Source organism: Micromonospora sp. WMMA2032 (genome assembly GCF_002688545.1).
Lineage (GTDB): Bacteria > Actinomycetota > Actinomycetes > Mycobacteriales > Micromonosporaceae > Micromonospora > Micromonospora sediminicola.
In genome coordinates, this window is the sequence record NZ_CP024052.1 from 2984121 (window position 1) to 3207204 (window position 223084).

A 223084-nucleotide genomic window follows, 5' to 3' on the forward strand; every position below is an offset into this window, starting at 1 on the left:
GAAAGGTCAACTTCTGTTATTCCTGCTCAGGGGCATAAATCCATTGAAGTTACGGGTGATCCGGGTGATAGAACGCGGATTTCAACCCTGCGGGACGCGCGCAACGAAAAAACACACCCCTTGAGCGCCGCACATGACCCCATGTGTCCGCATTTGGATGTGGTGAATTTTCACGCGCACCACGAGAAGGGCCGAAACCTACCCCCGGATCACCCGGAACCCCCGGCCGATCGATGCATTTGCCGCCCTGACCAGCGAATCCACGAGGGAAGCGCGCCGAACCTATCCCCCGGCGAGCCCGGACCTATCCCCCGGGAGCCCGAGCCCATCGGTCCCCTCGCCGCCAAATACCTCCACCACCTCGCCGCGCAACAACCCGACCCAGACCTCGCCGCCCGACAACGCGAAGCCCTCAACCGCCTCCGCCGCACCCTCGCCCCGAAGGAGAAGCCATGACCCAGCCGATGCTCACCATCACCGCCTACGGGCTCCCCGCCCCCCAAGGCAGCAAGCGCCACATCGGCCGCGGCGTCATGGTCGAGTCGAGCAAGAACGTCAAGCCCTGGCGCGAAGCCGTCAAGACCGCCGCCCGCGACGTCATCGACGCCATGCCCCCCATGCACTGGGCGCCCCTCGACGAGCCGCTCGCCGTGTCGATGGTGTTCACCTTCGCCCGACCGAAGGGCCACTACCGCACCGGCCGCAACGCACACCTCCTGCGCGACGCGGCGCCGACCCGACCCGCCATCGCACCGGACCTGTCGAAGCTGATCCGCTCCACCGAGGACGCGCTCACCGACGCCGGCATCTGGCGCGACGACTCGCTGGTGGTCCGCTATGTCGACACCGGCAAGGCGTATCCGGCCGGGGACGAGATGGCCCTCACCTCACCGGGCGTCGTCATCCGCGTCTGGCTGCTGGAGCACCTCGTCACCCAGCCGTCCGCCGACCGCTTCGTGACCTCGGCGTGCAGCAGCGACGACTGCCGCTCCTGCGACCTCGGCAACATCCACCACCCCTGTACGCACGGCTGCCACAAGCCGCTCGGCCAACCCGCCGAGGCCGCGTGATGGACGGCCCCTGGATCTGCCCCGACTGCGGCGACGGCCGCTGCGAAGACTGCCTCACCCCCCGCTGCGACCACGACTGCCAAGGCCTCAACGACATCGACCCCGAGCCGGCGGCGTCGTGATCCCGCAGACCGGCCCCGAAATCGCCGCCCGCATCCGACAAGCACCCGCCCGCGTCCGCCGACTGCTCATCGTCGCCGCCCGACGCCGCCGCACCCGCCCACTCATCGCCCGCAGGAGGCACTGACCACCTGACCTGATAGCTCCCATTAACTCATGAGATCAACAGGCAAGACGATCACCACCAGCACCCCGAACCTGAACGCCACTCACAACCCACCGGATAGATCCACTACACGACGTAGGAGAACGAGATGACCGTCGCCACCTCAGCCGAGCCGATGTGCTGCGGAGTCCCGATGGTGCACAACAGCTTCACCGAGCAGTACGAGTGCGCCGATGCGTACTTCGCGCTACTGGACGACGGCGTGCTGTCGGACTGCTCCCCGATCGGCGACGACTTCGCCGCCATGACCGAGTACCAACTCGACCGGTACGAGCACTGGCGCGTTAGCTGCACCGACGACCAGACCGCGCTGGCGTGGCTCCGGCCGGTCAGGGTCGTGGAGCTGGTCGGGGTGACCCGGTGACTGACCTCGTTCCCGTGCAGCGGCCGGGCGACCACCTCGCCCGGCTCGCCGCCGCCCCTGGTCCGCGATAACTCCCCATTCTCACGACGATAGGAAGGCCCCGACGTGACCGACCCTCACGTTTCGACCGACCTGGAACGGGTGGAAGTTCTACCCGCCACCCGCGACCACGACCTGTCCCAGGAGACCATCGACCGGATCGTCCGCTCGGTCCCCGAGTCCACCCGCCGCGTCTACGAAGGCGACCTCCGCCGCTACACCGGCTGGTGCGCGACCACCAACCGCACCCCGATCCCCGGCACCGCCCAGACCATGGCCGAGTACGCCCGGCACCTCGCCGACGCCGACAAGGCCGTCTCCACCATCCACCGCGCCCTGGCCGCCATCGCCTACGGCCACCGCATCGCCGGCCACGACGCCCCCGACCGCCGCTTCGCCCGGCAGGTCATCCGCGACCACGCCGGCCAGCTCGCCGACGCCGGCCGCAGCACCCGCAAGGCACCGCCCGTCACCGTCAACGCCCTGCGCGCCATGGTCGAAGTGCTCGACCCCACCACCCTCATCGGGCACCGGGACCGCGCCGTCATCGTCACCGGCTTCGCCCTCGGCGCCCGCCGCTCCGAGATCGCCGCGCTCGACATCGCCGACGTGACCGAGCACGCCGAGGGCGTTCAGGTCGTCATCCGCCGATCCAAGACCGACAAGCTGTCCGAGGGCCGTCGGGTTGCCCTGCCCTACGGCTCCCACCCGGCCACCTGCCCCGTCCGCACCCTCCAGGGATGGATCGGGACGCTCGCCGAGCAGGGCCACACCGACGGGCCGCTGTTCCTACGCGCCGACCGCCACGGGCACCTGGGCGGCACCACCGCGGGCCGCGGGTCCGCCGACGGCCGGATCACCGGCGAGACGGTGGCCACCATCGTGCGGCGCACCGCCAAGCGCGCCGGCCTCGACGCCGGGCAGGCGTTCACCGGGCACAGCCTGCGCCGCGGATTCGCCACCGCCGCGTACGGCGCCCCGGACGCCGACGTGCTGCGCATCGCCCGGCACGGCGGCTGGAAGGACGGCAGCGCCACGCTGCTCGGCTACATCGAGGAAGTCGACCGGTGGAAGCGCAACCCGCTGGTCGGCATCGGCCTGTGAAGGAGACCCCCATGGACGACATGCAGCGCTTCCGCGACATCAAGGCGAACGCCGACCCCGACGACCCGGTGACCAAGCTGCGTCTCTCGCTGATCGTGGCCTGCGACATCGCGCTCGCTGAGGCGATCCGGCTGGAGCGGCAGGGCAAGCCCGGCAAGGTGCGCGCCCTGGGCTTCATCGAGACCGCCGATCTGCTCGGCCTGTGAACGACGGTGGGCCGGTCGGGGTCGCCCACCCCGCCGGCCCACCGGAGCAACCACCCAAAGGCAGCCAGCTCAACCACCGGCAAGCCTACAAGGGGGGACCACATGCACCAGCACCTTTGCGTCGCCGAGCACTGCTACACACCCCGCCAGCACGGCCCCGCCTGCCCCGGCGGCGACTGCCGCGGCTGCCTGCCCCGACTCGCCGCCGACGGGCTGCGCCTGTGCGCGGTGGACGTGCGCAGGCTCGCCGAGGACGCCCGCACCGCCGCGATCCTCCACGAAGACCTGGCGCTCACCCTGATCCGGCGGGGGCGGGGCGGGGAGAGGGTCGCCGGGTCCAGCTCGGGGGCGCCGGTGCCGGACGACGAGGTGATGGAGGCGCGGACGGCGATCCGGGCGACGCTCGTCGGTCTGGCCCGGCTCATCGCCGGGGAGCGCGGTCACGCCCTGCCGGCCGATGACATCGCCGCCATCGGGGAGTTCGTGGCCCGCAACGACCGGTGGCTGGCCGCGCACGAGGCCGCTGACGAGCACGCCCGGGACCTGCGGGACATCGCGTCGGATCCGCGCACCCGCCGGCTGGCGTACCCGGCCGGGTCGGACCGGTTGTACATCGGGGACTGCCCGCTGGTGCTGCGCGACCTCGACGGGGTGGAGAGCGTGTGCGGGGAGCGGCTGTACGTGTACGGCGCGCACCACCTGGTGCACTGCGCCGGCTGCGACACGGAGGAGACGGTGGAGTGGTGGCAGAAGCAGCTCGTCGGGGAGGTGGCGGCCACCGTCAACGCGTACGACGCCGCGGCGCACCTGTCGCTGCGCTGGTCCCGGTCGGTCGATCCGAGCGTGATCCGGGTGTGGGCGAGCCGGGAGCGCGTGGGTCGGCACGGGCAGGACGCGAAGGGCCGGACGTTGTACGACCTCGACGAGCTGATCGCGCAGGCCACGTCGGCGTGGGGCGCACCGGAGAGTCGCAGCGTGGCAGCTTGACGCGGAGGTGAAACACCCTGATCCTTATGGTGGCTGAACCATCGCCACTCAATCGCAGACCGAAGCCCCGCCGAGCCCCCGATCGGCGGGGCTTCGTCATGTCCGGGGGTGAGCCGGATGCCAAGGCGCAGCACGGCAGCCCGAGGCTATGGACGCAAGCACGAGGATCTGCGGAAGCAGTGGAAGCCGAAGGTGGACGCGGGCCAGGTGGACTGCTGGCGGTGTGGTGACCCGATCCAGCCCGGCAGGCCGTGGGACCTGGGCCACGATGACGATGACCGCAGCCAGTACCGCGGGCCTGAGCACAGGACGTGCAACAGGCGAGCGGGTGGTGCGAACGGTGCGCAGGTGGCGAACGCGGGGCGTGGTCGAGGGGCGCGGACATCCCGGGAGTGGTGACATCGGGTCACCATTACTTAGAGTGACATGGGCGAGTGCATAACTATGCATTGGCAATGCATAGCGCGGGTCGGAATGTCCGGTTTGAAAAATTCGGCGGCAGGTCAGAGGACCACCGGGGCAGTCGCGAAAATCTCCCCCCGCCGGGACCCGTACCCCCCGTTGCATAACCATGCACTGCATACTCATGCATGACATTCCGTGACATACCGATGGTGACTACCTGTGAGGGGGTGTCCCGGTCATGCCCCCTCGCTCTCGCCGTCTCGCGGCGGTTCCCGCCGACCCGGACGCCACCCGGGAAAAAGCCCCCGACCTGCGCGACGCTGTCCGGTCGACGGTCGACGCTATGGACTGGCTCACCCCGACCGACGAGGCGCTGAAGACCCTCGCACTACGGCAGGCCGAGGAGATCGAGAAGGCCGTCGACCGGGCGCGTGAGCTGGAGGCGCTGCGCCGGGACCTGGCCGGCGACGAGTCGGCGTACAAGCGGCTGAAGGCCCTCGAAGCGATGTGCGAGGTCACCAAGACCGTCGGCTGGCTGGGCCCGCAGCTCCAGGGTGTCCTGCGGGATCTCGGCGGCACGCCGGCGGCGCGGGCGGCGATGAAGAAGGACAAGCCGGTGGGGGGTCGCCTTGCTCAGATCCGCGCCGCTGCTGGGCAGCACGACTCCTAGGATCTGGACGCCGCCGCTCGTGACCGGTCCGCCTGGGCCGTGTGGCTGCGGGTGTGCGTTGACCCCGGCGACGTCGCTGGGCTTCTCGGCTGCTGACTTCGCCGAGGAGGTGCTCGGGTTCCGGCTGATCCCCTGGCAGCGATGGTTGCTCATCCACGCCTTGGAGTTGGCCGCCGACGGCCGGTTCCGGTTCCGCACCGTCCTGGTGCTGGTGGGCCGGCAGAACGGTAAGACCACGATCGTCGAGGTCAAGAACCTCTGGAAGATGTTCGTGTTGCAGGTGCCGCTGGTCATCGGCACCGCGCAGAACCTGGATATCTCCGAGGAGTCGTGGGACAAGGCCGTCGAGATCGTCGAGTCGATTCCCGAGCTGGCCGCCGAGGTGGCCCGTGATGGCGGGATCGTGCGGGTCAACGGCAAGAAGTCGCTGAAGCTGGCGCACGGGTCGCGGTGGAAGGTCGCTGCGGCGTCGCGCAAGGGCGGCCGGGGCCTGTCCGGCGATGACGTCAACCTCGACGAGCTACGCGAGCACCACACGTGGGAGTCGTGGGCGGCGGTCACGAAGACGACGATGGCTCGCCGGAAGGCGCAGATCTGGGCGTTCTCCAACGCGGGTGACGACCGGAGCGTGGTCCTCAACGCCCTTCAGGAGAAGGGCCGGGCCACCGCGGAGGACCCGACGGCGGACGTGTCGATGGGCATCTTCGAGTGGTCGGCGCCCGATGACTGCCCGATCGACGATCCGCAGATGTGGGCCATGGCGAATCCGTCGCTGGGCTACCCGCAGGGCATCTCGCACGAGGCGCTGCGGGCGGCCCTGGAGACGGATCCGGAGCCGATTTTCCGCACCGAGTGCCTGTGCCAGCGGGTCCCGGACCTGGAGCCGTCGAAGATCCCGCTGACGGCGTGGGTGAAGTGCGCGGACCCGTCCTCGCGGATCGTCGGGCCGGTGGTGTTGGCGTGGGAGGTGTCGTGGCATCGGGACCGGGCGGCGATCGCTGCGGCGGGCCTGCGTGCTGACGGGCTGCCGCACGTCGAGCTGGTGGAGTACCGGGACGGCACGGACTGGGTTGCCGGGCGGCTCGGGGAGATCGTGGGCAGGCAGCCGGTGACGGCGGTGCTGGTGGACCCGTCGGGGCCTGGCGGGTCGCTGCTGTCGGATGTAACGGAGCGGCTGCCGGCGCATCTGGACCCGACGCCGCTGACGATGCGCGGTCTCGCGCACGCCTGCGGGCGGATCTACGACGCGGCGATGACGGGTCAGTTGCGGCAGTTGGGTGACGACCGGCTGCTGGAGATGTTGCGCAAGTCGTCGACCCGCCAGTTGGCGGACGCGTGGGCGTGGGATCGCAAGCATTCGGGCGGTGACATCTCCGGCCTGGTGGCGGTGACGGCCGCTCTGTACGGGCTGGGCGTGAACCAGCCCGTACCGGCGCCGGCCGCGCCGTTGAACGCGCCCGCGGAGGCGTTGTCGGAGACGAACGAACTGGCTGTGGCTGGCTTCTGACCGTGGCGAGAGGGGGCACCGTGACCGCGCCGATATCGGAGATCGGGTACGCGCACAGCGGGACCACCGGCCAGTGGTGGGAGCAGCTCGACGACGAGCCGACGCCGGAGCTGCGCTGGCCCCGGTCGGTGGCCGTGTACGACGCGATGCGCACCCAGGACGCGCAGGTGGCCTCGGTGCTGCGGGCGGTGTCGCTGCCGGTGCGGCGTACGCCGTGGCGTATTGACGCGACGGGCGTGCGGCCTGAGGTGGCCCGGCTCGTCGCCGAGGATCTCGGCCTGCCGATCGCCGGTCAGCCGGACGATCCGACGGCGGAGCGGTCCCGTGACCGCTTCTCCTGGCCCGAGCATCTGCGGCAGGCCCTGCTCATGCTGGTATTCGGTCACTCGTTCTTCGAGCAGGTGTACCGGATTCAGGACGGGCGGGCGCGGCTGCGGAAGCTCGCCCCGCGGATGCCGCGCACGATCGAGCGGGTGGATGTGGCCGACGACGGCGGCCTGGTCAGCATCACCCAGTTCTCCGCGAAGGTCGGCCGTGTTCAGCGGCCCATTCCGGTGGGTCGGCTGGTGGCTTACGTGCACGACCGTGAGGGCGGCAACTGGCTGGGTCGGTCGCTGCTGCGGCCGGCGTACAAGCATTGGCTGATCAAGGATCGGTTGCTGCGGGTGCAGGCGCAGACGATCGAGCGCAACGGCATGGGCATCCCCGTGTATGAGGGCGCCGAGGGCGAGGACGACCTCACCAGGGGTCTGGCGATGGCGAAGGCGTGGCGGGCCGGTGACTCGGCTGGCTCGGCGACGCCGCACGGCGCGAAGCTGCGCCTGGCGGGCGTGGAGGGCAGTCTGCCGGACGCGAACCCGGCTATCCGCTACCACGACGAGCAGATCGCGCGGGCGGTGCTGGCGCACTTCCTGAACCTGGGCACGCAGACGGGCTCGTGGGCGCTGGGCACGACGTTCGCGGACTTCTTCACCCTCAGCCTTCAGACGCTCGCCCAGCAGGTCGCGGACGTGGCCACGCAGCACATCGTCGAGGACATCGTCGACCTGAACTTCGGGGAGTCGGAGCCGGCGCCGCGGGTGGTGTTCGACGAGATCGGTTCGCGGCAGGCGGCCACTGCGCAGGCGCTGAAGATGCTCGCCGACGCGGGGATCCTGCTGCCCGACCGGTCGCTGGAGGAAGCGGCCCGGCAGCAGTTCGGGTTGCCCGCGAAGGACTACCCGCCACCTGGCAACGATGGAGGAGCGTGATGAAGGCGCAGGCCAAGATGCGTGATCTGCGCAGGCCGGGCCCGTCCCGTGCCTCGTCGCAGCGGGCGGTGGCCCTCACCGGGGCCGAGCCGCCCCGGTCCTGGTACCACATCCAGGCAGCCGCCCAGCCGCCCGCCGAAGACCCGGAGTCCACGCCGGCGGGTGGCGCGGACGTGTACGTGTACGACACGATCGGCGGCTGGTTCGGGCTCACCGCCGATGACTTCGTGCGTGACGTCGCCGCGCTGGACGTCGACGAGATCCGGCTGCACCTGAACAGCCCCGGCGGGGACGTGTTCGAGGGCGTGGCCATCGCCAACGTGCTGCGCCAGCATCGGGCGAATGTGACTGTCCTGGTGGACGGGCTCGCCGCGAGCGCCGCCTCGGTGATCGCGATGGCCGGCGACGAGGTCGTCATGGGCGTCGGCGCCCAGATGATGATCCACGACGCGTGGGGTGTGTGTATCGGCAACGCCGAGGACATGACGAAGATGGCGCAGATGCTGGCCACGACCAGCGACTCCATCGCCTCCACCTACGCGGCCCGCACCGGCGGCACCACCGAGCAGTGGCGGGCGCTGATGCGCGACGAGACCTGGTACACCGCCGAGGAGGCGGTCGCCGCCGGTCTGGCGGACCGGGTCGCGACGGACGCCGACAACGGGTCGGCGACCGGCGAGCAGGTAACCCCTGGCGGGTCGGGTGGCTTCTGGGACCTGTGGGACTCGTACGCCTCGGCAGACCGTTTCGATCTCAGCGCGTTCCGGCACGCCGGCCGCGCCAATGCTCCGGCGCCCGCCATGGCGGCGCGTCGTGCCCCGTCCGCGCCCGCGGGTGGGGGAATCACCAACCAGGAGAGGAGCCGCGCCGTGGCGTTCAGCGACGAGCAGCTCACCAACCTGCGGACGCGGCTCAACGTCGCCGACGATGCGGACGAGGCCACCATCCTGGCGGCCCTCGACGCGGCGCTCGGGGAGCGGTCCGCGCCGCAGAACGCGCCGGGCACCGTGGTGCTCGACGAGGCCCAGCACGCCCAGCTGCTCGCGGACGCCCGCGACGGCCGGGACGCGCGGGCGCAGCAGATGCGGGAGCAGCGCGAGCGGACCGTGCAGGCGGCGGTGTCGGACGGGCGGATCCCGCCGGCGCGTGCCGAGCACTGGCTGAACCAGCTGGAGGCCGACCCGGGCGCCGCCGAGGTGCTCGCGAAGCTCAAGCCGGGGCTGGTGCCGCTCAACGAGATCGGCTACGCGACCGACAGCAGCGAGGCCACGACCGCCGAGGACGCCCTCTACACGTCCGTGTTCGGCAAGGAGGACTGACCCATGGCCGACTACATCCCCGTGTTCAAGCCGGGCTGCGACATCACCCTGACTGCGGGAGCCGCCATCAACGGCGGCGAGCTGGTCTACGTGTCCGCCGCCAACACGGTCCAGAAGACGTCCGCCGCCACCGCCGCGTGGATCGGCGTCGCCACCACCGACGCCGCCTCCGGCGCGAAGGTCGGTATCACCTCCGGCGGCGTGCAGGAAGTCACCGCGTCCGGATCGGTCGCCGTCGGCGACGTGCTGATCCCGGCCGCGGCCGGCAAGGTCGCCGCGATCGGCGCCGGCACCAACTACGCCCAGGTCGTCGGCGTCGCCCTCACGGCGGCGGCGGACGGCGCCAAGACCCGCGTCAAGTTCGCGCGCTGACGGGAGACCACCATGCCGATGACCTACCCGCCCGCGGCGCCGAGCGTCACGGGTGACATCACCTCGATCCACACCCTGCTGCAATCCCCGACCCTCATCGCGCGCCGGCTGCGCACCCTGGCGGAGCAGCGGTTCATCTCCGACGCGCTGCTCACCGGCCGGTTCGAAGCCACGGGCGGCGCGATCCAGTACGAGCAGGCCGACTCGATGTACACCGACCGGACGCCGGAGATCGTGCGACCGGGCATGGAGTACCCCCTCGCGGGTGTCGGGATCGGCCCGACGCAGATCGCCGAGGTGCAGAAGTGGGGCCAGGACGTCCCCGTCACCGACGAGTCGATCAAGCGGCTCAAGCGCAACCCCGTCGACCGGGCGTTCATCAAGCTGGTCAACCAGATGGTGAAGCAGGTCGACTCGGTGTCCCTCGCCGTGATCGCTTCGACGGTCACCGCCACCGCCGCCGCGGCGGCCACGTGGACCACCGCGACCGCCAAGCAGATCTTCTCGGACGTGGCGCTGGCGAAGGCGAACATCCTCGCCCTCAACGAGGGCTTCGACCCGGACACCGTCGTGGTCAGCGACTTCGCGTGGACGTACGCGATGGCGACGTTCGCCGACGCCGGCTACCTCCCGCGCGAGGACGGCAACAGCCCCGTCCTGACCGGCAACTTCCCGGTCATCGACGGGATGCGGTGGCTGTCCAGCCCGAACCTGCCGACCGCCAACACCGCGCTGGTGCTCGACTCCACGCAGCTCGGCGGGATGGCGGACGAGAACCTCGGCGGCCCGGGCTACGCCGGCGCTGCGGCCGGCATCGAGACGAAGTCGATCCGGGACGACGACCGCGACAAGTACAAGCTGAGGGCCCGCCGCGTCACGGTCCCGATCGTTATCGAGCCGGGCGCCGCCCGGAAGATCACCGGACTGGGGGCGTGACATGGCGAAGGTCGTGACCGCTGCCGTCGTCGTCGTGAAGGGCGAGGACGGCTTGCAGCGCTACTACTACCAGGGCTCCACTTTGCCCGACGAGCTGCCCAAGGACGAGGTGCAGCGCCTCGTCGACGCCGGGATGGTCAGCGGCGAGAAGGAACTCACCGCCCAGCCCGACGGCGCTGCGGCGCCGCGCGAGGCGAAGCCGGCGGCCCGGCAGCCGAAGGCCTGACCGTGGCGGATCTGTTCGACCTCGGGGACCTGCCCAGCTGGTTGCAGGTCCCCGAGGTCGACGCGGAGACGGCGATGCGGGTCCGCCGAGCGGCCAATGGGTGGTTGCAGAACGCCACTGGCCTGACGGTCTGGCCGGATCCGGTTCCAGACCGGCTGTGGGCGTGGGCGGTGGAGCTGGCGGCGATCGCGTTCCGGAACCCGGCGGCGGCGCTCAGCGAGCGGGTGGATGACTACGAGTACGCGGCGGACCGGGCGCGGCGCGCGGAGATCCTGGCGGACGCGCGGCGCGCATACCCGCCAGCCGGGTCGGGACCGCAGTGGTCGTTCCCGGAGCCGGACTGGTCGTGGACGAGCAGCACGGTGAGGGGCTGAGATGGCACTCGGGTTGAGCGCGGCGAACGCGAACGCGATCCTGAACGCCCTGTGCCGGGCGACCGCGTTCACTGGACCGGCGGCGCTGTGGGTGAAGCTGCACGTCGGTGACCCGGGTACCGGGTCGGCGAACGCGGCCGGGCACACCACGCGGATCCAGGCGACGTTCGGGTCGGCCGCCTCCGGTGGCGCGATCTCGAACACGTCCGCGCTGTCGTGGTCGAACGTGACCGCGGCGGAGGACTACACGCACTTCTCGGTGTGGGACGCCTCGACGGCCGGGAACTTCCAGTTCTCCGGCACGATCTCGGCGAACGCGATGCAAGTCGGCGACACCTTCCAGGTCGCCGTGGGTGACTTGGACGTGACGCTGCCGGTCGCAGCCTGACCCCTGGGGGCGCGGCATGGCCACGCGGCTGTACTACGTCGCCTCCACCGTTCCGTCGCTGTCTCCGGCGTTCGACGCCGGGTGGGCGGACACGTCCACGGCGGTGCGCCGGCTGCTGTCGACGGCGAAGGCGGCGGGCACGGAGACGCTGTCGGGGACGGCCGCGGAGACCGGCCCGTCGTACTCGCTGGCGGTGCAGTTGCAGACGCCGCCGCTGGACGTGCAGTTCCTGTCCGGGAACGTGACGGTGATGTCGCGGGGCCGTGAGCTGGCGGCCACGGCGAACGTCAACAAGCGGGCCCGGGCGGTGAAGCTGTGGGCCGCTGACGGCACGCTGAAGGCGACGCTGAACGCCTGGTCGGCGACGTCGTCGACGACGGAGCTGTCGACCACGATGTCGGGGCAGACGCACGCGGTGACTGCCGCGGTGACGAACCTGGACATCGCCGCCGGTGACGTGATCACCGTCGAGGTGGGCTACGGCGTCGGCACGTCGGGCACGTCTCCGCAGTGGGAGATGGTGCTCGGTGGGACGGGCACGGATCACACGTCGGGGGCGACGAACGACACGGCGGGGTCGGTGCCGTGGCTGGAGTTCTCCGACGACCTGGTGTTTCTGCCGCCGGGCAGCACGGTGCCGGGTTCGGCTGAGGCGGCACTGTCGTTCGGCGCCGCAGCGTCTGGTGTACGGGTGGTGCCGGGTGTCGCCGGCGCGTCGTGGGGCTTCTCCGCCGCCGGATCGGGTGCGCGGCTGGTCGCTGGTGCGGCTGGTGCGCCGCTGGGGTTCTCCGGTGTCGCGGCTGGTGTCCGGGTGGTTCCTGGCGCCGCAGTGGCGTCGCTGGCGTTCTCCGCCGGTGGGGCGGGTGTCCGGGTCGCGGTGGCCGCCGGTGAGTGCCTGCTGGGTTTCACGGCCGCCGCTGCTGGGGCTCGGGTTGTCCCGGGTGTGCTGGGGGCGGTGGTCGGGTTCGAGGCGGCTGCGGCCGGTTCGACGGTGGTCGTCGGTGTGGCGGTGGCCGGGTTCGACTTCGCCGCGGCGCTGGTGGGCAGTTCCCGGACGCCCGGCGCGGTGGTACCGCGTCCCGACGCGGGTGTGGTGGCTCGGCCGGTGGGTGTGGTGGCTCGTCCTGACGCGGGTGTGGTGGTCCGACCGTAGGGGGTGGCGTGGTGCTCGCTGGGGTGCTGGCTCGTGGTCGTGCTGCTGCTGAGGCGCTGATGACGGATGAGTGTGTGGTCGAGGCGGTGACGGGTTCGACGACGGATCCGGAGTCGGGTGAGGTCGTCGAGACGGTCGGCGAGGTGTACGCGGGCCGGTGTCGGGTGCAGCAGGGTGCCTCGCGGGGCGGCGTGAGCGCGGCTGCGGTGGAGGTGGGAGAGGCGGATCTGCTGATGCTTCAGTGGATCCTCCAGCTTCCCTTGCTCGCGTCGGTTGGTGTCCGAGCTGGGCATCGGGTTCGCATCGTGGAATGTCGCAGCGACCCGGACCTTGAGGGGCGGGCGTTCCATGTCCGGTCGGAGTTCGCGAAGTCGCATGCGACCGCGCGGCGGCTGGGCATCGAGGAGGCAACAAGCTGATGGATGTGGATGTTGCTTTCGTAGAGGTGAGGCGCCTGGCAGAGGCGCTTCGCGCGGCTCCGGACGAGGCTCATCGAAACTCGCGTAAGGCGGTCTCGTTCACTGCGTTCGGGATCAAGAAGGCCGCCGCGCAGTTCGCCTCGGGCATCGCCCACGCACCGCACTACCCGCGTGCGATCACCTACGACGTGACCGACCTTGGGGTCGGCGTAGGTACGGCGGGTGAGATCGGCCCGGATAAGAACCGCCGCCAGGGGGCGCTGGGCAACTTCCTGGAGTACGGGGATCCGCGCACGCCGCCGCAGCCTCACCTCGGCCCGGCGTTGGACCGGTGGTCGCCGGACTTCGTCGCCGGGCAGGAGAAGGCCGCTGCGGACGCCCTGGAGGCGCTGTGAGCGACGACCCGCACGCTGTTGCGTTCCTGGGCCGCCTGCGCGCGGTGGCCGGGCTGAGGGTGTTCCCCGACGCCGACGGGAACACGCCGACGGCTGCGACGCCGCTGCCGTACGTGGTGGCGTGGGTGTCGGTGCGCTACGACCTCGGCCCCACCCTCGACGCCCGGTCCACCCGTGCGGTGGCCACGGCGACGGTGCATTCGGTGGGGGCGAACGACACGGCGGCGCGGATCACCGCCGGGAGGGTGCGGGGCGTGCTGCTGGATGTGGTGCCGGAGATGACCGGCAGGCGGGCGTTCCCGATCCGCCACGACGACTCCCCGCCGGCGCGTCCGGATGAGTCCACGGGCCGGCGGGTGTTCGACCAGATCGATCTGTACCGCTTGGAGTCCCTGCCGGGGTGACCGGCACAACCTGATGGAGGAGGGGTCGTGCCGGACCTGGTGCGTATCCGAGACAACAGCAGCAAGACCGAGGTGACCGTCGGCCGCCGGCGGGCGGAGCAGCTCGCCGAGCGCAGCAAGGACGTCGAGATCCTCGACGACGCGGCGGCGACGGACCGGCTGGGCCGCCCCCTGCCGGCCAGTGACACCACCACCAAGACCGCCGTCAAGACCAGCAAGGAGCAGGCCCGATGACGTCCCCGCTGCCGGTGTCCGTCCCCACCGACGGGACGATGCGCGTCGACTTCGTGACCACGATCGCCGACCTGACGGCGCCGAAGGCCGCCACCGAGCTGGGGGCGGTGTCGTCGCAGGAGCTGGCCGGGTACATCACCGGTGACGGCTGGTCGCCGTCGGGTGAGCAGGCCACCGTGACCGACGAGCGGCTCGCCACGACGCAGACGTTCGAGCAGCCCGGCCGCAAGACCAAGTCCCTGACGGTCACGTACGTGCACAACCCGGACGACGCGGCGAACAACGAGGCGTACCTGACCCTCACCGAGGGTGTGAAGGGCTACCTGGTGGTCCGCTGGGGTGTGCCGCGCGGGCAGGCGTGGGCGGCGGCGGACATCGTGGACGTGTGGCCGATCACCGCCGGTGAGCCGATGAAGAACTACAACGGCGCCAACAGCGTGCACACGGTGACGCAGCGGCTGTTCGTGACCGGTGACGTGGTGACGGACGCGGTGGTGGCCGCGTGAGCGACCCGGACGCCATCCTCACCGGCGCCCGGCTGCCCGAGGACCGGGTGCCGGTGTGCACCCGCGCCGACCTGATGGTCGAGTGGAAGCGTCTCGCCCAGCAGTTGGGTGAGGCGAAGGTCCGCGACGCCGCCGACCCGCGGATGGGCGGCGGCGCCACGGCGGCGCTGGTGGAGCGGATGGAGACGCTGCGGGCGGAGATCGAGGCCAGCACCGTCGAGTTTCGCCTCCGCGGTCTGCCGCGGAAGCGGTGGAACGAGCTGGCCGAAACCCACCCGCCGCGTCAGGAGGGCGGGAAGGTTCACGGCGACGACGTGGACCTGGGCGCGAACCGGGAGACGTTCCTGCCGGCGCTGGTCCGCGCGTCGACGGTAGAGCCGAAGCTGAAGGACGAAACCTGGGCCGCGCTGCTGGATCCGGAGGGCGAGCTGCTCGGGGTGCAGCAGTGGCGGAAGCTGTGGCGGTCCTGCTGGAACCTCAACGTGCAGGAGCTGGACCTCCCTTTCTCCGTCGCCGGATTGCTGACGAGGCCGGCCTCCGGCAGCGAGTCCGGCTCGCCCGAACCCTCGGCGTAGCTCCCCGCCGGCTCGACGGGTGGGAGCCGGCGACGGTCTACGAGTACGACGAGCGGGGCCGGCTGGTGCGGTCGGTGCCGGAGTCGGAGTGGAACGACCAGCAGCTCGCGTTGATGGTTGCCCTGGAGGAGTACGAGGACGGGCAGTGCCGCCGCTGTGGGCATGAGCTGGCCGAGTCCACGGACCCGGGCAACGACTACAACAACCCGTTCGGGTCGGGCTTCTACGCGCCGCTGCCGGGCACGCCCGTGCAGTGCCACGCCTGCGCCGCCCTGGAGCGGTCGGAGCAGCAGGCGGCGGCAGGCAACCCGCAGCACCCGGGCGCGTTGATGCACGCCGTGCACCTGGTTCGGAGGGGGTGAGTCGTGGCCCGCACCGTGAAGGTTGGCCTGTCGGTGGACGAGGCTCCGTTCGTTCGGGGCATGAAGCGGGCCGAGGCTGCCGCGGAGGGGCTGGAGGACGCCCTCGACGACGTCTCCGGTAGCGCCCGGGACGCCGCTGGGGCGACCGGTCGGGCCACCGAGGCGACGGACGACCTGGGTGACTCGGCGAAGGACACCGGCCGTGACCTGGACCGCCTGCGGGCGGACGCGGCCCGGCTGGACCGGCAGATCGACGAGACGTCCAGCTCGATCCGTGAGCTGGCCCGGCAGATCGCTGCGACCTCGGATGAGGCCGAGCGCGTCGACCTGACGAAGAAGCTGCACATCGACCAGCGGACCCTGCGTCAGCAGCTCAACCTTCGCGAACTGCTTGAGGTGGAGGCCGACGACGCCGCTGTCGGTTTCGCGGGCCGGTTCGGTGCCCGCCTGGGTCCGCTGATGGCGTCGGCGCCGCTCGGCTCCGGTGCGGGTGCTGCGGGTGCTGCGCTGGCCGCGGCGATGGCGCCGACGCTGGGCGCCGGGGTGGCGGGCGCGGTGATCGGCGGCTCTGCCGGGCTGGGCATCATCGGCGGTGCGGTGCTGGCCGCCCGGGACGCCCGGGTGCAGGCCGCCGGTAAGGATCTGGGCGCGTTCATCCTGGGTGACCTGGAGAAGCGGGCGTCCGCGTTCGCGCCGGTCCTGCTGGACGCGATGGACGATGTCCGGGCCGGCTGGTCGGACATGGGCGAAGACCTGTCGCGGATCTTCGGCGCTTCCCGGCTGGCCGATCCGCTGGTCGCCGGCATGATTTCCGGCACGAAGCGGATCGTGGCGGGTATCGCCGACGCGGTCGACGAGGCCGACCCGGTGGTCAACGCCCTCGGTGCCAGCTTTGACCGGCTGGGCGACGCCGTGGGTGACACCTTCTCGACGCTGGCCGACGACGCCGACGAAGGCGCGTCGGCGCTGAACGACCTGACGGTGGCGACGTCGAACCTGATCCGCACCGTCGGTGGGATCGTTCACCTGGCGGCGGCCGTCAAGGGCTACGCCGACAACGTGGACGTGGCCATCGATCGGGGCCGGTACTGGCTTGAGGACTGGATGTCCTCCGGTGGGGTGCTGGAGCACTTCGGGATCCAGCTGGATCTGACGGCGGACGGCTTCCGGGCTGGCACCGCCGAGGCGGAGGCGTACCGGGCGGCGACGACCGGTGTGGCCGACGCCGCCGACTTCGCCACGCTGAAGGCTGCCGGCCTGACGGATGCGCAGATCATCGCGGCGGACGCGTCCGGCACGTACCGGTTGCAGACCGAGAGCGCGACGGACGCGACTCACGGGCTGGCGGCAGGGTTCGCCGACGGCTCGCAGTCGGTGGAGGAGTTCACGGCCCGCCTTGAGGACATGAACGCCGCCCTGTACGAGCACGTCAACCAGAACCTGAGCGCCGAGCAGGCGAACATCCGCCTGGAGGAGGCGATCGACAACGCCGCCGAGGCGGCCAAGGACGGCGCGAAGAAGGGCATCGACCCGAACACGGAGGCCGGGCGGCGCAACCGCCTGGCGCTGCTCGGCATCGCCGATGCGGCGGTTGGCAGCGCCGAGGCGATCCTGGAGCAGACCGGTTCGCAGGAGTTGGCGTCGCAGGCCACCGAGCGGGGCCGGGCTGCGTTCCTGCGGTCCGCCACGGCGATGGGTGTGTCGAAGAAGGAAGCCATCGAGCTGGCGAACAAGCTGTTCGGCATTCCGAAGGAAGTTGAGACGAAGGCCGACTTCCAGCCGGACAACAAGGGTGTCTCGGACTGGAAGGCAACCCTGTCGGGGATCCCCCGCGAGATCTTCACTTCCGCCCGCCTGCGGGCGATCGTGGATGTGGATGTGCGCCGTGAGCAGGCCACGGAGGCGACCGGCCGCCGCTGGGGTGGTGTCGTCGAGCACGCCCAGTGGGGTCGGCTGCGTGAGGCGCAGATCGCGGCGCCGGTGTCTCCGGCGCGGTACGCGTGGGCGGAGCCGGCCACCGGCGGGGAGGCGTTCGTGCCCAGGTTCGGTAACCGGGAGCGGTCGCTGGGGATCCTGTCGCGTGCGGCCCGCTGGTACGGCCAGCAGATGGTGCCGGCCGGCGGCGGCGCGGGTGGCGCCGGGCAGCAGATCACGAACCAGTTCTACTGGCAGCCGCAGCAGGCGGTGGCCAGCATGGCTGACTTCGAGGGCTTCCAGCGCAGGCAGGACGCCCTGACTCGGGTGGGGAGGCCGCGGTAGATGCCCGTCCTCGTCGGCACGATCACCACGCCCACCCCCACGCCGCCCGGCGGCCCGACCACACCCGCGCGGCCGGCGGACCCGGGCCGCCCGTACCTGCTGTGGATCGCCCCCGACGGCACCGAGGTGCACCTCACCTCCGACGACGAACTGCACTTCGCCCTCGATGACTGGTCGAACGTGACCGGTGTGGCGCCGGTGAGCATCGTCGCCGACCCGCACCCCCGCGGTGGTAGCCGGGTGCGGCACATCCAGCCGCAGCCGCGGGTGATGGCGATCCCGGTGCGGGTCCGCGCCGACACGCACATGGAGCTGGTGCAGGGGTGGCGGTTCATCGGGACCAAGTTCGCGCAGACCCGCCGGCTCGGCCCGGGGGTGTTGCGGCTGCTGCGGCCGGACGGCACCGGGCGGGACATCCTGGCGTACTACCAGGCGGGGATGGACGGCGAGCCGGGGCAGGGTCACACCTGGGACACGGCGGTGCTGTCGCTGTACTGCGAGGACCCGTTCTGGCGGTCGTCGCAGCCGGTCAGCCTGCCGTATGCCTACCTGGGCTCGGCGGTGTCGTACCTGAACCCGTACCTGACGGTGACCCCGTCGAACATCCTCGGCTCGACCACGGCGGTGAACGACGGGGACGTCGAGGCGTGGCCGGAGTGGGAGATCACCGGCCCGGCGACCGGCCTGACGGCGACGAACGACACCACCGGTGAGGCGTTCACCCTGACGGCGACGCTGACCGCCGGGCAGGTGGCCCGCATCACGACGGACCCGCCGACCGTGCGGGGGCCAGGTGACGCGATCTGGACGGACAAGCTGTCGTGGCCCGGCGCCGTGCTGTGGGGCCTTCAGCCGGGCCGTAACGACGTGACCTTCAGCGTGGCGGGTGCGTCGTCGGCGACCCGGCTGGTGCTGTCGTACGTCCCTCGATACGAAACGGCGTGACGCATGCCTCTGATGACACCGGCCGGGATCACCCTGCTGGTCACCGACGCGAACCTGAATGTGGTCGGGGATCCGATCGCCCGGTGGACTGAGCTGGACGTGACGTTGCGGTTCAACGAGCCGGCCACCGGATCGTTCACCGCCCCCCGCACCGCGGTGACGGCGGCGCAGTTGGCGCCGGGGAACCGGGTGGTGGTCATCCGCGACGGGGTGATCTTCTGCGCGGGTCCGATCGAGGAGCCCGGCCCGGAGGACTGGTCGGTGACCGGGCAGGCGTCCGGGTCGGGCACGGTGGAGGTGCGGTTCTCCGACGACCTCGCCGCGGTGGTCGCCCGGATCACCTACCCGAACCCGGCGGCGGCGGCGACCGCGCAGACCTCGACGGCGCAGTGGACGGCCACCGACGAGGCCGGGGACATCATCCGCTCCCTGGTCAACCTGAACGCCGGCCCGGGCGCGCTGACCGCACGGCAGGTGCCGCAGCTGGTGCTCGGCGCCGGCGCAGGCATCGGCACGTCGATCAAGTTTTCGACCCGGTTCCGGCCGCTCGGTGACGAACTGCGGTCGGTGGCGATCCTCGGCGGCGGTCTGGGGTTCCGCGCCCAGCAGGTGGCCGCCACCCGGGAGTTTCAGGTGTACGCCCCGGTGGACCGGTCGGCGGTGGTGCGGTTCTCACCCGGGCTGGGGAACCTGCGCTCGTACCGGTACGAGCCGAAGGCGCCGACGGCGACGGTGGCGATCGTGGGCGGCAAGGACGTCGGCACGTCCCGGGTCGTCGTCGAGCGGACCAACACCGCGGCGGTGGCCGGGTGGGGGCGGATGGAAACGTTCGTCGACCAGCGGCAGTCCACAGACACGGCGGTGGACACCACCGAGCTGGACCAGGCCGGCGATGAGGCCCTGGCGCGGGGCGCGGAGACGGCCCGGTTGGCGTCGGTGACGATCGACACCCCTGATCAGCGGTTCGGTGTGCACTACCAGCTCGGCGACAAGGTGTCGGTGGAGCTGGAGTCGGGTGTGGTCGTCGCCGATGTGGTGCGGGCGGTGCACCTTCAGGCCACCCCGGACGCCGGTGAGGTGGTCACCGCGGTGGTCGGGTCGCAGGATGCGTCGCCGGATCCGCTGTGGGTGCGGTACCTGCGTGACGTGTCCCGGCGGTTGGACGGATTGGAGACCATCTGATGGCCGAGTCTTACGCCCCGAGTCCGGGGGTGACGCAGCGGCAGCATGAGCTGATCCTGGGCCGGGGCATGGCCACGGGGGTGCACGGGCATCCGGACGACTCGTCGGTGGTGTACGCCAACGGCGCCGGGACCCGGCAGGTCAACGTGCGGGCGTCCAAGTCGGCGCTGGTGGAGGGCTACTTCTGGCAGAACGACGCCGTCGAGTTCTCCAAGACCCTGGCGGCGAACACGTCCGGAAGCACGCGGATCGACCTGGTGGTGTTGCGGCTGTCCCGGTCGGACTACTCGGTGTCGGTGCAGGTGGTGCAGGGCACCCCCGGTGCGGGCGCTCCGGCGACAACCAACGCCACGGGCACGTCGGGCTGGTGGGAGCTGCCCCTCGCTGAGGTGACGGTCGCCAACAACGCCACCACCCTCGCCTCAACGGATGTGGTGCGGCGCTGCTGGTACCTCGGCGAAGACGGCATGATCCTGTGCAAGGCGGCCACGATGCCGCCGCCGTCGCCCGGGCGGGTGGTGTACCGAACCGACACCGACCAGTACCTACTGTCCAACGGCACCACGTGGAGCCCCACCGCCGAGGACTCGGGGCTGCTGTCCCTCGCCTTGTCGTCGGGGTGGACGGCCGCGCTGAACAGGGTGCAGAAGCGCAACGGCACCGTGGTGGTGGCGGTCAACGTCACCCGCAGCACGACGATCGCCGCGGGCACGTCGGTGAAGGTCGGGCAACTCCCGGCCGGCTGCTATCCGACGTTCGACGTTCCCGGGCAGGCGTCCTACGGGGCCGGGAACGGTGAGGCGGTGCGCCTGAAGGTGACCACCGCGGGCGGTGTGTACGTCGAGACGCCGCTGGGTTTGGGCATCAACGCCGGCCGGGCCCTGGATGGGTCCTTGACTTTCCACGCCGCCTCCTGAGGGGAATCTGATGGCTCGCTACTGGTTCGGCGGCGGGATCGCCGACTGGACGTTCACCACACAGGACGCGGTGGACGGCTTCGACGACATCGCGCAGATCGTCAGTGGGGTGCAGGTCACCGTCTACAACGCGGAGACCGGTGGCACACAGGTCACCGACCTGCTCGACGCCGACGGGATCGCCGCGACGACGATCACCTCGTCGGACGGTTCGGACGGGCGGGCGGCGGGCACGATCCCGCCGTTCCAGGGCCCGGACGGGGTGACGGAGCTGTGGGCGTCGGCCGGCGGTGGTCCGCGTGCGCTGCTGCAGGCGCGGCTGGGTGGGCCGTTGGCGGCGGTGGCGGATCTGGCGCAGGACACGGCCGACGACTTCGCCGCGTACGCGGACAGCCCGCCGCAGGCGTTGATGCCGACGTGGTCGCAGGACACCGCCGCGGTCGGTGTGGGCGTGTACCGGATCTACAACCCGACGGGGAAGACCCTCACCTTGCGGGGCGTGGTCGCGTCGGTGGGCGGCAGCACGCCAGCCGGCAGCTCGCTGGTGGTGACGCTGAAGGTGGACGGGGTGGAGGCGTTCACCTCCGGGAACCGTCCGACGATCGCCGCCGGGCAGCGCACGTCGGGTGTGGCCTCGACGTTCGCGGTGTCGGCGTGGCCCGCTGGGAGCTACCTGACGGTGGACGTGATCCAGGTGGGTTCGACGACCGCCGGAACGAAGCTGACCGTGCAGGCCCTGGCCTACTGACAGGAAGGGCCCGCCCATGATGCTCGGCTGGTGCCCCGGCACCCTGTCCGTCGAAGCCACGTTCGCCCGCTACCCCGGCACCGAAGCCGTGCGGGTGTTCCGCAACAGCTCCCAGACCCTGCCGTCCTGGTCCGGCACGGTCCTCGGCCCGATCGTCGCCGCCGGAGCTGTCCCGCACGTGTCGTTCAAGATCTGGGACCTCGCCGCCGTCACGACCTGGCTGGACTCCATGCCGTCGGGGCAGCGGCTCATCCTCACCTACTGGCACGAGCCGGAGCAGCAGACCTCCGGTGACCCGCTGCCGGCGGTGTTCCGGTCCCGCTGGCTGGAGCTGGTGCAGGCCCTGGAGTCGCATCCGGCCCGGTCCCGGATCACTCTCGCTCCCGTGTACACGCACTACTGGTGGGAGCACAACAGCAACCCGGCGGCGACGTGGTGGCCTGCGGACGCCGCGTTCGGCATCGACGCGATCGGCTTCGACGTCTACAACGAGTCCTCCAGCGTCTACCGGGATCCGGCGGACATGCTGAAGCTGTGCCGGGACATGTCCGCGCTGGTCGGCAAGCCGTACCTGATCGCCGAGTGGGGCGCCGAGCGTGTCTCCTCCGATCCGTCGGGTTCGGGGTGCGCGGAGTGGATGCGGTCGTTCGTGCAGGTGCTGCACGCCGACGACGCGGTCAGCGGCACGTGGTTCCACTTCGGCGGCGACGACCTGATCGCGCAGAACCGCACGGTGGAGGAGCAGACCCTCGCCGGGCTGATCGCCGCCGAGACGGCCCCACCGCCGGTCACGGGTGGGATCAGCCACGTGGCGGCCGGTCAGTCCCTGAACTCGGCGTCCGCCCTGAACCTGACGGTCGCGAAGCCGGCGGGCACCGCCAACGGCGACTACCTGGTCGCGTTGATGGGGTGGATCGGGTCGACGGTCACCACCACCGACCCCACCCTCACGCTGCTCGGCACCCAGACCGACACCAGCAACCTGACCAGCAAGGCGTACACGCGGGTCGCCGCGTCCGAGCCGGCCTCGTACGCGTGGGGGCTGTCGTCGGCGCGGAAGAACGCCGGCTGGGTCGGCGCGTACCGGGGTGTGCACGCCACGACTCCGCTCGCCGCCTGGGCGTCGGCGGCCAGCACCACCGACGGCACGGTGCACACCGCCCCGTCTGTGGCGGTGCCCGAGGGCGGCGTGCTGCTGACGATGGTCATGTCGCGGCACTCCAACACCGGCACGCCCACCACCTGGTCGGGGGCGGGTGGGGACACGAAGCGGTGGGATGCCGCATCGAACGCGGCCGGCGGCCAGGACATCACCGTCGCTGTGTTCGAGTCGCAGCCGCTCGCGGCGGGCACGTACGGGCGGACGTTGACGGCGAACCAGACGCAGACCGAGGTGACGGTGTGGTCGGTCGCGTTGGCGCCGGCCCCGACGGCTCCGGCGGTGTCACCGGACCTGACCGCCGGGGTGCCGATCTTCTAGGAGGCCCAGGTGCCGCTACTCGCGAAGGAGCTACTGGTGGCCACGACCGCACCGCAGACGCTGCTCGACGCCCGCCGGCTGCTGCTGAACCACCTCGACATCAACCCGGGCAAGGTGGTCTCCACCGACCTCGACCCGGCCGAGGTCGGCATCGTCCCCGACGCTGCGCACCGGGGCGGCTACCACTGCGGCGCCGACCGGGTCATCTCCAACGACTACTCGGTGGTGGAGTCATCCCGCGACCGGACCGGGCTCACCTCGTACGCCTGCGCGCTGGACGTGGGTGCGTTCTCCGTCCGCTCCGGCGGCGCCACCCACACCCTGCGGACGTTCTCCACCTGGCTGGTCGCCCAGTGCGCGGCCGGGACGGCGGACACCCGGGACATCCGGGAGGTCATCTACTCCCCGGACGGGTCGACGGTGCGCCGCTGGGACCGGCTCGGCCGACGCTCCAGCGGCGACAGCAGCCACCTCTGGCACACGCACATCAGCTACCACCGGGACGCGATCCGCGCCGGCCGCGACCAAACCGCGGTGTTCCGCCGCTACCTCACCACCATCGGACTCATCCAGGGAGACGACATGCCGCTCACCAAGGCCGACATCCCGATCATCCGCGAGGCGTTGCACGGCTGCGAGATCGGCCGCTCCGGCGTCACCATGGGCGCCGTCCTCGACCTGATGCGCGGCATGCCGTCACAGGTCGCCGCCGTGCGCGCCGACGTGGCCGCCCTCGCCGGCCGGGACCTCGTCGACGAGCAGCAGGTCGCCGTCCAACTCGCCCCGCTGGTGCTCGCCGGCCTGTCGCCGGAGCGCATCGCCGCGGCGATCCCCGCCGAGCTGGCCCGGCAGGTCGCCGACGAGCTGGCCGCCCGCCTGGCCGCGTAGTGCGCCCGGTCACGATCGGCCGCGGCCGGCAGCCGTTCGAGGTGGCCGTCCTGCTCGCCGCGCTGCTGTCCGGACTGACGCTGCTCGCCACCGGCAACCGGCCAGCGTCCGTCACCGCCGGCATGCCCACCAGCGTCCAAGCCATCTGGGAGGTCGGGCTGATCCTCGCCGGGGTCATCGGCCTCACCGGCGTCAGCATGCCCGGCACCCGGCTCGCCGCTTCCCTGGGCGTGGAACTGTGCGGCGTCGCCGCCCTCGGCACCGTCACCACCATGTACGCCATCGCCCTGTACGCCGTCAGCGGCAGCGCGGCCATCGCCGCGGGGGCGTTCGTGGCTTCCACGGCGCTCGCGTCGTGGTGGCGGGTGGCGCAGATCGGCCTGGATCTGCGGCGGGTCACCATCGCCGTCGAAGCCGGCCGGGTGGCTGACGTGTCGCTGCTGGTGGAACGGGAGCGTCCATGAGTTGGGTGGAGACGGCAACGACGGTGGTGGGTGCGCTCGGCGGGGCGGTCGGCGCCGCGGGCGGGTTGGCGGTCATCGCCAGCCGGAAGAAGATCCGCGCTGAGGCGGCGGACGTGCTCACCGACACGGCGTTGACGCTGCTGGAGCCGCTGAAGGTGCGGGTGCACGAGTTGGAGGCGGAGGTGAAGACGACCCGCGACAACATGGTCGAGCTGTCTGATTCGGTGTCCGGCCTGACGGCCACTTTGCGCCGGTGGCGGGCGGCGATCCTGCACCCGGACGCGAAGGTCGAGGCCCTGCGGCGGATGGTCACCACCGAACCGGTGGGCGCCGGAAGCCGCGACCAGGGTCAGTAGGCGCCCACGTCGCGGATCCGCCACCGCACGGCGGCCGGGTCCAGCCCGTACGCCTCCGCCAACTCCCGCAGCGCCGGCTCGTCGCCGTAGAGGCGCTTCGCCGCCGTGTCCGCCGCCTCGGGTGTCGGGAAGACGGTGACCTGCCGGGGTTCCTCAGCAGGCCAGTTCAGCCACAGCTCCCAACCGCTGTCATCCATGCGCTTGAACAGGCGCACCCAGGCAAGCGGGCGCCCCGGGTCGTCTACGTGATGCGCGATCCCGACCTGTCGGAGCTGCGGAAATCCAGCCACAACCGGCGACGCTACCCCGCGTCCCGGCATTCACGAACCCAGGAGACCTGATGGAGAAGTACGGCAAGGCCTTCGCCTCCCTGGCGGGCGCCGTCCTCGTCGCCCTCTACGCCGCCCTCGGCGGCGACAACCACGTCGACCCGGAGGAGTGGGTGCAGATCGGCATCGCCGCCGCCACCGCCGCCGGCGTCTACCTCGTCCCCATCGCCCCCCAGTACCGGTGGGGCAAGACCGCCGTAGCGGTCATCCTCGCCGTCCTCCAGGCCCTCGCCACCACCGTGCTCGGCGGCCTCGACTCCGGGGAGTGGATCGTGCTGGTGCTGGCCGGGCTGACCGCCGCCGGGGTGGCGTTCGCGCCCGCGGTGTCGGACAACGGCATCGCCTCGAGGACCCCGGTCACCGCCGACTGACCGCACGCTGCACAGACAGCGGCCCCCGCTTCCCGATCTGGGAGGCGGGGGCCGCTTCTGCGCGTCCGGGGTCAGTTCACCAACCCGACCTCCGCGCATACGCCGGTGAACGTCAACGCCGCAGCCGCCGCGTTCGCCTCCATCACCGCCTCATCCCCGGCGCCCTGCGCCGCCTCCGCCAACTTCACCCGCTCCCCGAACGCCGCACCCGCGCGCACGAGCTTCTGCTCGCTGGACTGCTGCGCCTCGTAGGCGGCGGCGGCCATCTCGTCGAGGGTGTCCCCGTCGGCGTCGAGCGCGTCCGCGACCCGCTTGCACGCCTTGACCGCGTACACGTCTGGGCCGCTCGCCGCGGGCGACGCCGCCGCGGCGGTGGCCGGCGGACTGCTGGTGGGCGCGGCGGCCGGCTCGGGGCTGTCGTTGGAGCAGCCGGCGAGGGCGAGGGCGACCAGGACGGCCGCGGCGGGGAGGATGCGGGTTCGGGTCATGGCCGGCACGGTAGCGAACAGGCGCACGAGAACGGCCCCCGCTGGAGCTTCACGCTCCGGCGGGGGCCGCTTCGTGCTGTCCTGGGTCAGGCGGACCGGGGGCCGAACTTCCGGTTCAGAGTGGCTCGGTTGAACCTCGGCGGCGTGTCCTCGCCGCACAGGTCGGTGTCGAGCACCTTCGCGTCGCGGGCCGCCTTGATGGCCTGCCACGCCTCCTCTTCGGCCACCTCGGCGGCGCGGGCCTTTTCCACGGCGACGGCGCGGAGGCGTTCCTGCTCGTCGCTGTAGACGGTCTTGGGGCGAACCACGGCGGTCACGCTATCAGCTCCTTGTCTCAGTTGACACATGCCCTGCTGTGGGGTTAGCGTCTCATCAGAAACACAAACCCGCAAGGCAAGACCGAGGAGGCCACCCGGATGAGCGACCCCGACCACGCGTTCGACGGCCGGTTCACCCGGCAGTGCAAGGAGGTCACGGAGGTCGCGCCCGGCCGGCTCGGCCAGTGCGGGAAGCCGCGGGAGGCGCACGGCAGCGAGCGCCCGAAGGGCAAGTAGGCCCGACCGCCCCCGCGGGGCATCCACCCATCACCGCATGCCCGTGCGGAGGCCCGCCAACCAAGCGAACGCCCAGAGGAGGACCCGATGAGCACCGCCGACTTCGCCGCCGCGTTCGCCGCCCTGTACGCCGGCCACCAGGTCGCCGACCACTGGATCCAGACCCAGCACCAGGCCGACCACAAGGGGCAGCCCGGCTGGGCGGGCCGGTGGGCCTGCGTGAAGCACGTCGCCACCTACACGGCGACCGCCGTCGTGGCCCTCGCCCTGGTCGCCACGGTCACCGGATGGCGGCCCGGCTGGCTGCTCGTGGCTGCCGGTCTGACGGTTAGCGCGGTCACCCACTACATCGCCGACCGTCGGACGCCGCTGCGCCGGCTCGCCGAGCTGGCCGGTGCGGGCCGCTTCTACGTCCTCGGCACCCCCCGCCCGGGCCGCGACGACAACCCGTCGCTCGGCACGGGCGCGTACGCCCTCGACCAGTCCTGGCACATCGGGTGGCTGTTCATCGCCGCCCTCATCATCGCGGCCTGACCAGGCCCTTCGAGAAGGAGAAGCACATGCTGACCTGCGGCAACAGCGACGTGTTCCGCAATGCCCGGCAGGACCGGGAAGGCAAGCAGACCGCCACCTGCGGTGTCTGCGGCTCCACCGTCCGCAGTGAGAGCGGCACCACGATGCGCCGGGTCACCGGCGGCATGCGCCAGGAGCGCTGACCGCCCCCGTGGCCGCCCGGCTCATCACCCGGGCGGCACGCGGAGGCCGCCAGACCACCTGACGGCACAACTGAAGGGAGCCCGCCATGGGCCTGTTCAAGCGGGTGGCCGAGAAGGTCGCCTACGAGAAGGAGTCGCACCGGATGGGCAAGGAGCACGTCGCGAAGGTGCGGAAGGACAGCCCGGAGCTGTACGTGAAGGGCTACTGGCGGAAGACGCCGGAGCAGGCCCGCGCCGAGGTGCGCCAGGCGAAGAAGGGCCGCTGACATGGGCATGCTCAGCAAGACGAACCCCGACCTCACCGTTCGCGGTGACACCAGCCTCGTCGACACCGACGAGTACCGGGACGTCCTGGCCGCGATCGTGGCCGGGCACCGCACCCGGGAGCAGATCGCCGACCACCTCGGCATCCCCCTGCACCCGGTGTTCGGGCACGCCGGACTGCACACGCTGCTCCGCGCCACGGTCAGCTTCGACCACACCTACGAGCAGGTCGTGGACGCGCAGTCGCACTACCTGCCCACCAAGGCCGGGCGTGCCCGCGCCGCGAGCAACCACTGACCACGTAGACGGCCCCCAGCCAAGGCGACTGCACCGCCGGCTGGGGGCCTTGATCAGACCGCTAGGAGGTCCGACCCATGGACATCATCACCTACTGCATCGAGGAGCGGCGCATCGACCGCTCCGGCAACACCATCCGCACCGAGGGCCGCTTCGCCACCCGCGACCGCGACGGCGGCCTGCGCACGTTCGCCGCGATGGCCGCGACCTGCCCGACCCGCTACCAGCCCGGCTCCGGCCGCCGCCTGGTCCTGGTGACCCGAGGCGGTGACCGGTGATGGGCATCTTCAACAGCAGCAAGGGCAGCACCGACCCGAAGCGGGGCGGCGGGTTCACCGTCACCGGCGTCAGCCAGGGCGGACGCAAGGCCAAGGCCGTCCGCAACGAGACGACCAAGCCGAGCAACCGTCTGCGCCTCAACCGCCGGCCGGGACAGTGAGGTGCCTGTGATGACCGCTCTCATCGTCACCGCCCTGATCCTCGCGCTGGGCCTGCTCGGCCCCGCCGACGGCCTGACCGCCCGCGTCAACCGGGCCGTCTACCGCATCGTCGGCTGCGCGGCCCCCCTCGCCGTGGGCGCGCTGCTCACCAACCTCGGAGGCATGTCGTGAGCCTCCTCAACCGCCTGCGTCCCGCCCCACCGGCCGCGCCGGGCGCCGTCATCGCCCAGGCCGCCCGCGCCGTCGAGATCGTCGACCAGCAGCTGTACCAGATCGTGCGGCTGCTGGACCGGCCGACTCAGCCCACCAACGACGTCGAGGACTGGGCGCTGTCCACGTTGCGCCGCTCCGTTCTGTCTGCCCGCATCGCCCTCGGGAGGTCGATCCGATGAACGCCCGCACGATCGCCGCGCACGCCGGCGTGGCCGCCCTGCCCACGATCGTGTGGGAGGTCGGCATCCACCTGCCCGCCGGTGACCCGGGAACCGTGCTGCGGCTCGTCGGGTTCGCTCCGTTCCTGCTCGCCGGACTGCTGCTGGCCGTCGGCGCTGACGCCCGGCGCCGCGCCGAGCCGGTCCCGGCGCCGCGTACGCGCGGCCCGCAGCCCGTGCGGAAGGAGTTGGCCCGCTGATGTGCACGATCTCCGGCAAGTGCGGCTGCAACGGCGGCACCGGCACCTTCCTGCTCGCCCTCGGCGGGCAGATGCTGCTGTGGCTGCTGAAGACCGCCGCCCGCGCGTTGCAGCTCGCCCTGGTGCTGCTGATCCTCGCCGGGAAATGGGCGGCCCCGCGCGCGTGGCGGCTGGCCCGCCGCGGCTACCGGGGCGCCCGCCACCGGTGGATCACCCGGCCGGTGGTGCTCGATCGGCAGCCGGCCGGTGAGCTGCCGCAGCAGACCAACGCGATGACCCTCGCCGACCTCCGCATCAAGGAGCCCGCGAACCGATGACCACCACGATGGAACCCACGACGCTGGACGAGCCGCCGGCAGTGCCGGACATGCCGCCGCCCGGCAAGCCCACCCACGACGACCTCACCCCCGCGCTGCGGCTGATGGTCGACGAGCTGGACGACGTGTACGGCGGCGCCGACTGCCCCAGCATCGACAAGACCGCCGAGCGGATGCGGGAGGAGACCGGCAACAAGTCGTGGGACTCCCGCGGCCAGGTCGACAAGGCCCGCGCCGCGTACCGCGCCCGCCACGGCATCGAGACGCCGCCGAAGAAGCCGCGTACCGAGCCGGCCAAGACCGGCCGTACCAAGCCGACGCCGCCGCGCCGTACCGCCGTGGTACGGACCAAGCCGGCACCCGTGGTACAGGTCGAACCGGCACCGGTGGTACAGGAGCCCGTACCGCCCTCGCCGCCGGCGGTGGTACAGCCGGACGTACCGACCCCCGCCGAGCCGATCGAGGCGACGCCCGTACCGCAGCCCGCCGAGACGGTACGTACCGGCCTGGTACGGCGGCCCGCGGTGTGGCCCGTCATGCTCCTCGCCGCCCCCGCGTTCGTCGCCATCTGGGGCGGCTGGGTCGGCCTCGGCAAGCTCACCGGGTTCGGCACCGTCAACCTGCTGCCCGGCATCGTCGCCGACGGCGGCTGGGCCACCATCGACTCCGCGATCACCCTGCCCATCGGCGTGGAGACCTACGGGGCGTACGCCCTGTACGTGTGGCTGTCCGGGCGGGTGTCGGGGCGGACCCTGGCGTTCGCCCGCACCTCGGCGATCACGTCGCTGCTGGTCGGAGCGCTGGGCCAGGTCGCCTACCACCTGCTGGTCGCCGCCGGCGTGAAGTCGGCCCCGTGGTGGATCACCACCCTCGTGGCCTGCCTGCCCGTTGCCGTGCTCGGCATGGGCGCCGCCCTGGCCCACATGGTCCGAGAGGAGAAGTGACCATGGCCGACGACGACAAGGTGCTCGACACCCACTACGAGATCGCGCTCGACGACGAGCCCGACCCCAACCGCGGACCCGTCTACGTGGACGTCGTCACCAAGGACAACACCCGCCACCCCGTCATCCCCGCCCAGTGGCGTGGTACGGACAACGTCAAGTCCACGCTGAAGCGGCAGGCCGCCACCGCCGGACACATCGCCGCGTACCACGCGGTACGAAGCCCGCGGTACATCGGCCTCGCCGTCGTGTGGTCCGTCGTCGGCGTGTTCCGCATCCTGTGGCGGCACATCCGCTGGGCGTTCCACCCCGAGCTGAACGCGCTGCTCCAGGAGGCCGCCACGAAGGGCGACCTGAAGGAGGGCCGTACCATCGAGCAGCAGCTGGCCACCCGGCGCAGCGGACGACTCGTGGTACTGCTCATCGAGCTGGTCACCCTCGCCGTCGTCGGCGGCGTCCTGTTCGCATTCGCGCCGCGGTACATCCTCGTCCTGGTCGGCGCCGCGCTCGTACCACTGCTCGCCCACTACGGCCGCCCCGCCACCATGCCGATCGTCACCCCGGCCGTGGTGCGAGGCCGGTACCGGCTCATCAACTCCGACACGGTGCTGCGCGCGTACTACGCCGCGGGGCTCGGCAACCCCGCGAAGCCCGACCAGGAGGTCGGCTTCCTGGGCCGCATGGAACGCGACGGCGAGGGTGGACGCGTCAAGGTCGTCCTGCCGTACGGCAAGGGCTTCGACGACGTCGTCAAGGCCCGCGGCGCGCTCGCGTCCGGCCTCGACGTCGCCGTGTCGCAGGTGTTCCTCACCCGCGACCCCGAGTCGAACCGCTCCCACTACCTGTGGGTCGCCGACAAGGATCCCCTCGCCGTTCCCGCAGGTCGCACCCCGCTTCTGCGGTGCCGGCAGACCGACATCTGGAAGCCCGCCCCGCTCGGCCTCGACGAACGCGGCCGGCTGGTCACCCTGTCGATGCTGTGGACGTCGATCCTGGTCGGCGCCCAGCCCCGCCAGGGCAAGAGCTTCACCGCCCGCGCGTTGGCCCTGTACGCGGCGCTGGACCCGTACGTGAAGCTGACCGTGTTCGACGGCAAGGGCTCCCCGGACTGGCGGAAGTTCCGGCTGGTCGCCGACCGGTGCGCGTTCGGGCTGGCCATGTCTCGTGACGGCGACCCGGTGGAGATCTTCGTCGACGCGCTGCGGGAGCTGAAGGACGACGTGCAGTGGCGCTACCAGCGGCTGTCCGAACTGCCGGTCGACGTATGCCCAGAAGGCAAGCTGACCAGGGAAATCGCCCGGAACCCGAAGTACAAGATGCCCGTGCGGGTGGTCGTCATCGACGAGTGCCAGGAGTACTTCGACACCGGCGACGCCGAGCTGGACGCGGAGATCGCCTCGCTGCTGGTGTTCCTGGTCAAGGTCGCGCCAGCCGCCGGCGTCATCGTCCTCGACGCCACCCAGAAGCCGTCCGGCGTCGGCACCCAGAAGATCGCGCAGAAGTTCACCAGCTTCCGCGACAACCACCAGGTCCGCTTCGCGCTCCGCACCGGATCGTGGCAGGTCAGCGACCTGGTCCTGGGGTCCGGCGCCTACTCGGAGGGCTACGACTCGTCGCTGCTGCTGCCCACCTACAAGGGCGTCGGCATCCTCCGCGGTGCCTCCGACGACACCCCGACGGTGCGGACGTTCCTCGCCGACGCCGAGGACGCCGAGAAGATCCTCATCGCGGCGCGGCGGATCCGGGAGCAGGCCGGCACCCTCTCCGGGATGGCCGCGGGTGAGGACATGACCCGTGAGGCTCGTGACGTGCTCGCCGACGTCATCCGGGTGTGGGCGTACATCGGCCGCCAGGGCGTGCAGTGGCCACAGCTGGCCGAGCTGCTCGCCGCGCACATGCCGGAGCAGTACGCCGGCGAGTCCCCCGAGTCGATCTCGGCGCTGGTGCGCAACGAGGGCGTGCCGTCGGTGGACGTGAAGACCGACGGGGTGGCCCTGAAGGGCTGCCGGCGGCGGGACATCGAGGCCGCGATCGAGCGCCGGCAGATCGCCGGATGAGTCGCGGCAGGTCGCGCGACCGGTCGCGGCTGCGCGACCAGGCCCGCGACCCTCTGACCAGCGCAAACGGTCGAGGGTCGCGGGTCGCGGCACCTGCCGGAGAACCCCGAAAACCACCCCTGGAGGCCCTGTGAGACCCCTTCTCGCCGCTACCGCTACCTCCGAAGCCCCCCTGCCCTGGGAAACAATCCTGGCCGTCCTGGCGGGTGGCCTCCTGCTCGGAGCCCTGTACTACATCGCCGAGTGTCGGTGGTGGCCGATCGCCGACTGCCGCAAGTGCGACGGCCGTGGGAAGTTCCAACCAAAGGGCCGCAAGGTCCGACGCCTCTGCCGCCGGTGCAAGGGCACTGGGGGCCGGCTGCGGTTCGGCCGGAAGGTGTGGAACCGGTTCGCGAAGGTCCGCAAGGCGGCGTCCTGACTCGACGCGCGTCGGGCCCCGGCCATGTCGGTCCGGGGCCTTACGCTTGCCCGGGATCTACTCAACGCCCGAAGACGATCTACTCAACGGATCTGGCAGATGGCGAAAAGTAACCACCGAGTAGCTGTCACAAACCCGGACACATCAACGCCGATCTTGCTGACCGTACGGACACGCGCGATCACCAGAGGGTGCGAATCCCGCCCACCTATACGACGATGTACAGCTCACGGCCAGGCACGCGACACTCCTTGCCTGACGACAACCACGGTGGCGAGTTGAGCAGCCAGCCCGCCACCCACAGAAGTCCCGTGAGTCGGACGACGGAGATCACCACCGGGGGGAGGTGAGCCACATGCGCCGCAGCATCCACCGCGCCATCCTGATCGCCGGCCTCGGCGCCGGCGCCACCCTCGGCGTGCTCGCCCTCGCCGACGACCCCGCCCAAGCGGACGACAAGCCGGCGGCGGTCCAGAGCCCGGGGGGTGCGCTCGACCGCGGCCTGCCCGGACGGCCGGTGAAGAAGTTGCTCGACGCGGTCACCGACGTGGTGCCGGTGAAGGTCGACCCGAAGCCCGAGGCACCGGCGAAGGACGAGCCGGCCGACGAGCCCACCCCGCCGGCGCCGAAGCCCGACCCGGAGCCGACCCGCGAACCCGAGCCGAAGCCGGAGCCCACCCGCGACCCGGAGCCGGAGCCGACCAAGCCCGTCGAGCCGACCGCCGAGCCGACCCAGCCCGGCGAGGACCGCGACACCGACCAGGCCGACCCGGAGCCGGAGCCCACCGAGGCCGCACCGACACCCGAGCCCACCGAGACGACCGCGCCCCTGTGCGACGTGCCGCTCGTTGACGGCGTCTGCCAGGTCGTCGAAGACGTCGTCGAGGTGGTCGACGAAGTGGTCCCCCCCGTCGAGGTCGACGTGCCCCCGGTCGTCGTGGACGTGCCCCCGCTGGTGGTCGACGTGCCGCCGATCGTGGTGGATGTCCCCCCGGTCGTCGTGACCCTCCCGGCCACCGACCCGGCGCCGCTGCCCGACGCCGACGCCACCCCGCAGCCGACCGCCAGCCCGACCAGCCCGGCGCCCGTCGTCGTCACACCCGGCCAACTGCCCGTGCCCATCGGCCCGCAGGCCACCGAAGCCACCACCCCGGTGGCCACCGTTGGCGAACTCCCCGCCGCGGCCCTCGAAGACCTGCCGCCGCCGGACTGCGCCGAACCCGTCGACCAGGCCACGGCCGGGCACGTCGACTACCGCACCGTGCTGGAACGCCACCGGCTCACCAAGCGGGGCATGCGCGTCGGCACCCGCTCCGCGCCCGGCTGCCCGAAGCCCGGCCAGCCCGACGGCGGCAAGAACTGCACCGACGCCACCACCGGCGGCAGCAGCAACAGCCACCAGCACGGCCAGCCCCTCGGCGACGTCACGTCGATGCTCGCGCAGCCCACCCTCGACCAGCTGCGCCACGCCCGCCCGCGCTCGCAGATCCCGCCGTCACGGCACACCAGCATCGAGCCCGGCCCCGCCTGAGCCCGCCCCCGCCCACCGCGCGAACACGTGGGCACGCCGCCGGCTATGCCGGCAGGAGGCAGGGCGGACCGCGAACGAACCCGCCTCCGATCACCCGTCCCAGGTCAAAGACGATCGGAGCTGAACAGCACATGGCACAGCAGGCACCGAAACCACCGACCAAGCGCCTCTTCGCCGCCGCCTGCCTCACGGGCGGGGCAACGATCGGCTCGATCGCCATCGTCGGGGTGGGACACTTCGGCTACGGCAGCATCCCCACCGGCAGGCTCATCGCCTACTCGGCAGCGATCCTTGTCGGGGCATGCATCGCTGGCGCCCTCGCTGCGCGCTACGTCGTGCAGAAGTGCCGCCGAGACTCCTGGTGGGACGGGCACGCCGCCTCCGAAGCCCCCACCCCCGAGGCGATCCCGCTGCGCCGCATCCAGGCCGAGCTGGAACAGCTGACCGAAGCAGTGATCGACCTGGCCGACGCCGCTGGACGCCCCCGCACTTCCCAGCCGCCCGCGCAGTCGCAGCCCAGCGTCTACGCCAGTCGCGCCGCACAGGGCGACACCGTCGCCTTCGCGCGTCAGGCCGAGCCGAGCGACTCCGACACGCGGGTCCGGTTGGTCGAGCCCAAGCCCGCCGATCCCGTAGCCGAAGCGCGCGCCCAGGGGTACGCCGAAGGGTATGTGGACGGGATCGCCCGGCGGCGCGACGCGGAGGGCGCCGCCGACTGAGTTCCCCTACCTCTCCCCTAGAACGCCTCAGGCCCCCTCCGCGGAGGGGGCCTGAGCTGCGGTGGAGGAGATCCACTAGCTGGGTGACTGATGGGAATTGAACCCACGACAACCGGGACCACAACCCGGTGCTCTGCCAACTGAGCTACAGCCACCATGCTCGCCGCTCCGGTCGACCCGGGCGGTGCGCGGACTAATAATAGCCACACCCCGGCCGACCCCGTCCACCGGGTTCGGCCCGGGCGTCAGAGCTGCGCGGCGATCGCCTTCGCGGTCTCCACGTCCGGCCCCGGCAGCGGCACGAACACGGTCCGCCGGTAGTACTCCAACTCGCGGATGCTCTCCCGGATGTCGGCCAGCGCCCGGTGGGCCAGACCCTTCTGCGGCTGGCCGAAGTACACCCGGGGGTACCAGCGCCGGCACAGCTCCTTGATCGACGAGACGTCGATCATCCGGTAGTGCAGGTGGGCGTCGAGCCGGGTCATGTCCCGGGCCAGGAAGCCACGGTCGGTGGCGATCGAGTTGCCGCACAGCGGCGCGGTACGTGGATCCTTCACATAGCTGGTCACGTAGTCGAGCACCATGTCCTCGGCCTCGGCCAGGGTGACCGTGGAGCGGCGTACCTCCTCGGTCAGGCCGGACTTGGCGTGCATGGTCCGCACGATCTCCGGCATGCCCTCCAGCGCCGCGTCGTCGGCGTGGATCACCACGTCGACGCCCTCGCCGAGCACGTTCAGGTCCGGGTCGGTGACGAGCGCGGCGACCTCGATGAGGGCGTCCCGACGCAGGTCCAGCCCGGTCATCTCACAGTCGATCCAGACGAGAAGATCAGCCACCGGGACAGACTACGCGCCGCCGACCCGCCCGCGCCTCGGCACCGGGGGCCAGGTGGACCGCTAGGGTTTCCCCGTGCCAGCCGAACCCGTAGCCCCGCCCGCCGTCAGCCAGGACGACGCGGGCGGACGTACGGCCCGGCGGGTGGTCACGGTGCTGGCGCTGGTCGCGATCCTGCCGGCGCTCTACCTGCGCAACCTGCGGCACGACTACTTCGACCAGAAGATCTACATGTCGGCGATGGACTGGTGGGCGACCGGACACCCGCTCTACGACTACGTCCAGCCGGACCGGGTGCAGGGCGAGCTCTACTTCACCTATCCGCCGCTCGCCGCGCTGCTCCTGGCCCCGTTCGCGTACCTGCGGCTCGGGGTGGCGATCGCCACCTTCGCGGTGCTGACCGTGGTCGCCGTGGTGGTGACCACCCGTTGGCTGGTGCTGCCCGTGCTGCGGCGACACGACCTGCCGCGCGGGTTCGGCCTGACCGTCGCCGTGCTGCTGGTGCTGGCGGTGGAGAGCACCCGGGAGACGCTCACGCTCGGGCAGATCAACATGCTGCTCGTGGTGCTGGTCCTGGCCGACCTGCTGTTCGCCGTACCGCAGGGGCGGCGCTGGGCCGGCGTGGGCGTGGGGCTGGCGGCGGCGCTCAAGCTCTTCCCCGGCATCTTCGTGCTCTACCTGCTGGCCATCCGACGGTGGCGCGCGGCGGCGGTGGCGGCGGCGACCGCCGCGGTGGCCACGCTGCTGGCCGCCGCGGTCGCGCCGGGCGACTCGTGGCGGTTCTGGACCCACGAGCTGTGGACCACCGAGCGGGTGGGCCGCACCGACTACACCGGCAACCAGTCGCTGTTCGGGCTGCTCAGTCGCCTGGCCCCGTCGGCCGAGCCGGGCCGGCTGCCGTGGCTGCTGCTCGTGCTGGCGGTCGCCGGGTTCGGCCTGTGGCGGGCCGCGCGGGCGGCCCGGGCGGGAGACGCGCTGGTGGGTCTCACCCTGACCGGCCTGGTGGGCGGGCTGGTCAGCCCGATCACCTGGATCCACCACCTGTACTGGTTCGTCCCCGCCCTGGTGGTGCTCGTCGACGCGGCGCTGGACGCCGATCCGGCGACGCCCGGCGGGGCGCGCCGGCGCGGCGGTCTGCTCGCGCTGGCCGTCGGCGTCGGCCTGCCGATCGTGTACGGGTTGGTGACGTTCCAGGACTGGGGCACCGCGATCGTGCACACGGACGATCCGGTCGACTTCGTCGTCCGCAACCTGTACGTGCTGCTCAGCCTGCTGCTGCTGGCGGTGCTGCCGATCCGCCGGGGCCGCGATGACTCATCCGAAAATTCGGACTGACCGGACAGACCTCGCGTCTGGGCCGGTTCGGCGCTAATCTTGTCCCAACTACCTCAGGTTTCTCCCAGGTAGCACCGAATTCCCCCGGTGACGGTGGCCCTCCGCGTCGGCAGCGCGGAGGGCCATCCGCCGTCCAGGGCTCACTCCTCGGCCGGCGGCGCGCCGACGGCGACCAGTTGCCGCCGAGGCAGCGGCGGCGGGACCGGCTGCCGGCCCAGCCCGCTCAACGAGCTGACCCCGAGCCGCCCGGCCAGCACCGGAACCTGGTCCGGCTCGACGACGAAGACGACCTCGCGCGGCCGACTCGGGCGCAGCAGCAGCACCGCCGCGAGGACCACCAGCAGCGTCCCGCCGGCCAGCAACGCCCACACCACCCCGGGGAACCAGCCGGCCCGCACCTCGCCCCGCATCTCCAGGTCGAGGCCGGCGGCGCCGTCCGAGCGCATCACCACCAGGCTCAGCGACCGGTCGGCGAACTCGGCCGGGCTCCACTCCAGCGAGCCGACGCCCTGGCGTACCCAGAAGGGCTGGCCGAGCGGGACGGCGTCGGCGACGCCCGCGGTGGCCGGGTCGAGACCGACCGGGAGCGGGCCCCGGGTCACCGCGACGCGTCGCACGGTGCTGTGCGGGACGTCGGCCAGCCACCGTCGCACCTGGTCGGTCGGGGCGAGGCCGAGGAAGACCGGACCGCCGGCGTCCCGCGCGGTGAGGCGCAGCCGGGCCTGCCCGGTCCGGACGATCGGGAGGTCGGCGCGGAGCATCGCGTCCACATCGGTGACCACCACCGCGCGGGCGGGCGTGCGGACCGGCTCGAAGCGGGCGGAGAAGCCGCCGTCCGGGTCGGCGTGCCGGGCGGCGATCCCGAGCCCGGCGCCCGCCACCAGCACCGCGACCCCCACTGCCAGTGCCAGCATGCCGGCGATCGTGCGTACGAAACGCATTCGCGTCGTCCCTCTCGGTAGCCAACTACCCGGCCGACCTTACCGACGCCTGTCGCGCGATCGCCGGATATCGGCGGCACCCGCCCCGGAACGGCAACCGGCCCGGCGGACACGATCCGCCGGGCCGGTGACTGTCGCCGTGCTCAGGACGTCGCGGTGGGCTCCCGCCGGGTACGCGCGAACGCCAGCCCGCCGAGGACCAGGCCGGCCAGGCCGGCGACGAGGCCGGCGACCCCGAGCGCGGTACCCGCGCCCGAGTCGTCGTCGTCATCGTCGTCGTCCGCGGCGGCGGCCGCCGCCGGCGCGCTCGCGCCGGGGGACGCGGACGCCGCGGCGGCCAGCGTGAGCACCGGGGCCGGGTTCTCCGGCTCCTCCGCGCCCGGCGTCGGCTCCTCGATCCAGCGGGAGACGTTGCCGTCGGAGTAGGTCTGCAGCACCTTGAACACCATGGTGTCCACCTGCGGCAGCGGCCCCATCGACACCGGGAACTCCTGGAACTCGCCCGGCTTGACGCCGCCGCCCTGCGCCGCGGTGAAGGTGAGCTTGGAGACCGCCTCGGTGAGCTGGCTGCCGTGCACCTCGATCGGCGGGTCGACCTTGCGCTTCTCCACCGCCACCGTCCAGCCCGGCACCGGCATGGTCGAGACGGAACCCACCGGCGCGTTCGCCGGCAGGTTCACCTCGACCTTGACCGTCGACGCCGTGTCGCTCTCGTTCGGCACCCGGAACGCGAACCGACCGTAGCCGCCCTGCGTAGCCTCCTTCGGATTGACGGTGACGTGCGCCGAGGCCGACCCGGCCAGGCCGAGGACGGCGGTGGCGACGGCGGCGAGAGTCAGCGCGGCGGCGGTCGCGGGGCGCCGGAGACGGATCATCAGAGGGAACCTTCCGTTACTTGATCGGCACGGTGGCGGTCACCGTGGCCTGGTCGATGTCGGACGTGCGGACGGTGAAGCGGAGCTGCCAGTCGCCCCGGGCCGGCAGGTTGACCTCGCCGGTGGCGTGGTTGTCGCTCAACGGCAGCAGCGGGACCGTGATCGGCTCGATCCCGGCCGACGGCAGCGCCGCGGTGACCTTCCACTCCTGCACCGGCTGCGGCCGGTTGTCGGTCGTGTAGGCGTAGAGGTGCAGCGAGTTGTTGCCGGTCTCGGCCGGGTCCAGCTCGACCTGGAGCGAGTAGATCGGGCTGCTCAGCGTGGTGGAGAAGTAGCCGGCCGGCGCGCCGGCCACGTCGGCGGCCGCGGTCCGCGCCGGGGTGGTCTGCACCAGCGTCGCGGAGAGGCCCAGCACCACCGCGGTGATCGCCAGCTCGGCCACCACGGCCCGCCGCATCGAACCCGGCCGGCCGGCGGCGACCCGCCGGCGCACCAGCGCCCGGGAGTACGCGGCCACACCGATCACCAACGCGAACAGCACGATCTTGGCGAGCAGCAGCCGCCCGTACGTGGTGTCGATCAGTGCCGTCGGGCTCGCCACCTCGATCAGACCCTGCACGGTGCCGGCCAGCAGCAGCGCGGCCACCGCCAACGCGGCCCAGCGGGACCAGATCGGCAGGATGGCGTCCAGCTCGCGTTCGTCGGCGCGGCGCAGCAGGAAGACCGCCAGCATCACCAGACCGCCCAGCCAGACCGCCATCCCGCCCAGGTGCACAGCGTCCACCACCACCGAGACGGCCGGCGCCGGGGAGGCGGCGGCGTGACCGGCGAGCGGCCAGGTGAACAACGCCGCACCGCCGAGGACGGCCAGGATGATCCCGTCGGTGCGGCCGACCGGACCGGCGAACAGCGGGCGGAGCAGGAACGCCGCCGCGGCCAGCAGGCCCAGCCGGACCAGGTGGGTGGTGCCGTAGGCGCTGCCCAGCACGTCGCCCAGGCCGGCCCCGGTGACGTCGAACAGCCCGCCGCCGTTGGTGTAGGGCACCTGGATCCACAGCTCGGCCACGGTGGCGGCGGCCAGCACGCCGAGCCCGGTCCAGGCCAGCCGCGCCGGGCCCCGGCGGGACAGCCGGCGCGGCCAGAGCGCGGCCAGCACCAGGGCCGGGCCGACCAGCAGCAGCAGGCCCACGTAGCCGACGTACTTCGCCACCTTGACCGCGGTCTCCGTCACCGGGTTCGCCCGGTTGTCCGAGCCGGTGTCGGTCGGCGGCTCCGACGGCGCGCCGACCGAGTAGGTGAACGCGCCGGAGACCGGGTGGCTGTCCGCCGAGATCACCCGGTAGCTCACCAGGTAGGTGCCGCGCGCGCCGGACGGGTCCACCGGGATGGTGACCTCGGCGCCCTGGAACGTCGGCTCACCCCGGTCGGCCCGGGAGCCGTCCGGGGCGATCACCCGGACCTTGCCGGGCACCTTCCGGACGCCCTCGCTGAAGGTGATCACCACCTGGGCGGGCGCCTCGGGCACCACGGCGGACGCGGCGGGGCTGCTGCTCACCAGCACCGCGTGGGCGCTGGCCGGGGTGGCCGGGGCGAGCAGCAGGGTGACCAGGAGGAGCAGCAGCCCGGCGACGGTCCCGGAGCGGGCGGCGACGACCCCGGGCGGGCGGCGTACGGCAGCAGTCATGACCGCCATGGTTCCCGAACCGTGGCGGGCCCGGCGAGCCGACCTCCGCCGGGCGCGCCGCAGCGCCCGATCGGTGCGGTGACGCGCGCCACCGGAACCTGGTCGGAGGTCATGAGGGGGTAGTCGGTGGGCGGACGGAAAAAGTTCCCGGCGTGTGCGGGACCACGGAATGGGCCGAAGGACCCTGTCACCCACAGGTACGCCGCGTAACCTCGTCTGTCGTGATCCCCGCCCCGCGCGACACCGCCGCCGACCACCCCGAGCCGGGGTCCGAGGCTGCGCGGGAGACGGTCACCGGGTGGGCGCTGGCCGCCCGGCACGGCGACCCGGCCGCCCAGGCCGCGTTCGTCCGGGCCACCCAGGCCGAGGTCTGGCGCTTCACCGCCGCCCTGGTCGACCCGGACAGCGCGGACGACCTGACGCAGGAGACCTACCTGCGGGCGTTCCGGGCGCTGCCCGGCTTCGAGGGACGGTCCACCGCCCGCACCTGGCTGCTCGGCATCGCCCGCCGGGCCTGCGCCGACCACCTGCGGACCGTGGTGCGCCGCCGCCGGCTCGACGAACGGCTCGCCGCCCAGGCGGCCACCGACCGGCCCGGGCCGGACCCGGCCGGCCAGTTGGGCGCCGCCGACCTGGTCCGCCGGCTGCCCGCCGAGCGGCGCTCCGCGTTCGTGCTCACCCAGCTGCTCGGCCTGTCCTACGCCGAGGCCGCCGACGTGGAGGGGGTGCCGGTGGGCACCATCCGCTCCCGCGTCGCGCGGGCCCGCGACGAGCTGGTCGGCGCCGTCGGCGACACACTGGCCGGATAGCGGGAACCTTTCATGCCTCCCGGACGACGAATGACTGTGACCCCCTCCCCCACCCGGGCCGACCGCTGGCGGGCCCTGCGGCCCTGGCTCGGCGTGGCGGCCCGCCTCGGGCTGGCCGCCGTCTGGCTGATCGCCGGTGGCACCAAGGTCGGTGACCTGGCCGCCTCCGGTCGGGCCGTGAACGCCTACCAGGTGATGCCGTACGACCTGGCCACGGTGATCGGCGCGGCGCTGCCGTTCGTGGAGCTGGCCCTGGGGCTGCTGCTGCTCGTCGGGCTGGCCACCCGGGTCAGCGCCGGTGTCTCCGCCGCGCTGCTGGTGGTCTTCGTCGTCGGCATCGCCTCGGCCTGGGCCCGCGGCCTGGCCATCGACTGCGGGTGCTTCGGCAGCGGCGGCCAGCTCGGCGCCGGCGAGACACCGAGCTACCTCCCGGAGATCCTCCGGGACCTGGGATTCCTGCTACTGGCCGGATTCCTGCTGATCTGGCCCCGCACCCCGTTCTCGGTGGACGGCTGGCTGGCGGGCGACATCGTGGAGGACGAGGATGAGTAGTCGCAAGGGACGCAAGGACGCGTCACGGGTGGTGCGCGAGCAGATCGCCCGGGAGAAGCGGCGCAAGCGCACCCTCTACACCACCATCGCCGCGGTGCTGGTGCTGATCCTCGCCGGCGGCATCGGCTGGGCCGTCTACTCCTCGCAGAAGTCCGACGACTTCACCGCGCCGCCCGGTGCCAACGACGCCGGCACCGGCATCGTCGAGGGCAGCGGCCCGGTCACCATCGACCTGTACGAGGACTACCTCTGCCCGGTCTGCAAGCAGTTCCAGCAGGTCAACGGCGAGACCATCAACCAGCTCGTCAGCGAGGGCAAGGCGAAGGTGGTCTTCCACCCGGTCGCCTTCCTCAATCGCTTCTCCACCACCGAATACTCCACCCGTTCGTCGGCCGCCTCCGGCTGCGCCGCCGAGGGCGGCAAGTTCCGCGAGTTCACCGACCAGCTCTTCGCCAAGCAGCCGCCGGAGGGCAGCGCCGGGCTCAGCAACGACGAGCTGATCGACATCGGCGCGGGCGTCGGGCTGAACCGGGACGACTTCGCCTCCTGCGTGAACGACGGCACCTACACGGCGTGGACCGAGCACGTGACCGACGAGGCGAGCAAGTCCGGCGTGACCGGCACCCCGACCATCAAGGTCAACGGCAGCGAGGTGCAGGACAAGAGCCCGGACGGGATCAAGGCGGCCGTGGAGGCGGCCGGGAAGTGATCCCCGCACCGCTGCGCCGGGCCGGGCTGGTGGTCGCCGTCGCGGCCACCGCCCTGCTCGCGCTCGCCGCACCGGCCGCCGCGCACGGCGCGGACGCCCCCGACGGCACCGACTACCGGGGCGCGGTCACCGGCGTCAGCCCGGACCGGCCCGGGCTGACCGCCCGGCTGGTCGAGGCCGGCGCGCGGCTGGAGCTGACCAACCGCACCGGCGCCGACGTGACCGTGCTCGGCTACTCCGGCGAGCCCTACCTGCGGATCGGCCCCGAGGGCGTGTTCGAGAACAGGCGCTCGCCGGCCACCTGGCTGAACCGGACGCTGGCCGGAGAGACCCGACTGCCGGCCGAGGCGGACCCGGCCGCCCCGCCGGACTGGCGGCGGATCGACGACGGACCCACCGCCCGCTGGCACGACCAGCGCACGCTCTGGCGCGAGGACGCCCCACCGGCCGCCGTCGCCGCCGCCCCCGACCGGGAGCAGCGGGTCCGCGACTGGGTGGTGCCGCTGCGCGCCGGGACCGAACCGATCGAGGTACGCGGCACGCTGGACTGGGTGCCGCCGCCCGACCCGTACCCCTGGTGGGTGGCCGCCACCCTCGGTTTCCTGGTGATCGGCGCGGCCGGGCTGGTGCCCGGCGGCACGACCGCCGGCGTGCGCGCGCTGCGCGCGGTGGGCGGCCTGCTCGCCCTCGGCGGCGTGGCGGCCGTGGCGCTCACCGTCGGCCGCGCGCTCGACACCGGCGGCCCCGGGTTCGGCGGCCTGCTCGCCGAGCTGCTCACCGGCCAGGTGTGGACGCTGCTCACCGGCCTCGGCGCGCTCGCCGCCGGCGGCTACGCGCTGGCCCGCCGACCGGCCGCCGACTTCACGCTGGCGCTGGCCGGCGCGTGCCTCACCCTGTTCGCCGGGGTGTCGAACCTGGCCGTGCTGTCCCGCTCGGTCCCCCCGGCCGCCGGCCCCGCAGGACTGGTGCGCGTCCTGGTCGCCGTGGCCCTGGCCACCGGCGCCGGCGCGGTCGCCGCCGGTCTGCTCCGCCTCCGCACCGCCGCCCGCACCACCCCCCACCCCCACCTGACCCGCACCCCCTGACCCGCCCCCGCGCCCCCCGCGCCCCCCGCGCCCCTCGCGCCCCTCGCGGCGGCGATCTTGCAGTTGCGGCCCCGCGAGTGCGGCTTTTGTTCCGTTGTGCCGGGGCCCAAAGTGCAAGATCGCCGAGGTTGCGGTGGGTCAGGGCGAGCGGGGGGAGGTGGGGGCGAAGCCGTGGGGGAGTTCGAGGCGGTGTGCGGACAGCAGCGTTTCGTCGGAGAGGACGTCTGCGGTGGGGGCGTCGGCGACGATGCGGCCGCCGTCCAGGATCACCGCGCGGGGACACAGCTCGGCCGCGTACGGCAGGTCGTGGGTGACCATCAGCAGCGTCACCGGCAGGCCGCGCAGGATCTCCGCCAGCTCCCGGCGGGCCGCCGGGTCGAGGTTGGACGACGGCTCGTCCAGCACCAGGATCTCCGGACGCATGGCCAGCACCGTGGCCACCGCCACCCGGCGCCGCTGCCCGAACGACAGGTGGTGCGGCGCCCGGTCCCGGTGCTCGGCCATGCCCACCGCCGCGAGCGCCTCGTCGACCCGTTCCGCCAGCTCGGCCCCGCGCAGACCCAGGTTGGCCGGGCCGAACGCGACGTCCTCCGCCACCGTGGGCAGGAAGAGCTGGTCGTCCGGGTCCTGGAAGACGATGCCGACCCGGCGGCGGACCTCGGCGAGGGTGTCCCGGTCGCGGGTCACCGTCAGACCACCGACCGCCACCGTCCCCTCGGTCGGGGTGAGGATGCCGTTGAGGTGCAGCACCAGCGTGGTCTTGCCGGCGCCGTTCGGCCCGAGCAGCGCCACCCGGTCGCCGCGCGGCACGGTCAGGTCCACCCCGTGCAGGGCGACGTGACCGTCCGGATACGCGTACCGGACGCCACGGACGTCCAGGGAGGGCGGCTGCTGCACGTACCCGATCATTGCAGGACGAGCGCGGCGGCGGCGATGGAGGCCGCGATCACCGGCACCGTCGCGCCCACCGCCCACTGCCCGGCGGTGGCCGCCCCGGCCCCCTGCCAGACCGCCGGCATCCGGCCGGTGTAGCCGCGGGAGACCATCGCCAGATAGACCCGCTCGCCCCGCTCGAAGGCGCGCAGGAACAGCGCGCCGACCCCGGCCGCGAAGCCGCGCAACTGCCACAGGAAGCGCGGGTCGTCGCCCCGGGACACCCGGGCCACCCGCATCCGCCGGGCCTCCCCGACCAGCACCTCCAGGTAGCGCAGCATGAACGTGGCGATCTGGGTGAGGATCTGCGGGCAGCGCAGCCGGTCCAGGCCGAGGATCAGGTCACGTGTCGTCGTGGTCGCCGCCAGCAGGAGTGACGCGAGGACGCCGAGCGTGCCCTTGGCCAGGATGTTGAACGCGCCGTGCAACCCGTCGACGGAGAGGCCGAGCCCGGCCACCTCGACCCGCTCCCCCGTGCCGAGGAACGGCAGCGCGAACGCGAACAGCACGAACGGCAGCTCGATCAACGCCCGCCCGAGCAGCCAGCGCGGGCCGACCCGGGCCAGCGCCGCCACCCCGGCCACCAGCAGGGCGTATCCGCCGAACGCCCAGTACGCCTCCCGCGGGGTGGCGACCACCGCCACGGTGAACAGCACCATGGCGGCGATCTTCACCTCCGGCGGGAGGCGGTGCACCGGCGAGCCGGACTCGCGGTAGAGCACGTGCGCGTGCCCGGCGCCCATCGTCGACCTCCCCGGCTCAGCGGCCGTCGGTGGACCGGGGCGTGCCGGTCGCGGTGGCGCCCACCGGGTCCACGGCGTCGGTGGTCGGGCCGGTCGTGGTGGCGCGGGCCGGACCGCGACGGCGGGCCAGCCAGAACAGGCCGCCGCCGACCGCGAAGGTGAGCAGCACGCCGAGCACGCCGGACAGGCCGGTGGAGAGGAAGTCGTTGCCGATGCCACGTACGCCGTAGTCGGCCAGCGGGCTGTCCGCCAGCTCGTGGTCCTTGGCCTGCTGGGCCGGGCAACTGCCGCCGGTGATCTCGTCGTCGGCGTTCACCGTGCAGCCCTTGAGCAGCGACGAGTCGAGCCCGTCCGGGTGCGACGAGGCGTAGTTGCTGACCACGCCGGCCAGCAGCAGCGCCACCAGCAGGCCACCGAGGAGGAACGGCCAGGGACGCTTGCTCATCGGGCACCTCCGGCGACCGGGACGGCGGGAGCCGGGGTGGCCGGCTTGAGGGCGCGCAGCGCATAGACCAGGTCGGGGCGGACCTTGGCGACGGTGACCACGGTGGTCGCGGTGATCAGGCCCTCGCCGATGCCGATCAGCAGGTGGGCGACGGCCATCGTGCCGGCCAGCCCGCCCAGGTTGCCGCCCAGGTCGGTGGTGCCGCCCAGCCAGTACTGCAGCACGAAGCCCTGGGACGCGACCACGACGCTGACCAGCGCGGAGACGAACGCGGTGACCGCCAGCCCGGCGGGCGTACGCGGCAGGACCCGCAGCAGCAGCGCGATCAGCAGGTAGGCGGCGGCGGTGCCGAGGATCGCCATGTTGGTGATGTTGAGGCCGAGCATGGCCACCCCGCCGTCGCCGAAGACCAGGGCCTGCACGACCAGCACCACGGCCACGCAGAGCGCGCCGACCCAGGGGCCGACCAGCAGCGCGGCCAGCGCGCCGCCGAGCAGGTGGCCGCTCACCCCGGCGGTGAAGATCGGGAAGTTGAGCATCTGCACGGCGAAGATGAACGCCGCCACCAGACCGGCCATCGGCGCCAGCCGGTCGTCGAGGTCGGCCCGGCCGCGCAGCACGCAGAACGTGAGCGCGGCGAGCGCGAAGGCCGCGAAGATCGCGGCGACGGGACCGTCGATGATCCCGTTGGAGATGTGCATCGCCAGGGTTTCCACGAGGTGAGCCTATTTCCGGCAGGGGGTTGTTGCCAATCCCTTGCAACAAGGCATGGTGATCATCACGCTCGGCCGGGTGTCGCCGCCGGTCACCGACCCGGGCGCGGCGGTATCGTCACCGCCATGACCGACCGCCTGAAGCCCGGCGACCCCGCCCCCGAGTTCACCCTCCCCACCGACGACGGCGGGACCCTCTCCCTGACCGACCTGCGCGGCCGCAAGGTCATCCTGTACGCGTACCCGGCCGCCATGACGCCCGGCTGCACGAAGCAGGCGTGCGACTTCCGCGACTCGCTCGCCTCGCTGCAGTCCGCCGGCTACGAGGTGGTGGGCATCTCGCCGGACAAGCCGGCCAAGCTGGCCAAGTTCCGCGACCGCGACGCCATCACGTTCCCCCTGGTCGCCGACGAGGACAAGGCGGTGCTGACCGCGTACGGCGCGTACGGCGAGAAGCAGATGTACGGGCGCACGGTCACCGGCGTGATCCGCTCCACGTTCGTGGTGGACGAGGAGGGCCGGATCGCGCACGCGTTCTACAACGTCAAGGCCACCGGCCACGTCGCCAAGCTGCGCCGGGACCTCGGGCTCGACTGAACCTGTCGGTCGCCACGGTTACCGTCGGCGCATGGTGCGTTACCGCTATTCACCGGAACTGCTCGCCGTCACCGCCGCACGGGCGCACAGCGTGACGGAGGTCATGCGACTGCTCGGGGTGCGGGTCAGCGGCGGTTCGCACGCGCACATCAGCCGGCAGCTCAAGCGCTTCGGCGTCGACACCTCACACTTCACCGGGCAGGGACACCGGCGCGGAGTGCCAGGCCCCCGGCAGGCGCCGACGGAAACCCTGGTCCGGCTACCGCCGGACGCCGCCCGCACACCCGGCTTCCGGCTCCGCCGCGCCCTGCTGGAGATCGGCCGCGCCGAACGTTGCGCCATCTGTCACCTCGACCCCTGGTGGCAGGACGCCCCGCTCATCCTCCACGTTGACCACCTCAACGGCGATCCGCTCGACAATCGCTCCGCCAACCTTCGTTTCCTTTGCCCCAACTGCCACAGTCAGACCGCGACGTTCGCCGGACGGGCGCGACCGATCGACGCGACGGCCGCCGGCGCTGTTCCGGAGGTCCAGCAGCCGGACGACGCGGGGCGGCCCGACGCGACGAGCCTGATCCGACTGGTGAGCGCCGGTCGGATGACAAGCGTGGATGCTGCTCGGCTACTCGGCTGCACAAGGGATCACGTCGGTAGGTTGCGTCGGCGTCTCGAAGCAACGGGCACCATCGAACCGCCGCCACGGGTCCGCGACCGTCCGGTCCAACGGCGGTTCCGGGATCAGGCGATCCGGTACGCGCTGACACACCCGGAGGCCGGGTCACGACAGATCGCCCAGGCGTTGACCGACGACGAAGCGGAGCCGGCCGCAATCAGCCATCGCACGGTGCAACGGATCCTTCTGGAGGCTCGACTCACGACGGCGGAGGCGCGACGCTCTAGACTGAGCGGGCCTGCGGGAGTGGCGTAACAGGCAGCCGCGATAGGTTTAGGTCCTATTGTCCGAAAGGACGTGGGGGTTCGACTCCCCTCTCCCGCACCAACAGCCGTGTTACCCGTCACGGACGCAGGTGGGCGACCCGCCGCATCCCGCAGGATGGCGACGTGGACCTGCGCTTCGTACTCGACCCCGACCTCACGCCTGAGCTGCGCGAACAGCTCGTCGACCTGTGGGTGGACGTGACCAACGCCGGCGGTGCGGTCGGCTTCGTCGCCCCGGTCACCGAGGCCGAGGTGCGGCCGGTCGCCGAGTCGACGCTCGCCGAGGTCGCCGACGGGCCGGACCGGCTGCTGGTCGGCTACGCGGGCGAACGGCTGGTCGCCGTCGTGGTCGTCGCGGACAACCGGTTCCACCTGAAGACGCACTGGCGGGTGCTCAAGCGGGTCATGGTGCACCCCGACACCCAGGGACGCGGGTACGGCGCCGCGCTGATGCGCGAGGCCGAGCGGGTCACCCGGGCGCTGGGCGTGGAGGCGCTGCACGTGACCGTCCGCGACGGACTCGGCCTGGACCGCTTCTACCGGCGTCTCGGCTACCGGGAGATCGGCCGCCTGCCCGCCGCGCTCCGCCTGTCCCCCACCGACTCCCGCGACGAGATCCTCATGTGGCGCGATCTCCCCGCACGCCCCGGATCCGTCGATCATGCAGTGGTGGCACCTGACGAAGTCCACTGATCCGACATCCGAGGCGCCACAACTCCGTGATCGACGAAGGTCAGGCGCACGCGCCCGGGGCGGCGGCCTCCACGACGGGCGTGGGCGTGGACGGGGTGGGCGTAGACGGGGATGACGGGGGCGGAGACGGGGACGCGCTGGTGGGGCGGGCGGACGGGGAGCGGGACGGCTTCGCCGGCCGGGTGGTCGTGGCGGCACCCGCGCCGTACATCCGGACCGTGCTGCGCTGCACCTGACCCGGCGCCATCCGGATGCCGGTGGCGGTCGCGCGGTGGCCGTACACGTCGGTGACCCGGATCGTGTACGGGCCGGGGCCGGCGCCGGAGGGGATCAGCCAGTAGTTGTAGTCCTCCCGGTCCGCCGCCCGCCACGACCCGTTCTGCCGGACCTCCACCGAGCGCAGCGGGTTGCCGTGGTCGCCGACCAGGACGGCGAACCACCACTGGGAGGCGCCTTCCTTGATCCGGAAGGTGAGCGGGCCGGGCAGCGCCGGGTCAACCACCGCCCGGTAGGTGACCCGGACGACGCCCTGCACCGGTTCGGCGATCCGGGCGAACGCCTCGGCGGAGAGGTCGAGGTGACCGGGCGCACACTCCGGGCACTGGTCCATGACGAGCACCCGGACGGTGCCGCGCGGGCCGGTGACGTCGAGGAAGCCGCCGCATGACGCACCGGCCGCGTACTCGCTGGGGCCCAGCGCCACGTAGAGCCGGTTGGTGGGCGCGGCGGGCCGGGAGCAGTTGCCGCCGGCGCCCTTCGAGTCGTAGAAGGTGGCCTTCCCGGAGTGCGCGCCGGCGCCGAGCGGCGGGGCGGCACCGACCGGCGGGGCGGCGCAGGCGGGGGCGGCGCCGCCGCGTACCGCGAGGGTCACCGCGACCACGGCGGCGAGCGCGGCCAGGCCGGCCGCGGCGAGCCGGCGGCGGGCCCGGGCCGGGGCACGGCGGCGGCCGGGCCCGGCGGGCGGGCGCTCGGCGCCGGCGGGGATCGGTGGGTGGGGCGCGCTGCCGTCGGTCACGCCGGTCGATGCTGCCGGACCGGCCGGTGGGCGGACAAGCGGGCTAAGCGAAAGCTAAGGCCGGTGGGCGCGGGCGACCGAGGTGATCCCGGCGAGGTCGCCGGCGAACTCCGGGCGCTGCCGCAACGCGTCCTCCAGGCGGACCCGCCACAGGCCGGTCTCGACCGACACCCGGGCGTCACCGACGTGGCGGACCCGCTCGCGACTCTCCGCGAGCGCCTCCCCGGCGGCGGCGCCGAACAGGGCGTCGAACTCGTGCCGGAGCCAGTCGAACAGCCGGTCGTCGTGGAACGCGCCGCCGATCACCCGGGCGGTGTCCCACGCCACCCGTGGCTGGTGGATCACCTGCATCTCGACTCCTCGGTCGACGTCTCGTTTCGGCCATCATCTATCCTCCGCGGTCCGGCGACAAGGCCCGCCCGGGGCGACGTCGGTCCGGTGGGGAGCGCCGGGCCGGCCGGGCCGGTGGGCATCGGCCGTCCGGATGAGGGGCACCGCGACGAAACGCGAATCAGTAGCATCCCGGGCATGTCCGATCGCCAGCCCCTCGCCGGATCCGACCCCCACCCCGCGACGTCCGACGTGGAGCCGGACGGCCCGGAGGAGAAGACGCCCCGGCGTCGCCGGGGCCTGCGGATCGCGCTGATCCTGCTGCTCGTGGTGGTGCTGCTGGGTGGGGGTGGCGCCCTGGCCGGCGGGCTCTACTACCGGTCGGTCGACAAGTCGATCGAACGGGTGGACGCGTTCGAAGGCGTACCCGAGGCGTCCCGGCCTCCGGTCGCGGCGAAGGGCGCGATGAACATCATGATCCTGGGCAGCGACTCCCGCGATCCGGAGAGCACCGGCGGGTCGCGCAGTGACACGATCATCCTGGCCCACCTGCCGAAGGACCGGTCCAGCGCCCAGCTCATCTCGATCCCCCGGGACACCTGGACGGCGGTGCCGAAGTCCAGGGAGGGCCGGGGCGGCCGGGACGCGAAGATCAACGCCGCGTACGCCTGGGGTGGCGTGCCGCTGATGGTGCAGACCGTGGAGAAGTTCAGCGGCGTCCGGGTCGACAACGTGGCCATGGTGGACTTCGCCGCCTTCAAGGAGATCATCGACGCGCTGGGCGGCGTCGAGATCGACGTGGAGAAGGGCTTCACCACGAAGTACTCGCTGATCGGCACCCGGACGTTCAAGCAGGGCCGGCAGACCATGGACGGCGCCGCCGCGCTGGACTACGCGCGGGAGCGGCACGCCTTCCCGGACGGCGACTTCGCGCGCATCCGCCACCAGCAGCAGGTGATCAAGGCGATCCTGGACAAGGCGGCCTCCGGCGGCGTGCTGACCAACCCGGCCAAGCTCAACTCGTTCGTCCGGGCCACGTCGAACTCGGTGGCGGTCGACAAGTCACTGTCCCTGGTGGACCTGGCGATGGAGATGCGTGGCCTGCGCAGCGGCAACCTGACGTTCTTCACCTGCCCGGTGAAGGGGACGGGCCGGGTCGGCAGCGAGAGCGTGGTGTTCCCGGACCCGGTCCGGTCGAAGACGTTGTTCGAGGCGGTCCGCCGGGACTCGGTCCCGGACATCCTGGCGGTCAGCGGAAAGTAGGACGTCGAACTGCCGTGGCGGCTCTGGCGGGCGGGCGGGGCCGCTCATATCCTGCGATCGCCCCGGGTCCATCGGCAGAGGACCGGGGCGTCACGGGGGAGGATCCACCATGCCACGCCTACCGGCGTACGAGCATCCGGCCGCGCAGCCGCCGGGCGTCACATCGATGACCGGCAGTATGGACACGACCACGGTGCTGCCGTACGCCGGCACCCGGGCCTCGACGCGTACCCGGCGGTTGCGGGCCTGGATGGTGACCGCGCCCATCGACGTCGCCGCGCTGCTCGCACCGCTGCTGCTGACCCAGGACTACTGGCGCGGGACGCTGTCCAACGCGGCGCTGACGGTGGGCCTGCTCGCCACCGGCGGGCTCTACCGACCCCGCCGGCACATCAGCATCCTGGACGAGCTGCCCAGCCTCGGCGGGCGCCTGCTCGCCGCCGGCGCGGTGGTGGCCATCATCGCCGCGCTGCGCCACGACTCGGTGGTCTACCTCGGCGGTTTCATGCGCGGCCTCGCGCTCTCCGCCGGGCTGGTGGTGGTCGGGCGGGCGGTCAACTCCCGGATCGTCCTGCTCGCCCGGCGGCGCCGCTGGGTGGAGCACAACGCGATCGTCGTCGGCGGCGGCCCGATCGGCGCGGAACTCGCCCGGCTGCTGCGCCGCTACCCGCAGTACGGGCTGCGGTTCGTGGGCGCGGTGGACGCGCCGTCGCGGCCGCGCCTGGGCGCGCTGCCGCTCATCGGGACCATCGACGACGTCGAGAAGCTGGTCACGATGGTGGAGTGCGAGGTCCTGGTCATCGCCGACCCGGACTGCTCGGAGTCCGACCTGATGGAGGCGCTGCTCCGACCGGCGAGTTCCCGCTGCGACCTGTGGGCGGTGCCGCGGCTGTGGGGCTCCCGGTCCCAGGGCGGTCACCCGGACCACATCGGAGCCATCCCGATCGTCAAGATCGGCGACACCACGCTGAGCGGTCCACGGTGGTGGGTCAAGCGCGCCTCCGACGTGCTCTTCGCGGTGGTCGCGCTGATCCTGCTGAGCCCGCTGCTGCTGCTCTGCGCGCTCGCCACGTTCCTCGACGGCGGGCGCGGGATCTTCTTCCGGCAGGAGCGGATCGGCCGCTACGGCGAGCCGTTCCAGGTCGTCAAGTTCCGCACCATGCGTCCCGCCGACGAGCACGAGTCGCAGACCACCTGGTCGATCGCACACGACCGGCGCGTGGGCCCGATCGGCCGGTTCCTGCGGCGCACCTCGCTGGACGAGCTGCCCCAGCTGTGGAACATCCTGCGCGGCGAGATGAGCGTGGTGGGGCCACGGCCCGAGCGGCCCTACTTCGTGGAGAAGTTCTCCGTGGAGTACCCCACCTACGCGATGCGCCACCGCGTGCCGGTGGGGCTCACCGGCCTGGCGCAGGTCAGCGGCCTGCGCGGGGACACGCCGATCTCGGACCGCGCCCGGTTCGACAACTACTACGTGGAGAACTGGTCGCTCTGGCTCGACATCAAGATCGTTCTGCGGACCGTGACGGAGGTCTTCCGGGCCGGCGGTCGCTGAGGCCCGACGGCGCTCAGTGGGCCAGCGCCTCGGCCAGGTCGGCGTGCCACGGCCCCGGCGGCGGCAGCTTCGCGGCGGCCCACCGGCCGTGGCCCAGCACGCTGTAGCGGGGACGCGGCGCCGGGCGCGGGAAACGGTCGCTGGTGGTCGAGCGGATCCGGTCCGGGTCCAGGCCGCGCAGGGCGAACACCGCGCGGGCCAGCCCGTACCAGGTGGTCTCGCCGGCGGCGGTGCCGTGGTAGGTCCCCGGCGCCGCGTCGCCGGCGAGCGCCGCGTCGGCCAGCGCGACGAGCCGCTCGGCGAGCCGGTACGACCAGGTCGGCTGCCCCCGTTGGTCGTCGACCACGTCGAGGTGGTCGCGCTCGGCGGCCAGCCGCAGCACGGTGGTGACGAAGTTGCGGCCCGAGGTGTTGTAGAGCCAGGCGGTGCGCACCACGTACCCGGTCTCGGGCAGCAGCCGGGCCACCGCCCGCTCGCCGGCGAGCTTGCCGCGCCCGTACGCGTTGACCGGGCCGGTCGGCGCGTCCTCCGGGTAGGGCTCGGTGGCGTCGCCGGGGAACACGTAGTCGGTGGAGACGTGCACCATCCGGGCCCCGGCCAGGGCGCAGGCCCGGGCCAGGTGGGCGACCGCCGCGCCGTTGACCGCCGTGGCCGCCGGCTCCCGGGTCTCGGCGCCGTCCACATCGGTCCACGCCGCGGCGTTGAGCACCACGTCGTGGCCGGCGACCGCCGCCCGCACCGCCCGCTCGTCGGTGACGTCGAGGTCGGCGCGGGTGGCGGCGGTGACGGTGAGGTCCGGGCGGGTGCGCAGCACGGCCAGCAGGTCCCGCCCGAGCATCCCGCCCGCGCCGGTGACGAGCAGCCGGCTCACCCGCGGGTCGCCGTCTTCAGCGGCTCCCACCAGGCCCGGTTGTCCCGGTACCAACGCACCGTCTCCGCCAGGCCCCGGTCGAGGTCGATGCTCGGGGCGTACCCCAGCTCTGTGTTGATCTTGGTGATGTCCAGCGAGTAGCGACGGTCGTGGCCCTTGCGGTCGGTCACCGGCACGACCCGGTCCCAGTCGGCGCCGCACGCGGCGAGCAGCCGGGCGGTGAGGTCCCGGTTGGTCAGCTCGGTGCCGCCGCCGATGTGGTAGACCTCGCCGGCCCGCCCCTTCTCCTGCACCAGCGCGATGCCCCGGCAGTGGTCGTGCACGTGCAGCCAGTCCCGGACGTTGCCGCCGTCGCCGTAGAGCGGCACGGTGCCGCCGGCGAGCAGGTTGGTGACGAAGAGCGGGACGACCTTCTCCGGGTACTGGTAGGGCCCGTAGTTGTTGGAGCAGCGGGTGACCACCACGTCCAGGCCGTGGGTGCGGTGGTAGGCCAGCGCCAGCAGGTCCGAGCCGGCCTTCGAGGCCGAGTACGGGGAGTTCGGCGCCAGCGGCCAGTCCTCGGTCCAGGAGCCGGAGTCGATCGAGCCGTAGACCTCGTCGGTGGAGACGTGCACGAACCGCCGCGTGCCGTGGCGCAGCGCGGCGTCGAGCAGGGTCTGGGTGCCCAGCACGTTGGTGGTGACGAACGGCGCGGCCCCGGTGATGGACCGGTCCACGTGCGACTCGGCGGCGAAGTGGACGAGCACGTCGTGCCCGGGCACGACCGCGTCGACGGTCACCGGGTCGCAGATGTCGCCCTGCACGAAGCGCAGCCGGGGGTCGTCGCGCACCGGCGCGAGGTTGGCCGGGTTGCCGGAGTAGGTGAGCTTGTCCAGCACGGTCACCCCGGCGGGCGCCAGGTCCGCCACCCCGGCCGCGTCGCCGCCGGGCACGCCCAGCAGCAGCCGCACGTACTCCGACCCGATGAAGCCGGCGCCGCCGGTGACGAGGATCCTCACGGGACCGGGAGTCTACGCGAAGCCGCAGCGCAGGCCGGGGCCGACGACGGGCACCCGCGCGACGCGCCGTGGCCGGTACCCTCCGCGGGTGCGTGGAATCCTGCTCGCCGGCGGCACCGGCTCCCGGCTCTGGCCGATCACCCGGGCCGTGTCCAAGCAACTGATGCCGGTGTTCGACAAGCCGATGGTCTACTACCCGCTCTCCACGCTGGTGATGGCCGGCGTGCGGGACGTTCTGATCATCACGACCCCGGACGACCGGGCCCAGTTCGAGCGGCTGCTCGGCGACGGCGCCCAGTGGGGACTGCGGCTGGAGTACGCCGAGCAGGCCCGCCCGGAGGGCATCGCGCAGGCGTTCCTGCTCGGCGCGGACTTCATCGGCGACGAGGCGGTCGCCCTGATCCTGGGCGACAACATCTTCCACGGCGTCGGCCTCGGCCGGCAGCTCGCCCAGCACGGCGACCCGGCCGGCGCCCGCGTCTTCGCCTACCCGGTCGCCAACCCGGGCGACTACGGCGTGGTGGAGTTCGACGCGGCCGGCCGGGTGCTGTCGATCGAGGAGAAGCCGGCCCGGCCCCGGTCCCGGTACGCGGTGCCCGGCCTCTACTTCTACGACAACCGGGTGGTCGACATCGCCCGCAAGCTCACCCCCAGCACCCGGGGCGAGTTGGAGATCACGGCGGTGAACGAGACCTACCGCGAGTGGGGCGAGCTGTCGGTGACCGTGCTGGACCGGGGCACGGCCTGGCTGGACACCGGCACGTTCACCTCGATGATGCAGGCCGCCGAGTTCGTCCGGGTGATCGAGGAACGGCAGGGCATGAAGATCGGCTGCGTCGAGGAGGTGGTCTGGCGGTCCGGCCTGATCGACGACGACCGGCTGCGGACGCTGGCCCACCCGCTGACCCGCAGCGGATACGGCGAATACCTGCTCGGGCTGCTGGCCGAGGGGTCGACTGTGGGGAGCGGCTCGTGAAGGTCCGGCCGTTGGGCATCGAGGGCGCCTGGGAGATCACGCCCCGGCAGCACGGCGACTCCCGCGGACTGTTCCTGGAGTGGTACCGGTTCGACCACCTCGCCGACGCGGTCGGGCATCCGCTGCGGCTGGCGCAGGGCAACCTCTCGGTCTCCGCGCGGGGCGTGGTGCGCGGCATCCACTTCGCCGACGTACCGCCCGGCCAGGCGAAGTACGTGACCTGCGTACGCGGGGCCGTCGTCGACGTGATCGTGGACGTCCGGGTGGGCTCGCCGACCTTCGGCCGGTGGGAGGCGGTGCGCCTGGACGACGTCGACCGACGGGCGGTCTATCTCAGCGAGGGCCTGGGGCACGGCTTCTGCGCGCTCACCGACGACGCCACGCTGAGCTACCTCTGCTCGACCACCTACGACCCGACCGTCGAGCGTGCCGTGCACCCCCTGGACCCGGAACTGGCGATCGACTGGCCGGCGGGGACACCGCTGCTCTCCGACCGGGACGCGGCCGCGCCCAGCCTGGCCGAGGCACGCGACGCGGGCCTGCTGCCCGACTACGGCACCTGCCGCGCCTTCACCGCCGGGCTGGCCACCCGCCCGTCGTCCTGATCCGGCTCCTCGCCGGGCGCCGGCGAGGTGGCCACGGACGCTCCGCCGGGCGTCGGCCGGACCGGGTCGGGCCGGTCGCCGTCGGACGCCGACGGGTCGACGCCGGGCGGGAAGTCGTCGGCATCGCCGTCCGGCTCCGGCCCGTCGAGGTTCGGCCCGTCCACGTCCGGTCCGTCGAGGTCCGGTCCGTCGAGGTCCGGTCCGGAAGCGACCGGACGCCGCCGCACCGCCGCCCAGACGGTACGCAGATCCGCGCCGACCGGCGTGCCGGCGCGGCGGTAGCCGAGCACCAGCGCGACCCCGAGGCCGATCGCGAGCCCGCCGAACGCGCCGCCGAGCGCGTGCAGCGGCCGCCACACCGGTTCCGGGCGTCGCGGCGCGACGGCGGGCCGGACGACGGCGACCTGGGCCTTCAGCCCCAGCCCGGCGGGGGGCAGGTCACGCCGGGCGATCCGTTGCAGCTCGGCGGCGAGCGCGTCGGCGATCGCCGCGGCCGTCGCACCCGACCGGTCGGTGACGGCCACGTCGATCGCCAGAGCGTCCACCGTGGACGATGCCACGACGCGCGTGGCGAGGTCGTCGGTGGTGTACGGCAGGCGGAGTGAGTCGATCACCGGGCGGGTGAGCCGGGGCGTGTTCATCATGGTGGCGTACGTCTTCACCCGCCGTTGCATGAGCCGGCCGGCCTCCGGCGCGGACGGGCGGGGCTGCGGCGGGGCGGCCCCCTCGGCCACGAACGTGACGAGCAGCTGCGTCTCGGCGCGGTAGACGGGGTCCCGGCGCGCGGCCGGAACTCCGGTGACGACGCCGCCCAGCAACGCGAGCGCCACCACGATCGTCCACCGCCGGCCGATCACGTCGCGGTAGCGGGCCAGGTCCACGAGGCGTGAGCCTACCGGGCGGCCCGGAACCGGCCGGCCCGAGCCGTACCCGGTCGCCGGCGATTGCGGAGGGCCGCTCCGGTCGGGTAGAACAGGCCGGCGACGTGGACTCGTCGTGCCCGCACATCCGCGCATCCTGGGGGAGGACCGTGGTGGACCTGGCGCGGCGTCTCGTCTCCCCCGAGCGTCTCTACCTCGTCGCCCTCGGCCTGACCGGGCTCGCCGCGCTGGTGTCGGTGACCCTGCCGGCGGCGGAGCGGGGGGAACTCGCCGCGAACATGGTGAGCGCCACGGTGGGTGCCGCGCTCGGCGGTCTCTCCGTCGACACCTTCCTGCTCTCCCGCCCGGCCGGCTGGATCATGTCCCGGGGCCGGGGGTGGATCGCCGGCATTCTCGCCGTGTCACTCGGCCTCACCGCGCTGGCGGCGGCGGCGCTGACCACGGCAGCCGGTCTGGGCAGCCACCCGGTGGCCATGGCGGCCGGCTGCGCCCTCACCGTCTTCAACACCGCCGCCTCGCTGGGTCTGCGGCTGCGCCGGTTCTGGTTCGTCTACGCCATGCGTGCCCTCGGCGGCGCGGTGCTGGTGGCGGGCTACGGGCTGCTCTGGCTGGGCCGGCGGCTCGACGGTGGACTGTGGAGCGAGCTGTGGCTGGGTGTGCAGGTCGGCACCGCGGCCGTGCTGGGCGTGGCGGTACTGGCCTGGGCCCGGCGGTCCGGGCCGGTGGCGGCGGCGACGGCCGGGCGACAGGAGTACCGGGCGGACCTGCTCGCGGTGGGCCGCCTGCATGTCGGAGTGTGCGCGCAGATGCTGACGTACCGGTTGGGTCAGGTGCTGGTGGCCCGGTTCGCCGGCGCGGGTCCGCTCGGCGTGTTCGCGCTGGCCGTGGCGGCGCTGGAGTTCGCACAGTCGGGCGCCGTGGTGCGGGCGCAGCGGATCCTGGCCGAACGCGACCCGGCCGCCGTCGGTGACCACGGTCGCGAGGTCGTCAAGGGTGCGTTCCCGATCGCCGCGCTCGCCGTCGTCGGCCTGGCGGTCCTCGGGGTGCTGTCCCCGGACTACCGGAACGCATGGGTCTTCGGGCTGCTCCTGCTGCCCGGGACACTGGCGCTGTCGGCCGGCAAGACGTGGAGCGCGGCGCTGCTCAAGCGCAGCGGCGAGGGGGCGACCACGGCCGTCGCCCTCGTCACCATGTCCGTGTCGGTCGTGCTGTACGTTCTCCTCATCCCGTGGGCCGGCGCCGTCGGCGCGGCGGTCGCCTCGTCGGTCGCCTACTTCGTGTACGCGTTCCGGACGCGACAGCGCCTGCACCGGTCCACGCCGGCACTCGTCAATCGGATGGCCTAGCGGTGGACGTCTCAATCGTCGTTTTGACCTGGGAAGACTTCGAGCGCACCGACGGCTGCGTCCGTTCGTTGCCGGCCGGTGTGGAGGCCGTCGTCGTCGACAACGGCAGCGCCACCGCGATCAGCGAAGCGCTGCGGGCCATGTGCGCCGAGACCGGCGCCCGGTACGTCCGGTCGGAGACGAACCTCGGCTACGCCCGGGGCATGAACCTGGGCGTCCGGCACAGCACCCGCTCCCGGGTGGTCCTGTCCAACAACGACATCCTGGTGCGGCCGGGCGCGATCGAGCGGTTGACCGCCGCGCTCGACGACCCGACGGTCGGCGCGGCGTTTCCGAAGGTGCTGGACGCCACCGGTCGGGACCAGACCGCCGCCGGCCGGTTCCTGACCGTGGGCACCGGGATGGCCCACGCCACCGGGCTCAGCCTCGTCTTCCCGAAGCTGCGGATCGTGGCCCCGCCGGAGCGGGGGGACTGGCTCTCCGGGCCGTTCGTGGCGATCCGGCGGGAGACGCTGGACCGGATCGGCGGGGTGGACGAGTCGTCGTTCTTCTACTCCGAGGACCTGCGGCTGTGCTGGGCCGTACGTCGGCTGGGGCTGCGCCTGGCGTACCTGCCGGAGGCCGTGGTCACGCACGAGGACGACGCGAGCGCGAAGCGCCGGTGGGCCGCGGAGGAGATCGCCCGACGGCAGACCCGGGAGTTCATCCGGGCCAGCCGCGAACTGGCCGGCTGGCGGGGCACGGTCGCCTGCTCCGCGTACACCGTCGGGGTGCTCGCGCGCGCCGCCGTCGGCGGCGGCGCGGCCCGGCGGGCGGTCGCGCGGGGCGCCCTCGAGGGCATGGGTGCCCGATGAGGGTGCTGTTCGTCTGCACCACAGGGGGTTCCGGCCGGCGGCAGCTCGGCGGCGCGGAGCGCTTCCTGGTCGAGATGCTGCCGGCGCTGGCCGCCCGGGGTGTCGAGGTGGTGGCCGCCAGCCCGGACGACGAGGTGGCGGAGGCGTTACGGGCGGCGGGCGTGCGGTGGCTGCCGCTCGGCGCCGCCAGGCGGGTCGACCTCGACTACGCGCGACGGATCCGGGCGCTCGTCGACGAGCTGCGGCCGGACGTGGTGAGCGCGCACCTGCTCTCCGCCGCGATGCACGCCCGCGCCGGGCTGGGTCTGCGCGGCCGGCGCACCCCGCTGGTGGTGACGTTGCACAACAGCCTCTGGCAGTACCGCGACGCGGCCGGGTCGCTGCGGGCCAGGGCCGCGGTGCAGGCCAACATCAGCACCGACCTGATGCTGCGTCGGCTGCGGCCGCACGCGACCGTCGCGGTCTCCGCCTTCGAGGCGCGGGAACTTCGGGTACGCGGGAAGGTCCGGGACGTCCACGTGATCCCGAACCCGCTCCCCGCGATCTGGCCGGACGCGGCCGACGGACCGGACCCCGCGCCGGACGGTCCGGTCCGCGTCGGCTTCCTCGGCCGGCTGGAACGGGAGAAGGGGGCCGACCTGCTCCCCGACGTGGCGACCGCACTGCCCGACGTCGAGTTCCTCGTCGCCGGCGCCGGCACCACGCGGCTGGCCGCACGGCCCAACCTGCACCTGATCGGCCGGGTGGACGCGGCCGACTTCCTCCGGAGGGTGCACTGCCTGCTGGTGCCGTCCCGGGTGGAGGCGTTCGGGCGCAGCGCGCTGGAGGCGATGTCGCTCGGCGTGCCCGTGGTGCACTCCGGGGTCGGCGGTCTGGCCGAGGTCACCGCGGCCGGCGACGGCGTGCTCGCCTACCGGGCCGAGCTGACCGCGCCGGCGTTGGCCTCCGCGGTACGCACGGCCGCCCCCCACCCGGGCGCGTGGGACGAGCGACGCCGCGCACTGGCCCGGGAGTACACCGCCCGGCACTCCTTCGCCGGCTGTGTGGACACCTGGTTCGACCTCTACCGAGCGGTGGCCCATGACACCCGCTGAGCGACGGCTCTGGTCGGTCGGGATCCCGTTCGCGCTCGGGGTGGTCCTGCTCGTGTCGACCTGGGACGCCGGGATCGCGGTCACGATCGCGCTGGCCGTCGGCGCGCTGCTGGCCGCCCGTCGCCGGATGTGGGCGTTGGCCGCGTGCGCCGCCGTCTGGACCGCCGCGCTGACCGCCGTGCGCGTACTGCCCGGCCCGTACGACTCCTGGGCGGGTCGCGGGGTGCTGCCGGTGCTGGCCGGCTACGTGACCGTCTTCCTGCTGGCCTGGGCGGCCGGGCGGCGGCTGGTCGACCGGCGGGACGACGCCGGCACGCGGGCCCGGCCGGAGCTGACCTGGCCGTCCGAGCGGCGCCTGCTGACCTACCTGCTCGTGCTGCTCGGTGTCGCGGCGGCGACCGCGGCGATCCGTTTCCGGGGCACCGTGCCGCCGCTGCTCGCCGACAACCCGGACGCCGCCCGGCAGGTGCTCCGCGAGCAGTCCAACCTGGTCATCGGTCTGCTCTCCGAGGCGTGGACGCTCGGGATGGGCATTTCGCTGCTGCGCGCGCTGTCCGGGCAGCGGCGGGCGCTGCCGGTCTACTACGCGCTCACGGCGGTCTTCACCGTCGGCGCCGCGCTCGGCGCGAGCAAGAACTCGGTGCTGGTGGGCATCGCGCCGGCGCTGATCGCCGCGCTGTCGGTGCGGCGTACCCGGGGACGGGCCGCGAGGTTCCTGGCCGCGCGGACGCCGGTGGTGCTCCTGATCGGCGCCGTGGCGCTCGGCGCGGCGGTGTTCCTCGGCGGGCAGCGCACGATGGCCGGCACCGGCGCGTTCGAGACCGAGTTCCGGGCCCGTTACGGCAGCAACGCGTTGACCAGCAGCGCCGGCTCGCTCGACCTGTCCCTCAGTTCCTCCACCGAGACGTTCGGCCGGGTCTGGTCGCAGCGGGAGCACCTGGACCCCCGGTACGGCACATACTCGCTGACGTTCCTCGGCTCCCGGGTCGAGCCGATCGTCGGCAAGGCGGACCTGTACGGATTGACCTCACAGCTCAGCCAGCCGTACCTGATGAACACCGCTACCTTCGTGGCCATCCCGCTGCTCGACTACGGGCCGCTCGGCGCGGTGTTCTTCCTGCTCGCGCTTGGCCTGGCGGTCGGCGCGACGGAACGGTGGTTCGAGTTCTCGGCGGCTCCGGCCGGGCAGTTGGCCAGGGCCTTCGTCGTCTACTTCGCCCTGTTCGGCGTCTACGAGCTGTATCCGTTGATCTATCCGACCTGGCTGAGCCTGGTGCCCGGTCTGTGGATCCTGCACCGGCTGGGGAGGACCGCGGCGTGAACGGGACGTCGTTCGACGGGCTGACGGTGGTCACGGTCCTGTACCGGTCCGCCGGCATGCTGGCCGAGACGCTGCCGACCTGGGTACGCAGCGCCGGCGACCTGCCGGTGCGGTTCGTCTTCGCGGACAACTGGCCGGCGGACGGGTGCGCCGACGTCGTCGCCGCCCGCCTGCCCGCCGACCGCTACGCCTACCTGCCGGACGACGGCAACCCGGGTTTCGCCGCCGGGTGCAACCGGGCGGTGGAGACGGTCGGCACGAGCCACGTCCTGCTGCTGAACCCGGACGTGTGGCTACCCGACGACGCGCTGGCCCGGCTCTGTGCCGCCGCGGCCGAGCTCCCGGACACCCCGCTCGCGGTCGGCCTGGCCATGCACGGCGGCGAGTACGTCGGCATCGACCTGAACCCGGTGTCGCTCTTCATCGACCGCCCGGCGACGGTGGACCGGGCGCCGCTGGGCCCGTCCGGCGGGGCGGCGGTCTTCCCGACCGCGCTGTACCGCCGGTTCGGCGGATTCTGCGAGCACCTGTTCGCCTGGGGTGAGGACGCCGACCTGGCGTTCCGGCTCTACGCCGCCGGTCTGCGCACGCGCGGGCTGGACCTGGTGCTGCCGCACGCCGGCGGGCACAGCGTGGACGGCGACGACCGGTTGCAGGGGTTCCGGGCCTTCCTGCTGGCCCGCAACCGGCTGTTGGTGGCGGCGCGCACGTTCACCTGGCCGTTGCTGCTGGTCGCGGTGCCGGTGCTCGCGCTGGCGCACGTCGCGTTGGCCGCCCGCCGGGTCCGACAGGGCCTGCTGCGGCCGTTCCTGCGGGGCGTCGGGCGCGGACTGGTCGAAGGGCCGGGGGCGCGGCGGCGGTGGACCGGCCGCCGGTTCGGTTTCGGGTCGCTGCTCGGCTACCTGACCGCTCGGAGGGCGTGATGGCGGGACCGGTGTGGACCGTGGTGACGGTCACCTACAACTCGGCGGAGACGCTGCGTCGCTGCTGGTCCGGCGGGAAGCCGTACGAGTGGCTGGTGGTCGACAACGCCTCCGCCGACGACTCGGCGGCCGTCGCCGAGGAGCTGGGCGCGCGGGTGATCCGGTTGCCGGAGAACGTCGGCTTCTCCCGTGCCAACAACGTGGCGCTTCGCCAGGCGGCGGGCCGCTACGTGTTGTTCGCCAACCCGGACCTGGAGGTACGCCCGGCCGGCCTGGACGCGCTGGCCCGGCACCTGGACACGCACGGCGGACTGGTCGGGCCGCAACTGCTCGGCACCGACGGCACGCCGCAGGCGAACGGTCGCGGATTCCCGTACGCCACCGCGAAGCTGGGCAACCGCAGGGTGTGGCCGCTGTCCCGCCTGCACGCGTCCTACCGGATGGTGGCCGGTCCCGGCGAGGTGGTCCACGTCGCCTGGCTGATGGGGGCTGCGGTGGCGGGCCGGACCGCGGACGTGACCGCGCTGGGCGGGTGGAACGAGCGGTTCTTCCTCTACTACGAGGACCACGAGCTGGGTCTGCGCGCCTGGCGGCACGGGCTGCCGGTCGCGCTGCTCGGCGACGTACGGTGGACCCACCACTGGGCCCGGGCGACGAACTCGTTGCGCTGGTCGCGGGCGCACACGCTGGAGCTGCGCGGCGCCCGGACCTTTTTCGGCATGTTCCCCGAGTTCCTGGTGGGACTCCCACGTCCGGCCCGCCGGCACCGGCGGGCGGCTCGGCTGGTCGGGTCGCCGGTCCGGTCCACCGTGGCCGGTCCGCCGGAGGGTGCGGAACCGGGCCCGCGGGGACGCTGACGCGAACGCTGCTTTGATACGGTCTCGCCGTGTCCGTGACACGCCCGCTGCCGGCGTTCTCCCCCGCGGTGGCGCCCGGGTCACCGGCGGGGGCGACGGCGTCCCGACCGGCGGCGTTCGCCGCCTCCGGGTGGGACCGGGTCAGCCGATCGCCCTACTGGCCGGTCGCCGGCCTGCTCGTGGCGTTCGGCGCCGGGCTGCGGATCCGCCAGTGGAGCTTCGCACGCAGTTTCTGGAGCGACGAGCTGTACGTGGCGCACAACGTGCGCGAGCGTGGCTACCTGGACCTGTTGCAGCCGCTGGCGTTCAGCCAGTCGGCGCCGCCCGGTTGGCTGTGGCTGGAACGGTTCTCCTTCGAGCACCTCGGCGACTCCGAACGGTCCCTGCGGCTCGTGCCGCTGCTGTTCGGGCTGGCGCTGCTGCCGCTGGTGGCCGGGATCGGGCGACGACTCCTGCCGCCGCTGGCCGCGCTGGCGGCGCTGCTGCTCGTCGCGGTCGCCCCGTTCCTGATCGGCTACTCGAACGAGCTGAAGCAGTACAGCGCCGAGGCCTTCTTCGTGACCCTGGTGGTCGGGCTGGCGCTGCTGCTGTCCCGGGGCGTGCCGAGCTGGGCCGGTGCGGCCCTGTTCTGGTCCGTCGCGGCGGTCGCGGCCGTCTTCAGCACGCTGTCCATCCCGGTCGCCGGCACGCTCGGCGTGCTGCTGGTCGCGCAGACGCTGACCCGGCCGGGCCGACTGCCGGCCCAGCGGTGGCGGGACCTGGGTCGGTTCCTCGCCCCGGCGCCGGCCTGGGCCGCGGTGGCGCTGGTGGTCTACGTCCTGTTCCTGGCGCCCGGGCTGGCGGACCAGCAGCTCGCCGCCTACTGGCAGGGTAAGTCGATCTATCCGGCCCACCCCTTGACCGACCTGCCGGCCACCGTGGGCTGGTTCGTCGCGACCTACCGCAGCTTGGCGACGGTGCCGTTCGTGGCCTGGTCCGCGTGGGTCGTCGTACCGCTGCTGGTGCTCGGCGCGGCCGCGGGGCTGCGCCGGCTCTCCGCCGTCGCGGTGCTGGTCCTGCTCACCCCGCTCGCTGCCGGGCTCGCCGGGGCGGCGGTGTCGGTCTACCCGTTCAACGGCCGGCTGGCGCTCTACGCGGTGCCGGCCTGTCTGGTGCTCGCCGCGCTGGCCGCCGCGCCGCCGGAGGTCCGGGCCGGGATGCCGGCTCGCGTCCGCTGGGTGGTCGGGGTGGTGCTGCTGCTGGCCCTGGCGGTGCCGCAGCTCGCCACCGCGGTGGTGGCGACGGTGCATCCGGCGCGGGCCTTCGCCCAGGGCGGCGGCGCCAACGCGGCCGACTATCGCACCGCGCTGGACTATCTGGACACCCAACGGCGTCCGGGCGACCTGGTGCTGGCCACCACCGTCTCGTGGAACGCCCAGTCCTGGTACGGGCCTGCGGCGGACGCGTACGTGGTGGCGGCGGGCCCCGGCGGCTGTCCGGGAAGGACGGTGTCCACACTGCTGCCGGGGCGTTCGCGGGTCTGGCTCTTCCAGGCGACCGACTGGGCCGACGTGGCGAACCGGGACGTCATCGTCCGGCTCGGCGGCGGTGGCGTCGCCGTCGCCGAGCGGCCGTTCGGCGGTGCCCGGGTGGTCCGCTTCGACCTGGTCGCCGGCACCACCAAGGGGACCGACGTGTGCCTGGTGCCGCCGCCGAACGGCGCGGCCGTCCGTTAGCTGTGCCGCTGCCAGAGGTCGCGGAGCGCGTCCCAGTTGCCGCCGAGGCCCGCCCCGCACGGGGTCTCCATGTAGATCGCGGCGACCTTGTCGTCCCGGCCCCACCAGATGCCGCAGACCGGGCGGCCGTCCTGGCCGTTGCCGGCGTACTCGACGTAGTTGCCGGTGGCGCCGCTGACCCCGCCGGTGGCCTGCGCGGCCTCCCGCATGCCCGGGGCGAGCGCACGGCCGATGATGCCCATCTGCTGGCGGAAGGCCCGGGCGGCCTCCTTCTTCTCGGCCGACTCGTACGCCGCGAAGTGCAGTGACACGCCCAGGTAGCGGCAGAAGACGTGCTGCTTCTCGCCGTCGGCGAGCGCCGGGCCGCTCTTCTCGGTGTTGATCGCGCACCCACCCACCTCGCCGAGCCAGGGCTCGGCGAGCGGCATCAGCTCGGCGTCGAACTTCGCCTTGTTCAGCGAGAGCTGGGTGGCCTCGTAGAGCGCCGGGGAGGCGCTCGCCGAGGGGGTGGACGGCTCGTCGCCGTCGGCGAGCGCCCCGCCGGCGAGCAGCCCGGCGCCGCCGGCCAGCACCGCGGCCATCACCACGCCGCCGATCCAGAGACCGGTCCGGCTGCGCGGCGGACGCGCCACCGGGGCGATCCGGGGGCCGCCGGTCGAGGCGAGCGGGTCGGGAGCGGTGGCCTGGGCGGGGATGACCGGGACCGGCATGCCGGGTGACACCGGCGCGCCGGACGACGGCGCACCGGAGACCGGCTGCTGGGGCGCCATCGCCCACGGCTGCGGGCTCCACGGCAGCTGGGGCGGGGACGAGACCGGCTGCGGCGGCGCCGAGACCGGGGGCGGCGGCGGGAGGATCTCGGCCGTGGCGGTGCGCTGGTAGTCCATACCGAGGGAGCCGAACAGCCGCTCGGCGGCACCGTCCTCCTCGGACGGATAGGCCACCCAGGGCTGGCCGGCGGTGAAGTCGGCGTTGACGTAGCGGTGACCGCCAGGCGTCTGCGCCAGCACGTTGGCGGCGTTGGTGAAGGCCTCACGCCACCGCTGGTCGCCGGCCGCCGCCCCGTCGAGCGTCGCCACGGTCACCGGCCGGTCCTGCCCGTCGAGCGCGGCCCAGGCCCTGCCGACCTGGCACTCGCCCAGCACCTCGGTGAACCTGTACGGACCTTCCGGCTGCATGCCCCACTCCTCTGCTCACCCGCCGTGCGGATAGTACAGAGAGCACGCTCGCGGGTCCGCCCTGCGGTCGGATGGTGGGCGGCGCGCCCTTGCGCGGTGAAAGTTTTCATGCATAGAGTCAGCCCGTGAATGAAAGCGGCGCGTCCAGCCCCGACCGCCTGCTTGACCTCTTCCACGGCGTCCGCCTCACCCCGACCCAACGCCGCATCGCGCACTGCCTGGTGCGGCACGCGGGCGCGGCGGCGTACCTGTCCGCTTCGGAGGTGGCCGAGCTGGCCGGGGTCAGCCAGCCCTCGGTCACCCGGTTCGCCATGGCGCTCGGGCACGACGGCTATCCGGCGCTGCGCCGCCGGCTGCGGGAGCTGACCGCCGCCGGCGCGACGGACCCGGCCGCCGGGAACGCCCTGCAACGGGCCGTGCACGCCGAGATGGAGAACCTCGACCGGCTCGCCGCCCAACTGGCCGACGCCGACCGGATCGCCGGGGTGGGCCGGATGCTCGCCGCCAGCCGGCCGCTGCCGGTGCTCGGGCTGCGCGCCGGCGCGCCGCTGGCCGCGTACTTCGCGTACTTCGCCGCCAAGGTGCACCCGGACGTGCGGGTCCTCGACGACGGCGGCAGCCTGCTCACCGACCGCCTCGACCAGGCGGTCGCGGCCGGCGCCACCGCGCTGCTCGCCTTCGTGCTGCCCCGCTACCCCCGGGAGACGCTGGACGCGCTCCGCGAGGCCGCCGACGCCGGGCTGACCGTGGTGGCGATCACCGACTCCCCGGTGAGCCCGGCGGCCGACCACGCCGACGTGGTCCTGCCCGCCGCCGTCGGCGCCGATCTGGTCTTCGACCTGCACACCGCACCGATGACCCTGGCCATGGTGGTGCTCCAGGCGATCTGCGACGCCGCACCGGCCGAGACCCAGACCCGACTCGAGGCGTTCGAGTCGTCCGCCGCCCGCCGCCAGTTGTTCCTCGGCTGAGAGGAGTACGAGATGCACCAGCCCGTCCGCGCCGCCCGGGGCACCACCCGCACCGCGAAGGGGTGGCCGCAGGAGGCCGCCCTGCGGATGCTGATGAACAACCTCGACCCGGAGGTGGCCGAGCGCCCGGAGGACCTGGTCGTCTACGGCGGCACCGGGAAGGCGGCCCGGGACTGGCCGTCGTACCACGCGTTGGTGCGGACGCTCACCGAGCTGCGCGACGACGAGACCATGCTGGTGCAGTCGGGCCGCCCGGTCGGGGTGATGCGCACCCACGAGTGGGCGCCCCGGGTGCTGCTGGCCAACTCCAACCTGGTCGGCGACTGGGCCACCTGGCCGGAGTTCCGCCGCCTCGAATCGCTCGGCCTGACCATGTACGGGCAGATGACCGCCGGATCCTGGATCTACATCGGCACCCAGGGCATCCTCCAGGGCACCTACGAGACGTTCGCCGCGGTCGCCGCCAAGCGGTTCGGCGGGTCGCTCGCCGGCACGCTGACGCTCACCGCCGGCTGCGGCGGGATGGGCGGGGCGCAGCCGCTCGCGGTCACCATGAACGGCGGCGCCTGCCTGGTCGTGGACGTCGACCGGACCCGGTTGGAGCGGCGGGCGCACGACCGCTACCTGGACGAGATCGCCGACTCGCTGGACGACGCGGTTGAGCGGGCCCTCGCCGCGAAGCGGGACCGGCGGGCGCTGAGCGTCGGTGTGGTCGGCAACGCCGCCACCGTCTTCCCCGAGCTGCTGCGCCGGGGCGTCGCGATCGACGTCGTGACCGACCAGACCAGCGCGCACGACCCGCTGTCGTACGTGCCGGAGGGGGTGGAGCCGGGCGACGCCCGGGACTACGCGGCGGCCAAGCCGGCCGAGTTCACCGACCGGGCGCGGACCTCCATGGCCCGGCACGTCGAGGCGATGGTCGGCTTCCTCGACGCGGGCGCGGAGGTCTTCGACTACGGCAACTCGATCCGGGGCGAGGCGAAGCTCGGCGGGTACGAGCGGGCGTTCGACTTCCCCGGCTTCGTGCCGGCGTACATCCGGCCGCTGTTCTGCGAGGGCAAGGGCCCGTTCCGCTGGGCCGCGCTCTCCGGCGACCCGAAGGACATCGCCGCCACCGACCGGGCCATCCTCGACCTGTTCCCGGAGAACGACTCCCTGGCCCGGTGGATCCGGATGGCCGGCGAGCGGGTCGCGTTCCAGGGCCTGCCGGCGCGGATCTGCTGGCTCGGCTACGGCGAGCGGGACCGGGCCGGGGTGCGGTTCAACGAGATGGTCGCGTCCGGTGAGCTGAGCGCGCCGGTGGTGATCGGCCGCGACCACCTGGACTGCGGCAGCGTGGCCAGCCCCTACCGGGAGACCGAGGCGATGGCCGACGGCTCCGACGCGATCGCCGACTGGCCGCTGCTCAACGCGCTGGTCAACACCGCGAGCGGCGCGTCCTGGGTGTCGATCCACCACGGCGGCGGCGTGGGCATCGGCCGCTCGATCCACGCCGGCCAGGTCTGCGTCGCCGACGGCAGCGCCCTGGCCGGGCAGAAGATCGAGCGGGTGCTCACCAACGACCCGGCGATGGGCGTGATCCGGCACGTCGACGCCGGCTACGACGACGCCCGCGAGGTCGCCGCGCGTACCGGCGTGCGCGTCCCCATGGCCGAGGCGTAAGGAGGGGCCCCTTGTTAACGCATTCTGCATTGGAAGGGTCCCTTCCTCACCGGTTCCGGGAGCTGTGGGACGAGATCGCGCCGATCGGGCGGGACGCGGGCAGCGGCGGCTACCTGCGCTACGCGCTGACCGAGCCGGAACTCGCCCTGCGCGCCTGGTTCCGGGACCAGGCCGACCGGCGCGGCATGCCGGTGTCCGAGGACGGCAACGGCAACCTGTTCGCCTGGTGGGGCGACCCGGCGGCCGGCGGCGCGGTGCTCACCGGCAGCCACTTCGACTCGGTGCCGCACGGCGGGGCGTACGACGGGCCGCTCGGCATCGTCAGCGCGTTCCTCGCCGTGGACGAACTGCGGGCCGCCGGCGTCACCCCGGTCCGGCCGGTGGTGGTGGCCGCGTTCGTCGAGGAGGAGGGCGCGCGGTTCGGCGTACCCTGCCTGGGGTCCCGGCTGCTCACCGGCGAGATCGAGGTCGACCGCGCGGCCGGGCTGCGCGACCACGCCGGGGTGAGCTTCGCCGACGCGCTGGGCGACCGGCCGGCGGGCGCCGACCCGGCGCTGCTCGGCCGCTTCGCGGCCTTCGTCGAGCTGCACGTCGAGCAGGGCCGCGCCCTGGTCGACGCGGACGCGCCGGTCGCGGTGGCCTCCGCGATCTGGCCGCACGGCCGGTGGCGGTTCGACTTCACCGGCGAGGGCAACCACGCGGGTACGACCCGGATGGCCGACCGCCGCGACCCGATGCTCACCTACGCGTTCACCGTGCTCGCCGCGAACAAGGAGGCCCGGCTGCGCGACGCGCACGCCACCGTCGGCCGGGTGTCGGTCGAGCCGAACGCCACGAACGCGATCCCGTCCCGGGTCACCGGCTGGCTGGACGCGCGGGCGGCCGAGGCGGACACGCTGTACGGTCTGGTCGAGGCGGTACGGACCAAGGCCACCGAGCGGGCCGGCCGGGACGGCACCGCGCTGACCTGCACGCAGGAGTCGGCGACCCCGCTCGTGGCGTTCGACGGCGGGCTGGCCGGGCGGCTGGTCACGCTGCTCGACGCGCCGGTGCTGCCCACCGGCGCCGGGCACGACGCGGGGGTGCTGGCGGCGCACCTGCCCACCGCGATGCTGTTCGTGCGCAACCCGACCGGGGTGTCGCACTCCCCCGCCGAGTCCGCCACCGACGCCGACTGCGCCGCCGGGGTGGCCGCCCTGGCCCGGGTGCTGGAGGAGCTGGCATGCCGTTGACCCGCTGGCTGGCCGAGTACGCCTGGCTGCCCGACCACGCCGAGCCCACCCCGGACGTGCTGATCGAGGCGACGGACGGGCGGCTCACCGCCGTCACCCCGCTGACCGGCGGCGGGGCGCCGGCCGCCGGGGTGGAGGTGCTCGGCGACGCCACCCGGCTGCCCGGGCTGACCCTGCCCGGGCTGGCCGACGCCCACTCGCACGCGTTCCACCGGGCGCTACGCGGGCGCACCCACGACGGGCGCGGCGACTTCTGGTCCTGGCGGGACCTCATGTACTCGGTCGCCGCCCGGCTCGACCCCGACTCCTACCTCGCGTTGGCCCGGGCCGCGTACGCGGAGATGGCGCTCGCCGGGATCACCTGCGTGGGCGAGTTCCACTACCTGCACCACGGCCCCGGCGGCACCCCGTACGACGACCCGAACGCGATGTCCGCCGCGCTGGTCGAGGCCGCCGCGCACGCCGGGATCCGGCTCACAGTGCTCGACGCCGCGTACCTGACCGCCGGCGTGGACGGCGCGGAGCTGGTCGGCCCGCAGCGCCGGTTCGGCGACGGCGACGCGTTGCGCTGGGCGGAGCGGGTCGACGCGTTCCGCCCGGCCGACGAGCACGTCCGGCTCGGCGCGGCGATCCACTCGGTCCGCGCGGTGCCCGCCGAGCAGCTCGCCACCGTGGCCGGCTGGGCCGACCGGCACGGGCTGCCGCTGCACGTGCACCTGTCCGAGCAGCCGGCCGAGAACGACGCCTGCCGGGCCGTGCACGGCTGCACCCCGACCCGGCTGCTCGCCGACCACGGCGTGCTCGGCCGGCACACCACCGCCGTGCACGCCACCCACCCGACCGCCGCCGACGTGGCGCTGCTCGGCGACAGCCGCACCGGCGTCTGCCTCTGCCCCACCACCGAGCGGGACCTGGCCGACGGGATCGGCCCGGCCCGCCGGATGGCCGAGGCGGGCAGCCCGCTCAGCCTCGGCAGCGACAGCCACGCCGTGGTGGACCTGTTCGAGGAGGCCCGCGCGGTGGAGCTGGACGAGCGGCTGCGCACCCGGAAACGGGGGCACTTCGCCGCCGCCGAGCTGGTCGCTGCCGCCACCGTGGGCGGGCACGCCGCGCTCGGCTGGGGCGACGCCGGCCGGCTCGCCGTCGGCGACCGGGCCGACCTGGTGACGGTACGGCTGGACAGCGCCCGCACGGCCGGCGTGCCGCCGGTCGGCGTGTTCTTCGCGGCCACCGCCGCCGACGTGACGCACGTGGTGGTGGACGGCCGGACCGTGGTGGCCGACGGCCGGCACCTGACCGTCGACGTCCCCACCGAGCTGCGGGACTCGATCGCGGCGGTGTTGTCGTGATCGGCAGCCTGCTGGTGGACAACATCGGCGAGCTGGTCACCAACGACGGGCGGGGCGGCGACCCGCTGGGCCTCCGCCGCGACGCCGCCCTGCTGATCGAGGACGGGCAGGTGGCCTGGGTCGGGCCGGCCCGCTACGCGCCCGCCGCCGACCGGCGGATCGACGCCGACGGCGCGGCCGTGCTGCCCGGCTTCGTGGACAGCCACGCCCACCTGGTCTTCGCCGGTGACCGGGCCGCCGAGTTCGCCGCCCGGATGGCCGGCGAGCCCTACACCGGGGGCGGCATCCGGACCACCGTCGGCGCCACCCGCGCCGCCTCCGACGACGACCTGCGCGCCACCGTGCGCCGGCTGCGCGCGGAGATGCTGCGGCAGGGCACCACCACCGTCGAGATCAAGAGCGGGTACGGCCTGACCGTCGCCGAGGAGGCCCGTTCGCTGCGGATCGCCGCCGAGTTCACCGAGGACACCACGTTCCTCGGCGCACACGTGGTCCCCGCCGAGTACGCCGACCGCCCGGACGACTACGTGGGCCTGGTCTGCGGCCCGATGCTGGCCGCCGCCGCGCCGTACGCCCGCTGGATCGACGTGTTCTGCGAGCGGGGCGCGTTCGACGCCGACCACGCGCGGGCGATCCTCGCCTGCGGGCAGGCGGCCGGTCTGGGCGTGCGGCTGCACGCCAACCAGCTCGGCCCCGGCCCGGGCGTCCAACTCGGGGTGGAGCTGGGTGCGGCGAGCGTCGACCACTGCACCCACCTGACCGACGCCGACATCGACGCGCTCGCCGGCTCGACCACCGTCGAGTGGCTCTCCGGGCCGCCGACCAGCACGGTCGCCACGCTGCTGCCCGGGGCGGAGTTCTCCACCCGCTCGCCCTACCCGGACGCGCGCCGGCTGCTCGACGCCGGCGTCACCGTGGCGCTGGCCACCGACTGCAACCCCGGTTCCTCGTACACCTCGTCGATGCCGTTCTGCGTCGCGCTCGCCGTACGCGAGATGCGGATGACCCCGGCGGAGGCGGTGTGGGCCGCGACCGCCGGTGGGGCGGCGGCGCTGCGCCGCACCGACGTGGGCCGGCTGACCCCGGGGGCCCGGGCCGACCTGATGATCCTCGACGCCCCCACCCACCTGCACCTGGCCTACCGGCCGGGTGTGCCACTGATCCGCCAGGTTCTGCACAACGGAGTGCCGCGATGACCACCGTGACCATCCTGTCCACCGGGATCACCCCCGCCGACGTGCTCGCGGTGGCCCGCGGCACCGCCAAGGTCGTGCTCGACCCGGCCGCCACCGAGGCCATGGCGACCAGCCGGTCCATCGTGGACGGCATCGAGGCCGCCGGCCGCCCGGTGTACGGCGTCTCCACCGGGTTCGGGGCGCTGGCCAACACGTTCGTCGCGCCGGAGCGGCGGGCCGAGTTGCAGCACGCGCTGATCCGCTCGCACGCGGCCGGCGTGGGCGCGCCGATGCCCCGCGAGGTGGTGCGGGCCATGATGCTGCTGCGGGTGCGCTCGCTCGCGCTGGGCCGCTCCGGCGTCCGCCCGCTGGTCGCCGAGGCGCTGGTGGACCTGCTCAACCACGAGGTCACGCCCTGGGTGCCGGAACACGGCTCGCTCGGCGCGTCGGGTGACCTCGCGCCGCTGGCGCACTGCGCGCTGGTGCTGCTCGGCGAGGGCTGGGTGCTCGGTCCGGCCGGCGACCGGATCCCCGCCGCCGACGCGCTGCGCCGGGTCGGGCTGAGCCCGATCGAGCTGGCCGCCAAGGAGGGACTGGCGCTGATCAACGGCACCGACGGCATGCTCGGCATGCTGCTGCTGGCCGTCCGCGACGCCCGGCACCTGTTCGCCATGGCCGACGTCACCGCCGCGCTGGCCATCGAGGCGATGCTCGGCTCGGAGCGGCCGTTCCTGCCCGAGCTGCACGCCATCCGCCCGCACCCCGGGCAGGCCGCCTCGGCCGCGAACATCCACCGGCTGCTGCAGGGTTCGGCGGTGATGGACTCGCACCGCGACGACCTAGCCCACGCGGTGCAGGACGCGTACTCGATGCGCTGCGCCCCGCAGGTGGCCGGCGCGGCCCGGGACACGCTCGGCTTCGTCGAGGTGGTCGCCGGCCGGGAGCTGCTGTCCGTGGTGGACAACCCGGTCGTGCTGCCCGACGGGCGGGTCGAGTCGACGGGCAACTTCCACGGCGCGCCGCTCGGCTTCGCCGCCGACTACCTGGCCATCGCCGCCGCCGAGGTGGGCGCGATCGCCGAACGGCGGGTGGACCGGCTGCTCGACGTGGCCCGCAACCGGGACCTGCCGGCGTTCCTCTCCCCCGACGCCGGGGTGAACTCCGGGCTGATGATCGCCCAGTACACCGCGGCCGGCATCGTGGCGGAGAACCGCCGGCTGGCCGCCCCCGCCTCGGTCGACTCGCTGCCCACCAGCGGCATGCAGGAGGACCACGTCTCGATGGGCTGGGCGGCCACCAAGAAGCTGCGCACCGTGCTGGACAACCTGACCAGCCTGCTCGCGGTGGAGCTGCTGGCCGCCGTACGCGGGCTTCAGCTACGCGCGCCGCTGGAGCCGTCGCCGGCGGGCCGGGCGGCGCTGGCCGCGCTCGGCGAGGCGATCGGCGAGCCGGGGCCGGACGTGTTCCTCGCCCCGCTGATGGAGGCGGCGCGCGAGGTGGTGCGCGGGCCGGCGCTGCGGGCCGCGATCGAGCGGGAGATCGGCCCGCTCGGCTGACCTCAGGCGGCGGGCGGGAGCACCTTGGCGACCAGCTTGGCCAGCTCCCGCAGCGCCTTGCCGCGGTGGCTGACCGCGTCCTTCTCCTCGGGCGTCAGCTCGGCGTTGGTCCGCTCCTGCCCGTCGCCCAGGAAGATCGGGTCGTAGCCGAACCCGCCCTCGCCGCGCGGCGCGCGCAGCAGGCGGCCCGGCTGCCGGCCGTCGACCAGGTGCTCCTTGCCGCCCGGCAGCACCAGCGCCACCGTGCAGACGAAGGCCGCGCCGCGGTGCTCGTCCGGCACGTCGGCCACCTGGTCCAGCAGGAGCTGGAGGTTGGCCCGGTCGTCGCCGTGCCCCCCGGACCAGCGGGCGCTGAACACGCCGGGCATGCCGTTGAGCGCGTCCACCGCGATGCCGGAGTCGTCGGCGATGGTCGGCAGGCCGGTGCGCCGGCAGCCCTCCCGGGCCTTGATCAGCGCGTTCTCGCCGAACGTCAGGCCGGTCTCCGGCAGCTCCGGATATTCCTCCACGTCGTCGAGGCCGAGCAGGGCGATCCGGTGGGCGCCGAGCGCGCCGTCCAGGATCCGCTGCAACTCGACGAGCTTCTTGCGGTTACGGGTGGCCAGGAGCACCTTGTTGTCGGTCACAGGTTCAGCGCCTTCCGCTGCGCGTCGGCCAGTTCCAGGCAGCCCGCCACGCCCAGGTCGAGCAGCGCGTCGAGCTGGTCGCGGGCGAAGACACCGGCCTCGCCCGTGCCCTGCACCTCGACGAAGTCGCCGGCGCCGGTGCAGACCACGTTCATGTCGACCTCGGCGGTCACGTCCTCGGCGTAGCAGAGGTCGAGCATCGGCTCGCCGCCGATCACACCGACGCTCACCGCGGACACCGAGCGGTGCATCACCTTCTCCACCTTGCCGGTGAGCGCCTTGCGCTCGGCCAGCCAGGTCACCGCGTCGTACAGGGCGACGTACGCGCCGGTGATCGCGGCGGTGCGGGTGCCACCGTCGGCCTGGAGCACGTCGCAGTCGAGCACCACGGAGTTCTCGCCCAACGCCTTCAGGTCGACGCAGGCACGCAGGCTGCGGCCGATCAGCCGGGAGATCTCGTGGGTACGACCGCCGACCTTCCCCCGGACGCTCTCCCGGTCGGAACGGGTGTTGGTGGCGCGGGGCAGCATCGCGTACTCGGCGGTCACCCAACCCAGCCCGGAGCCCTTGCGCCAGCGCGGCACACCCTCGGTGACGCTGGCCGTGCAGAGCACCCGGGTCGCGCCGAACTCGACGAGCACCGAACCCTCCGGGTGGGTGCTCCAGCCCCGGGTCAGCGTCACCGGTCGGAGTTGGTCGGGCCGCCGCCCGTCAGGTCGCGCCATGCCTGCACCCTATGCGGTGCGGTGACCGCCCCGCCCGCGGGTGCCGCCGGCCGGTCAGATGTCGTAGCTGGCGCCCGCCCGGACCACCTCGAGCGGCCCGGCGAACGCCCCGGCCGCCGACTCCACGGTGTGCGACTCGCTGCCCCAGGCGGGGACGAGATGGGTGAGCAGCAGCCGTCCCACCCCCGCCTTGGTGGCCGCCTCGCCGGCCTCCCGGCCGGTCAGGTGCAGGTCCGGCGGGTTGTCCACGCCGTCCATGTAGCTGGCCTCGCAGAGGAACACGTCGGCGTCCTGGGCCAGCCGCAGCAGCGCCTCGCAGGGCGCCGTGTCGGCGGAGTAGCAGAACACCCGACCACCGTGCTCCAGCCGCACCCCGTACGTCTCGACCGGGTGGTTCATCCGGTCGACGGTGACGGTGAACGGGCCGATCGGGAACGTGCCCGGCTGGAGGCCGTAGAACTGGTAGACGTCCTCCACCGAGCCTTCCTCCTGCCCGTACGCGCTGGCCAGCCGGTCGGGCGCGCCGGAGGGGGCGTACATCGGCAGGGGCGGGTACGGGCCGTCCGGCGCGTACCGGCGCACCACCACGTAGGACACCGCGTCGAACATGTGGTCGCAGTGCAGGTGGGTGAGGAGGACGGCGTCCGGGGCGTGCAGCCCCACGTAGCGCTGGAGCGTGGAGAGCGAACCCACCCCGAAGTCGATCAGGAGCCGGAAACCGTCGGCCTCCAGGAGGTAGGCGGAGCAGGGGGACTCGGGCCCGGGGAAGCTGCCCGCGCAGCCGAGGACGGTCAGTCGCATCCGGTTGCCTCGATCTCACGGTGGGTAGTCGACGCGTCCGCAGTCGCCCCGCCGTTGATCTCTACCGACGCGCTCGCCACGCTGCGCAGCCTACGCGTCGGCCCGGTCGGGCAAGAATCATCTGCCGGAAGTTGTCATCAACGTGACACCCGTACACGTCTGGTCCCGGGAGATGACGACGGTCCGGTCGGCGACACGTCGCCGACCGGACCGACCGTCGGGCCGTCAGGCCCAGAGCTGACCCTCCAGGGCGTCCTCGGCGTCCGCGAGGGTGCCGCCGTACGCCCCGGTCGACAGGTATTTCCAGCCGCCGTCGCAGACCACGAAGGCCACGTCGGCACGGCGGCCGTCGCGGACCGCCTCGTGCGCCACGGCGAGCGCGGCGTGCAGGATCGCGCCGGTCGAGAACCCGGCGAAGATCCCCTCGACCTCGACGAGCTGACGGGTCCGCAGCACCGCGTCCCGGGTGCCCACCGAGAACCGCCGGGACAGCACCCCGGCGTCGTACAGCTCGGGCACGTAGCCCTCGTCGATGTTGCGCAGGCCGTAGACCAGCTCGCCGTAGCGCGGCTCGGCCGCCACGACCTGGATCCCGTCGACCTTCTCCCGCAGGTAGCGGCCGGTGCCCATGAGCGTGCCGGTGGTGCCCAGCCCGGCCACGAAGTGGGTGATGCCCGGCAGGTCGTGCAGCAACTCCGGCCCGGTCGTCTCGTAGTGCGCCCGGGCGTTCGCCTCGTTGCCGTACTGGTAGAGCATCACCCAGTCCGGGTGGTCGGACGCGATCTGCTTGGCGGTGGCGACGGCCTGGTTCGAGCCGCCGGCGGCCGGCGAGAAGATGATCTCCGCGCCGTACATCCGGAGCAGTTGCACCCGCTCGGTCGAGACGTTCTCCGGCATCACGCACACCAGCCGGTAGCCCCGCAGCTTCGCCACCATGGCCAACGAGATGCCGGTGTTGCCGCTGGTCGGTTCCAGGATGGTGTCGCCGGGGCGGAGCCGGCCGGCCTCCTCGGCCGCGCGGACCATGAACAGGGCCGCGCGGTCCTTGATGCTGCCGGTCGGGTTCCGGTCCTCCAGCTTGGCCCAGAGCCGCACCGGCGGCGCGCCGTCGGGCACCGTCGGCGAGAGCCGCGGGAGCCCGACCAGCGGCGTGCCGCCGGAGGCGTCGAGCAGACTGTCGTACCGCGCCATGCCGACCCCCTAGCGGGCGGCGGTGGCGCGCGCCGCGACCGCGTGCGAGGCGATCGCCGCCGCCGCGGCGAAGCCGAACGCGCCGCCGGCCACGGCCGGCAGGATGGTCACGCTGTCGCCGTCGTTGAGCTTGGCGTCGAGCGCGCCCAGGAAGCGGACGTCCTCGTCGTTGACGTAGACGTTGACGAACCGGTGCAGCGCCCCGGCGTCGGTGACCAGCCGGCCCCGCAGGCCGGCGTGCCGGGAGTCCAGGTCGGTGAGCAGGTCGGCGAGCGTGTCACCGCTGCCCTCGACGACCTTCGCGCCGCCGGTGTAGCTGCGCAGGATGGTGGGGATGCGAACCTCGATGGCCATGGTGTCTCGTGCTCCTCGTTCGGGTCGTGCCAGGTGACGGACAGGGAAGATGTGCCGGCGCTGGGGTCAGCGGCCGGAACACTCGTAGTCGACCGTCGCCGGGCTCTGCCCGAACATGTAGGACTGGACGGCGTGCGGGTCCACGGCGGCATCCACGATCTCGACCGGCTCCTCGGTGACCACGCCGTCGACGATCCGGAAGGAGCGGATCTCCTCGGTGTCGGACTCACGGGTCGAGACGAGCAGGTAGTGCGCTCCCGGCTCACCGGCGAAGGAGACGTCCGTGCGGGACGGGTAGGCCTCCGTGGCGGTGTGCGAGTGGTAGATGACGACCGGCTCCTCGTCGCGGTCGTCCATCTCACGCCAGACCCGCAACTGCTCCATCGAGTCGAACTCGTAGAAGGTCATCGAGCGGGCGGCGTTGTCCATCGGGATGTGCCGGGTCGGGGTGTCGCTGCCGGCGGGACCGGCGACCACGCCGCACGCCTCGTCCGGGTGGTCCCGACGCGCGTGGGCGACGATCGCGTCGATGATCGACCGGTCGATGCTCAGCACGCCGCCCAGCCTAGCGCCTGGCCGTCCCGGGCGGCGAGGTGGCGACCGTCACGACTCAGTCGATGAGCGCGTTGAGCAGGGACTCCTGCAGATATCCGAGATAGGCGTAGACCGACAGTTGGAACACCCGGGACGAGGCCGGGTCCGCGGCGACCGCGTCGTCGAGCTCCTCGCCCAGGTCGGTGCCGTCCTTGATCTCCAGCCGGACGCCCATCGCCAGCCGGGCGTCGTTGAGCGCGCGCAGCCACGCCTCGGCCGCCTCCGCGTCCAGCCGCACCTCACCCCCGGCGTCGCCGTCGGGCAACGCGGCGAGGATCGCGCCGGCCTGGTCGATCTTGGCGGTCTTGAGGTCGCCCTCGGTGTAGCGGCGGAACTCGGCCGTGCCCGCCGCGTCCTCCGGATAGACCTCGGGGAACAGCCGGCCGACCACCGGGTCACCGTGGTCGAAGCCGTCGGTCAGCAGCCCGACCACCTCGGAGGCGACCTTGCGCAGCACGCGCACCTCGTCCACGGCGAACGTCGCCACGTAGCGGTCGCCCCGGCGGCGGAACATGCTCATGAGCGGTCCACCGTCGCCCACAACCCGTACGCGTGCAACTGCGACGCGTCGTGCTCCATCCGCTCCCGGGCCCCGCTGGAGACCACCGCCTTGCCCTTGTGGTGCACGTCCAGCATGAGCTGTTCCGCCTTTTCCCTGCTGTACCCGAAGAGCTTCTGAAAAACCCAGGTCACGTACGTCATCAGGTTGACCGGATCGTCCCAGACGATGGTCACCCACGGCCGGTCGGAGACCGGCACCTCTTCGGTGTCCGGCGTCTCGACCGGCGCAACCTGTGGAGCCGCCATGCCCCCCATCGTGCCACCGGATCCGGGGAACCGATGAACCGGAACGGCGCGGCGGTCGGGATCACCCGCCCGGGCCGTCAACGTCGGCCCGGCCGCCCCCGCGGCGCCCCTGTTCTCAGGCAAGCAGGATGCCGTGGTCGACAGCATCGGTGAGCACCGCGCTCAGCGAGAGACGGATCACCTCGAAGCGGCGGGACACCTCCCGGGACAGTTCCAGCTCGACCTCGCGCAGGGCCCGCTGGGCCCAGGAGCGGGCGGCGCCCGGGTCGTCGTTGCCCGGCGACCGCCAGTGCTGCCAACAGCCGCCGTTGAGCGCCACGCCGATCGGCGGCAGCACCTCGTCGCGCTCCGCCCCGGGCAGGCCGGCCAGCGCGTCGAGCGCGCCGGTGCCGGTCAGCCCGGCCACCCCGGCCGTGCTGGTGACCAGGAGCACCCGGTCCAGCTCCCGGCTGTCCGGGTGGTCGGCCAGGCCCCAGCGCACGGCGTGGTCGATCCGCCGGCGCACGCCCTCGGCGAGTGGCGCGCCGAAGACCCGGGCGGCGGCGTCGTCGACGATGCCCCGCACCGCCTCGTCGCACTGGGCCGTGGCGAGCAGCGACAGCGCCTCCAGCTCACGGTCGAGCAGCTGCGGCAGACCGGCGCAGCCGACCCCGAAGACGATCTCCTGCACCACCCGCAGGTGGATGTTGGCCAGCTCCAGGGCGAGGTGCTGGCGGATCCGCTGGGCGCAGGAGCGGGCCTGGCGGTCGATCCGGTCGGTCAACTCGGCGGGCTCGACCCCGGCCACCACCGGGACCCGGCCGTGCGCGCCGGGCGGCTCCGGCGGCCGGGCGCTGGCCCGGCGCAGCCCCTCGTCGGCGGCCCAGCCGACCAGGGCCCGGCGCAGGTTCGGCAGCTCCGCCGCGCGGGCCGGGAACCACCGCGCCGGGGCGAGAGCGGGCACCGCGGCCAGCAGCGCCGCGCGGTGGGCCGCGATCGAGACCGCCACCGGGTCGAGCCGACCGGCGGGGCCGGGCGGGCCGGTCCGGCCGGCCGACGGAACGGACGCCCCCGTGTCCTCCACCGCCGCGCCGTCCGCCGGCGCCGCCCAGCCGGTCACGCCGGGGGTGACCGCGAAGAAGACCGCGACCCGGGCCCGCGCCACCTCGGCCAGCAGGTGCAGCTCGACCGCGCTGAACGCCTGGTCGGCGGAGATCGTGAAGAGCAGCGCGCCGGCCCGACCCACGGCGTCCAGCAGCACCCGGCCACCGGCCACGCCGAGGGCGCCGGTGTCCGGCGTGTCGAGCACCGAGAAGTGCCGCAGCAGCGGGTCGGGCAGGCTCAGCTCGACCCGGCGCGGCGGCCGGGCGAGCGCCGGGCCGGCGGCGAGCGGGTCGGCGCCGTAGGAGTGCGGCTGGCGGTAGCCCGGGACGTACGCGGCCCGGGTGGCGACCTTGGCGTGGTTGACCAGCAGGTGACTGCCGGCGGGCACGGCGAGCGTCCCGGCGTCCAGCCCGAGCAGGCCGGCGATCAGCTCCCGCCGCCCGGCGCCCGCCGGACCGGCGACGACCACCGCCATCGGCTCGTCCGGCCCCGGCTCGGTCACCCCGACCCGGGTCGGCAGCGGGGCGCACCGGGGCGGCTCGGCCGGGCCCCCTGTTTCGGGCACGTCGACCGAGGGGAGTGGACCCGGCTTCATCAGGCGGCCTCCCGGTCAGGCGACCGGGGGGCCGGTCGCGGTCGAATCCCCTGGTCGCGGGGGATGCCGGAAGAGTACGTGTGTCAGGGATCCGACACCGAACACATCCGGTACTCACGGGTAATGAACAGATTACTCAACTTCACTGCGTGACGGTCTGCGCGCGGACGGAACACCATCGATATGCTGCACCGATGAGTAGGTGGGAGTTCGTCGGCCGAACGGATGAACTCAACCGTCTGTTGTCGGCGGTCGGTGGCCCGGAGGGGCGCGGACTGCTCTTCAGCGGCGACGCCGGCGTCGGCAAGAGCCGGTTGCTGCGGGAGGGGGTGGCCGCGCTCTCGCCCGAACGTCACGCCATCTGGTCCGTCGCGGCCAGCGCGACCACCGCCGCGCTGCCGTTCGGCGGGCTGGTCCAGGTGCTCCCGGCCGCGCAACCGCAGGGCCTCTCCCCCGCCGGGATCCTGCGCTGGGCCGTGGACGTGCTCCAGGAACAGGCCGCCGGCCGGCCCATCGTGCTGGCCATCGACGACGCGCACCTGCTCGACCCGCCCTCGGCGGCGCTGGTGCACCTGGTCGCCCGGTCCGAGAACGCCACCGTGATCGGGACGCTGCGCAACGGGGAGCAGATCCCGCTGCCGATCCGCGCCCTGTGGACCGACGACCTGGTCGACCTGGTCGAGCTGGCGCCGCTCGGCCCGAGCGAGACCACCGGGCTGCTCGCCGCGATCCTGGGCGGCCCGGTCGACGCCGGCTCCTCCGAGCGCCTGTTCCGGCTCTCCGCCGGCAATCCGCTGCTGCTGCGCGAGCTGGTGCTGGCCGCCGACGACGAGCTGAAGAGCACGTACGGGATCTGGAAGTGGACCGGCCGGCTGGAGCTGGCCCCCAGCCTCACCGACCTGATCGACACCCGGATCGGTCAGCTCACCCCCGGCGTCCGGGCCGTGGTCGAGCTGGTCGCGTTCGGCGAGCCGCTCGGCCTGCACCTGCTCGAGCAGGCGGTCGATCCGACCGACGTGGAGACGGCCGAGGAACGCGGGCTCATCACCATGGTCCGCGACGACCGGCGGCTCAACGTCCGCCTGGCCCACCCGCTCTACGGCGAGGTGATGCGCCGGCAGTGCCCGGTCAGCCGCACCCGGCGGCTCCAGGCCACCCTGGCCGGGTTGCTGGAGCGGGTCGGCAAGCGTCGCCGGGACGACCTGCTGCGGGTCGCGGTGTGGCGGCTCGACTCGGGCACGGCCCAGGACGTGGCGCTGCTCCTCGACGCGGCCGTGCAGGCCTTCGGCCGGTACGACGTGCCGCTGGCCACCCGGCTGGCCCGCGCCGCGCTGGAGGCCGGCGGCGGCACCGACGCGGCCGAACTGCTCGCCACCATCCTCATGTTCGGCGACCGGCCGGACGAGGCGATCGGGGTGCTCGACCAGGTCGCCGGCGAGATCCACGACGATCGCCGACGGAGCCGTTGGCTGACCGTCCGGGGCATGGTCAGCTACTGGGGCCTCAACCGGGAGTCCACGGTGGAGGAGATCGCCGCCCGCGGCGAGGAGCTGTCCGACCCGGCCGACCGGGCCCGGGTCCGCGCCTTCGAGGCCATCATGCGGCTGCACCGGCTCGACGTCGACGTCGCGGTGCGGCTGGCCCAGGAGGTGCTCGACCGTCCGGCCGCCCCGATGGCGGCCCGCGAGCTGGCCCGCTGCACGCTCGCCCACCTTCAGGCGGCCCAGGGGCAGTACCGCCGCAGCGCCACCGCGATCGCCCGGGTGCAGGCCGAGGCCGCGTGCTGGCGGTCCGACATGCCCTACCTCCAACTCGCCATGGAGCTGGCCCGGGGCACCCGGCTGGCGCTCTCCGGCGACCTGGCCGGCATCGACGCGATCGTCGCGGACGAGTTCGCCGACCTGGCCGGCGCCGGCGACTTCCGGCTCGGCACCGGCTACCTGGCCATCCTCCAGGCGTACGCGGCCCGCCTGCGCGGACGCGGCGACGACGCGCTCAAGACCAGCCTGGGCGCCTGCGCGGTGCTCGCCACCAGCCGGGTGTACGCCGGCCTGGCGCACGCCGAACGCGCCCAGGCGGCGGCGTTGCGGGGGGACGCGGCGCACGCGGCCGAGGCGATGGCCGAGGCGGACCGGACGCACGCGCCCGGGATGGCCGTCCTCTACCCGTGGCTGGAGCAGGCCCGGGGAGCGGCGCAGGCGGCGGTCGGCGACCTGCCGGCGGCCACCAAGCACCTCTGCGCGCTGGCCGACCGGCTGCGCGAGGACGGGCTGGCCGGGCACGAGCTGCTCGTCCTGCTCGACCTGGTCCGGTTCGACCAGGCCGCCGCGCCGGTCGGACCGACCTGCACCGACGGCGGCCGGCGCACCGTGGCGCAGCGCCTCGCGGAGCTCTCCGAGCAGGTGGACGGGGTGCTGCCGCCGCTGGTCGCCCGGTACGGCCGGGCGTCGCTCGACGGCTCCCCCGACGACCTGCTCGCGGTGGCCGACGGCTTCGCCGCCCGCGAGCTGGTCGTCTACGCCGCCGAGGCCACCGCGATGGCGCTGCACCGGATGCGGGACGGGCGCGCGGGGGCGACCGGGCCGGTCCGGGAGCGCCTCGCCGACCTGCTGCGCCGCTGCGACGAGATCTCCACCCCGGCGCTGCGCATGCTCCGTCCCACGCTCAGCGACCGGGAGTGGGAGGTCGCCCGCCTCGCCGCCGAGGGCGTGACCAGCCGTGCGATCGCCGAGCGGCTGTTCCTGTCCACCCGCACCGTGGAGAACCACCTCCAGCGGGTCTACAGCAAGCTCGGCGTCACCGGCCGCGGCGAGCTGCGGGCCGCGCTGCGGTCGATGCCGGGGCACGACGGCGCGGATCCGGCCTGAACTCTAGGCTGGGGCGGTGAGCACCCTTCGCCCCGCGCTGCTGACCGACCACTACGAGCTGACCATGGTCAGCGCGGCCCTGCAGGACGGCACCGCCGACCGACGCTGCGTCTTCGAGGTGTTCAGCCGGCGCCTGCCGGCCGGCCGCCGGTACGGGGTGGTCGCCGGCACCGGTCGCCTGATCGAGATGATCCGCGACTTCCGCTTCGACCCGGCGGAGATCGACTTCCTCCGTCGCACCGGCGTGGTCGACGACCGCGCCGCCCGGTGGCTGGCCGACTACCGCTTCACCGGCGACGTCGACGGCTACGCCGAGGGCGAGCTGTTCTTCCCCGGCTCCCCGATCCTCACCGTGTCCGGCACGTTCGCCGAGTGCGTGGTGCTGGAGACGCTGGTGCTGTCGGTGCTCAACCACGACTGCGCGGTCGCCGCCGCGGCGGCGCGGATGGTCACCGCCGCGCGGGGCCGGGCGCTGATCGAGATGGGCTCGCGCCGGGCGCACGAGGAGGCCGCGGTCGCCGCCGCGCGGGCGGCGTACCTGGCCGGGTTCCGGTTCACCTCCAACCTGGCCGCCGGGCAGCGCTACGGCATCCCCACCGCGGGCACCGCCGCGCACGCGTTCACGCTGCTGCACGACGACGAGCGGACCGCGTTCGCCTCCCAGGTCGCCACGCTGGGCAAGGACACCACGCTGCTGGTCGACACGTACGACATCGCCCAGGGCATCCGCAACGCCATCGCGGTCGCCGGCCCGGAGTTGCGCGCGGTCCGGATCGACTCGGGCGACCTCGCAGTGATCGCCCAGCAGTCCCGGGAGCTGCTCGACTCGCTCGGCGCCACCGAGACGAAGATCATCGTCTCGGGCGACCTGGACGAGTACGCGATCGCCTCGCTGGCCGCCGAGCCGGTGGACATGTACGGCGCCGGCACGGCAGTGGTGACCGGCTCCGGCGCGCCCACCGCCGGCCTCGTCTACAAGCTGGTCGAGGTGGAGGGGCGTCCGGTGGTCAAGCGCTCCGAGCACAAGGCCACCATCGGCGGTCGGAAGGTCGCGGTACGCCGGCACAAGCCGACCGGCACCGCCACCGAGGAGGTCGTCGTGCCGCAGGGCGTGCCCGACCGCCAGCCCAACGACCGGCTGCTCCAGCACTCGTTCGTGGTCTCCGGCGAACCGGTCACGCTCCCGACGCTGGACGAGTCCCGCGAGCACCTGCGACAGTGTCTGATCTCCATCCCGTGGGAGGGGCTCAAGCTCTCCGGCGGGGACCCGGCCGTTCCGGTGACGGTCGTACCCGCGAGCTGAGGAGGACCGGCCAGATGGCGAACGCCCTGATCATCGTGGACGTGCAGAACGACTTCTGCGAGGGCGGGTCCCTCGCGGTCGGCGGTGGGGCCGGGGTGGCCGCCGGGATCTCCCGGCTGCTCGCCGCCGAGCCGGACCGCTGGGACCACGTGGTCGCGACGAAGGACTACCACATCGACCCGGGGGCGCACTTCGGCGATCCGCCGGACTTCGTCGACTCCTGGCCCCGGCACTGCGTGGTCGGCACGTCCGGCTCCGAGTTCCACAGCGAGCTGGTCACCGACCGGGTGGAGGAGATCTTCCACAAGGGCGAGCACGCGGCCGCGTACTCCGGTTTCGAGGGGCACGCGCGCGACGGCGAGTGCCTGGCCGACTGGCTGCGCCGCCGCGACGTCGACCGGGTCGACGTGGTCGGCATCGCCACCGACCACTGCGTACGCGCGACCGCGCTGGACGCCGCCCGGGAGGGCTTCCGCACCACGGTGCTGCTGGACCTGACCGCGGCCGTCGCCCCGGAGACGCTGGACGTGGCGCTGCGCGCGCTCGACGGCGCCGGGGTCGCCATGGTGGGCGAGCCTGTGATCAGGGCCGCTTGACCAGGTAATCGCTTGCGGCTGTCGTACCCCCGGCCCAGGATGGCGCGGGAGGTACGGACCGTCGTGAACCTGAAGCCTTACCGGGAGGCCCTCGCCCTGCCCGGCCTGCGGTCGTTGCTGCTGGTGTCCGTGCTGGCCCGCATGCCGCTGACCGCGACCGGCGTGACGCTCACCTTCTACGTGGTGCTCGACCTGGGGCGGGGCTACGGCGCCGCCGGTCTGGTCGGCGCCGCGTCGACCATCGGCGCCGCGCTCGGCTCACCGCTGCTCGGCCGGCTGGTCGACCGGCGCGGGCTGCGGCCGGTGCTGCTGCTCACCACGGTCGCCGAGGGCCTGTTCTGGGCCGCCGCGCCGACCCTGTCGTACCCGGTGCTGCTGCCCGCCGCGTTCCTGGCCGGGCTGCTCGCGCTGCCGGTCTTCTCGGTGGTCCGCCAGTCGATCGCGGCGCTGGTGCCGGCGGAGCGACGCCGGCCGGCGTACGCGCTGGACTCGATGTCGGTGGAGCTGTCGTTCATGGTCGGCCCGGCCCTCGCCGTGGCCCTGGCCACCACCGTCACGCCCCGGCTCACCCTCTGGGCGGTGGGCGCCGGGATCGTCGCCGCCGGCATCTGCTTCTGGCTGCTCGACCCGCCGACCCGGGCCGCCGACGAGCCGGCCGGCCCGCAGCGCGCGGTGTCCCGCCGGGAGTGGCTCACCCCGCGCCTGCTCGCCGTGCTGGCGGTCAGCCTGGCCGCCACCCTGGTGCTGGGCGGCACCGACGTGGCCGTGGTGGCCGTGCTCCGCGCCGGCGGCGAGGTCGGCTGGACCGGCGCGGTGCTGGCCGCCTGGGCGGTCGCCTCGCTGGTGGGCGGCTTCGCCTACGGCGCGGTCCGCCGCTCCTTCCCCCCGCTGGCGCTGGTGGCGGCGCTCAGCCTCACCACCATTCCGGTCGGCCTGGGCGGGTCGCACTGGTGGCTGCTCAGTCTCGCGCTGATCCCCACCGGGGCGCTCTGCGCGCCCACCATCGCGGCCACCTCGGACGCGGTGAGCCGGCTCGCACCGCCCGGCGTCCGTGGCATGGCGATGGGCCTGCACGGCTCCGCCGTCACCGTCGGCATCGCGCTCGGCGCGCCGCTGGCCGGCGCGGTGATCGACGCGTCCGCGCCGGCCTGGGGCTTCGTGGTCACCGGGGTGATCGGGCTGCTGGTGGCGCTGGCCGTGCTCCCGGTCGAGCTGCGTCACCGGCGCCACTCGGCGCCCGCCGCCACCCCCGAGCCCGAGCTGGCCCCGGCCACCCCCTGACCGCCGTTCCCACCCGCGCGGGATGCCCTCCGATCCCGCCCTCGGAACTGCCGGACCGGTCCGACCAGCGGCCCCCGCCGGCACGCCCGACAGGGTCGCCCTCGTCCCAGGCGGCGGGGCCCGTCTGTCACCCCGCGGAGGTCGCGGTGGCTGCCCCGACCCAGCCCTTCGACCGACCCGGTCCAGGCACCCCCGCACGGCACACGCCGCGCAGCCCCGAGCGACCCGGCTCAGCGGTGTTGACCAAGGAGTTCGCGTCCGAAAAGGCACCGATCTCCGGCGCAAACTCCTTGGTCACCACAGGGCGGGGTAGATCGTGCACGGCCCCTGTCCGCCGATAGGGACAACTCCCCCAATCCACCCCTGCGTCGATCATGAAGTTGGCGGCGACAAAACGGACCAACCGCATTACCAACTTCATGATCGACCGGGGCGGGCGGACGGGAGAGGGGGGAAGGGCGGGGGTGGGAAAGGCGACGGGCGCCGCGCCCCGGGGTGGTGGGGTGCGGCGCCCGTCGTGGGCTCGCCAGGCGGTCTAGCGCTGGTCGAGGTTGCCCGCGGTGTCCTCCTGGTAGCTGGCGCCACCGTTGACCTCGCTGGTCAGCGGCTTGGCGCCACCCTCGGGCGGGCCGGCAAGGGACTGCCCGGCGGCCAGCTCGGGGAACTTCGCGTCGAAGGCCGGCCGCTCGGAGCGGATCCGCGGCATCCGGTCGAAGTTGCGCAGCGGCGGCGGGGAGCTGGTGGCCCACTCGAGCGAGTTGCCGTGACCCCACGGGTCGTCGACCTCGACCACCGGACCGGTCTTGTACGACTTCCAGCAGTTCCAGATGAACGGCAGGGTCGAGATACCGGTGATGAACGCGCCGATCGTGGAGATCATGTTCAGCGTGGTGAAGCCGTCGCTGGGCAGGTAGTCGGCGTAGCGCCGGGGCATGCCCTCGTTGCCCAGCCAGTGCTGCACCAGGAACGTGGTGTGGAAGCCGATCATGGTCAGCCAGAAGTGGATCTTGCCGAGCCGCTCGTCGAGCATCCGGCCGAACATCTTCGGGAACCAGAAGTAGATGCCGCCGAAGACGGCGAACACGATGGTGCCGAAGAGCACGTAGTGGAAGTGCGCCACCACGAAGTACGAGTCGTGCAGGTGGAAGTCGAGCGGCGGGCTGGCCAGCAGCACACCGGTCAGACCACCGAAGAGGAAGGTCACCAGGAAGCCGACCGCGAACAGCATCGGCGTCTCGAAGGTGATCTGGCCCCGCCACATGGTGCCGATCCAGTTGAAGAACTTCATGCCGGTGGGCACGGCGATCAGGTAGCTCAGGAAGCTGAAGAACGGCAGCAGCACCTGGCCGGTGGCGAACATGTGGTGCGCCCAGACGCTCATCGACAGAGCGGCGATGGCGATGGTCGCCGCCACCAGGCCCTTGTAACCGAAGATCGGCTTCCGGGAGAACACCGGGATGATCTCGGTGATGATGCCGAAGAACGGCAGCGCGATGATGTAGACCTCGGGGTGACCGAAGAACCAGAACAGGTGCTGCCAGAGCATCGGCCCGCCGGTCGCCGGGTCGTACACGTGGGCGCCGAGCAGGCGGTCCGCGGCGAGCGCGAAGAGCGCGGCGGCCAGCAGCGGGAAGACCAGGATGGCCAGCAGGCTGGTGACCAGCATGTTCCAGGTGAAGATCGGCATCCGGAACATGGTCATGCCGGGCGCGCGCAGGGTCAGGATCGTGGTGATCAGGTTGACCGCGCCGAGGATCGTGCCCAGACCGGAGATGGCCAGGCCGACCACCCACATGTTGGCGCCGACGCCCGGCGAGTGCTCGACCGTGCTCAGCGGCGTGTAGGCCGTCCAGCCGAAGTCGGCCGCGCCACCCGGGGCGATGAAGCCCGCGGTGGCCAGCGTGCCGCCGAACAGGTACAGCCAGTAGGCGAACGCGTTCAGCCGGGGGAACGACACGTCGGGCGCGCCGATCTGCAGCGGCACCACGTAGTTCGCGAAGGCGAACACGATCGGCGTCGCGAAGAACAGCAGCATGATCGTGCCGTGCATGGTGAAGAGCTGGTTGTACTGCTCGGGCGACAGGAACTGCAGCCCCGGTCGCGCCAGCTCGGCGCGCATGATCAGGGCCATCAGGCCACCGATCATGAAGAACGCGAACGCGGTGACCATGTACATGATCCCGATCTGCTTCGCGTCCGTGGTGCGCAGCAGCCGCGCGATGGCCGACCCCTTGACCGGCTCGCGGACCGGCCAGGGCCGGGTCACGACCGGCTTGGGTGCGACGGTGGTCACGAGTGGCCTCCGGTTCTGGGTTGTCCCGCTCGGCGCGCTGGTCATCGGCGCAGCCGTCATCCGCAAGGAGGATAGTCCCCGGTAGGTGGCCCCGCCGCGTGGGGTGGGCGGCTACGATCTTCGGCCCTCACAGCGGGCCGGTGAGGAGCCGGTAGTGCTCCCCGAAGATCCGCCCGCCGCGCCCGCGCAGCAGCGGGTCGCGCAGCGCCGGCGGCACGTCGCGGGTGCGGTTGCGGTCCCGGGTCCGGTCCCGCACCCAGCGGGTACGCGGCCGGCGACGACTCTCGTACGCGATCAGGGCGGCGTCGACGCTGCCGGCGGCGTGCAGCGACTCGGCGAGCACGACGGCGTCCTCCAGCGCCATGGCGGCCCCCTGGGAGAGCGTCGGCGCGGTCGCGTGAGCGGCGTCACCGACGAGCAGCACCCGGCCGTGGAACCAGCGCCCCAGCTCGACCTCCTCGGTGCGTTCGACGTGCACGGTCTCCAGCGCGGCCAGCACCTCGGGCACCGGACCGCCGTAGTCGCCGAACAGCTCGTGCAGCCGGGCGAGCGGGTCGGCCGGCAGGTCGGTGCCGGCCTCGTCGGCATAGCAGTAGAGCCGACCGGCGCCGAGCGGCACGACCAGGAAGCCGGCGCGTTGCCCGAGCAGGGCGGTCCAGTCGGCCACCCGGGGACCGCCGCGCACGACGGCGCGGTAGACCACCTGGCCGGCCGGGCGGGGCGGACCGCCGAGCGCGGCCAGCGTGCGCACCGCGGAGCGGGGCCCGTCGGCGCCCACGACCAGGTCGTACTCCCCGCAGGTGCCGTCGGTGAAGCCGACCGCGACACGGCCCGGCAGCGGCTCGACGGTGCTCACCTCGGCGCCGTGCCGGACCGCGCCGCCGGCGCCGGTGAGCAGCACCCGGTGCAGTTCGGCCCGGGGCAGCGCCCGGCACTCCCCCACCCCGGCCCAGAGCGCGTCGAGGTCGACCTCGCACAGCGGCGCCCCGGCGGCGTCGAGGAAGCGCTGCCGGTGGACCACCTGGCCGAGCGGGCGCAGCGGACCGTCCAGGTCGAGGCGGCGCATCGCCCGGGCCGCGTTGCCGGGCAGATAGAGGCCGGTGTCGGTGTGCTCGGTGGGCGGCAGCCGCTCGGTGACGTCGGGCCGGAACCCCGCCAGGCGCAGCGCCCGGGCCACGGCGAGGCCGGCGATGCCCGCGCCGACGACGAGGATGCGCAGGGGGGAACCACCCATCGTGGGGTACGCCTCCGGAGGGGATCGGAACGCGTTGGAGGCAAGACATTACTCGCCGCAACCAGGCGGCGAAAGTGCCCGTCGGCCCTGGCGCGGGCACCCGGTCGACGGCCCCCGCCATCCCACCAGCAGGAATCCCACGCCAACCGGAGGATCGGGGCCCACGACAGCTTAACCGGTCCAGTTGCGCAACGGTTTCAGACATGTAAATGTGTGACGTGAACGTGGGAGCGCTCCCGCTCGTACCACCCCACAGATCCGGCGCCCCTCGCGCCGAGCCAAGGAGCATCATGAAGCGTCCACTCAGGGCCATCGCCGCGGCCGGTCTGCTGGCCGCCAGCGCCGTCGTCGCCATCGCGCTCGGCGGCAACGCCTCCGCCGACACCCAGATCTGCGAGCAGTACGGCTCGACCACGATCGGCGGCAAGTACGTGGTGCAGAACAACCGCTGGGGCACCAGTGCGCAGCAGTGCATCAACGTCACCTCGACCGGCTTCTCGATCACCCGGGCGGACGGCTCCGCGCCGACCAACGGGGCGCCGGTCTCCTACCCGTCGGTCTTCGTGGGCTGCCACTACACCAACTGTTCGCCGGGCACGAACCTGCCGGTCCAGGTGAAGAACATCAGCAGCGCGCCGGCCAGCATCAGTTACAACTACGTCAGCGGCGCGATCTACGACGCCGCCTACGACATCTGGCTCGACCCGTCCCCCAAGCGGGACGGGGTCAACCAGATGGAGATCATGATCTGGCTCAACCGGCAGGGCCCGATCCAGCCCATCGGCTCACCGGTCGGCAACGCCAGCATCGCCGGCCGGACCTGGGAGGTCTGGCGGGGCAGCAACGGCTCCAACAACGTCATCTCGTACGTGGCGCCCTCGGCGGTCCCCAGCTTCAGCTTCGACGCGATGGCGTTCATCAACGACACCCGCAACCGCGGCGCGATCACCAACGACTGGTACCTGACCAGCATCCAGGCCGGCTTCGAGCCGTGGCAGGGCGGCGTCGGGCTGGCCGTCAACTCGTTCTCGCAGAGCGTCAACACCGGCAGCAACCCGCCGCCCACGACCACGCCGCCGACCGGCACGCCGACGACGAACCCGCCGTCCGGCACGGCCTGCACCGTGACGTACCGGGCGACGAACGTGTGGAACAACGGCTTCACCGCCGAGGTGACCATCAAGAACACCGGCTCCGGCACGATCAACGGCTGGACGCTGAACTACAACCTGCCCTCCGGGCAGAACGTGACCAGCGCGTGGAACGCCACCGTGAGCCAGAGCGGCTCGGCGGTGACCGCGCGCAACGTCAGCTACAACGGCACCCTCTCCCCGGGCGCCTCGACCAACTTCGGCTACCAGGCCACGCTGAACGGCAGCTTCTCCGCGCCGAGCAGCTTCTCCCTCAACGGCGCCACCTGCGCCCGGGGCTGACCACCGCAGCGCGAAGGGGCGCGGTCGCCACCGCGACCGCGCCCCTTTCCGCGTGCGCGGTCAGCCGCCGAGGGCGTCGATGTCGCGCATCTCCTCGGCGGTCAGCGAGAACCCGAACACGTCGGCGTTGACCCGGATCCGCTCCGGCGTGACCGACTTCGGGATGACCACGATCTCGTGGTCGATGTGCCAACGCAGCACCACCTGGGCCGGCGACACGTCGTGCGCCTGCGCGATCCGGACCAGCACCGGGTCGGACAGGTCACTGGTCTTGAACGGGCTGTAGCCCTCCAACGCCACCCCCCGGTCCCGGTGGGCGGCGTGCGTCTGCCGGTCGTACAGCGACGGGCTCCAGCGGATCTGGTTGACCGCGGGCGTCTCCTCGGTGGCCTGGATCAGCTCGTCCAGCTGCGCGACCGAGTAGTTGCTCACGCCGACGGCCCGGGCCAGGTTCTCGTCCCGGGCGGCCAGCATCTCCCGCCAGACCGGGATGCTGTCACCGGGCGCGGACGGCGGCCAGTGCACCAGCCACAGGTCGACGTACCCGGTGTCCAGGGCGGCCAGGCTGGCCTCGATCGTCTCCCGCTCCCGGCCCACCCGGTCCGGCGGCAGCTTGGTGGTGATGAACAGGTCCTCCCGGCGCAGTCCGCTCTCCTTGACCGCGCGCCCCACCTCCTTCTCGTTGCCGTACATCGTCGCGGTGTCGATGTGCCGGTAGCCGGCGTCCAGCGCGGCGAGCACGGCCTGGTAGCCGTCCTCGCCGGTGGCCTGCCAGGTGCCGAAGCCGAGCAGGGGGATCCGGACGTCGCCGGGGAGCGGAAGGGTGGGCTGGTCGAGGTCCATGTCGTCGGTTCTACCCCTGATCGTCGCCGCCATGCCGGCGCGACGGGCCGGTCTGACGGACAATGCGGGGGTGGCGGACCGGCTGGAGGAGTACCGGCGCAGGCGGGACGCGGCGCGCACCCCGGAGCCGGTGCCCGAGCGGACCCCGCGCCGCCGGCGGCCGGCCCGGTCCGCGCCCCGCTTCGTCATCCAGCAGCACCACGCCCGGAGCCTGCACTGGGACCTGCGGCTGGAGCACGACGGCGTGCTGGCCTCCTGGGCGGTGCCGCGCGGCCTGCCCCGCGAACCGGGCCGCAACCACCTCGCCGTGCACACCGAGGACCACCCGATGGAGTACCTGACCTTCTCCGGCGAGATCCCGGCCGGGGAGTACGGCGGCGGGCGGATGACCGTGCACGACACCGGCACCTACCGCGCGGAGAAGTGGCGCGACGACGAGGTGATCGTCGTGCTCGACGGCGAGCGCACCAAGGGGCGGTACGTCCTGTTCGCCACCGGGGGCCGGGGCCGGGACTGGATGGTCCGCCGCACCGACCCGGCGCCGGCGGGCTGGACGCCGATGCCCGAGCTGGTCCGCCCGATGCGCGCCGCCGAGGGGAAGCGGCTGCCGCGCGACGCCGACGCCTGGGGGTACGAGCTGCGCTGGCCGGGCGTGCGGGCGATGGCGTACGTCTCGGGCGGCCGGCTGCGACTGCTCGACGGCGACGACGCGGACGTGACCGCTGCGTACCCGTGGGCGCGGGCGATGGCCGAGGAGCTGGCCCCGACCGAGGTGGTGCTGGACGGCGTGCTGGCGCGGATCGACCCGGCCGGCCGGCTCCACCCGCCCACCCGGCGCGACGGCCAGTTCCTCGCCGTGGACCTGCTCTGGCTGGAGGGCGTGAGCAGCCTCGACGTGCCGTACGCGCAACGCCGTGACCTGCTCGACGGTCTGGCGCTCGCCGGCCCGCACTGGCAGACTCCGCCGTGGTTCCCGGGAGTCGGCGCGGACGCCCTACGGGCCGCCCGTGAGCAGGGGCTCCCGGGAGTGGTGGCGAAACGCCTCGACTCCCCGTACGAGCCGGGCCGGCGCAGCCGGCACTGGCTGAGCATCGACGCGAGCTGAGGACCACCGTGCACCTGACGCACCTGGAGTGCCCGCGCTGCGGCCTGGAGCATCCGGCCGACAAGCCGCAGAACCTGTGCGGGTGCGGCTCGCCGCTGCTGGCCCGCTACGACCTGGCCACGGTGGCCGCCACGGTGACCCCGGAGCAGTTCGGGCTGCGCCCGGCCGACCTGTGGCGCTACCGGGAGCTGCTGCCGGTGGCCGACCCGAGGTTCGTCACCACGCTGGGCGAGGGCTGGACGCCGATGTGGCGCGCGCCGGCGTACGGCCACGAGATCGGCATCGCGGACCTGATCGTCAAGGACGAGGGGCTGACCCCGACCGGGTCGTTCAAGGCGCGGGGCGCCGCCGTCGGCGTGAGTCGGGCCCGGGAACTGGGCGTCGAGCGGATCGCCATGCCGACAAACGGCAACGCCGGGGCGGCCTGGGCGACGTACGCGGCGCGAGCCGGGATGGGCGCGACGATCGCCATGCCGCTGGCCGCGCCGACCATCTGCCGCCAGGAGTGCCTCGCCGCCGGCGCGGACCTGCGGCTGGTCGACGGCCTGATCAACGACGCCGGTCGGGAGATCGCCGAGCTGGTCGCCGGGTCGGACGGGCGGATCTTCGACGCCGGCACGCTGCGCGAGCCGTACCGCCTGGAAGGCAAGAAGACGATGGGGTACGAGATCGTCGAGCAGCTCGGCTGGCAGGTGCCCGACGTCATCGTCTACCCGACCGGGGGCGGCGTCGGGTTGATCGGCATCCACAAGGCGCTGCACGAGCTGCGTGAGCTGGGGTGGGTGGAGGACCGGCTGCCCCGTCTGGTGGCCGTGCAGTCCAGCGGCTGCGCGCCGATCGTGCGCGCGTTCGCGGCCGGCGAGGCGCGGGCCACCCCGTGGGCGGACGCGCACACCGTGGCGTTCGGCATCACCGTGCCGGCCCCGCTCGGCGACGAGCTGATCCTGACCGCGCTGCGGGACAGCGCCGGCACCGCGATCGCGGTGGACGACGCGGAGATCCTCACCGACCTGCGCGACTTCGCCGCCCGCGAGGGACTGCTGCTGTGCCCGGAGGGCGCGGCCTGCCTGACCGCCGCCCGGCACCTGCGGGCCGGCGGCTGGATCCGCCCCGACGAGCGCGTGGTGGTGCTGAACACCGGCGCCGGCATCAAGTACCCGGACCTGGTGTAAGGAGGGGCCCCTTCTTAACGTCTCCGGTAGAGGCGGGGCCCCCGCTTAACACCTGCCCACGGGGCGTCAGGACGTCGGTGGCTCGTCCTCGCCGGCCTCCTCGGCCGCGTCCGCCTCTTCCTTGGTCTTGTGCACCGCGCCGTCGGCGTGCTCCGGCGGGCCGTAGACGGTGTAGAGCACCAGCGGGTTCGGCCCGGTGTTGACGAAGTTGTGCTTCGTGCCGGCGGGCACGACCACCAGGTCGCCGGAGACGACCTCCTTCTTCTCGCCCGCCACCCGCGCCTCGCCGGTGCCGCTGACGAACGTCAGGATCTGGTCGATGCCCTCGTGGACCTCCTCGCCGATCTCACCGCCCGGCGGGATGGTCATGATGACCAGCTGGGTGTGCTCCCCGGTCCAGAGCACGCGGCGGAAGTCGGGACTCTTCTCGGCGACGGTCGCGATCGTGAAATGCTCCATGGCCCGCTCATACCCCGTTCGCGCGCCGACCACGCCGGGACTCGCAGATGGTGGAATTCCCCACCCCGGTCAGGTTTGGATCCTCTCCGGACGGGCATCTGCTGCCGACAAGACCGGTGCGGGCTGGGCCGGTCGAGCCAGGTCCCCGCTGACGTACCGCCGTACGGCTGCGGCGGTGGGAGACGGCCAGAGCGCGGCGACGTTACGACCCCGGTCGTGCGGCGCCGTGCGCTCGTCTGTGGGCCCGCACGCACCCGAGCAGCACCAGCGCCGCCGCCGCGTATCCGAACAGGTCGGCCCAGATGCCACCGCCGACCCGGGCCTGGTATTCCAGTGGGCTGTAGAAGGTCGACCCGCCGGCCGCCGGGGCCGGCAGCGCCGGCAGCGCCGCCGTCACGCCGAGCGCGGCCACCGCGGCCAGACCCAGGCCCGCCGCCACGACGACCACCGCCGACCGGTGCAGCGCGACCACCGCCAACCCCACCAGCACCAGGTACGGCGGCAGCACGACGTCCAGTCCCGGGGTCGTCAGGTACGGCGGCGTCACGGCGTCCCGGACCACGACGAGCGCGAGGGCCGACCCGAGCAGCGCCACTGTCGCCAGCGTGCGGCGCCGGTCGGGTCCGGCCGCCGGCAACGCGGCGACGGCCACCGTGAGCGCCACGCCGACCAGCGCCCAGAGCAGCCAGGTGCGGGGCGCGACGGGCTCGGGGCGCAGCGCCGTCCACCCGAAGCTCGGTCGCTCCCCCACCGGCAGGCTCAGCGCGGCCAGCGCGAACCCGGCGACCGCGAGCCCGCAGCGGGTCCAGGGCGACAGCCCCGGAGCGGTCAGGGCGCCGCCGGCCGCCGCGCACCAGGCGAGGGGTTGGGCGGCGGGCAGCAGCGGCTCGGCCGACCAGTTCCCGGCCAGATGCGCGAGCGCCAGCAGGACGGCGGTCGCGGCGAGCAGGCGGTACGGACGCACCGCGCGATGCTGCCACACCCGGGCGGCCCGCCGTCGCCCCGTTCAGGCGAGCACGGCCAGGTGGAACGGACGGTCCGCGTGCCCGCTGGCGGCGTGCGTCTCGACGAAGACCGCGTTGGCGATGCCGGTACGGGGCGCCACGGTGATGACGCCCTGCGGGGCGAGCCCGCCGCCGGTGGCCGGGCCGACGGTTCCGACGTACGCGGCCCCGGCCACGTCCTGGTCGAAGGCGACCTGGTACATCCCGGCGGCGAGTCGGGTGGCCGAGGTGGCGCCGAGACCGCGGACCAGGGTGCCGTTCGCGTCGACCACCGCGAACAGCACCCGGGCGGTGGCCGGCAACCCGGCCGGCGAGCACGAGTTGATCTCGGTGTCGACGCGCGCGACCTCCTGCACGCTCGGGGTGGGCTGGCCGGTCGTTCCCCTCCTCGATCTGGGGCTGGGCATGGTGTTCCTCTCTCCCACCGGTACGCCGGTGGGAGGCGTTCGTGGTGCTTGCGGACGATCAGCGGCGATCGTCCTCTTCCTCCGAAGCTATGTCGGTCCGTCGCCCGTCAACCAGTGACAGGGCTGTCCGATCACTGACAGTCGACGCCCCTGAGCTGGGAAAACGTCAGTCGTCGAGGTCCCGGACCGGAACCCCGTCGCGGCAGCGCAGTCGAAGTTCGTACTCGTCGGAGGCGCCGACGAAGCGGATCTCGACGTGGTCGTCCGGACCTCGGTCGTCGTCCTTCGTCCGGTAGCCCGGCGCCGGCGACCACGTCACCACGCGCACCCCGGCCGGCCCGCACTCGGCCTCCACGCTGCCGCCGGCGGTCACGAAGCCGCGCCGGGACCCGCCCGGGGTGGACGGCCCGCCCGTCGTCGGCACCGGGGTCGCGCCCTCCGACCTCGTGGGAGCCGCCCCGGGCTCGGCGAGCGCGCGGGCGACGTCCTGCTCGGTGCGTACCCCGCCGGCCGTGCCGGTGATGCCCGCGCCAACGAGGTCGACGGCGGCCAGCCCGACGAGCGTGGCGGCGGCGGTGGTGGCCAACCAGCCGGCGACGGCGAGCCACGAGCGGCGATCCATGCCCCGAGTGTGCCCCGCGACCGGGTTGGGCGGGTCGTGGGGCGACGCTAAGGTCCGGTTAAGGGGCGCGGTCCCCGGCCCGTCCGGGGGCTAACCTGCCTTCGTGGCGCGCCTGCTGCTCGTCGAGGACGACCTGACCATCCGCACCCCGCTGCTGCGCGCCCTGCGCGAGTTCGGGCACGCGGTCGCGGCCGCGTCGACCGCCCTGGACGGGCTGCGCGACGCCCTGGACGACCGGCCCGACCTGGTCGTGCTCGACCTGGGACTGCCCGATCTGGACGGTGCCGAGATGCTGCGCATGCTGCGGGCGGTCAGCGCGGTGCCGGTCGTGGTGGCGACCGCCCGCGACGACGAGGCCGGCATCGTCCGCCTGCTCGACGCGGGCGCGGACGACTACCTGGTGAAGCCGTTCACCGCCGCGCAGCTCGACGCGCGGATACGCGCGGTGCTGCGGCGTTCGGCCGCCGGGGACGCGGCGGAGGCGGCGCTGGTGGTCGGCGGGCTGCGGATCGACCCGCGTGGTCGTCGGGTCTCGCTGGACGGCGCGCCGGTCGAGCTGACGCCGCGCGAGTTCGACCTGCTGCACCACCTCGCCGGCCGGCCGGGACAGGTGGTCACCAAGCGGGAGCTGCTGACCGAGGTCTGGCGGATCCCGTACGGCGGGGCGGACAAGACGGTCGACGTGCATCTGTCCTGGCTGCGCCGCAAGCTGGGCGAGAGCGCCCAGCGGCCGCGCTACCTGCACACCGTACGCGGGGTCGGGGTGCGGCTCGACGTGCCGGGATCCGACCGGTGAGGGGCCGCCTGACGCTGCTGGTCGCGGCGGTCGGCGTGCTCGTCATGATCGCGTTCCTGGTGCCGCTGGCCGTTCTGGTGCGCACCGTCGCCGCGGACCGGGCGACCACCCGCGCGGTCGCGGACGTCCAGCGCCTGGTCCCGCTGGTCGGCACGGCCGATCCGGCGACGATCCGGTCCACGGTGGACCAGTTGGGCGCCGACACCGGCCGCGACGTGAGCGTCTTCCTGGCCGACGGCACCGTGCTCGGCGCGCCGGCCGCCCGCACCCCGACGGTCGAACTGGCCGCCCGGGGCGAGAGCCTGACCGTCGAGTCCGCCGCCGGGCGGGAGGTGGTCGTCGCGGTCCAGGGCCGTCCGGAAGGGACCGGGGTGATCCGCACCGTGGTGCCCCGGGGCGAGCTGACCGCCGGGGTCACCCGCGCCTGGCTGGTGCTGGCGCTGCTCGGCGCGCTCCTGGTGCTGGTCGGCCTCGTCGTCGCGGACCGGCTGGCCGGCACCCTGGTGCGGCCGATCTCTGCGCTGTCGGCCGTCTCCCACCGGCTCGCCAACGCCGAACTCGACGCCCGCGTGGAGCCGGCCGGCCCGCCCGAGCTGCGGGAGGTCGCGGGCGCGCTGAACCACCTCGCCGGACGGATCCAGGTCCTGCTGCGCGAGGAACGCGAGCAGGTGGCCGACCTGTCGCACCGGCTGCGTACCCCGCTGACCGCCCTGCGGCTGGAGGCCGAGACGCTGCGGGATCCGGACGACGCGGCCCGGCTGACCGCCGCCGTGGACGGCCTGGAGCGGGCCGTGACCGGGGTGATCCGGCAGGCCCGATGGCGCAGCACGGCGTCCGCCGGCGGCAGCTGTGACGCGGCGGTCGTGGTCGGCGAGCGGGTGACGTTCTGGTCGGTGCTCGCGGAGGACACCGGGCGGGCGCTGACGGTCGACCTCGCGCCCGGCCCGGTGCCGGTCCGGATCGGCGGGGACGAGCTGGCCGCCGCGGTGGACGCGTTGCTGGGTAACGTCTTCGCCCACACCCCGGACGGCACCCCGTTCGAGGTACGGCTCGCGGCGCGGGCGGACGAGGTGACGCTCACCGTGACCGACGCCGGCCCGGGCCTGCCCCCGGGCTCGCTGCGCAGGGGCGCCAGCGGGGCCGGGTCGACCGGTCTCGGGCTGGACATCGCCGAGCGGGCCGCCCGGGCCGGCGGCGGCCGCCTGGAGCTGTCGGCCGGTCCCGACGGGGGCGCCCGGCTGGCGCTCACGCTCGGCGTCGTGGCGCCGCGCTGACACCGCCTACTCCGGCTCCCACTCGTCGAGCAGGTCGAACAGACCACGGTCGCCCTCGAGGTCGAGCGAGTCCATCGGAATCCGGCCGTAGAAGGCCAGGACCAGTTCGCCGGCCGTACCCCGGGCGGAGGCGTCGGCCGCGCCCGCGTCGGTGGGTCCGGGCAGGCGGTCGGCGCGTACGCCGTCCGCGGAGAGCCGCTGGCGCCAGGAGCGGCCCTCGGTGGCGTGGTAGTCGACCGCGGCGGGCCCGTGCGGCCAGCCGGCCGTCGTCGTGCAGCAGGTGGACAGGAACTCCTCGACGCCGTCGAGCGCCACGTCGTCCGGCAGCGGCCGGGGCGCGCCCACGGTGAGTTGGGCGTCGTAGGTGTGCACGGCGATCTCCTGGAGCTGGTGCCGGGCGACGGCGCCACAGGTCTGTGGTGACTGCGACGTGCCCCACCACGTCCAGCAGCCCCGGTCCGGGCCGGCGTCCCGCAACGCGTCCACCAGGTGCCGCGTCGAGTCGGCCAGCCAGGCCAGGAGGGCCTCGCGCTCCCGGGGCGCGGCCGGCCCCTCCGGGGTGATCCGGCCCGGGGCGTCCGGTCCCGCGGCGACGGTCGCGGCCCAGGAGCGACGCCCCTCCCCCAGGTGCCGCGCCAGGTCGAACAGCGTCCACTCCGGACATGTCGGGACCGGCAGGTCGAGGTCGGGCGCGGCGGCCACCGCGGCGCGGAAGGCCGCCGACCGTTCGTCGATCAGCCGCAGCAGCGCGGGGAACTCCAGGGTCTCGTGCACCCGCCCATTCATCCCCCCGACCGGTCACCGGGCAACCGCTTTTCCCCCGCCGGCCCGGTCTCACCGCCTTAACCCGGCCTTGTCCCTCGGCTAGCGCGACGGCGACCGTCCGGGGCGCAGTCTCGACGCCAGGAATCGAGGAGAGGTGGCGACATGCGACGAACTTCCCTGGTGTTGGCGGCGGCCGGTGGTGTGGCGGTGCTGGCGGTGGCCGGCGCGGCGCTCGGTGTGACCGCCGCCGAGCGGTCGGGCGGGCCGACCGCGCCGGCGGCCGTGACGGTCGAGGACAACCCGGCCCGGCAGGGGGCCGACGACACGACCGGGACTGGCGCGCCCGGCGAGGACAACCCGGAGCGGCAGGGGGTGGACGACGACGGCACCACCGGCCCGGGCGCCGTGGGCGAGGACGACCCGGCCCGACGGAGCGCCGGGGGCGGCGAGGACGACCCGGCCCGACGCGGGGTGGACGACGACGCGACCGGTGCGGCGACCGGCGGCACGGTGAGCCGGCAGCGCGCGGCCGAGGTGGCCCTGGCCCGGACCGGGGGCGGCCGGGTCACCGAGGTCGAGGCGGAGACCGAGCACGGCCGTCCGGCGTGGAGCGTCAAGGTGGACCGGGACGGCTGGCGGCACGAGGTGAAGGTCGACCGGGGCACCGGCTCCGTGCTGGAGGTCGAGCGGGAGCGGGCCGGCGCCGACGACCGGGGCCGGGACGACAGCCGGGACCGGGACGACGACGGGAGCCGGGGCCGGGACGACGACGGGAGCCGGGGCCGGGACGACGACGGGGGCCGGGACGACAGCCGCGGCACGCACGACCGGCACGACGACCACGGCGACGACGACTGACCGGCGACCGGGTGTCGGGGCCGGAACGCGGCGGGGTCCGCGTCCGGCCCCGACGACGTTCGCGCGGCGGCGGCCGCCGACCGGCACCGGGGCCAGATTCTGGTGACGGAGAGCGATCGCCCCGCTACATTGAATTATGGTGCCCGCACCCGGAGGTCGACGGCCGGACCCGGTCTACCGCCCGGTGCTGGCCGGCCGGCGGGGTGAACTGGAAGCCCTGGCCCACCTCGACGACGCCGCCGCGGCGCTGCTCGCCCCGGTCGTCGACGTCCCGCCCGACGATCCGTCCACAGCGGAGGCTCTCGGTCGACTTCCCGCCGGTCTGCTGCCGGCCGTCGACGCGTCGGCGCTGCCGGACGCCCCGGAACACGATCCGGTGCGCTGGGGCGTACCACTGGTGCCGGTGATCGGCCTCGCGGAGAGTGACCGACGGCTCGCCGCCCACGGGGTCGCGGCCCGGGCCTGGGCGCGGCGGGCCGTGGTCCGGCTGCGGACCGGCCCGGACCGGGCCGGCCCGGACGCCACCACCGCCGCGGTGGAGCGGGTGTGGCGGTCGACCGGGCTGATGCCGGAGCAGTGCGACCTGCTGCTGGACGCGGGGGACGTGTGCTGCCCCGCCGACGTCCGGCTGGCCGAGCCGCGGGTGCGCCGCGCGGCCGAGTGGGCGCGGCGGCACGCCTGGCGCTCGGTGACCGTGGCGGCGGGCGGGATGCCACCGGCGCTGTCCCGGCTCCCCACCGACGAGCCGGTGCGGCTGGAGCGCTACGACTGGCTGCTCTGGCAGCGCGTGGCCGACCTCCGCCTGGGCTACGGCGACTACGGCGTGAGTTGCGCGGCGCGCGGGGCGGACGCCCCCGGCGACCGGCTCCCGACGGTGCGGTGGACGGCGGAGGACGCGTGGTGGGTCTACCGCTGGTCCCGGCGGGGTGGGCGGGGCGACGAGCGCTTCGCCGACCTGTGCCGGACGCTGGTGGCCGCCCCGCACTGGCCGGCGGCCGGGGCCGGCTTCTCCTGGGGCGACCACGAGATCCTGCGCCGGGCCCGGCGCGGCGCGGGCGCGGGCTCGGCGGCCAACTGGATCGCCTGGAGCACGTCGCACCACCTGGCGCACGTGCTGGCCGCGCTCGCCGGTCCGGACCGGGAGCGGCGCGAGGGGTCGCCGTGGGCCGGCCGGGACGCCCCGGAGCGGGGACGCGCCGGCCGGCAGCGCGGCGGGGAGGCCCGCCGCGCCGGTTGAGTCACTCCTGCTCGGTGAAACCGAACTGGACGACGCCCTCCTCGTCGACGACCGCGTCGACCGAGGTGTCGTTGAGCAGTTCGGCGGCATCGGAGTCGAGGAAGATCCGGGCCCCCTGGGTGTCCACCACCTGGTCGCCCTGCACGGGCTCCGGGACCAGCTCGATGGAGAGCGCGCCGGCTTCGGTGTCGGCGGCGATGCGCAGCCCGCCCGCGTCACCGACGTCCTGCTGGGCGGCGAGGTCTCGGATCACCAGGACGGCGTTGTCGGTCATGGTCAGCATGGCGGAACTCCTCATGGCTGGGTTTCGGGATCCGCGGGCGACACGGCCCACGCGGTCGGCTCGCGACCCGGAAGTGGGCGAACCACCGTTCGCCGCACGGAAGCGGGGCGGTACACGGCCCCTCCCCACCCACGGTGCCCCCTGGACGGGGATCCGTCAAATGGAGTCGGCGGATCGGCCGCGGTCGGCGTGAACAGGGGTTTTCCCCTCCCGAGGGCCGGCGGATCCATAAGCTCGGGGAATGGACGACCCGCGCAGGTACGTCGCCGAGTTCCTCGGCTCGCTGCTGCTGATCTTCTTCGGCGTGGGCAGCGCCGTCTTCGCCCGGGTCCAGGGCGGCGTGGTGGTGGTCGCCCTGGCCTTCGGTTTCACCATGCTGGCGCTGGTGTACACGATGGGGCCGCTCTCCGGCAGCCACATCAATCCGGCCGTCACGTTGGGCGTGCTGCTCTCCGGGAAGATCTCCCCGTTGGGCGCGGTGGCGTACTGGATCGCCCAGTTCGCCGGCGCCACCGTCGCCGCGTTCGTGATCTGGGCACTCACCCGCTGGGGTGACGTGGTCGACCAGACCGGCGCGCTCGGCACCAACGGGTACGGCGCGCACATCAACCTGGGCGGCGCCGCCGTGCTGGAGACGGTGCTGACGTTCCTCTTCGTCCTGGTGGTGCTGGTGGTGACCGGCCGCGGTGAGCACGCCGCGTTCGCCGGGGTCCCGATCGGTCTCGCGCTGGCCGCCGCGCACCTGGTCGGCCTCACCCTGGACGGCACCTCGGTCAATCCGGCCCGGTCCTTCGGTCCGGCCCTGTTCCAGGGCGGCACCGCGCTGCGCCAGCTCTGGGTGTTCATCGTCTTCCCGCTGCTGGGCGGCGCGCTCGCCGCCCTGGCCGCGCCGCTGATCCTGCGCCGGGGGGCGGACGGTCCGGGACCGGCGGAGCGGGTGGCCACACCGCGCCCCTGAGGTTGCGCCGGCGGTTGGCAATAACCTTTCGCCGCGGAGGCTTTCCCGCAGGAAAACTCCATGGCAGCATCGACACATGCATCGCCGTCTCTTCATCCGGGCACTCGCGGTGTCGGTGCTGGTCGCCACCGCGGCCGCCGCCGGCCCCACCACCGCCACGGCCGAAGCGCCCACCCCCGCGCAGACCCGGCTGCACGCGACCATCGACGCGATCCTCGCCGACAGTCGGCTCGACGGCGCCCAGGCCGGCGTGGTCGTGGTCGACGCCGCCACCGGCCGCACCCTCTACGACCGCAACGGGCAACGGCGGCTCGTCCCCGCCTCGAACACCAAGCTGCTCACCTCGACCGCCGCGATGGAGCTGCTCGGCCCCGGGCACCGCTTCACCACCGACGTCAGCACCGACGGGCCGCGTCGCGCCGGGCTGCTCTCCGGCGACCTCTACCTGCGTGGCGGGGGCGACCCGACGATGCTGGCGGCGGACTACGACCAGCTCGCCGAGCAGGTCGCCGCGGCGGGCGTACGGGTGGTGACCGGCGACCTGGTCGCCGACGACACCCGCTACGACCGCAGCCGACTCGGCCCGGACTGGACCTGGGACGACGAGCCCTACTACTACGCGGCGCAGGTGTCCGCGCTGACCGTCGCCCCGGACACCGACTACGACGCCGGCACGGTGATCGTGCACGCCGAACCCGGGGCGCGGGCCGGCTCCCGGCCGAAGATCTCGATGACGCCGGACAACGGCTGGCTGCGCGTCGACAACCGGGCCCAGACCGTCGCCGGGGGCGAGACGACCCTCTCCATCGAGCGCGCGCACGGCGGCAACACCGTGGTGGTGACCGGGCAGATCGCGGTCGGTCAGACCACCGAGAGCGACTGGGTGACGGTCTGGGAGCCGACCGGCTACGCCGCCGACGTCTTCCGGTCCGCGCTGCGCCGGCACGGCGTACGGGTGCTCGGCCGGACCGTGCTCGGCGCGGCCACCCCGGACACCGCCCGGCCGCTGGCCCGGCACGACTCGATGCCGCTGGCCGATCTCATGGTGCCGTTCCTCAAGCTCTCCAACAACGGCCACGCCGAGGTGCTCACCAAGGAGTTGGGCCGGGTCCTCTCCGGCTCGGGCACCTGGGCCGCCGGCCTGTCCGCCATCGGCGAGTACGCCGGGGACGCCGGCGTGGACACCGGGACGCTGCGTCAGCGCGACGGCTCCGGGCTGTCCCGGCGCAACCTCGTCCCGCCGGCCCAGTTCGTCACGCTGCTGTCGGCGGTCCGCGCCGAGCCCTGGTTCGACACCTGGTACGCCGCCCTCCCGGTCGCCGGCAACCCGGACCGGTTGGTCGGCGGCACGCTGCGCAGCCGGATGGTCGGCACCGCCGCCGCGGACAACGTGCACGCCAAGACCGGCAGCCTGACCGGCGCGTCCGGCCTCTCCGGCTACGTCACCGACGCCGACGGCCGGCTGCTGGCCTTCTCGATCGTGCTCAACAACTACCTGACCTCGTCGGTCAAGGGTCTGGAGGACCAGATCGCGATCGCGCTGGCCACCTACACCGAGAAGGGGGCGACCACGGCCCGGATGACGGTGCCGACCGCGCCGGACTCACCCCGGGTGCCGGAGGGGCGGGAGTGTTCCTGGGTCAAGCCGGCCCTCTGTTGACCGGCGGCCCGGGCGCTCAGGCCCCCGGCCGGTAGGGGCGCGGGTCGGCGGTGGGGTCACCCCGCTCGACCAGCGCGTCGATCTCGGCCGGCGGCAGGCCACGCAGGGCGAGCACCCGGCGGCCCCAGCTGTGCAGGCGGCACGGGTGCGGGCTGGCGTCGTTGCGGCAGATCGTCCCGCCCGACCAGGACCGGGGCGCGTGCACCACCACCGCCCGCACGGCGAACTGGACGTCCTCGACCGTCACGTACGGCGGCAGCGGGATCTCCCGCAGCACACCGCCGTCGGGGGACGGGCGGGCGGGGGCCACGGGCGCGGGGCGGCTCATCGGTCGTTCCTCCACTGAGGATGGTCGGGCGGGACGTCGAAAACGTACGACGCCCCGCCCCCGACGCGACGGACAAACTGTCCCGGCGGTTCAGCCGCGGGCGGCCCGCATGCGGGCGGCGGTGCGGGCGGCGTCGTAGTCCGGGCCGACCCCGTCGAGGATGATCGTCTCCCCCTCGATGTTCCGGGTCCGCAGCGGCAGGATCTCCTGGTACGCCGGGGACGCGTACCAGGCGCGGGCCCGCTCGACGTCCGGGAACTCGACGATCACCACGGTGCCCGGCCACGTGCCCTCCAGGACCTCGGGCTCGGCACCGTGCACCCGGAACCGCCCGCCGAACGGCGCGAAGGTCGACTGCACCTTCTCGATGTATTCCAGGATCTCCTCGTTGAGCTGCGCGGGACGCAGGCTGGCGAGCGCGAACGCAGGCATGGTTCCTCCCCGGTGACGGCGCCGGTCTCGCGACGCGGCAGGTGCCACCGATTCTGCGCGGGCGTCCGCGCCCGGTCGATTACCCGGCGGGTAAGCGCGGTCAGATCCGCTCCAGCACCACCACCGGGATCTCCCGGTCGGTCTTCGTCTGGTACTCGTCGTACGCCGGCCAGACGGACGTCATGGCACGCCACATGCGCGGCTTCTCCTCCGGCGTCGCGGTGCGCGCCCGGGCCCGGAACGTGTCCGGGCCGACCTGCACCGTGACCTCGGGGTCGGCGAGGAGGTTCAGATACCAGGCCGGATGCCGCGGCGATCCGCCGCGCGAGGCGACCACCAGGTACGCGTCGCCGTCCCGACCGTAGATCAGGGCGGTGCGCCGCAGGTCACCGGAGCGCCGGCCCCGGGTGGTCAGCAGCAGGGTGAACACCCCGGGCCGCCACTCGTGCCCCTCCGCACCGCCGGTCTCCACATAGCGCCGGATGTGGTCGGCGACCCACCCCTCGGGACTGTCGCGCACCTGCTCGCTGGTGGTCATCGCCTCGCTCCGGAGATCGTTCGGGCTGGTCCGGCCCACGGTACCGCCGGCCCGGGCCGGGCACCCGGCGATCGTCGATCAGCGCAGCGCGGCGGCCTGGAGACTGACGTTCCCGCACTGGCCGAGCGACTCCTCCACGGTCCAGCTCAGCAGCAGTTTCGCGCCGCGCGGAGCCCGGAACCGGATGGTGAAGTCGGCGGTGAGCGCGGTGTGCGGATCCTCCATCCGGACCGTGCTGACCGGACCGCCGGCGACCCGGACGTCGAGCCGGCCCCGGGCCATCCACAGCCCGGCGTAGAGGTGCACGGTGCGCTGCTGCCCGTCGGCGGCCACGGTCAGGGTGAAGCCGCTGCCCCGGTCGCAGGTGTAGACGCCCGACATGGTGCCGCTGGCCGAGCGGACCGGCACGCCGTCGCGCCAGGCGTACTCCTCCGGGTTGTTGCTGTAGCTCTCCCGCCGCCCCCGGCCGCCCTCGTCCCGGATCGCGCCGGAGCCGCCCCGCTTGCGTACCGTGCGGTCGGCGCCGAGCAGTCCCCAGTGGACCCAGTCGACGGCACCGACGGCGCTGAGGTCGACGGTGGCCGGCACCTCGGCGCGGCTGACCGCGAGCGTGGGGGCCACCGGGGACGGGGCCACCGTGGACGGCGACGGGCTCGGCGACGGCGGCCGCTGCCGGGGTCGCAGGCCGGGAGTGGCGACCGCGCCGTCCCCCTCGCTCGGCAGCCCGACCCGGCCGGTCGGCGCCACCGGCAGCGCCGCGCTCTCCTCGCGGGGTGTGTCGTGGTGCTCGGTGCCCAGATAGGCCACCAGCGCGGCCAAGCAGAGGAACGCGGCCAGACCCTCCAGCGCCAGCCGTCGCCGGCGCCGCAGTCGGCGCAGCGCGGACCGGGTGTTCGGGCGGCCCTCACGGTGTGAGCCGGGGCCGGTTCGCGAACGATCCTCCTCGCCCACACACCCTCCGCTTCGGGTCACCCGGCGCCGTCGAGGGGCGACCGGAGCGCGACGGGCTTCACGGTGTCACCGGACGGCCCTTTGCGCCATATGTGGGCCGACGGGCGTTTCCAGTTCGTTACCAAGCGGTAGCGGTCCGGACCGGCCGCGCGGTCGCTCAGCTTACCGTGATCGCTTCCAGCGACACCCCGTCGTTCTGCCCCCCGGTCACCGTGAGCGCCCGCCAGGTGATCAGCAACCGCTGACCGCGGGGCGCCCGGAAGTGCACCACGTACTGGTAGAAGCGGTCGCCCCGGGCCAGCGCCACCTCCCGGACGGCCGGGTCGTGGCCGCCGGGAAGCGACACGTCGAGACGCGCCCCGGCCGAGAACGCGCCGACGAACAGCCGCACCGTCCGCAGGTCCCCGCTGCCGGCCACGGCGAGCGTGAAGGTCTTCCCGGCGCCCCGCTGGAAGACGCCCGCCCGGGTGCCCTCCTCCCGCGCGGTGGGGGTGCCGTCGGTCCAGTTGAGGTCGGCGACCCCGGCGTTGTGCTCCAGCCGGTCACCGCCCGGGTCCTCGATCTCGCCGGTGCCGCGCTGCTTGCGCTGCACGCTGTCCGCGCCGGTGCCGCCCCAGTGCCGCCAGTCCCGGGTCCCGAGCAGGCTGAGCGACACCGACGGGGGCACCGGTTCCTGGTCGAGGTCGAGCAGCGGCCCACCGGGCAGGGCCGGGTTGCCGGTGTCCGGCACCACTGTGGGGGGCGCCGCGGTCGGGGCCGGCGCCGACGCGGTGGGCGCCGCCGCGGGCGGGCCCGAACGCCGTCCGGCCGGTGGCTCCGGCGACCGCGCCGCGTACGCCAGCGCCACCACCGTCACGGTCAGCGCGGCGGTGGTGAGGACGACCCGTCGGCGTCGCCGCCGGGCGCGGGCCGCGGCCACCCGGGTGGCCGGCTGGTCGGGCGCCGACGCCGGCCCGGGGCGCGCGGCCTCGGGCAGCCGGGCGGACGACGCCCGCACCCGGGCGGTGAGCGGGCCGGCCAGGTCGGCGAGCCGGGCGCGGAGACTCTCCGGCGCCGAGTGCCGACCCGGCGTTCTCCCGTCCCACGCCCCGTCGAGGTGGGGCGACACCGGCACGCCCCGCGTCGCGGGGCCGTCGCCGTCGCCGTCGCCGGCCGACGATCGGGCGGGCGCCGGACCGACTGGTCCGGGCCCGGTCGGTACCGGTCCGGCCGGTACGGGTCCGACCAGCGGGGACCCGCCGACGGCGGGGTGCGCCGGCATCGCGTCGACCACGGGCGCCTCACCCGCGTGCTCCGCCGTCGGGGGTTCCGGGCCGACCGGAGGGCCCGCGGGGAGGTCCGGATCGCCGGGCAGGCGGCGTGGCCCGGCGGGCGCCGGCGGCGTGCCGGCCGGCCCGTCCGGTACGGCGGGCAGCCAGCCGCCGACCCGGATTCCGGACTGCGTGAGTTCGTCCTCGGCCACGGACCCTCCCTCGGCCACCGCGCCGGCGGCCGTCACCGTGGCTCGCCGCAGGGCAGGATGACACACCCCTCGATCGTCGAGAAGCCGTCGACCCAGGCCAATTTCCCGACAGTCGCCGCGCGCCCGCCGCCGTTCCGGCGGGGTGGCCCCTTCCGAACGGACCGGTTGCCGCCAATCCCCCGAGGTGGCGGGTGATCCGGGCCGGGTCAGCGCCGCTCGCGGCGGCGGAGCCCACGGTCCGGGTGCCAGCTCTCGATCAGCAGGTGGTCCGGCGGGTCCCCGACCCGGGTCAGCACCACCTCGGTCACCTCGACCCGGAACCGGTGCGAGCCGTCCTCGGCCGGCGGCTCCTCGTGCGCCCGGCCGGCGATCTTCGCGTCCCCGGCCCAGGCGGACGGATCGTCCGGCGGCGTGTCCTCGGTCGGGCTGTGCACTGCCACCCGAGGATCACGTCGCAGGTCGAGGGCCTTCACGGCGCCGGCCATGCTGCCCAGCCGGAGCTGCCCGTCGTCGCCGAAGTCGACCTCGGTGCCGCTGATCCGGGGTGAGCCGTCCCGCCGTAGCGTCGCCATCGTGGCGTGCTTGCGGACCGCGAAACAGGCCCGCACCCGCGCCGCGAAGTCGGGCTCGGACGCCACCAGGTCGGACCACCACGTCATGGGCCCAGTCTGTCCGGGAAACCTGACAGGGCGCGGCGTCTTTTCCCGCGAACTCAGCCGACCTGGAACCCGAGCGCCTGGGCCAGCAGCACCGCCTGCTCGGCGTCGATCCGCGCGCCGGCCCGCTCCACCGCTGTCGGGTCGAGCGCGGACAGGTCACTGCCCCGCAGGTCGGCGCGGCTCAGCTTGACCGCGTGCAACTGGGCGCCGGAGAGGTCGACGCCGGTGAGCACCGCGCCGGTCAGGTCGGCCCCGGTCAGGTCGGCCTCGCGCATCCGTACGTCGGTGAACCGCGCGCCGCGCAGGTCGGCGCCGGGCAGCGCGACGAAGGACCAGTCACCCCGGTCGACCCGCAGCGGGCGCAGGTCGCAGCGGTCGAAGGTGCTGCCGACCAGCTTGCAGCCGGTGAACTCGGCCTCGAACAGGTTGCACCGGGTGAAGGAGCACCGGGTGAACGCCGAGTCGGTGTGCCGGGAGGCGTTGAACGCCACGGAGCCGAAGACGCACTCGGTGAAGACCGCGCCCCGGCTGACCGCCTCGGTCAGGTCGACGTCGAAGAACTCGCAGCGCACGAAGTGGCGGTCGACCAGGTCTTCCGCGTACCAGTCCTGCTGGCGGTAGGTGACGTCCTCGACCGGTTCGGGCATGCCGCCGACACTAGTGTGGGCGGCCGACACTTCCCGCCCGCCGTACCGGCCGGTAGGTTCGCGTCGTGAGTGTCGCAGTGAGCACCGAGCCCGACCGCGTCGGCTTCGACCCCGCCCGGCTGGCGCGGATCGACCAGCACTTCGCCCGCTACGTGGACGACGGCCGGCTCGCCGGCTGGCAGATCGTCGTCACCCGGCGGGGCGAGATCGCCCACTCGGCCACCTACGGGCTGCGCGACCGGGAGGCCGGCACGCCGGTCGAGGCGGACACGCTCTGGCGCATCTACTCGATGACCAAGCCGATCACCTCGGTCGCCGCGATGATGCTCTGGGAGGAGGGCCGGTTCGAGCTCAACGACCCGGTCAGCCGCTGGCTGCCGGAGTTCGCCGACGTCCGGGTCTACGACAAGGGCTCCGTGCTCAAGCCCTACACCGTGCCGGCGACCGAGCCGATCCGGATCTGGCACCTGCTCACCCACACCGCCGGCCTGACGTACGGCTTCGCCCAGGTCTCGGTGGTCGACGGCCTCTACCGGGCGGCGGGCTTCGACCTGGGCGTGCCGGCCGGCGCGGACCTCGCCGCGGCCTCGGCCGGTCTGGCCCGCCTGCCGCTGCTGTTCCAGCCCGGCACGAGCTGGAACTACGGCGTCTCCACCGACGTGCTGGGCCGCCTGGTCGAGGTGGTCTCCGGGCAGTCGCTGGAGGCGTTCTTCGCCGAGCGGATCCTGCGCCCGCTCGGGATGACCGACACCCGCTGGTGGGTCGACGCGGCGGACGCCAAGCGGCTGGCCGCCCTCTACACCCCGCACCCGGCGACCGGCCAGGCGGTACGCGCCGACGGCGTCGGCCGGGCGGCGCTGGCGGAGCCGAGCTGGCACTCCGGCGGCGGCGGTCTGGTCTCCACCGCCGCCGACTACCACCGCTTCACCCAGTTCCTGCTGCGCGGCGGCGAGCTGGACGGGGTCCGCCTGCTCGGCCCCCGCACGCTGCGCTTCATGACCCGCAACCACCTGCCCGGCAACCGGGACCTCGCCTCGTTCTCCCCGGAGGGCTTCGCCGAGACCGTCGTGGACGGGATCGGCTTCGGGCTGGGCTTCGCCGTGGTGCTGGACCCGGTGCCGTCGCGGGTGCCCAGCAGCGTGGGCGAGTACTACTGGGGCGGCCTGGCCAGCACCGCGTTCTGGGTGGACCCGGTGGAGGAGGTCACCGCGCTGTTGTTCACCCAGCTCATGCCGTCGAGCACCTATCCGCTGCGCAGCCAGTTGCGCCAGCTCGTCTACTCCGCGCTCGTCGACTGACCGGTTCGGCGGAACGGCACCCGCCCGGCAGCCCGCTGCCTAGCCTGTGAGGCATGAGCGACATCGTCGTGTTCGGCGCCGGCGGGACGGCCGGCTCCCGGATCGCCGCCGAGGCGGTCGAGCGGGGGCACCGGGTCACCGCGGCGGTACGCCGCCCCGAGGCCGTCGGCTACCTGCCGCCCGGCGTCCGCACGGTCACCGGCGACGCCACCTCGGCGCGGAGCGTACGCGAGCTGGCCGAGGAGGCGGACGTGGTCGTGGTGGCCATCGGCGGCGGGGAACGCGCGCTGTGGCGCGACGCCGCCCGGACGCTCGTCGACACGCTGCGCGAGCTGCCGGACCCGCCCCGGGTGATCCACGTCGGCGGCGGCGCGACGCTGCTCACCCCGAAGGGCACCCGCTACCTGGACGAGCCGGACTTCCCGGCCGACTACCGCGACTCGGCCGAGGGCCAGGCCGACGCGCTGGAGTTCTACCGCTCCAGCGCCGACGGGGTGACCTGGACGTACGTCTCCCCGCCGCCGCTGGAATTCCACCCGGGCGAGCGGACCGGGCACTACCGCACCGGCACCGACCACCCGGTGACCGACGCGCAGGGACGCTCGGTGCTCACCTACGAGGACCTGGCGGTGGCGATCGTCGACGAGATCGAGAACCCGAGGTTCGGCAACGCGCGGTTCACCGCCGCGTACTGATCAGTCGGCCAGCCGGGCCGGGAAGCCGCCGGTGGCGATCGGACCCCAGGAGGAGATCGTGACCCGGATCAGCGACTTGCCCTGCTTCACCATGGCCGCCCGGTACTCGTCCCAGTCCGGGTGCTCCCCGGAGATGCTGCGGAAGTAGTCCACCAGCGGCTCCAGCGCCTCGGGCAGGTCGAGCACCTCGGCCGTGCCCTCCACCTGCACCCACGGGCCGTCCCAGTCGTCGGAGAGCACGCACGCCGAGACGCGCGGATCACGACGGATGTTGGCCACCTTGGCCCGCTCCGGATAGGTGGAGACGACCAGCCGGCCCTCGGCGTCGACCCCGCAGGAGACCGGGGAGGACTGAGGGCGGCCGTCGGAGCGGGTCGTCATCAGCACGACGCGGTGCCGGGGGCGGAGGAACTCGGTCAGGGCGTCCCGGTCGACCCGGGTGTTGCGCGCGATGCTGCGTGGCATCCCTCGGTTCTACCAGGCCGGCGGCCGGATCTCAGCGCGGGCGGCCGGCGGCCCGCCGCGGGGAGACCTGCTCCGGCACACGGGGGCGCGCGGTCGGCCGCCAGGCGCGGCCGTTGGCGTAGATCACCCGGAAACCGAGGTACGCGGCGAGCGGCGCCCAGTGCGCCGAGCCCATCCGCAGCTCGGCGGCGTTGTGCCGCTGCCCGTTGGCCAGCACGTCGAGCAGCACGGTCTCGAAGGCGGCCGACTCGACCCAGTCGACCTCGCGGGTGAAACCGCAGACCAGCGCCGCCCCGGTGACATCGAGGAACCCGCGCAGCGCGGCGTCCGAGGCGCGCAGCACCGAACAGCTGCCGAAGTAGAGGCGGCGCCCCTCGCAGCGGCCGGCCATCCGCTCGGCCACGTCGGCCAACTCCACCGAGTCCCAGTCGGTGAGGCAGAGCCGGCTCGGCTCGCCGTGCATGGCGAAGAAGCCGACCCGGTGGTCCGCGTACTGCTTGAGCAGCCACCGGTCGAGGAAGTAGAACAGCTCGTCGCGGGTGGCGGCGTCCTTGTGGATGTAGCGGATCCGGCCCAGCCGTTCGAGCAGTTCGAGGGTGGGCAGGACCGAGCCCCGCTCGTTGAGGTCACGGTGCCACTGCCCCTCGACGCAGAACACGCCGCCACGCGCCAACGCCCACCTCCCCGCCCGCGAGGGTCGCCGCCCGGGTCGCCCCGGGCCCGGCAGCAGACGTTACCGCCCCCGTCCGACAGGTGACATCACCCTCGGTGTCACCCCGTGCGCTGATGGTGCCCGCCCGTCCGATTCACAAACGCCACTATTCACAGGCAATGCCCAGCAACAAGCAAATGCGAGAACAATTTCCGCTAATCACCACGAAGGAGCCCGGCGGCTGTCACGGTGAGAAGGACGGGACGTAGCGGTCGATGTGCCCCGTCCCAACCCCAGTTCCGCTCTCATCGGGAGGACTCCTGTGCGCGTCAACACCCTGAAGCGGGCGGCCGTCGCGTTCGCGCTGGCCCTGCCCGGGGCCGCCGTCGCGACGGTCGTCGCCGCACCGGCGGCCCACGCCGACGGCTGCTACACCTGGCCCCGCACCCTGTCCCAGGGACGCTCCGGCGAGGACGTCCGGCAGCTCCAGATCCGGGTGGCCGGCTGGGCCGGATACGCCGGCGTCGTCCGGATCGACGGGAAGTACGGCCCGGAGACGGCCGCCGCGGTCAAGCGCTTCCAGTCCGCGTACGGACTGCGCGCCGACGGCGTGGCCGGACCGCAGACCTTCGCCAAGATCTACGACCTCCAGGACGACGACTGCACGCCGAAACACTTCAGCTACAGCGAGCTGGACAACGGCTGCGGCAAGGGCGGGTGGAGCGGGGGCCCGCTCTCGTCGTCCGCCACCCGGGAGAACGCGGTACGCATCATGTGGAAGCTGGAGGCGCTGCGCCGCAGCCTCGGCGACAAGCCGCTCTACGTGTCCAGCGGGTTCCGCAGCATCGCCTGCAACAAGCAGGTCGGCGGCGCCGCGGACAGCCAGCACCTCTACGGCAACGCGGCCGACCTGACCTCGCGGGACCGGACCCTCTGCGAGATCGCCCGCTCGGCCCGGGACCAGGGCTTCAGCGGCATCTACGGCCCCGGCTACCCGGACCACGACGACCACACCCACGTGGACTCGCGTCGGGAGAACACCAAGGACAAGACGGCGAACACCACCGACTGGTCGGCACCGGACTGCGCGGTCAACTGACCTTGAGGACGACGGCAGCCCGGCGCGGGGGTGGGGGCTCCCCGCGCCGGGCCGCCGCCGTCGTGACCCCGGTACGGCGCGGCCGACGCCACGTCGCGACCCGAGGGACGGGCGTCAGCTCGCCCGGGGCCAACGCGGCCGGGCGACCGGGGCGGGCCGCCCGGCGACGGGTCGCGGACCGGGCCGCACCGGCGGCGCGGCGACCCGTGGGACCGGACCCCGCGCGACCGGGACGGCGGACCGGGACGGCTGGCCCGGGGCGCCCGGCCGGACGGGCTGACCGGCGGCCGGACGGGCCGACGGCCCGCCCAGCACGAACGGGAACGGTACGTGCACGAACGGATTGCCGTGCCGGATCAGCGCGTCGATCTGACGCTCGTTGAGGCCGTGCGTCTCCAGCACCCGGCGCCCCCAACGGTGCAACCGGCAGGGGAACGCCGCCCCGTCGTTGCGGCACTTCGGCCCCGCGGGCCACTCCTCGGCGGCGTGCACCACCACCGCCCGGACCGCGAGGCGGACGTCCTCCGGGGTCAACGGCGCCGGCATCGGCACCTCGCCCAGGATCTGGTCGATGGGATCCGTCGACTGCTCACCAACTCGCACGGCAGGCCTCCCGCAGCTCGGCAGCGGTGCGGCGGACCGGCCGCACCACATCCTCGACCACTGGTACGGCCCGGGAACGGCGACAGTTCAATCCCGCGAGACGGTGTGCGGGTGACCGCGGTCAGACCAGGTCGGCGTCCTGGACCAGCAAGGCCACCTGCACCCGGTTGTTCAGGTCGAGCTTGGTCAGCAGCCGGGACACGTACGCCTTCACCGTCGCCACGCTCATGAACAGCTCGGCGGAGATCTCCGCGTTCGTACGCCCCCGGCCGAGCAGCAGCGCGACCTCCCGCTCCCGCTCCGACAGCCCGCCCAGCAGCCGTACCGCCCGGTCCCGCTTCGGATCCGGGCCCGGGGCCGGCGCGGCGGCGGTCACGTGCGCGATCAGCTTGCGGGTCACCGCCGGGGACAACGTCGCCTCCCCGGCCGCGACCCGGCGCACCGCGGCCACGATCTCCGCCGGCGGGGTGTCCTTGAGCAGGAAGCCGCTCGCCCCGGCGCGCAACGCGCGCAGCACCTGCTCGTCCGCGTCGAACGTGGTCAGCACCAGCACCTCGGGCGGCTCCGCGGTCGCGCGCAGCGCCTCGGTGGCGGCCAACCCGTCCACCCGGGGCATCCGGATGTCCATCAGCACCACGTCCGGCGCGTGGGCGGCGACGGCCGCCGGCACCTCCGCCCCGTCGGTGGCCTCGCCGACCACCGTCAGGTCGGGCACGCCACCGAGGATCATCGACAGGGCGCCCCGGACCAGCGGGTCGTCGTCCACGATCAACACCCGCACGGACCCGGTCATGGGGCTTCTCCTGTTCGCGACTGCGGGGCTCGCAGACCCGGCTCACTCCTCGCGCTCACGACGCTTCTCCTGTTCGCGACTGCGGGGCTCGCAGACCCGGCTCACTCCTCGCGCTCACGAGGCTTCTCCTGTTCGCGACTGCGGGGCTCGCAGACCCGGCTCACTCCTCGCGCTCACGGGGCCACCGCCCAGGGCAGCCAGGCGGTCAGCCGGAAGTCGCCGTCGGCGTCCCGGCCGTGGTCGAGGCGTCCGCCGGCCAGCGTGACCCGCTCGGCGACGCCGACCAGCCCGGTGCCGGTGCCGGGGATGGCGGTGACCGGACCGCCCACCGGCCACGGGTTGCGGATCTCCACCGCCAGCCCGTCGCCGGGGCCGCCGGCCAGCCGGACGGTCACCACCGCACCGGGCGCGTGCTTGCGCGCGTTGGTGAGCCCCTCCTGCACGATCCGGTACGCGCTGCGCCCGATCGCCGCCGGCACCTCGGCCGGTTCGGTCACCTCGTCGACCACGCTCACCCGTACCCCGGCGTCCCGGCTCTCCGCCACCAGCGCCGGCACGTCGCCGAGCGTCGGCTGCGGCCGTTCCGGGGTGGCGTCGGCGCTCACCTCGGCCCGCAGCACACCGATCACCTCGCGCAGGTCCTGCAACGCGGCGTGCGCGCTGGCCCGGATCACGCCGGCCGCCCGGGCGACCTCCTCCGGCGGCGCGTCCGGGCGGAACTCCAGCGCCCCGGCGTGCAGGCTGAGCAGGGAGATCCGGTGGGCCAGCACGTCGTGCATCTCGCGGGCGATCCGGCCGCGTTCGAGGTGCCGGGCCTGCTCGAGCCGGAGCTGCTGCTCAGCCTCGGCCCGCTCGGCCCGGTCGCGCAGCGACAGCACGAGCTGGCGGCGGGCCCGGACGAACAGCGCCCACGCCACCACGATGCCGAGGAACAGCACGGTCCAGGCCATCGCCGCCCAGAGCGGCATGGCCGGGTCGGGGCGGAGCGCGATGTAGGGCAGCGAGGTGACCACGTTCCAGCCGACCAGGGTCAGCCCCAGCGGCAGCGGGCGGTGCACCAGCACGGTGAACAGCACGATCAGCAGCGCGGCCCCGGCGGTGACCGAGAAGAACGTCAGCGGGGCGGTGGCCACGGCCAGCCCGACCGGCCAGCGCCGGCGCAGCCAGAGCGCGACGGTCGCCAGCACGCCAGCGAGCAGGTCGATCCCGATCAGCCAGTCCGGGCCGACGTTGAGCGCGAACTCGGGGTCCCGGCTGACCGCGTCCTCGTGCGCGACCAGCACCCAGAGCAGGGCGACCAGGAACAGCAGGCTGTCGACGAACCAGTCCCGCGGGGTCCGCCGGGGCGCCCGGGCGGGCACCAGGGAGCCCGGCAGGAGCCAGGGGTGATCGGGTACGACGGCGCTGCTCACCCGCCCCATGGTAGGTAGCCGCCCGGACCGGCTGCCAGCTACCAAAGTCGACGTCTGCGGTGAACCTCGGTCGGCGCCGGCAGCTACCGGCGGCCGCAGCGGATCACCGGGTGGCCCCGGCAGGCTTCTCGGCATGATCCAAGTCGACCACCTGACCAAGCGGTACGGCCCGCACACCGCCGTCGAGGACGTCACGTTCCGCTGCGAACCGGGCACGGTGACCGGATTCCTCGGCCCGAACGGCGCCGGCAAGTCCACCACGATGCGCATGATCTGCGGGATGACGCCGCCCAGCTCGGGCGGCGCCACGGTCGCCGGCCGGCCCTACCGTGAGCTGCCCAACCCCGGGCGGGAGATCGGCGTCCTGCTCGACGCCTCGGCCCAGCACGCCGGGCGCACCGGCCGGGAGACGCTCGCCCTGGCCGCCCGCACCATGGGCGTGGACCGGGGGCAGGTCGCCGCGAAGCTGGACCTGGTCGGGCTGAACGAGACCGCCGCGCGACGGCGGGTCGGCGCGTACTCCCTGGGCATGCGGCAGCGGCTCGGCCTGGCGCTGGCGCTGCTGGGCGACCCCCGGGTGCTGATCCTCGACGAGCCGGCCAACGGCCTGGACCCGGAGGGGATCTTCTGGATGCGCGGCCTGCTGCGCGACTTCGCCGACCGGGGCGGCACGGTGCTGCTCTCCTCCCACCTGCTGCGGGAGGTGGAGGCGGTGGCCGACCGGCTGGTGGTCATCGGCGGCGGCACGGTGGTCGCCCAGGGCGGCAAGGACGAGCTGCTGGCCGGTGCCGGCACGCTGGTCCGCGCCCGGGACCAGCACGCCCTGCGCCTCACCCTGGACCGGGCCGCGCTGCCGGCCACCGCCGGCACCGACGGCGGCTTCGTCGTCCGCGCCGAGCCGGGAGAGGTCGGCCAGGCGGCGGCCGACGCCGGGCTGGTCCTCACCGAACTGCGCCCGGCCGGCACCGGCGGCCTGGAACAGCTCTTCCTCACCCTCACCGCCGGCGCGTCGACCAAGGAGGCCGTCCGATGACCACCGCCACCGTCCCCACCGCGACCCCGGCCCGGCACGAGCCGGTCGTCTCCGGTCCCTCACTGGCCCGGCTGACCGGGGTGGAGCTGCGCAAGCTCGCCGACACGCGGGCCGGGCGCTGGCTGCTCGTCACGATCGGGCTGATCGCCGCCGTGATCGTGGTGGTGCAGCTCTTCGTCGTCGAGCCGGAGGATCAGAGCTTCACCGCCTTCTTCACCCCGTCGCTGCTGCCGGTGGGGCTGCTGCTGCCGGTGCTGGGCATCCTCTCCATCACCGGCGAGTGGTCGCAGCGCACCGCGCTGACCACGTTCGCGCTGGTGCCCCGCCGCCAGCGGGTGATCGCCGCCAAGCTCGTCGCGGTGGTGCTGGCCGCGCTCGGCTCGGTGCTGGTCAGCGTGGCGGTCGCCGCCGTCGGCACGCTCGCCGCCCGGGCCACCGGCGGGGCCGGGGCGTGGACGTTCGACTGGCAGCTGCTGCCGTACGCGGCGGTGTTCCAGGTGGCCAGCGTGCTGATGGGCGCCGGATTCGGCCTGCTGCTGCTGAACACGCCGCTGGCGATCGTCACCTACCTGCTGCTGCCCACCGTGTGGAGCGTGCTGTCGGCGATGATCAAGGCGCTGCGGGAGCCGGCCGGCTGGCTGGACACCTCGCTCACCATGGAGCCGCTGCTCGGCCCGGACGTGACCGCCGGGCAGTGGGGTCGGCTCGGTGTCTCGCTGGCCGTCTGGATGGTCCTCCCGCTGGCCGCCGGGCTGGTACGCACGCTGCGGCGGGAGGTGTCCTGACCGTGGCGGCCCGGGAGCCCGGCGACGTCGTCGTGGTCGACGGCGGGCCCGGCGAGCTGGTGCTGATGTGGGTCGGGTTCCCGCTGCTCGGGGCGGGACTGGGCGCCGGGCTGACCGCCGTGTCCGGCTGGATCGCCGGGCTGGCCTGGTTCCCCTTCCAGGGCGTGTTCGAGCTGCTCGACCGGTGGCCGGACCAGCGGGCGTACCCGGTCGGCGCGGGTGTGGCGGCGCTGGCCGGCGTGGTGCTGGCGTTCCTGGGGGCCCGGGAGCGGCTGACCGTGACGGTCGGCCACCGGTCGGTGCGGCTGCACCGCGACGGGCACGGCCGGGACGTCGCCCGGGCCGGGGTCACCGGCGTGTTCGTCGACGGCAAGGCGTTGGTCCTGCTGGACGACGCCGGGGGCGAACTGGCCCGGGAGCGGTCCGACCTGAGCGCCGAGCGGCTGCGCGCGGCGTTCACCCGGCAGGGCTGGCCGTGGACCGGGCAGGACCCGCACCGGGACGCCTACCGGCGGTGGGTGGCCGGGTTGCCCGGGCTGCCACCCGGCGCGGACGCCCTGCTGCGGGCCCGGCAGCGGGCCGTCGACGGCGGCCACGGCGACGAGGCCCGGGAGCTGCACGGGGAGCTGGCCCGGCTCGGCGTCGTGGTGCGCGACGAGGGAAAACGCCAATACTGGCGCCTGGTCCCCCACCCCCGAAACCACTGACCCCGGACCACGCCGCCCCCGTCGATCAAGGAGTTTGCGTCGGATCGGGTGCTCGCCCTCGACGCGAACTCCTTGGTCGTCGCGGCAGGGCGGCGGGCGGCGGGGCGGGGCGGGGCGGCCTACACTCGGGGCCCCCGATCGCCCGATGGGAGGCCCCGTGCGTCCTCGGCTCGCACCTCCGGCCCTGGTCCTGACCGTGGCACTGCTGCTCACCGGTTGCGGCGGTGGGACCGAACAGGTCGCCCTGCCGCCGCCGTCGAGCGCCCCGCCGACCTCCCCGGCGCCGTTGACCGTCAAGGAGGCGAAGGGGCGTTACCTGTCGCTGGTCGCGCCGTACGACATCGCGCGGGACGAGTTGGCGGAAGCGATGAAGGCCGGTCGGGAGTGGCGGACGGTGCGGGAGCGGGCCGGTGCGGTCGCCACCGCCAATGCCGCCTGCGCGGAGCAGCTCCGGGGCACGAGTTGGCCGGCGGCCGTGCAGGCGCCGATGACCGCGCTGCTCGCCGAGCACGAGATCGCGTTGCGGCACTGGAAGCGGGCTGCCGGAGCCGGGAGCAGCGCCGCGCTGCGCCGCGAGATCAAGGCCGCCGAGGCGCACACCGGTGACCGGACGGCCGCCCAGGTCCGCGCCGCCCTGGGCCTCCCACCCCGCCGCCCCACCTGACCCACCCCGCACCCCGCGAAGATCTTGGTACGAAAGCGCCCCTCCAGGGGCGGTTCCGTACCAAGATCTCAAAGCCGGGTGGGTGGTCAGGCGGCGATCACCGCCACCGCCAGCCCGGCGAAGGCCAAGGACAGCGCCGCGCCGGTCGCGCGCCGCCAGCGGGGCGCGCCGGCGACGACGGGCAGGTCCCGCCACCGCCGGACGGCGGGCACCAGGGCCGCCCCGCTCAGCGCCGCGCCGAGCGGCCAGAGCCAGCCCGGGACCACCGACCAGTCGCCGAGCCGGTGCGCGAGGCCGAGGTAGAGCACCGCCCAGACGGCGGCGGAGAGCACAGTGGTCCGGTCCGGTCCGCGGCGGGCGACGCTCCACAGCGACAGGCCGCCGAGGAACGTGAACGCCAGCGCGAGCCCGCCGCCGATCCAGCCCGGCAGGCCGGTCGACTCGCTCGCCGCGTCGCCGGTGACCCCGAGCAGCCGCAGGCCGAGTGCGTCCAGGTCGCGGGCGGTGTTGCCGAGCACCACGACGCCCCGGCCGGCGGCGCGGTCGTAGCCGACGTACGCCCGGAAGCCGCCGGTGCCGCCGTTGTGCCAGACGATCTCCCGGTCGCCGTACCGGCTGGTGAACCAGCCGTAGCCGATCCGACGGTCACCCCCGGCGTCGAAGCGGGGCGCGGCGGCGTCGACGCCGGGCGCGGTGCCGGCGAGCATCGCGGCGGTGAGCCGGGCCAGGTCCTCGGCGGTGGACCAGACGCCGATGCCGGCCGGGGCGTAGCCGGCGCCCACCCACGCGTCGGCGGACCGGCCGCCGGCGGTGGCGCCCTCCGCCCGAGCGGCGGGTAGCTGGTCGGGCCCGGTGGCGACCACGGTGGCGGTCATGCCCAGTGGACGCAGCACGTCCCGCCCGACCAGTTCCGGGTAGCCGACACCGGCCCGCGCGGCGAGCCCCTGGCCGAGCAGGGACATGCCCAGGTTGGAGTAGGAGACCGCGCCGCGCCCGTCGCCCGGTTCGAGCCCGGCGGTGTCGGCCACGACGCGGTCCACGTCGTCGCCGGCGTAGGCGTTGCCGGCGGTCAGCGACGTCCACCAGGCTCCGGCCCAGGTGGACGGGCCGGTCGGCAGCCGGGGCAGCCCGGAGCGGTGGCTGGCGAGTTCGGCGAGCGTGACCTCGCCGGCCGGGCCGGTGACGCCCGGCAGGACGGTGCCGAGCCGGTCGTCGGGGCGGACCGCGCCGGACGCCACCTGGTGGGCCAGGAGCATGCCGGTGAGCGGCTTGCCGACCGAGCCGATCTCGAACGGGGTGCCCGGCTCGACGGCCGGCCCGCCCGGTGCCCGGTCGCCGAGACCGGCGACCCGGATCCGGCCGTCCTCGATCGAGGCCACCGCGAGGCCGCGCAGGCCCTCGGGGTCGTCGACGGCGGCGCGGACGGTCGCGGCCAGCTCGGCGTCGCCGGTCTGCTGCCGGCCGAGTTCGGGGGCCCGGAGGGCCAGGCCGGTCGCGGCGGCCGCGGCCACGAGGCCGGCGGCGACCGTGAGGACGGTCGGGGTACGCATGGTGCTGCCTCCCGTCGGGGTGGGGTGGGGTCGGTCAGCGGCGCGCGGCGGTGAGGATGGCCAGCAGCGGCACCACCCGCTCGGGCGGGATGTCGTAGCGCCCGCGGGCGCCGCTGCGCAGCCAGCCGGCGGCGGCGAGTTGCCGCAGGTGGTGGTGGAGCTGCCCGGTGGTGCCGAGGCCGTCGAGGTCGGCCAGTTCGGCGGTGCCGTGCCGGCCGCCGAGGATCTCCCGCAGCAGCCGCAGCCGAACCGGGTGGGCCAGCGCGGTGAGCGTGCCGGCCAGCGCCGGCCAGTCGCCGTCGAGCAGGTCGTCGACGGTGGCGCCGTACTGCCAGTCGTAGTGCCGGTCGGCGGTGCGGACGGTGCCGGTGTAGAGCACCGCCCCGGGGCCGTCGGCGGGCACCCGCCGCTTCAGGCCGGCGAGCGCCCAGAACACGTCCTCCGGCGCGGTGTCGTCGGCCTCGGCCGGCGGTGCCGCGCCGGACAGCCGGGCCACCTGCGCCTCCAGGGCCGCCAGCCGTTCCTCCACTGTCGCCACGCCCACCAAGGTACGTAAGTACGTAGCTACGTGCAAGTGGAGGAATCCGGGATCCCGCGAACGCGTGATGTGGACCCCCGGTCCTCCGCCGGACGATCGGCGCATGACCGACGTCTCTCCACCGGCCGGGCTGCGCCGCCGGCTCGCCGCGTTGCTGCTGGCCGCCGCCGCGCTCGCCGTCGCGGGGCTCCCCTGGGCCGCCGCCGCCGTCGGCCTGACCTGCCTCGGCGTACCGGCAGCGGTGGCGCTGCGCGACGGGCCGGCCGTCGCCCGCGCGCTGCTCCGGGCGCCCCGTCCCGTCCGCACCGCACCGACCTACCGAAGGAGCCGAGCATGACCTCCGCCGACCCGCCCCAGCCGGTACGCGCCGGCGCCGGAAGCCGCGACACGGGACCGCGCGACGTGACCCGGGACCGGGAGAACCCGGACGTGCTGACGCCGCCGCCCACCGACTCCGGCACGCTGCCCAACCTGAAGTTCTCCTTCTCCGACGCGCACACCCGGATCGAGCGCGGCGGCTGGACCCGCGAGGTGACCCAGCGGGAGCTGCCGATCGCCACCGAACTGGCCGGCGTGGACATGGCGCTGGAGCCCGGGGCGTACCGGGAGTTGCACTGGCACAAGCAGGCCGAGTGGGCGTACGTCATCTCCGGCAGCTGCCGGATCGGCGCGGTCGACCAGGAGGGCCGCAACTTCCTCGACGACGTGCGGCAGGGCGACCTCTGGTTCTTTCCGCACGGCGTGCCGCACCACATCCAGGCCCTCGACGAGGGGGTGGAGTTCCTGCTGGTCTTCGACGACGGCGCGTTCTCGGAGAACGGCACGTTCCTGCTCAGCGACTTCTTCGCGCACACGCCGCGGAGCGTGCTGGCCAAGAACTTCGGCTGGACCATGGAGCAGATGGAGAGCCTGCCGGAGCGGGAGAAGTACATCTTCCCCGGCGAGGTGCCGCCGCCACTGACCGAGGACCGGGTGGTCAGCCCGACCGGCGACGTGCCCCGCACGTTCAAGCACCGGCTGCTCGCCCAGGCCCCGCAGCGTTTCCCCGGCGGCACCGTCCGGATCGCCGACTCGGCGAACTTCGCCGCCTCCACCGCGATCTGCGCGGCGCTGGTGGAGATCGAGCCGGGCGGCCTGCGCGAGCTGCACTGGCACCCGACCGACGACGAGTGGCAGTACTGGATCTCCGGGCACGGCCGGATGGGCGTGTTCGCCAGCACGGGCGTGGCCCGCACGTTCGACTTCCGGGCCGGCGACGTCGGCTACGTGCCGTTCGCCTACGGCCACTACATCGAGAACCTCGGCGACGAGCCGCTGGTGTTCCTGGAGATGTTCCGCAAGCCCCGGTTCGAGGACATCTCGCTGACCCAGTGGATGGCGAACCTGCCGGCGGAGATCAGCGCCGCGACGCTCAACCTGCCCCGCGAGATGATCGAGGCGCTGCCGAGGGAGAAGCGTCCGGTGGTGCGCTGACCGGGCGGGCGTGGCGGGCGTCCCACAGTCGGGCCAGTTGCAGCCGGCTGCGCACGCCCAGCTTGGCGTAGACGGCCCGGACGTGGGTGTCGACCGTGTGGACCGACAGGTGCAGCCGGCCGGCCACCTGCTGCTTGGTCGCCCCGGCGGCGAGCAGGTCGGCGACACCGGCCTCCCGGGCGGTCAGCGCGGCCACGCCGTGCCCGGGCGGCCGGGGCGCCGGACGGCGGCGGGTGACGTCGAGATGCCCGTCCCACCGCTCGGCGGTCTCCTGGTCACCGGTCGCGCCGCACCGCCCGTACACCGCCGCCGCCTCCCGCGCCGCCCCGCGCGCCTCGGGCAGCCGGACCCGGGGCGACCGGGCCAGGTCGAGCAGGGCGTCGGCCAGCGCCGGCCGGGCACCGGCCCGGCGCAGCGCGCGCACCGCCGCCCGCAGCGCCTCCGGGTCGCGGCGGACCAGGCCGTCCGCGTGCCCGGCCAGCCCGGACCAGAGGGGTACGGGGGTCCGCCCGGCCACCTCGGCGAGGCGGTCGGCCACCGCCCTCGCCCGGCGGGCGTCACCGAGCAGCAGCAGCGCCTGCACCAGACGCGGGCCGTACTGGGCGACCGCCAGCAGCGGACGCGCCGTGCGGGTCAGGTCGGCCACGACGGCGCGGAGCAGGTCCCGGTGCCGCGCCGGCTCCGGGTCGCCGGCGGCGGCCAGGCCGAGCGACGCGTACGGGATCCGGTCCGGCCAGGACCGGGCCGGTCGGGCGTCGGCGAGCAGCGCCCGCGCCCGCTCCGGCCGCCCGGTCCGGTACGCCACCTCGACGCGTACCGCCGTCAGGGCGGCGCGGGCCTCCACGCCGAGCGGGACGGCCGGGCGGTCCAGGGCGAGCCGGGCCCGGGCGTCCGCCTCCGGCAGCGCACCGGCCGCGAGCAGTCGCCGGCAGGACCAGGCGGTCAGCGCCGGCCAGGCCACCGCCGGCAGATCGGGGTACGCGGCGTCGAGCGCCGCCGCCGCGTCCTCGTACCGGCCGAGCGCGAGTTGGACCTCGATCCGGTCGTGACGGACCGCGACGGCCTCCCCGCGTACCGCTGGGTGGTGGGGGTCGACGGCGGCGAGCAGGTCGCCGGCGGTGGGCACCGCGCCGGTGGCCAGCGCGCGGGCGGCCCGGGCGAGCGTGAGCCGCACGGCGGCGGCCGGCGCCGGGTACGCGGCGCGTGCCCGGCCCGCCGAGCGCAGCAGGGCGTCGGCGTCGGGGTGGCCGACCCGCGCGGCGACCCACGCCTCGGTGGCGCGCGACCACGCCCGGCGCTCCGGCGGCACACCGGAGCGGGCCAGACCCAGGTACGTCAGCGCGGCGGCCGGGTGGTCGTGGCCGTACCCGGCGCCGAGCCGCCCGCGCAGCAGGGCACGATCGGCCGCGCCGGCCCGGTCGGCGGCGAGTTCGGCGGCGAGCAGGTCCCGCGCCTCGGCCGTCCGCCCGGCGAGTTCGAGCCGGTCGGCGGCGGCCAGCAGCGTGGCGTGGCGGTGCGGGTCGGCCGCGCCGTAGGGTCCGGGCACGGCACCGAATCAACCACGGGCGGCCCGGCCGGACGGACGTTTCACATGAAAGCCACTCGTGATCGTGAGTTTCCGGCATCACAACGAACCGAACGGGCATGTTCTGCGTACACACGTGTGGTCATGACGTCTACCTCGGAGGCATGGTGTCTGCGGTCCGAACTGATCCATTCGCGGGGGCGATTCTCCAGGTCGGCGTGCTCGCCGGCCTCCACGGCACGGTCGGCCTGGGCCGCTACGGCTGGCTGGCCGGCCTCCTCTGCGGGGTGGTGATGGTCGCGGCGCTGAGCCACGGGCTGCGGCGCTCGGGCGGACGCCGGCTCGGGCCGGCCGACTGGGTCACGCTGAGCCGGGCCACCCTGGCCGGCGGCGTGACCGCGCTGGTGGTGGACTCGTTCAGCCGACCGGTGTCGGTCCCGGCACTGGTCGGGCTGACCGCCGTCGCGCTCGCCCTGGACTGGGTCGACGGCCAGGTGGCCCGGCGCACCGGCACGGTCAGCGCGCTCGGCGCCCGCTTCGACATGGAGGCCGACTCCTTCCTCGTCCTGGTCCTCTGTGTCCACGTCGCCGACCAGGTCGGCCCCTGGGTGCTGGTGATCGGCGCGATGCGGTACGCCTTCGTCGCGGCCGGCTGGGTGCTGCCGTGGCTGAACGGCACGCTGCCGCCGCGCTACTGGCGCAAGACCGTCGCGGCCGTGCAGGGCATCGTGCTGGCGGTGGTGGCGACGGGTCTGCTGCCCGCGCCGCTGGCCGTCGCGGCGGTGGTCGGCGCGCTCGCGCTGCTGGTCGAGTCCTTCGGCCGGGACGTGTGGTGGCTGTGGCGGCACCGGGCGCGGCGGGCGTCGCTTCCGGCCGCTCCGGTCTCCCCCGCGCCGGTGGCCCCCCGCGCCGAGTGGGAGCCGGGCACCCGGGTGCTGGTCACCCGCCGTCCGGCCGAGGTCGGGGCGCGGCGGCCGTGACCCACGACGAACCGTCCCGCCCGCAGCGGGACGAGACCCCGACGGACGGCGCGGCGCCTCGGCGACGGCGCGTGCCGGCCCTGGTGGTGACCGCGCTGGCCGCCGTGCTCGTGCTGGTCGCCCTGACCCTGCCGAACGAGGTGGACCTGCTCGCCCCGGCCGCGTTCCTCCGGATCCCGGTGGAGGGGCTGGTCGCGGTCGCCCTGCTGCTGGTGCTGCCGGCCCGGCCGCGCCGGGTGTTGGCCACGCTGCTCGGCGCGCTCCTCGGCCTGGTCCTGGTGCTGACCATCGTCGACCTCGGTTTCTCGACCGTCCTCGACCGCCCGTTCGACCTGATCGCCGACTGGGCCTTCCTCGCCGCCGGGGCGGAGTTCCTCGCCGAGTCCTACGGCCGGACCGCCCAGGTGGTCGCGGTCGTCGCGGCCGTGGCCGCGGTCGTCGCCGTACCGGTGCTGGTCACGCTGTCGGTGCGGCGGCTGGCCGGCGTCGCGGCCCGGCACCGGGTCGCGAGCACCCGCGCCGCCACCGCGCTCGCGGCCGCCTGGGTGGTCTGCGCCGTGCTCGGCGCGCAGGTCGTCCCGGGTCTGCCGGTCGCCGCCGACACGGTCGCGACCGGCGTGTACGACCGCGCCGGGCAGGTGCGTTCGGGTCTGCACGACCAGGAGCGGCTGCGCACCCAGCTCGCCGGCGACCCGTTCCAGGACGCCCGGGGCGACCAGTTGCTCACCGGGTTGCGCGGCAAGGACGTCCTGGTCACGTTCGTGGAGAGCTACGGCCGGGTCGCGGTGGAGGACCCGGAGCTGGCGCCGGAGGTGGACGCCGTCCTCGACGACGGGACGCGGCAACTGCGCGCGGCCGGCTACGGCAGCCGCAGCGCGTTCCTCACCTCGTCCACCACCGGCGGGGGCAGCTGGCTGGCGCACGCCACGCTGATGACCGGCATCCGGGCGGACAACCAGCTGCGCTACACCAACCTGGTGCGCAGCGACCGCCTGACCCTGAACGGGGCGTTCCGGCGCGCCGGGTGGCGGACCTCGCTGGTCATGCCGGCGCTCACCCGGGCCTGGCCGGAGGCCGACTTCTTCGCCCCCGACCGGGTCTACGGCGCCGAGGATCTCGGCTACCGGGGGCCGACGTTCAGCTTCTCCTCGCCGCCGGACCAGTTCACGCTGGAGGCGTTCCAGCGCGCGGAGCGGGGACCCGGGCACGCCCCGGTGATGGCCGAGATCCCGCTGCTGTCCAGCCACATCCCGTGGTCGCCGGTGCCGAAGCTGGTCGACTGGGACGACCTCGGTGACGGGTCGGTCTTCGCCGGCACCAACCGCGCCCCCCGCGCGGACGAGGGCACCCGCCGGGCCTACCGGAAGTCGATCGTCTACTCGCTGCGCACGTTGATCTCCTACGTCCAGCGGTACGGCGACGACAACCTGGTGCTGGTCTTCCTCGGTGACCACCAGCCGGCCCGGTCGATCACCGGCGAGGGGGCCGACAAGGACGTGCCGATCACGATCGTGGCCAAGGACCCGGCCGTGCTCGACCGGATCTCCGGGTGGGGCTGGCAGGACGGCCTGAACCCGGCCCCGGACGCCCCGGTCTGGCCGATGGAGTCGTTCCGCGACCGCTTCCTGCGGACGTTCGGACCGCAGTCCCGCACTCACAGTTAGGAATGTCGTGACGATGCTCGCGCGGGCCTGGGGGATCACCCGTTCCCTGGCCATCTACCACGGCCAGCCGGCCAAGCACCGGCGCGCCCGGGAGCTGTACGGGCAGTTCCTCTCCCCCGGCGACCTCGGCTTCGACATCGGCGCCCACGTCGGCGGGCGGGTACGCACCTGGCGGCGGCTCGGCGCGCGGGTGGTCGCGGTCGAGCCGCAGCCGGACTGCCTGCGCGTGCTGCGCCTGGCCTTCGGGCGGGACGACGGGGTCGTGATCGAGCCCACCGCGGTCGGCGCCCGGGCCGGGCAGGCGCGGCTGGAGCTGTCCTCCGCCACGCCGACCGTGTCCACCATGTCGTCGTCCTGGATCGACTCGGTCACGGCGGACCCGAGCTTCGCCAAGGTCCGGTGGGACCGGTCGGTCGAGGTGCCCGTGGTGACGCTCGACGACCTGGTCGCGCGGCACGGCGAGCCGGCGTTCTGCAAGGTCGATGTCGAGGGCTTCGAGGTCGACGTGCTGTCCGGGCTCAGCCGGCCGGTGCGCGGGCTCTCCTTCGAGTACCTCCCGCCGGCGCACGACGCCGCGCTCGCCGCGCTCGACCTCGTGGAGCGGCTGGGCGCGCGGGCGGGCGGCTACCGCTACAACTTCTCGCCGGTGGAGACCATGCGCTTCGCCGCCGAGCGCTGGCTGGACGCGGACGGCCTGGTGCGGCTGCTGGAGACGTACCGCCCGACCGGCCGCTCCGGCGACGTCTACGCCCGTCTGGCCTCCGCCTGACCTAGGCTGGGCCGGACCGCCGCCGCGAGGAGGATCGATGGCCCGCTACGCCGCCCTGCTGCGGGGTGTCAACGTCGGCAACGCCCAACTGGCGATGGCCGACCTGCGACGCCTCGTCACCGACCTCGGGCACACCGACGTCAAGACCTACCTGCAGAGCGGCAACGTGGTGTTCACCAGCCCACCCACCGACGGTGAGGTCCTCGCCGAGGGCATCGCGAAGCGTCTCGCCGACGAGCTGGGCCTGCGGGTGCCGGTCCTGGTGCGGGACGCGGGCGAGCTGGCCGCCGTGGTCGACGCCAGCCCGTACGCCGGGCGGCAGGACGACCCGACCCGGGTGCTGGTGGCGTTCCTGTCCGCCGCGCCCGCGCCGGCGCGGGCCCGCGAGCTGGCCGTGCCCGCCGGCGAGGACATGGAGTACGCGCTGACCGGTCGGGAGGTGCACCTGCACTTCCCGACCGGCCGCTACGGGCGGACGAAGTTCACCAACACCTACCTGGAGAAGGTGCTGGGCGTGGCGGCGACGGTCCGCAACTGGAAGTCGGTGCTGGCCCTGCGCGACCTCACCGCCGGCTGAGGCTTGTCCCAGATCACCGTCCCGAGGCCGTGAGGACGCGGGGCGAGCGGGTAGAGACACCGGGTGGCACGCTCCGGGAGCCACCGCGTGGAAGCGCTCCCGAGCACCCCCGAACGATCGGAGATGAGAATCGACATGGCCGCCAACCGCGTTCCGGACATCTCGCTCAACGACGGCAACACCATCCCGCAGCTCGGCTTCGGCGTGTTCCAGATCGACCCGAAGGACACCGCGCAGGCGGTCGGCGCCGCGCTGGAGATCGGCTACCGGCACATCGACACCGCCCAGATGTACGGCAACGAGGCCGAGGTCGGGCAGGCGGTGCGCGCCTCCGGGCTGGACCGGGACGAGGTGTTCGTCACCAGCAAGCTGAACAACGGCTTCCACCGCCCGGACGACGCCCGCAAGGCGTTCGAGCAGTCGCTGCGCGAGATGAAGTTCGACCACCTCGACCTGTTCCTGATCCACTGGCCGCTGCCCACCCTCTACGACGGCGACTTCGTCTCCACCTGGAAGGTGCTGGAGGACCTCCAGCGGGAGGGCAAGGTCAAGTCGATCGGCGTGTCCAACTTCCAGGTCGCGCACCTGGAGCGCCTGGCCGCCGAGGCCGACGTGGTGCCGGCGGTCAACCAGATCGAGGCGCACCCCTACTTCGGCAACGAGGAGGTGCGCGCGTACGACCGCGCCCACAACATCCTCACCGAGGCGTGGTCGCCGATCGCGCAGGGCAAGGTGCTCGACGACCCGACCGTGGTCGACATCGCCGAGGAGGTCGGGCGGACCCCGGCCCAGGTGGTGCTGCGCTGGCACGTGCAGCGCGGCGACATCGTCTTCCCGAAGTCGACCACCCCGAAGCGGATCGAGGAGAACTTCGCGATCTTCGACTTCTCGCTCGACGACGCCGCGATGGACCGGCTCACCGGCCTGGGCCGGGGCGAGGCCGGCCGGCAGGGCCCGAACCCGGACACGTTCGACTACGTGCCGAGCTGAGCCGTCGGACACGTCACGGAGGGGCCCCGGGGAACCGGGGCCCCTCCGTCGCGTTTGACTTCGCGCGCACTCGAAGGGGCAGGGTGGCCGGAAACGCTCCGACGGGGAGGAACACCATGCGCTACCGCACCATCGGCACCGACCCGGCCACCCGCCGCGAGGTCAGCGTGCTCAGCCTCGGCGCGATGCTCTTCGGCACCGCCACCGACGAGGCCACCTCGTACGCCGTCCTGGACCGCTACGTGGAGGCCGGCGGCACGTTCGTCGACACCTCGGACAACTACGCCTTCTGGCAGAACGGCGGCCAGGGCGGGGAGAGCGAGGAACTGCTCGGCCGCTGGCGGCGCAGCCGCGGGGTGGGCGACGAGGTGGTGTTCGCCACCAAGCTCGGCGCCCGTCCGCTCGCGCCCGGCACCAGCTACCTCGACAACGCGGAGGGCCTGTCGGCGAAGGTGATCCGCGAGTCCGCCGAACGCAGCCGCGAGCGGCTCGGGCTCGACCGGATCGACCTGCTCTACGCCCACATCGAGGACCACGACGTCCCGCTGCGGGAAACCGTGGAGGGCTTCGCCGAGCTGGTCGCCGAGGGCACCGTCGGGCTGCTGGGCGCGAGCAACCACCGCGCCTGGCGGGTCGAGCGGGCCCGCGCGATCGCCGCCGCGGCCGGCCTGCCCGGGTACGAGGTGCTCCAGTACCACCGCAGCTACCTGCCGTCGCGGGTGGACCTGCCGAACGCGCTGGACCCGGACGGCGACGTCGGCTGGGTCGGCCCGGACCTGGCCAGTTACCTGCGGGCCGAGCCCGGGCTCACGCTCGTCGCGTACTCGCCGCTGCTCAAGGGGGCGTACGTGAAGTCGGAGCGGCTGGGCGAGGAGTATGCCCTGCCGTCGACCCCGGCCCGGCTGGCGGCGCTGCGCGCGGTGGCCGACGAGACCGGGGCCACGGTCAACCAGGTGGTGCTGGCCTGGCTGATGGGCGGCGACCTGCCGGCGATCCCGCTGGTCGGCTGCTCCTCGGTCGCGCAACTGGACGAGGCCCTGGGCGCGGTCGACCTGGAGCTGACCGCCGAGCAGCGGGCCCGGTTGGACGCGGCCCGCTGACCGACCGTCCGGCCGGGTGGCCCGTCGCGGTCACCCGGCCGTCAGGTCGATCCGCCAGTCGTTCGAGCGCATCAGGCGACCCGGCGGGTATTCGAACTCCGTCTCCCCGAGCAGCGTGAACCCGGCCTTGCGGCAGACCGCGTTCGACGGCGGATTGTCCACCGACGGGTACGCGTGCGCGAAGCGCCGGTCACCCGCCGCCCGGGCCGCCGCGACCACCGCGCGCACCGCCGCCGTCGCCAGGCCCCGCCCCTGATGGGCCGGGAGCACCGCCCAGCCCATCTCGTACACCTGATCGCCGCGCCACTCACGCGGCCAGAAGCCGACGCTGCCCACCCTCGTCCCGTCCGGCGTGACCACGGTGAACATGTTCCCGCTGCGCGGGCCCGGGCCACGCAGGTAGCGCTCGTGCCGGGCGCGCACCTGCTCATCGGTCTCCGGGCCGCCGGTGTGCGCCCGCACCTCCGGGACGTTCAGCGCTCGCAGCAGTGCCAGGTCGTCGACGCCCCACCGGACGATGCGTACCTCTGCCATGCGCCCGATTGCACCAGACACCCCCGACAGGTGTCCCGCCAGATTTGATCTGGCGGACCGTCGCGCCCGGTCTGGCGCCGTAGGGATGAGGCTGGCAGCGAGGGAGGGCGACATGACGCCGTTACGGCTCGCCGTGCTCATCGGCAGCACTCGGGAGGGACGGGTCGGTGACCGGATCGGGCGCTGGTTCGCCGCACACGCCCGCCGCCGGGACGGGCTGGTGGTCGAGGAGATCGACCTCGCCGGGTACGACCTCCCGACCGCCCTGCCCGCCGAGCCGACGCCGGCGATGCGGGAGTTCGCCGGGCGGGTGGCGCGGGCGGAGGCGTTCGTCGTGGTCACCCCCGAGTACAACCACAGCTTCCCGGCCTCGTTGAAACAGGCGATCGACGTCGCCTACGACGAGTGGCAGGCCAAACCGGTCGGCTTCGTCTCGTACGGCTGCCGGTCGGTCGGTCTGCACGCGGTCGACCAGCTCCGGACGGTCTTCACCGCGCTGCACGCGACGACCGTGCGGGACACCGTCGGCGTCGACCTGCTCGACGGCGAGCCCACCGGGCACGCCGAGGAACGGCTCCGGCAGGACGTCCGGCTGCTCCTCGACGAGCTCTGCTGGTGGGGCCTGGCGTTGCGCGACGGTCGCGCGGCCCGCCCGTACGCCTGCTGAGAACACCCACGGAGAGAGGTAGTGATCATGAGTAACCGGAACACCGGCCTGGCCGTCGAGGCCGACGGCCTGGTCCGGTCGTTCGGCTCGACCCGGGCGCTCGACGGACTGGACCTGCGGGTCCCCGCCGGCACCGTGTACGGGATGCTCGGGCCGAACGGCGCGGGCAAGACCACCGCGGTACGGGTGCTGGCCACGCTGTTGCGCCCCGACGGCGGCACGGCCCGGGTCTTCGGCCACGACGTGGTGACCCAGGCCGACGCGGTCCGCGCCCGGGTGAGCCTGACCGGCCAGTACGCCTCGCTGGACGAGGACCTGACCGGGGCGGAGAACCTGGTCCTGCTGGGCCGGCTGCTCGGGCTGGGCCGGCCGGCCGCGCGGGACCGGGCCGACCAGTTGTTGGCCGCGTTCGGGCTGACCGAGGCGGCGGCCCGGCAGGTGAAGAAGTACTCCGGCGGGATGCGGCGGCGGATCGACATCGCGGCGAGCATCCTCAACACGCCGGACCTGCTGTTCCTGGACGAGCCGACCACCGGGCTCGACCCGCGCAGCCGCAACCAGGTGTGGGAGATCGTGCGGGCGGTCGTGGCGCACGGCACCACCGTGCTGCTGACCACGCAGTACCTGGACGAGGCGGACCAGCTCGCCGGCCGGATCGCGGTGGTCGACCACGGCCGGGTGATCGCGGAGGGCACCCCGGGCGAGCTGAAGTCGTCGGTCGGCTCGGGCACCGTCCATGTGCGACTGCGCGATGCCGGACAACGGTCCCGGGCCGAGCAGGTGCTGCGGACCACGCTGGGCGTGCCGGTGCAGCTCGCGGCGGACCCGGTGGCGCTGACCGCGCGGGTCGGCGAGGACGGCACCGACCTGGAGGCCGGCGAGCAGGCCGCCCGCGCCCTCGGCGAGCTGGCCCGGGCCGGCATCGTCGTCGACGACTTCTCCCTCGGCCAGCCCAGCCTGGACGAGGTGTTCCTGGCCCTGACCGACCACCCGGCCGTCTCGACGGACGAGCGGGACGACGAGCTGGAGGCGGCCCGATGAGCGACACCGCGACGACCACCGCCGGGCGGGCGCCGTCCGTCTACGTGCCCTCCGCCGAGGCGCTGGCGACAGTGCTCGCCCCCGGTGAGCGACCGGCCCGGCCGGGGCCGCTCTCCGCGTCGCTGACCTTCGGCTGGCGGGCCATGCTGAAGATCAAACACGTACCCGAGCAGCTGTTCGACGTCACCGCGTTCCCGATCATCATGGTGCTGATGTTCACGTACCTGTTCGGCGGCGCGCTCGCCGACAGCCCGCGTGCGTACCTCCAGTTCTTCCTGCCGGGCATCATGGTGACCAGCGTCGTGATGATCACCATGTACACCGGGATCGGCCTGAACAACGACATCGAGAAGGGTGTCTTCGACCGGATCCGCACCCTGCCGGTGTGGCGGCCGGCGGCGCTGGTCGGGATGATCTTCGGTGACGTGCTGCGCTACGTGCTGGCCGCCCTGGTCATCCTCGCCGTGGGCCTGGTGCTCGGCTTCCGCCCGGACGGCGGGGCGCCCGGCGTGCTGGCCGGGATCGGCCTGCTGGTGGTCTTCTCGTTCGCGTTCTCCTGGGTGTGGACGTTCTTCGGCCTGGTGCTGCGCAGCGAGAAGTCGGTGATGGGCGTCAGCATGATGGTGCTGTTCCCGCTGACGTTCCTGAGCAACGTGTTCGTCGACCCGTCCACCATGCCGGGCTGGTTGCAGGCGTTCGTCAAGGTCAACCCGGTCACCCACCTGGTCGCCTCGGTGCGCGCCGCGATGGGCGGCTCGATGGACGCCACCAACACGATGTGGCTGCTGCTGTGGAGCGCCGGTTTCGTCGCGGTCTTCGGCTCCCTGACCATGTACCGCTACAACCGCCGCTGACCGCTTCCCCGCTCTCCGGGGGTCGGGCCACCGACCGGCAGGCGCGGACCCGTACCCCTGGCGCGTGCCGGATCCGTGGCACGTGCCAGGGGTACGGGTCCGTGGCACGTGCCGGGCTCGTGGCACGTGCCAGGGGTACGGGTCCGTGGCACGTGCCGGGTTCGTGGGCCGCCTGGCGGGCTGTCGCCCGCGGGCCGGCGCGCCCGGATGCGGGCCCGTTGCGCGTGACGGGCACGCCTGGCTGAAGGAAATCCCGGCGACGGGCCCGTTACGCGTGGACCCACCGCCCGGCCGCCGGACGCCCCTCCCGATGCGGTGCGATTCATCGATCTTGGGGTTGTGGCACCTGCCATTTGTGCCAGAAGCGGGCACTCTGGGAGCCACAACTCCAAGATCGCCGAGACCGAGGCGGCGGGCGCCAGGCATGGAGCGGGGCGAGGCACGGACCGGGAAGCTGGGCCGGGGCCGTGACGGGACGGGTCAGAGGCGCCAGGAGATCGGCTCGGGCGGGAGGTAGCGGCAGGTGCTGCCGGTGGTGACGGACTCGCGCAGGTGAGCCGCGAGCGCCGGGTGGCGCTGGTCGATCCGGCGCAGCGAGTCACGGATCCGGCCGGTCACCGCCTTGCGCGCCCGCTCCGCCTGGTCGCCGAGGCGGCGACTGCGCCCGGCCAGCCCGGCGGCGGCCCGCAACTGGTCGAGCAGGGCGGCGCGCTCGGCGTCCAGGGCGGCCAGCCGCCGCTCGTCGTCGCGCCGGGCGGCCCGGTCGATCTCGTCGTCGAGCCGCCGCAGGTGCTGCCGATAGCGGGCCTTCGCCTCGTCGTCGAGCACCGGATCGGCGCCGAGCCGACCGGCCGCGACCAGCTCCGGCCCGGCCGCCGGGTCGAGCAGGTCGATCGCGGGCACGTCCACGCCCGGCCGACCCAGCAGCAGCCGCAGGTCGTGCAGGCCCTTGGCGTCGGGCAGGTGCACCACGACACCCGCCCACGCGAGCCGCCACACCGGCCCGTCCGGGCGGAACTCCGGCCACCCCGGGTCGACTCCGTCCACACCGGAGGGAGCTACGCCGGTGCCACCGACCCCCGGCGTCGGCGTGTCGCGGCCCTGCTCCTCGACCCGCCCGCCCCCGGACAGCTCCGTCGCGGGGAGGGCAGCGCCACCCGGGGACAACCCCGTCGTCCGGGCGGAGATGTCGCCGAAGGCGTCCGCCGGCCCCAGCCGGTCGACCACCTGGGGCATGCCCAGCGCCCGCGCCTCGGCCACCACCGCGGCGCGCAGCCGGGTCGCCCCGGCCGCGTCGCCCGGCCCGCCGCGCCCGGTCAGCGCGGTGACCAACCCGGCCCGGGCCAGCACCGACCAGGGGCGCGCGCCCAGCCGGTCGGCGGCGTCGCGGGCCGCCACGTAGCCGGCCACCGCGTCGTCCCACCTGCCCTGCGCCGCGTCCACACCGGCCAGCCACAGGTCGACCGGGCCGGCCACGTCGCAGCCGAACAGCGCGACCATCCACCGGCCCCGGTGCGGGGCCAGGGCCGCCCGCACCTCGGCGCAGCGACCCGGGTCGCCGTCGACCGCCGCCGCCTGCGCGCGCAGGCGCAGCCACACCGGCGACACGGGCCGGGGGTACGCGGTGCCGGCGGCCTCGATCTCGGCGGTGAGCCGCAGCGCGGTGGCGGTGTCGCCACGTTCGGCGGCGGTGATCCCGCGCAGCAGCTCGACCTGCGGGTGACCCGCGCCGGCCTGGTCGAGCAGGGCCTCGGCCTCGGCGAGACGCCCGCGCAGGAGCAGAAGGGCCCAGCGCAGGTGGTGTGCCATGAAGGCGTGGTCGGAGTGTTCCCACTCGCCGTAGCCCTCCATCTCGGCGTAACACGACTCCGCGCCGGCGAAGTCGCCCCGCAGGGCGGCGATGATGCCGCTGTCGACGGTCGCCGCCATCCGCTGGCGGGCCACGTCGCCCTCGCGGCAGCCGGCCACGAACGCGGTCAGCTCGTGCCGGTAGCCCGGGTCGCCCAGCTCCAGCAACGCGACCCAGCGCAGCGAGGTGGCCCACAACTCGGTGTCCCGGTCGCCGGTGCGGCGCGCCACCTCCCGGATCTCGGCGGTGACCACGGCCCGTTCCTCGGCGGTGCCGAGCCCCCAGGTGGTGTCGTGGCGGGCCCACAGGCTGAACGTGAGCGCCTCGTCGTCGCGGCCGTGCCGGGCGAGCGTCTCGGTGGCGGTGATGAGGTCGGTGACCAGGGCTCCGGTGGACCGGTCCGGCTCCGGTTCGCCGATCAACCGCCCGTACGCCTCGCGGATCAGCGCGTCGGCGTCGAGCCGGCGGCGGGTGGCCGAGTGCTGCCCGTGGGCGGTCAGCGCCACCCGGGCCAGCACGGCCGGCTCGTCCGAGCCCCGGGCCAGCGCGGCGGCGTCGACCAGCAGCCGCTCGGCCTCCCCCGGCGTGCCGGCGTGGTGCAGCAGCCCGGCCAGCTCCAGCAGCACCCGCACCCGGCGCGCGGGCTCGTCGGCGCGTTCCAGCGCACGCCGGAAGTGCCGGACCGACTCCTCCACGGCCAGCCGGCCGGTCGCGTCGCGGGCGGCGGCCAGCAGCAGGTCACCGGCGCGTGCCGGGTCCAGCTCGGCCCCGGCGAGCCAGGCGTGCCGGGCCAGGTCGGCCGGGATGAGCCGGTCGGTCACCGCGGCGGACCGGTCGACGGCCCGGACCACGGCGGCGTGCCGGGCCCGCCGCTCGTCCTCGGCGAGGCCGTCGTAGAGCGTCTCGCGGACCAGGTCGTGCACGAACGCGAACCGGCCGCCGCCAAGGGCCAGCACCAGGCGGGCGGCGGCGGCCCGGTCGAGCAGCCGGTCGACCTGGGCGGCCGGGGCGGGCACGCAGGCGGCGAGGACCTGACGGTGGAACTCGCGACCGAGCACGGCCGCCACGGTGAGCGCCTCGACCACCGGCGCGGGCAGTTGGTCGAGGCGGCGCCGCACCGCCTCCCGTACGCCGGGGGCGATGGTGTCGGCCAGCCCGTCGGTGTGCCAGAGCCGGGCGGTCTGCTCGACGAAGAACGGGTTGCCGCCGGTGCGCCGGTGCACCTCGTCGACGAGGTCGGCGTCGGGCTCGCGACCGGCGGTGCGGGTGATCAGGGCGGCCACCTCGTCGCGCCCGAGGCCGGTGAGCGTGATCGTGGTGGCCTTCGCGGTCAGCGGCAGCAGCAGTGGCCGCAGCGGGTGGTCGCCGGCTTCGACCTCGGCGTCGCGGTAGGTGCCGATCAGCAGCAGCCGCTCGAACCAGGTGTGCTGGGTGGCGAACTGGAGCAGCCGCAGCGAGGCCGGGTCGGCCCAGTGGAGGTCGTCGAGGACCACCACGACCGGCCGGTGCTGGGCCACCGCGACCAGGGCGGTGGTCACCGCGTCGTGCCGGTCGAACTCGGCCCGCCCGTCGTCGGCCGGCCCGGTGTCGTCGGCCGGCCCGGCCGGGTCGTCGGCGGCCGGCCCGCCAAGCAGGGCGGCCAGCCCGACGCCGGCGGCCTCCTGCGCGCGGGCCCAGTCGTCGGCCGAGCGGGCCAGCCGGCGCAGCACCTGCATCCAGGGCCAGTAGTCGGGGGCGGTGTCGGACTCCCAGCACGCGCCGCCGAGCACCAGCGCCCCGCGCCGGCGGGCCTGGTCGGCGGCGGCGCCGACCAGCGTGGTCTTGCCGATGCCCGGCTCGCCGGTGACCAGGGCCAGGCCGCCGTGGCTGGTGGTCACCCGGTCGACCTCGGCGCGCAGCAGACCCGCGGGATGTTCCCGCCCGATGATCCCCTCGCCGAACCGCGGCTCCATGACCTCCCGACGGTAGTCGACGGGTCCGACACCGCGGCGTCGCTCAGCCCATCGGCTGCCGGGCGTCGGTGACCACGTGGGAGCAGGCCGGGCAGGCCGCCGGTCCCTGCTCGGCGAACCAGCGGCAGGTACGCCGGATCGCGCACTTCGGCAGCGTCTCCTCGCCGGGCGGGGCGGTCTCGGCGTACGAGGCGGCCATCCGGGCGCCCAGCCCGCAGTGCGAGCCGGTCCAGAAGCCGCAGGACGAGGTGACGCAGGGGCCGGCGAGCCGGACCCGGCTCTCGATCGGCTCGTCCGAGTCGCCGGCCCCGGCGAGCGCCACCTCGGCCGGCACGGCCGGAGTCACGTAGGCCACCCGGCCCGCCGGAGTGATCATGCCGAGGAACACCGTGGCGTTGGACGCCGGGGTGCTCGGGCACATCCGCTCCGGCGGACCGGCCGGTCGGGCGGCGTCGGTCACCGCTGGATCCAGAATCCGATGTCGTTGATCTTCTGGCCGAGGTCCTGCGCGAACGGGCCGTCGAGCACCCAGAGCCCGTACCACTCGGGGCGCAGCTTGATGTTGCCGTGGCCGAGGGTCAGCGGGTTGGTCAGTTTGGCGTTGGCGGTGCCCAGCGCGGCCAGGCCGGCCTTCTGGATCTCGCCGGCGATCAGGGTCTGCTGGTCGGGTGTCAGGTCGACGCCGTCGACCACGAAGCGGAACTCGTTGCGGGCCATGTGCTACCTCCGGTCACTCGTACGATTCGGTGCCCAGCCCGCGACGCAGGCTGGTCCGGGTGAAGGCCGCCCAGCCGACGTGCGAGGCGGGGTCGGCGGGCTGCCCGACGCGGGCGAGCACCCGCCCGGCGTGCTCCGGCCAGCGGGTGGCGGTGGCCGCCGCGTCGCCCCACAGCTGACGGCAGGCGGCGACCGCGAAGGCGACCTGCTCGGGCGTGCCGGTGAATCCGGCCGCCCCGTCGCCGACGCGGACCGTGCCGTCCGGCCGGACCCGCACGCTGGGGAAGTGGTGGTGCAGGCTGGCCAGCGTGGCCAGGTGGGCGGCGTCCCGCCGGGCGGCGGCGAAGCCGGCGTGCAGTTCGTCGTCGCGCCGGTGGCGGATCGCGTGCAGGACCAGCGCGTCGCCGGCCGGTTCGATCCGGGCGACCACGTGCACGGGCGCGCTCCAGGCGCGGGGCGAGTTCGCCGACCAGAACGCGAGCCAGGCGGTGAGCCGGGCGTGGAAGTCGGCCTGGACGGCGACCGCGGGCGCGGACCCGTCGGGTGCGCGCAGCGCGGCGGTGGCGATCCGGTCCCGGGTGATCAGCGGCGATCCGGGACGGGCCGGCGCCGCCGCCGCGGCACCGGTGGTGGAGGCGACGGCCAGGCCGGTCAGGGTGACCGCCGAGGCCGCCGCCGCGCCGGCGAGGAGTCGCCGACGGTCGAGCGGGTGTCCGTTGTCGTTCATCGTCGGCCCTTCGTCGACGGCAGTGCCCCGACGCTATCGACCGGAAGGGATCAGGAAAACACGCTGCGTGACGGGAGGTTGACAGGAAAGCCGGGGATTCCCGGCGGCGTGAACGACCGTTCCTGTGCCGGGTTCACGAGGCGGAGGACGGGAACCTCTCGTGCCCGAGCACGCCGAGCAGCCGCAGCTTCTCGGCGGCCTCGCTGCGCGGCGGCGCGGTGAACACCAGCAGCGCCTGCGACTGGTCCTCGGTGAAGAGCACCTGGCAGTCCAGTTCGATCGGGCCGAGTTCGGGGTGGACGAGCGTCTTGTGGTCGGCGAAGCGCTGGGCCACCTCGTGCCGCTCCCACAGCTCGGCGAACTCCGGGCTCACCGCCCGCAACGCCCGGACCAGCTCGCCGGCGCGCGACCGGGCGCCCATCGACCCGTACGCGGCGCGCAGGTTCGCGACCTGGGCGCGGCTCTGCCGCTCCCGGTCGTCCTCCGGGTAGCGCTCCCGCTCGGCCGGATCGGTGAACCACCGGTAGATCCCGCTGCGGGCCAGGCCGGTGTGGCCGGTCCGGTCGCCGAGCAGCGCCGCGGCCAGCCGGTTCTGCACCAGCGTCTCGCCCAGGTCGGACAGGACCAGGGCGGGGGTGTCGGCCAGCCGGTCCAGCACCCGCAGCAGCGCCGGCGCGACGTGGGTCGGGGTCGCCGTCCGCTCCGGCGGGCTGTGTCCGGCCACCCGGAACAGGTAGTCGCGCTCGTCCCCGGTCAGCCGCAGCGCCCGGGCCAGCGCGGCCAGCATCTGCGGGCTCGGCTGCGGCCCGCGCCGCTGCTCCAGCCGGGTGTAGTAGTCGGTGGACATCGCGGCGAGCGCGGCGACCTCCTCCCGCCGCAGGCCGGGCGCGCGACGCCGGGCGCCCTCGGGCAGCCCGACGTCGCCGGGGCGCAGGGTCTCGCGGCGTCGGCGGAGGAAGTCGGCCAGGGCTGCGCGGTCCATGATCCGAGTATCCGGCCGCCGTCGGACGCGAACCAGGGATCCCCGATCCCCCGATCGGCGATCTCTTCACCGCCCGGGTCCGGCCGCACCATGCTGGCGGCATGGACATCTCCGGAAACACGATCTTCATCCCCGGTGCCACCAGCGGGATCGGCCTGGCGCTGGCGCTCGCCCTGAAGGACCGGGGCAACACGGTGATCGTCGGCGGCCGGCGTACCGAACTGCTCGACGAGATCGCGGCCGAACACCCCGGCCTGGACACCGTCGCGATCGACACCACCGACCCGGCGAGCATCGCGACGGCGGCCGAACAGGTGCTGGCCCGGCACCCCGACCTCAACGTCCTGGTCGCGATGGCCGGCGTCATGCGGATCGAGGACTGGCGCTCGCCCGAGACGTTCCTCGCCTCGGCCGAGGAGGTGGTGACCACCAACGTGCTCGGCCCGATCCGGCTGATCGGCGCGTTCGTCGAGCACCTGACCCGGCGCGGGAACGCGACCATCGTCACCGTCTCCTCCGGCCTGGCGTTCGTGCCGTTGCGGGTGACGCCCAGCTACAACGCCTCCAAGGCGGCGATCCACATGCTCAGCGAGTCGATCCGGTTGCAGTTGGCCGACACCGGCGTACGGGTGCTGGAGCTGGTCCCGCCGGCCGTGCGGACCGGCCTGCTGCCGGGGCAGGAGACCAGCGAGTTCGCCATGCCGCTGGACGAGTTCGTGGCCGAGGTGGTGGCCGTGCTGGAGGCGCAGCCGGACGCCACCGAGATCCAGGTCGAGCGGGTGAAGTTCCTCCGCCACGCCGAGGCGCGCGGCGACTACGCGCAGGTGGTGGCCACGCTCAACGCGGCGGATCCGCACGCTGCGACCTGAGCCCGGTCAGGCGCGGAGCAGACCGGCGACCGCCCGCTGCGCGTCGACGATCGCACGGACCGGCAGGTCGAGCACCCAGAGCGCGGCGGCCAGATAGTCGAGGACCCGCCACCGCTGCTCCTCGGTCAGCGGGCGGTGGTCGAACAGGGCCCCCGCCTCCCCCGGAAACGGGGAGCGGGGGTCCGGCCGCAGCACCCCGAGCGCCGCGCCCAGCCGGTCCGCGAGCACCGCGGCGAGCCGCCGGCGGTCCACCCCGAGCAGGTACGGGGCCAGCTCCGCGTCGGCCGCTACCAGCCGCAGCCAGCGGTGCACCGCCTCGCGTACGGCGACCGGGCCGAGCCGGTCGCGGGGCTCGCGGGAACAGGTCACCAGCTCCGTCGTCCGCACGACCAGGGGTACGGACGATCGACCCCGATCAGTTCAGACCAGACCTTGATATCGATGGATGCCTATCTATAGGCTGGCGGCGTTCCGCTCACCCCCCCACCCCAAGGAGTGTGAACCATGCGTACGCCGAAGCTGTCCCGGATCCTCGCCACCCTCGCGGCCGCGACGCTCGCGGCGCTGGGCGCGGTCGCCGTCAACCCGGCACCGGCCTCCGCCGCCGTCCGCAACGTCTGCTACAACACCAGCCAGGCCGGCCCGTTCGCCAGCTACGCGGTGCAGGCGGCGTCCATCTGGAACAACCGCACCAACAACATCAACATGGCCCAGTGCGGGTCGAACCTGATGATCTACTACACCTACGGCGGCGGGTCGTACGCCCAGCGCACCAGCCTCGGCAACGGCCGCGTGGTCATCGACTACTACCAGGCCCAGCAGTACTCGCCGCTGCGCATCATGACGCACGAGATCGGCCACATCCTCGGCCTGCCGGACAACTACAACGGCAACTGCGCCATCCTGATGTCCGGCGGCAGCGCCGGCACCAGCTGCACCAACCCGTACCCCAGCTCCACCGAGGCCGCCCGGGTCGACTCGCTGTTCGGCTTCGCGGCCCGCAGCGCGACGCCCGCCCAGGTCTTCAGCGGCAGCTGGCCGGCCGCCACCGTGGTCGGCGCCGGTCGCTGACGACGCACCGGTGACGGGGTCGGCGGGTCACCGCCGGCCCCGTCCGCGCGTCCGTGCCCGGTTCCTCCCGGCCGTCCCGCCGGCCGCCGCGTCGGCCGCCAGGTCCGACGCCCGCCGGCTCAGCTCCTCGACCCGGTCGCGCAGCCGGCCCACCGAGTCCCCGGAGTCCGGGTCGGACACCTCGTCGAGCAGCCCCACGTAGTCCCCGGCCAACCGCAGGTAGCCCGGCCCGCCGGTCCGGTCCAGATCGATGATCTGCTGGGCCAGCACCGCCGTCGCGGCGCCCAGCGCGGCCCGCTCATCGGCGCGCGCGTCCCGCCCGGCCCGGCGCGCGTCGGCCAGCCGCCCGGCCCGCCGACCGCCCAGCCAGAGCGCCGCCGCGCCGGCCACCACGCCGACGACCGCGCCGCCGGCCAGCAGGTAGCGGGGCAGCGACGGGCTGATCGTCCGGGCGCCGTCGGGCAGCAGGCCGGTGCGGACCAGCCGGTCGTAGTTGAGCACGATCACCTTCAGCGCCTCGATCGGCCGGTCCACGAACGCGTCCGCGCCCTGACTGATCACGGTCTCGGTGACCATCGACCGGCCGATGTCGCGCGGGCTGTCGCCACCGACCCGGGAACAGCCGTAGGTGTCCCAGTCGTCGCCGTCGCGGCTCATCGCCAGCACCAGCGTGCCCCCGGTAACCCGTTCGGTGTCGGCGCACGCCTCGCGCAGGTCCGCTCCCGGCGACATCAGCAGCACCACCAGCCGGCGGTTGCCGACGACCCGCTCGGCCGCGGTCCGGTCCAGGTCGACGCCGGGCGCCGCGTAGACCGACGACGCCCGCACGTGCCGGGCCACCGGGCCGTCGAACACGCCGCCGGACCACAGCGCCCACCCGGCCAGCGCCAGGCAGGCCAGCACCGCCCGGCCGAACGCGGTGCCGACCAGCCGGCCGAGCAGCCGGCGCGCGACGGCGGTCACGAGAGCCTCCCCCGCAGGTAGACGTCCGGGCGGTAGCCGGGCATCCGCACGTCCCGGGCCACCTGGTCCAGCTCGACCGCCGCGTCCGCCAGCAGCCCGCGTACGTGCCGGTCGGGCAGGCCGTCGTCGAGCGCGTACCGGGCCGCGCGCAGCCGACCGACGCCCCGCACCAGCGCCGGGTCGCTGCGGGCGTCGGTGAGCACTGACAGCTCCACGGCCAGCGCGGAGAGCCCGGCCAACCGGGCCGGCGTGCCATCCGGCCCGACGTCGCCCGGCCGGCTCCGGCCCGCGCCGCGCACGGTGCGGATCGACAGCACCACGAACCCGGCCACGCAGCCGGCGAAGAGCCAGGGCAGCGCCGGCAGCGCCACCCGCAGCGGGTCGAACGGCCGGTACGGCAGCGGCCTGTCGAACAGCCCCGCGTAGCGTACGTCGGTCACCCGCGCCAGGTAGGCGCCGAGCACGTTGAGCTGCGGATAGTCGTAGCGGCTGAGCCGGCCGCCGTACTGCGCGTAGAAGCTGACGCCGGCCACCTCGGCGAAGTCCGCCGCGCCGGGACCGTGGTACTCGATCCAGCCGCCGTACATCACCACCACCGGCCGATCCGGGGCGAGCCGGTGCAGCGCCGGCCCGTACGCCGGCAGCGGCGTCCCGTACGGCTGGGCCGGCAGCACCACGAACCAGGCCCCGCCCGGGAACGCGTCCCGCGCGTCGTCCTCCGGCAGCCGGGGCAGCGTGGCGCCGGGCCCGACGTACCGGCCGGTGGCGCGCAGCGCGGCGGTGACCGGGGCCAGCTCGGCGGCGGTCGGTTCCCGCCACCGCAGGTCGTCGCGGTCCGCCGGGGCGGGCTGCTCGCGCAGCCCGGCGAGCAGCGCGAGCACCTGCCCGGTCACGTCGCCGGTGGCGAACTGCGCCCGCCAGCCCGGCAGGTCGTCCGGGGTGGCCAGGTAGGGGCCGCCGCTGACCTCGGTGCCGACGATCCGGACGGTGGCGTTCTGCACGTCCTTCACCCGCTTGCGTTCCGCCTCGTCCAGGCCGGGCGGCGCGACCAGGATCCGGGTGCCGTCACCGCCGATGGCGGCCCGGACCCGGGCCTCGTCCCAGCGCGCGACCGCACCGGGCAGCCGGACCACCGGGTCGGCCGCGACCAACGCGGTCATCTCCTCGACCGACGGGACCGTGGCGTCGCTCAGCTCACCGGCGGAACCCTCAGCGGGCAGCGTGGCCGACGACGGCGAGCGCCCGTAGCTGACCGTCACGCTCTGCCGCTGCGCCACCAGGAACACCGCCAGCACGGCCACCGCGACCACCAGCAGCGACCAGCGCAGCACCTCCCGCCGTACGGTCACCGGCCGTCCCGCCACAGCTCGTCGGCGCGGCGGGCGTGGTCGGCGGCCTCGTGGGCCGCGTCCGCGCCGCCGCGCGCGGCCGCCAGCAGCTCGGCCCGGGCCAGCAGCCGTTCCGCCTCGGGCACCGGCGTCCGGGCGGCGTCCCGGCTGACGCCGGCGTCGTGGATCGCCGCCCGCGCCGACGACCAGGCCACCCGCCGGTCCTCGGCGCGGGCGCGGCGCCGGGGCAGCAGCGCGGCGACGAAGCCGGCGGCCACCGCCACGACACCCCCGCCCAGCCAGGGCAGCACGCTCAAGGTCATGATCCCTGTCTAACGCACCGCCGCCAGCGACGCCGACGAGTACCCCTCCTGGAAGCCGTCCATGAACGCGCCCGCCATCCCCGACACCACGCACCCGGCGCAGCACAGGATCACCAGGATCGCCGGCACCGCGACCCAGAGGACGGTCGTCCAGTTGATCCCGTCCGGCTCCGGCTCCGGCGCGTACCCCGGCGGCGGGTACTGCGGCGGATAGTGCGGCTGGTACGGATCCGGCTGGTACGGGTCGTGAGGATGCACCCGCACATCCTGCCCACCACCCGCCGCCGCCGGAAGATCCGCTCGGACCGGCCACCTCGACCGGTCAGGCCCGGTGCGCGTCCAGGTGGGTGAGCACGGTCTGGTTGGCCTCCCAGCCGTCCGGGAACTTCACCGGCACGTCCAGGTGCACCCGCTCGGTCGACGGGTACGCGTCCAGCAGCTCACCGATGCCGGCCCGGGCCACCACCACGCAGGCGTGCCGGTGCCGGGACGCCAGCACGCACAGCCGCCCCGACTCCAGGTGGAACGCGGTCGCGTCGCGCCGGCCGGAGAGCGGGTGCAGCACGATCGTCACGTCGTACTCCCGGCCCTGGAGCCGGTTGGCGGTGTCCACGGTGATGCCCGCGCCGGCCGCGCCCAACCGGGACCGGATGGCCGCGACCTGGTCGCGGTGCGCGGCGCCGACGGCGATCCGGTCCGCGCTCACCGGCGCGCCGCCGGGCGCGGCCTCGCTGACCGCGACCGCGCCGCGACGCAGCACCCGCAGCGCCAGCTCCGCGCACGCCGCCGCGGCCTCGCCGTCGGTACGCACCGTGTGCCGCGCCGGCAGCTCGTGCAACGCCCAGCCGGTGGCGGCGGCCAGCTCGACCGAGGCGTCGTAGGCGTCGCCCGGCCCCGGCTCGGTGAACGTCAACGCCCGGTCGGCCGGCCCGGTGCCGGCGCGGAACCCGGTGAACGGGTAGAACGCGGCGGACACCACCGGCGCGGCGGAGGCGGGCAGCCGCCACGACACCGGCAGCCGGTGCACCGGCAGCTCCGGGTTGTGCCGCAGCAGCGTGGCCACCGCCGACTGCATCGGATCCCAGGTCAGGCCGGTCCACCGGGCGGTCTCGACGGTGGAGAACGGGTCGAGCTGCCCCGGGTCGCCGACGAACAGCGCCCGCTCGAACCGCCCGGCCACGCGCAGCAGCGCGTCCGCGCGCATCTGGTACGCCTCGTCCACGATCGCCCACGGCCAGGTGCCCTCGGTGACCGTGGCCCACTTGGCCGCCGTGGCGATGGTCACCGCCGGTCCGCCCAGGTCGGCGACCTTCGCCGCGACCCGGACCGCCGGGTGGGCGGTGACCCGCTCGGTGGGCCGGTAGTCGGCCGCGGAGAGCCGGCCGACGCGCAGCTCGGGCGCCTTCCGGCCGAGCCGGTCGATGAGGTCGTCGACCTGCTCGTTGGTCTGCGCCACGATCATCAGCGGGTCACCGGTGACGGCGAGTTCGATCGCCGCGCGGACGACGAGGGTCGACTTGCCGGCGCCCGGCGGCGAGTCGACGACGACGCCGCGGTGCGCGCCCTCGCGCACGTCGCGCAGCACACTCTCGACCACGTGCAAGGCGGGGCCCTTCTTAACGGATTCGGTAGAGGCGGGGCCCCTTCTTAACACGCCCGGGGTAAGACTGCGGGCATGAGTGAAGCACCGGTGCTCTACCTCATCGTCTGCGCCGCTCCCCCGGCCCAGCGGATCGGCGAGCTCGCCGAACTGCTCGCCGCCGACGGCTGGCGGGTCTGCCTGATCGCCACCCCGATCGCCGCGACCTGGCTCGACCGCGACGAACTCGCCGCGCAGACCGGCCATCCGGTACGCGCCGAGTGGCGCCGCCCCGGCGACCCCGAGCCGCACCCGCCGGCCGACGCCGTCGCGGTCGTGCCGGCCACCTTCAACACGCTGAACAAGTGGGCGGTCGGGGCGAGCGACACGCTGGCCCTGGGCGTCCTCAACGAGATGCTCGGCGCGGGACCGCCGATCCACGTGTTTCCCCGGGTCAACGCCGCGCTGTCGGCGCATCCCGCCTACCGGCCGAACCTGCGGCGGCTGCGCGAGGCGGGGGTGGTGGTGCACGACGGGGACGTGCTGCGGTCACCGGACGAGATGACGCCGAGCCGCTGGGCGGCGGTGGTTGACGCGCTGCGCGCGGCGCGACCCGACGCCTAACGGGGCCGGGGAACCTGCCGGTTGAAGCGGGGGCGTAGCGCCAGGACCAGCGCTTCCTTCGTACCCTCGGGGTTGTCGGTCTCCTGCCAGCGGACCTCGCGCCGCCCCAGCCACCCGGCGATGTCGTCACGGGTCGCGGCTTGGCCCGGGGTGTCGAGGAGCTGGCCGACCTGGTCGTGCAGCACCGACGAGTCGCGGTTGCCGGTGAGGTGCTGGCGCAGCCGGGCGCGCAGGTTGCCGGTGTAGCCGACGTAGACGACCACACCGCCGTCGAGCACCAGGTGCACGCCGGGCGCGGCGGGCGCGCCGGCGACGACCTCCATCGTGTACGGCAGGGCCGGCGTGAACCCGGCCAGCAGGTCTTCGGTGTCCAGCACCCGGGCGACGCTACCGGTGTCCGCGCAGCTCCGTTGCCCCACACGACCCGGCGTGACCGTCCGGTAGCGGGCAGCGCCCACCGTCGGGCAGCCGCACGTCACACCAGACCCGGTGGCGCAGGTGCTGGGCGTCCTCCTCGCTGAGCGTGGTCTCGCCGAAGTCGACCGCGTCCAGGTGCCCGAGCGACCGGGCGAGCGCGGCGGCCAGCTCGGTGGCGGCGTCCCGGCTGGTCAGCGTGGTGGGCAGATGGATGATCCAGCGCGGCTCAGTCATCGTGGCCACGCCGCCGGCACCCGTGGTGGCGGGACTGCCACTGGCGCAGCGCCTGCCGGACCCGCTCCGACTCGGTGCGCGCGGTGGTCAGCTCCCGGTCGAGCCGGTCCATCTCGTCGGCCACCCGCAACAGGTAGTCGTGCACCTGCGCCCGGTCGAACCCCCGCCAGCGCGTGTCGAAGACGGCCGCGCGTACCTGCCAGGCCCGCACCCGCTCCCCGGTCACCCAGATCACCAGGCCACCCCCACGGCCTCGTCGGGCACGCCGGCCGCGGCGAGCGTCGCCCTCCCCCACCGCGCCAGCCCGCAGGGGTACGGGACGCGCTCGCTGCGGCACAGCGGACCCTGCGGCCAGCGCTCCGGAACGTGGACGCGCACGGCGAGCGCGGCGACGAGAAGGTCGTCGTCGGTGACCGGGGTGGGAACGGGAAAGTCGGCGGACATCGGTGGGCGCCTCCGGGGTCGGGTGTCGTGGAGTGGCGCCGGGGCGGGCGGGGTCGGTGGGCAGCCGCGATCGGGGGACGCGGCACCGCCGGAGCCCAGCACCCGCCCCGGGCCATGTGACCAGCCTCGGATAAGCGGGAACGACGAACCACAGCGTTGGAGGAGCTCGTATGGCGCAGAAATGAGGCATCCGACGCCCCACGAGTTCCACGCAGGGTGACTACATTGACGACGGAACGGAGGGAGGCCCGAGCGTGGCCCTGAAGCGGCAGCGGCTCTGTCAACGGCGGAAAGCTCTCGGGTTCAGCCAGGAACGTCTCGCTGACATCGTGGGTGTGGAGCGGTCTACCGTGGTGCGGTGGGAGAACGCCGAGACGGACCCACATCCCTGGCACAGAACCCGGATCGCCTTCGCGTTAGGCGTTACGCTCGAACAGGTCGACGACATGCTCGCCGACGTGTCAGTGGCCAAGCGCCGAGGACAAGCCATGGCAAACAGCAATCAGGACCACGAAGCCAGCAGCATCGCCGCTGCCCGGCCGGAGCCTCTCAGCGACTTGCGGGGCTTCCTGACCGACTACCTCACGCCGCCGACCCGGCCAGTCCAATCCCTGGCCCACCTTCGACGCTCTGTCCGACGCATCCACGATCTCTACCAGCGAGCGAGCTACACATCCGCCGCCCGCCTGATACCCGACGTGCTGCGTCAGGCGACTGAGCTGTCCAACCGCCCGACAGGGCCGGACCGGAGAGACGCCTTCCGGCTTCTCGCCGCCGCCTATCTCGCGGCAGCCAAACTTGCCGCCAAGTTCGGCGACGGAGAAACCGCCCTCCTCAGCGCCGACCGTGCCGCGACCGCCGCGAGGATCGGCGACGACGAAGCCCTCGTCGCGATCGCGGCGTACCAAGCCGCGTGCGGCGTCCTGCGGATGCCAGCCCGAGCCACCGAAGCGGAAGAGATCACCCGCAGCAGCATCGACCACCTCGCCGCACGTGGTTCGACAGCCAGCCCCGATCTGCTCTCCGCTCACGGCGCTCTACTCCTCCTCGCCGCCGTGATTTCCGCCGGACAGGGCAACACCAAGGAGTCCGCCCAACTCCTGTCCCGCGCGGAGCAGTTAGCGGCAGACCTCGGCGCGGAGCAGAACCGGTTGTGGACCGCTTTCGGCCCAACAAACGTCGCCATCCACTCGGTTTCTGCCGCCGTCCACGCACGCAAGGCTGACCAAGCCCTGGAAGTTGGGTCGCGCCTCGACACCTCACGGCTGCCCGCTGTCATCGTGGGTCGACGCGCTCAGGTGCACATCGACCTGGCCGCAGCGGCGTTCATGTCGTCCACGGACAGGCCCACCGCCGTGCTGCACCTCCTCGAAGCCGAGCGGGTGGCCGCAGAAGCGGTGTACGCCAACGTTCAAGCACGCGCAGTCCTGCTCGACCTCATGACCAGGGAAAGGCGGGCGGCCACACCAGGGCTGCGCCCGCTGGCGCAGCGAGCCGGCCTCTTAGCCTAGAGGTCGAGCTCCATCCTGCTCAGGCTTGCTCTAGCACATGATCTTTATGTGCAATATGCCGAGCGATGTACGCAGGAAGCCCGTCAGAGGTGTCGAATTCAGAGAGAACGGCCTTCACCGCAGAATCGATATGCCGCGCATTGGCCGGCATTCTGTCGCGAATGACAGAATCCATAGCCGATTCCAACAAGGTTCGAGTCACACCTCCCCTCCCGACCGATCCAACTGCTGATCCGGCTCGAGACGCCGGCGCACGGTCTTCAAGAAGGATTGCTTTGCGGACAATAATCTGGACGGTTAGGGGCGAGAGCATGACATGGGAAAGCGCCCGGCAAGCGAATGCTAAGACGTCCGCGTCGCTGGGTTGACCACTAGGAATATGATCAACCAACATCCGTATTAATTCGTCAGCCCCGTCGTCAGTCTTTCTATCGAAGAGCTGCAGTACGATCTGCCCAACTACATGAAACCGTCCTCCTGGAATTCGATCTCGGAGAAACGAGTGGAGCTCGCCAAAACTTCCCCTAGTCCTTACAATATACTCAGCAGCAAAATACTCGAGGAATGTACGGTGAGTGAAGCCGTAGGCAGGCTCGCCATGAATCACATCTACGTCTGAGAGTATCCAGGCGCGACCGGTGCAAAAATCGAGAAATTCCTCCGCTGTATGGATCGCATCGTCATGTTCAAAGTGCTTAGCCGTAAGATACGTGGCAATAGATGCAACCACTCGCCGACGAGTCATCACGCCATTTGATCCAAAGTTTGAAGCCCCTCCCAGCTGCTCGAAGGCGAGATATTGGACCGCTCCTCGAATTCGAGTATGAAACTCGGGTGAACCCTTGATTCCTCGAATGTTGTCCCAAGATCTAAACAGGAGGAGCGCACAATGCTCATACGCTTCAACCATATTCTGAGGAATATACCCTTCAGAGGAGTACATCCCGCACAGCAGCGACAAGAGCAGGGGGTTCCGCCTGAGGTCAGGCACGCTTGAGCTCTCTCGAAGAAAGCTCTCAGTCAGCCTCTGTCGTTGCCCGCTAGGCGACTGCTCGTCCAGCGCAAACCACTTCTGCACATACTGCACCACGCGCTCCTCGTCGAAGTCAGAGACGCGAGCGTGCGAGAATTGACGAGAACCAAAAGGGGCATCGTCGTATCCGACTACCCGCGCAGTCACAAGGATGGTGACCATCGGGTACGCGCTGGCGAAACCTTCAACGAGTTTAACTACGCGGCGACGAAGGTCCGCGTCGATGAGTTCGTCAAGCCCATCGAGGATGACGACGGCTCGGCCAACAGTAACTAGATACTCAACCGCATCGGGAGGGGGTTCGATATTATGCGGGTCAGCAGCGGAGCTCTTGAGGTAATCAATTAACGTGCGACCGCCTGAGCTAAACCCGGTTGCATGATTCCTGAGGAGCACTAAGAACGGCACAAGCTCGCTGCCGAATCCGCACTTTTCAGAGGCCACATCGTACGCAAGTTTCGTGGCCATCGTTGACTTTCCCGCACCCGGATTCCCTAGAACGACCAATCGCTGAGTCATCGCGAGCAACTCAGGTAGAGATCTCTGCCCAAAGCCTACATCTTGGGGTTCCAGGGGAGGATCAACGTAGAGCTGGTCATACGGAACAGTCTTGCGATTACCGAGATGGGGAAGTTGGAGCTCTCCGTGCATCTCGGCAACTTGCCCTCTCAAGGACCTGGCAAAATCATGAAAAGCGCTGAGGTCGTTCACCCTGGCCAAGAGTTCACTCTTGCGGGCTGCAATTGAAGCCAGATGCGCCACGCCAGCGGCAGATGCTGCGTCCACGAGAGCCCTTGAGGCTCGCCCAGACTGCTTCGATACGGCAGCCACGAGTGAGCCTTCCAATAAGTCCGCGATCCCCGGCCTTTGAGCCCCGCTTAGCGGAACGAAATGCCGCAGACCTTCGATAATCTCGCTACGTACGGCCGAATGCACTTCGTCTGGGTTTTGGTTTGGTAGCAGCTCAGCCAACGTCACATGCAAAGCGACTTCGTCAAAGTCGGGCGATGATAGGTAACGCTGCAGGCCGGCAATCTGCCCCTCGTTAAGCTCCTCTAGCAATTCCGAGGAGAGCTTCACCGAGATCGTCGCCCTTGATGACTCCCGAACCTTTTCGGCTCGCCGGGCGGCCAGTGCTCTTCTCGCAAGCGCGCTCAATGCGCGGGACAAGGCGCGCGCTGCGGCCAGCTCAAGATTGGATGCCAACGTGCTCCCATCATTGATCGCATCAAAGTGCAGATGCGCAAGACTCTCATGTTAGCCATTGGCCATCCATTCGAATAGGGCAACGGGCACGATATGCCCCTTCTGCGATGAATGACACTTCGACTTGTCGGATTTCTGACGCTCACCAATATCGTCTTGGTGCTGTGCCGTTGGCACTTTAAGCCTCTCGCTAGTCTGATGGCGATGGACCTGAGGCCTGGAATCTACGAACACCTCGTCACTCATGGGCTGGCAACGCGCCTCCAGAAGGTCGTTGACACACTTGTCCGGGACGAAGGGCTTGACTCGGCCGACTCGCACGACGTACTGGCCCGCCATATCGCTGCCCTCGCGCGGCGGGCGCTGCTGGCGGTTGGCGGCGGGGAGAACAAGGTCGCCCGGCAGGTCGACCTTGCGAACCGGATCGCCGCGCACATCGCCCAGGCCGAGCCGCGCGCTGTCACCACCGACGACCAGGTGACAGACGCCCAGCGCCTACTCCATGCCATCGCGGCCCCGCCCACCCCGCCGGCCGCACCGGTGTTCCCGGTCCGCCCCTCCACGCCGCTCTCCACCGGAGCGCTCCTGGTCAACGGGCGGCACCAGCCGCGGATCGGGCACGAGGTCAGCCACGAGATGGCGTCGGCGGACGCGGTCGACCTGCTCTGCGCGTTCATCAAGTGGCACGGCCTGCGCATCATCGAGCCGGCCATCACGGAGCTGATCGGCCGGGGCGGTCAGGTGCGTGTCATCACCACCACGTACATGGGCGCCACCGACCAGCGGGCCCTGGACCGGCTCGCCGAGCTGGGCGCGGACATCAAGGTCTCCTACGAGACGCGGACCACCCGCCTGCACGCCAAGGCGTGGCTGTTCCGGCGCGACAACGGCACCACCACCGCGTACGTCGGCTCGTCCAACCTCTCGAAGGCCGCGCTGGTCGACGGCGTGGAGTGGAACGTACGGATCTCCAACCTGGAGCAGCCGCACGTCATCGACACGTTCGAGGCGACGTTCGCCGACTACTGGAACGACTCGGCGTTCGAGACGTACGACCCGGCCAAGGATGCCGAGCGGCTACGCGTCGCGCTGCGCGGGGAGCGCACCGACGAGGCGCCGACCGAGATCGCGAACCTGGACGTCCGGCCGTTCCCGTACCAGCAGGAGGTCCTGAACGACCTCGACGCCGAGCGGCTGGTGCACGGGCGGTGGCGGAACCTGGTGGTGATGGCGACCGGCACCGGCAAGACGGTGGTGGCAGCGCTGGACTACCGCCGGCTCCGCCGGGCCGGGCAGGTCGACTCCCTGCTCTTCGTCGCCCACCAGGAACAGATTCTCCGGCAGAGCCGATCCGTGTTCCGCCAGGTGATGGGTGATGGAACCTTCGGCGAGACCCTGGTGGGCGGCGATCGACCGGACGGGTGGAAGCACGTCTTCGCGTCGATCCAGTCGCTGCACCGGCAGGAAATCAACCCCGAGGCGTACGACATGGTGATCGTCGACGAGTTCCACCACGCCGAGGCGCCGACGTACACGAGCCTGTTGGAGCGGCTTCGGCCGCGCGTACTCCTGGGGTTGACCGCGACGCCCGACCGGAGCGACGGCGGCGACGTGCGCCGGTGGTTCGACGGCCGCGCGTCGGTGGAGCTGCACCTGTGGGAGGCGTTGGAGCGGCAGTTGCTGGCGCCGTTCCAGTATTTCGGGCTGCACGACGAGGTGGACCTGACGCGGGTGCGGTGGAAGCGCGGGCAGGGCTACGACAAGGCCGACCTGGACGGCGTCTACACCGGCAACCACGCGCGGGCGCGGTTGATCCTGCACGCGGTCAACCGGATCGCCGACGTGGGGCGGATGCGGGCGCTCGGCTTCTGCGTCAGCATCGGGCACGCCGAGTTCATGGCCGACTGGTTCACCCAACACGGCGTGCCGGCGGCGGCGGTGACGTCGACGCTTGATCGGGGTGAGCGGCACACGTTGATCGACCGGTTCCGCAAGCGGGAGCTGCGGGTGCTGTTCACTGTCGACCTGTTCAACGAGGGTGTCGACCTGCCGATGGTCGACACGATCCTCATGCTGCGGCCGACCGAGAGCGCCACGATCTTCCTGCAACAGCTCGGCCGGGGGCTGCGGTTGGACGACGACAAGCCATGCCTGACCGTGCTCGACTTCATCGGCGGCCAGCACGCCAACTTCCGCTTCGACCTCCGCTGGCGAGCGCTGGCCGGGGTGAGCCGGCGATCCGTCGAGGCGGCCGTCCGAGAGGACTTCCCGTCGCTGCCGAGCGGCTGCCACATCGAGCTGGACCGGGTGGCGAAGGACATCGTGCTCGCCAACCTGAGGTCGGCGCTGCCGACATCGAAGAACGCGCTGGTGGGTGAGCTGCGGCAGCTCGGTGACGTCAGCCTGTCCGACTTCCTGCGGGAGACCGGGCTGGAGATCGAGGACGTGTACCGGTCGGCGACCGTGGGCGGCTGGGCGGGGCTTCGGCGTCTCGCCGGGCTCGACGCGGCCCCGGGGGCCCGGACGATCGTGACCTCGGACGGGCTGTCGGCCGGATGCTGCACATCGACGACGTCGATCGGCTGGACCTCATCAGCCAGGTGGCATCCGGTCGGGAGCCCGCCGCCGGGCGGCTGCTCGACATGCTGCACTTCAGCCTGTGGGGCCCGTCGGTGCCGCTGGCCGAACGCGACGCCCGGCTCAAGCGGCTCTGGGCCGAGCCGGCGCGCTGCGCGGAGCTACGGCAGGTAGCGGAGGTGCTGCGCGATCGGATCCACCGGGTCACCGAGCGACCCGCTTCGGAGCGGGTTCCGCTGCGGGTGCACGCCCGCTACAGCCGTAACGAGGCGTGCGCGGCCTTCGGCATGGCGAACCCGGGCTCGCTGCGGGAGGGCGTGAAGTGGCTGCCGGACGAGAAGGCGGACCTCTTCTTCGTCACGCTCGTGAAGTCCGAGGAGCACTACTCCCCCACCACCATGTACGCCGACCGGGCCATCACCGACCGGCTGTTCCAGTGGGAGTCGCAGAGCACGACGGCGGCGACGTCGGCGACCGGGCGGCGGTATGTCGACCATGTGGCGCGGGGGACGACGGTGCACCTGTTCGTGCGGGAGACCCGGGTTGCCGACCGCGACCTGGGCGCACCGCCCTACCTGTATGCCGGACCGATGACCTACCAGGAGCACAGCGGCGATCGGCCGATGCGCGTCCTCTGGGAACTGCGGCAACCCCTCCCCGCCGACATGTACGCCGCCGCCCGGGCGATCGCCGCCTGATATCACCAACGACTCAGCTTGAAAGGCATCGCAGAGGCAACACCCGATTCAGCCGGCAATCCGGCGGCGGTCCGGCGGACGCTTCCAACGGCACGGCAGCACCGCCACCCCGCCGGCGATGACCCCGACCATCGTCCCGGTGACCAGACTGGATACGGCCGCCGAAGCCCGCAACAGGACTTCTCGCGCTCCCGGTGAGATGTTGGCCAGCCCCGGCGCGTCCATCCCCAGCGACGGATCCCAGAACACCTGGTGACCGACCGCGAGGAACACCCCGTACAGCGCGCCCACGACCACCAGCGTCAGGAACGGGCTCGGTGGTCGCCGCCACAGCACGACGGCCACCCAGACCAGCGGCGGCCCCAACGCCAGCAGCGCGGCCAACACCGTGCCCTCCGGCATCACGTCCAGGTCGTGCAGCGCCACCCGCGGCGCGGCCAGCGCGGCAAGTCCGACCAGAGCCGGCCAGGAGAACCCGAGGGCACGACGGGCGCTCATCGCCCGACCGCCGACGGCGCCGTCGACCGGACGAAGCGCAGGAGCGCGACGAACGCCAGCACGGCGGTCACCGCGCCACCGGCGAAGCGCACCCAGTGCCCCGCGACGAACTCGGCCGCCACCTGCCGCAGGTACTCGGGCGAGTGCGTCCCCACCGGGTCCACGAACATGATCTCGTTGCGCGGCCAGAAGAAGACGGCGGAGAACAGGAACTCGCAGGCGACGAAGACGACGGTGGCGCCGGCCACGTACCAGCGCAGCCGGCGGTCGCGCCAGGTGAGCAGCGTCGCGGCGACGCTGCTCAGCACGACCGACGCGCCCAGCGGCGGGAAATAGTCGTGCGGGCCGCCGTCGACCAGGAACCCCCGGGCCCGCTCCAGGGACGCGGGCGGGTCGTTGAAGATGTTCGGGTAGAGCATGACGGTCTCGGCGGCGACCCCGCCGAACGACATCATCGCCGCCCAGACCATCACGATCAGGGCGATCCACGTCAGTTTGGTACGGGACATGAGCGTTTCTCCTCGTAGGTGGGGATGTCATCGACGCTAGGTCGGTGCTCGCCCGCCGTCGTCCGCGCCGCCGCGCGACCGGGGATCGCCTGTCGACGTACACCTCGGGGTTGCCCCTGACGCCTGCGGACGACAGCGCCGAGGGCCGGGGCGGACCTAGGCTCGAAGGCGTGCCCGACACCTCGCCCACCCGCGCCGACGCGCTGCTCGCGGCGGCCACCCCCGCCCTGGTCGTGGTGGCCGTGGCGGCCGAGGGGACCGCGCCGGCCCGCGCCGTGCTCGCCTGCGTCGTGGCGGTCGGGCTCGGGGGCCTGGTGCTGGCCGCCCGCCGCTGGCCGCTGCCCGCGCTGCTGGCCACGGCGGCGGGCATCCTCCTCTACTACGCGCTGGACCTGCCGCCGGTCGGGGTGGTCGCGCCGGCCGCCGCCGTGCTCTACCGGGTCGCGGAGCGGGGTCGGGTCACGCCGGCCGCTCTGGTCGCCGGCGGGCTGCTGGCGGTGTCGGTGGCGGTCCGGCTGGTCGAGGGCGACGACGTCGCGGTCGTCGTCGGGGCCGAGCTGGGCTCGGAGGCGGCGTTGGCCCTCGCGGTCATCGCCCTCGGAGACGCGGTACGCAACCGGCGGTCGCTGCGGGCGGCGTTGGTCCGCCAGGCCATGGCGGCCGACGAGGAGCGCCACCGCGAGGCGGCCCGGCAGGTGGAGGCGGAGCGGCTTCGCATCGCGCGGGAGGTGCACGACACGTTGGGGCACACGATGTCGGTGATCACGTTGCAGTCGGCGGTGGCGCGAGAGGCCCTCACCGACCGGGATCCCGCGCAGGCGGAGGGCGCGCTGGCGGCCATCCACTCGGTGAGCGGCAGCGCGATGGCGGAGCTGCGGGCGACGCTCGGCACGCTGCGCCGCGAGCCCGGGCCGCACGAGCCCGCGCCCGGGTTCGCCCAGCTACCGGCGCTCGTCGACGGCGTGCGTCGGGGCGGGTTGGCGGTCGACCTGCGGGTCGACGGCCCGGTCGAGGCGCTGCCCGCCGTGGTCGGCAGCACGGTCTACCGGGTCGTGCAGGAGGCGCTGACGAACGTGCTGCGTCACGCCGGGGCCACCCGGGTGACCGTCACGGTCCGCGCCACACCCGGTCGGCTCGCGCTGGAGGTGGTGGACGACGGTCGCGGCGGCCCGTCCGCCGGGCCGACGGGCCGGAACGGCCAGGGGCTGCGCGGCATGGCGGAGCGGGTCGCCCTGCTGGGCGGCAGCGTCGACACCGGCACCGCCGCGACGGGCGGCTTCCGGGTGTCGGTCCACCTGCCGCTGGCGCGGGTGACCGCGTGACCGCGATCCGCGTCGTCCTCGTCGACGACCAGCACCTGGTCCGCACCGGCCTGCGTGCGCTGCTCGACCGCGCCGCCGACATCGAGGTGGTGGGCGAGGCCGGTGACGGTGGTGCCGGGCTGTCGGTTGTCCGGGAGCAGCGGCCCGACGTCGTGCTCATGGACGTGCGGATGCCCGGCGGGGACGGGCTGGAGGCAACCCGGCGGATCCTCGCCGATCCGCAACTCACCGGCGTGCGGGTGGTCATGTTGACCACGTTCGACGACGACGAGTACCTGTTCGAGGCGATCCGGGCCGGGGCGGCCGGCTTCCTGCTCAAGGACACCCCGCCCGACGCGCTGCGGGAGGCCGTCCGGGTGGTGGCGGGCGGCGACGCGCTGCTCTCGCCGGCCGTCACCAGGCGGGTGCTGACCGCGGCGGCCCACGCCCCGGTGACCGACCCGGCGCGGCTGGCCGGGCTCACCGCGCGGGAGCGGGACGTGCTCGCCCAGGTTGGCGCGGGGCGGTCGAACACCGAGATCGGGCAGGTGCTGTTCCTCAGCCCGGACACCGCCCGCACCTACGTGAGCCGGCTGCTCCAGAAGCTGAACGCCCGCGACCGGTCCCAGCTCGTGGTGATCGCGTACGAGAGCGGGCTGGTCCGTCCCGGCGAGCAGTGAGGCCCGGTCAGACCTGCGCCTCGCCCACCGACTCCGGCTCCGCGTGCCGGCCCCCGCCGTTGCGCCGCTCGTCCCCGTGCCCCGGCCACCACGCCGTGTGCCCGATCAACCCGGTCAACGCCGGCACGAAGAACATCGACATCACGAACGCGGACAGCACGATCCCGATCGCCACCGCGAACCCCATCTGCTGGAGGAACGAGATCGGCGCGAGCATCAACACCCCGAACGTGCCGGCCAGGATCAACCCGGCCGCGGCGACGGTCGGGCCGGCGTGTTCCACGCCGATCGCGGCGGCCTGGTGGGGTTCGTGGCCCTCCCGGGCCTCCTCGCGTAGTCGGGCGATCATCAGGATGTTGTAGTCGGTGCCGATCGCCACCACGAACAGGTAGAGGATGATCGGCAACTGGAACGTGACGCCCGGGTTGCCCTGGAGCCCCTGGAACACGTAGACGGTCGCGCCCAGCGTGGCGGCGAAGTTGAGCAGCACCGCGATCACCAGGTAGATCGGTGCGACGAGACTGCGCAGCAGCAACGCGAGGATGAGCGCGATCAGGCCGGCGGCCACCGGCAGGATCACCGAGAGGTCGCGGTTGTTCGCCGAGTTGATGTCGGCGAAGATCGCGGTCGGCCCGCCGACCAGCGCCTTCGTACCCTCTGGGGCCTTGGCGTGCAGGTCGTCGCGCAGGTCGTCGCGGACCAGGCTGATCGCCTCGTTGGAGACCGGGTTCTCGTCGAGCAGCAGGTTGATCCGGGCCACGCCCGGGTCGGTGGCGCTGCGCTCCGGCGGCTGCACCCGGGCGACGCCGGGCGCGTTCGCCGAGGCGGCGGCGAAGTCGTTGACCTGCTGGTCGGTCAGCGGGGTGCCGTTGCCGGTGGTCAGGTAGACCTCGGTGGGCGCGAGCGCCCCGGCGGCGAAGCCGCGCTGGAGGTCCTTGGCGGCCCGCGCGGACTCGGTGTCCTGCGGGAAGCCGGCGCTGAAGTCGTAGTCGGCCTTGTAGCCGAGCACCCCGGCGGCGAGTGCGACCAGCAGCGCGCCGGAGGCCGCGGCCACCAGGGCAGGCCGGCGGCCGACGGCGGCGCCGAGCCGTCGGGACAGGCTTGCCTTCGGCGTACGCTGCCACGCCTTCGACGGCCAGAAAACCCACCGGCCGAGCAACGACACCAGCGCCGGGATCAGGGTCAGCGAGGTGACCAGCATGACGGCGACGGCGATGGCGAGCGCCGGGCCGAGCGAGCCGAAGAAGCCCAGCGAGGCGAGCAGCAGCACCAGGAACGCGACGATGACCGCGCCGGCGGCGGAGGTGATGACCTCGCCGACCCGCTGCACCGTGACGATCATCGCGGTGCGCTTGTCGTCGCCGGCGCGCAGTCGCTCGCGGTAGCGGAACAGCAGGAACAGGATGTAGTCGGTGCCGATGCCGAACAGCACGATCAGCAGGATGGTCTGGAGGTCCTGGCTGACGTTGAGGTCGAACGCCTTGCCGGCGGCGGCGACCAGCCCGGTGGTGACGGACATGACCACGCTGATCACCACGACGGGCAGCAGCGCGGCGATCGGGCTGCGGAAGATGATCAGGATCAGCCCGATGATGAGGATGATGGTGGCGACGCCGACGACCGCGAACGCGGAGTTGAACGTGTCCTCGTTGTCGACGAAGCTGGCCACGTCGCCGGCCACGCCGGCGGTCAGGCCGCTGCCGGCCAGGTCCGGCCCGAGGTCGGCGCGCAGGTCGCGGACGGCGTCGAGCAGCTTCGGGTCGTCCGGGGTGTCGGCGTCGAGGCCGACGGAGATGATCTGCACCGACTTGTCCGGCGCGACGGCCTGCGGGCCGGTGAGGTAGCCGGAGGTCTGCGGGATGTTCCGGGCCTTGAGCGCCTGGGCGAGCTGCCCGACGCGCGCCTCGTCGGCCGGGGTGAGCGGCTTGCCGTCGCTCCGCTTGACCACGATGGTGGCGGTGGCGGTCGCCGCCTGCGGGAACGACTTGGTGGCCAGCTCGGTGGCCTGCACCGACTCGTAGGAGCGCGGCAGGAAGCTCTCCTGGTCGGCGGAGGTGATGTCGCTCAGCGACGGGCTGGTGACGACGATCGCGATCGCGGCGAGGATCCAGCCGCCGATCACCCACCAGGCCTTGCCGACGACGAATCTGCCCAGTCGCTCGAACATCGTTTCCCCCGTGTGTCGACTGCCTCGCGCAGGATCCTACCCTCCGTGAGCAATCCTTTTCGGACGGCACGCGGCCTGGCGTCGATGTTCCCGCTGGTCGAGGATCGGTGGATGAACGAGCGCCCCCGCGTTCCCGGAGTCCTGGCGGCGTGGTTCCTGGCGACCGTGCCGGCCCCGCTGGTGTGGTTCCAGTGGACGCACCGGTGGGAGGAGGACCAGCCCCTGTCCTCCGCGCTGTGGTGGCCGGTGCTGGCGTCACCGGCCCTGGCCGCCCTGCTGGCCGCTGGGCGGCCCCGCCGGCGCGGCGTCCCCGGCCTCGCGCTGACCGGCGGCGTGTCCACACTGGTCACGGCGGCGCTTCTGGCCGGGTCGCTGGCGTTCTTCCGCTGGGTGGTGCCGCTGACCGGCGAGGCCCGCTGGGGGCGGGCTCTGCTCGGCGGGCTGGCGCTCGCGGTGGTTGGGGCGCTGCTCGGGTACGCCACCGGCGGGCGCCCACCCCGCACCGGCCGGCCGGCGTCCCGGCGCGGCTATCTGGTCGGCGGGTTCGCGGTGCTGCTCGGGGCCGTGCTGGCACAGACCACGGTACGGCTCGGCGCCGAGGGCAGCACGGTCGGTCAACCCCCCACGGAGTACGGCGGGGTCGGGCCGTACGCGACGTCGGCGGAACGGTTCACGGTGCCGGCCGCCGGGGCGTACGCGATCTTCTCGGTGGGGTTCGCGTCGACGGACCCGGACTGCCGGGTCGACGGCGTCGGTGGGGCCGCCGAGCCGGTGTCCGTTCCGCCCGGCGACTACGGGGGCGACGCCGCGTCGTACGCCTGGGTGGCCACGGTCCGGGTGCCGGCCGCCGGGGTGTGGACGCTGGACTGCCGCAGCCCGGACGCGGAGGCGTCCTACGTGGTGGGTGACGTGCCGGACATCCGGGGCGCGGTGGGCTCGCTCATCCACTGGCCGGTCGGACTGATCTGGTTGGTCGGCGCGCTGCCCGGCCTGCTGATCGTCGGGGAGACCGCGCGCCGGCGGGCCGCAGCGGGGGCCCGGGCGACCGCCGGTGGAGACGGCCGGGAGCGGTAGACGCCCCGGTCAGGCGACGTCCACCACCAGGTCGGCGGTGGCGACGGCGATCTCACCGGCGTACTCCTCGGCGGCCGCGGCACGCGCGGCGGCGTGGTCGGTCCCGGGCCGCAGATGCGTCAGCAGCAGGCGCCGGGCGCCGGCGGCCTCGGCCTGCCGGCCGGCCTGGCGCGCGCTCGACTGATGGTCCCGCGAGTCCTCCGGCACCTCGCGCAGGTAGGTGGCCTCGGCGACGAGGAGGTCCGCGTCCCGGGCCAGGGCCACCACGTCGGGGCTCGGGCCGGTGTCCCCCGTGTACGCGAGCACCCGGCCGCCCGCGTCGAGCCGGATGCCGGCGTTGGGCACCCAGTGCGGCAGCAGGCGGGTCTCGGCCCGGAACGGTCCGATGTCGAGGGCGTCCCCGGCGGTGAACTCGTGCGGCACGTACGCGGCGTCGAGCATCCCCGGCCGGTCGAGGGCCAGCACCGCGTCCAGCGCCCCGGGCAGCGCGTACACCGGTACCGGCGGCGGCGGGTCGTCCCGCAGCGCGCGGGCCCGGAGGAAGGGGTTCAGGTCGGCGCAGTGGTCGGGGTGCCCGTGGCTGATGAACACGGCGTCCACCTGATCGGCGGTGACGTGCGCCAGCAGCCGGGGCAGCGTGGCGTAGCCGAGGTCGAGCAGCAGCCGGAATCCGGCCTCCTCCACGAGGAAGCCGCTGCACGCCTGACCCGCCTCGGGCCAGACCCCACACCCGCCGAGCACTGTGAGCCGCATCGCCCGACGGTACCGCCGCCGTGGCGGTGCGGCGTGCAATGTCACAGGCGGCTCGTAGCCTGGGGCGGTCATCGACGATCGCAGGGAGGCGACGTGCTCGACCACTTCTCCGTAGCGGTGCGCGACCTGGGGGCGGCCGGCGCCTTCTACGACGCGGTGCTCGCCCCGCTGGGCGGGCGGCGGATCATGGAGCCGGGCCCGATCGGCTACGGCGTGGACGCGCCCGACTTCTGGGTCGAGCCCGCGCCGGCCGACGCCGCCCCGGTGCCGGTGCACATCGCGTTCACCGCGCCCGACCGGGCCGCCGTGCGGGCGTTCCACGACGCGGCGGTGGCCGCCGGGGCCGAGGTGCTGCACGCGCCGAAGGTGTGGCCGGAATACCACGCGGCCTACTACGGCGCGTTCGTCCGCGACCCGGACGGCAACAACGTCGAGGCGGTCTGCCACCGGCCGGAGTGAGACGGTGGAGATCGAGCCGGTCGAGCACTCGCCCGTCCGCGCCATCCGCCGGGCCTGGCTGGCCCAGCGCTGGCACGATCTCACCTTCCTGCACTGGGCGGTCGCGCCGGAGCGGGTCGCGCCGCTGCTGCCGGCCGGCACCCGACCCGACACGCTCGACGGGCTCACCTACGTCGGGCTGATCGGTTTCCGGATGGTCGGGTTGGGGCTCGGTCGGGGGCCGGGCGTCCCCTACTTCGGCACGTTCTGGGAGACGAACGTGCGGCTCTACTCGGTCGACGGCGCGGGCCGGCGGGCGGTCGTGTTCCGCTCGCTGGACGCGTCCCGGCTGGTGCCGGTGCTGGTGGCCCAGATCAGCCTGCGCCTGCCCTACAAGTGGTCGGCGATGCGGCTGGAGCGGTCCGGCGACACGCTCACCTACCGCTGCCGCCGCCGCTGGCCGGGCCCGGTCGGCGCGACCAGCGCGATGACCGTCCGTGTCGGCGCTCCGATCCCCGAACCGACGCCGCTGGAGCACTTCCTCACCGCGCGCTGGGGCCTGCACACCCGGGCGTACGGCGCCACCCGGCACCTGCCGAACTGGCACCCCCGGTGGCCGCTGCACCGCGCCGAGCTGCTGCACCTGGACGACGAGCTGGTCACCGCCGCCGGCCTGCCCGCGCCGGACGGGCCGCCGGTGAGCGTCCTGCACTCCCCCGGCGTCCCGGTCGTCTTCGGCGGCCCCACCCGGGTCCCCTGACCCGGTCAGCGCAGCGGGTCGTGGGTGCCGTGCGGGACGTCGGGGCGGCAGCGGCGCACCCGGTCGGCGGCCATCCGACCGCCCACCGCCAGCCCGTGGCGCTCCACCGCCGCCAGCCCGTAGGCGCTGCACGTCGGCGTGTAGCGGCACGTCCCCGGCCAGCGGTGCGAGAGCCACCGCCGGTAGCCGAGGATGGCGGCCCGACCGGCGCGGTCCACGGCGGGCGCCCGGACCACGCCGGCGGTCACCGAGCCGAGGGTCAGCAGCGTCGAGAACAGGCCCAGGTCGCAGCAGCCGGGACCGTCACAGTCGAGCAGGTCGCAGTCGCAGTCGCACCAGTCCCGGTCCTTCTTCTTTTTCTTGTGGCGTCGCTTCCGCATGATCACGAGGTCATGATGCGACACCGCCGCCAGCCGGTGAGCGGCCGACCGGAACGGGTCCGCCGGGATCGGGTCGGTGGGCGGCCGGCACCCTAGCGTCGAGGACGTAACCAGGAAGGAGCACCCGCGTGTTGGACCGCCTCAATCAGGCCATGGACCACCTCGAACAGCGGCTCGACCAGCCGCTGGACGTGCCGGAGCTGGCCCGGATCGCCTGCGTGTCGGAGCACCACTTCCGGCGGCTGTTCTCGGCGCTGGCCGGGGTGCCGCTGTCGGAGTACGTGCGCCGCCGCCGGCTCACCCTGGCCGGCGCCGACGTGCTCGCCGGCCGGGAGTCGCTGCTCGACGTGGCGGTGCGCTGGGGCTACGGCTCGAACGAGGCGTTCGCCCGCGCGTTCCGCTCGGTGCACGGCGTCGGCCCGGCCGAGGCACGGCGCACCGGGGCGGTGCTGCGGTCCCAGCCGCGGATGTCCTTCCGACTCGTCGTCGAAGGGAGCACCAGCATGGACTACCGAATCGTGACCAAGGACGCCTTCCGGCTCGTCGGGGTGAAGGCCCGGGTGCCGCTGGTCCACGAGGGGATGAACCCGCACATCGTGGCGTTCGTCAAGGGCATCGACCCGGCGACCGTACGCCGGATCGAGGCCCTCTCCGACCAGGAGCCGCACGGGATCGTCAACGTCAGCGACGACCTGGCCGGGTCCCGGGAGGAGGGCGCCGAGCTGGACTACTGGCACGGCGTGGTGACCGGCGCGGAGGTGCCGGACGACCTGGACAGCCTGCCGGTCGAGGCCGGCGACTGGGCGGTCTTCCGCAGCTCCGGTGCGTTCCCGCAGGCGTTGCAGTATCTGTGGCGGGACGTGTTCACCCAGTGGTTCCCGTCGAACCCGTACGAGATCCGGCCCGGGCCGGAGATCTCCCGGGTGCGGATCGCCGAGGGCGGCGGCACCGCCGACGCGGAGCTGTGGATCCCGGTACGCCGGGCCTAGGGTCGCGCCGCGGCGGCGGCTCGCGCCAACGCGGCCGGCACGTCGTGCACGTGGTAGGGGTGTTCGCTCGGTTCGATACCGGCGAGGAACATCGCGTACACGGCGGCCAGCCGCAGCGGCGCGACCGGCCGGAGCAGGTCGACGGCCCGGCGGGGGTCGCTGCCGGGCGCGTCGGCCCGCCACCGGTCGGCCCACGTGGCGACGAGGCGGTCGGCGGCGGCCGGGGCGAGGTCCTCGGTGAGGCGCAGGATGTCGAAGGCGGGGTGGCCGACGAACGCGTCCGCCCAGTCGATGACGACCCGCCGGGACTCGTCGCCGCGCACGTTGCCCGGGTGCAGGTCGCCGTGCACGAGCGTGTCGGGCAGCCCGCAGTCGCGCACCCGGGCGAGCCGGTCGTCGAGCCCGTCGAGCAGGCGGCCGGCGGCGGTGACGTCGTGCCCGGCCAGCCGCCCCCGGATCCACCGACCCGGGCCCAACCCCCGAAGATCGGGTACGCCGCCGGCAACCAGCCGGTCCACCTCCCGCACGGACCGAACCTGCACCGCGTGGTGCCCGGCCGCGATCGCCATCCGCTCACCCTCCCCGGCCCCGTACCGGTCCTCCCCCGGCACGTGCCCCACCAACACCCGCCCCTCCCCACCGACGGCGAGCACCCGCACCCCGCCCGCCGCCTCGTCGATCAAGGAGTTCGCGTCACGGCGGAGATCGACGCCGACGCGAACTCCTTGATCAACCGTGCGGTCGGGGGTGGAGAGGAGCCAGTGGAGGACTGCGGGTTCGTGGCGGGCGAACGGGGGGAGCTGTTTGAGCCAGGCCGGGCCGGTGGGGGTGTCCAGGCGCCAGATCGCGGAGAGGTTCCAGGTGCGCTGCTGGGCCACGGCGGTCACCGGGCGGCCGAGTCGCCGCAGCTCCTCGGTGGCCCAGGCGACGCTGCGGGCCGGGCCGCCGACCTCCGCCCACGGCATGCGCAGCGGGTGCGGCGCGAGGTCCACGACGACCGGTTCCAGGGGTACGGGAGGAACGTCGGCGACCTGCGCGAGGTAGCGGACGTGGCCGCCGGGCGGCGCCGGACGGTCGGCGTCGAGCAGCCGCAGCACGGCCACCTCGACGCCGTGGCGGCGGTGGGCCTCCTCGACGATCGAGGCGACCTGCTGCCACCACGGATCGGGCACGTCGAACGGGGGCAGCGCGCCGAGCGACCGCCCGGCGGCGTCGACCAGGACCACTGTCACGGTGCGGGACACGGCCGGACGCTAACCGGCGACACCGCCGGGCGCGACCCGATAACCCGCCTGACGGACCCGTCAGCTCCAGACGGTGCGTCGCAGCCCCTGGTGGCCGGCGCAGACGTCGCGCTGGCCGCCGGTCCGGCTGATCGCGCCGTCGCGGCACTGCACCAGCCAGCCCCGGTCGGACCAGAATCCGGGCGCGCACGCGAACCAGTCGCAGACCCCGGCGGCGGGCTTGCGGATCCGTGCGCCGCCGCAGAAGTCGTACCCGAAGGGGTTCGCCGGGGCGCCGCAGCGCCGCTCGGCGGCGGGCTGCGGGACGGCGGTGCGGGACGGCGTCGGGCGGGTACGCCGCGGCGTCGGGCTGGTGCTGGGCCGTACCTGGACGGCCGGGGCGACCATCGGGGGCGCGGGCGTGCCGGTGGCCGCCGGGGTGGCGGCGGCGGCCCGTTCCGAGCCGGCCCGGGTGGGCGGGTTGGATTCGAAGAGCATCGCCGGCACGATCAGCGCCAGCGCCGCGCCGACCGCGACGGTCCGCCGGCCGCCGGGCACCAGCGCGGACATCCGGGCCTGGGCCGGGGTGAGCACGGCCGGACGCAGCGGGCGCAGCGTGGCGTGTTCCTCCAGCAGTTCGTCCAGTTCGGCCACGACGGCGGCGCGCTGCTCGATCGCGTCGGCGAAGGCCAGCGTCAGCTTGAACCGGAAGTCGGCCACCGCGCCGGTGGGCAGCAGCAACCCCGAGGTACGGCGCCGGTCCAGCACCTGGATCAGGGTGACCGGCGCGCCCGGGTCGTGGGACAGCCCGGTCATCCTTCCGTACGCCCAGTCGCGCCGGCCCCGCCCGCCGAGCAGCACCAGCCGCCGGTTGGTGAGCACGGCCAGCCCGGCGTCGGACACCCGTACCCCCTCGGGGCGGCGCGGGCGCAGCGGCGGCGGGTCGGGGTCGACGGTCAGCTCGGGGGCGGGCAGTACGGCGGTGTGCCGCACCTCGACCAGTTGCGCGGCCGGCAGCGTCCAGAAGACCACCTCGCCGGGGTCCAGCTCCATCGGCAGGCCCGCGCCGGCCTGCACCGACCCGTGGAAGGACACCGCGAGCGTACGCAGCCGCCGCAGCTCGTCGTCGCGGCGGCGCCACGCCTCGTCGGCGGCGCGGAAGACGCGCTGCCGCCGCTCGTTCTGCCGGTGCGCCCACCGGTAACGCCATGTGGAACCCGTCGAATCAGTCATCGCCACGCCGACTCCTCCGCCGCGCGAGCCCACCAATCGGGGTGTCATTCATGTCAACGGCGGCGCAGGGGTACGAAGACACGCGAAAGTCGCCAATTCGACCGATCGGCTGATTGACCGGCACTATCGGCGGAAACTCCTGCGTCGATTCACGTTCCGCGCTACCCGGTTCCCGGCCGCGCTTCGCCATGCGCGGTGGTGGCCACGTCGGTAACGTCAGCCGCAGGGCGGGGCGGCGAGCGGCCCTGCGGCGGCGAGGAGGTGCACCGGTGGGCGACCCGGCCGTCGTGGTGGGCGTGGACATCGGCACCACCAGCACCAAGGCGGTCGCGTTCGACACCGACGGGCGCCAGCTGGCCAGCCACTCGATCGGCTACCCGCTGGAGGAGCCGCATCCGGGCTGGGCCGAGCAGGACCCGGACCTCATCTACGAGGCGGTGCTCGGGGCGATCCGCGCGGTCGTCGACGAGCTGCACCGGCCGGTGGCCGGCCTGTCGTTCAGCACCGCCATGCACAGCCTGATCGGGCTGGACGCCGACGGCAACCCGCTCACCCCGTCGATCACCTGGGCCGACAGCCGGGCCAGCGCGCAGGCCGAGCGACTGCGGGCCGCGCCGTCCGGGCTGGCGCTGCACCGGCGCACCGGCACCCCGGTGCACCCGATGGCGCCGCTGCCCAAGCTGGTGTGGTTCGCCGAGCAGGAGCCGAAACTCCACGAGCGGGTCGCGCACTGGGTCGGCATCAAGGACCTCGTCCTGCGTCGGCTCGCCGAGGCCCTGGTCACCGACCACTCGGTCGCCTCGGCCACCGGGCTGATGGACATCCACCGGCTGGCCTGGGACAGCGAGGCGTTGCGGGTCGCCGGCATCACCGAGGAGCAGCTCCCCCAGCTCGTACCCACCACGCACGTGCTGCCCGGCCTGACCGCCGAGGCGGCCCGGGCCACCGGCCTCCCCGCGGGTACCCCGCTGGTGGTCGGCGCCGGCGACGGGCCGCTGGCGAACCTCGGGCTCGGCGCGGTGCAGCCGGGTGTGGTGGCCTGCTCCATCGGCACCAGCGGGGCGATGCGGGTGATGGTGGAACGCCCCGGCGTGGACCCGCTCGGCGGCGTCTTCTGTTACGCGCTCACCGAGAACCGCTGGGTGGTCGGCGGGGCGATCAACAACGGCGGCATCGTGCTCCAGTGGGCCAACGACGCGCTCGCCCCCGAACTGGGCGAGCACGCCGAGGAGGAACTGCTCGACCTGGCCGCCCGGGCCCCGGTCGGCTCCGGCGGTCTGATCATGTTGCCGTACCTGCTCAGCGAGCGGGCGCCGCACTGGAGCGCGCTGCCCCGCGGGGCGTACGTGGGCCTGACCCACGGCCACGGCCGGCCGCATCTGGTCCGGGCCGCGCTGGAGGGGGTCTGCCAGCAGCTTGCCCTGGTCCTCTCGTCGGTCCGCGCGGCCGGCAACGAGGTACGCGAGATCCGCGCCAGCGGCGGCTTCGCCCGCAGCCCGCTGTGGCGGCAGATCCTCGCCGACGCGCTCGGCATGCCGGTGCGCTTCCCCGCCGGGCACGAGGGCTCCGGCTTCGGCGCCGCCCTGCTCGGCATGCAGGCCCTCGGCCTGATCGAGTCGATCGAGGTAGCCGCCGACCTGGTCCGGATCGAGGAGACGGTCCGGCCGGATCCTGCCTCCGCCGCCACCTACGCGGCGCTGCTCCCGCTCTTCTCGGAGCTGTACGACGCACTCGTGCCCACCTTCGCGTCGCTGCGGCGGCTGGCGCCGAGCCTGCCGCCGGAACCATCACCCACCGCTCCTCCCCAATGACCAACCGAAGGTCGTGATCGCCGTGGTCTCACTGCTCGCCGCACCGGCGGAACCACTCACGAACGCCGGTGACACCCAACTCGTCGTCGCCGCCCTGCTGGGCATCGCCGCGGTGGTGCTGCTCATCGCCTGGGGCAAGGTGCACCCGTTCCTGGCGCTGATCCTCGGCGCCGCGGTGCTCGGCGTGGTCGCCGCCGTACCCGCCGACAAGATCGTCACCTCGTTCAGCGGCGGGGTCGGCTCCACCGTCGGCGGTGTCGGCCTGCTGATCGCGCTCGGCGCGATGATCGGCGGCATGCTGGCCGAGTCGGGCGGGGCGGACAGCATCGTCGAACGGGTGGTCGGCCGGGTCTCCGGCGGCGCGCTGCCCTGGGCGATGGCCGGCGTGGCGGCGCTCATCGGCCTGCCACTCTTCTTCGAGGTCGGCGTGGTGCTGCTGGTGCCGATCGTGCTGCTGGTCTCCCGCCGGGTGGACGTGCCGCTGATGAAGCTCGGCATCCCGGCGCTGGCCGGCCTGTCGGTCCTGCACGGTCTGGTGCCGCCGCACCCCGGCCCGCTGGTGGCGATCGACGCGCTCGGCGCCAACCTCGGTCAGACGCTCGCCCTGGGCCTGCTGGTGGCGATCCCCACGGTGATCATCGCCGGTCCGGTCTTCGGCAACATCATCGCCCGGTACGTGCCGGCCACCGCCCCGGAGGCGCTGCTGCCGACCCGGCGCGACGTCGCGGTCGCCGCCGACCGCAGCCCCACCCGTCCCGGCGACGGCCGGCTGGACGCCGACGGCGACCTGGTCACCGCGGACGACCTGGTCAACCCGGGCGCCGGCCGTCCCGGCGCGTCGATCGACGAGCCGGCCGGACCGCGTTCGCGCCGGGCGCCCGCGCTCTGGGCCGCCGTGGTCACCGTGCTGCTGCCCGTGGTGCTGATGCTGCTGCGGGCGATCGGCGAACTGGCCCTCGACGAGGGCACCGCCGGCCGCAAGGCGCTGGACATCATCGGCACCCCGATCGTCGCGCTGCTGGCCGGCGTCATCTTCGCCATGATCTTCCTGGGCTACCGGACCGGGTTCAGCCGTACCCAGGTCTCCGGCTTCCTGGGCGGCTCGCTGCCGGCGATCGCCGGCATCCTGCTGATCGTGGCCGCCGGCGGCGGCTTCAAGCAGGTGCTGGTCGACGCCGGCGTGGGCAACCTCGTCGCCGACGCCGCCGAGGGCGCCAACCTGTCGCCGCTGCTGCTCGGCTGGCTGGTCGCGGTCGGCATCCGGGTGGCCACCGGCTCGGCCACCGTCGCCACCATCACCGCCGCCGGCATCGTGGCGCCGCTGGCCGCCACGCTCCAGGGGCCCGAGGTGGCGCTGCTGGCGTTGGCGATCGGCTGCGGGTCGCTGTTCTTCTCGCACGTCAACGATGCCGGCTTCTGGCTGGTCAAGGAGTACTTCGGGTTGACCGTCGGGCAGACCATCAAGAGCTGGTCGGTGATGGAGACGATCATCTCGGTGGTCGGTTTCCTCGGCGTCCTCCTGCTCGACGTCTTCGTCTAGCGGCCCACCGGCGGCGGGCGGACACCTCCCCGCGACTCCCTTGGAGCTGATCTCAGAAACGACTCACGCGCCGGTCGCCGGTCGCCGCTGCGGGGTGCGAGGTCCGCCGGACGCGGCTGCGGGTCGCGGGATGCACGGCTGCGGCTCGCGGGTCGCGGCTCGCGACCTCGCGCGTCGCGGCTCGCGGGTCGCGGGTCGTGGGTCACGCGTCGCGGCTCGCGCCTCGCGGCTCGCGGCTCGCGCGTCGCGGGTCTGCCGGACGCGGCTACGGGTCGCGGGGGCCTACCCGGGGTGCGTGCGGCTGCGCCTGCGGCTGGCGATCCCTCCGGCGACTCCCTTTAGAGCTGATATCGGGAACGACTCACGCGCCGGTCGGCGGTGACCATCGAACGCCCGGCTGCGGCTGTAGCCGGTGATATCACCAACGACTCAGCTCGAAAGGGAGACAGGAGGCATACACCGCCCCGGAACCGGGCCGTACGGGTGCCGCGGCGGACCGTCGCGATTTCAGGCGACGGGGACCGAGGCGACGGGGACCGAGGCGATGGGGACCCGGGCGGCGGGGACCCGGGCGGCGGGGACCGGGCGGGTGGTGCGACAGCCGGTCAGGGGGCCTCGACGCCGGAGATGCGGAACTTGTGCACCTCGGCGCCGAGGATCGCCGTCACCTGCTCCGCGTCCGGCCCCGAGCCACGGAAAACGAGCAGCTGCTCGTCGGACTCCCACCGCTCGTACACGTTGATCCGGCCCGGCTCGACCAGGTCGGCGCTGACCGCGAAGTCGACGCAGCCGGGCGCGGCGCGGGCCGCGCGGACGGCCTCCGCGCAGGACGCCAGGTAGGCGTCCCGCCGGGCCGGATCGACGTAGAGGGTGCCGGCGACGATGAGCATGCCGGTCATCGTGCCACCGCCGGCGGCTCAGGCCCGGCTGATCGCGTTGGCGTGGATCGCCTCGTTCAGGTAGGCGGCCATCCCGGGCCGGATCGCCTCGAAGTACTCCGTGAACCGGGGGTCGGCCACGTACATGTCGGCCAGCCCGGTGTGCAGCTCCAGCGGGCAGTCGTACCACCACTCGGTGATGAGCTGGCGGTGCTCCTCGGCCAGCGCCATCGCCTCCGGGCCGTCGGCCGGCGCGCCCGAGTCCATGAGCGCGGCGAACCGCCTGCCCCAGTCCTCGTTCACCTCCTTGTTGCGCAGCCAGTCCTCCTTCGTGTAGCGGCTGGCCCGCTCCTGCGACTGCCGGTACGCCTCGGTGTCGCCCCAGCGCCGTTCGACCTCCTCGGTGTGCTCGTCCGGGTCGAAGTCCCCGAACACCTCGAACCGCTCCTCCGGGGTCAACTGGATCCCCACCTTCCTCGCCTCCATCGCGTGTTCGATCGCCGCGACCATCTCCTGGAGCTTGCCGATCCGCCCGGACAGCAGCTCGTGCTGCCGGCGCAGGTGCGCCGCCGGGTCGGCCGTCGGGTCGTCCAGGATCGCGGCGATCTCGTCCAGCGGGAACCCCAGCTCGCGGTAGTAGCGGATGAGCTGCAGGCGGTCCAGGTCGCGGTCGTCGTAGCGGCGGTAGCCCGCCGATGTGCGCCCGCTCGGCCGCAGCAACCCGATCTCGTCGTAGTGGTGCAGCGTCCGGACCGTCACCCGGGCCGCCCGCGCCACCTGACCCACCGTGTACGCCATGGTTCCCTCCCTTCCGCGACCAAGGCTGCCGCCTCCCGCAACGTGAGGGTCAAGCCCAATGGTCCGCCCCCGACCAGAAACGGCCGGGGGCGGTGTGCGGGTGCGGGCTCAGTTGGTGATCTTCTCGTGCTCCGGGGCGGCGAACGTCGCGCTGGCCGGGGTGCGCAGGGCGTGCAGCAGGCCGGCGGCGGAGAGCAGCAGGAGCAGGGCCGCGCCGAGGTACATGGCCAGGGCGCCCTGCTCGGCCTTGCGGCCGAACTCGCTGAAGCCGTACGAGGTGAGCAGCAGGCCGCGCAGCGTCTCGCCCTTGAACACGGTGTCCCGCTGGGCGCTCACCTCGGCGAGCTGCTTCTGCAGGTCGGCCAGGTTGGCGGCCTTGGCCTGCTCGGCCTGCGCCACCTGCTCGCGCAGCGCGCTCTGCGGCGCGCCGAGGTCGGCGTACGTCTTGCCGCCGGCGATCGACGTCAGGTGCAGGCCGATGTACTCGTTGGCGTAGCACTCGGCCTGCTTGCCGGTGGTGAGCTGCTGGCCGGCGTACTCGCGCAGGCAGTCCGACTTCTTCTCCTCGTCGGACAGCTTGTCCTGCGGGGTGAAGCTGATGTGCTGCGCGGCGAGCTGGTCGTGCACGTAGTTGTTGGCGAAGTTGGCGTTCGTCGTCAGGACGACGCCGACGACGAGCAGCAGGACCGCGAGGCCCAGCCCACCGATGCTGAACAACAGGTCGAGCGTCCGTCGCTTCATCTCTGGCTCCCGGGTGGGGGTGTGTGCCGGTTGGTTGACGAGAACCATCGTGGCGGCGACCGGTACGCCGGGAGCAGGGCCGAACCCCCTGTCCCGCCCGGGACCTTCGGCCCGGAGGCGGTGGCGCCGGTCAGCGGGCGGCGTCCACCGGGACCAGCGTGGGGAGCAGGTCGGACAGCGCGGTCGGGCGGCCGTACCGCCAGCCCTGGCCCTGCCGGCAGCCGATCGCGGTGACCGCCGCGTGCTGGGCGCCGGTCTCCACCCCCTCGGCCACCACGGCCAGGTCGAACGCGCCGGCCAGCCGGTTGACCATCTCGACCGTGGCGTACGCGCGGGCGTCGCCGGCGTCCAACCGGGACACGAAGGACCGGTCGATCTTCAACTCGGTGGCCGGGATGCGGTGCAGGTAGCTCAGCGAGGAGTAGCCGGTGCCGAAGTCGTCGATGGCGATGCGGACGCCGAGGTCACGCAACTGGGCCAGCCGGTCGAGCACGGCCTCGCTGCCCTCGATCAGCGCCGACTCGGTGAGTTCGAGCGTGAGCGCGCGGGGCGGCAGTCCGGCCGCGCCCATCGCGCCGGTGACCGTGGCGATCAGGTCGGGTCGGCACAGGTGGGCGGCGGCGATGTTGACGGCCACGGTCACCTCGGGCGCGTGCTCGCGCCAGGTGGCCGCCGCGCGGCACGCCTCGTGGATCACCCACCGGTCGATGCCCAGGATCAGGCCGGTCTCCTCCGCCAGCGGCAGGAACCTCGCCGGGGTGAGCACCCCGAGCCGGGGGTGCCGCCAGCGCACCAACGCCTCCGCGCTGCGGACGGTGCCGGTGGCCAGGTCCACGATGGGCTGGAACTCCATCAGCAGCTGACCCTCGTCGACGGCCCGTCGCAGATCGGCGATCAGCTCGGCCCGGCCGACCGCCGACTCGCGCAGCTCCGCCGTGCACGTCCGGTACGCGGACTTGCCGGAGGCCTTCGCCGCGTACATGGCGATGTCGGCGTCGCGGAGCAGATCGGTGTGCGAGGTGTGCTGCGGCCCGTACTCGGCGATGCCGATGCTGGCCGACGGATGGACGCCGAGGTCCTCCTCGCCGGGCAGCGGTTCGAGCGCGGCGAGCAGCCGCACGGCGAGCCGCTCCGGCGACACCGGGCGGTCCCCGGCGACCAGGACCGCGAACTCGTCCCCGCCGAGCCGGGCGATCATCCCGTCCGGCCCGACCGCGTCCCGCATGCGCTCGGCCGTGGTGCTCAGCAACCGGTCCCCGGCGGCGTGCCCGAACCGGTCGTTGACCTGCTTGAAGCCGTCCAGGTCCAGCAGCACCACGGCGACCGGCCCGCCGGCGCGCAGCGCGCGGCGCAGCCGCCGGATGAACGTCAGCCGGTTGGGCAGGCCGGTGAGCTGGTCGGAGTAGGCGAGCCGGCGCAGCCGGCCGACCAACCGCAGGTTCTCGTTGGCGGCCAGCCCCTGCCGCAGCGCGAGCACGCCGAGCAGCGCCATCATGCCGACGAAGACCAGGTGCGGGGTCTGCCCGGTGGGACGCCGGGACAGCATCACGGCGACGATGGCCCCGCCCACCGGCAGGTACGGCAGCGCGACCCGCCACCACGGCGGCAGCGGCGACTCGACGTCCTCCTCCCCGTCCCCGCAGGCCGGGGGCGGGTAGCGGGTGGCCAGGCCGACCAGCAGGTAGCTCAACGGCCAGCAGACGTCGACCGGGTGCCCGGGCGCGTAGCTGCCGTGCGCGACGAGCGAGACGTAGACGGTGTCCGCCCCGGCCCGGATGGCCAGGCCCGCGCCGATGACGGTGAGTGAGCGCCACATCGGGCGGCCCGGCCCGGCGACCGCCACCAGGATGGTCAGCTGCATCAGGTCGAACATCGGGTAGAGCAGCCCGAACGTGCGCAGCGGGTCGGCCAGGTCGGCGTCGGCCACGTCGCGGAACACCAGCAGCCAGCCGATCGGGATCAGCGCGAGCCCGACGATCACCCCGTCGAGCAGCGTGCGGGCCTGCCCGATCAGGCTGCGCGGGCCGGCCCGGGAGCAGAGCAGCGCGGCGGTGCCGGTGACGATGCCGGCGGTGAAGAGACCCCCGACCAGCGGCGTGTGCGGCAGGCCGATCCCGCCGAGCCGCTCGATCGTCCACACCGTACGGCCGAGCGCGGCAAGGATCATGGTGGCCGCGAGCAGGCTCCAGAACCGGCGCAGCGCGTGCGGGTGCCGGCGGGCCGCGCCGACGCAGAGCACCGCCGCCCAGCTCGACACCGCCATCGCGCCGAGGTCGCTGACCAGGGCCGCGCCGGGCAGGCCGGCGACCAGCCAGATCATCTCCCCGAGTACGACGACGACGGCCGCGACGAGTCCGACACGGCCGGCGAGCGGGTGACGGGCCGGCGCCGCGACGGCGAGGCTCACGTCGTGCTGGGGGACAACGATGCGCTCCGGCTCTCTTCCAGACGTGCACCCTCGGTGACGAGGACCGGACGGCGGACGACGAACGGCGCAAGCCTAGCCAGCGCCGGGGGCCGCCGCCAGAGTCGTTCGTTGTCGGTCACCGGACCGGTGAGCCGGGCGGGTCCGGCCCGGCGGGGACGCCGGGCCGGATCCGCGGTCGTCACTGGACGGTGACGTTGTCCACGTAGACGGCGGAGGTGCCGCCCGCCCCGCTGCCCGGCACGAACTGCACGCCGATCTCCCGGACGTCACCCAGGTTGGCCACGCCGGCAAGCGACAGCGACAGGTTCACCCCGGCCGAGGTCACGGCCACGCTGCCGCCGTCGAACCACTGCCAACCGGCGCCGGTCTTGACGTACAGCTTGGCCTGGCTGCCGGTGCCGAAGCTCCCCCACGGCGCGACCCGCGCGGTGGCGCGCAGCGTGGTCCGCCCGCTCAGGCTGGTGGTGGTGGTCTTCTTCAGGTACGCGGCCCCGGCTCCCAGGTTCACGTCGGACTTGAGCGCGCGGGTGCCCTGCGACGCCCACTCGGTGACCTGCCACGGCCCCCCGGTGACGTTGGCGCCGGTCCACCCCTCGGTGCCCGACTCGAACCCGTTGAGCAGGGTCCCGCCGGACGGGGGCGGGGTGGTGGTGCCACCGCCGCCCGGCTCGGTCACGGCGCCCAGGTCGACCTCGCCCCGGTTGGCGATCCAGGAGTTGTTGAACAGCGTGCTCGCGCCGGAGTTGCGGGCCGGGCCCCAGCCGTCGTTCCAGGCCAGGAAGTAGGACGTCTTCGGGTAGCTCTGCTGGAACGCGGTGATCCAGCGTCCGTAGTCGAACGAGCCCTGGCTGTCCGGACCGATCTCGGCGAACGCGAACGGCTTGCCCAGCCCGACCAGCTCGGCGTACGCGGACTGGATGCCGGAGACCTGCGGGTTGTCGTCGTACGCGTCCATGCCGACGACGTCGGTGTAGGAGGCGCCCGGGTAGTAGGCGGTGCGGTTGCCCCGGCTGAAGTCGGCGGAGTAGACCCAGAGCAGGTTGTCCAGCCCCTTGGTGCCGGTGAGGTAGGTGTACATCTGCTGCCAGACCTGCTTGAACGTGTTCGGGTCGCGGTTGCCCCACCAGAACCAGTCGCCGTTGACCTCGTGGAACGGCCGGAACAGCACCGGAACCCCGGCGTTCTCCAGGTCCTGCAGGCCGGCGGCCATCTTGTCCTGGAGCTGCCGCCAGCGGGCGCCGGCCGCGGTGGACGGGTTGAGCAGGTCGGCGAAGTTGCCCATCGGCGTGTTCAGGCCGCCGCCGTTGGCGTTGGCCGGGCTGGGCAGGTGCACGCTGATGGTGACCAGACCCCCGCTCGCCCACCAGGACTTCAGCGCGCCGTTGCAGGAGTGGTCGACGAGCGCGGTGATGTCGGAGTTGGTCGCCCAGCCGGAGCCGTAGTCGCAGCTGAGGATCGCCGGGTACTGCCCGGTGGCGGAGCGCAGCTCCTCGGTCTGGTTGAGCGAGAAGCCGCTGTTGCTGTAGCCGCCGAAGAAGCCGGAGGCGATCCGGTTGCTGCTCCGGTTGGGCAGGTGGGCGAGCCAGTTGAGCACGTCGCGGGTGGCGGTGGAGGCGTTGGCGTTGACCGGGGAGACGGTGTGCGCGTCGGCCGGGGTGACGACGGTGAGCGCGGTGACGGCGGCCAGGACGGTGGCGGCGGCGGTCGACGCGAGGCGGAACCTGCTGCTTCGCATGGGTCACCTCATTCGGTTCGTGGCGGGCGGTGGTGTGGCAGCCACCAGTGCACTACTGAACCGATTAAGTTTCAAGCATGTGAATGGATTGATACGGCTACTCCTCGTGATGCTCCGGCGGGCCGCCGTGCGTCCACGGCGTCTCCTCCGGCGCCGGGAACGCGCCGCCCGGCAGGAAACCGTCCGACAGGCTGGTCAGGCAGATCCGCTCCCCCACCTCGGGCACGCTGCCCGCCGGGGCGGACAACCCGCGGCCCATCCCACCGGACAGCTCCAGCACCACCTCCGTCTTGCCGTCCGCGCCCGGGTTCAGGAAGACGATCCTGGCCTTCTGCCCCGGGCGGGCCGGCGACCACAACGTCGCGCCCACCGGCATCGGCACCGGCTCGGTGGTCACCACCTGGATCCGGGGACGCAGCACCGGCCGCCGGCCGGAGTCGTCCACCCGCTTCGGGTCGGCGAGGGTCACCTCGCCGACGAACGCCTCCCCGACCAGCCGGTGCTCGGCCATCACCAGCGGGTCGTCGTACGCCCGCTGCACCGTCCACGCGGTCGCCGCCCGTTCCAGCCGCTGCAACCGCAGCGCCGCCGCCACCGCGCCGTCGCGGCGCGGCTGCGGGCCGCCACCGGCGTCGACGTGCTCGGCGTACGCGGTGAACGCGTCCCGGTCACCGGCCCACCGACCGGCCACCCGGGCACCGGGCGGCAGCGCCCGCAGCAGCCCCACGCCGCGCCACATCAGCTCCCAGGTGGGCGCGAGCTGGTCGCGCAGCAGCCCGGCCAGCTCGTCGTACGCGGCGGCGCGGGCGGCCGGGTCGTCCTCGGTCCGCGCGTACGCCTCGATCGCCGGGGCGAGCCGGTGGTTGTCGAAGTCCGGGTCGGTGGCCGGCCCCGCCGGCGGGCACCGTGCCGGGTCCTCGGCCGCCACCGCCGCCTCGGCGCCGGTCAGTCCGGGCGGCGGGTCGAGCCAGCCGAGCACGGCCGGCAGGTGCAGGTCCTCCACCGCGCTCTGCCCGGTCGCCCAGTGCAGCGTCAACGCGTCCGTCAGCGCCAGCAGCGCGGCCGACCCGGGCTGCTCGGCGCGTTCGGCGAAGAACGTCGCCCAGCGGCCGAGCAGCGGTACCGACGGGTGCACCGGGTGGTCCCCGTCGACCCGGCGGAACCGGGTGGACCGACCGAACAGGCGCAGGAACGTGACCCCGGCCGGGTTCGGCACCAGCAGTTGCGGCGCGTCGACGTAGCGGTGCCGGACGTCGCGCCCCCGGTCCACCGCCACCGCCTCGGTCACCGTGCGGAACGAGTCCAGGTAGGGCAGGACGACGCCGGCCAGCTCGGCGGCGAAGGCGAAGCGCTGGTCGCGGTTGCGCGGCTGTGGCACCACCAGCAGCCGGGGTTCGTCCGGCGCGGCGCCGACCAGCGCGGCCAGCGGGGCGTTGGCCTCACCGGCCAGCGCGAGCGGCACCAGCACCAACGGCCGGTCGGACAGGTGCAGGTGCCGGACCGTGGCCACCGGCTGGGCCCGCCCGGTGGCGACCGCCTGCGCCCGGGCGAGCGCGCGCAGCGTACTCACGCGGGGTTGCCGGTCAGGACCTCGGCGCGCAGGCGCGCGGCGGCGCGCAGCAGCGCGGCGGCCTCCGCCTGCTCCGGCTCGGGGGTGCGGGCGCCCTCGGCGAGCGCCAGCACGTCGGCCACCTCGACGACGCCGCCGAGCGCCTCACGGACCGGCCGGCCCAGCGCCCCGGTGTGGCCGCGCGCCTCGTGCCGGCAGAAGGCGGCCAGCTCGCAGGCGGCCAGGCAGTCCGGCGCGTAGCGGGCCGGCACCTGGTGCAACGCGGCCGCGAGGGTGGCCGGGTCGGCCGTCGGGTCGGCGGTGAAACCGGCCGGCACGGCGGCGAGCAGATCGTCGACCCGGGCCATCCGGGCCAGTTGGCGGCGCAGCACCAGCAGTTGCCGGCGCACGTCCAGCAGGCTGGCCACCGGCTGGTTGGTGAAGTCCCGCGGGCAGACCAGCACCACCTCGTGCGACACCAGCTCCGGGTCGCGGCCCTCGGCGGCGAGCAGCTCGCGCAGCGCCAGCACGTAGACGGCGGACTGGATCGCCGCGGCGGCGACCTTGGCCGGGTCGGCCTGCCCGTCGATCACCGGGAACGACTTGATCTCCACGACGTGGAACCGGCCGGCCAGGCGCGCGGCGACCAGGTCCGGTTCCAGGTGCACCCGCCGGCCGGCCACGTCCAGGCCGAGCAGCGGGTGGTCGAAGAGCGCGGGACCGTCGCCGCCGGCGGTCAACGCCGTCCGGGACCGCTCCGGCCGGTCGTCGTCGGCGCCGAGGTCCGTCCAGGTCGCGCCGTCCGGCACCGGTACGCCGAGCCGCTCCGCCACCAGGCGCAGCAGCTCCGCCCCGCCGTCGGCCTTGACCTGCGCCTCGAACGCGTTGCCCCGGGTGATCGCGAAGCGGGACTGCCCGAAGCGGGCCGGGAAGCCGAGCCGCTCGGCCAGCGCCGGCTTGTCCGCACCGGCGCCGTCCAGCACGGCGCGGCGGGTGCAGCCGGGGTTACCGGTCAACGCGGCGACGGTGCGGGCGTTGTGCCGCCGCGGCGGCCCCCCACCCCGAATCTCGCTCAGCCGATCTTCCACCCGATGAAGTGTAAGGAAGGGCCCCCTCTTAACGCCTCCGGTAGAGGCGGGGCCCCCTGTTAACAGCCCAGGCGTCAGCGGCCGGCGGAGCGGTTCCACGGTGACCGCGGAGACAGCGCCCCCGCCGCGGGTCGACTGCGACGACGACGCCGGCGACCGGGCGTGCACGGCGGGCGGGCGGCGGTGTGCACCGGTACGGCGGACGGAGTCACCGGCTGCCGCCCGATCAGCCAGCAGAGGAAACGGGTCACGGTCAGCCGACCGGGAGGCGCTCGGCGTCGGCGCGGGAGATCTCGTACTCGGCGCCGCAGAACGTGCACTGCTGCGCGTACCGGGTGCGTACCGGGATCAGGGGGATGAAGAAGAGGCTGAACTTGGTGGCCCGCCGGGTGATCACCTGGGCGGCCTGGTTCCCGCAGTGGCGGCAGACCTGGGTGACGACGCCGGACCGGTCGACCTTGGTCCGCAGCCCGAAGATGAAGAACATCGCCCGCCATTACCCACCCGGGGCACGTGTTAAGCGGGGCCCCCTCCTCTACCGGAGGCGTTAACAGGGGGCCCCTCCTTACACCTCAGAGCCAGATGGGCTGCCAGTTCGGGACCTCGTGGAAGCGCCGCAGCTCGGCCAGGCCGGCGACGGTGCCGGTCCACGCCGCGTACGGGGGGTTGCCCTGGTCGAAGCCGGACTGCACGAAGGTCAGCTTCGTCCGGCCGCCGGACTCGGCCAGCTCCCACGAGCTGACGCCGGTCGGTCCCCAGTCGACGGAGATCGCCTGCCCCGGCGTCACGTCGAGCACCTTGGCCGCGTAGCCGGCGTCGAAGCCGCCCATCGCGTAGCGACCACCCGCCCACGGCTCGATGCCGATCGGGTAGCCGAACCAGGCGCTCGCCTGCTCGGAGTCGGTCAGCGAGGTCCACACCTTATCCATCGGCGCGTCGATCAGCATCTCGCCGCGCAGGTCGGCCGAGGTGAAGTCGGTCCGCGGCAGCAGCGGCCTCCCCTCCAGGTGGGCGTTGAGGTTGGCGATCGCCAGCGCCCAGAACGTCTGGAGCACGCCCCGGATGCTGCTGCCGTTCATCGCCTCCTCGAAGGAGAAGTGGCTCTGCCGCAGCGTCAGGACGGTGGCGTCGCCGTCGGGCTCCAGCTCGAACTCGGTGGTGGTCTCCACCCCGTCGAGCGTCCACGCGAAGCGCAGCGTCTTCTCGTCGGCGTGCAGCAGCCGCTGGTGCGGCACGTCGCCCTCGGGCGTGTAACGGCCCCAGAACTCGTACCGCCCGGGCAGGTCCACCTCGGCGTGTTCGGCCAGCCAGACGCGCAGCTCGGCGGGATCGGTCAGCGCCCGGCGGACGGTCGCCACCGGCGCGGCGAGACGGGCGCGGACGGTCATCGGGTCACTCATGCTGGTTGCCCTTCGGGTAGCAGGCCACGGCGAGCTTGAAGGCGTCTCCCTCGGCGCCGCCGTAGCGGGTGAACAGGTCCTGCAGCGTCGACTGCAGGTCGTGCAGGAACTCCTGCCGCCGCTCGGCGGGCACCCGGATCTCGCCGGAGACGCCGATCGACGGAAGCTCGGGGGCGGCGCGGTCCAGCCCGGCGATGTCGGCCTGGACCTCCTCCATGAGGTCGAGCAGGTAGCCGAGGCTCAGCTCGTCCTGCGCCCGGCGGGCGCCGCCGATGCGGCCGACCAGCCGCGGGGAGAGCCAGTAGGACCGGGCGGCGGCGCGGTAGATGCCCTCGTTGATGCCGCGCACCCGCCGCTCGGCCACCTGCTCGGCCAGCCCGGCCGCGACCAGTTGCTTGACGTGGTAGTAGACGCGCTGCGGCGTCTGCTCGAGCCGGGCGGCGACCTCGGTGCAGGTGCGGGGCTCGGCCAGTTGCCGCAGCACCTCGATGCGCTGCGGCTTGAGCAGGGCTTCGGCCTGCTCGCGCTGTTCCAGATACAGGACGTCTCTCATGGCAAAAACAAGTTTGTACGTAAAAAACTTGCTTGTCAATAGGGACGACGAGAGGCCGCACGATCCGTGCGGCCTCTCGTCGGTACGGGTGTCAGGGCGTCCAGTCGGGGCGCAGCGGATAGCCGTCGACCCCCTGCGGGCCGTTGTGCGTGGCGAGCACCTGGTGCAACTGGATGCCGTTGCGCTCGAACGCCATCCGGGAGCCGGCCATGTAGAGGCCCCAGACCCGGGCGGTGCCCGGACCCACCTCGCCGACGCAGAAGTCCCAGTGCTCGACCAGGTTGCGGCACCAGCCGGCCAACGTCAGCGCGTAGTGCTGGCGCAGGTTCTCCTCGTGGTGCACCTCGAACCCGGCGTCGTGGATCTCGCTGATCAGCCGGCCCGGACCGGCCAGCTCACCGTCGGGGAAGACGTACCGGTCGATGAACGCGCCGGAGCGGTGCGGGGCGCGGTTGTCGGCGCGGGTGATGCAGTGGTTGAGCAGCCGGCCGCCGGGCTTGAGCCGGGACCGCAGCGCGCCGAAGTAGGCCGGGTAGTTGCGCACCCCGATGTGCTCGGTCAGCCCGATCGAGGAGATCGCGTCGAACTGCTCGCGCGGCGCGTCCCGGTAGTCGAGGTGCCGCACCTCGGCCAGGTCACCCAGCCCCTCCCGCTCGATCGCGGCCTGCGCCCACTGCGCCTGCGCCCGGGACAGCGTCACACCGAGCGCCTTCACGCCGTACTCCCGGGCCGCGTGCCGGACCATGCCGCCCCAGCCGCAGCCGACGTCCAGCAGCCGCATCCCCGGCTTGAGCGCGAGCTTGCCGGCGACCAGGTCGTACTTGGCCCGCTGCGCCTCTTCCAGCGTGTCGCCCGGGCTGCGGAAGACCGCGCAGGTGTACGTCATGGACTCCCCGAGCACCTTCTCGTAGAAGGCGTTCGACACGTCGTAGTGGTGGGAGATCGCGTTGCTGTCCCGCGTCCGCGAGTGGCGCAGCCCGTTCACCACCCGCTTCCAGCGCGGCGCCGCCTCCTGCGGCGGGGGCGGCGGCGGCATCAACCGCTCCCAACCCAGCCCCTTGACCAGGGCCAGCGCCTCGCCCACCGGCGGCATCCGCAGCGGCATCTCGTCCTTGAGCACGCGCAACGCCTCGTACGGGTCGCCGGGGTGCACCCCCTCCAACCCCAGGTCGCCGCTGACGTAGGCCCGCGCCATGCCCAGGTCGCCGGGCGCGGTGAGCAGGTAGGACAGGCCCCGCTCGGTGCGGATCGCCAGGGTGATCCCGGCGTCGGCCGGGCCCACCGCGCTGCCGTCGTATCCGGTGACGCGCACCGGCAGGTCGCGGGTGGTGACCGCGCGGATCACGTCCGCCACGGTCGGTCCGGTGCGCCGGCCGCCCGCCGGCGGACCGGCCGGGGCGCTCGCCGCCCCCGGTGTTCGGTCGGTCAGACTCATGCTCGGGATACCGCCTTCTCGTACAGTCCGGTGAGTCGGTGGTCCGGGTCGTAGCGGTCCTTCACGGCGCGCCAGGTGTCCCCGCCGTAGAGCCGGTCGAACGCCGCCCGGTCGTAGTACGCGTCGGAGTAGAGCGACTTGTGGCCGCCCACCTCCGACACCATGCGCTCGATCTGGCGGTTGACGTCGCCGTCGGCGGCTCCCGCCGCGATCGGCACGCTCCCCCAGAAGCCGATGTTCACATAGGTTTCGCCCGGTCGGAGCGGATACAGCGGCCACGCCCGGGCCGATCCCCGGCCGGCCGGCTCACGCAGCCGCAACGGGCAGAGCCAGACCGGCGTCATGCCGACGTCGGCCGCGAACCAGCGCAGGAACTCGGCCGTGCGGTCCAGCGGGATCTCCACGTCCTGCACCACCCGCTCGCGCGCCGGCCGACCCCGCCACCTGTCGATCCGGGCCGCCACCTGGTGCCGGTGCTCCAGCCGGACGATGCGGTGGTAGACGTCGCTGCGCCGGTAGCGCTGCGGCCAGAGCCGCCGCACCACCGGGTGCTGCACCCCGAACGCCGCCGAGCACCAGAACCAGTCGGTGTCCCACCGCCAGAGATAGTCGTACGCGCCGAGCACGTCGCGGGTGCGGCGGCGCAGCGAGCGGTAGTAGATCTCCTGGCCGGTGTAGTCGGACGGCGACCCCTCGGCCTCGTCGGTGAACGTGCCGAGCACGAGGTAGGACTCGCCGGGGCTGAACATCACCCCGTCCATGGCGTCGACCGGGTCGCCGGCCCAGGCACCCTTGGCGACCACCTCGGCCACCGCGTCGACCAGCTCCTCCAGCCGGTTGAACCGGATGTTGCGCAGGGCCACGTGCCGGCGGACCGGTTGCAGCTCGATGCGCAGCCGGGTGGCGTAGCCGAGGCTGCCCAGCGAGTTGGGGAAGGCGCGGAACAGGTCGGCGTGCTCGCCCTGGGGCCGGGCGGTGACGATCTCCCCGGCGCCGGTGAGCAGGTCCATCTCGGTCACCGACTCGTGCGGCAGGCCGTTGCGGAAGGAGGTGGACTCGATGCCCAGGCCGGTCACCGCGCCGCCCAGCGTGATCGTGCGCAACTGCGGCACGACCAGCGGCATCAGACCGTGCGGCAGCGTCGCGTCGACCAGATCCTCGTAGGTGCACATGCCCTGCACGTCGGCGGTGCGGGCCGCCGGGTCGACGCCGAGCACGCCGGTCAGTCCACTCACGTCCAGGCCCGGCGTACGCGGCGCGGATCGGGGGCGGAACAGGTTCGAGGTCTGCTTGGCCAGCCGTACGGGTTCCCCGGCGGGCACCGCGGCGTAGGAGCGCCGCAGCGTGTCCACCGCCCGTTCATGATCACGGACAGCGTGCATGAGATCACCTTACGCCCGGGTACGACAATTCGTGGGATGTCCACGGTGGCCTTCCGCCGACTCGCCGGCGACTCGCGGGTTACCGTGACCGCCATGGCGAATCCCGCGCTCACCGCCCTCGACGCCGCCGGCCTGCCGTACCGGGTGATCCGGCACGGGCCGGTGGCGAGCCTCGCCGAGGCGGCCGCGGCGCGCGGCGTCGAGGTGCCCGACGTGGTCAAGACGATCGTGGTGCGCCGGAGCGAGGGCGACCACCTGTTCGTGCTGACCCCCGGCGGCCGGGTCGTCTCCTGGCCGAAGCTGCGCGCCCTGCTCGGGGTGAGCCGGCTGTCGCTGCCCGACGCCGAGGCGGCGAAGGAAGCGACCGGCTACGCGCGCGGCACCATCACACCGTTCGGCTCCACCACCGCCTGGCCGGTCGTCGCCGACGAGCGGCTGCGCGGCCGGGAGATCACGCTCGGCGCGGGCGAGCACGGTACGGCCGTGGCGCTGGACGCCGACGCCGCGCTGTCCGCGCTCGACGCGACCGTCGCCGACGTCACCGATCCGGAACCGACCCGCTGAGTGGTGGCCGGCGGGCGGCCACCGGCATAGCGTGGAGGACATGCCGAAAGCCGTCTGGAACGACCTCGTCGTCGCGGAGAGCGACGACACCGTGCTGGTCGAGGGCAACCACTACTTCCCCCGCGCGGCCCTGCGCGACGACCTGATCCGCGAGTCGGACACCCACACGGTCTGCCCGTGGAAGGGCACCGCCTCCTACTACACGCTGGAACACGGCGGCGCCACCAGCGGCGACGCGGTCTGGTACTACCCGGACCCGAAGCCGGACGCCGAGATGGTGCGCGACCGGGTGGCGTTCTGGAAGGACGTCCGGGTCGTCGACTGAGTCACCGGGGCCGCCGGGGCGACTGGCCCCCGGCGGCCCCGGTGGGTCAGGATGCCCCCATGGCCGACCCGCACACCGACCCGTCCGGCACCGTCTACGGCGCCCGCCGCGCCCGCGGGGTCCGGCTGCCGCAGGACCCGTTGATGCGGATCGCGCTGGGCGTCGCCGCGGTCGGCGTACTCCTGGGGGTCTTCTTCGCCACCGGCGTGCTCGGCGGCGGCGACGGCCGACCGGTGGTGCCCGCGGCGGCCGTGCCGACCCCGGCGGCGGCCGAGCCGACGTCGGCCGCGCCCACGACGGCGGTCGCGCCCACCCCGACGTCCGCGTCGCCGAGCGCCGCGCCGACCACCCCGGCCGCGCCGGTGGCCACCCCGAAGGTGATCCGGGGCGTGCCGTCCGGGCGCTGCCTGGGCGTGATCGGCGACGACCCGGAGGGCGCGCAGGCCGCGCTGGCCGACTGCACCGGCGGCCCGGAGCAGCAGTGGGTGGTGACCCCGGTCGCCGCCGACACCTACCTGCTGGTCAACGCGGCCAGCGGCAAGTGCCTCGACGTCAACGAGGCCAGCACCGACGACGGCGCCGACATCCAGCAGTGGTCCTGCAACGGGCAGGCCAACCAGCAGTGGCGGTTCAACCCGACCGGCGCCGGGCCGGTGCTGCTGGTCGCCGTGCACAGCGGCAAGTGCGCCCAGGTCGACGACGCGGGCACCGAGCCCGGCCGGGAGCTGGAGCAGGCGCCGTGCGGCGGCGCCCCCGAGCAGCAGTGGGCGGTCGGCTGACCGGTCAGCCCCGATAGCTCCAGGCCCGCCGGCCGGCCGGCACGGGCACGGCGAACGTGGGCTCCTCGGTGGCGCGCCGGCGCAGCAGCACTGACAGCCCGGCCGCGCCGATCGACAACGCGCCGGCCACGTACCAGGCGAGCGCGTAGTCGCCGAGCCGGTCCCGGACCAGGCCGGCGCCGGTGGCGGCGAGCGCGGCGCCCACCTGGTGGGCGGCGAACACCCAGCCGAAGACCACCGCCCCGGACGCGCCGAAATACTCCCGGCAGAGCGCGACCGTCGGCGGCACGGTGGCCACCCAGTCCAGCCCGTAGAAGACGATGAACACCAGCATGCTCGGCTCGGCCCGGCCGGCGAAGAGGCTCGGCAGCACCAGCAGCGACGCGCCGCGCAGCGCGTAGTAGGCGCCCAGCAGCAGCCGGCTGTCGACCCGGTCGGTGAGCCAGCCCGAGGCGACCGTACCGACGATGTCGAAGAGCCCGACCAGGGCGAGCAGGCCGGCGGCGGTGGTCTCCGCCATCCCGTGGTCGTGCGCGGCGGGCACGAAGTGCGTACCGACCAGCCCGTTCGTGGTCGCGCCGCAGATCGCGAAGCCGCCGGCGAGCAGCCAGAACGGCCGGGTCCGGGCGGCGGCGGCGAGCGCGCCGACCGCGCGGGCCGCCGCGCCCCCCTCCGGCCGGGCCGGCGGCACGACCTCGGTGGCGCCGTAGGCGGGCCGGCCCAGGTCCGCCGGGTGCTCGCGCAGCAGCCAGACCACCAGGGGTACGACGGCGAGCGCGGCCCCGGCGACGACGAGTGCCGCCGTCCGCCAGCCGTGGTCGCGCACCAGCACCGCGACCAGCGGCAGGAACACCAGCTGCCCGGCTGCCCCGCCGGCGGTGAGCACACCGGTGACCAGGCCCCGGCGGCGGACGAACCAGCGTCCGGTGACCGTCGCCACGAAGGCCAGCGCCATCGAGCCGGTGCCCAGCCCGACGAGCACGCCCCAGCAGAGGATGAGCTGCCAGCTCTCGGTCATCACCACGGTCAGGCCGCTGCCGGCCGCCACCAGCACCAACGCGCCGGCCACCACCCGGCGGATGCCGAAGCGGTCCATCAACGCGGCGGCGAACGGGGCGGTGACGCCGTAGAGCAGCAGGTTGACCGAGACGGCGGCCGAGATGGTGGCCAGCGGCCAACCGAACTCGGCGTGCAGCGGGTGCAGCAGCACCCCGGGGGTGGCGCGGAAGCCGGCCGCGCCCACCAGGGCGACGAAGGCGACCGCGGCGACGAGCCAGGCCGGATGAAGTCGGGATCGGATCACGCACCGAGTCTCGGCCGCCTCGACGCCCGGCGACGAGTGGCCGGAAAGCCATCGTGCGCAATAATCGGGCCATGTCCGTACCGCACCGCATCGCCGTCCTCGCCCTCGACGGCGTGGTCGCCCTCGACCTCGGCACCCCGGCCCAGGTCTTCGGCACCGCCCGGGACGAGCACCAGACCCCGCTGTACGCGGTCGCCACCTGCACGCCCGGCGGCCGGCCGGTCCGCAGCACCGCCGGCTTCCAGGTGCTCCCCGACCACGGCCTGGAACTCCTCGAGACCGCCGACACCGTGATCGTCCCCGGCATCCACGCCGGTCCGCCGCTGCACGACGGCACGGTGGCCGCCGAGGTCGCCGACGCGCTGCGCGCCGCCCACGCCCGGGGCGCCCGGGTGATGTCCATCTGCACCGGCGCGTTCGTGCTCGCCGCCGCCGGGCTGCTCGCCGGCCGCCCCGCCACCACCCACTGGGCTTACGCCTCCCGCTTCCGCGCCCTGCACCCGGCCGTACGGCTCGACCCCGACGTGCTCTTCGTCGACGACGGGCCGGTGCTCACCTCCGCCGGGGTGGCCGCCGGCGTCGACCTCTGCCTGCACGTGATCCGCACCGACCACGGCAGCGCGGTGGCCAACCGGGCGGCCCGGCGCTGCGTGGTTCCGCCGTGGCGGGACGGCGGCCAGGCGCAGTACATCGAGCGACCGGTGCCGAAGGCCGCCGCGACCGGCACGGCCGCCACCCGGGAGTGGGCCCGGCAGCGGCTGCACGAGCCGGTCGCGCTGCGCGAGATGGCCGCGCACGCCCGGATGAGCGTCCGCACGTTCACCCGGCACTTCCGCTCGGAGACCGGGCTGAGCCCGGCGCAGTGGCTGCTCCAGCAGCGCACCGAACACGCGCGGGTGCTGCTGGAGAGCACCGACCTGAGCGTCGACCGGATCGCCCGCGACGCGGGTTTCGGCACCACCGCCGCCCTGCGCCAGCACTTCCACGCCCGGCTGGGCGTACCACCCACCGCCTACCGCCGCACCTTCCGCGCCCCCCACCCGCCCGAGCCCGCGCCTTTCGCCGATCTTGGAGTTGTGGCGCCTCAGAGGCCAGGCATGTCGGCTTTGTCAACCACCACCACTCCTTGATCGGCGTCGGTGGTCAGGCGGGATGGGGTTGTCGGCGGAGGGCGCGGAGTTGAGTCAGGTGCAGCGGCAGGTGGACCCGGATGTGCAGGTCGAGGGCGCGGCCCCAGGGAAGCGAGTCGTCGACGTCGAGGTCGAAGCCCTCGCGCAGCACGGTCTCCACGGGTGTCTCGGCGGCCGGGCCGAGGCGCTCGGCCAGCGCGCAGAGCTTCTGGCTGGTGGCCCGTAGCAGCGTGGCGAGCCCGTCCAGCCCGCCGCACTCGGAGACCAGCGCGTCGAGTTGCGGCCGGTGGATGGTGTCCAGGTCGTAGTACGCGAACGGTGAGCCGGCCAGGACCGCCTCGGTCGCCTCGCTCATCAGCTCGTCGTTGGCGGCGAGGTGCGCGACGATCTGCTCGGCGCTCAACTGGCCCTCCGGCGGCGGCCCGAACCCGCCCGCGTCCACCTCCGCGAGCACCTGGTCGTACGCCCGCCGCAACTCCGCGGCGTCCACCTCGTCCATGACCGCATCCAACCCCCGCCGCCACCGCCCACACCCCGGCTACCCGGCCCGGTTCACCCGGACGGGGGTACGCGCGAAAGCCGGCACCCCGTGTTCGGGGTGCCGGCCTTCGGTCTTACTTGGTCCAGTGCTCGGCCACGATGTCGGTGGCCTGCTTCTCCCACTGCGCGTACGCGTCCGGGTACGCGGAAACCTGGACGGTCTGCGCAGCCTCGGTCAGCGGCATCTTCTCCCAGCCGTCGACCTGCTTCAGGCCCTTGAGGAACGCCAGGGTCGAGTACTCGGGGTCGGTGATCTGCTCCGGCGTGCCCCAACCCGAGGACGGGCGCTGCTGGAACAGACCCAGCGAGTCGTGGTCATTCTTGTCGCCGAGGTGCCCGAGGTTCTCCAGCTTCGACTCCTGCAGGCTCGTGGCGATCGAGATGACCGCGGCCCGCTCCGGCAGACCGGCCTTCTTCGTCGCGGCGATGATCGCCTTCGCGTTGGCCAGCTGCTCGTCGTTCAGCTTGATGGTCGACTGCTCACCCTGCACGGACGCGACCGCGACGGGCTTACCAGCGGCGTGGGCGGGGGTGTCGGCGTGGGCGGCGACCGGACCGGCGAACACACCACCGGTGAAGGCCAGACCAGCAATACCGAGAACGCTCTTACGCAGGATCGTGTTCATGAGGGGGCTCCATTCGGGGGTCAACACACCGGGGGTGTGGGCACCGTCAGGCGCTCAAAAAGTCTTGGGGGGATCCGGCAGGCTCGTGAGGGCTGAGGGCCGGCTCACGGGGGCCGGGGTGTCCGGCTGGCTCGCGGGGCGGGGGCCTCGTCGCGGCGCCGGATGTGTAACGACCGGCTACCCACCGTCATTCCCAGGGGGGCGGGGCGGTGCGCTCCACCTGCTCGGCCGTGCACCGGGTTACAACGCCGCCGACCCACCGCCGATTCCGCGCCCAGGGTGCCGCCCACCACCACCGAACCGGACACCCCACCCCATACAGGCCGCGCGGGTGGAAACCACGGGCGCACCCTGAGCCCCACCGTCAACCGTCCCTGTTCCACCCACCCGTAGGCCGACACGTTGCCTCACCCGAGCCGCGCAACATGCGGAAAACGACGCGCCAGGAAGCCCGACCACTGTCAGTAGCCAGTCGGCAGGCAGATCAGTAGCAAGACCGATATACCGCTGAGTCATATTCATGACGCAGCGGTATATCGCGCAGAAGTGATGTGCCGCTGCGCCGCCGGGTCGCCGGGTCGCCCGGCCATCGATCAAGGAGTCGACACGCCCCCGGAGGCAAGCCGCAACTCCTTGATCAACCAGTCGAGCGGGGGCAAGGGACGAGGGCGGGAGGGGCGCATGGACTGCCGCGACAGACGCCGTGCGGGGCGGCGACCACCCTCATCCGGGGACGGGGAGCGGCCGCGTCGACGCCGAGGGCGCGGGGTCGCGGCGGGAGCGGGTCAGCGGCGGCCGTGACGGGCGCGCAGATAGTCGGAGACCACGTACTCGCCGAGATCGTCGAGGTCGGGCGTGAACATCCGGCCCCTCGACCGCCGCGCCACCGCGTCCACGAACCGGCGCAGCCCGGGGTCGTCCCCGAGCATGAACAGGTTGAGCGCGACGCCGTACCGGGTCAGCTTGTCCACCTCGCGGATCGTCGCCGTGATGGTCTCCGGCAGCGGCGGCCAGTGGAAGTACGCCTCGCCGTCCTCCGGGTCCAGGTGGGCGGTGGGTTCGCCGTCGGTGACCACGAGCACCACCGGCTCGGCGCCCGGGTGGCGGCGCAGGTGCCGGCCGGCCAGCCGCAGCGCGTGCTGCAGGTTGGTGCCCTGCTGCATGTCCGGCTCCACCGCGGCCAACTCCTGCTGGGTCAGCGGCATCGCCTCCCGCCCGAAGCCCACGATCTGCAACGCGTCCTGCGGGAACCGGGTCGCCATCAGGTGGGACAGGGCCAGCGCCGTCTGCTTCATCGGCCCCCAGCGCCCCTGGGAGATCATCGAGTACGACAGGTCGACGCAGAGCACCACCGCGGCGGACGCCCGGCGCTCGGTCTCCATCACCTCGAAGTCCTCGACCGCGAGCCGCACCGGCACCCCGGTGCCGGATCGGCGGACCGCGCGGGTGAGCGTGCGCACCACGTCCAGCGGCTGCTCGTCGCCGTACTCCCAGGGGCGGGAGCCGCCGCTCACCTCGCCGGCGGCACCGGCCGAGCGCAGGTCGTGCTGGCCGCGCGGGCCGGCCGTCAGGTCGGCGAAGACGCGGCGCAGCGCGGTGCCGGCCAGCCGGCGCAACGCCTTCGGGCTGAGCGTCAGCCCCTCCGCGTCCCGGGTGACCCAGCCCTGGCGGCGCAGTTCCCGCTCCAGCTCGCGCAGCCGGCGTACGTCGTCGGCGGCCTCCCGGCCGAGCGTCCGGGCGACCGCCTCGACGTCGACGTCGTCCAGGGTGGCGCCCGCCTGGTCCTGGTCGAGGGAGTCCAGCAGCTCGTCGAGTTCGGCGATCTCGTCGAGCGCGCCGGCGGCCTCGCCGTACCCGAGGGGCTGGTCGCCCCGGACCCGCTCGCCGCGCCGCCAGTTCAGGTCGGGGCGCAACGACCGCAGGTGCTCGTCGAGCTGGGACAACTCACCGGCGAGCCGGTCGCCGAGGGACTGGCGCATCAGCCCGGCCAACTCCTCGCGCTGCCGGTCCGACAGCGACCGCATCAGCCGCTCCCCCGCCGCCGCCCGGCGGGCCAGCACGTCGACCAGCTCGTCGACGTCGCGCGGGCGCTCCGGGAAGAACTCCCCGTGCCGGCGCATGAACTCGGCGAACGCGTCGGTGGTGTCCTCCGAGCGGGCGTGCCGGGCGAGCAGGTCGTTGAGGTCGCGCATCATCTCGGCGAGCTGCCGCTGGGCGGCCGGGTCGGCGGCGGCCCGCGCCGCGTCGCGCAGGCCGGCGAAGCGCTGTTCCAGCACCTCGCCGCGCAGCCCGTCGAGGATCCGCTGGTAGGTCTGCCGCGCCTCGGCGCTGGCCCACTCGTACCCCTCCAGCTCGGCCACCGCGCGGGCGGTGGAGCCGGGCAGGTTGTCCAGGACCGCCTCGGCGAACCGCGCGTCGTCGCCGTCACGACCGCGCAGCTCGTCGCGCTCCGCGGCGATCGCCTGGTCGAGCAGGGCCCGGGCCCGGGTCACCGCGCCGTCCAGGTCGCCCCGACGCAACGCCTCCCGGCGCAGCCGGCGGGCCCGGGCGGCCAGGTCGTCCAGGCCGCCGCGCCCCTGCGGGCCGCGCCGCAGCAGCTCGCGCAGCGACTCCCGCAGGCTGCCGCCGGCCAGGACCTCCGCGCCGACCGCGTCCACCGCGGCGCGCACGTCGTACGGCGGGGCGAGCGGGTCGGGCCCGCCACGCCACTGGCCGTACCGGAACCGGTTGCCGGCCACGGTCAGCCCCGGCCGCCGTAGACGGTGCGCCCGGACTCGGTGACGTCCTTGCCCAGCCGGCGGGTCAGGTGCAGCCCTTCGAGGACGAACTCGATCCCCGCGGCGGCCTCCTCCGGGCTGGGCGCGTCACCGAGGCCGAGCCGGTCCAGCACCTTGGCCAGGCCGGGCACGGTGCCGACCTGGCGCAGCAGCTCGGCCGAGGAGACCAGCTCCCCGGTCTCGACCACCTCGCCCTCGGCCACCAGCGCGGTGAAGCCGGACAGGTCCAGCCCGGCCAGCCGGGCCCGGAACGTCTCGGCGGTGGCGGTGCGCAGCAGGTGCCCGAGCACCTCGGTCTCGCGTCCCTCCTCGCCGCTCTCGAACTCGACCTTCCCGCGCAGCGTGGACGTCACCGACACCGCGTCGCCGACCCGCGCGACGGGCGCCTCGGCCCGGTCGGCGGGGGCGCCGGCGAGCAGGCCGGAGCGGCGCAACGCGGAGGCGGCGACGGTCTCCGCGGCGGCGATGGCGAACCGGGCGGAGACGCCGGAGCGCGGGTCCACCGACGGCGACTCCCGCACGGCGCGGGCGAACCGGGCCAGCACCTCCAGCACGTGCTCCGGCACGGCGGCGACCAGGTCGGCCTCCTGCCGGATCAGCGCCAGCTCCAGCTCCAGGTCGAGCGGGTAGTGGGTGCGGATCTCGGCGCCGAAGCGGTCCTTGAGCGGGGTGATGATCCGGCCCCGGTTGGTGTAGTCCTCCGGGTTGGCGCTGGCCACCAGCAGCAGGTCCAACGGCAGTCGCAGCTGGTAGCCGCGGACCTGGATGTCCCGTTCCTCCAGCACGTTGAGCAGCGCCACCTGGATCCGCTCGGCCAGGTCGGGCAGCTCGTTGACGGCGAAGACACCCCGGTTGGTGCGCGGCACCAGCCCGAAGTGGATGGTCTCCGGGTCGCCGAGGGTACGCCCCTGGGCGAGCCGGACCGGGTCGACGTCGCCGATCAGGTCGCCGACGCTGGTGTCCGGCGTGGCGAGCTTCTCGCCGTAGCGCATCGAGCGGTGCAGCCAGCCGATCGGCAGGTCGTCGCCGGCGGAGTCGACGAGCGCGCGGGACGCCGGGGTGAGCGGGTGCATCGGGTGCTCGTTGAGCACCGAGCCGGGGATCACCGGGGTCCACTCGTCGAGCAGCGCGCCGAGCGCGCGGATCAGTCGGGTCTTGCCCTGCCCGCGTTCGCCGAGCAGCACCATGTCGTGGCCGGCGAGCAGCGCGCGCTCGACCTCGGGCAGCACCGTGTCCTGGTAACCCACGATGCCGGGGAAGCGGTCCTCGCCGGTACGCATCCGGGTGAGGAGGTTGTCGCGGATCTCCTGCTTGACCGTGCGGTACTGGTGGCCGGTCGCGCGCAACGCGCCGAGCGTGCCGGGCAGCTCGGCGGGCGGGACCGGGGAAACCTGGTTGGGAGCGGTCACCCGACCCACGCTAGCTCACAATTCCCGCACCGCCCGGTGGTCGGTCCCGCCCCGTGACCGGGACCGACCACCGGGGGCGTTCAGGCCCGCCGACGCAGCTGGTACGCGTACGCGGCGGCGGCCAGGGCGACCGCCCAGACCGGCCAGAGCGCCATCGGCAGGGCGGCGGAGTTGCCCTCGCGGATCAGGTCGGCGAACTCCGGCGCGGCGAGCAGGTCGAGGCTGGCCGCCAGCACGGCGAGGGCGACCAGCCCGGCCGGAACGACGGCGAGGAGCACCGGCACCGGACGGCCGGCCAGTCCGGGCAGCCAACGCGGGAACCGCTCGCCCCAGCGGGCCACCAGTCCCAGCGTGAGCACCGCGCCGACCACGGCGAACGCGCCCAGCCCGGCACCCGCCCAGACCGCGCCGTCGGCGCGCATCTCGGCGAGGGTCTCCCGGGTCATGCCGAGCGGGATGTCGAACAGCCAGGCGAACCGGGTGAGCGCGTAGAGCACCGGGACCACGGCGGCGGTCCACGCCGCCCACCGTCCCCAGCGGGCGGCCGAGGCGGGCGTGGTCCACGCCGGCGCCGGCCCGTCGGCGACCCGCCGCCGCCAGCGCACCAGCGCGCCGGCCAGCAGCATCCCGCCGGCCAGAGCGGCGAAGCGGGCGAACAGCGGCCAGGTGAAGAGCTCGGCGTAGTCCACCGGCGGCCAGCCGAACGGCGCGCCGATGATCAGCATCGGCGCGTAGCCGAGCAGGGCCAGCACCCGCATCCCGGGCACCACCACCGCCAGCGCGAGCGCGACGGTCGCCGCGTACCCGGTGATCAGGGCGCGCAGCGGCCGGGACGGGCGGATGCTCGTGCCGGTCATGGCCAGGGCGGCGACCGCGCCGGTCAGCAGCACCGCCGCGAACAGCGGCGGGCCGACGGAGACCGGCACCAGTCGGAGCAGGCCGGCGGCGTCGCCGCCGTGCGGGTCGTTCGCGCCGAAGGGGTAGCCGGCGCCGGTCAGCGTGGACACCAGGGCGAGCACTCCCCAGCCGCCGAGCCAGGCGGCGGCGAGCGGAGCGACCGGGTCGAGTCGATCACGAAGTGGCGGGTTCATGCGTCTCAGCCTCGGCCGGACGGCCGCCGGAACCCTCCCGCGCCGGGGTGGACCCGCTCCCCCGTGGGAGGGACCGGGTCAGCCGGCCGGGACGACGAAACCGGACTCGTAGGCGGCGACGACCGCCTGCGTCCGGTCCCGCACCCCGAGCTTGGCCAGCACGTTCCCGACGTGTGTCTTCACCGTCTCGACGCCGACCACCAGGTGGGCGGCGATCTCCGGATTGGACAGCCCGGCCGCCATCAGCCGCAGCACCTCGGCCTCCCGGTCGGTCAGCCGCGCGGCGTGCAGCCGGTCCCCGCCGCGCCGCCCGTACGCGCCGACGAGCTGCCGGATCGCGGCCGGGAAGAGCAGCGACTCGCCGGCCGCCACCACCCGGATCGCCTCCACCACCTCGGCCGGCCGGGCCCGTTTGAGCAGGAAGCCGCTCGCCCCGGCGCGCAGCGCCTCGTAGACGTACTCGTCGTTGGCGAACGTGGTGACCACCAGCACCCGGGGCGGGTCGGCGGAGGCGGCGAGCAGCCGGCGGGTGGCCTGGATGCCGTCGATGGCCGGCATCCGCACGTCCATCAGCACCACGGCCGGGCGCAGCTTCGCCACCAGCGGCGGCACCTCGGCCCCGTCCGCCGCCTCGCCGACGACGCGCAGGTCCGCCTGCGCGTCCACGATGGCCCGCAGGCCGACCCGGATCAGCTCGTCGTCGTCGACGATCAACACGTCGATGGTCACCCGGGCTCCTCCCTGGGCGCGGGCAGGGTGGCCCGGACCCGCCAGCGGTCGCCGCGCGGGCCGGCGTCGAGGTGCCCGCCGAGCAGCAGCACCCGCTCCCGCATGCCGTCCAGCCCGCGCCCGCCGCCGGTCGGCCCGGTGGTGCCACGCACGGCGTTGACCAGCTCGATCTCCAACCCCTGTGGGGGTACGGCGACCCGCAGCGTCACCGGTCCCCGGCCGTGCCGGGCGGCGTTGGTCAGCCCCTCCTGGACGATCCGGTAGCCCTCGCGGGACACCACGGCGGGCAGCGCGTCCAGCGCCCCGTCGACCCGGGACTCGACGACCAGCCCGGCGGCCCGGGCGGCGGTGACCAGCCGGTCCAGCCCGACCAGCGTGGGTTGCGGGGCGTTCGGCGCGGGCGTCGGCCCGGCGTCGGTCTCGCGGAGCAGCCCGAGCACGTGGTCGAGGTCGTCCATGGCCCGGCGGCTGGTCTCCTCGATGGCCCGCAGCGCCCGCCGGCTGAACTCGGGGTCGGTGTCGAGCAGTTCCCGGGCGGCGCCGGCCTGGAGCGTCGCCACGGTCAGCGCGTGCCCGACCGAGTCGTGCAGTTCCCGGGCCAGCCGGTTGCGTTCGGCCAGGCGGACCGCGCGGGCCTCCAGCGCGGCGATCCGCTCGGCCTGGGCCGGGCCGAGCAGAACCGGGGCCATCGAGGCGGCGAGCGCGCCCAACCCGGCCACCGCGTAGCCGAGCGCGACCAGCACGGCGGCGCCGGCCAGGCCGGCGGTCACCGGGCGGGCCGGGTCGAACGGGCCGAGCGGCTCGTCCGACACCGCGCCGACGTCGAGCCCGGCCAGGCCGGCGACGAAGACCAGCGCCATCGGGAACGCGCTGATCGCGGCGAACAGCACCGTCGCGCCGGTGGTCAGGTGCAGCGCGATCCAGAGCGCGGCGCGCAGCCGGGTCTCCCGGTCGATCCGGTGGCCGGGGGCGGGTTCCGGCAGGTCGACCGCGAGCAGCGCGCGGGCGGCGGCGATCTCCAGCGCCCGGCTGCCGGCCAGGAACACCGGCACCACCGCGAGCCCGACGCCGACCAGCAGCAGCCCGACGCCGGGCGGACGCGGCACCCCGCTGCTGGTCAGCAGCTGGGCGAACGCCACCGCCAGCAGCGCGTACGGCAGCGCGAGCACGCCGCCGAGCAGCAGGAACACGGCGCGCCGCCAGGTGCTGCCGCGCACCAGCGGCGCGAGGACACCCCGGACCGTCACCGGGTCATTGTCCCGCCGCCGGCCGGCCCGCGACTCCCCCGCGCCGGGGAGATGTCCTCAGCGGTGGTCGCGGACGTAGGCCTCCGGGTCCTTGTCGTGGAAGCGCAGGTTCCGACCGTTCTTGTGCTCGCCGTAGAAGGTGAGCCACCGTGCCCCCAGCTCGGCCCGCAGTTCCACGCTCGCGTGCCGGCGGAAGTCGGGCAGCGCCTCGTCCTCCTCCTCGGCCAGGTGCTCGCTGTTCTCCTTGCGGGCCGTGCCCACCGCCGCCCACCAGGCGTCCGAGCCGACCTCGTGCCGCTTCGACTCGGCGACCGCGTCGCGGATCTTGTTGTGGTCGCCGATGGCGTCGGCGGTCTCGTCCTCGCCGTCGTCGCCGTGCTTGACCAGGTGCGGGTAGAGGATCGCCTCCTCGGCCTCCGCGTGGATGTCCAGGTGCAGCGCGAGCGCCTCCCAGATCGCCAGCATCTCGGCCGGGTCGCGGGCGTCGTCGAGCCGGGCGAAGCCGCGCCGGAAGGCGGCGTGGTCGTCCAGGATCAGTGCGGTGATGTCGTCCATGCGGTCACTTCCCCAGTCGGGCGCGGATCATCTTCGGTACGGCGGCCAGGCCGGTGACCGGGCGGAACGCGCGCGCGGCGGTGGCCAGCGCGGCGTACTCGTCGTCGGTCAGGTCGATCTCGGCGGCGGCCGCGTTGCGTTCCATCTGCTCCACTCCGGACGCGCCGGGGATGGCGACCACGTTCGGGTGCCGCAGCACGTACGCCAGCGCGATCTGGCTCGGCGTGGCGTCGTGCGCGTCGGCCACCTCGCGCAGCGTGGCGATCAGCTCGGTGCCGCGCGCCAGGTTCTCCGGCAGGAAGTACGGGTTGGCCCGGCGCACCGCCCCGGCCGGCGGGTTGGCGGCGTCGTAGCGGCCGGAGAGGAAACCCTGCGCCAGCGGGCTGTACGCGATGACGATCCGGCCGGCCTGCTCCGCGTACGGGATCAGGTCCTCCTCGGGGCCGCGGTCGATCATGCTGTAGCGGACCTGGTTGCTCAGCACCCGGCGGCCCAGCGCGGCCTCGGCGAACCGCCACCGGCGCAGGTCGTAGTTGCTGACGCCCACCTCGCCGACCAGGCCGACGTCCTGGAGCGTGCGCATGCCGCTCATGGTGGTGGTGTCGGCGACCACCGGGTTGGGCTGGTGCACCTGGTAGAGGTCGATGCCGTCGACGCCGAGCCGGGCGGCGGAGGCGACCGCACGCTGCTGCACCACCGGGGCGACCGGGAGCAGCGGGAAGATCTTGCTGGCCACCACGACCTTCGCCCGGTCGTCGCCGAGCGCGGCCCCGAGGATCCGCTCGCTGCGGCCGAATCCGTAGAGCTCGGCGGTGTCGAAGAGGGTGACCCCGAGGTCGAGCGCCCGCCGCACGATCTCGGCCGCCCGGCGCTCGTAGTCGGGGCCGTAGCCCCACTCGCGGGAGCCGAACTGCCACGTGCCGAGGCCGATCCTGGAGATGGGCTTGGGGGTGTCGAGCCGCACGAAACGCATGGATCCGACGCTACCCGCGCCGCCGTGACCGCACGCGTGTTCGCCGGTGGCGGCAGAATGATCAGGTGACCTACCTCGCCAGCGACGACCGTTACGAATCGATGCGCTACCGGCGCAGCGGCCGCAGTGGGCTCCGGCTGCCCGTCATCTCCCTCGGCCTGTGGCACAACTTCGGGCCGGACCGGCCCTTCGAGCGGCAGCGCGACATCGTCCGCCGCGCGTTCGACCTCGGCATCACCCACTTCGACCTGGCCAACAACTACGGCCCGCCGCCGGGGTCGGCGGAGGAGAACTTCGGTCGGCTGCTCGCCACCGACCTGAAGCCGTACCGCGACGAGCTGGTCGTCTCCACCAAGGCCGGCTACCTGATGTGGCCCGGCCCGTACGGCGAGTGGGGCTCCCGCAAGTACCTGATCTCGTCGCTGGACCAGTCGCTGCGCCGGATGGGCCTGGACCACGTCGACATCTTCTACTCGCACCGGTTCGACCCGGACACCCCGCTGGAGGAGACGATGGGCGCGCTGGACGCCGTCGTCCGGTCCGGCAAGGCGCTCTACGTCGGCATCTCCAACTACGACTCGGCGCAGACCGCCCGGGCTGCCGAGATCCTCCGTGACCTGGGCACTCCGCTGCTGATCAACCAGCCGTCGTACTCGATGCTCAACCGTTGGACCGAGTCCGACGGCCTGCTCGACACGCTGGCCCAGGTGGGCGCCGGCTGCATCGCCTACAGCCCGCTGGCCCAGGGCCTGCTCACCGACCGCTACCTGGGCGGCATCCCGGCCGACTCGCGCGTGCGGACCAGCGTGTTCCTCAACGAGAGCGACCTGGACGAGGCGCGGATGGCGACCGTGCGCGGGCTCGCCGCGGTGGCCGAGCGGCGGGGTCAGACGCTGGCCCAGCTCGCCCTGACGTGGGCGCTGCGCGACCCGCGCATGACCAGCCTCATCGTCGGCGCGAGCAGCGTCGCCCAGTTGGAGGGCAACGTCGCCGCGCTGGACAACCTCGACCTGGCCGGCGAGGACCTGGCCGAGATCGAGCAGCTGCTCGACTGAGGCTCACCAGATCCGACGCCGCCCGGCGCGGTGGTTGCGCACCCCGCACGGCCGCCCGGGCGGCGGGCCGCCGGCCCGTCGCAGCCGCAGGCCGACCACTGTCGCCAGCAGCGCGGTGACCACCGCCGCCGCGCCGATGACCAGCGGCCGGGAGAGCGGGTCGGTGTCGGTCACCGCCGCCACCGGCACCCCCGCCGCCGGCTCGTCGCCGGTCGCCGGCACGGCGAGGGTACGCGGGGCCGCCGCGCTCGCCGACGGCTTGCCCCGGCTCCCGGAGCCGCTCGCGGCGGCCCGGAAGATCACGTCGGAGCAGGAGTAGTAGGTGTCCTGGGTGCTCGAGTTCTGCCAGATCACGTAGATCAGGTGCCGGCCCGTGCGCCCGGTCGGCAACCGTCCCGGCATCTCGTACGCGCCGGCCCGGATCGGCGGGTCGGTGACTTCCAGGAACGGCTTCTCCTCGACGTCCGCCCAGGTCAGACGCCGGTCCGGGGCGTACGACCGGGTGGTCACGTAGAACCGGAACGTGCCCTCGTGCGGGATGGTGGTGCGATAGCGGAACGTGTGCCGGGCCCCGGCCGTGAGCGTGGTGGCGGGCCAGTCGCTGCGGGGCAGGTCCAGTCCCCGGTACGCGGAGAGCCCGCCACTGCACAGCTCCCCGTCCGGGATGCGTTCCCGGTCCCGCCCGTCGATCCGGGCCACCCGGATGTTGTCCCACTCGCGTACCGCCGCGCCGGCGGCGATCGCGGCGCGGCAGGCCGGTGTCTGTGCCCGGCCACCCTCCGGACCGCAGGCCGCCGCCCGGCTCATCGGGCTGGTCGGCGCCCCGTGGGCGCTCGCCGGTACGGCGGTGGACAGCAGCGTCGCGGCGACGGCGGCGAGCGCGGCGAGCGCGCGACGTGTGTCCATGTGATCGACCTCCCGCGCACTGGTACGGGCGGGAGGCGGCAAAGGTTCGATCCGCGTCGACACCCCGACCGGTCAGGCTCGGCTGTCCGAACGGACAATCGGGGCGGCGGCGCGGCCCGGGCCGGCCCTACAGTGACGACACCCTGTGATCAAGGAGCGAGCCTTGCCCGAGCCGGCACAGCCCCCCGAACCGCCCCGCGCCGCCCCGGCGGACGGGTCCCCGGCGGGCGACGTCCCGCCCGCACCCCAGCCGTACCTGCTGGTGCTGCCCACGATGGAGGGCGCGCCACCGCCGGTGCCGTGGCCCGGCGCGGAGGGGCAGCCCGCCTGGGCGATCCCGGTCACCGTGCCGGCCGGCACCCAGGGCTACGCGCTGTTCGTGCCGCTGGTGCCGGCGGCCGGTCAGCCGGCCACCGGCGTGCCCGCCCAGGCCGGTCCACCGACCGTGGAGGCCGCGACCGGTCCGGCCGAGGACGGTCCGGGTGCGGCCGTCAAGGCCGACGATGGTTCGGGTGCGGCCGTCAAGGCCGACGATGGTTCGGGTGCGGCAAACGAGGCCGACGGTGGTCCGGTCCTGGTCGCGGCGGACACCGACCCGGCGCGTCGACCGGCGACGGCGACGTCCGGGGCCGCCACGGGCTCGCACACCACGGCGTCGCCCCCGGTGGTCACGGCCGTGCAGCCCTCCCCGTCCGCGGTGACCGCCGCCGGGCCGGCGGTCCAGGCCCCGCCGCAGCCCGCGCCGGTCGGCCCCGGCACCGCGGTGGCACCGGCCGGCCCCGGCCCGCACCCGCCCGCCGCGCCGCCGTACCAGGACATGCGCCCCTGGGGCACCTACCCGCCGCCGCAGAGCTGGGCTCCCCGACCCCGGGGGCCCCGCACCTCGTTCCTGGGCGCCCGGTGGCCCGGTCCGAAGCCGGCCACCGGCCGGGCCGTGCCGCTCGCGGTGCTCGCCGCCGCGCTGGGCAGCGCGGTCTTCGTGCCGCTCGGCCGGGTCGGCATCGGCTGGTTCCTGGGCTGGCTGACGCTCACCGTCGCGGTGCTGCTCGCGGTTCGCACGAAGACCGCCGAACTGCCCCGCGCCGACCGGCTGATCCGCCTCGGTTGGGCGGTGGCGGCCCTGGCCCTGATCGCCGTGCCGGCGGTCCGCAACGCCTGGTGGCTGGTGACGTTCTGCGTGCTCGGCGCGCTGGGCTGCGCCACGCTCGCGATCGCCGGCGGCCGGTTGGTCCGCTCGATCCTGTTCGGCCTCGTCGCCACGCCGTTCGCGGCGCTGCGCGGCCTGCCCTGGGTGCGCCGGCACGTCAGCGCCTCGCCGGAGGCGACGACGGTCCGCAAGGTCACCGTGTCGGTGGTCGCCACCCTGGTCGTGCTGGTGGTCTTCGGCAGCCTGCTCGCGTCGGCCGACGCGGCGTTCTCCGAGGCGTTGGGCACGCTCGTGCCCGAGGTCGACCTCGGTACGGTGGTCGGCTGGCTCTTCCTCGCCGCGGTGGGTGGGCTGATCGCGGTCGCCGCCGTCTACACGCTGACCGCACCGCCCGACCTGTCCACCGTGGACCGGGAGGGTGAGCGCCGGCTCGGCCTGCTGGAGTGGGCCCCGGCGATCGGGGCGCTGACGTTGCTCTTCGCCGGCTTCGTGGTGGTGCAGTTCACCGTGCTCTTCGGCGGCGAGCGGCACGTGCAGAAGGTCGCCGGGCTGAGCTACGCCGAGTACGCCCGCAGCGGCTTCTGGCAGCTGCTCTTCGTCACGCTGCTGACGGTGGCGGTGCTCGCCGGGGTGGGCCGCTGGGCCGGCCGGGAGCGGCCGGTCGAACGCGTCCTGCTGCGCGTGCTGCTCGGGCTGCTCAGCGCGCTCAGCGTGGTGATCGTGGTGTCCGCGCTGTCCCGGATGTGGACCTACCAGAAGGTCTACAGCTTCACCGGTGAGCGGATCTTCGTGATGGCGTTCGAGCTGCTGCTCGGCGCGGTCTTCCTGATGATCCTGGCGGCGGGCGTGCGCTGGCGGGGCCGGTGGATCCCCGGCGCCACCGTGGCACTGGCCGTGGCGATGCTGCTCGGCCTGGCGGTGCTGAACCCGGAGGACTACGCCGCCCGGCGCAACACGCTCCGGTACGAGCAGACCGGCAAGATCGACGCCTGGTACCTGCGGGCGCTGTCCGCCGACGCCACACCCGCGCTCACCCAGCTGCCCGACCCGGTGCGCCGCTGCACGCTGAGCTGGATCGCCGACGAGCTCGACCAGCGCGACCCCTGGTACGCCTGGAACCTCGGCCGCCAGCGGGCCCGCCAGGCGTTGGACCGGGTCGGGCCGACGGCGGTCGGCGGGCCGAAGGACTGCCGCCGGGCGGACCAGTTCGACCTGCCGAAGACCCGCCGACCCCGCTGACGTCCCCGGTGGCCGGGCCGCGAACGCCGCGGCCCGGCCACCGGCTCGGACCGCCTCGCCCGCGACCGTTCATCCGCCCCTCACCTCGCCGCCACGGCCGCCACCGTCGCCGCGCCTACCTTCGGCTGCGCGAACGTCAACCGAGGTAGCGGAGGTTCCTCCATGTCCGTCCGTCAGGTGCTGACGGCACTGGTCACCGGCGCGGCGCTGGCCGTGCCGGCGGCCGCCCACGCGGCTCCGGCCGACCGTCCCGGCGTCCCGCCGCAGCGGACCCACTTCGACCTGCAGGCCCATCGCGGTGGCATCGGCATGACCACCGAGGAGACGCTGGCCGGCTTCGCCAAGGCGATGCGCCTCGGCGTCACCACGCTGGAGCTGGACACCCAGGTCACCCGGGACGAGAAGGTCGTCGTCACGCACGACCGCCAGGTCAGCGCGCAGAAGTGCCGGGACACCGCGCCGGTGCGTCCGGGCGACCCGGCGTACCCGTACGTCGGGAAGTACGTCAAGGACCTGACCCTGGCGCAGATCAGGACCATGGACTGCGGCTACCAGCAGCTGCCCGGCTTCCCGGAGCAGGAGCAGGTCGCCGGCGCCCGGATGGCGGAGCTGCGCGACGTGCTCGACCTGGTGAAGCGCTACCGGGCCCACGGGATCACGCTCAACATCGAGACCAAGGTGGAGGCGGGGGCGCCCGAGCAGACCGCGCCGCGTGAGCTGTTCGTCCGGCGGGTCTTCGAGGAGATCCGGCGCTCGGGCATCGAGCGGCAGGTCACCATCCAGTCGTTCGACTGGGGAGCGCTGCGGGTGATGCACCGGCTCGCGCCGCGCTGGCCGCTGGTGGCGCTGACCAACTACGACTTCCTCCAGGTCGGCAAGCCGGGCGCGTCGCCGTGGCTGGGCGGGCTAGACGTGGACGACTTCGGCGGCGACTTCGTCCGGGCCGCCGACGCGATCCCGGGCGTCACCACGCTCTCGCCGAACTACGGGTTCCCGCAGAACGGCACGATCGCCGACCCGGCCTTCCGGTTCTACCCGGACCGGAAGATGATCGCGGACGCGCACGCACGCGGGTTGCGGGTCGTGCCGTGGACCTGCGACGACATGCCGACCGTGGCGGCGCTGATGGACCTCGGCGTGGACGGCGTCATCACCGACTATCCGAACCGGGTCCGGCAGCTCATGGCCGAGCGGGGCATGCGGCTGCCGAAGGCGTACCGGGCGCGCTGAGCGGTGGGGGCGGGGAGGGGCCCACGTGGCCCCTCCTCAGCCGCCGACGCGCAGCGCCAGGATCGCGATGTCGTCGGCGACCGGGCCGCTCTGGTAGGCGGCCACCCCGTCGCGCACCAGCTCCACCAGCTGCCGCGGTGTGCTGTCCGGCGCGTCGCACAGCAGCTCCACCAGGCGTTCCTCGCCGAAGAGCCCGCCCGGCCCGCGCGCCTCGATCACCCCGTCGGTGTAGAACAGCACGGTGTCGCCGGCCTCGAGGGCGACCGACCGCCGCCCGAGCCGCACCTCGGGGAAGGCGCCCAGCAGCACGCCCGGCACGGTGATCACCTCGACCCGCCCGTCGGCCCGGCGGACCAGCGCGGGCGGGTGGCCGCCGGAGGCCACGTCCAGGTCGGCACCGCCGTCGCGCAGCCGCAGCCGCCCGCACACCACGCTGAGGAACCGGTCCACGTCCGGGTCGGTCCGGAGCCGGGCGTGCAGTTGGCGCAGGGCCGTGGCGGGCTCCGCCAGCGCCGCGGTGATCCGCAGCGTGTGCCGGGCCAGGCCGGTGACGGAGGCGGCGTCCACGCCCCGGCCGGCGACGTCGCCAACCACGAGGACCCACTCCCGGCCGGCGGCACCGTCGACCGGGAACACGTCGTAGAAGTCGCCGCCGACCCCCACCGCGTCGCCGGCCAGGTAGACCGCCGCCAGCTCGGCTCCGGGCACCGCCGGCAGCCGCGACGGCAGGAGGCTGCGTTGCAGGCGTACGGCGGTGGCGTGCTCCCGCTCGTAGAGCTGCGCCCGGGCGAGCGCCTGCCCGGCCAGACCGGCCAGGGTGACCAGGAAGTCCCGTCGCGCCGGCTCGAACTCCTGCGGTTCGGCGTACCCGAAGACGAGCACCCCGGCGGCGGTCCCCCGTCCGCGCAGCGGCACCATCGCCCACGACCGGTGGGGACTGTTCCGGATCGCGTCGGCGGCGTCGGGGAACCGGTCGAGGAGAGGTTCGAGCTCCGGGTAGAAGCTGGGTTCGTCGGCCCGGAAGGTGGCCGCGATCGGGTGAACGGCGTCCCGCCCGACCGCCTTCCACCGCGACGGGGGCTCCTGGCCGGTGGGCGGGAAACGGATCTGCCGGCCCGCCTCGTCGAGGAGCGCGACGGCCGCGACGGTCGCCTCGGCCGCCGGACCGGCGCCGTCCCGGACCGCCGCGACCACCTCGGCCACGGAGACCGCCTGGGAGAGCGCGGCGGTGAACTCCTGCACCCGGCGGGCCCGCCGTTCCTCGCGCCGCCGCGAGGTGACGTCGGTGATGAGGACGGCCACCGCGCCGGCCCGCCCGCCGCCGCCCGGCACCGCGAAGAAACTGCTCAGGTACGTCCGGCCGGCGCGTACCACCTCGACGTCGCGGACCGCGCCGGTCTCGGCGACCTCCCGCATCAGCGGCTCGACGACCGGACCCAGCTCGGGGAACAGGTCGGGCACCCGGCGGCCGAGGTGGTCGCCGACCGGGCGACCGTTCCACGCCGCGAGGACAGGGTTGATCTTGAGGTAGCGCAGGTCGGTGTCGAGCAGGGCCACCCCGACCGGCGCGTTCTCCACCAGCGTGTCGAGGGCGGTGAGCATGGTGGCCCGGTCCGCGGTGAGCTGCTCGACGCCGACCGTCGCCTCGTCGGGCACCTCGTCGAAGACGGCCGCGATGCCGACCGGGCCCACCGGTGTGGACCCGTGCACCGGGTAGTAGCTGCCCCGCCACCGCCGCCGGCCGGGTCGTCCCGGGGTGGGACCGACGACGTCCAGGTTGACCAGCGGACGCCCGGTCTCGATCACCTGCCGGAGCTGCTCGGCGAACGACTCGGGCAGCTCCGGCAGCACCTCGCGCAGGTGCCGGCCGGGGTGCTCGGCGGCCGGCCGTCCGTTGATCTCGGCGGCCCGCTGGTTGGCCATGACGAAGCGCAGGTCCCGGTCCAGCACGCTGACCCCGACCGGCAGGTGGAGCAGGATCGTCTCCAGCAACGCCTGGTCGATGGCGGACACCGCCGGGCCGTGCCCGAGGGTGGCCACCGGCGACGGGCCGGGTGGTCCGGGCTCCTCGGCGACCGGCACGTGGGCACCGTGCCGCAGCCCGGCCGCGCGCACCCGCCCGGCGGCGTACGCGGCGAGGCCGGTCGCCGCCTCCACCGTGCCCGGCGGCACGTGGCCCCGGAAGCCGAGACTGAGCGCGCCGACGACCGTCCCGTCGCCGTCCGGGTGCCACAGCGGTGCGGCCACCAGGCCCTCGACGTCGGCAGTGGGCAGGCTCGCGGTCGCCGGGAAGCGGATCAGCCGCTCCCGGAACGACCCCGCCTCCACCACCTCACCGGTGCGGGCGGCGCGGGAGATGCCGACCGGCGCGGCAAGCGGGAAACGGGCCCAGGTCTCGGCCAGCTCGGGCACCATGCCGACGGAGTAGATCAGGTCCAGCTGCGTGCCGGCGGGGTCGAGCAGGACGAGGACCGCCACCTCGGCGCCGGTACGGCGCAGGACGTCGGACGGGAGCAGGCCGCTGCCGTCGTCGACCGTGCGCCCGACCCGATCCCGCACCCCGCCCTCCCTCATCCGTACGAGGGCCGACCGACGGGCCCGGGGAGACGGTACCGCCGCGGACACGGCGGGGCGACCCACCGACCGCCGGATGAACAGGGGCCCTGTCGGGCAGCTCACACCCGCCCGGCAGGTCGGTCAGGCCGGCCCCCCGCCGAAGCCGATCTCGTTGCCGTCCGGGTCCCGGAAGACGACCTTGCGGACGCCGTTGTCGTAGGTCTCCTCGTCGGCCGGCGTCAGTCCGCGGGCCGCGATCCCGGCCAGACGGGCGTCGAGGTCGTCGACGAAGACGGTGTGCATGGCGTGCCCGGCGTGCTCCGGCCGCACGTCGACGTAGAGGTAGCGGTGCTCGGCGAGTTCCCAGACCGCCTCGGTGTCGTTGGGCAGGAACGCCGGCGGACCGCCGAGCAGCCGGTCGTACCAGGCGGTGGCCACCGCGCGGTCGCGGACCGGGACGCCGGCGAACAGGTCGACCGTCATCCGGCCATGGTAGGCGCGCCCACGTGCCGGCGAGGGCTCACGCCGTACCGGCGCTTGAACGCGGCGCTCAGCGCGAAGGAACTGCCGTAGCCGACCCGGCGGGCCACCGCCCCGACGGTGGCGCCCGGCTCGCGGAGCAGGTCGGCCGCGAGCGCCAGCCGCCACCCGGTGAGGTACGACATGGGCGGTTCGCCGACCAGCGCGGTGAACCGCCGGGCCAGGACCGCCCGGGAGATCCCGGCCTCGGTGGCCAGCACCGCCACGGTCCACGGTCGGGCGGGGTCGTGGTGCAGCGCCCGCAGGGCCCGGCCGACCACCGGATCGGCGTGTGCCCGGTACCAGGCGGGTGCCGCCGCGCCCGGCCGGGCGAACCACTCCCGCAGCGCGGCGATGAGCAGCAGGTCGAGCAGGCGGTCCAGCACCGCCGCCTGGCCCGGCTCGTCCTTCACGATCTCGGCGGCCAGCAGCGGGACCAGCGGTGTGTCCCAGGAGTCACGCGGAACGACCGCCAGCGGGGGCAGCGCGTCCGACAGCCGCCGGCCGACCGCTCCCTGCACCGCGTACGTGCCGGTGAGCAACATCGTCGGGCCGTCCGGACCGTTGCCCCAGGTGCGGACGCCGAGCCCGGTCGTCCCGAACAGCTCGCGCCCGTCCGGCGTGGTGCAGCGCTGGCCCGGGAGGATCACCACCTGGGGCGGCGTGGCCGGGTCGTCGGCGACGAGATAGGGACCGGGGCCGCGTACGATCGCCACGTCCCCGGCGCCGAGCCGCGCGGTCTCGGCCTGCTCCGGCGCGACCCAGGCGTCACCACGGACCACCGCGACCACGGTGAGCGGCGCCTCGTCCCGGACCAGCATCGACCAGGGCGGTGTGAGGATCGAACGGAGCAGGAAGGCGCCCCGGGCCCGGGGGCCGTCGAGCAGTCCGGCAACGGCGTCCACGAAGACGATTACACACACATTCGCGCGTCCTGGCCATGTGCCGTCTCACCGGGCGGCGGTTGACTGGGCACATGCGACTCGTACAGCACCTGACGCTGGTCGGGGCCACCGTCGGGGCCGGGCTGATGGCCGGGCTCTTCGCCGCGTTCGCCTACGCCGTGATGCCGGCGCTGCGGGGCGCGGACGACCGCACGTTCGTGGACGCGATGCAGCGGATCAACGTGACCATCGTCAACGGTTGGTTCCTGCTGGCGTTCCTCGGCACGCCGCTGCTCGCCGCCCTGTCGGCGGTGCTGGCCTGGCGGGGCGCCGGCCGCCCGGCGCTGCCGTGGATCATCGCCGGGCTCGTCCTCTACCTGGTGGCGGTCGGCATCACGGTCGCCGTCAACGTCCCGTTGAACGACGCGCTGGCGGCGGCCGGACCGGCGGACCGGCTCGGCGACCCCGGTGCCGTACGGGCGCGCTTCGAGGCCACCTGGGTCGCCGGGAACGTGGTCCGCGCGCTGGCGAGCACGGGCGGGTTCGCGGCGTTCTGCTGGGCCCTGGCGCTCACCGGCCGTGCCGGCGACTGAGTCTCATCACGGCCAGGCCCGAACCGTACCGAAACCTGCCATGAGTCGACGACTCCGCGCGGACCTGCCGCCCGACCCAGGGCCGGGGCGGCAGTCGAGTTCCACCCGCCAACCTAATCGCGCCGGGGCCTGTTCTGATCAACGCGAGCGAGATCAAGATCACGACGATGCCGAGGCCTTCCAGGAGGGTCGGCACCTGCAGGAGCAGATCCTCCGTCGCATACCCGTCGGGCGTGGCAGCCCGGGTCGGATCCGTCCGGTCGACGCGTACGTCGAGCAACTCCCCGACGCGGAACTCACTCTCGTCGAGTTCGCTGGAGAACCGCTCCCGGTGCCGCACGCCGTCGAACGTGTAGTCCACCGTCAGCCTGTTGGCGGAGAACGAACGCGTGATCCTGAACCGTTCGATGTGGACCACTTCGCCTGTCGTCTCGGCGCCGACGCGAACCCGCTCGTCGATCGCCTCGCGCAGCCGAACAGTGAGCAGGATACCTGCGCCGACCAGAAGGGTGCCCAGGACAACCCAGAGGACCAGCTTCACCTCTCGCCGGCCGAACGGGCTCTCCACTACCGGCCCTCCTCGTGTCTTGGTTCGCATCGGCCAGCTACCGGGGGAACCTCGCACGTATCAGATCAAGTTTTTCTTCAAACGGCCATCTCACGCCGAGGACCCGCTACGACCTCTACCCCAAGGCGGCGTTTGCGACCACATACCAGGCGGCCCCGAAAAATGCTGCCAGCGCCGACGTTGCTGCGGCAATGTTTCCCAGCCTCATGCGCTTCGAAATACCTCCGCAGGATGGCCGGGGAGGAATATCATCAATGCAGCCCTGCAGACCATACAGACCGCGCAGTAGGCGCTTTCTGCTGTGCGCGGTGCTGAGCCCAGGGGGGCCGCTTGGACCGTTATTGGTTCACTTCCCTGCACCAGCAGGCGCACGGAAACGGTCTCCAACAAGTCGAACCCTTCGAATAGATGCCTAGGCACCTCAAATCGAATGAATGGATTTGCCACCCGGATGGACGTTGGCAGCACGGTGAACGTAGCGGCTGGTCCTGCAAGGTAGGCGATGCACAGTCCACCGACAGAAATCGCCAGCGACAGAGCAAGCCCATACCCGGGCTGCTCACGCGCCACCGTGTGCACAACCATCGCGATCGGAAAGATCGGAGCCAGCAGTGCACCGACAACATACGGGAGCAGATCGGAGCGACGGATAGTTCTGCGCTCCACGCGTCCATCAGTCAAAACTGGGGCACCCCCGACCGAGTCGGCTCAAGGGTGGACCGGAGGCACCGCCGTGCAAACCACACCGCGACGATCGCCGACGAGCCGACGCAGCCGGGTCCACGCAGTTCCCGTACGGCGTTCGAAGCACGATGGCAGAGCTACGAGTCGTCGAAGACGTCGTCGAGCACGAGTCTTGCCCGGCCAGGGACCTCCTCCTCCGGGAAGATCTCCGCACACAGAGCGAGGACCTGCTCCGTGCTGGTCAACCCGAGATGGTTGACCAGGAAGCGGATGTCCTCGGCGTCCCGCCGCCGTGCAGCAAGCACCTTCATGGCCAACAGATGTTCCGGAGAGGCCGCCGCCACGCGCAGGCCCGGGTGGTCGAACACGCGCGGAGCCGTCGCGTCGCCTCCCGGAGCGACATAGGCGCTCGCCTGCTCGTTGAGCCACCAGTGCGGCAGGCCGAGTTCATCGGCTACCGCACGAGCCTCGTCGAGCACGATGCCATGGGGTTGGAACACGGCGTCGATATCCCGAGTGGCCCGCCGGGAGTCGTAGGCGAGTGCCATGGCCGCCCCGCCGAAGATGTAGAGGTCCGCCACGACGCCCCGCCTCGCCAGCCGGTCCCGAGTCGGCGGAAGGCATCCTCGATCGCCGAGCGGTCCAGCAGTGGATCATCAAGGCTCACGCGACGTTCAACTCCTGCGCCGACACGTACACGCCCCGACGACGGAACGCTGCCGGCGCGTGCACCACCGCGTCGACCCGAGCGGCACGGGTGTTGAAGGGGAACCAGAACCGCCGGAGCGACCGGGTCTCGACCCATGACGGCGCACCCCGCCCGTCACCGGCCGCCAAGTGCTCCGTCAGTGCCGCGAGGAATACATCCCAACGCTCGTCACCGGTAGGCGTTGGTTCCTGGTCCAGCAGCACGGTGCGTTTCTCGGCTGGTTCCCAGCGGTACTCCTCGAGAAACTCCGCCACCAGCCGCCATCGTCGCGTCTCGTCGGACCCGACGAGCAAAGCACCCAGGCGCGCCACCGTCAGTGGCTCGTACCTCGCAGCGCGGTTCCTCACTCCCTCGACGCTAGTACATTCGTCGGCGCATCTGTGGCCAGGCACAGTCCGCGATGGCGAGATCCGTGGGAGGACGCAGATGCGCGCGCAGCCCACCGCCCTCTCACCATCCATGGGTCGACGACTTTGCGCGGACCTGCGGCCCCCACCCAGGGCCGGGGCGGCAGCCGGGTCCCGCCCCCGCATCCACGAGCCAAGTGATCGAGGACGCTAAGATCACCATCTCTCGGCGTCAAGACCCGCACACAAGTGGTGAGGACGACGCGCCCAGAACCGGACAGATGCAATCTGTACCAGGTAGGGCGCGGCCCGGAACCGGTGGTCGATCGTGTCGCCCGGGTGGGGTGTGGGGCGCAGCCGTGACGAAATCTGTGACCAAAAGATCAAGAAAAGCGGCACCTCTCGATGAGAAGTGCCGCTTGACCTGCACAAACACAAGGTGGAGCCGAGGGGACTCGAACCCCTGACCCCCACACTGCCAGTGTGGTGCGCTACCAGCTGCGCCACGGCCCCTTGCGGTCGTCCCCGGTCGCCCGGGCACGGGAAGAACTATACACACGCCGTTCGGCATGGTCATCTCGCGGGGGGTCACCCCCGGGCCCGGTCAGTTCAGCGCCACGTCGGGCGGGAAGTGGGCCACCGCGGCCATCATGCCGCCCTGCCGTCGCAGCACCATCGGCCAGAGATCGTCCGGGCGGTCGACGAAGGCGTCGCCGGGAAGCGCGTCGAGCACGAACCAGGACCCTTCCTCGATCTCGCGCTCCAACTGCCCGGCGCCCCAGCCGGAGTAGCCGGCGAAGACCCGGATCCCGCCGACGGCGTCCCGCAGCTTCGCCGGGTCGACCGAGAGGTCGATGGTGCCGACCGCGCCGGAGACCCGGTGGAAGCCCTTGACCGGCTTGACCGGGTGGCGCATCCGGGCCAGGCAGATGGCCGAGTCGGGCTGGACCGGGCCGCCCTCGAAGAGCACCGCCGGCTCCCGCGCCAGGTCGCTCCAGTCGCCCAGCACGTCGGCCACCGGAACTTCGGTGGCCCGGTTGAGCACCACGCCGAGGGCGCCGCCGGGCTCGTGGGCGACCAGCAGCACGACGGTGCGGTCGAAGTTCGGATCCTTGAGCACGGGTGTCGCGACCAGCAGCCGTCCGGTCATCGACTCCATGGCTCGGCCACCGATCGCCTGCCCCTCACCCTGCATGTCCGACACCCGTCAGCCGTGCGCCCGCGCGGGCCCGACGCCGTCGACCGTCCACGCTGTCAACGCCATGTCAGGCACCATAGCCTGCGCCCCGCCCGCTGGCTAAGGTCTGACCGGCGGGTGATCGCGACGGATCGAGGGAGGGCCGGATGACGGCGGAGGCCGAACTGGCGGTGATCGGCGGGTCGGGTCTCTACGCCCTGCTGGACGGGGTGGAGCATGTGGTGGACACCCCGTACGGCGCGCCGTCGGACCCGATCACGGTGGCCGAGGTGGGCGGTCGCCGGGTGGCGTTCCTCCCCCGGCACGGGCGCGACCACCGCCACCCGCCGCACCGGATCCCCTACCGGGCCAACCTCTGGGCGTTGCGTTCCCTGGGCGTACGCCAGGTGCTGGCGCCGTGCGCGGTCGGCGGCCTCCGGCCGGAGTTGGGGCCGGGCACGTTCGTGGTGCCCGACCAGCTCGTCGACCGCACCAGCGGACGGGTGCAGACCTACTACGACCGGGGCGCGGTGCACGTGTCGTTCGCCGACCCGTACTGCCCGGCCGGGCGGCGGACGCTGCTGGACGCGGCGGCCGGTCGGGGCGTGCCGGCGGTGGACGGGGGGACGGTGGTGGTGGTCGAGGGCCCGCGCTTCTCGACCCGGGCGGAGTCGCGCTGGTTCGCCTCGATCGGCGGCACGGTGGTGAACATGACCGGCCATCCGGAGGCGGTGCTCGCCCGCGAGCTGGCCCTCTGCTACACGTCGATCGCGTTGGTCACCGACCTGGACGCGGGCGTCGAGGCGGGCGAGTCGGTCACCCAGGAGGAGGTGTTCCGGGTCTTCGCGGAGAACACCGACCGGCTGCGCGGGCTGCTGCTGGACGCGGTCGCCGCGCTGCCGGCCGAGCGGGACTGCCCGTGCGGTGGCGCGCTGGACGGGATCACGCTGCCGTTCCCACTGCCCTGAGCCCCGGCGAAGCGCCCGAAAAGTCGGCTTCCGCCCGCTAGATTCGGTGGGTCGGGAGGCGGCCCGGCCCGGGACGGAGGCAGCCGGCGATGGCGACGGTGCGCGAGGCGACCTACGACCTGCTGCGCGCGCTCGGGCTGACCACCGTCTTCGGCAACCCCGGCTCGACCGAGGAGCCGTTCCTCCAGGACTTCCCCGCCGACTTCCACTACGTGCACGCGCTCCAGGAGGCGTCGGCGGTCGCCATGGCCGACGGCTACGCGCAGGGCACCGGCCGGCCCGCCCACGTCAACCTGCACACCGCGCCGGGCACCGGCAACGGCATGGGCAACCTGGTGACCGCCTGGCACAACCGGACCCCGCTGATCGTCAGCGCGGGCCAGCAGACCCGGGAGATGCTGCTGATCGAACCCCGGCTGGCCAGCCCGCGGGCGGTCGAGCTGGCCCAGCCGTACGTCAAGTGGGCCCACGAGCCGGCCCGCGCGCAGGACCTCCCCGCGGCCTTCATGCGGGCGTACGCCTCGGCGGTGCAGCCGCCCGCCGGGCCGGTGTTCCTCTCCCTGCCGATGGACGACTGGGACCGGACCGCCGACCCGCCGCCGCAGGTGCGGACCGTCGCCACCCGCATCGCGCCGGACCCGGACCGGCTGCGCGGCTTCGCCGACACGCTGGCCGACGCCCGCGCCCCGGTGCTGGTGCTCGGCGCGGCGGTGGACCGGGCCGACGCCTGGCCGGCCGCCGTCGCGCTGGCCGAGCGGCTGGCCGCCCCGGTGTGGGCCGCCCCGGCGCCGGAGCGGGCCGTCTTCCCCGAGCGCCACCCGCACTTCCGGGGCGTGCTCCCGTACGCGATCGGGCCGCTGTCGGAGGCGCTGCGCGGCCACGACACGGTGCTGGTGGTCGGCGCTCCGGTGTTCCGCTACTACCCGCACGTGCCCGGCGACTACCTGCCCGGCGACGCCCGGCTGCTGCACGTCACCGACGACCCCGACGAGGCGGCCCGGGCCCCGGTCGGGGAGAGCCTGCTCGGCGATCCCGGCCTGACCATGACGGCGCTGATCGAGGTGCTGCCGCCGGTCGGCCGGCCCGCGCCGCCGCCCCGGGAACAGCCCGCGCCGCCCGAGCCCAGCGAGCCGCCCACCGCCGACGCGCTGTTCGCGGCCCTGGCCGCGGCCTGGCCGGCGGACGGGGTGCTGGTGCAGGAGTCACCGTCCAACCTGGCCGCGTTGCGCCGGCGGCTGCGGGTCGACCGGCCCCGCTCGTACTTCACCATGGCCAGCGGCGGCCTCGGGTTCGGGCTGCCGGCCGCGGTGGGCCTCGCGCTCGCGGAGCGGGACACCGGGCGCGGCCGCCCGGTGGTGGCGGTGGTCGGCGACGGCTCGGTGCACTACTCGGTGCAGGCGCTCTGGACCGCGGCGCGGCTGCGCCTGCCGCTGGCCGTGGTGGTCCCGGTGAACCAGCAGTACGCGATCCTCAAGGCGTTCGCCGAGCTGAAGCACACCCCGGGCGTGCCGGCGCTGGACCTGCCCGGGCTGGACGTGACGGCGGTGGCGCGCGGCTACGGCTGCGCCGCCGAGGTGGTGACGTCGCTGGACGCGCTCGGCCCGGCGCTGTCCGCCGCGCTCGCCGCCGACCGCCCCACGGTGCTGCCGGTGCCGATCAGCACCGAGGTGCCCCGGATCCTGTGACCTCAGCCGGGCCGCGCGACCAGTGGGGCGCCGGTGCCGACGTCCAGCACGGCCCGGCCGCCCAGCGGCGCGGAGAGCGTGACGCTCACCGGCTTCTGCACGAGCTGCATGGTGCAGACCCCGGTGGCGGGGACCACGGAGCCGCCGACCACCACCGCGTCCGGGCCCTCCCGCACCAGCGGGGTGGGCGCGCCGTCGCAGGCGCCGACGCCGACCACGTAGTCGAGGCGGTTCCCGTCCACCGCCCGCAGCTCCTGGGCCGCGACGAGGCCGGCCGGCAACGGCAGGGTGTCCGCCGCGCCGCCACCGACGGTGCCGACCGCGTGGGGCGCGACCGCGAGCCGGGCGACGGGTACGGCCAGCTCCTCCACCGTGAACAGCCAGGCGGGCACGTCGGCCGCGCCCCGGCTGGTCCACACCGGCGCGCTGCCCAGGCGGACCGCGGTCACGGTGAGCGGCACGCACGGGGTCGGCGCGGTGGTCGACACCGGGTCGTCCGGCCCCGGCTCGGCGGTCGGGCCACCGGGCTCCGGCCAGCCGGGCTTACCCAGCCGCGGCTCGCGCGGTCGGCCGTCGCACGGCGGCGGATCGCCCTGGTCCAGCTGGGCGTACGCGTCGACCGCGCTGACCAGCGGCACCCGCAGCTCGCCGTCGGGGAAGCGGATCGAGCCGTCCGGCGGGACGGCGGTCGGCAGGGGGATCTGGTCCCGGTACCAACCGGAGGCGAACGCCAGCTCCGTCTCCGGGTTGAAGCCCGGGTCGCCGACGAGGACAGTGGCGTCCTGGAGCGGGACGTAGCCGGTGCGCCACCTCGGGTCGGGGCGCCAGCGCGCGGCCACCTCCCGCGCCCGCCGGTCGAACGCCGGGTGCTGGTTCCGCACGGCGGACGTCGTCGCGCCCGGCTCGGCGGACGTGGTGCCACCCGGACCGGAGTCGGGCGTGGCGCACCCGGCGAGGACCAGCAACGGCAGCCCGAGCAGGGCGAGCGATCGGCGCATGCGGATTGGACGACGCCACCTCCCGGCCGGTTCCCGGTCAGTCCCCACCGCCCAGGTCGGCCTGGTACGCCTCCCAGAGCAGGTCCGCGCCGCGCCGCCGGTGCCGGTCGAGCACGCGGAGCAGGTTGCCGGCCTGCTCCCGCACCTCCTCGGCGGAGACGGCGGACGACCCGACGGCGTGCTGAAGCGCGGCCAGCGCCGCGACGATCGCGGCGTGCTCGTCCACCAGCAGACGTACGCCCCGGTGCAGCCGGGGCGCGGTGCGCAGCAGGTCGGCGTAGCGGCCGGCCGGGCCCTCGGTGATCCGGACGTGCTCGGTGAAGCCCTGCCGGACCGGACCGAGATGGACGATCAACCGCTCCCGCCAGCGGGGCTCCCCGGTCGCCGCCAACGCCCGGCCGAGCACGGTGGTCGGCTGCTGGATCGGACTGGTGACCATGGGGCACCTCCCGGCCTGCGGTGCTATCGCATACCGCGATGGTGAACCCGGCCGGCGCGTCCTGTCCAGCCACCGGCGACGCCTCATTCGCCCCATCCGTCCCAGGGAGCCCACCGGCACCAGCCGGGGGCGGAGACGACTGTGCGCCCCGGTCCGGGAGGACCGGGGCGCACAGGTCAAGGTGGTGGAGGTGCCGGGAATCGAACCCGGGTCCTTCGCCGGTTTGTCAGGGCTTCTCCGAGCGCAGCTCGCTGTGCCTCTACTCGGCCCCACCGCTCACGCGAGCAAGTTGGTGTGACGGGCCCAGTCGCTGATTGATCTCGCCGCACGGACCCCGCGACCGGGTCCGATTGGCCAGCCTTCTAGCTGATGCCGGCTAACTGGGTCGAAGGCGCTCCCAGGCCGACAGACTTGCTACTCGCCTCAGGCGGCGAGAGCGAAGTCAGCGCGATTGTTCTTGGCGCTTATTGGTTTCCGACGACCGATTCTCGAGACGACGTCGGCTTCCTCGGCTCGCTTCCCCTGTCGCTGCGTACGAAGTCGAAACCAGTCACCCCCTCGACAGGCCACCGTGCTGGTGGCACTGACAAGCCTAACGCCTGCCGCAACGGGTTTCATCCCGAGCCCCGGCCCGGGCGCGCCGGCCCGGACAAAGCCGACAAATCAGTCGCCCATGCCCTTGCCGCGCCGACCCGCGACGCGCCGGATCTCCCGGTCGGCGTCCCGCTTGGCGAGGTCCTGCCGCTTGTCGTACGACTTCTTGCCCTTGGCCAGGGCGATCTCGACCTTGGCCCAGCCGTCCGAGAAATAGACCTGCAAGGGCACGACGGTCAGCCCGCCCTCCCGGGTCTTGCCGATCAGCCGGTCGATCTCCAGCCGGTTGAGCAGCAGCTTGCGGGTGCGCCGGGGCTCGTGGTTGGTCCAGGTGCCCTGGGTGTACTCCGGGATGTGCATGCCGTGCAGGTAGAGCTCGCCCCCGCTCTCCTGGGCGAACGCGTCGACCAGCGACGCCCGCCCGGCGCGCAGCGACTTGACCTCGGTGCCGGTCAACGCCATGCCCGCCTCGTAGGTGTCGAGGATGGCGTAGTCGTGCCGCGCCTTCTTGTTGGAGGCGACCACCTTGCGACCCTTTTCCCGTGGCATCGGCGCCACCCCCTTCCTGATCGGCTCCCGGCCACCGGCCGGCGAGCGGAGATCATGCTACCGGAACCACAAGGGCCCTCCCGCGCCGTTTATTCCGGCGCGGGAGGGCCCTTGGGGAGAGCCGTACCGAAACTAGACCCGCAGGTAGAAGCGGAGCGTGACCCAGGCGGTGATCGCGCTGACCAGGCCACCGACGGCGGCCATCAGCGGGAAGGTCAGGAAGATCTCGGACCAGGAGATCGGGGTGATCAGCCCCTCCAGCGCGGCCATCGAGCTGCCGGCCGCCACCGTCTTCACGCCGATCAGCGCGAGCAGGCCGAGGATGGAGCCGATCAGGCCGGCCACCACCGCCTCCAGCACGAACGGCGCCTGGATGAACCAGTTGGACGCGCCGACCAGCTTCATGACCGCGACCTCACGCCGCTTGCTGTAGGCGGCCACCTGGATGGTGTTCGCGACCAGCAGCAGGGCGGCGGCGGCCATCACGATGGCGAGGGCGAGCGCGCCGTTCTGGATGCCGGTGAGCACGCCGAAGACCTTGTCCAGCAGCTTGCTCTGGTCGACGATCGTGTCGATGCCCTCGGCGGTCTTGTACTGGTCGTAGATCTGCTTGTACTGCTGCGGGTCGTTCAGCGTGATTCGGAACGACTCCGGCAGCTGGTCGGCCTTGACCGCGTTGACCAGGTCGGGCGCGTCGGCGTACATCTGCTGGAAGCGCTTGTACGCCTCGTCCTTGTCGACGTACGTGACGTCCCTGACCAGCGGGTCCGCCTTGAGCTTGGTCTCCAGATCGGTCCGCTGCTGCTCCTGGACGTCGGTCTTCAGGAAGATCGAGACCTGGACGTTCTCGTAGTAGAGATCCTTCATGTCGCCGACCTTCTGGTACAGAAGGCCGCTGCCGCCCAGCATGAACAGCGACACCGCCATGGTGATGATCATGGCGACCGTCATGGTGACGTTGCGCCACAGTCCGACCAGTACCTCGGACAGGACGTACTTCATCCGCATCGGGATATTCCTCCGGCTCTCCGGCTGAGGTGTTCGTCGTCAGGGTCTACGGATCGTCAGCGGCTCAGCCGTAGACGCCGCGGGCCTGGTCGCGCACGATGCGGCCGCTCTCGATCTCGATCACCCGGCGCCGCATCTGGTTCACGATGTTGGAGTCGTGCGTGACCATCACGACGGTCGTGCCGGTGCGGTTGATCCGGTCCAGGAGGCGCATGATCTCGATCGAGGTGTCCGGGTCCAGGTTTCCGGTGGGCTCGTCGGCCAACAGGATCAGCGGCCGGTTCACGAACGCCCGGGCCACCGCGACACGCTGCTGCTCGCCGCCGGACAGCTCGTGCGGGTAGCGGTGCTCCTTGCCGCCGAGACCGACCAGCTCCAGCACCTCCGGCACGACCCGACGGGCCACCGCCTTCGTCTTGCCGATCACCTCCAGCGCGAACGCCACGTTCTCGTACGCGGTGCGGTTCGGCAGCAGCCGGAAGTCCTGGAAGACACAGCCGATGGAACGCCGGAAGTGGGGTCGCTTCCAGGAACGCATCGACGTGACGTCCTTGCCGTTGACGACGACGCGACCCTTGTTGGGCGTGACCTCGTGCAGCAGCAACTTGATGATGGTGGACTTGCCGGAGCCGGATGGACCGATGAAGAAGACGAACTCGCCCTTCTCGATCGAGACGGACACGTTGTCGAGCGAAGGCCGGGACGCCTTCGGGTACGTCTTCGTCACTTGCTCAAGCTGAATCACGGGTCGAGAGTCTACGCGGTGTAACCGCAGAGCCAAGCCCCCCGCCCCGTGGATGCGGTGCGCGTCATCGATTTACCCGGTCAGACCGAGATCGATGACGCGCTGCGTCCGACCGTGATCACGCACCGTCAGCGGAGAGCTGCTGCTGCTTCCGCCAGCGGATTCCCGCCTCGATGAAGCTGTCCAGCTCGCCGTCGAAGACCGAGGACGGATTGCCCGTCTCCTGTTCGGTACGCAGATCCTTCACCATCTGATACGGGTGCAGGACGTACGACCGCATCTGGTCGCCCCACGAGCCGGCGGCGTCGGTCTTCAGGCCCGCCATCTTGGCCTGCTCCTCCTGCCGCTTGCGCTCCAGCAGCCGGGCCTGGAGCACCCGCAGCGCGGACGCCTTGTTCTGCAGCTGGGACTTCTCGTTCTGGCAGGTGACCACGATGCCGGTCGGGATGTGGGTGATCCGGACCGCCGAGTCGGTGGTGTTGACCGACTGGCCACCCGGGCCGGAGGACCGGTAGACGTCGATCCGCATCTCGTTCTCGGGGATGTCGATGTGGTCGGTCTGTTCCACCACCGGCAGCACCTCGACCCCGGCGAAGCTGGTCTGCCGGCGGCCCTGGTTGTCGAACGGGCTGATCCGCACCAGCCGGTGGGTGCCGGACTCCACGCTGAGCGTGCCGTAGGCGTAGGGCACCTTCACGGTGAACGTGGCGGACTTCAGGCCCGCCTCCTCGGCGTAGGAGGTCTCGTAGACCTCCGTCGGGTAGCCGTGGCGCTCCGCCCAGCGCAGGTACATCCGCAGCAGCATCTCGGCGAAGTCCGCCGCGTCCACGCCGCCGGCGCCGGCCCGGATGGCGACCAGCGCCTCCCGGGAGTCGTACTCGCCGGAGAGCAGGGTGCGGACCTCCATCTCCTCGATGGCCTTGGTCAGCCCGGTGATCTCCGACTCGACCTCGGTGAGCGCGCCCGGGTCGGACTCCGCCTGGGCCAGCTCCAGCAGCACCCCGGCATCGTCGAGCCGGGAGCGCAGGTCGCCCAGCTTGGTGATCTCACCGTTGACGTACGACAGCTGCGACGTCACCTGCTGCGCCTTGGCCTGGTCGTCCCACAGGTCGGGCGCGGAGGCCTCCTGCTCCAGGCGGGCCTTCTGCTCGCGCAGCTTGTCGAGGTCGAGCACGGCCTCGATGTTGCGCAGCGTGGCGTCGAGTTCCTTGAGCTGTTCGGCGTAATCGGCAGCGGTCACGACAGACAACACTACTGCGTGGGACCGTCAACCTGTTGCAGGTGGTCAGCCGACCGGCGCGGTCTTCAGCCAGGAGAGCGCCGCCCTGTGGTAGGCGACCGCGAACTCCAGCGCGCTGGCGTCGTAGTTGTCGCCCTCCTTCTTGGCGTTCTTGACCTGCTCCCGCACCGCCGCCAGCGCCTCGGTGTGGTACTCGTTCGCCGAGGCGTACAGGTTCTTGAGCTGGCTCGACGAGTGCAGGTTGCCGAACGCCATCCGTAGCGCTATCGGGTTACGGATGGTGTCCTTGCCGGGATTCTCCGCCAGCCAGCGGGAGAATGTCCGTTTCCCGGCCGCCGTCAGCGCGTACGGCTGGCTCATCCGCGGCCCGGGCTTGCCGAGCCGCACCAGACCCTTCTCGGCCAGGACGGGAAGCTCCCGGTAGACCTGACTGCGGGTCATCGACCAGTACGGCGCCAGCCGGCGCTCGGCGGCGGCCATCAACTGGCCGCCAGTCATCGGGCCGTCGTGCAGCAGGCCCAGCAGGGCCGCCGCCGTCGGGTTGACTCCGGATTCCGCCATGCCCTCTAAGCTGCCACTTTGTCGGCTCTGGCGTCCAGGATTTGCCGTTTTCGCCACCCGATGGCGGGTCCGATGTGCACTGTCGGGTAAGGAAGAGGCCCGCCCCACGTCTCCGACGGGCCTCTCCGGACGCCTCAGCCCATGTGCGGGTAGGTGTGGTCGGTCGGCGGGACGAAGGTCTCCTTGATCGTCCGCGGCGACGTCCAGCGGACCAGGTTGTGCCAGGAGCCCGCCTTGTCGTTGGTGCCGCTGGCCCGGGCGCCGCCGAACGGCTGCTGCCCGACCACCGCGCCGGTCGGCTTGTCGTTGATGTAGAAGTTGCCCGCCGCGTACCGCATCTTCTCCGCCACCTGGTCGACCACCCGGCGGTCGTTCGCGAAGATCGACCCGGTCAGCGCGTACGGCGCGATCGACTCGGCCTGGGCGACCACGTCGTCGAAGCGGGCGTCGTCGAAGACGTGCACGCCGAGGATCGGGCCGAAGTATTCCGTGGTGAAGGTCTCGTGCGCGGCGTCGGAGCACTCGAACAGCGTCGGCCGGACGAACCAGCCGACCGAGTCGTCGGCGGTGCCCCCGGCCAGGATCTTGCAGCTGTCGTCGCCCTTGATCAGCTCCAGCGCGGCGGTGTGCCGGCCGAACGCCTTGTCGTCGATGACCGCGCCGCCGAAGTTGCTGAAGTCGGTCACGTCGCCGTAGGTCAGCGACTCCGCGGTGGCGGCGAGCCGGTCCCGCAGCCCGCCCTCCCACAGCGACCGGGGGACGTAGGCCCGCGAGGCGGCCGAGCACTTCTGGCCCTGGTACTCGTAGGCGCCCCGGATCAGCGCGGTGTGCAGCGCGTCCACGTCGGCGCTGGTGTGCGCGACCACGAAGTCCTTGCCGCCGGTCTCGCCGACCAGGCGCGGGTAGCCCCGGTAGCGGGCGATGTTGTCGCCGACGGTCTTCCACAGGTGCTGGAAGACCTTGGTGGAGCCGGTGAAGTGGATGCCGGCCAGGTCCG

General features: G+C 73.5%; 238 protein-coding genes, 3 tRNA genes, 1 other RNA gene and 1 pseudogene (1 of these 243 running past the window's edge). 128 read left to right on the forward strand and 115 right to left on the reverse strand.

The window, feature by feature from the left end; translation table 11 throughout:
* Nucleotides 1-452: 452 nt before the first annotated feature.
* The 31 genes from CO540_RS13265 to CO540_RS13420 all read left to right on the forward strand — a co-directional run bounded on the left by CO540_RS13265 (nucleotide 453) and on the right by CO540_RS13420 (nucleotide 24790).
* Nucleotides 453-1070, forward strand: coding sequence for a RusA family crossover junction endodeoxyribonuclease (locus tag CO540_RS13265; RefSeq protein WP_099162277.1), 618 nt, complete (start codon nucleotides 453-455; stop codon nucleotides 1068-1070).
* A 374-nt stretch (nucleotides 1071-1444) separates the two neighbouring features.
* A complete protein-coding gene (locus CO540_RS13270) occupies nucleotides 1445-1720 on the forward strand; it encodes a hypothetical protein (protein WP_157779112.1) in 276 nt (91 codons plus the stop codon).
* A gap of 105 nt (nucleotides 1721-1825) precedes the next feature.
* Entirely contained in the window at nucleotides 1826-2863 is a 1038-nt protein-coding gene (locus tag CO540_RS13275; RefSeq protein WP_099162279.1) for a tyrosine-type recombinase/integrase, read from the forward strand.
* Nucleotides 2864-2874: 11 nt separating this feature from the next.
* Nucleotides 2875-3069, forward strand: a complete 195-nt coding sequence (locus CO540_RS13280; RefSeq protein WP_157779113.1) for a hypothetical protein — start codon at nucleotides 2875-2877, stop codon at nucleotides 3067-3069.
* A 102-nt stretch (nucleotides 3070-3171) separates the two neighbouring features.
* Nucleotides 3172-4056 carry a hypothetical protein gene (locus tag CO540_RS13285; protein WP_099162281.1) on the forward strand — a complete coding sequence of 295 codons (885 nt, stop codon included), beginning with the start codon at nucleotides 3172-3174 and terminating at the stop codon, nucleotides 4054-4056.
* A gap of 643 nt (nucleotides 4057-4699) precedes the next feature.
* Nucleotides 4700-5131, forward strand: a complete 432-nt coding sequence (locus tag CO540_RS13295; RefSeq protein ID WP_253866651.1) for a hypothetical protein — start codon at nucleotides 4700-4702, stop codon at nucleotides 5129-5131.
* Nucleotides 5132-5189: 58 nt separating this feature from the next.
* Nucleotides 5190-6638: a terminase large subunit gene (locus CO540_RS13300; protein ID WP_099162283.1), complete on the forward strand. Its 1449-nt coding sequence runs from the start codon at nucleotides 5190-5192 to the stop codon at nucleotides 6636-6638.
* A 20-nt stretch (nucleotides 6639-6658) separates the two neighbouring features.
* Nucleotides 6659-7888: a DUF935 family protein gene (locus CO540_RS13305; protein ID WP_157779115.1), complete on the forward strand. Its 1230-nt coding sequence runs from the start codon at nucleotides 6659-6661 to the stop codon at nucleotides 7886-7888.
* Complete coding sequence (locus tag CO540_RS13310; RefSeq protein ID WP_099162285.1) at nucleotides 7888-9207, forward strand: head maturation protease, ClpP-related; 1320 nt, start codon at nucleotides 7888-7890, stop codon at nucleotides 9205-9207. Before CO540_RS13305 ends, CO540_RS13310 begins: the two co-directional genes overlap by 1 nt.
* A gap of 3 nt (nucleotides 9208-9210) precedes the next feature.
* Nucleotides 9211-9579 (forward strand): capsid cement protein, encoded by a 369-nt coding sequence (locus CO540_RS13315; protein ID WP_099162286.1) that lies wholly within the window; start codon nucleotides 9211-9213, stop codon nucleotides 9577-9579.
* A 12-nt stretch (nucleotides 9580-9591) separates the two neighbouring features.
* Entirely contained in the window at nucleotides 9592-10515 is a 924-nt protein-coding gene (locus CO540_RS13320; RefSeq protein WP_099162287.1) for a hypothetical protein, read from the forward strand.
* 1 nt (nucleotide 10516) lies between these two features.
* Nucleotides 10517-10741, forward strand: a complete 225-nt coding sequence (locus CO540_RS13325) for a hypothetical protein (RefSeq protein WP_099162288.1) — start codon at nucleotides 10517-10519, stop codon at nucleotides 10739-10741.
* Between the two features lie 2 nt (nucleotides 10742-10743).
* Entirely contained in the window at nucleotides 10744-11115 is a 372-nt protein-coding gene (locus CO540_RS13330; protein WP_099162289.1) for a hypothetical protein, read from the forward strand.
* 1 nt (nucleotide 11116) lies between these two features.
* On the forward strand, nucleotides 11117-11503 hold the full coding sequence (locus CO540_RS13335; protein ID WP_099162290.1) for a hypothetical protein: 387 nt from the start codon (nucleotides 11117-11119) through the stop codon (nucleotides 11501-11503).
* A 16-nt stretch (nucleotides 11504-11519) separates the two neighbouring features.
* Complete coding sequence (locus tag CO540_RS13340; RefSeq protein WP_099162291.1) at nucleotides 11520-12656, forward strand: hypothetical protein; 1137 nt, start codon at nucleotides 11520-11522, stop codon at nucleotides 12654-12656.
* 11 nt (nucleotides 12657-12667) lie between these two features.
* Entirely contained in the window at nucleotides 12668-13075 is a 408-nt protein-coding gene (locus CO540_RS13345) for a DUF6093 family protein (protein WP_157779116.1), read from the forward strand.
* Nucleotides 13075-13470, forward strand: coding sequence for a hypothetical protein (locus CO540_RS13350; protein WP_157779117.1), 396 nt, complete (start codon nucleotides 13075-13077; stop codon nucleotides 13468-13470). Before CO540_RS13345 ends, CO540_RS13350 begins: the two co-directional genes overlap by 1 nt.
* The gene (locus CO540_RS13355) at nucleotides 13467-13874 is read left to right on the forward strand and encodes a hypothetical protein (RefSeq protein WP_099162294.1); all 408 of its coding nucleotides are present in this window, start codon (nucleotides 13467-13469) and stop codon (nucleotides 13872-13874) included. Before CO540_RS13350 ends, CO540_RS13355 begins: the two co-directional genes overlap by 4 nt.
* Before the next feature lie 27 nt (nucleotides 13875-13901).
* The gene (locus tag CO540_RS13360) at nucleotides 13902-14108 is read left to right on the forward strand and encodes a hypothetical protein (RefSeq protein ID WP_099162295.1); all 207 of its coding nucleotides are present in this window, start codon (nucleotides 13902-13904) and stop codon (nucleotides 14106-14108) included.
* Entirely contained in the window at nucleotides 14105-14614 is a 510-nt protein-coding gene (locus tag CO540_RS13365) for a hypothetical protein (protein ID WP_099162296.1), read from the forward strand. Before CO540_RS13360 ends, CO540_RS13365 begins: the two co-directional genes overlap by 4 nt.
* Nucleotides 14611-15189 carry a hypothetical protein gene (locus tag CO540_RS13370; RefSeq protein WP_099162297.1) on the forward strand — a complete coding sequence of 193 codons (579 nt, stop codon included), beginning with the start codon at nucleotides 14611-14613 and terminating at the stop codon, nucleotides 15187-15189. The genes CO540_RS13365 and CO540_RS13370 overlap by 4 nt, the downstream gene beginning before the upstream one ends.
* Nucleotides 15190-15263: 74 nt before the next feature.
* A complete protein-coding gene (locus CO540_RS13375; RefSeq protein ID WP_157779118.1) occupies nucleotides 15264-15551 on the forward strand; it encodes a hypothetical protein in 288 nt (95 codons plus the stop codon).
* A 3-nt stretch (nucleotides 15552-15554) separates the two neighbouring features.
* Nucleotides 15555-17810, forward strand: coding sequence for a hypothetical protein (locus CO540_RS13380; RefSeq protein ID WP_099162299.1), 2256 nt, complete (start codon nucleotides 15555-15557; stop codon nucleotides 17808-17810).
* Nucleotides 17811-18755 (forward strand): phage tail family protein, encoded by a 945-nt coding sequence (locus CO540_RS13385; protein ID WP_099162300.1) that lies wholly within the window; start codon nucleotides 17811-17813, stop codon nucleotides 18753-18755.
* Nucleotides 18756-18758: 3 nt separating this feature from the next.
* Nucleotides 18759-19937 (forward strand): siphovirus ReqiPepy6 Gp37-like family protein, encoded by a 1179-nt coding sequence (locus tag CO540_RS13390; protein WP_216642364.1) that lies wholly within the window; start codon nucleotides 18759-18761, stop codon nucleotides 19935-19937.
* A gap of 107 nt (nucleotides 19938-20044) precedes the next feature.
* Nucleotides 20045-20854 carry a hypothetical protein gene (locus tag CO540_RS13395; RefSeq protein WP_157779119.1) on the forward strand — a complete coding sequence of 270 codons (810 nt, stop codon included), beginning with the start codon at nucleotides 20045-20047 and terminating at the stop codon, nucleotides 20852-20854.
* Between the two features lie 10 nt (nucleotides 20855-20864).
* Nucleotides 20865-21602, forward strand: a complete 738-nt coding sequence (locus CO540_RS13400; protein WP_099162303.1) for a hypothetical protein — start codon at nucleotides 20865-20867, stop codon at nucleotides 21600-21602.
* Nucleotides 21603-21618: 16 nt separating this feature from the next.
* Complete coding sequence (locus CO540_RS13405; protein ID WP_099162304.1) at nucleotides 21619-23082, forward strand: hypothetical protein; 1464 nt, start codon at nucleotides 21619-21621, stop codon at nucleotides 23080-23082.
* A 36-nt stretch (nucleotides 23083-23118) separates the two neighbouring features.
* Nucleotides 23119-23970 (forward strand): hypothetical protein, encoded by an 852-nt coding sequence (locus tag CO540_RS13410; RefSeq protein WP_099164742.1) that lies wholly within the window; start codon nucleotides 23119-23121, stop codon nucleotides 23968-23970.
* Complete coding sequence (locus CO540_RS13415; protein ID WP_099162305.1) at nucleotides 23970-24434, forward strand: hypothetical protein; 465 nt, start codon at nucleotides 23970-23972, stop codon at nucleotides 24432-24434. The genes CO540_RS13410 and CO540_RS13415 overlap by 1 nt, the downstream gene beginning before the upstream one ends.
* Nucleotides 24431-24790, forward strand: a complete 360-nt coding sequence (locus tag CO540_RS13420) for a hypothetical protein (RefSeq protein WP_157779120.1) — start codon at nucleotides 24431-24433, stop codon at nucleotides 24788-24790. The genes CO540_RS13415 and CO540_RS13420 overlap by 4 nt, the downstream gene beginning before the upstream one ends.
* On the opposite strand, the gene CO540_RS13425 is transcribed toward CO540_RS13420, so the two are convergent.
* Entirely contained in the window at nucleotides 24784-24987 is a 204-nt protein-coding gene (locus CO540_RS13425) for a hypothetical protein (protein ID WP_157779121.1), read from the reverse strand. The two genes, CO540_RS13420 and CO540_RS13425, sit on opposite strands and share 7 nt — an antisense overlap.
* 143 nt (nucleotides 24988-25130) lie before the next feature.
* Here CO540_RS13425 and CO540_RS13430 point away from each other — a divergent pair, with 143 nt between their 5' ends.
* Nucleotides 25131-25490 carry a hypothetical protein gene (locus CO540_RS13430; RefSeq protein ID WP_099162308.1) on the forward strand — a complete coding sequence of 120 codons (360 nt, stop codon included), beginning with the start codon at nucleotides 25131-25133 and terminating at the stop codon, nucleotides 25488-25490.
* A gap of 71 nt (nucleotides 25491-25561) precedes the next feature.
* Here CO540_RS13430 and CO540_RS13435 read toward each other — a convergent pair whose 3' ends face one another.
* Together CO540_RS13435 and CO540_RS13440 are read right to left on the reverse strand one after the other, a co-directional pair.
* Nucleotides 25562-25978 (reverse strand): hypothetical protein, encoded by a 417-nt coding sequence (locus tag CO540_RS13435; protein ID WP_157779122.1) that lies wholly within the window; start codon nucleotides 25976-25978, stop codon nucleotides 25562-25564.
* 86 nt (nucleotides 25979-26064) lie between these two features.
* Entirely contained in the window at nucleotides 26065-26295 is a 231-nt protein-coding gene (locus tag CO540_RS13440) for a hypothetical protein (protein WP_099162310.1), read from the reverse strand.
* 99 nt (nucleotides 26296-26394) lie between these two features.
* Here CO540_RS13440 and CO540_RS30160 point away from each other — a divergent pair, with 99 nt between their 5' ends.
* The 15 genes from CO540_RS30160 to CO540_RS13495 all read left to right on the forward strand — a co-directional run bounded on the left by CO540_RS30160 (nucleotide 26395) and on the right by CO540_RS13495 (nucleotide 34866).
* Nucleotides 26395-26532 (forward strand): hypothetical protein, encoded by a 138-nt coding sequence (locus tag CO540_RS30160; protein WP_157779123.1) that lies wholly within the window; start codon nucleotides 26395-26397, stop codon nucleotides 26530-26532.
* An 87-nt stretch (nucleotides 26533-26619) separates the two neighbouring features.
* Nucleotides 26620-27066 carry a DUF3307 domain-containing protein gene (locus CO540_RS13445; RefSeq protein WP_099162311.1) on the forward strand — a complete coding sequence of 149 codons (447 nt, stop codon included), beginning with the start codon at nucleotides 26620-26622 and terminating at the stop codon, nucleotides 27064-27066.
* A 26-nt stretch (nucleotides 27067-27092) separates the two neighbouring features.
* Nucleotides 27093-27248, forward strand: coding sequence for a hypothetical protein (locus CO540_RS30165; protein ID WP_157779124.1), 156 nt, complete (start codon nucleotides 27093-27095; stop codon nucleotides 27246-27248).
* Nucleotides 27249-27334: 86 nt separating this feature from the next.
* Nucleotides 27335-27514, forward strand: coding sequence for a hypothetical protein (locus CO540_RS13450; protein WP_099162312.1), 180 nt, complete (start codon nucleotides 27335-27337; stop codon nucleotides 27512-27514).
* 1 nt (nucleotide 27515) lies between these two features.
* Entirely contained in the window at nucleotides 27516-27809 is a 294-nt protein-coding gene (locus CO540_RS13455) for a hypothetical protein (protein WP_099162313.1), read from the forward strand.
* Between the two features lie 77 nt (nucleotides 27810-27886).
* Nucleotides 27887-28087: a hypothetical protein gene (locus tag CO540_RS13460; RefSeq protein WP_099162314.1), complete on the forward strand. Its 201-nt coding sequence runs from the start codon at nucleotides 27887-27889 to the stop codon at nucleotides 28085-28087.
* Nucleotides 28087-28248, forward strand: coding sequence for a hypothetical protein (locus tag CO540_RS30170; protein WP_157779125.1), 162 nt, complete (start codon nucleotides 28087-28089; stop codon nucleotides 28246-28248). The genes CO540_RS13460 and CO540_RS30170 overlap by 1 nt, the downstream gene beginning before the upstream one ends.
* A gap of 10 nt (nucleotides 28249-28258) precedes the next feature.
* Nucleotides 28259-28420 (forward strand): hypothetical protein, encoded by a 162-nt coding sequence (locus tag CO540_RS30175; protein WP_157779126.1) that lies wholly within the window; start codon nucleotides 28259-28261, stop codon nucleotides 28418-28420.
* Entirely contained in the window at nucleotides 28417-28641 is a 225-nt protein-coding gene (locus CO540_RS13465) for a hypothetical protein (RefSeq protein ID WP_099162315.1), read from the forward strand. Before CO540_RS30175 ends, CO540_RS13465 begins: the two co-directional genes overlap by 4 nt.
* On the forward strand, nucleotides 28638-28880 hold the full coding sequence (locus CO540_RS13470; RefSeq protein WP_099162316.1) for a hypothetical protein: 243 nt from the start codon (nucleotides 28638-28640) through the stop codon (nucleotides 28878-28880). Before CO540_RS13465 ends, CO540_RS13470 begins: the two co-directional genes overlap by 4 nt.
* The gene (locus tag CO540_RS13475; protein ID WP_099162317.1) at nucleotides 28880-29197 is read left to right on the forward strand and encodes a hypothetical protein; all 318 of its coding nucleotides are present in this window, start codon (nucleotides 28880-28882) and stop codon (nucleotides 29195-29197) included. Before CO540_RS13470 ends, CO540_RS13475 begins: the two co-directional genes overlap by 1 nt.
* Nucleotides 29194-30141 (forward strand): ABC transporter permease, encoded by a 948-nt coding sequence (locus CO540_RS30915; protein WP_253866652.1) that lies wholly within the window; start codon nucleotides 29194-29196, stop codon nucleotides 30139-30141. Before CO540_RS13475 ends, CO540_RS30915 begins: the two co-directional genes overlap by 4 nt.
* Before the next feature lie 2 nt (nucleotides 30142-30143).
* Nucleotides 30144-32198 carry a cell division protein FtsK gene (locus tag CO540_RS13485; protein ID WP_099162318.1) on the forward strand — a complete coding sequence of 685 codons (2055 nt, stop codon included), beginning with the start codon at nucleotides 30144-30146 and terminating at the stop codon, nucleotides 32196-32198.
* A 773-nt stretch (nucleotides 32199-32971) separates the two neighbouring features.
* Nucleotides 32972-34147, forward strand: coding sequence for a hypothetical protein (locus CO540_RS13490; RefSeq protein WP_099162319.1), 1176 nt, complete (start codon nucleotides 32972-32974; stop codon nucleotides 34145-34147).
* A gap of 131 nt (nucleotides 34148-34278) precedes the next feature.
* On the forward strand, nucleotides 34279-34866 hold the full coding sequence (locus CO540_RS13495; RefSeq protein WP_099162320.1) for a hypothetical protein: 588 nt from the start codon (nucleotides 34279-34281) through the stop codon (nucleotides 34864-34866).
* Nucleotides 34867-34948: 82 nt separating this feature from the next.
* On the opposite strand, the gene CO540_RS13500 is transcribed toward CO540_RS13495, so the two are convergent.
* Nucleotides 34949-35021, reverse strand: a tRNA-His gene (locus CO540_RS13500).
* Between the two features lie 90 nt (nucleotides 35022-35111).
* Nucleotides 35112-35702 carry an oligoribonuclease gene (orn, locus tag CO540_RS13505; protein ID WP_091580855.1) on the reverse strand — a complete coding sequence of 197 codons (591 nt, stop codon included), beginning with the start codon at nucleotides 35700-35702 and terminating at the stop codon, nucleotides 35112-35114.
* Between the two features lie 73 nt (nucleotides 35703-35775).
* On the opposite strand from orn, the gene CO540_RS13510 reads away from it, so the two are divergent.
* A complete protein-coding gene (locus tag CO540_RS13510) occupies nucleotides 35776-37035 on the forward strand; it encodes a glycosyltransferase 87 family protein (protein WP_099162321.1) in 1260 nt (419 codons plus the stop codon).
* A 155-nt stretch (nucleotides 37036-37190) separates the two neighbouring features.
* On the opposite strand, the pseudogene CO540_RS31320 reads toward CO540_RS13510, so the two are convergent.
* From CO540_RS31320 to CO540_RS13525, 3 genes and pseudogenes are all read right to left on the reverse strand, one after another.
* Nucleotides 37191-37463, reverse strand: a pseudogene (locus CO540_RS31320) (hypothetical protein); the annotation flags it as partial.
* 656 nt (nucleotides 37464-38119) lie between these two features.
* Nucleotides 38120-38851, reverse strand: coding sequence for a YcnI family protein (locus CO540_RS13520; RefSeq protein WP_099162323.1), 732 nt, complete (start codon nucleotides 38849-38851; stop codon nucleotides 38120-38122).
* 16 nt (nucleotides 38852-38867) lie between these two features.
* A complete protein-coding gene (locus CO540_RS13525) occupies nucleotides 38868-40535 on the reverse strand; it encodes a copper resistance CopC/CopD family protein (RefSeq protein ID WP_099164743.1) in 1668 nt (555 codons plus the stop codon).
* A 221-nt stretch (nucleotides 40536-40756) separates the two neighbouring features.
* Between CO540_RS13525 and CO540_RS13530 the strand changes: the two genes are divergently transcribed.
* From CO540_RS13530 to CO540_RS13545, 4 genes are read left to right on the forward strand one after another with little or no spacing between them, the layout of a single operon-like run.
* The gene (locus CO540_RS13530) at nucleotides 40757-41344 is read left to right on the forward strand and encodes a sigma-70 family RNA polymerase sigma factor (protein WP_099162324.1); all 588 of its coding nucleotides are present in this window, start codon (nucleotides 40757-40759) and stop codon (nucleotides 41342-41344) included.
* A 30-nt stretch (nucleotides 41345-41374) separates the two neighbouring features.
* Nucleotides 41375-41896 carry a MauE/DoxX family redox-associated membrane protein gene (locus CO540_RS13535; protein ID WP_099162325.1) on the forward strand — a complete coding sequence of 174 codons (522 nt, stop codon included), beginning with the start codon at nucleotides 41375-41377 and terminating at the stop codon, nucleotides 41894-41896.
* Entirely contained in the window at nucleotides 41889-42605 is a 717-nt protein-coding gene (locus CO540_RS13540; RefSeq protein WP_099162326.1) for a thioredoxin domain-containing protein, read from the forward strand. The genes CO540_RS13535 and CO540_RS13540 overlap by 8 nt, the downstream gene beginning before the upstream one ends.
* A complete protein-coding gene (locus tag CO540_RS13545; protein WP_371682282.1) occupies nucleotides 42602-43690 on the forward strand; it encodes a hypothetical protein in 1089 nt (362 codons plus the stop codon). Before CO540_RS13540 ends, CO540_RS13545 begins: the two co-directional genes overlap by 4 nt.
* A 138-nt stretch (nucleotides 43691-43828) precedes the next feature.
* On the opposite strand, the gene CO540_RS13550 is transcribed toward CO540_RS13545, so the two are convergent.
* The 4 genes from CO540_RS13550 to CO540_RS13565 are packed head-to-tail and all read right to left on the reverse strand — an operon-like array spanning nucleotide 43829 to nucleotide 46527.
* Nucleotides 43829-44599: an energy-coupling factor ABC transporter ATP-binding protein gene (locus tag CO540_RS13550; RefSeq protein WP_099162327.1), complete on the reverse strand. Its 771-nt coding sequence runs from the start codon at nucleotides 44597-44599 to the stop codon at nucleotides 43829-43831.
* Complete coding sequence (gene cbiQ, locus CO540_RS13555) at nucleotides 44596-45366, reverse strand: cobalt ECF transporter T component CbiQ (RefSeq protein WP_099162328.1); 771 nt, start codon at nucleotides 45364-45366, stop codon at nucleotides 44596-44598. The genes CO540_RS13550 and cbiQ overlap by 4 nt, the downstream gene beginning before the upstream one ends.
* Nucleotides 45367-45382: 16 nt before the next feature.
* Nucleotides 45383-45811 carry a PDGLE domain-containing protein gene (locus CO540_RS13560; RefSeq protein WP_253866654.1) on the reverse strand — a complete coding sequence of 143 codons (429 nt, stop codon included), beginning with the start codon at nucleotides 45809-45811 and terminating at the stop codon, nucleotides 45383-45385.
* Nucleotides 45808-46527 carry an energy-coupling factor ABC transporter permease gene (locus CO540_RS13565; RefSeq protein WP_099162329.1) on the reverse strand — a complete coding sequence of 240 codons (720 nt, stop codon included), beginning with the start codon at nucleotides 46525-46527 and terminating at the stop codon, nucleotides 45808-45810. Before CO540_RS13565 ends, CO540_RS13560 begins: the two co-directional genes overlap by 4 nt.
* Before the next feature lie 123 nt (nucleotides 46528-46650).
* Here CO540_RS13565 and bcp point away from each other — a divergent pair, with 123 nt between their 5' ends.
* The 4 genes from bcp to CO540_RS13585 all read left to right on the forward strand — a co-directional run bounded on the left by bcp (nucleotide 46651) and on the right by CO540_RS13585 (nucleotide 48753).
* Nucleotides 46651-47121 carry a thioredoxin-dependent thiol peroxidase gene (bcp, locus tag CO540_RS13570; protein ID WP_099162330.1) on the forward strand — a complete coding sequence of 157 codons (471 nt, stop codon included), beginning with the start codon at nucleotides 46651-46653 and terminating at the stop codon, nucleotides 47119-47121.
* 31 nt (nucleotides 47122-47152) lie between these two features.
* A complete protein-coding gene (locus CO540_RS30570) occupies nucleotides 47153-48049 on the forward strand; it encodes an HNH endonuclease (protein WP_216642365.1) in 897 nt (298 codons plus the stop codon).
* Nucleotides 48035-48121: transfer RNA gene (locus tag CO540_RS13580), tRNA-Leu, on the forward strand. Before CO540_RS30570 ends, CO540_RS13580 begins: the two co-directional genes overlap by 15 nt.
* 62 nt (nucleotides 48122-48183) lie before the next feature.
* Nucleotides 48184-48753 carry a GNAT family N-acetyltransferase gene (locus tag CO540_RS13585; RefSeq protein WP_099162331.1) on the forward strand — a complete coding sequence of 190 codons (570 nt, stop codon included), beginning with the start codon at nucleotides 48184-48186 and terminating at the stop codon, nucleotides 48751-48753.
* A gap of 40 nt (nucleotides 48754-48793) precedes the next feature.
* On the opposite strand, the gene CO540_RS13590 is transcribed toward CO540_RS13585, so the two are convergent.
* A complete protein-coding gene (locus CO540_RS13590; protein WP_099162332.1) occupies nucleotides 48794-49768 on the reverse strand; it encodes an expansin EXLX1 family cellulose-binding protein in 975 nt (324 codons plus the stop codon).
* Nucleotides 49769-49822: 54 nt separating this feature from the next.
* The gene (locus CO540_RS13595; protein WP_099162333.1) at nucleotides 49823-50119 is read right to left on the reverse strand and encodes a hypothetical protein; all 297 of its coding nucleotides are present in this window, start codon (nucleotides 50117-50119) and stop codon (nucleotides 49823-49825) included.
* 177 nt (nucleotides 50120-50296) lie between these two features.
* On the opposite strand from CO540_RS13595, the gene CO540_RS13600 reads away from it, so the two are divergent.
* Nucleotides 50297-51361 carry an LCP family protein gene (locus tag CO540_RS13600; protein WP_099162334.1) on the forward strand — a complete coding sequence of 355 codons (1065 nt, stop codon included), beginning with the start codon at nucleotides 50297-50299 and terminating at the stop codon, nucleotides 51359-51361.
* A 109-nt stretch (nucleotides 51362-51470) separates the two neighbouring features.
* Nucleotides 51471-52916, forward strand: coding sequence for a sugar transferase (locus CO540_RS13605; RefSeq protein WP_099162335.1), 1446 nt, complete (start codon nucleotides 51471-51473; stop codon nucleotides 52914-52916).
* A 13-nt stretch (nucleotides 52917-52929) separates the two neighbouring features.
* On the opposite strand, the gene rfbD is transcribed toward CO540_RS13605, so the two are convergent.
* Together rfbD and rfbB are read right to left on the reverse strand one after the other, a co-directional pair.
* Entirely contained in the window at nucleotides 52930-53787 is an 858-nt protein-coding gene (gene rfbD, locus CO540_RS13610; protein ID WP_099162336.1) for a dTDP-4-dehydrorhamnose reductase, read from the reverse strand.
* Complete coding sequence (gene rfbB / locus CO540_RS13615; protein ID WP_099162337.1) at nucleotides 53784-54785, reverse strand: dTDP-glucose 4,6-dehydratase; 1002 nt, start codon at nucleotides 54783-54785, stop codon at nucleotides 53784-53786. Before rfbB ends, rfbD begins: the two co-directional genes overlap by 4 nt.
* A gap of 88 nt (nucleotides 54786-54873) precedes the next feature.
* Here rfbB and rfbA point away from each other — a divergent pair, with 88 nt between their 5' ends.
* Nucleotides 54874-55761, forward strand: a complete 888-nt coding sequence (gene rfbA / locus CO540_RS13620) for a glucose-1-phosphate thymidylyltransferase RfbA (protein WP_099162338.1) — start codon at nucleotides 54874-54876, stop codon at nucleotides 55759-55761.
* A complete protein-coding gene (locus CO540_RS13625) occupies nucleotides 55758-56366 on the forward strand; it encodes a dTDP-4-dehydrorhamnose 3,5-epimerase family protein (RefSeq protein ID WP_099162339.1) in 609 nt (202 codons plus the stop codon). Before rfbA ends, CO540_RS13625 begins: the two co-directional genes overlap by 4 nt.
* Here the strand turns inward: CO540_RS13625 and CO540_RS13630 are convergent.
* Nucleotides 56312-57247 carry a YveK family protein gene (locus CO540_RS13630; RefSeq protein WP_253866655.1) on the reverse strand — a complete coding sequence of 312 codons (936 nt, stop codon included), beginning with the start codon at nucleotides 57245-57247 and terminating at the stop codon, nucleotides 56312-56314. The two genes, CO540_RS13625 and CO540_RS13630, sit on opposite strands and share 55 nt — an antisense overlap.
* A gap of 152 nt (nucleotides 57248-57399) precedes the next feature.
* On the opposite strand from CO540_RS13630, the gene CO540_RS13635 reads away from it, so the two are divergent.
* The 7 genes from CO540_RS13635 to CO540_RS13665 are packed head-to-tail and all read left to right on the forward strand — an operon-like array spanning nucleotide 57400 to nucleotide 65357.
* Nucleotides 57400-58593 carry a hypothetical protein gene (locus tag CO540_RS13635; RefSeq protein WP_253866657.1) on the forward strand — a complete coding sequence of 398 codons (1194 nt, stop codon included), beginning with the start codon at nucleotides 57400-57402 and terminating at the stop codon, nucleotides 58591-58593.
* A gap of 2 nt (nucleotides 58594-58595) precedes the next feature.
* Entirely contained in the window at nucleotides 58596-59447 is an 852-nt protein-coding gene (locus CO540_RS13640; protein ID WP_091580962.1) for a glycosyltransferase, read from the forward strand.
* A complete protein-coding gene (locus tag CO540_RS13645; protein ID WP_099162340.1) occupies nucleotides 59444-60541 on the forward strand; it encodes a glycosyltransferase family 4 protein in 1098 nt (365 codons plus the stop codon). The genes CO540_RS13640 and CO540_RS13645 overlap by 4 nt, the downstream gene beginning before the upstream one ends.
* Nucleotides 60528-61862, forward strand: a complete 1335-nt coding sequence (locus CO540_RS13650; protein ID WP_099162341.1) for a hypothetical protein — start codon at nucleotides 60528-60530, stop codon at nucleotides 61860-61862. The genes CO540_RS13645 and CO540_RS13650 overlap by 14 nt, the downstream gene beginning before the upstream one ends.
* Nucleotides 61859-62785, forward strand: a complete 927-nt coding sequence (locus CO540_RS13655; protein ID WP_253866661.1) for a glycosyltransferase family 2 protein — start codon at nucleotides 61859-61861, stop codon at nucleotides 62783-62785. Before CO540_RS13650 ends, CO540_RS13655 begins: the two co-directional genes overlap by 4 nt.
* Nucleotides 62785-63642, forward strand: coding sequence for a glycosyltransferase (locus CO540_RS13660; RefSeq protein ID WP_099162342.1), 858 nt, complete (start codon nucleotides 62785-62787; stop codon nucleotides 63640-63642). Before CO540_RS13655 ends, CO540_RS13660 begins: the two co-directional genes overlap by 1 nt.
* Nucleotides 63643-63671: 29 nt before the next feature.
* A complete protein-coding gene (locus CO540_RS13665) occupies nucleotides 63672-65357 on the forward strand; it encodes a glycosyltransferase family 39 protein (RefSeq protein WP_172967845.1) in 1686 nt (561 codons plus the stop codon).
* Here the strand turns inward: CO540_RS13665 and CO540_RS13670 are convergent.
* Entirely contained in the window at nucleotides 65354-66535 is a 1182-nt protein-coding gene (locus CO540_RS13670; RefSeq protein WP_091580978.1) for a hypothetical protein, read from the reverse strand. The two genes, CO540_RS13665 and CO540_RS13670, sit on opposite strands and share 4 nt — an antisense overlap.
* Before the next feature lie 125 nt (nucleotides 66536-66660).
* Between CO540_RS13670 and CO540_RS13675 the strand changes: the two genes are divergently transcribed.
* Genes CO540_RS13675 through hutH form a run of 6 tightly spaced genes read left to right on the forward strand, consistent with a single transcriptional unit; the run spans nucleotide 66661 to nucleotide 74480 of the window.
* A complete protein-coding gene (locus tag CO540_RS13675; RefSeq protein ID WP_099162343.1) occupies nucleotides 66661-67506 on the forward strand; it encodes a MurR/RpiR family transcriptional regulator in 846 nt (281 codons plus the stop codon).
* Nucleotides 67507-67518: 12 nt separating this feature from the next.
* Nucleotides 67519-69168: a urocanate hydratase gene (hutU, locus tag CO540_RS13680; RefSeq protein WP_099162344.1), complete on the forward strand. Its 1650-nt coding sequence runs from the start codon at nucleotides 67519-67521 to the stop codon at nucleotides 69166-69168.
* Nucleotides 69169-69179: 11 nt separating this feature from the next.
* On the forward strand, nucleotides 69180-70400 hold the full coding sequence (locus CO540_RS13685) for an allantoate amidohydrolase (RefSeq protein ID WP_099162345.1): 1221 nt from the start codon (nucleotides 69180-69182) through the stop codon (nucleotides 70398-70400).
* Nucleotides 70397-71749 (forward strand): formimidoylglutamate deiminase, encoded by a 1353-nt coding sequence (locus CO540_RS13690; RefSeq protein WP_172968026.1) that lies wholly within the window; start codon nucleotides 70397-70399, stop codon nucleotides 71747-71749. The genes CO540_RS13685 and CO540_RS13690 overlap by 4 nt, the downstream gene beginning before the upstream one ends.
* The gene (gene hutI / locus CO540_RS13695; RefSeq protein WP_099164748.1) at nucleotides 71749-72945 is read left to right on the forward strand and encodes an imidazolonepropionase; all 1197 of its coding nucleotides are present in this window, start codon (nucleotides 71749-71751) and stop codon (nucleotides 72943-72945) included. Before CO540_RS13690 ends, hutI begins: the two co-directional genes overlap by 1 nt.
* Nucleotides 72942-74480, forward strand: a complete 1539-nt coding sequence (hutH, locus tag CO540_RS13700) for a histidine ammonia-lyase (protein WP_099162347.1) — start codon at nucleotides 72942-72944, stop codon at nucleotides 74478-74480. The genes hutI and hutH overlap by 4 nt, the downstream gene beginning before the upstream one ends.
* 2 nt (nucleotides 74481-74482) lie before the next feature.
* Here hutH and rdgB read toward each other — a convergent pair whose 3' ends face one another.
* The 9 genes from rdgB to CO540_RS13745 form a co-directional block, all read right to left on the reverse strand.
* Nucleotides 74483-75106, reverse strand: coding sequence for an RdgB/HAM1 family non-canonical purine NTP pyrophosphatase (gene rdgB / locus CO540_RS13705; RefSeq protein ID WP_099162348.1), 624 nt, complete (start codon nucleotides 75104-75106; stop codon nucleotides 74483-74485).
* On the reverse strand, nucleotides 75103-75831 hold the full coding sequence (gene rph / locus CO540_RS13710; RefSeq protein ID WP_091581009.1) for a ribonuclease PH: 729 nt from the start codon (nucleotides 75829-75831) through the stop codon (nucleotides 75103-75105). The genes rdgB and rph overlap by 4 nt, the downstream gene beginning before the upstream one ends.
* 54 nt (nucleotides 75832-75885) lie before the next feature.
* Entirely contained in the window at nucleotides 75886-76632 is a 747-nt protein-coding gene (locus CO540_RS13715) for an MBL fold metallo-hydrolase (RefSeq protein WP_091581013.1), read from the reverse strand.
* A gap of 225 nt (nucleotides 76633-76857) precedes the next feature.
* Nucleotides 76858-77823 (reverse strand): PLP-dependent cysteine synthase family protein, encoded by a 966-nt coding sequence (locus tag CO540_RS13720; protein ID WP_091581018.1) that lies wholly within the window; start codon nucleotides 77821-77823, stop codon nucleotides 76858-76860.
* 9 nt (nucleotides 77824-77832) lie between these two features.
* Nucleotides 77833-78177, reverse strand: a complete 345-nt coding sequence (locus tag CO540_RS13725) for a MoaD/ThiS family protein (RefSeq protein ID WP_099162349.1) — start codon at nucleotides 78175-78177, stop codon at nucleotides 77833-77835.
* A 66-nt stretch (nucleotides 78178-78243) separates the two neighbouring features.
* Entirely contained in the window at nucleotides 78244-78732 is a 489-nt protein-coding gene (locus tag CO540_RS13730) for a Mov34/MPN/PAD-1 family protein (RefSeq protein WP_091581027.1), read from the reverse strand.
* Nucleotides 78733-78787: 55 nt separating this feature from the next.
* Nucleotides 78788-79291, reverse strand: a complete 504-nt coding sequence (locus CO540_RS13735) for a DUF2017 domain-containing protein (protein ID WP_091584094.1) — start codon at nucleotides 79289-79291, stop codon at nucleotides 78788-78790.
* Nucleotides 79288-79578, reverse strand: coding sequence for an ATP-dependent Clp protease adapter ClpS (clpS, locus tag CO540_RS13740; protein ID WP_091269570.1), 291 nt, complete (start codon nucleotides 79576-79578; stop codon nucleotides 79288-79290). The genes CO540_RS13735 and clpS overlap by 4 nt, the downstream gene beginning before the upstream one ends.
* 115 nt (nucleotides 79579-79693) lie before the next feature.
* Entirely contained in the window at nucleotides 79694-81226 is a 1533-nt protein-coding gene (locus CO540_RS13745; protein WP_253866663.1) for a hypothetical protein, read from the reverse strand.
* A gap of 224 nt (nucleotides 81227-81450) precedes the next feature.
* Between CO540_RS13745 and CO540_RS13750 the strand changes: the two genes are divergently transcribed.
* The 4 genes from CO540_RS13750 to CO540_RS13765 are packed head-to-tail and all read left to right on the forward strand — an operon-like array spanning nucleotide 81451 to nucleotide 87303.
* A complete protein-coding gene (locus tag CO540_RS13750; RefSeq protein ID WP_099162351.1) occupies nucleotides 81451-84123 on the forward strand; it encodes a LuxR C-terminal-related transcriptional regulator in 2673 nt (890 codons plus the stop codon).
* Nucleotides 84124-84139: 16 nt separating this feature from the next.
* A complete protein-coding gene (locus CO540_RS13755) occupies nucleotides 84140-85426 on the forward strand; it encodes a nicotinate phosphoribosyltransferase (protein WP_091581035.1) in 1287 nt (428 codons plus the stop codon).
* A 14-nt stretch (nucleotides 85427-85440) separates the two neighbouring features.
* Nucleotides 85441-86022 carry an isochorismatase family protein gene (locus CO540_RS13760; protein WP_099162352.1) on the forward strand — a complete coding sequence of 194 codons (582 nt, stop codon included), beginning with the start codon at nucleotides 85441-85443 and terminating at the stop codon, nucleotides 86020-86022.
* Between the two features lie 39 nt (nucleotides 86023-86061).
* Nucleotides 86062-87303 (forward strand): MFS transporter, encoded by a 1242-nt coding sequence (locus CO540_RS13765; protein WP_099162353.1) that lies wholly within the window; start codon nucleotides 86062-86064, stop codon nucleotides 87301-87303.
* A gap of 535 nt (nucleotides 87304-87838) precedes the next feature.
* Here CO540_RS13765 and ctaD read toward each other — a convergent pair.
* Together ctaD and CO540_RS13775 are read right to left on the reverse strand one after the other, a co-directional pair.
* Complete coding sequence (gene ctaD / locus CO540_RS13770) at nucleotides 87839-89596, reverse strand: cytochrome c oxidase subunit I (protein ID WP_091581043.1); 1758 nt, start codon at nucleotides 89594-89596, stop codon at nucleotides 87839-87841.
* 127 nt (nucleotides 89597-89723) lie between these two features.
* The gene (locus CO540_RS13775; protein WP_099162354.1) at nucleotides 89724-90830 is read right to left on the reverse strand and encodes an FAD-dependent monooxygenase; all 1107 of its coding nucleotides are present in this window, start codon (nucleotides 90828-90830) and stop codon (nucleotides 89724-89726) included.
* Nucleotides 90831-91120: 290 nt separating this feature from the next.
* Between CO540_RS13775 and CO540_RS13780 the strand changes: the two genes are divergently transcribed.
* Nucleotides 91121-92263 carry a cellulose binding domain-containing protein gene (locus tag CO540_RS13780; protein WP_099162355.1) on the forward strand — a complete coding sequence of 381 codons (1143 nt, stop codon included), beginning with the start codon at nucleotides 91121-91123 and terminating at the stop codon, nucleotides 92261-92263.
* Nucleotides 92264-92323: 60 nt separating this feature from the next.
* Here the strand turns inward: CO540_RS13780 and CO540_RS13785 are convergent, their stop codons facing one another.
* Entirely contained in the window at nucleotides 92324-93106 is a 783-nt protein-coding gene (locus CO540_RS13785; RefSeq protein ID WP_099162356.1) for an aldo/keto reductase, read from the reverse strand.
* A 70-nt stretch (nucleotides 93107-93176) separates the two neighbouring features.
* Between CO540_RS13785 and CO540_RS13790 the strand changes: the two genes are divergently transcribed.
* Together CO540_RS13790 and CO540_RS13795 are read left to right on the forward strand one after the other, a co-directional pair.
* Complete coding sequence (locus CO540_RS13790) at nucleotides 93177-94211, forward strand: DNA polymerase ligase N-terminal domain-containing protein (protein ID WP_099162357.1); 1035 nt, start codon at nucleotides 93177-93179, stop codon at nucleotides 94209-94211.
* An 8-nt stretch (nucleotides 94212-94219) separates the two neighbouring features.
* Nucleotides 94220-95383, forward strand: coding sequence for a threonine synthase (locus CO540_RS13795; RefSeq protein WP_099162358.1), 1164 nt, complete (start codon nucleotides 94220-94222; stop codon nucleotides 95381-95383).
* 66 nt (nucleotides 95384-95449) lie between these two features.
* Here the strand turns inward: CO540_RS13795 and CO540_RS13800 are convergent, their stop codons facing one another.
* From CO540_RS13800 to CO540_RS13815, 4 genes are all read right to left on the reverse strand, one after another.
* Complete coding sequence (locus tag CO540_RS13800; protein WP_013284343.1) at nucleotides 95450-95842, reverse strand: cupin domain-containing protein; 393 nt, start codon at nucleotides 95840-95842, stop codon at nucleotides 95450-95452.
* Nucleotides 95843-96044: 202 nt separating this feature from the next.
* Nucleotides 96045-96806, reverse strand: a complete 762-nt coding sequence (locus tag CO540_RS13805) for a hypothetical protein (RefSeq protein WP_157779127.1) — start codon at nucleotides 96804-96806, stop codon at nucleotides 96045-96047.
* 42 nt (nucleotides 96807-96848) lie between these two features.
* A complete protein-coding gene (locus CO540_RS13810) occupies nucleotides 96849-97253 on the reverse strand; it encodes a hypothetical protein (RefSeq protein WP_099162360.1) in 405 nt (134 codons plus the stop codon).
* A 166-nt stretch (nucleotides 97254-97419) separates the two neighbouring features.
* Nucleotides 97420-97875 (reverse strand): septum formation initiator, encoded by a 456-nt coding sequence (locus tag CO540_RS13815; protein WP_099162361.1) that lies wholly within the window; start codon nucleotides 97873-97875, stop codon nucleotides 97420-97422.
* Between the two features lie 103 nt (nucleotides 97876-97978).
* On the opposite strand from CO540_RS13815, the gene CO540_RS13820 reads away from it, so the two are divergent.
* Complete coding sequence (locus CO540_RS13820) at nucleotides 97979-98671, forward strand: response regulator transcription factor (RefSeq protein ID WP_099162362.1); 693 nt, start codon at nucleotides 97979-97981, stop codon at nucleotides 98669-98671.
* Nucleotides 98668-99945: a HAMP domain-containing sensor histidine kinase gene (locus CO540_RS13825; RefSeq protein ID WP_099162363.1), complete on the forward strand. Its 1278-nt coding sequence runs from the start codon at nucleotides 98668-98670 to the stop codon at nucleotides 99943-99945. Before CO540_RS13820 ends, CO540_RS13825 begins: the two co-directional genes overlap by 4 nt.
* Before the next feature lie 6 nt (nucleotides 99946-99951).
* Here the strand turns inward: CO540_RS13825 and CO540_RS13830 are convergent, their stop codons facing one another.
* Nucleotides 99952-100719 (reverse strand): maleylpyruvate isomerase family mycothiol-dependent enzyme, encoded by a 768-nt coding sequence (locus CO540_RS13830; protein WP_099162364.1) that lies wholly within the window; start codon nucleotides 100717-100719, stop codon nucleotides 99952-99954.
* A 153-nt stretch (nucleotides 100720-100872) separates the two neighbouring features.
* On the opposite strand from CO540_RS13830, the gene CO540_RS13835 reads away from it, so the two are divergent.
* Both CO540_RS13835 and CO540_RS13840 read left to right on the forward strand, forming a co-directional pair.
* The gene (locus CO540_RS13835) at nucleotides 100873-101568 is read left to right on the forward strand and encodes a PepSY domain-containing protein (RefSeq protein ID WP_099162365.1); all 696 of its coding nucleotides are present in this window, start codon (nucleotides 100873-100875) and stop codon (nucleotides 101566-101568) included.
* Between the two features lie 136 nt (nucleotides 101569-101704).
* Nucleotides 101705-102805, forward strand: a complete 1101-nt coding sequence (locus CO540_RS13840) for a hypothetical protein (protein ID WP_172967846.1) — start codon at nucleotides 101705-101707, stop codon at nucleotides 102803-102805.
* A gap of 1 nt (nucleotide 102806) precedes the next feature.
* On the opposite strand, the gene CO540_RS13845 is transcribed toward CO540_RS13840, so the two are convergent.
* The gene (locus tag CO540_RS13845; protein WP_099162367.1) at nucleotides 102807-103088 is read right to left on the reverse strand and encodes an iron-sulfur cluster biosynthesis family protein; all 282 of its coding nucleotides are present in this window, start codon (nucleotides 103086-103088) and stop codon (nucleotides 102807-102809) included.
* A 241-nt stretch (nucleotides 103089-103329) separates the two neighbouring features.
* Here CO540_RS13845 and CO540_RS13850 point away from each other — a divergent pair, with 241 nt between their 5' ends.
* Together CO540_RS13850 and dacB are read left to right on the forward strand one after the other, a co-directional pair.
* Nucleotides 103330-104046 (forward strand): MIP/aquaporin family protein, encoded by a 717-nt coding sequence (locus CO540_RS13850; RefSeq protein WP_099162368.1) that lies wholly within the window; start codon nucleotides 103330-103332, stop codon nucleotides 104044-104046.
* Between the two features lie 76 nt (nucleotides 104047-104122).
* Nucleotides 104123-105706 (forward strand): D-alanyl-D-alanine carboxypeptidase/D-alanyl-D-alanine-endopeptidase, encoded by a 1584-nt coding sequence (gene dacB / locus CO540_RS13855; protein ID WP_099162369.1) that lies wholly within the window; start codon nucleotides 104123-104125, stop codon nucleotides 105704-105706.
* Nucleotides 105707-105722: 16 nt separating this feature from the next.
* Here dacB and CO540_RS13860 read toward each other — a convergent pair whose 3' ends face one another.
* From CO540_RS13860 to CO540_RS13890, 7 genes are all read right to left on the reverse strand, one after another.
* On the reverse strand, nucleotides 105723-106034 hold the full coding sequence (locus CO540_RS13860) for a hypothetical protein (RefSeq protein WP_091581115.1): 312 nt from the start codon (nucleotides 106032-106034) through the stop codon (nucleotides 105723-105725).
* A gap of 90 nt (nucleotides 106035-106124) precedes the next feature.
* Nucleotides 106125-106466 (reverse strand): DUF1330 domain-containing protein, encoded by a 342-nt coding sequence (locus tag CO540_RS13865; RefSeq protein ID WP_099162370.1) that lies wholly within the window; start codon nucleotides 106464-106466, stop codon nucleotides 106125-106127.
* Nucleotides 106467-106566: 100 nt separating this feature from the next.
* A complete protein-coding gene (locus tag CO540_RS13870) occupies nucleotides 106567-107004 on the reverse strand; it encodes a nitroreductase family deazaflavin-dependent oxidoreductase (protein ID WP_099164749.1) in 438 nt (145 codons plus the stop codon).
* Nucleotides 107005-107082: 78 nt separating this feature from the next.
* Complete coding sequence (locus tag CO540_RS13875; RefSeq protein WP_253866665.1) at nucleotides 107083-107955, reverse strand: hypothetical protein; 873 nt, start codon at nucleotides 107953-107955, stop codon at nucleotides 107083-107085.
* A 157-nt stretch (nucleotides 107956-108112) separates the two neighbouring features.
* Nucleotides 108113-109417, reverse strand: coding sequence for a hypothetical protein (locus tag CO540_RS30920; protein WP_253866666.1), 1305 nt, complete (start codon nucleotides 109415-109417; stop codon nucleotides 108113-108115).
* 206 nt (nucleotides 109418-109623) lie between these two features.
* Nucleotides 109624-110076, reverse strand: a complete 453-nt coding sequence (locus tag CO540_RS13885) for a pyridoxamine 5'-phosphate oxidase family protein (protein ID WP_099162371.1) — start codon at nucleotides 110074-110076, stop codon at nucleotides 109624-109626.
* A gap of 53 nt (nucleotides 110077-110129) precedes the next feature.
* Nucleotides 110130-110723, reverse strand: a complete 594-nt coding sequence (locus CO540_RS13890; RefSeq protein WP_099162372.1) for a pentapeptide repeat-containing protein — start codon at nucleotides 110721-110723, stop codon at nucleotides 110130-110132.
* Between the two features lie 65 nt (nucleotides 110724-110788).
* Here CO540_RS13890 and CO540_RS13895 point away from each other — a divergent pair, with 65 nt between their 5' ends.
* Together CO540_RS13895 and CO540_RS13900 are read left to right on the forward strand one after the other, a co-directional pair.
* A complete protein-coding gene (locus CO540_RS13895; RefSeq protein ID WP_099162373.1) occupies nucleotides 110789-112021 on the forward strand; it encodes a serine hydrolase in 1233 nt (410 codons plus the stop codon).
* A gap of 53 nt (nucleotides 112022-112074) precedes the next feature.
* Nucleotides 112075-112716 carry an NAD(P)-dependent oxidoreductase gene (locus tag CO540_RS13900; protein WP_099162374.1) on the forward strand — a complete coding sequence of 214 codons (642 nt, stop codon included), beginning with the start codon at nucleotides 112075-112077 and terminating at the stop codon, nucleotides 112714-112716.
* Here CO540_RS13900 and CO540_RS13905 read toward each other — a convergent pair whose 3' ends face one another.
* On the reverse strand, nucleotides 112717-113181 hold the full coding sequence (locus tag CO540_RS13905; protein ID WP_099162375.1) for a PPOX class F420-dependent oxidoreductase: 465 nt from the start codon (nucleotides 113179-113181) through the stop codon (nucleotides 112717-112719).
* A 31-nt stretch (nucleotides 113182-113212) separates the two neighbouring features.
* Nucleotides 113213-113854, reverse strand: coding sequence for a DUF6642 family protein (locus CO540_RS13910; protein WP_099162376.1), 642 nt, complete (start codon nucleotides 113852-113854; stop codon nucleotides 113213-113215).
* A 301-nt stretch (nucleotides 113855-114155) separates the two neighbouring features.
* Here CO540_RS13910 and CO540_RS13915 point away from each other — a divergent pair, with 301 nt between their 5' ends.
* Entirely contained in the window at nucleotides 114156-114932 is a 777-nt protein-coding gene (locus CO540_RS13915) for a D-Ala-D-Ala carboxypeptidase family metallohydrolase (protein ID WP_099162377.1), read from the forward strand.
* Between the two features lie 114 nt (nucleotides 114933-115046).
* Here the strand turns inward: CO540_RS13915 and CO540_RS13920 are convergent, their stop codons facing one another.
* From CO540_RS13920 to CO540_RS13930, 3 genes are all read right to left on the reverse strand, one after another.
* Entirely contained in the window at nucleotides 115047-115535 is a 489-nt protein-coding gene (locus tag CO540_RS13920) for a hypothetical protein (RefSeq protein ID WP_099162378.1), read from the reverse strand.
* A gap of 121 nt (nucleotides 115536-115656) precedes the next feature.
* Complete coding sequence (locus tag CO540_RS13925) at nucleotides 115657-116328, reverse strand: response regulator transcription factor (protein WP_099162379.1); 672 nt, start codon at nucleotides 116326-116328, stop codon at nucleotides 115657-115659.
* A gap of 173 nt (nucleotides 116329-116501) precedes the next feature.
* Nucleotides 116502-117740 (reverse strand): sensor histidine kinase, encoded by a 1239-nt coding sequence (locus tag CO540_RS13930; RefSeq protein ID WP_099164751.1) that lies wholly within the window; start codon nucleotides 117738-117740, stop codon nucleotides 116502-116504.
* A 133-nt stretch (nucleotides 117741-117873) separates the two neighbouring features.
* On the opposite strand from CO540_RS13930, the gene CO540_RS13935 reads away from it, so the two are divergent.
* The 4 genes from CO540_RS13935 to CO540_RS13950 all read left to right on the forward strand — a co-directional run bounded on the left by CO540_RS13935 (nucleotide 117874) and on the right by CO540_RS13950 (nucleotide 120929).
* Nucleotides 117874-118773 (forward strand): ABC transporter ATP-binding protein, encoded by a 900-nt coding sequence (locus tag CO540_RS13935; RefSeq protein ID WP_099162380.1) that lies wholly within the window; start codon nucleotides 117874-117876, stop codon nucleotides 118771-118773.
* Nucleotides 118770-119558, forward strand: a complete 789-nt coding sequence (locus CO540_RS13940; RefSeq protein ID WP_099162381.1) for an ABC transporter permease — start codon at nucleotides 118770-118772, stop codon at nucleotides 119556-119558. The genes CO540_RS13935 and CO540_RS13940 overlap by 4 nt, the downstream gene beginning before the upstream one ends.
* Before the next feature lie 2 nt (nucleotides 119559-119560).
* Nucleotides 119561-120265: a hypothetical protein gene (locus CO540_RS13945; protein WP_099162382.1), complete on the forward strand. Its 705-nt coding sequence runs from the start codon at nucleotides 119561-119563 to the stop codon at nucleotides 120263-120265.
* Nucleotides 120266-120422: 157 nt separating this feature from the next.
* Nucleotides 120423-120929 (forward strand): hypothetical protein, encoded by a 507-nt coding sequence (locus CO540_RS13950; RefSeq protein WP_099162383.1) that lies wholly within the window; start codon nucleotides 120423-120425, stop codon nucleotides 120927-120929.
* An 86-nt stretch (nucleotides 120930-121015) separates the two neighbouring features.
* Here the strand turns inward: CO540_RS13950 and CO540_RS13955 are convergent, their stop codons facing one another.
* The gene (locus tag CO540_RS13955) at nucleotides 121016-122479 is read right to left on the reverse strand and encodes a serine hydrolase (RefSeq protein ID WP_099162384.1); all 1464 of its coding nucleotides are present in this window, start codon (nucleotides 122477-122479) and stop codon (nucleotides 121016-121018) included.
* A gap of 34 nt (nucleotides 122480-122513) precedes the next feature.
* Nucleotides 122514-123017: a helix-turn-helix transcriptional regulator gene (locus tag CO540_RS13960; RefSeq protein ID WP_099164752.1), complete on the reverse strand. Its 504-nt coding sequence runs from the start codon at nucleotides 123015-123017 to the stop codon at nucleotides 122514-122516.
* A 103-nt stretch (nucleotides 123018-123120) separates the two neighbouring features.
* On the opposite strand from CO540_RS13960, the gene CO540_RS13965 reads away from it, so the two are divergent.
* Together CO540_RS13965 and CO540_RS13970 are read left to right on the forward strand one after the other, a co-directional pair.
* Entirely contained in the window at nucleotides 123121-123354 is a 234-nt protein-coding gene (locus tag CO540_RS13965) for a hypothetical protein (protein WP_099162385.1), read from the forward strand.
* Entirely contained in the window at nucleotides 123351-124490 is a 1140-nt protein-coding gene (locus CO540_RS13970; RefSeq protein WP_099162386.1) for an oxalate decarboxylase family bicupin, read from the forward strand. Before CO540_RS13965 ends, CO540_RS13970 begins: the two co-directional genes overlap by 4 nt.
* On the opposite strand, the gene CO540_RS13975 is transcribed toward CO540_RS13970, so the two are convergent.
* Nucleotides 124429-126036 (reverse strand): helix-turn-helix transcriptional regulator, encoded by a 1608-nt coding sequence (locus CO540_RS13975; RefSeq protein WP_099162387.1) that lies wholly within the window; start codon nucleotides 126034-126036, stop codon nucleotides 124429-124431. The genes CO540_RS13970 and CO540_RS13975 overlap by 62 nt on opposite strands.
* A gap of 197 nt (nucleotides 126037-126233) precedes the next feature.
* Here CO540_RS13975 and CO540_RS13980 point away from each other — a divergent pair, with 197 nt between their 5' ends.
* The 6 genes from CO540_RS13980 to CO540_RS14005 all read left to right on the forward strand — a co-directional run bounded on the left by CO540_RS13980 (nucleotide 126234) and on the right by CO540_RS14005 (nucleotide 132095).
* The gene (locus CO540_RS13980) at nucleotides 126234-126995 is read left to right on the forward strand and encodes a CDP-alcohol phosphatidyltransferase family protein (protein WP_253866667.1); all 762 of its coding nucleotides are present in this window, start codon (nucleotides 126234-126236) and stop codon (nucleotides 126993-126995) included.
* Nucleotides 126992-128659 (forward strand): sulfatase, encoded by a 1668-nt coding sequence (locus CO540_RS13985; RefSeq protein WP_172967848.1) that lies wholly within the window; start codon nucleotides 126992-126994, stop codon nucleotides 128657-128659. Before CO540_RS13980 ends, CO540_RS13985 begins: the two co-directional genes overlap by 4 nt.
* Before the next feature lie 13 nt (nucleotides 128660-128672).
* The gene (locus CO540_RS13990; protein ID WP_091581194.1) at nucleotides 128673-129428 is read left to right on the forward strand and encodes an FkbM family methyltransferase; all 756 of its coding nucleotides are present in this window, start codon (nucleotides 128673-128675) and stop codon (nucleotides 129426-129428) included.
* 37 nt (nucleotides 129429-129465) lie between these two features.
* On the forward strand, nucleotides 129466-130005 hold the full coding sequence (locus tag CO540_RS13995; protein WP_098743504.1) for a DUF1697 domain-containing protein: 540 nt from the start codon (nucleotides 129466-129468) through the stop codon (nucleotides 130003-130005).
* Between the two features lie 135 nt (nucleotides 130006-130140).
* Nucleotides 130141-130995 carry an aldo/keto reductase gene (locus CO540_RS14000; RefSeq protein WP_099162388.1) on the forward strand — a complete coding sequence of 285 codons (855 nt, stop codon included), beginning with the start codon at nucleotides 130141-130143 and terminating at the stop codon, nucleotides 130993-130995.
* Nucleotides 130996-131111: 116 nt separating this feature from the next.
* Nucleotides 131112-132095, forward strand: a complete 984-nt coding sequence (locus CO540_RS14005) for an aldo/keto reductase (protein ID WP_099162389.1) — start codon at nucleotides 131112-131114, stop codon at nucleotides 132093-132095.
* Nucleotides 132096-132125: 30 nt separating this feature from the next.
* Here the strand turns inward: CO540_RS14005 and CO540_RS14010 are convergent, their stop codons facing one another.
* Nucleotides 132126-132629, reverse strand: coding sequence for a GNAT family N-acetyltransferase (locus CO540_RS14010; protein ID WP_099162390.1), 504 nt, complete (start codon nucleotides 132627-132629; stop codon nucleotides 132126-132128).
* 112 nt (nucleotides 132630-132741) lie between these two features.
* On the opposite strand from CO540_RS14010, the gene CO540_RS14015 reads away from it, so the two are divergent.
* The 3 genes from CO540_RS14015 to CO540_RS14025 are packed head-to-tail and all read left to right on the forward strand — an operon-like array spanning nucleotide 132742 to nucleotide 135191.
* Nucleotides 132742-133296, forward strand: coding sequence for an NADPH-dependent FMN reductase (locus tag CO540_RS14015; RefSeq protein WP_099162391.1), 555 nt, complete (start codon nucleotides 132742-132744; stop codon nucleotides 133294-133296).
* A 27-nt stretch (nucleotides 133297-133323) separates the two neighbouring features.
* Complete coding sequence (locus CO540_RS14020) at nucleotides 133324-134337, forward strand: ATP-binding cassette domain-containing protein (RefSeq protein ID WP_099164755.1); 1014 nt, start codon at nucleotides 133324-133326, stop codon at nucleotides 134335-134337.
* Nucleotides 134334-135191: an ABC transporter permease gene (locus CO540_RS14025; RefSeq protein ID WP_099162392.1), complete on the forward strand. Its 858-nt coding sequence runs from the start codon at nucleotides 134334-134336 to the stop codon at nucleotides 135189-135191. The genes CO540_RS14020 and CO540_RS14025 overlap by 4 nt, the downstream gene beginning before the upstream one ends.
* A 480-nt stretch (nucleotides 135192-135671) precedes the next feature.
* On the opposite strand, the gene CO540_RS14030 is transcribed toward CO540_RS14025, so the two are convergent.
* The 5 genes from CO540_RS14030 to CO540_RS14050 all read right to left on the reverse strand — a co-directional run bounded on the left by CO540_RS14030 (nucleotide 135672) and on the right by CO540_RS14050 (nucleotide 141418).
* Nucleotides 135672-138992 (reverse strand): AAA family ATPase, encoded by a 3321-nt coding sequence (locus tag CO540_RS14030; RefSeq protein ID WP_099162393.1) that lies wholly within the window; start codon nucleotides 138990-138992, stop codon nucleotides 135672-135674.
* A 43-nt stretch (nucleotides 138993-139035) separates the two neighbouring features.
* Complete coding sequence (locus tag CO540_RS14035; RefSeq protein ID WP_099162394.1) at nucleotides 139036-139452, reverse strand: hypothetical protein; 417 nt, start codon at nucleotides 139450-139452, stop codon at nucleotides 139036-139038.
* Nucleotides 139449-139709, reverse strand: a complete 261-nt coding sequence (locus tag CO540_RS14040) for a hypothetical protein (RefSeq protein WP_091581243.1) — start codon at nucleotides 139707-139709, stop codon at nucleotides 139449-139451. The genes CO540_RS14035 and CO540_RS14040 overlap by 4 nt, the downstream gene beginning before the upstream one ends.
* Nucleotides 139710-139722: 13 nt before the next feature.
* Nucleotides 139723-140436, reverse strand: coding sequence for a hypothetical protein (locus CO540_RS14045; protein ID WP_099162395.1), 714 nt, complete (start codon nucleotides 140434-140436; stop codon nucleotides 139723-139725).
* Between the two features lie 133 nt (nucleotides 140437-140569).
* Complete coding sequence (locus CO540_RS14050; protein WP_099162396.1) at nucleotides 140570-141418, reverse strand: helix-turn-helix transcriptional regulator; 849 nt, start codon at nucleotides 141416-141418, stop codon at nucleotides 140570-140572.
* A 101-nt stretch (nucleotides 141419-141519) separates the two neighbouring features.
* Here CO540_RS14050 and CO540_RS14055 point away from each other — a divergent pair, with 101 nt between their 5' ends.
* Entirely contained in the window at nucleotides 141520-142287 is a 768-nt protein-coding gene (locus CO540_RS14055) for an SDR family oxidoreductase (protein WP_099162397.1), read from the forward strand.
* 6 nt (nucleotides 142288-142293) lie between these two features.
* Here the strand turns inward: CO540_RS14055 and CO540_RS14060 are convergent, their stop codons facing one another.
* Nucleotides 142294-142656, reverse strand: coding sequence for a globin (locus CO540_RS14060; protein ID WP_253866668.1), 363 nt, complete (start codon nucleotides 142654-142656; stop codon nucleotides 142294-142296).
* A 135-nt stretch (nucleotides 142657-142791) separates the two neighbouring features.
* Here CO540_RS14060 and CO540_RS14065 point away from each other — a divergent pair, with 135 nt between their 5' ends.
* A complete protein-coding gene (locus tag CO540_RS14065) occupies nucleotides 142792-143358 on the forward strand; it encodes a snapalysin family zinc-dependent metalloprotease (RefSeq protein ID WP_091581260.1) in 567 nt (188 codons plus the stop codon).
* Nucleotides 143359-143385: 27 nt separating this feature from the next.
* Here the strand turns inward: CO540_RS14065 and CO540_RS14070 are convergent, their stop codons facing one another.
* The 5 genes from CO540_RS14070 to CO540_RS14090 all read right to left on the reverse strand — a co-directional run bounded on the left by CO540_RS14070 (nucleotide 143386) and on the right by CO540_RS14090 (nucleotide 147575).
* Nucleotides 143386-144321 carry a hypothetical protein gene (locus tag CO540_RS14070; protein ID WP_099162398.1) on the reverse strand — a complete coding sequence of 312 codons (936 nt, stop codon included), beginning with the start codon at nucleotides 144319-144321 and terminating at the stop codon, nucleotides 143386-143388.
* Nucleotides 144318-145670 carry a hypothetical protein gene (locus CO540_RS14075; protein ID WP_099164757.1) on the reverse strand — a complete coding sequence of 451 codons (1353 nt, stop codon included), beginning with the start codon at nucleotides 145668-145670 and terminating at the stop codon, nucleotides 144318-144320. Before CO540_RS14075 ends, CO540_RS14070 begins: the two co-directional genes overlap by 4 nt.
* A complete protein-coding gene (locus CO540_RS14080; RefSeq protein WP_099162399.1) occupies nucleotides 145667-145972 on the reverse strand; it encodes a DUF6403 family protein in 306 nt (101 codons plus the stop codon). Before CO540_RS14080 ends, CO540_RS14075 begins: the two co-directional genes overlap by 4 nt.
* Before the next feature lie 9 nt (nucleotides 145973-145981).
* A complete protein-coding gene (locus tag CO540_RS14085) occupies nucleotides 145982-146230 on the reverse strand; it encodes a hypothetical protein (RefSeq protein ID WP_099164758.1) in 249 nt (82 codons plus the stop codon).
* Between the two features lie 64 nt (nucleotides 146231-146294).
* Nucleotides 146295-147575 carry an AAA family ATPase gene (locus tag CO540_RS14090; RefSeq protein WP_099162400.1) on the reverse strand — a complete coding sequence of 427 codons (1281 nt, stop codon included), beginning with the start codon at nucleotides 147573-147575 and terminating at the stop codon, nucleotides 146295-146297.
* A gap of 72 nt (nucleotides 147576-147647) precedes the next feature.
* Here CO540_RS14090 and CO540_RS14095 point away from each other — a divergent pair, with 72 nt between their 5' ends.
* Nucleotides 147648-148175, forward strand: coding sequence for a flavoprotein (locus CO540_RS14095; protein WP_099162401.1), 528 nt, complete (start codon nucleotides 147648-147650; stop codon nucleotides 148173-148175).
* Here CO540_RS14095 and CO540_RS14100 read toward each other — a convergent pair.
* Genes CO540_RS14100 through CO540_RS14115 form a run of 4 tightly spaced genes read right to left on the reverse strand, consistent with a single transcriptional unit; the run spans nucleotide 148172 to nucleotide 149270 of the window.
* Complete coding sequence (locus tag CO540_RS14100; protein WP_157779128.1) at nucleotides 148172-148552, reverse strand: hypothetical protein; 381 nt, start codon at nucleotides 148550-148552, stop codon at nucleotides 148172-148174. The genes CO540_RS14095 and CO540_RS14100 overlap by 4 nt on opposite strands.
* 10 nt (nucleotides 148553-148562) lie before the next feature.
* The gene (locus CO540_RS14105) at nucleotides 148563-148826 is read right to left on the reverse strand and encodes a hypothetical protein (RefSeq protein WP_099164759.1); all 264 of its coding nucleotides are present in this window, start codon (nucleotides 148824-148826) and stop codon (nucleotides 148563-148565) included.
* Nucleotides 148819-149061 (reverse strand): DivIVA domain-containing protein, encoded by a 243-nt coding sequence (locus CO540_RS14110; protein ID WP_099162403.1) that lies wholly within the window; start codon nucleotides 149059-149061, stop codon nucleotides 148819-148821. Before CO540_RS14110 ends, CO540_RS14105 begins: the two co-directional genes overlap by 8 nt.
* On the reverse strand, nucleotides 149058-149270 hold the full coding sequence (locus CO540_RS14115) for a hypothetical protein (RefSeq protein ID WP_099162404.1): 213 nt from the start codon (nucleotides 149268-149270) through the stop codon (nucleotides 149058-149060). The genes CO540_RS14110 and CO540_RS14115 overlap by 4 nt, the downstream gene beginning before the upstream one ends.
* Nucleotides 149271-149524: 254 nt before the next feature.
* Here CO540_RS14115 and CO540_RS14120 point away from each other — a divergent pair, with 254 nt between their 5' ends.
* On the forward strand, nucleotides 149525-150781 hold the full coding sequence (locus tag CO540_RS14120) for a helix-turn-helix transcriptional regulator (protein WP_157779129.1): 1257 nt from the start codon (nucleotides 149525-149527) through the stop codon (nucleotides 150779-150781).
* Between the two features lie 19 nt (nucleotides 150782-150800).
* Here the strand turns inward: CO540_RS14120 and CO540_RS14125 are convergent, their stop codons facing one another.
* The gene (locus CO540_RS14125; protein ID WP_157779130.1) at nucleotides 150801-153020 is read right to left on the reverse strand and encodes an NACHT domain-containing NTPase; all 2220 of its coding nucleotides are present in this window, start codon (nucleotides 153018-153020) and stop codon (nucleotides 150801-150803) included.
* A 198-nt stretch (nucleotides 153021-153218) separates the two neighbouring features.
* Between CO540_RS14125 and CO540_RS14130 the strand changes: the two genes are divergently transcribed.
* A complete protein-coding gene (locus CO540_RS14130) occupies nucleotides 153219-155771 on the forward strand; it encodes a DEAD/DEAH box helicase family protein (protein WP_253866669.1) in 2553 nt (850 codons plus the stop codon).
* Nucleotides 155663-156295, forward strand: coding sequence for a DUF3427 domain-containing protein (locus CO540_RS30925; protein ID WP_253866670.1), 633 nt, complete (start codon nucleotides 155663-155665; stop codon nucleotides 156293-156295). Before CO540_RS14130 ends, CO540_RS30925 begins: the two co-directional genes overlap by 109 nt.
* Nucleotides 156296-156343: 48 nt before the next feature.
* On the opposite strand, the gene CO540_RS14135 is transcribed toward CO540_RS30925, so the two are convergent.
* A complete protein-coding gene (locus CO540_RS14135; RefSeq protein ID WP_099162407.1) occupies nucleotides 156344-156793 on the reverse strand; it encodes a hypothetical protein in 450 nt (149 codons plus the stop codon).
* Nucleotides 156790-157302, reverse strand: coding sequence for a DUF1772 domain-containing protein (locus CO540_RS14140; RefSeq protein WP_099162408.1), 513 nt, complete (start codon nucleotides 157300-157302; stop codon nucleotides 156790-156792). Before CO540_RS14140 ends, CO540_RS14135 begins: the two co-directional genes overlap by 4 nt.
* 170 nt (nucleotides 157303-157472) lie before the next feature.
* On the opposite strand from CO540_RS14140, the gene CO540_RS14145 reads away from it, so the two are divergent.
* Both CO540_RS14145 and CO540_RS14150 read left to right on the forward strand, forming a co-directional pair.
* Entirely contained in the window at nucleotides 157473-158624 is a 1152-nt protein-coding gene (locus CO540_RS14145; protein WP_099162409.1) for a sensor histidine kinase, read from the forward strand.
* On the forward strand, nucleotides 158621-159283 hold the full coding sequence (locus CO540_RS14150; RefSeq protein WP_099162410.1) for a response regulator transcription factor: 663 nt from the start codon (nucleotides 158621-158623) through the stop codon (nucleotides 159281-159283). Before CO540_RS14145 ends, CO540_RS14150 begins: the two co-directional genes overlap by 4 nt.
* Before the next feature lie 7 nt (nucleotides 159284-159290).
* Here the strand turns inward: CO540_RS14150 and CO540_RS14155 are convergent, their stop codons facing one another.
* Complete coding sequence (locus CO540_RS14155) at nucleotides 159291-161450, reverse strand: MMPL family transporter (RefSeq protein ID WP_099162411.1); 2160 nt, start codon at nucleotides 161448-161450, stop codon at nucleotides 159291-159293.
* Between the two features lie 45 nt (nucleotides 161451-161495).
* Here CO540_RS14155 and CO540_RS14160 point away from each other — a divergent pair, with 45 nt between their 5' ends.
* Nucleotides 161496-162524: a hypothetical protein gene (locus tag CO540_RS14160; RefSeq protein WP_253866671.1), complete on the forward strand. Its 1029-nt coding sequence runs from the start codon at nucleotides 161496-161498 to the stop codon at nucleotides 162522-162524.
* 9 nt (nucleotides 162525-162533) lie between these two features.
* Here the strand turns inward: CO540_RS14160 and CO540_RS14165 are convergent, their stop codons facing one another.
* Nucleotides 162534-163277: an MBL fold metallo-hydrolase gene (locus tag CO540_RS14165; RefSeq protein ID WP_099162412.1), complete on the reverse strand. Its 744-nt coding sequence runs from the start codon at nucleotides 163275-163277 to the stop codon at nucleotides 162534-162536.
* Between the two features lie 93 nt (nucleotides 163278-163370).
* Here CO540_RS14165 and CO540_RS14170 point away from each other — a divergent pair, with 93 nt between their 5' ends.
* Both CO540_RS14170 and CO540_RS14175 read left to right on the forward strand, forming a co-directional pair.
* Entirely contained in the window at nucleotides 163371-163736 is a 366-nt protein-coding gene (locus CO540_RS14170) for a VOC family protein (protein ID WP_091581372.1), read from the forward strand.
* Nucleotides 163737-163740: 4 nt separating this feature from the next.
* A complete protein-coding gene (locus tag CO540_RS14175) occupies nucleotides 163741-164475 on the forward strand; it encodes a YqjF family protein (protein WP_099162413.1) in 735 nt (244 codons plus the stop codon).
* Nucleotides 164476-164480: 5 nt separating this feature from the next.
* Here CO540_RS14175 and yidD read toward each other — a convergent pair whose 3' ends face one another.
* Entirely contained in the window at nucleotides 164481-164855 is a 375-nt protein-coding gene (gene yidD / locus CO540_RS14180; RefSeq protein WP_253866738.1) for a membrane protein insertion efficiency factor YidD, read from the reverse strand.
* 128 nt (nucleotides 164856-164983) lie between these two features.
* Between yidD and CO540_RS14185 the strand changes: the two genes are divergently transcribed.
* Nucleotides 164984-165844, forward strand: coding sequence for an AraC family transcriptional regulator (locus CO540_RS14185; protein ID WP_099162415.1), 861 nt, complete (start codon nucleotides 164984-164986; stop codon nucleotides 165842-165844).
* On the opposite strand, the gene CO540_RS14190 is transcribed toward CO540_RS14185, so the two are convergent.
* Together CO540_RS14190 and CO540_RS14195 are read right to left on the reverse strand one after the other, a co-directional pair.
* Complete coding sequence (locus tag CO540_RS14190; protein ID WP_099162416.1) at nucleotides 165841-167088, reverse strand: aminoglycoside phosphotransferase family protein; 1248 nt, start codon at nucleotides 167086-167088, stop codon at nucleotides 165841-165843. The genes CO540_RS14185 and CO540_RS14190 overlap by 4 nt on opposite strands.
* A gap of 60 nt (nucleotides 167089-167148) precedes the next feature.
* Nucleotides 167149-168306: a hypothetical protein gene (locus CO540_RS14195; RefSeq protein ID WP_099162417.1), complete on the reverse strand. Its 1158-nt coding sequence runs from the start codon at nucleotides 168304-168306 to the stop codon at nucleotides 167149-167151.
* A 263-nt stretch (nucleotides 168307-168569) separates the two neighbouring features.
* On the opposite strand from CO540_RS14195, the gene CO540_RS14200 reads away from it, so the two are divergent.
* Both CO540_RS14200 and CO540_RS14205 read left to right on the forward strand, forming a co-directional pair.
* The gene (locus CO540_RS14200; RefSeq protein WP_099162418.1) at nucleotides 168570-170111 is read left to right on the forward strand and encodes a gluconokinase; all 1542 of its coding nucleotides are present in this window, start codon (nucleotides 168570-168572) and stop codon (nucleotides 170109-170111) included.
* Nucleotides 170112-170133: 22 nt separating this feature from the next.
* Nucleotides 170134-171651, forward strand: a complete 1518-nt coding sequence (locus tag CO540_RS14205) for an SLC13 family permease (RefSeq protein WP_099164761.1) — start codon at nucleotides 170134-170136, stop codon at nucleotides 171649-171651.
* A 605-nt stretch (nucleotides 171652-172256) separates the two neighbouring features.
* On the opposite strand, the gene CO540_RS14215 is transcribed toward CO540_RS14205, so the two are convergent.
* The 12 genes from CO540_RS14215 to CO540_RS14270 all read right to left on the reverse strand — a co-directional run bounded on the left by CO540_RS14215 (nucleotide 172257) and on the right by CO540_RS14270 (nucleotide 185638).
* Complete coding sequence (locus CO540_RS14215; RefSeq protein ID WP_099164762.1) at nucleotides 172257-172541, reverse strand: putative quinol monooxygenase; 285 nt, start codon at nucleotides 172539-172541, stop codon at nucleotides 172257-172259.
* A gap of 27 nt (nucleotides 172542-172568) precedes the next feature.
* Nucleotides 172569-173327: a MerR family transcriptional regulator gene (locus tag CO540_RS14220; RefSeq protein WP_099162419.1), complete on the reverse strand. Its 759-nt coding sequence runs from the start codon at nucleotides 173325-173327 to the stop codon at nucleotides 172569-172571.
* Between the two features lie 108 nt (nucleotides 173328-173435).
* Nucleotides 173436-174068 carry a hypothetical protein gene (locus tag CO540_RS14225; RefSeq protein WP_099162420.1) on the reverse strand — a complete coding sequence of 211 codons (633 nt, stop codon included), beginning with the start codon at nucleotides 174066-174068 and terminating at the stop codon, nucleotides 173436-173438.
* A 130-nt stretch (nucleotides 174069-174198) separates the two neighbouring features.
* Entirely contained in the window at nucleotides 174199-176475 is a 2277-nt protein-coding gene (locus tag CO540_RS14230; protein ID WP_253866672.1) for a bifunctional diguanylate cyclase/phosphodiesterase, read from the reverse strand.
* Nucleotides 176476-176674: 199 nt separating this feature from the next.
* Nucleotides 176675-178231, reverse strand: a complete 1557-nt coding sequence (locus tag CO540_RS14235) for a glycosyl hydrolase (RefSeq protein WP_099162421.1) — start codon at nucleotides 178229-178231, stop codon at nucleotides 176675-176677.
* 97 nt (nucleotides 178232-178328) lie between these two features.
* Nucleotides 178329-179801: a hypothetical protein gene (locus CO540_RS14240; RefSeq protein ID WP_099162422.1), complete on the reverse strand. Its 1473-nt coding sequence runs from the start codon at nucleotides 179799-179801 to the stop codon at nucleotides 178329-178331.
* Nucleotides 179798-180868: a hypothetical protein gene (locus CO540_RS14245; RefSeq protein WP_099162423.1), complete on the reverse strand. Its 1071-nt coding sequence runs from the start codon at nucleotides 180866-180868 to the stop codon at nucleotides 179798-179800. Before CO540_RS14245 ends, CO540_RS14240 begins: the two co-directional genes overlap by 4 nt.
* Before the next feature lie 253 nt (nucleotides 180869-181121).
* Complete coding sequence (locus tag CO540_RS14250) at nucleotides 181122-181355, reverse strand: zinc-ribbon domain-containing protein (protein ID WP_091581433.1); 234 nt, start codon at nucleotides 181353-181355, stop codon at nucleotides 181122-181124.
* An 85-nt stretch (nucleotides 181356-181440) separates the two neighbouring features.
* On the reverse strand, nucleotides 181441-182268 hold the full coding sequence (locus CO540_RS14255; RefSeq protein WP_091581437.1) for an SRPBCC domain-containing protein: 828 nt from the start codon (nucleotides 182266-182268) through the stop codon (nucleotides 181441-181443).
* Nucleotides 182261-182821, reverse strand: coding sequence for a helix-turn-helix domain-containing protein (locus tag CO540_RS14260; RefSeq protein WP_099162424.1), 561 nt, complete (start codon nucleotides 182819-182821; stop codon nucleotides 182261-182263). Before CO540_RS14260 ends, CO540_RS14255 begins: the two co-directional genes overlap by 8 nt.
* A 91-nt stretch (nucleotides 182822-182912) precedes the next feature.
* On the reverse strand, nucleotides 182913-184256 hold the full coding sequence (locus CO540_RS14265) for a class I SAM-dependent methyltransferase (RefSeq protein WP_099162425.1): 1344 nt from the start codon (nucleotides 184254-184256) through the stop codon (nucleotides 182913-182915).
* Nucleotides 184253-185638, reverse strand: a complete 1386-nt coding sequence (locus CO540_RS14270; protein ID WP_099162426.1) for an FAD-binding oxidoreductase — start codon at nucleotides 185636-185638, stop codon at nucleotides 184253-184255. The genes CO540_RS14265 and CO540_RS14270 overlap by 4 nt, the downstream gene beginning before the upstream one ends.
* Before the next feature lie 93 nt (nucleotides 185639-185731).
* On the opposite strand from CO540_RS14270, the gene CO540_RS14275 reads away from it, so the two are divergent.
* Genes CO540_RS14275 through CO540_RS14285 form a run of 3 tightly spaced genes read left to right on the forward strand, consistent with a single transcriptional unit; the run spans nucleotide 185732 to nucleotide 187306 of the window.
* Nucleotides 185732-186202, forward strand: coding sequence for an aminoacyl-tRNA deacylase (locus CO540_RS14275; protein ID WP_253866674.1), 471 nt, complete (start codon nucleotides 185732-185734; stop codon nucleotides 186200-186202).
* Between the two features lie 40 nt (nucleotides 186203-186242).
* On the forward strand, nucleotides 186243-186527 hold the full coding sequence (locus CO540_RS14280; RefSeq protein ID WP_099164764.1) for a DUF427 domain-containing protein: 285 nt from the start codon (nucleotides 186243-186245) through the stop codon (nucleotides 186525-186527).
* 59 nt (nucleotides 186528-186586) lie between these two features.
* A complete protein-coding gene (locus tag CO540_RS14285) occupies nucleotides 186587-187306 on the forward strand; it encodes an RICIN domain-containing protein (protein ID WP_099162428.1) in 720 nt (239 codons plus the stop codon).
* Nucleotides 187307-187310: 4 nt separating this feature from the next.
* Here the strand turns inward: CO540_RS14285 and CO540_RS14290 are convergent, their stop codons facing one another.
* Nucleotides 187311-188609, reverse strand: a complete 1299-nt coding sequence (locus CO540_RS14290) for an MFS transporter (protein WP_099162429.1) — start codon at nucleotides 188607-188609, stop codon at nucleotides 187311-187313.
* A 71-nt stretch (nucleotides 188610-188680) separates the two neighbouring features.
* On the opposite strand from CO540_RS14290, the gene CO540_RS14295 reads away from it, so the two are divergent.
* Complete coding sequence (locus CO540_RS14295; protein ID WP_172967850.1) at nucleotides 188681-189739, forward strand: GlxA family transcriptional regulator; 1059 nt, start codon at nucleotides 188681-188683, stop codon at nucleotides 189737-189739.
* Between the two features lie 13 nt (nucleotides 189740-189752).
* Here CO540_RS14295 and CO540_RS14300 read toward each other — a convergent pair whose 3' ends face one another.
* From CO540_RS14300 to CO540_RS14340, 9 genes are all read right to left on the reverse strand, one after another.
* A complete protein-coding gene (locus CO540_RS14300) occupies nucleotides 189753-190229 on the reverse strand; it encodes a hypothetical protein (RefSeq protein WP_172968029.1) in 477 nt (158 codons plus the stop codon).
* Nucleotides 190230-190353: 124 nt separating this feature from the next.
* Nucleotides 190354-190905 (reverse strand): hypothetical protein, encoded by a 552-nt coding sequence (locus CO540_RS14305; RefSeq protein ID WP_099162073.1) that lies wholly within the window; start codon nucleotides 190903-190905, stop codon nucleotides 190354-190356.
* Nucleotides 190906-191690: 785 nt separating this feature from the next.
* Nucleotides 191691-193643 (reverse strand): VWA domain-containing protein, encoded by a 1953-nt coding sequence (locus CO540_RS14310; RefSeq protein WP_099162432.1) that lies wholly within the window; start codon nucleotides 193641-193643, stop codon nucleotides 191691-191693.
* Nucleotides 193644-193645: 2 nt separating this feature from the next.
* The gene (locus CO540_RS14315) at nucleotides 193646-195100 is read right to left on the reverse strand and encodes a magnesium chelatase (RefSeq protein WP_099162433.1); all 1455 of its coding nucleotides are present in this window, start codon (nucleotides 195098-195100) and stop codon (nucleotides 193646-193648) included.
* Nucleotides 195101-195171: 71 nt separating this feature from the next.
* Complete coding sequence (locus CO540_RS14320; protein WP_099162434.1) at nucleotides 195172-196182, reverse strand: hypothetical protein; 1011 nt, start codon at nucleotides 196180-196182, stop codon at nucleotides 195172-195174.
* Between the two features lie 78 nt (nucleotides 196183-196260).
* The gene (locus CO540_RS14325) at nucleotides 196261-196911 is read right to left on the reverse strand and encodes a response regulator transcription factor (RefSeq protein ID WP_099162435.1); all 651 of its coding nucleotides are present in this window, start codon (nucleotides 196909-196911) and stop codon (nucleotides 196261-196263) included.
* Complete coding sequence (locus tag CO540_RS14330; RefSeq protein ID WP_099162436.1) at nucleotides 196908-198158, reverse strand: sensor histidine kinase; 1251 nt, start codon at nucleotides 198156-198158, stop codon at nucleotides 196908-196910. The genes CO540_RS14325 and CO540_RS14330 overlap by 4 nt, the downstream gene beginning before the upstream one ends.
* A gap of 57 nt (nucleotides 198159-198215) precedes the next feature.
* Entirely contained in the window at nucleotides 198216-198713 is a 498-nt protein-coding gene (locus CO540_RS14335) for a hemerythrin domain-containing protein (protein ID WP_091581503.1), read from the reverse strand.
* A gap of 4 nt (nucleotides 198714-198717) precedes the next feature.
* Nucleotides 198718-199686: an aldo/keto reductase gene (locus tag CO540_RS14340; protein WP_099162437.1), complete on the reverse strand. Its 969-nt coding sequence runs from the start codon at nucleotides 199684-199686 to the stop codon at nucleotides 198718-198720.
* A gap of 65 nt (nucleotides 199687-199751) precedes the next feature.
* On the opposite strand from CO540_RS14340, the gene mgrA reads away from it, so the two are divergent.
* Nucleotides 199752-200741 carry an L-glyceraldehyde 3-phosphate reductase gene (gene mgrA / locus CO540_RS14345; protein ID WP_099162438.1) on the forward strand — a complete coding sequence of 330 codons (990 nt, stop codon included), beginning with the start codon at nucleotides 199752-199754 and terminating at the stop codon, nucleotides 200739-200741.
* 3 nt (nucleotides 200742-200744) lie between these two features.
* On the opposite strand, the gene CO540_RS14350 is transcribed toward mgrA, so the two are convergent.
* Entirely contained in the window at nucleotides 200745-201647 is a 903-nt protein-coding gene (locus tag CO540_RS14350; protein WP_099162439.1) for a lytic polysaccharide monooxygenase, read from the reverse strand.
* Between the two features lie 163 nt (nucleotides 201648-201810).
* On the opposite strand from CO540_RS14350, the gene CO540_RS14355 reads away from it, so the two are divergent.
* Together CO540_RS14355 and CO540_RS14360 are read left to right on the forward strand one after the other, a co-directional pair.
* A complete protein-coding gene (locus tag CO540_RS14355; RefSeq protein ID WP_099164765.1) occupies nucleotides 201811-204033 on the forward strand; it encodes a DUF4153 domain-containing protein in 2223 nt (740 codons plus the stop codon).
* Nucleotides 204034-204195: 162 nt separating this feature from the next.
* The gene (locus CO540_RS14360) at nucleotides 204196-205263 is read left to right on the forward strand and encodes a glycerophosphodiester phosphodiesterase family protein (RefSeq protein ID WP_099162440.1); all 1068 of its coding nucleotides are present in this window, start codon (nucleotides 204196-204198) and stop codon (nucleotides 205261-205263) included.
* A gap of 36 nt (nucleotides 205264-205299) precedes the next feature.
* Here CO540_RS14360 and CO540_RS14365 read toward each other — a convergent pair whose 3' ends face one another.
* The 3 genes from CO540_RS14365 to CO540_RS14375 all read right to left on the reverse strand — a co-directional run bounded on the left by CO540_RS14365 (nucleotide 205300) and on the right by CO540_RS14375 (nucleotide 209243).
* Nucleotides 205300-207822: a SpoIIE family protein phosphatase gene (locus CO540_RS14365; RefSeq protein ID WP_099162441.1), complete on the reverse strand. Its 2523-nt coding sequence runs from the start codon at nucleotides 207820-207822 to the stop codon at nucleotides 205300-205302.
* A gap of 138 nt (nucleotides 207823-207960) precedes the next feature.
* Nucleotides 207961-208302 (reverse strand): VOC family protein, encoded by a 342-nt coding sequence (locus CO540_RS14370; protein WP_099162442.1) that lies wholly within the window; start codon nucleotides 208300-208302, stop codon nucleotides 207961-207963.
* A complete protein-coding gene (locus CO540_RS14375; RefSeq protein WP_099162443.1) occupies nucleotides 208299-209243 on the reverse strand; it encodes an AraC family transcriptional regulator in 945 nt (314 codons plus the stop codon). The genes CO540_RS14370 and CO540_RS14375 overlap by 4 nt, the downstream gene beginning before the upstream one ends.
* 71 nt (nucleotides 209244-209314) lie before the next feature.
* Between CO540_RS14375 and CO540_RS14380 the strand changes: the two genes are divergently transcribed.
* Entirely contained in the window at nucleotides 209315-209815 is a 501-nt protein-coding gene (locus CO540_RS14380; protein WP_099162444.1) for a DUF1772 domain-containing protein, read from the forward strand.
* Here the strand turns inward: CO540_RS14380 and CO540_RS14385 are convergent.
* The 5 genes from CO540_RS14385 to CO540_RS14405 all read right to left on the reverse strand — a co-directional run bounded on the left by CO540_RS14385 (nucleotide 209793) and on the right by CO540_RS14405 (nucleotide 213318).
* Entirely contained in the window at nucleotides 209793-210383 is a 591-nt protein-coding gene (locus tag CO540_RS14385) for a DUF3592 domain-containing protein (protein WP_253866676.1), read from the reverse strand. The genes CO540_RS14380 and CO540_RS14385 overlap by 23 nt on opposite strands.
* Nucleotides 210384-211204: 821 nt before the next feature.
* Nucleotides 211205-211648 carry a DUF6036 family nucleotidyltransferase gene (locus CO540_RS14390; RefSeq protein ID WP_099162445.1) on the reverse strand — a complete coding sequence of 148 codons (444 nt, stop codon included), beginning with the start codon at nucleotides 211646-211648 and terminating at the stop codon, nucleotides 211205-211207.
* A gap of 82 nt (nucleotides 211649-211730) precedes the next feature.
* A complete protein-coding gene (locus tag CO540_RS14395; protein ID WP_157779131.1) occupies nucleotides 211731-212030 on the reverse strand; it encodes a hypothetical protein in 300 nt (99 codons plus the stop codon).
* A gap of 533 nt (nucleotides 212031-212563) precedes the next feature.
* Nucleotides 212564-212636 (reverse strand) — tRNA-Ala (locus tag CO540_RS14400).
* Between the two features lie 91 nt (nucleotides 212637-212727).
* Nucleotides 212728-213318: a YqgE/AlgH family protein gene (locus CO540_RS14405; RefSeq protein ID WP_091584149.1), complete on the reverse strand. Its 591-nt coding sequence runs from the start codon at nucleotides 213316-213318 to the stop codon at nucleotides 212728-212730.
* A 149-nt stretch (nucleotides 213319-213467) separates the two neighbouring features.
* On the opposite strand from CO540_RS14405, the gene CO540_RS14410 reads away from it, so the two are divergent.
* Both CO540_RS14410 and mdlC read left to right on the forward strand, forming a co-directional pair.
* Nucleotides 213468-214268: an S-methyl-5'-thioadenosine phosphorylase gene (locus CO540_RS14410; protein WP_099162447.1), complete on the forward strand. Its 801-nt coding sequence runs from the start codon at nucleotides 213468-213470 to the stop codon at nucleotides 214266-214268.
* Between the two features lie 89 nt (nucleotides 214269-214357).
* Nucleotides 214358-215953: a benzoylformate decarboxylase gene (mdlC, locus tag CO540_RS14415; protein WP_099162448.1), complete on the forward strand. Its 1596-nt coding sequence runs from the start codon at nucleotides 214358-214360 to the stop codon at nucleotides 215951-215953.
* Between the two features lie 2 nt (nucleotides 215954-215955).
* On the opposite strand, the gene CO540_RS14420 is transcribed toward mdlC, so the two are convergent.
* The 9 genes from CO540_RS14420 to pruA all read right to left on the reverse strand — a co-directional run.
* Nucleotides 215956-216951 carry a hypothetical protein gene (locus CO540_RS14420; protein WP_099162449.1) on the reverse strand — a complete coding sequence of 332 codons (996 nt, stop codon included), beginning with the start codon at nucleotides 216949-216951 and terminating at the stop codon, nucleotides 215956-215958.
* Between the two features lie 37 nt (nucleotides 216952-216988).
* Nucleotides 216989-217390 carry a hypothetical protein gene (locus CO540_RS14425; protein ID WP_099162450.1) on the reverse strand — a complete coding sequence of 134 codons (402 nt, stop codon included), beginning with the start codon at nucleotides 217388-217390 and terminating at the stop codon, nucleotides 216989-216991.
* Nucleotides 217391-217572: 182 nt separating this feature from the next.
* Nucleotides 217573-217948, reverse strand: a transfer-messenger RNA (tmRNA) gene (gene ssrA / locus CO540_RS14430).
* A 105-nt stretch (nucleotides 217949-218053) separates the two neighbouring features.
* Nucleotides 218054-218533 carry an SsrA-binding protein SmpB gene (gene smpB / locus CO540_RS14435; RefSeq protein WP_099164766.1) on the reverse strand — a complete coding sequence of 160 codons (480 nt, stop codon included), beginning with the start codon at nucleotides 218531-218533 and terminating at the stop codon, nucleotides 218054-218056.
* A 132-nt stretch (nucleotides 218534-218665) separates the two neighbouring features.
* Nucleotides 218666-219541, reverse strand: coding sequence for a permease-like cell division protein FtsX (gene ftsX / locus CO540_RS14440; RefSeq protein ID WP_099162451.1), 876 nt, complete (start codon nucleotides 219539-219541; stop codon nucleotides 218666-218668).
* A 64-nt stretch (nucleotides 219542-219605) separates the two neighbouring features.
* The gene (ftsE, locus tag CO540_RS14445; protein ID WP_013284225.1) at nucleotides 219606-220286 is read right to left on the reverse strand and encodes a cell division ATP-binding protein FtsE; all 681 of its coding nucleotides are present in this window, start codon (nucleotides 220284-220286) and stop codon (nucleotides 219606-219608) included.
* A 118-nt stretch (nucleotides 220287-220404) separates the two neighbouring features.
* On the reverse strand, nucleotides 220405-221526 hold the full coding sequence (gene prfB / locus CO540_RS14450) for a peptide chain release factor 2 (RefSeq protein WP_099162452.1): 1122 nt from the start codon (nucleotides 221524-221526) through the stop codon (nucleotides 220405-220407).
* A 45-nt stretch (nucleotides 221527-221571) separates the two neighbouring features.
* Complete coding sequence (locus CO540_RS14455; RefSeq protein WP_091581545.1) at nucleotides 221572-222087, reverse strand: PadR family transcriptional regulator; 516 nt, start codon at nucleotides 222085-222087, stop codon at nucleotides 221572-221574.
* Between the two features lie 134 nt (nucleotides 222088-222221).
* Nucleotides 222222-223084 carry the 3' portion of an L-glutamate gamma-semialdehyde dehydrogenase gene (gene pruA / locus CO540_RS14460; RefSeq protein WP_099162453.1) on the reverse strand. 766 nt of this gene lie beyond the right edge of the window, so the window shows 863 of its 1629 coding nt (coding positions 767-1629); its start codon lies beyond the right edge, outside the window; it ends in the stop codon at nucleotides 222222-222224.

Bases quoted from the DNA above. Each gene is read 5' to 3' on its own strand.
- CO540_RS13265 (WP_099162277.1), top strand. From the start codon at position 453: ATGACCCAGCCGATGCTCACCATCACCGCCTACGGGCTCCCCGCCCCC.
- CO540_RS13270 (WP_157779112.1), top strand. From the start codon at position 1,445: ATGACCGTCGCCACCTCAGCCGAGCCGATGTGCTGCGGAGTCCCGATG.
- CO540_RS13280 (WP_157779113.1), top strand. From the start codon at position 2,875: ATGGACGACATGCAGCGCTTCCGCGACATCAAGGCGAACGCCGACCCC.
- CO540_RS13285 (WP_099162281.1), top strand. From the start codon at position 3,172: ATGCACCAGCACCTTTGCGTCGCCGAGCACTGCTACACACCCCGCCAG.
- CO540_RS13295 (WP_253866651.1), top strand. From the start codon at position 4,700: ATGCCCCCTCGCTCTCGCCGTCTCGCGGCGGTTCCCGCCGACCCGGAC.
- CO540_RS13310 (WP_099162285.1), top strand. From the start codon at position 7,888: ATGAAGGCGCAGGCCAAGATGCGTGATCTGCGCAGGCCGGGCCCGTCC.
- CO540_RS13315 (WP_099162286.1), top strand. From the start codon at position 9,211: ATGGCCGACTACATCCCCGTGTTCAAGCCGGGCTGCGACATCACCCTG.
- CO540_RS13320 (WP_099162287.1), top strand. From the start codon at position 9,592: ATGCCGATGACCTACCCGCCCGCGGCGCCGAGCGTCACGGGTGACATC.
- CO540_RS13325 (WP_099162288.1), top strand. From the start codon at position 10,517: ATGGCGAAGGTCGTGACCGCTGCCGTCGTCGTCGTGAAGGGCGAGGAC.
- CO540_RS13335 (WP_099162290.1), top strand. From the start codon at position 11,117: ATGGCACTCGGGTTGAGCGCGGCGAACGCGAACGCGATCCTGAACGCC.
- CO540_RS13340 (WP_099162291.1), top strand. From the start codon at position 11,520: ATGGCCACGCGGCTGTACTACGTCGCCTCCACCGTTCCGTCGCTGTCT.
- CO540_RS13350 (WP_157779117.1), top strand. From the start codon at position 13,075: ATGGATGTGGATGTTGCTTTCGTAGAGGTGAGGCGCCTGGCAGAGGCG.
- CO540_RS13365 (WP_099162296.1), top strand. From the start codon at position 14,105: ATGACGTCCCCGCTGCCGGTGTCCGTCCCCACCGACGGGACGATGCGC.
- CO540_RS13385 (WP_099162300.1), top strand. From the start codon at position 17,811: ATGCCCGTCCTCGTCGGCACGATCACCACGCCCACCCCCACGCCGCCC.
- CO540_RS13390 (WP_216642364.1), top strand. From the start codon at position 18,759: ATGCCTCTGATGACACCGGCCGGGATCACCCTGCTGGTCACCGACGCG.
- CO540_RS13400 (WP_099162303.1), top strand. From the start codon at position 20,865: ATGGCTCGCTACTGGTTCGGCGGCGGGATCGCCGACTGGACGTTCACC.
- CO540_RS13405 (WP_099162304.1), top strand. From the start codon at position 21,619: ATGATGCTCGGCTGGTGCCCCGGCACCCTGTCCGTCGAAGCCACGTTC.
- CO540_RS13420 (WP_157779120.1), top strand. From the start codon at position 24,431: ATGAGTTGGGTGGAGACGGCAACGACGGTGGTGGGTGCGCTCGGCGGG.
- CO540_RS13425 (WP_157779121.1), bottom strand. From the start codon at position 24,987: ATGGATGACAGCGGTTGGGAGCTGTGGCTGAACTGGCCTGCTGAGGAA.
- CO540_RS13430 (WP_099162308.1), top strand. From the start codon at position 25,131: ATGGAGAAGTACGGCAAGGCCTTCGCCTCCCTGGCGGGCGCCGTCCTC.
- CO540_RS13435 (WP_157779122.1), bottom strand. From the start codon at position 25,978: ATGACCCGAACCCGCATCCTCCCCGCCGCGGCCGTCCTGGTCGCCCTC.
- CO540_RS30160 (WP_157779123.1), top strand. From the start codon at position 26,395: ATGAGCGACCCCGACCACGCGTTCGACGGCCGGTTCACCCGGCAGTGC.
- CO540_RS13445 (WP_099162311.1), top strand. From the start codon at position 26,620: ATGAGCACCGCCGACTTCGCCGCCGCGTTCGCCGCCCTGTACGCCGGC.
- CO540_RS30165 (WP_157779124.1), top strand. From the start codon at position 27,093: ATGCTGACCTGCGGCAACAGCGACGTGTTCCGCAATGCCCGGCAGGAC.
- CO540_RS13450 (WP_099162312.1), top strand. From the start codon at position 27,335: ATGGGCCTGTTCAAGCGGGTGGCCGAGAAGGTCGCCTACGAGAAGGAG.
- CO540_RS13455 (WP_099162313.1), top strand. From the start codon at position 27,516: ATGGGCATGCTCAGCAAGACGAACCCCGACCTCACCGTTCGCGGTGAC.
- CO540_RS13460 (WP_099162314.1), top strand. From the start codon at position 27,887: ATGGACATCATCACCTACTGCATCGAGGAGCGGCGCATCGACCGCTCC.
- CO540_RS30170 (WP_157779125.1), top strand. From the start codon at position 28,087: ATGGGCATCTTCAACAGCAGCAAGGGCAGCACCGACCCGAAGCGGGGC.
- CO540_RS30175 (WP_157779126.1), top strand. From the start codon at position 28,259: ATGACCGCTCTCATCGTCACCGCCCTGATCCTCGCGCTGGGCCTGCTC.
- CO540_RS13470 (WP_099162316.1), top strand. From the start codon at position 28,638: ATGAACGCCCGCACGATCGCCGCGCACGCCGGCGTGGCCGCCCTGCCC.
- CO540_RS13475 (WP_099162317.1), top strand. From the start codon at position 28,880: ATGTGCACGATCTCCGGCAAGTGCGGCTGCAACGGCGGCACCGGCACC.
- CO540_RS30915 (WP_253866652.1), top strand. From the start codon at position 29,194: ATGACCACCACGATGGAACCCACGACGCTGGACGAGCCGCCGGCAGTG.
- CO540_RS13485 (WP_099162318.1), top strand. From the start codon at position 30,144: ATGGCCGACGACGACAAGGTGCTCGACACCCACTACGAGATCGCGCTC.
- CO540_RS13490 (WP_099162319.1), top strand. From the start codon at position 32,972: ATGCGCCGCAGCATCCACCGCGCCATCCTGATCGCCGGCCTCGGCGCC.
- CO540_RS13495 (WP_099162320.1), top strand. From the start codon at position 34,279: ATGGCACAGCAGGCACCGAAACCACCGACCAAGCGCCTCTTCGCCGCC.
- CO540_RS13520 (WP_099162323.1), bottom strand. From the start codon at position 38,851: ATGATCCGTCTCCGGCGCCCCGCGACCGCCGCCGCGCTGACTCTCGCC.
- CO540_RS13525 (WP_099164743.1), bottom strand. From the start codon at position 40,535: ATGACTGCTGCCGTACGCCGCCCGCCCGGGGTCGTCGCCGCCCGCTCC.
- CO540_RS13535 (WP_099162325.1), top strand. From the start codon at position 41,375: ATGACTGTGACCCCCTCCCCCACCCGGGCCGACCGCTGGCGGGCCCTG.
- CO540_RS13540 (WP_099162326.1), top strand. From the start codon at position 41,889: ATGAGTAGTCGCAAGGGACGCAAGGACGCGTCACGGGTGGTGCGCGAG.
- CO540_RS13550 (WP_099162327.1), bottom strand. From the start codon at position 44,599: ATGATCGGGTACGTGCAGCAGCCGCCCTCCCTGGACGTCCGTGGCGTC.
- cbiQ (WP_099162328.1), bottom strand. From the start codon at position 45,366: ATGGGCGCCGGGCACGCGCACGTGCTCTACCGCGAGTCCGGCTCGCCG.
- CO540_RS13560 (WP_253866654.1), bottom strand. From the start codon at position 45,811: ATGAGCAAGCGTCCCTGGCCGTTCCTCCTCGGTGGCCTGCTGGTGGCG.
- bcp (WP_099162330.1), top strand. From the start codon at position 46,651: ATGACCGACCGCCTGAAGCCCGGCGACCCCGCCCCCGAGTTCACCCTC.
- CO540_RS30570 (WP_216642365.1), top strand. From the start codon at position 47,153: ATGGTGCGTTACCGCTATTCACCGGAACTGCTCGCCGTCACCGCCGCA.
- CO540_RS13595 (WP_099162333.1), bottom strand. From the start codon at position 50,119: ATGCAGGTGATCCACCAGCCACGGGTGGCGTGGGACACCGCCCGGGTG.
- CO540_RS13600 (WP_099162334.1), top strand. From the start codon at position 50,297: ATGTCCGATCGCCAGCCCCTCGCCGGATCCGACCCCCACCCCGCGACG.
- CO540_RS13605 (WP_099162335.1), top strand. From the start codon at position 51,471: ATGCCACGCCTACCGGCGTACGAGCATCCGGCCGCGCAGCCGCCGGGC.
- CO540_RS13645 (WP_099162340.1), top strand. From the start codon at position 59,444: ATGAGGGTGCTGTTCGTCTGCACCACAGGGGGTTCCGGCCGGCGGCAG.
- CO540_RS13650 (WP_099162341.1), top strand. From the start codon at position 60,528: ATGACACCCGCTGAGCGACGGCTCTGGTCGGTCGGGATCCCGTTCGCG.
- CO540_RS13660 (WP_099162342.1), top strand. From the start codon at position 62,785: ATGGCGGGACCGGTGTGGACCGTGGTGACGGTCACCTACAACTCGGCG.
- CO540_RS13670 (WP_091580978.1), bottom strand. From the start codon at position 66,535: ATGCAGCCGGAAGGTCCGTACAGGTTCACCGAGGTGCTGGGCGAGTGC.
- hutU (WP_099162344.1), top strand. From the start codon at position 67,519: ATGCACCAGCCCGTCCGCGCCGCCCGGGGCACCACCCGCACCGCGAAG.
- hutH (WP_099162347.1), top strand. From the start codon at position 72,942: ATGACCACCGTGACCATCCTGTCCACCGGGATCACCCCCGCCGACGTG.
- rph (WP_091581009.1), bottom strand. From the start codon at position 75,831: ATGGCGCGACCTGACGGGCGGCGGCCCGACCAACTCCGACCGGTGACG.
- CO540_RS13715 (WP_091581013.1), bottom strand. From the start codon at position 76,632: ATGCGACTGACCGTCCTCGGCTGCGCGGGCAGCTTCCCCGGGCCCGAG.
- CO540_RS13720 (WP_091581018.1), bottom strand. From the start codon at position 77,823: ATGGCGCGGTACGACAGTCTGCTCGACGCCTCCGGCGGCACGCCGCTG.
- CO540_RS13725 (WP_099162349.1), bottom strand. From the start codon at position 78,177: ATGGCCATCGAGGTTCGCATCCCCACCATCCTGCGCAGCTACACCGGC.
- CO540_RS13735 (WP_091584094.1), bottom strand. From the start codon at position 79,291: ATGAGCATGTTCCGCCGCCGGGGCGACCGCTACGTGGCGACGTTCGCC.
- clpS (WP_091269570.1), bottom strand. From the start codon at position 79,578: ATGGCGGCTCCACAGGTTGCGCCGGTCGAGACGCCGGACACCGAAGAG.
- CO540_RS13750 (WP_099162351.1), top strand. From the start codon at position 81,451: ATGAGTAGGTGGGAGTTCGTCGGCCGAACGGATGAACTCAACCGTCTG.
- CO540_RS13760 (WP_099162352.1), top strand. From the start codon at position 85,441: ATGGCGAACGCCCTGATCATCGTGGACGTGCAGAACGACTTCTGCGAG.
- CO540_RS13765 (WP_099162353.1), top strand. From the start codon at position 86,062: ATGGCGCGGGAGGTACGGACCGTCGTGAACCTGAAGCCTTACCGGGAG.
- CO540_RS13775 (WP_099162354.1), bottom strand. From the start codon at position 90,830: ATGGGTGGTTCCCCCCTGCGCATCCTCGTCGTCGGCGCGGGCATCGCC.
- CO540_RS13780 (WP_099162355.1), top strand. From the start codon at position 91,121: ATGAAGCGTCCACTCAGGGCCATCGCCGCGGCCGGTCTGCTGGCCGCC.
- CO540_RS13785 (WP_099162356.1), bottom strand. From the start codon at position 93,106: ATGGACCTCGACCAGCCCACCCTTCCGCTCCCCGGCGACGTCCGGATC.
- CO540_RS13800 (WP_013284343.1), bottom strand. From the start codon at position 95,842: ATGGAGCATTTCACGATCGCGACCGTCGCCGAGAAGAGTCCCGACTTC.
- CO540_RS13810 (WP_099162360.1), bottom strand. From the start codon at position 97,253: ATGCCCAGCCCCAGATCGAGGAGGGGAACGACCGGCCAGCCCACCCCG.
- CO540_RS13815 (WP_099162361.1), bottom strand. From the start codon at position 97,875: ATGGATCGCCGCTCGTGGCTCGCCGTCGCCGGCTGGTTGGCCACCACC.
- CO540_RS13835 (WP_099162365.1), top strand. From the start codon at position 100,873: ATGCGACGAACTTCCCTGGTGTTGGCGGCGGCCGGTGGTGTGGCGGTG.
- CO540_RS13840 (WP_172967846.1), top strand. From the start codon at position 101,705: ATGGTGCCCGCACCCGGAGGTCGACGGCCGGACCCGGTCTACCGCCCG.
- CO540_RS13845 (WP_099162367.1), bottom strand. From the start codon at position 103,088: ATGCTGACCATGACCGACAACGCCGTCCTGGTGATCCGAGACCTCGCC.
- CO540_RS13850 (WP_099162368.1), top strand. From the start codon at position 103,330: ATGGACGACCCGCGCAGGTACGTCGCCGAGTTCCTCGGCTCGCTGCTG.
- dacB (WP_099162369.1), top strand. From the start codon at position 104,123: ATGCATCGCCGTCTCTTCATCCGGGCACTCGCGGTGTCGGTGCTGGTC.
- CO540_RS13860 (WP_091581115.1), bottom strand. From the start codon at position 106,034: ATGAGCCGCCCCGCGCCCGTGGCCCCCGCCCGCCCGTCCCCCGACGGC.
- CO540_RS13865 (WP_099162370.1), bottom strand. From the start codon at position 106,466: ATGCCTGCGTTCGCGCTCGCCAGCCTGCGTCCCGCGCAGCTCAACGAG.
- CO540_RS13870 (WP_099164749.1), bottom strand. From the start codon at position 107,004: ATGACCACCAGCGAGCAGGTGCGCGACAGTCCCGAGGGGTGGGTCGCC.
- CO540_RS13885 (WP_099162371.1), bottom strand. From the start codon at position 110,076: ATGACGTGGTGGTCCGACCTGGTGGCGTCCGAGCCCGACTTCGCGGCG.
- CO540_RS13890 (WP_099162372.1), bottom strand. From the start codon at position 110,723: ATGCCCGAACCGGTCGAGGACGTCACCTACCGCCAGCAGGACTGGTAC.
- CO540_RS13900 (WP_099162374.1), top strand. From the start codon at position 112,075: ATGAGCGACATCGTCGTGTTCGGCGCCGGCGGGACGGCCGGCTCCCGG.
- CO540_RS13905 (WP_099162375.1), bottom strand. From the start codon at position 113,181: ATGCCACGCAGCATCGCGCGCAACACCCGGGTCGACCGGGACGCCCTG.
- CO540_RS13925 (WP_099162379.1), bottom strand. From the start codon at position 116,328: ATGACCGGGTCCGTGCGGGTGTTGATCGTGGACGACGACCCGCTGGTC.
- CO540_RS13935 (WP_099162380.1), top strand. From the start codon at position 117,874: ATGATCCAAGTCGACCACCTGACCAAGCGGTACGGCCCGCACACCGCC.
- CO540_RS13940 (WP_099162381.1), top strand. From the start codon at position 118,770: ATGACCACCGCCACCGTCCCCACCGCGACCCCGGCCCGGCACGAGCCG.
- CO540_RS13955 (WP_099162384.1), bottom strand. From the start codon at position 122,479: ATGCGTACCCCGACCGTCCTCACGGTCGCCGCCGGCCTCGTGGCCGCG.
- CO540_RS13965 (WP_099162385.1), top strand. From the start codon at position 123,121: ATGACCGACGTCTCTCCACCGGCCGGGCTGCGCCGCCGGCTCGCCGCG.
- CO540_RS13970 (WP_099162386.1), top strand. From the start codon at position 123,351: ATGACCTCCGCCGACCCGCCCCAGCCGGTACGCGCCGGCGCCGGAAGC.
- CO540_RS13990 (WP_091581194.1), top strand. From the start codon at position 128,673: ATGCTCGCGCGGGCCTGGGGGATCACCCGTTCCCTGGCCATCTACCAC.
- CO540_RS13995 (WP_098743504.1), top strand. From the start codon at position 129,466: ATGGCCCGCTACGCCGCCCTGCTGCGGGGTGTCAACGTCGGCAACGCC.
- CO540_RS14000 (WP_099162388.1), top strand. From the start codon at position 130,141: ATGGCCGCCAACCGCGTTCCGGACATCTCGCTCAACGACGGCAACACC.
- CO540_RS14005 (WP_099162389.1), top strand. From the start codon at position 131,112: ATGCGCTACCGCACCATCGGCACCGACCCGGCCACCCGCCGCGAGGTC.
- CO540_RS14010 (WP_099162390.1), bottom strand. From the start codon at position 132,629: ATGGCAGAGGTACGCATCGTCCGGTGGGGCGTCGACGACCTGGCACTG.
- CO540_RS14015 (WP_099162391.1), top strand. From the start codon at position 132,742: ATGACGCCGTTACGGCTCGCCGTGCTCATCGGCAGCACTCGGGAGGGA.
- CO540_RS14020 (WP_099164755.1), top strand. From the start codon at position 133,324: ATGAGTAACCGGAACACCGGCCTGGCCGTCGAGGCCGACGGCCTGGTC.
- CO540_RS14025 (WP_099162392.1), top strand. From the start codon at position 134,334: ATGAGCGACACCGCGACGACCACCGCCGGGCGGGCGCCGTCCGTCTAC.
- CO540_RS14030 (WP_099162393.1), bottom strand. From the start codon at position 138,992: ATGGAGCCGCGGTTCGGCGAGGGGATCATCGGGCGGGAACATCCCGCG.
- CO540_RS14040 (WP_091581243.1), bottom strand. From the start codon at position 139,709: ATGGCCCGCAACGAGTTCCGCTTCGTGGTCGACGGCGTCGACCTGACA.
- CO540_RS14045 (WP_099162395.1), bottom strand. From the start codon at position 140,436: ATGAACGACAACGGACACCCGCTCGACCGTCGGCGACTCCTCGCCGGC.
- CO540_RS14050 (WP_099162396.1), bottom strand. From the start codon at position 141,418: ATGGACCGCGCAGCCCTGGCCGACTTCCTCCGCCGACGCCGCGAGACC.
- CO540_RS14055 (WP_099162397.1), top strand. From the start codon at position 141,520: ATGGACATCTCCGGAAACACGATCTTCATCCCCGGTGCCACCAGCGGG.
- CO540_RS14065 (WP_091581260.1), top strand. From the start codon at position 142,792: ATGCGTACGCCGAAGCTGTCCCGGATCCTCGCCACCCTCGCGGCCGCG.
- CO540_RS14080 (WP_099162399.1), bottom strand. From the start codon at position 145,972: ATGACCTTGAGCGTGCTGCCCTGGCTGGGCGGGGGTGTCGTGGCGGTG.
- CO540_RS14095 (WP_099162401.1), top strand. From the start codon at position 147,648: ATGAGTGAAGCACCGGTGCTCTACCTCATCGTCTGCGCCGCTCCCCCG.
- CO540_RS14105 (WP_099164759.1), bottom strand. From the start codon at position 148,826: ATGACTGAGCCGCGCTGGATCATCCATCTGCCCACCACGCTGACCAGC.
- CO540_RS14115 (WP_099162404.1), bottom strand. From the start codon at position 149,270: ATGTCCGCCGACTTTCCCGTTCCCACCCCGGTCACCGACGACGACCTT.
- CO540_RS14130 (WP_253866669.1), top strand. From the start codon at position 153,219: ATGGCGATGGACCTGAGGCCTGGAATCTACGAACACCTCGTCACTCAT.
- CO540_RS30925 (WP_253866670.1), top strand. From the start codon at position 155,663: ATGCTGCACTTCAGCCTGTGGGGCCCGTCGGTGCCGCTGGCCGAACGC.
- CO540_RS14135 (WP_099162407.1), bottom strand. From the start codon at position 156,793: ATGAGCGCCCGTCGTGCCCTCGGGTTCTCCTGGCCGGCTCTGGTCGGA.
- CO540_RS14140 (WP_099162408.1), bottom strand. From the start codon at position 157,302: ATGTCCCGTACCAAACTGACGTGGATCGCCCTGATCGTGATGGTCTGG.
- CO540_RS14155 (WP_099162411.1), bottom strand. From the start codon at position 161,450: ATGTTCGAGCGACTGGGCAGATTCGTCGTCGGCAAGGCCTGGTGGGTG.
- CO540_RS14165 (WP_099162412.1), bottom strand. From the start codon at position 163,277: ATGCGGCTCACAGTGCTCGGCGGGTGTGGGGTCTGGCCCGAGGCGGGT.
- yidD (WP_253866738.1), bottom strand. From the start codon at position 164,855: ATGCGGAAGCGACGCCACAAGAAAAAGAAGAAGGACCGGGACTGGTGC.
- CO540_RS14215 (WP_099164762.1), bottom strand. From the start codon at position 172,541: ATGCTCATCGTCGCCGGCACCCTCTACGTCGATCCGGCCCGGCGGGAC.
- CO540_RS14220 (WP_099162419.1), bottom strand. From the start codon at position 173,327: ATGGCGTACACGGTGGGTCAGGTGGCGCGGGCGGCCCGGGTGACGGTC.
- CO540_RS14225 (WP_099162420.1), bottom strand. From the start codon at position 174,068: ATGAAGCGACGGACGCTCGACCTGTTGTTCAGCATCGGTGGGCTGGGC.
- CO540_RS14235 (WP_099162421.1), bottom strand. From the start codon at position 178,231: ATGCGAAGCAGCAGGTTCCGCCTCGCGTCGACCGCCGCCGCCACCGTC.
- CO540_RS14250 (WP_091581433.1), bottom strand. From the start codon at position 181,355: ATGTTCTTCATCTTCGGGCTGCGGACCAAGGTCGACCGGTCCGGCGTC.
- CO540_RS14255 (WP_091581437.1), bottom strand. From the start codon at position 182,268: ATGAGTGACCCGATGACCGTCCGCGCCCGTCTCGCCGCGCCGGTGGCG.
- CO540_RS14260 (WP_099162424.1), bottom strand. From the start codon at position 182,821: ATGAGAGACGTCCTGTATCTGGAACAGCGCGAGCAGGCCGAAGCCCTG.
- CO540_RS14265 (WP_099162425.1), bottom strand. From the start codon at position 184,256: ATGAGTCTGACCGACCGAACACCGGGGGCGGCGAGCGCCCCGGCCGGT.
- CO540_RS14270 (WP_099162426.1), bottom strand. From the start codon at position 185,638: ATGCACGCTGTCCGTGATCATGAACGGGCGGTGGACACGCTGCGGCGC.
- CO540_RS14275 (WP_253866674.1), top strand. From the start codon at position 185,732: ATGGCGAATCCCGCGCTCACCGCCCTCGACGCCGCCGGCCTGCCGTAC.
- CO540_RS14280 (WP_099164764.1), top strand. From the start codon at position 186,243: ATGCCGAAAGCCGTCTGGAACGACCTCGTCGTCGCGGAGAGCGACGAC.
- CO540_RS14285 (WP_099162428.1), top strand. From the start codon at position 186,587: ATGGCCGACCCGCACACCGACCCGTCCGGCACCGTCTACGGCGCCCGC.
- CO540_RS14295 (WP_172967850.1), top strand. From the start codon at position 188,681: ATGTCCGTACCGCACCGCATCGCCGTCCTCGCCCTCGACGGCGTGGTC.
- CO540_RS14305 (WP_099162073.1), bottom strand. From the start codon at position 190,905: ATGAACACGATCCTGCGTAAGAGCGTTCTCGGTATTGCTGGTCTGGCC.
- CO540_RS14320 (WP_099162434.1), bottom strand. From the start codon at position 196,182: ATGAACCCGCCACTTCGTGATCGACTCGACCCGGTCGCTCCGCTCGCC.
- CO540_RS14335 (WP_091581503.1), bottom strand. From the start codon at position 198,713: ATGGACGACATCACCGCACTGATCCTGGACGACCACGCCGCCTTCCGG.
- CO540_RS14340 (WP_099162437.1), bottom strand. From the start codon at position 199,686: ATGCGTTTCGTGCGGCTCGACACCCCCAAGCCCATCTCCAGGATCGGC.
- CO540_RS14350 (WP_099162439.1), bottom strand. From the start codon at position 201,647: ATGGACACACGTCGCGCGCTCGCCGCGCTCGCCGCCGTCGCCGCGACG.
- CO540_RS14360 (WP_099162440.1), top strand. From the start codon at position 204,196: ATGTCCGTCCGTCAGGTGCTGACGGCACTGGTCACCGGCGCGGCGCTG.
- CO540_RS14370 (WP_099162442.1), bottom strand. From the start codon at position 208,302: ATGACGGTCGACCTGTTCGCCGGCGTCCCGGTCCGCGACCGCGCGGTG.
- CO540_RS14380 (WP_099162444.1), top strand. From the start codon at position 209,315: ATGCGACTCGTACAGCACCTGACGCTGGTCGGGGCCACCGTCGGGGCC.
- CO540_RS14405 (WP_091584149.1), bottom strand. From the start codon at position 213,318: ATGCAGGGTGAGGGGCAGGCGATCGGTGGCCGAGCCATGGAGTCGATG.
- CO540_RS14410 (WP_099162447.1), top strand. From the start codon at position 213,468: ATGACGGCGGAGGCCGAACTGGCGGTGATCGGCGGGTCGGGTCTCTAC.
- mdlC (WP_099162448.1), top strand. From the start codon at position 214,358: ATGGCGACGGTGCGCGAGGCGACCTACGACCTGCTGCGCGCGCTCGGG.
- CO540_RS14420 (WP_099162449.1), bottom strand. From the start codon at position 216,951: ATGCGCCGATCGCTCGCCCTGCTCGGGCTGCCGTTGCTGGTCCTCGCC.
- CO540_RS14425 (WP_099162450.1), bottom strand. From the start codon at position 217,390: ATGGTCACCAGTCCGATCCAGCAGCCGACCACCGTGCTCGGCCGGGCG.
- smpB (WP_099164766.1), bottom strand. From the start codon at position 218,533: ATGCCACGGGAAAAGGGTCGCAAGGTGGTCGCCTCCAACAAGAAGGCG.
- ftsX (WP_099162451.1), bottom strand. From the start codon at position 219,541: ATGCGGATGAAGTACGTCCTGTCCGAGGTACTGGTCGGACTGTGGCGC.
- CO540_RS14455 (WP_091581545.1), bottom strand. From the start codon at position 222,087: ATGGCGGAATCCGGAGTCAACCCGACGGCGGCGGCCCTGCTGGGCCTG.